The sequence below is a fragment of the Acidobacterium sp. S8 genome (genome assembly GCF_009765985.1).
Classification (GTDB): Bacteria; Acidobacteriota; Terriglobia; order Terriglobales; family Acidobacteriaceae; genus Alloacidobacterium.
This window is the reverse complement of sequence record NZ_LMUM01000037.1, coordinates 181,127-411,812: the sequence shown is the minus strand read 5'-3', so window position 1 is coordinate 411,812 and position 230,686 is coordinate 181,127. Positions and strand designations below refer to the sequence as shown.

Below are 230,686 nucleotides of genomic sequence, written 5' to 3'. Positions count from 1 at the left end.
GCAGTGCCATTAATCACTCCAGCCGTGGATGAATCGACTTGACCGTTTGGCTGCCCGAGGTTCGTATGATTGAAAGCATTATAGGCTTCCCATTGAAATTCAAATGAGGATCGTTCTGTGATCTTGAACGTTTTCTGCAAAGAAAGATCGGCACGAAAAAGATTTGGACCCCAAAGACTGTTTCGCGCGGAGTTTCCGAACTGATAAAGCGCAGGAATGGCATAAGCCGCGGGATTAAACCACATATTCCTGCTCTTGTCCGATACTAACGGGCTTACTCCACTTACGAGGTCGGGTCTCAACGTGCAGCAATTCGAATTGAGCGAAGCAGTATTGCCAAGAGTCGGCGAAAATGGCAGTCCGGATTCAAGCGACCAAATTCCCGACAATTGCCATCCCCCGACAACCTCGTTGAGGATACCAGGTTTATTCAGATACGCCCTGCCTTCTCCGACCGGTATTTCCCAGACGTGGCTGGCAACAAATACCAATCGACGATTTGAATCTTCAGGAGCCCTGTCTCGGTTTGTCAAGAACGGATCCATTGCGTTGTGACCGCCGAAATCGTAGGAACTGCTCCAAGTTAAAGCGGTCGTGAGCATTAATCCGTGCGAATACCGTTTTTGAGCTTGTACCTGGAGAGCCTGGTACCCGATGTTACTTTGATTGCTCTGATTGTAGGCGTTAGTCGTGAATCCATAGACATTGTATGGCTGACGTAAATTGATAGGGCCTGGCCCCGGCGGCGCCGCGTTCGCATCGTAACGATAAAACAGATGTCGATTCGCGCTGCCAACATAGGCCATGGTTACCGCAAAATCACCGGGAAACTGATGCTGAAGAGAGAGGTTCCACTGATCGACAGAGTTTGTCGGATTATGCTTGTTCGCGCCGAACCCGGCTGAATTCGGAGTGGGATACTGACCAGGATTTCCGGCGGCGGCTAATATTTCGAAACCATTGACAAAAACAGGTGGACCGCCTGCAAGGGTGAGGGAGGGCTGATAAGAATCGGCCACAGGGGAGATGTCTTGACGAGTCGCGTTCGGCCAGTCGTTGGTGATGGCGCCGAAATTTGCCCCGTCGAACCCGTTCGTAAACGAGCGTCCATAACCTGCCCGGATTACAGTGTTCTCGATGCCGCTCCACGCAAAACCAACCCGTGGTCCAAAATCAAAGTAGTTTTGATCTACATTGGCGGTTGCGCTGGAATCACCGTAATTACTGATAATTGTATCGGAGTTGGTGAAATTGAAGTTGGCAATGCCACCTTTCTGTGGGGATGTAGGATACCCGATGTAGTCATAACGTAAGCCAAGTGTAAGGGTCAGCTTGGGCGTCGCATGCCACGTATCCTGCAAATAGAAGGCGTTATCTGTGTTATGAGCCAGCGGTAGATTGTTAGCGTAGATAACTCTTCCGAAATTGCTGACGTCTCCCAGCAGGTAGGTCGCCATCGACAGACCCGACGTCGGTACAGCTGCACTTGCTGTGATTGTTTGACTAAAACCATTCCCCGCGCAAACACCGGTATTATCGCAACCGAAATCACCCTGTGAGGAAGTATCACGGCGATCGCGCCACGCAAGAAGGACGTCTCCACCCATCTTGATCGTATGGTTGCCGCGTGTCCATGTCGCAATACCGACAAAGTTGTACTTCCCGTAGTTGTCTACCTGGTGCGTATGGGTTGAGTTGCCATAATTAAACGCTCCTACAGGCCCGCCAATCTGGAAACCTGCCAAGCCTCCGCATGAGTCACACGCACTATTGAGATTCGGAATCCCAAAATCCTGGGAAGTATTCGAACTCTGATCGAGCGCATCCGAACTCCATATGTTGAATGTCCAGCCGAACCTGCCTTCCAGCACGAGGTTCGGATTGAAGATATGAGTAACATTGCCGACGGCACTGTTTTGATTACCCGACTGAAGGTCGCTGCCCGGATAAATCATCTGACCATAGACCGGAACGGTTGAGCTTTCGTTCGTCTGCTGTCGGGTATATCGGCCAAAAATGCGGGTTGCGTCGGACAAGGCATAATCGATGCGAACCGTTCCCAAATCTGCATTGATCGGATTTGTCTGCGGCGCAACAAAGTTATTATTGGCACCGGCTCCTGGCACGTTCGGTAAAGGAAGCTTCGCAAGCATCGCCTGAACGATTGGATCAAGACGATTCGTTGGAATTTGATTATTAGGAAACTGAGTGCGACCAACTCCCTGAGAACCTCCGGTGGTTGGATCAAAAATGGGATTCGTCTCGGCGAGACTGCTGAAATCTCCATTGCGAAACTCTGGGACCGGAACGGTTGTCAGAATTCCCCCGCCTGAGCGAACGCGGTAGCCTTCGTAGTAACCGAAAGCGAACAATTTATCTCGCAAGATCGGCCCGCCAAGGGTTCCGCCGAACTGGTTGTAGACTAGGTGACCTGGTCCGTTGGGCTCCGTAAAAGGGTTGCGTGCAGACAAGGCATTGACGCGGTTGTATTCATGGGCACTTCCATGAAGCTCATTTGTTCCGGACTTAGTCGTAAAAAGCTGAACAGCGCCTGCGGCCTGCCCTAACTCAATATCGTAATTTGAGGTTATGAGCTGATATTCTTGAAGCTCATCGGTTGACGGGACGATGGCCGGCGCACCGCCCACTCCCTCGGTATCATCAACGCCATCCAGCAGTTGGCGATTTAACTGCGCACGTTGACCATTTGCCTGGAATGAATAATTGGCAGATCCAGATGCGCTGGGAACACCTTCGTTGCCGGTACTCATGACGACTCCCGCCTGCAGTGCGGCGAAGGCTGTGGGATTTCTTCCTTCGCTGGGCAGGTCTACCAGCTGCTTCGACTGGAGCGTGAGACTAATCTCCACCTTATCGGTCTGCAACTGCGGCGCATCACCACTCACCATCACCTTTTGTTGTACGCTGCCGACCTCGAGATGTGAATCGAGCCGAACTACCCCGCCGATGTCCACTTGAACACCCGAATGCGACAGCTCCTTGAACCCGGGAGCAGTGATGTCGACGTTATAGGTCCCGGCAAGCAGGTTCGCGATACTGAAATATCCAGAGTTATTACTGCTAGCAGAAGAAGGTACGCCTGTCTGAACATTGGTTGCCGTTATCTGAGCGCCAGAGACCGAAGCCCCCGACGGGTCGGTTACTTCCCCATTAATTGATCCCGACACGGATTGACCGCGAAGCCTGAGTGAGCATTGAGTCATGACCAGAAGCAGGCTGATCACTAGAAGAGATCGAAATTTCATTGATATTCCTCTCAGACGTTCCCGGCGAGAACGCAACCAACTCCGCAGCCAGTGGACAGAAATGAGTGCACCGGCAAACTAAATCTGAATGGGGAGATGTGTCAAGACAAAAATGTCAACATTTATGAAGACATTTCTGAAGGCGAAACTGCAAATCTGTCGCCCCGTTCGTCTCGACTTTTTGTGCCTGAACCAATGACCCCGCCCAGCTATCTGAATCAATATGTCCAAGATCCGTCGGGGCGAAATACAGTCAGCAAATCGCTAGTTCCGCTAATTTAGCTAGAATGGCAAGTGATATATGCGAGATAAGAGCGAGCTTCGGACTGTAACGGCAACAGAGAGAGTCGAGGAACATATTCGACAAGCAATTTACAAGGGAGCATTGAAACCGAGGGAACGAATCATTGAAGAAGATGTGGCCAAACAGTTGGAATGCAGTCGCGGTCCTGTAAGAGAAGCCTTCCTACGCTTGGAACGAGATGGTCTGATCGTGACTGTCGCCCGTCGAGGCACTTTCATTCGGGACATTTCCGCGTCGTCAATTGAGGTTATTTTTAGCATGCGCAGTAAGCTTGAGGCCCTTTGCGTGCGTTACCTGCGCGAGCAGATGACGGGTGAAACCGAGCAGTTGCTACGGGATGCGCTTAAGAAGATGAAGGCGGCAGCAGTTAAGAATGACGACGAGGCATTTCTCGACGCAGACATGCACTTTCATCAAACGATCTGGAAGCTTTCGAACAGAGTTACGCTTGAAAACACACTCAGCAAGATCATGAATCCGTTTATTTTCATGCTGGCTCGAGCTTATTCAAGCCAAACGCCGATCGCTGTAAGGTATAAAAAACATGCCAGGTACTTGGAGACTATTCTTACGGAGCCCGTATCCAAGGTAGAGCACTCGGTTGAACACTATTTCCGGGAACTTGCGATCGAACTTCTTTCGAAGCTTCCTCCCCAATTCTGAACCTCGCCACTTGTGAATACTCACGATTCGATCAAATTCATGCAGATTACCAATTTAATGTCAACATAAATGTTGACATTAAATTGGCGCACGCATAGATTGTTCCCGTCGCCATCTTGGGCGGATATCGACGCCTCGCCTCAGTCCCCAAGACTTGTGATGTATGAAAGCCAGCATGCTCATTTCTATTAGGGAAACGGAGGAAAAGTGAATCGGAGAGAATTCTCAAAGTTATGCGCATCTGTAGCAATCACAGGCGCCACGTTCGACGCATCTTTTGCAACCGAACTCGATCAACGCCAGGCAGGCGGATCCCACACTGAACCTGGCACTCGATCCAGTGAAGATGCATACGTTCGGCGAGAAGAAATGACGTGGATCATAGGCACCTCAAAGGTGGAGCAGAGGATTAGCCTGCAAAATGGTCATCTCTTATTGAAATCATTCAAGAATAAAATTTCAGATCGGGAGTATTTAGATCGCGGCTCCGATCCGGAACAAATTCGCTTGAAGATCGATGGCGTCGAAGTGACATCATCTTCGTGGAGTTGGACCTTCATTGGAGATGATAGTCATACGTTAAGTCAGGGAGAAGTGCAACTAGACCTTCGACTTCGCAGAGATCTAATCGAGGTCACAAAGCATTGGGTAGTTTATCCCCACACGGCAATTATTCGCGAATGGCTGACAATAGATAACTCATCACAGCAGGCGATACACATACAGAACCTCTTCTTTTTGAACACCCGGGCGATGGGAGAGAGACCGGACACCTTGGAATTGGCCTATGTGAGCGGTGGCGGCAACTTCAATGGAAGCCAGTTGTTAAAAACTGAGCGAATAAACCGCAATTATGCACGCACCTTCGACTCCAATGTCGGCGTGCAGACCGGAAATTACAGCGCATATCTGCCTCTTCTCATGCTTCGTGACATTCACGCAAACAACACGATGGCAGTAGGGTGGGACTACATGGGTCACTGGGCGTTGCATGCAGGAGACCAATCCGGCGAACAGGTTGGTGTAGCGATCCAGCTCGCGGGCTATGACGACTATCTTGCGCCCGGTGGTCGGCTCACTACCCCGAAAGCGTTCACCGCGGCTTTCAGTGGTGATCTTGATGATATTGGTAATCAGATTCTGGATTGGCAGTATCAGTTTCTCTGGGAGTTCACGAACCCGGAGTATTTTGGCAAAACGCGTTGGGCTGTCGATTGGCCCTCGCCATGGGTTGGAGATGGTGGAACTCCATGCGCGGATAATTGGGGACACCGCTTAGCTCTGGACCTGCGCTACACAGATCTTCTCCGCGAATGTGGCGGAGATATTCTGTGGGATGATGCTGGCTGGTACGATCGCTGGGGTGATTGGAATGGCCCTAATTGGCAAATGGCGACGGCTTATCTACGCAAACACAGTATGCGGTGGGTATTGTGGCAACCCACCTTCCTTGCGATACCCGAAAGCGCGGTGGCACAGAATCATCATGACTGGGTCATTCCCGGCCGAATGACATTTGAACAGTCAATCCATGAGACGGCAACGTGGCAGAAAAAACTTCTCGATGAGAATGTGTCCAAGTGGCAGGACTACCAATGGCGATATGACATAGCCCCTGCAGCCAGCATAAGCGATACAAAACTTTTGGCCGCCGATCAGAACTTCCGGGAGCTACTCGAGCAGTTCAAAACAAGTCATCCGCAAAGCGGAGTGGATGCCTGTGATGGAGGAGGCCGGTGGATAAGCTACGACATCGCCCGGTTGGCAGAATCTGGTGAATACACCGATGGCGGTGTCGGCCCATACAGTGGATACTATACGTCCCTGCTGGTTCCTCCTGACAAGCTTCATAATGTGAGCGACTTCGACCACACCTACTACAACGCCTCCAGCGATCGCACGCACTTGGCTCTCAACCCGACGTGGTATCGCGATCCCGGAGACGGCGAAGATCTTGAAGCCATTCGCAAGGACTGGGAAATTTATCGCTACCTTATCGCCAAAGGAGTGGCCGGTCGCTGGAGCCACATATTCCGACCACGTGTAAAGGGCGACGATCCTATCTGGTATTCGCAACGAATGAACCAAAATGGATCCAGCGGGCTCATCATCACCAAGCATGCCAAAATTGGCACTGAGTTTTTCTTGGTTAGTAAGCCAATGTCGAATTTTCAGGGCGATAGCTTTGAAGGCGGCCCAGCACAGATGACCCAAATATCAACGACCTCCGCAGTGACTTTGGATACTGGAATCTATGCAGACCCGATTGATGATGCTTATCGGTATTATGGTGTTCCAGGCGAAGTTTACGGCCCCTTGAATTTTCGTTACCAGACACAGGGCGGAGACAAATCTTACGCCACGCAGATATCGAAGCACGGTGTTACCAATCACGTTGGCACACGATTCTTCGGCATAGCATTCCAGACCGGCAATGAGCCAGTCACAATCTCTGAACTAGGACAGTTCGATCCCGGCAATAATCAAGGCACATATTCTCTGATGCTGATACGTGCAGCGGACAGCACGGTCCTTGGCTCAGTCACCTTGGACATGAGCCAGTCTCCTGTTGATTCTTTAGGCTTCAAATATGCAAAGTTAGCCAATCCTATCCGGCTCGAGCCTGGACTGGACTCTCCGATCACAATTTTCCCGAATGGACTGCAACTGGGTACGACCTACGATGTTCGGACTGACTATTCCGGACTACGTGAGCAGAGATCCGGCGCAAATCTTATGCGAGAGGGCATCACTCTTTCCCGTATTCCTCCAGGCGAATTGATTATGTTTAATCTACCCGACTATCCGGGATCGGGAATGAACAAGACAATCCCTGCGCCTCCCCTCAATGTCACTAAACGTGTCGGAACAAACCTGGGAACTCAAGGCATCGAGGTGGCGTGGTCGGCTCCATCTGAAAATGGTTGGATCTCCTACTATGAGGTCTTGAAAAACGGAAGCTTAATCGGTAAGACGGCCAAAGGCACGTTCTTCTTCGATCATTCGCCCACAGCACGCTATCAGATTGCTGCCAGGTATGAGGTACGAAGCGTAGAGGGAGACGCAAACCGCAGCGCGTTGGTTCCTGCCGATGAAATTCTGGGAGACTCAGAGACACATGATCCTCTCGGCGAGTTTGGACCATCGCAGGGCCGCAGCGGTTGGAAATACGAGCAGTCTTTCGACCAGAATATTTATGAGGACCTGACGTGGGAGAATGGCGGCTATGAAGGTTTCTGGGCCGGATCGGGCCTGGGACGGATTGGTAGAATCTGGGCGCAGGCTTCCGCAAGGGCAGAGATCATCAGAACGTTCGTTGTTTCAGCGAATGGCTCTCTGAGGATCTCCGGACAGATACAGAAGGATCCAAGCGCTGAAGCAGTGTTTCCTGTGTCGGTGCGAATTGAGCATAATGGCAAGCCAATCTGGCCTGCATCCGGATGGTCGACTGTTCCGGCGTTTGGCGCTCCCGCCTCTCACACGATTGAGAACATAGCTGTCCTACAAGGAGACAGCATACGTTTCGTCATCAAGCGCCTCGGCGAAAACCGGGCTGTACCAATTATTTGGAGTCCGATGATCCAACTTACGAGCAAGGGCTAAGTAGACGAACCAAGATCATCAACTCCTTTTTACCAGGGTTGCGCCGCCATCCACCAGCAGCGAAGCACCTGTCATGTAATCCGAATCACCGCTGCAGAGGAAAGCATATGCATCGGCAACAGATTCAGCGGTTTGCATTTCATTGAGAGGAATCGCGGCGGCAACACGATCGCGAAACGCTGGGTCAGCATCATGAAGCTTTTTGCTCAGTCCCGCGTAGACGATACCGGGTGCCATCGTATTTACGAGTACACCGTCAGATGCAAGCTCCTGCGCCATCACCATTGCCATCATTCGCAAAGCCGCTTTGCTTGCTATGTAAGATGTGCCTTGCGGAAAGGGCATGTCCTGGACCCAACTTCCGGTGAACAGCACCTTTCCCCGAACCCCGCGTTCAGACATAGTTTGGGTAACCATAAGCCTCGCTGCCGCTTGAGCAAGATGAAAGGCGCCGAAGAAATTGACCTCCATGGTCCTTCTCAGATTTTCCGGATCCAATTCTAGGAATTTTTCATTGGCGACCATACCAGCGTTTGCGATCGCTACGTCGAGACGGCCGTGCGTCTCAACTATTTTTGCCAACGCAGCATCGACGGAGGCCCGATCAATTACATCGCAGTACAAGTATGCGACCTGTCCATTATTCGAGAGGTCTTCGGCCAGATTGTCCTTTGCTGCTCGATCGAGAAGAACAACCTTAGCACCTTCTCGCGTGAGGCGCCGCGCCGTGGCCTGGCCGATGTCTCCACATCCACCAGAAATGGTCACCACCAAACCCGATAATCGCTCTATATTATTCAAACGTTCCTCGTTTCTTCTTGCGATCAAAGCTATGTCGAACTCACCGTTTAGATGCCCCGCTGTGTCCCTCAAAGGATGATCAAACCGTCGAACACACACTTCTCTTCATCTATCCACTCAAATATAAGACGCATACTAAATTGTCAACTATTTAGTTGACAATCGACAGGGCGAAGGCTAGCATTCGTCTTTAAAACTTGCCTGGATTCGATGGCACCAAGACTGACATTTATAAAAATATGACCTCAGAACATTCCTCTATCACAGGGCAGACCGTCCTAGTAACGGGAGCCGGCCAGGGACTCGGCAGGGCAACTTGTTTAGCGTTCGCGCGACGTGGAGCAAGGATCGCTCTGGTAGACATCAATGAAGGAACTTTGCACGATGTGCGGGAAGAGCTGAACAATAGTGGCGCCGAATGCACTGTGATCGTCGGCGATATTTCCTCTCCTGGCGCGCCTCAGCGGGTCATTCAACAAGCGCTGGATCGGTTCGGAGTTCTCAATGTTTTAGTAAATAATGCGGCTGTCTCATCTGTGGAATCACTTCTTGATGTAACAGAGAAGGAGTGGGACAAGGTATTCGCTGTTAATGTAAAGGCGCTTTTCTTCCTTCTTCAGGCAGCTGCTCGAGTCATGAAAGAGGCAGGCGGCGGAAGAATCGTAAATGTGTCTTCGCCCGCCACTCGTATGACGTTGACGAACTATACCTCTTACGCCACATCCAAAGCCGCGGTCGATTACATCACTCGCACCGCAGCTGCTGAGTTAGGCCAATATGGCATCACCGTAAATGCGATTGCACCAGGCCGGATGGACACGCCTATGCAACGTGCCACCGAAGAAGCGAATGCCGCAGCAGCAGGTGTGGATCTGCAGACTCATATGCATTCGCGCACGGTCGACATCCCAATGCGGCGCCGCACTACTCCAGAAGAGGTAGCGGAAGGGATTGTCTGGCTGGCAAGCCAAACTGCCTCATACGTGACGGCTAATCGCCTGAATATTTCCGGTGGCCTGGAACTGGATTGAGGCAAGTGTGATCCCGTTAGGGAACGAGTGGAATACACAGGTGCAGTTCCTGAATGCGGGGTTGGAGTTTCATCTGTTGTGATTAGGTGCACCCGGACTTGAACACAAGCGGGACTCGCAGAGCTACTGTGGAGACGAGATGCAAGTCGTTAAGATAGAGACCATACGCAATGCTGCGCATCCTCACGTTCTCTGGGTCCAGATTCATTCAGACGATGGGCTCGTCGGGCTCGGCGAAACCTTTTATCTTCCCAGTGCGGTTGAAGCGGTCATACATGACGCCTTCGCCGGCTTTGTTTTTGGCCGGTCCGCTTATGACTTGGAAAGCATCTGGGATCAGATTTTCAGCTACTGCAACTTCTTCGGCTATGCCGGGGCTGAAATGCGTGCGTTATCCGCGATCGACATCGCATTGTGGGACCTGCTTGGACAAAAAGCCGGACAACCAATCTTTAACCTGCTGGGCGGCAAGGTTCGAGATGACATCCTGATCTATAACACCTGCGTCGACAGCGAAATATATCGAGACCAGGAGGCATTCCTGGAGCGACCAGCTGCGCTGGCGAAGGATCTTCTATCACGTGGCATAACCGCTATGAAGATATGGCCGTGGGATCGCTTTGCTCCCTTGCTGCGGTCGACCACAATCTCCGGGCCTGCGGGACAAACTGCAATGGGACCTTCGGGCTCATTCTTGTCATCACGCAATCTGGAAAGCGGCCTGGCAATCGTGAAGGCTATTCGAGATGCAGTCGGCAATGAAATGGAGATATTAATCGAAGGTCATTCACGCTGGGATCTCAACTGCGCAGTTCGTATCGCTAGGGCTCTGGAACCGTATGGCATCCTAAGCATGGAAGACATCATGAAACCGGATAGCATAAGAGATCTATCCCGGTTAGTATCGGAGACGCGGGTGCCGCAAAGCGTCAGTGAACGTCTATTCACGCGATTTGCTTTCAAGGAAGTGCTCGAAGCAAAAGCAGCACATATAATCATGCCCGATATCGTATGGACCGGCGGCATAACAGAGGCACGCAAAATCGCGATTTTAGCGGACGCTTTCCATTTACCAATTGCCCCTCATGATTGCACTGGCCTTGTTACCATTTTTGCGAACATGCACTTATGTGCCGCGAGCACGAATGCAATGATTCTTGAGACTGTGCGTGGATATTATGAGGGCTGGTATAAGTTGGTCTATACAAATAACGTTCAGATTGAAAATGGACGGGCCTTATTCCCCTCAGTTGCTGGCCTCGGCACAGGTCTGAAAGCTGAGTTCCTTGCAGATGCGCGGACGTCTACTCGAACAACCTGCTTGTCCTGACTTTCAAATATTTAAGGTACTTATCTCGCGGTTTCAGGAGAGCTCTCCTGGCCGAGACGCTTTTCCCATCCCTCGCGATGAATGTTGAGATACGCGGATGGATTATACGGGTGCTCTCGGGCGACATCCACATTGAGCTCGACACCGAGTCCCGGACTCTCAGGCAGACTCAGATGTCCATTCGTTGGATCAAGTTTGGGTGCCCACGTAACTAGATTTCGAGTCCACGGCTCATTGAATGGATCAAAATGCTCCTGTATTAAGAAATTCGGCACGCATGCTGCAAGCTGGAGGCACACTGCCGTTGCGACTGGGCCACCGCTTTGATGCGGAGCGACCCAACTGCCGTGCGCCAATGCAAGATCTGCAACTGACAGGGTGTTCGAGATGCCGCCCAAACTCATCGGTTCAGGTTGAAAAATGTTTATCCCACCACCTGCTGCCAAGGTAAAGAACTGGCCGATTGTGTCATACATTTCACCCGTAGCCACTCGGATGGGACATCGCAACGCTACCGAGTTCGCCGGTGCCTCTCGCTCGCGAGTCGTGGGCTCCTCCCACCAGTAGATATCCAGTGGTGCCAATTTGTGAGCCGCGCGTAGCGCATCCGTTTCCGTAAACCTGGCGTGAACATCGATCAGTATCCGCAATTCTGAACCAAAGCGAGAACGAAGAGCGGCGATGATCTCATAAGCAAATTCCAGCTCATCGCTTTCCACAAAATCGCGGGCCAGTCCGAATGGGTCAAGCTTGAGCGCTTTGAAACCCTTTGCCACCGCTTCTTCCGCAGCTTCTACAAAGTCTTTAGGCGATCGCTCACGGCGATACCACCCATTGCCATAACCGAGAATCGAGTCCCGGACTCTGCCGCCGAGCAGTTGATAGATTGGAACGCCGAGAGATTTTCCCAGGATATCCCAACATGCAACTTCAACAGCGGCGACTGCCGTGCGATGAATATGCCCCCCATCGAGGGAGACGCTTTCCATCAAAGACTTCGCGATAGCCTTCACATTTCGTGGGTCTTGGCCAATGACGAGGTGTTCAAGCTCGTGAACGGCGGTTTCCGTCGTTCGAATAAATCCGTTGAGCGTGCCTTCTCCGACGCCATGCAGACCGTCATCAGTGTGCACAATGACGAAGAGCCAGTTCTTCCAGCCAGCGCCCACCGCAATCGTGTCAATGGATGTTATTTTCATGATGGTTTCTAACCCCATGCTGCTGAACGGCAATTAGCTGCGGACCAGTTCCAGCGCGGCCGCAGAGATGCTTGTCGCATCTAGCTGGTACCGATTTATCAGATATGGAATAGAGCCGCTGTCGCAAAACACGTCCGGAATTCCGATACGCCGCATTCGCACCGGGATACCGCCATTCGTAACTGCATCAGCTACAGCGCTTGCCAGACCGCCTGTGATGACATGATTTTCGGCGGTCACCACGCGCGGAACACGGCGCAACAGCGAAATGATGCTTTCTACATCAAACGGCTTGAGCGTACTGACGTGCAGCAGTGCAGCTTGTATGCCTTGCCCAGCCAGTTGATCCACAGCCTTCAGTGCGCGGGCTGTCATCAAGCCTGTGCTGATAATCGCGACGTCATTGCCGTCGCAAAGCAGCTTTGCCTTCCCTAGTTCAAATTGATACCCCGCGGGATCTAGAGTAACCGGGACTTGGCCTCGCAACAACCGCATGTAGACTGGGCCGGGATGCTCCGCGATCACAGGGATTACTTGTGCCAATTCGGTAGCGTCACAGGGATCAATCACAGTCAGATTAGGAATCGATCGCATGAGAGCCAGGTCTTCAATACCTTGGTGCGTACCTCCGTATCCGGTCGTCAATCCAGGCAGGCCGGCAATGATCTTCACATTCGCTTGCCCCAGGGCCGCTCCGATCGCGATAAAGTCATAAGCTCGCCTCGTCGCGAATACACAGTAAGTCGTGGCAAAAGGAATGAAGCCAGTGCGCGCTAATCCAGAGGCCGCACCAATCAGGTTCTGCTCTGCCATCCCCATTTGAAAGAAACGTTCGGGAAATCGTTCAGCGAATAAGTGGATATCGGTATATTTGCCAAGGTCGGCGGTGAGACCCACGATGTGCGGATTCGTTTCGGCAACCCGAATCAGTGCAGTCCCAAAGGGTGCATTTTCGGTTTTCTCCGCACCATATGTATCAGAGCTGAGAATGTTGCCGGTCACTCCAGGCGTTGAGAGCTTCGACATATTGTTCACGAAATCCTCTCGTCGCCGGAGGGCGTCATACCACTCTCAAGCTGCTCGCGGAGCGCGCTCCACTCGCTGGCATCCACGCGAATGAAATGATTCTTTTCCCGCTGTTCAAAGGCTCGTACGCCCTTGCCCATTAAAGTATCGAGGACGATCGCATGCGGTTTTCCGTTCACTGTCTTCGCTCGATCGATAGCGTCAACCAGCGCACCAATGTTGTTTCCGTCGATTCGTTGTGTGTCCCACCCAAAGGCTTCCCATTTCTGGTGGACTGGCTCAACGTTCAGCACTCGGGCAGGCGGTCCGTCTGCCTGCTGATTATTGCAATCGATGAAGGCGAAAAGGCCATCCAGGCTATAATGTGCCGCCGCCATGGCGGCCTCCCAGGTAGCTCCCTCCTGCAATTCTCCATCGGATAGAAGAGTGAATATGCGTGCCTGTCTTTTATCCAGCCGTAGACCCAACGCCATTCCAACAGCCTGCCCGAGTCCGTGGCCCAACGATCCACCGGTCATTTCGAAGCCGGGAGTGATTTCGCTGCCGGACATCTCCAGCCTCGATTCGTCGGCTCCGTAGGTATCCAGCTCATCGATCTCGATCACGCCTGCCTCTGCGAGGGCTGCGTACAGTCCAATCGAGTAATGCCCGATAGAAAGCACGAAACGGTCCCGATCGGACCACTTTAGATTTTTGGCGTCATACTTCATCTCGTCGAAGTACAGAACAGCCAGCAAATCGGCAATTCCCAACCCTTGTCCCACATAACCTTGGCCTACTCGTTCAGCCATGCGGAGCACGTGCCTACGCAGCGATAAGGCCCGGTGTTCCAGAGATCTGATTTTAGATTGCGGTTCTGAAGTTTGCGCGTTATTCATCACTGCTCGCGATCAAGGAACATTTCCTTCGCTCTGACTGTCGAGTGGCATTGGCATCAATCTTCAGAGCAAAATCTAGGGTACTAACCTTGCCGGCTTTTATGCTGACATCGAACTTATAGTGGAAAGTAAACTTCAATGTCAAGACAAAATTGACGACAATTATGTTGACATTATGAGCGATTAATAGGCCAACAGGTAAGAAGGCCCACGCCGGCATTCTCTGTCCTCTTCCAGATAGGGATTCTTCAATCGAGATGATTCAGACGAGAAGTCTCGCAGCAGTAAACGTTCCGGCTTTCATCGGAATTGTGCTAGAAATAGAGGCGTGCCAAAAACCAAGGCCAAATCAAGCGGTGGTTCGGCGACGGAACGAGTCGAGGCTTACATTCGAGAGGCAATACGCTCCGGCATGCTGAAGCCACGTCAACGATTGACAGAAGAAACCTTGGCGAAGACGCTGAAGTGTAGCCGGGGCCCAATCCGCGAAGCTATTCTGCGTTTGCAGCGGGATGGCCTGCTTGAAACACGACCTCGACGTGGCACTTTTATACCTGACATCTCTGCTGAATCAATCGAGGTCGTCTTCAGCATGCGCGGCAAACTCGAAAGTCTCTGCGTACGCTACATGCGCGAATCAATGACGCCGGCGAAGGAACAAAAGCTGAATTCTATTCTCGCCGAGATGAAGGCTGCCACCAACGAGGAGAACAACGAACGCTTTCTCGAAGCTGATCTTCTTCTTCACCATACCGTGTGGCATTTTTCAGAACGTGAACAATTGGAACGTACGCTGTCGAATGTTATGAATGCCAGGATCTTCTTGATCGCGAGAACTTTTTCAAGCAGGTTGCCGATTCGTCAGAGATACAGAGATCACGAAAAGTATCTCAATATTGTTTTGCGCACCCCTCTCACGCGCGTTGAAGCTGCCGTTGAACGTCATTTTTCAGAATTGCACGAACGAATTTTTGGCGGACATTCTGCCAGGCAATTGATTGCATCTCTCTAAACATTCCGGCTTCTCCGCAAAATAAAGAGCGCGTCTATATCGAGTCATCGACCTAAAGCGTATTTTGCGGGAAATCAAACTCCAGAACTCGGCGCCTCTCTCCTCATCCAACTCATTCTTAATGCTTTAGAAGTGAGTGTATCTTTTATTGTCAACAATGTTGTTTAAATTCATGTTGACACTTGCTTGAAAAGTGAGATAACTTTCGCGACGCTAGGCTAACGCTCCACATCTTGCCTTGCCTCAAAGTTTCTGGACGGCTTTTGCGATTCTCAAATCCAGCAACAATGCGGATGAGGCATTACTAGACGGGGCCACTCCTAAAACAGCTTCCAAAGGAGACCACTATGAACACGGCCTTGTTTCGTTTCGCAGTATTGCTAGCATTTCTATCAATTGCCAGCATTGGCATTCTAGAGGCGCAGACAGCGGTTACCGGAGCCATAAACGGCTCTGTGCGGGATCCTGCGAATGCAGTTGTGAGTGGGGCAAGCGTTGAGGCTACGAATACAGCTACAGGGGTATCTGATCAAGCACTTACCAATTCGGCCGGGCTCTATCGCTTTCCTAGCGTTCTTCCGGGAGTTTACTCGATCACAATCAAGAAGGAGGGCTTTGAGCAGTACTCCAGGCAGGATATTAATATCCAGGCGGGAACGGTTGTTCCGTTGGACGTCGTCCTGCCGGTCGGCTCGACAAGCACTACCGTCACTGTTTCCGGCCACGCCCCTGTCCTTCAAACAGACACAGTAGAAGTCAGCCAGACCATACTCCAGAAACAGATCGAAAGCCTTCCAACTTTCGGCAACAACATCACCCGTTTGTCGTTGCTCGCTCCCGGCGTGTCCATGGCTTCTGGTCAGCTCGATCTTCATCCTGAAAATTCAGGCGAAGACTTTAACGTCAACATCAATGGCGGACAGACTAACAACAACGCTCACATCCTGGACGGCGTCGAAAATACGGAAGCGATTCAAGGCTACTCTTTGCTGGTGCCAACAAATGCCTCGGTGCAGGAAGTGAAACTCACGACCAGCAACTACGATGCAGAATACGGTAGCGTGAGCGGTGGAGTCTTCCAGGTAACAACCAAATCGGGAACGAATAGTTTTCACGGATCAGCCTTTGAGTACTACCGCACTGCAGGATTCTTTGCGGCGGATTCTTTCAGCCAGCCCAACGGCGTTCCAGGCAACGTCTGGAACCAGTTTGGCGGAAGCGTTGGCGGTCCGATCAAGAAAGATAAGCTTTTCTTTTTCGCCGACTATCAGGGAATGCGGAATAATCTTTCCACGTCCAGCCTCTACACGTCACCCCTTCCCGCGTTCAGAAATGGAGACTTCAGTTCCGTCGCTGCAACCAACCCAATCTATGACCCAGCAACAGGCAACCCTGATGGAACCGGGCGTACGCAGTTTCCCGGCAATGTTATTCCAGCAAATCGAATCAGTCCCGCCACAGCAAATCTTCTGGCGCTGCTACCCTCCCCCACCGATCCTTCGGTAGCGGACAACAACTACGCAATTTCTCGTCCAGGCATCTTCGACCAAAATCAGGTGGATGCGCGTGTCGACCTTTTTGCTACCCCTAAGACTCTCGTCTTTGGAAAGTTCAGTTACTTCCACGCACACTTTCTCACGCAGAATGTATTTGGCTCGCAAGGAGGCGGACCACCACTGGGGGGAATTCCGAATTCGGGAGATTCAACGGACGACGTATACAGCGCAATGGTGAACTATCAACGCACCTTTTCTCCATCGCTACAACAGGATTTCCGCTTCGCCTTTTCGCGAATCCTTATATCGGAATTACAGCTTGACGCAAGTCAGGATCTGGCAACTCAGGTAGGCATTCCAAATATCAACTTGGGCACCGTCTACACCAGCGGCCTGCCGACGCTGAACGTCGATGGGCCGACGAGCGCCTTCACCATGGGAGATATAGGACTTCCTTTCTTTGAGCACGAAACTAACTTGGAGTTTTACGACACATGGATGAAGACCGCCGGACGGCACGCCTTCAAATTCGGTGGAGACTTTAAGAAGTTTTACGGAATTCGGACTGACGTTAGCGGGCGCGGTTCTTTTGATTTCTCACAGAACATCACCGGCGACCCAGCCGTGTCGAATTCGGGTCTGGGCCTAGCAAGCTTTCTGCTTGGCCTCAGTGACAGCTTCGGCAGAGACATCACGCTGATCCAGCCTCAGGAAAAACAATGGAGGCTATCCTTCTTCGGCGAAGACACCTGGAAGGTTGGTCCACGCTTTACTTTATTGCTTGGAGTCAGATGGGATTACACCACACCTATCTATACGCCGGATGGCGAGAGTGTGGGAAATTTAGATCTCAACAGTGGCAACGTTCTATTGACGAACCTGGCTGGTAAATATGCTGGTGTAACGACTCTAAAGACCGAGTTTTCCCCGCGCGTCGGTGCGTCTTATCAGTTATTGAGAAATACGGTCATTCGCGGAGGGTACGGACGCAGCTATTTTCTCAATCCCTACGGAGCCGCTTTCGGGACTGAGGGTTGTTGCTGGCCGATCAAACAGAGTCAGTCGTTCAGTCCTACAAATTCGTATGGAGCCTTGCCTTTTACGCTTGATCAGGGACCGGGTCTACCTGCCCCGCTCCCTTCTTATCCATCCAACGGCCAGATTCCACTTCCAAATGGCTTTTCGCAAATTTTTCCCGGTACCGGGAACTATCCTCACAGCTACAACGACGGCTGGAATGTAACGGTAGAGCAAGTGTTTCCGCACGATTTCGCCTTCACCCTTGCGTACCTGGGGAATATTGGCCGCAATTTATGGGACAACATAGATGTGAACGCTCCCATTCCGGGTCCAGGCGCATTCAATCCGCGTCGGCCATATTTTGCGAAATTCGGCTGGACAACAGGAGAAACTCAACGGAGCAACGAACTTGCCGGCTACCCGGAACTTAAAAGTAACTACAACTCGCTACAAGCCACGATACAAAAGCGTTTTGGCGGCGGCATCAATTTACTGAGCAATTTCGCATGGGCCAAATCGCTTGATGAAGGAACATTCGGGCCTCAGAACCAATTTGACTTTGCGAGCAACTATGGGAATTCCGACGCTGTGCGGCCTTTCTCGTGGGTAACTGCTGCCGTTTGGGATCTTCCATTCGGGCATGGCCGGCTGTTCGCCAGCGACCTAAGGGGCCCGGCGCAAGCCATCGCTGGCGGATGGATTCTTAGCGGAATTTTCAATTTTGAGGGCGGTTTATTTTTTACGCCCACGCTCGCTAATAACGCTTCGTTGAATTCCACGATTGGTCTAAGACCAAATCGCATCCGCAGCGGTCAGGTATCCAATCAGAACCGGCACGAATGGTTTGACCCAACTGCGTTTACCGTTCCTGATTTGTATGTCTACGGTAACTCTGGCCGTAACATCCTCGCCGGTCCGCACTTCACTGCCGCCGATTTATCCTTGCAAAAGGCTTTTGCCTTCACGGAAAGAGTTCATCTGGACCTCAAGTGGGATGCGTTCAACGCCTTGAACCATCCGAATCTTGCAAATCCCAATGCAAGTGTCGATACCAGCACTGCAGGACAAATCACAGGCATCGTTGACTTTAGAAGACGCATGCAAATTGGGGCTCAATTGACCTTCTAGCTTGTTTCCAACGAACGATATGTGCCTCGGGGTACAAGCCGAGGCACATATCGCTTATATCTGCTTAGCCAATCGTGACACGCAGTACGTATGGAAATTACATGTGGAATATGGGCATGCGAAATTTCCGTTCGCTACCAGATCCCATTAATAGATAAGCACATCCGGGAGTTACCATGTCAGATGCTTTCAAGCCGACCGACATACGCAGGCGCGATCTCCTCAAATTAGCGGGCAGTAGCGTTCTGCTCTCAATGCTGGGCGCGCGGAGCGCGACCGGGGCTGCAGTCGACAATGATGTAACGTTCGTCTCTGACGAGCTTTCGCTCACCTTACATTTCACGAACGGAGGCGCTCACCAGCTTCATTCTTTACGCAACTCGAAAACAGGTTTTGAATGGATTCGTGCGGGTACTTCAATGGACCCGATCTTCACAGCTGCGGCAGTCCCCGCGTTAACGTGGAGTTCTTCACCCGGTGAACACAAACACGAATCTAACGGCGATCGCCTTGAATTCATCTCTAAGGGCAACAACATTCGTGCGAATGTGGCTCTGCAAACCTTTTCGCATGCTCCTATCATGGAGTTCCAAACCGAGTTTCACAATATATCGGGGACTTCGGTCCCGGGTGTCACAGCTTTTGGCCCATTCCGTTTCGCGCTTCGTGACGATCTCGGACCGTTGCAGGTGCACGCTCTCCGGCGCAATCAGTATGGTCTTGAATCGATTCCCGTCAATGGGCTCGTGAAATTGTCAGGTGGAGCGTGGAATGCCCCCGAGTATGGTGGTCTGTTGCTGCTTGAGGCTGTTGGCAAAGACGAATTTCTCCTGATAGGCATCGAGTGGGAGCGCGGTTGGAGTTACCGCATTGAGAAAGAAGGCGATGGAACCTGGCTCAGCATCGATGTCACGGACCTGACTTACAACCTTGCCTCAGGTGAAAAGCTCCCCGCGCCTCGGGTGTTTCTTGGCCTGTCTCATGGTGACCTCGATCACGCGTTTCTTACCGCACGGCATTATATGCAGGAGCATGTCTTCCCTGCCCCTCTCCAGAATTGGCCATGGGTTGTATACGACTTCTGGGCGACAGATGCGGAAGGAGTAGAGGAGGGCCTTCTGCGCGAAGTAGCGTTTTCGGCCAAACTTGGAATTGACGTGTTCAACATGGATGCCTCCTGGTATCTGGGCTCATCGAAGAAGGGTACTGGGGACTGGGGATGCGGCCTAGGCAATTATGCCGATGATCGCCAAAAGTACCCCAGTGGACTCGCTAACATCTCGCATCGTGTGCACGAAGCGGGAATGAAATTCGGCCTGTGGGTGGGACCGAACGTTGCGGATAGCCGTATAGTCGGCACAGAGATTCCCAAACAATGGATCGCACAGATTGATGGAAAGGATCAGACGCTTCAGCCTTCGGGGTGGGAAAGCTCTGTGCATCAGGTCTGTTTGGGCTGTCGCGAGTATCTTGATTTCCTGAAGAAAGAATTAACTCGCATTGTCCGAGATTTTGATCTCGATTGGCTCAAATGGGATAACTCAGGGATTCCCGCAAGTCCGGCCGGGTGCAATCGCGCCGATCACGGGCATCAAGCGGGTGATGGAGGCTACGCCGCGCTCGTCGGACAGTATGAGGTATTCGATCATTTGCATAGCGTCTTTCCGAATCTTGTGCTGGAGCAGTGTGGATATGGGAGCAGGCTCGACTATGGATTAGCCCGAACAATCAGATCAAATTGGCTAAGCGACGCTAGTTACCCGTCAGATCTTGTTCGCAACAATGCCAGGTTGGCAAGTTATCTTTATCCCAGTGCTGACAACGGCGCGTGGATCGTCTCCGAAGACGAGGACCTCGCGCGATACGCAAGCGATCCTGCAATGTTGGACACCATCTTCAGAAGCCGCATGATGAGCTTATTCGGCTTTGGCACCATCAACGGACAATTGAAGGAGAGAGTATCTCTTTATCCGGAAACTGTGCTCGAGTCTGCGCGACGGCATGTTGCACTATACAAACGCTATCGCCACCTGTTGCAGCATGACTGCTATCATTTGCTGCCCTCCGGCAATACAAAGGAAGCCCAATGGGAAGCAGTTCAGTTCATCTCCCCCTCCAGGAAGGAAACGGTCATCCTGGCATTTCGTGCCAAAAGCGCACAAGAGACGATACAGCTTCCACTCCAGGGACTCCTAGAGGATGCGATCTATGAAGTGAATTTCGAAAACCCATCTCGGCCAGCCTTAAAAATGCAGAGCCACGATTTGCGTTCAAAAGGGATAAGAATTTCGCTGAAGCGCCCCCACATGTCGGAAGTTATTTTCCTGCGAACGAATTGACCTCTATCTTGCTTGAAACATCGAAACAGTGAGAACCCGATTTCTTCGTCGAGTGGCAACGGTGTACCGCTCATATTCGCAGAGCGTCATCACTGCTGGGTAGAAATCGAAATTGGGGCCCTATAGCACTGGAGCTCAACGCGGTCGGCGCAATTTCTCGGATAGTTTCCCATACTCTGCCTTTCGCGGACGAGGATTCAAATATCTTCAAATGACTGGCGAATCTCTTACAGAGAGCCGCCCGCCGCGCATTGACACGGCGGATATACCTTGATCTTCTACATCTGGCGATGTATATGTAGAAGCAATAGGCATGAAGAAGACAGACGACAGGTTTGATCTTCCGCAAGGCACGCTCGACCTTCTCATCATGAGGGTTGTTGCGTTTGGACCCATTCACGGCTATGCCATCGCGCAAAGAATCCAGCAGATCTCGCGCGACGCACTCCAGGTCCAGCAGGGATCCCTCTATCCAGCGCTCCATCGCCTCGAATATAAAAAGTTGCTCAGCTCCCGTTGGAAGCCCTCAGAGACTGGCCGGGAAGCCAAGTTCTACGAGCTCACTTCCAAGGGACGAACTCATCTCACGGTTGAAACCGAAAACTGGACGCGCCTGACCGACTTAGTGAGCCTCATTCTCGAGGGAACGCTGGAGGGAATCTGATGGGCTGGTTACGGAGACTTTTCTTTCGTGAACGATTGGAGGCCGATCTGGACAAAGAGCTGCGCTTCCACTTCGAATCACAGGTCGCCGACAAAGTTCGTTCCGGCATACCGGAGAGCGAAGCCCGTCGGCTCACACGAATCGAGTTCGGCGGGATCGAGCAGATTAAGGAAGACTGCCGCGAGCGACGCGGAACCATGGGGCTTGAGTCGCTATTGCAGGATGTTCGCTACGCCCTTCGCCAGTTGCGCAAATCACCTGGCTTTACGCTGACGGCGGTGCTGACTCTGGCGCTGGGCATTGGCGCAACCACCGCGATCTTCACGCTCGTGCAGCAGGTGATGTTGCAATCGTTGCCGGTCAACAGACCGGATCAGCTTTGGCGCATCGGCGATCAGCCCCACTGCTGCGACTGGGCAGGATACAGCCAGGACAGCGACGGCGAGGCGGGCAACTGGAGTCTCTTCTCGTGGGAAGCATACAAGCTATTCCGCGCAAACACGCCGGGACTCCAGGCTCTGGCAGCGCTCCAGGCGGGTAACATGCCGCTGGGAGTGCGACCCTCCGGCTCATCGGGACCGCCGGATAAAGCGAATGGCCAGTATGTCTCCGGCAACTTTTTTCAGACTCTGGGTGTTTCCGCCTGGCGCGGAAGGCTGTTCGTCGACGCCGACGACCTGGAGGGCGCGCCCCCGGTCGCGGTGATGAGTTTCCATGCCTGGCAGGAGAAGTACGGCTCCGATCCGTCGGTGGTGGGATCCGCATACCAGATCAACGGCCGTGCATTTACGATCATCGGAGTGGCCCCGGCAGGTTTCGTTGGGGCGAAGATGACGAGTTGGGGCCTGCCGGATATCTGGATGCCGCTGGCGACCGAGCCGTTAATGTTGGGGAAAACGGCGCGAATTAAAAACACGCGGACCGATTGGCTGGACTTGATCGGGCGACTGCGCCCCGGAACGAATCCGAAAGCGCTCCAGGTGCACCTTCAGGGTGAATTGCAGGGCTGGCTGGCCAGCCACTTGGCAGACATGAGTCCGCAGGAAGAAGCTGTGTGGCAGAAGCAGACGCTCCGCTTATCGCCTGGAGGCGCAGGTTTCTCCATTTTGCGGAGGGATTACAGTGAGAGCCTGCTGTTGCTTATGTTCACGGCCTGTTGTGTGCTACTGGTGGCCTGCGCCAACATCGCCAACTTGCTCTTGGCCCGCGGGCTGAAGAACCAACGACAGACGGCAGTCCGCGTGGCGCTGGGCGCATCGCGCCGGCGCCTGGTGAGGAATGCGCTGCTCGAAAGCGTTACGCTGTCTCTGATCGGCGGAGCGGCCGGTGTGGCTGTGGCCTGGGCGGGGGCCAGGTTGATCCTTTATCTCGCCTTCCACATGCTGGAGCGAAGCACCTGGATCCCCGTGCAGGCCACACCCTCAACACTGGTTCTGCTGTTCGCACTGGGAGTTGCTGTGCTCACCGGAGTGATCTTCGGGATCGCGCCCGCGTGGATGACCTCGCACGCCGAGCCGGTGGAGGCCATGCGTGGCGCCAACCGTGAGGTGGGAGGTGGCCGTCATTGGGCACAGAAGGCGCTGGTCATTGCGCAGGCTGCGGTATCGCTGGTGCTGCTAAGTGCTGCCGCCATGCTGGGAGGCAGCCTACAAAATCTGGAGCACCAGAACTTCGGGTTCGATCCGGATGGCCGCTACCTGGCTTCAATTGGTTCGCCTATGCTGGCGAACTATAAGCAGGAGCAACTGGTCCCGCTTTATCGTCAGATTCAAGACCGGTTAAGTGCTCTTCCCAGAGTGCGCAACGTCAGTGCCGCGACCTATGCACCGATGGCCGGCAATCAATGGGGCCATGACATTCGAGTTCAGGGCAAACCAGAGCCCGGCCCGAAGGACGATGTGTCCGCCGACTGGACCCGCATAACCCCCGGGTTCTTCGATACCATTGGCGCCAGAATGCTGGCCGGCCGCGCCATCAATGAAGATGACAATGCGAACGCGCGGCACGTGGCCGTCATCAACCAAGCCTTTGCCAGGAAGTTTTTTGAGAACCAAAACCCCGTTGGCCGACACTTCGGTCCCGCTTCGGTGGGGAATGCGGGAACCTATGAGATTGTGGGCGTCGTCCAGAACATCCATTACGTGACCTGGGGCTTCAGAGATCCAGCCCGTGCCATGTACTACATCCCCCAGGCGCAAACCGTCCAGTTCGATCAGCCGGATCTTCAGAGCGATGAGCTTTGGTCGCAAAACCTCTACAACATTGTGATCTGGGCGCCGGAGCATCCGGCGAACATGCTTATGCAAGTGAAGAAGGTGCTGAGCGAAGTCGATCCAAACTTGGTGATGTATGACGTTCAGTCATATTCGCGAGTGATTCAGGGAACATTCGATCAGCAGAATATGATTGCCAGCCTTACCTGGCTGTTCGGCGCTGTTGGCCTTGTGCTGGCTGCGGTTGGCCTCTACGGCGTGACCGCATATGGCGTGGAGCAACGCAGGAGCGAGATTGGCGTGCGTATGGCGCTGGGCGCCGATCGCGGCTCAGTGGTCGCTATGGTGCTGCGCGAAGCGTTCTGGCAGGTCAGCATCGGACTGGGGATCGGCATTCCGGCGGCAAGTGGGACGGGATATCTCATGACCAGCCAGCTCTTCGGGGTTACGCCGTGGAATCCATTGCTGTTGGCAGGTACCGCTGTGCTTCTCGGATCGGCAGCGCTGGTCACCGCGGTAATCCCAGCGCGTAAGGCAGCCAGCACCGACCCAATGCAGGCACTACGTAGCGAATGATCCGCGCGTGAATAATTCAAATTAACTATATGAAAATAAGCTACTTAAATATGGTGGAGGCGGCGGGAGTCGAACCCGCGTCCGAAATCGTAGTCAACAAAGAGACTCCATGCTCAGTCGCGTTCCGGTAGGTTTCGCTTTGCGCGCTCAGAACGGACAAGATGCGCGCATTGCTAGTCCGTGGATCTCATTCCTATGACCCGTACCCAGCCATAGAAACCAGCCTGCTGTGCGACGTCCTCTCGCAGCCCGCAGACAAAGCCGCGGAGGACGGCAACTTAGTTAATTAAGCTGCGTATGCCAGTTGATGATCGGCAATTATCATTTTCCGGGCGATTACGGGTGCCCAGCCCCCGGCATGCCTCTTTGCCGCAAACAATCCCGTCGAAACCGTGACGCCCCCATCTGTGGAGCAGCTTCGTGGAGTTTGAAGCTTTTCAAAGAACTGTTTCTATCCTACTCCTTTTGTAGTGTTTCTGCCCGCGCGCTCTTCCCGGCATGTTATGTCTAAATTCCTCATCTTATAGAAGTTGCATGCATCCTATTCTCGAACTATCCCCAAAAATACGAAGCGCCCGCATTTAGACGGGCGCCTTTCCAGGAAGAGCTTAAATCGCTTTGATGATGACAGGCGTGTCAACTGTAGGCCCCAAAATGAGCTTGTGTAGGATGGGATATGTTTTCCCGACGGAATTTCCTTCTTGTTTCTTCTGCTGCCGCATTTCTTTCGTTGCGCCGGGAGGCGCATAGCCAACGCAGAGACGATACCTCCGCTACGCCTGGTCCGGTTCCTTCTGCGATCGCCGCCTTAACCGATCTCTCCGGACGGGCAAAGCCCTTCACCAACGACGAGCGACTGGCTCGCATCGAGCGGGCGCGGCAGTTGATGTCTGCCAACAAGATCGACGCCATCATCCTGGCGAACAGCGCTACCTCTTCCGTCTATTTCGCCAATATCCGATTCTGGGGCAGCGAACGCTTCTGGGCACTGGTGATTCCCGCCAAGGGCACACCTTTTGTGGTCTGTCCGGCGTTTGAGGAAGACCGAGCGCGGGAACTGCTCAGCGCAGGACCTTTCGCAAAAGATGCCGACATTCTGACGTGGCAGGAGGATGAAGATCCATTTTCCCTGACAGTAAAAGGCTTGAAGGATAGAGGAATATCGAGCGGTACCGTTGGCCTGGAGGAAAACATGAAGTTCATCTTTGCGGACAGCCTAGCCAAAGCTGGCCCGCAGTTGCACTTCGTCAGCGCCGTTCCAGTCACAGCAGGTTGCCGCATGATTAAGGACCAGCACGAACTCGACTGCATTCGTCTTGCCTGTCACGCGACGCTAGTGGTTTATCGCGCTGTTTATCAGTCACTGCGGGAAGACATGACGACGAAAGACGTCAACCGCCTGATTCACATGGGCTATCAGAAGGTTGGTTTTCCAGGCGAGGCCAGCCTGAATATAGGGGAGTTCACTGCCTCGCCGCACGGTTCGGAGCAGCCGCAGACGATCCGAGAGGGCACAATTCTCATGCTCGACGATGGCTGCGAAGTAGAAGGCTACACGTCAGATATCACACGAACCTTTGTACTAGGCAAAGCGACGGACAAGATGAAGAGCGTCTTCGATATTGTGCATCACGCACAATCGGCTGCTTTGGCAGCGGCAAAGCCTGGGGTTCCGCTGGCGGATGTGGATGCGGCGGCGCGAAAAGTGATCGTCGACGCAGGATATGGGCCGGGCTTCAAATACTTCACCCACCGTCTGGGTCACGGCATGGGCATGGATATGCACGAATGGTCATACCTGGTGAAGAACAATATGTTCGGATACGACCTGCATCCCGTCCTGAAACCGAATATGGTCACAAGCAATGAGCCGGGGATTTATATTCGCGGTGAATTTGGCGTGAGGCTCGAAGACGATATGCACATTACCGAGAACGGCGCAGAGTTATTTACGCCGCAGAGCCCATCGCTGGAAAATCCATTTGGGAATGTGTCTTAAGAGGTCTTGAGCCCAACTGCTTTTGCAAGTTTCTTCTGGCGATCGTCAAAGGTCCAGAAGCGTTCGGCTCCTAGCTCGAGCGCGGTAGCTACATGCAGTGTATCGATGGTGCGCGTCCCGAGAGTTGCTGTGTGCGTTCGCGCTAGGTCGATGGCGATTGCGTACACCAACTCGGGCTGGTTCTTCTCACTCCACAAGCCGGCGCGACGATCCTGCTCGAAATCGAAATAGATTTGCGTTGCATTCCGAGGAGTAATTCTGCGACGGAAGACGTTCTGCTCGATGGAATGCGCAAATTCCAGCAAATGAAGTGATGTGTAAATAAGCCCTGGATTCGTAGCGAAAAGCCGATCCGCTTCCTGCGAATGATCATCGGTGAGATAGATAGATACAACGAAGCTGGTGTCTGCGTAGACTCTCAATCGCGATGGCGGTCCTTAAGGAAATTTTCAACAGCATTCAGATTGAGATCACCAAAGATTTTCCGACGCCGCCGCGCGAAATCAGGCCATTCGATTTGCTTTGGCTCTTCATGTTCAGAAACAGGCGTAATACGAGCAAAAACATGCGTCCGGTTACGAAGCTCAATAGATTGCCCGGCACGCAATATGGCTTGCAGCCTGCGAGTATTGCGAAGCTCACGGATGGTCATGGATTCAGTCTTGGAAGCCATAGAGACAATGTGTCACAAGTTGTGGCACATTGCAAATGTCCACCCTAGTTCAAATTCTCGAAAATTCCAGCGGCGCCCATTCCCCCGCCAACGCACATCGTCACCAGTCCATAGCGAAGATTCCGCCGCTTCATTTCGTGCAAAATCGTCGCAGTCAGCTTAGCCCCCGTGCAGCCGAGTGGGTGGCCAAGAGCAATGGCTCCCCCATTGACGTTTACTCTTGAAGGGTCGAGTCCAGCCTGCTGGATCACGGCTAACGACTGAGCGGCGAAGGCTTCGTTCAGCTCGATAATGTCGATCTGATCGAGAGTCAGACCAGCCAATTTCAACGCTTTGGGTATGGCGAAGACCGGGCCTAGTCCCATCTCTTCCGGGAGACATCCTGCGGTCGAAAAGCTGACGAACCTTGCCAGCGGTTTCAAGTTGAGCGCCCGTGCGCGCTCTGATGACATGATGATGGTGGCTGCGGCTCCGTCGGAAGTCTGCGACGAGTTCCCTGCCGTCACTGTCCCTTTTGCATGGAAGGCGGCCTTGAGCCTGGCCAGCGCTTCGAGCGAAGTGTCTGCGCGAGGGCCTTCATCTTTCTTAAATTCGCTGGTCTTTACTTCGGGCTTGCCCGGGTTTTTCGTCGGGGTTGAATTTGTCACTGTTACAGGCACAATTTCTTCATCGAACTTCCCCGATTGCGATGCGGCAAGCGCCTTCTCGTGGCTCTTGAGCGAAAAATCATCGGCCTGTTCGCGGGTGATGCCGTATTTTGCGGCTACTCGCTCGGCCGTAAGACCCATCGATAAATAGGTGTCCGCATAATGATCGATCAACCAGGGATTTGCGCTGACTTTGCTGCCACCCATCGGCACCAGGCTCATCGACTCCGTGCCGCCGGCAATCATCACCTCGGCGGAGCCGGAGCGAATGCGGTCAGCCGCAATGGCGATAGATTGCAATCCCGAAGAACAGAATCGGTTGATCGTCATGGCCGAGGCTTCGACCGGCAGGCCAGCGCGCAGACTGGCGATGCGGGCCACATTCATTCCCTGTTCCGCCTCGGGCATCGCGCAGCCCATGATGACGTCTTCGATTTCCTTAGAATCGAGCGCGGGGACTTTTTCAAGCGCGCCTTTGATAGCAATGGCGGCGAGGTCATCAGGACGAGTGAATGCCAGCGCTCCTTTCGGAGCCTTGCCGACTGCGGTGCGAACGCTGCTGACGATGACTGCATCTCTCATGAATTACCTCTCACTTTTTGGAATAGCGATAAAGCGTCGCATCCCTGTTTCACTCCGTACCTTCCAGCGTCATCCACGTACCGTTTTTGAAGTAATGGATGACGGATGACTTTTCTATGTGCGCATCTTTGATACCGTCATGATCGAAAGGGCCGTAAGGTTTGTTAACCAGCGTCTCTTCGATCGTAGTTGGCGATGCGGTGTCGATTCCGCGAGCGTAACCCAGCACGTTGGTCGTGTCATGAGGGTCAGCGGTCTCGGTATTCTCTTGCGAGGCGATCTCTCCCGGTTTCGCAGCGGAGCCAGACCAGTAAATAAGCAATGTCGTCGTTCCATTCCGCGAGCAGAGAGCGGCCCAGTCGGAAGAGCCCTTCTGCCGAAAAGAGCCGTGAACGATGTTCTCAGGCTCGTGCGCTTCGTAACTTTGCGGGATGAGGCATCGGCGTTTTTCGAGATCTGCAAGCACGGGCGCGGGAAGTTCAGCGAAGCTGGCGGGTGGAAGCATGCGAAACGCATAGGACTGATCGCCTTTGTGGACGCGGAGGACCTGTTCCGCATCCTGAGCGGCAACCATACTCGACGCGGTGATGAGCACGGTGCCTATAACGAGCTTACTGCTTCCCTGCATGTTTAGTTCCTGAGCGGCTTTCCAGTTTTGAGTGTGAAGGCAATGCGCTCCTGCGTTTTGCGCTCGCCGCAGAGTGACAGGAATGCCTCGCGCTCAAGGTCGAGCAAGTATTGCTCAGTGACAAAGGTTCCAGGGGTAATGCTGCCTCCGCACAAGATGCGAGCGACAAAGTTTGCGATTTTTACATCGTGGTCGCTGATGTACTCGGCCTGCCGCATGAGATGTACGCCAAGCCTTAAGGTGGCAGCAACCTGATCGCCGGGCACAGGGATCTGAGTGCGCGGAGTGGGAGCGGCGTAACCGGCTTCGGTGAGATAGATGGCCGTCTCGCGCGCATCAAGCAGCAGCCGCTCGCGGTGCAGAGTGATCTTGTCGGAAGACTTCAGCAGGTCGAGACTGCGTGCTTCTGAGGCAGATGTGGAAACCTTGGCCATGCCGATGGTTTCAAAACGCTGCTTGAGAGCTTCCTGCAGTTCAGAGGAGAAGGCGAATCGGAGCGGCGCGTCCATGGGGCTGATCCCGGATTCAATGGCAGCTGCATCGACGGCATGAAGCGCCATTTCTTTGGTGCCGCCACCTGCGGGGATGAGGCCGACTCCAGCTTCAACAAGTCCCATGTAGAGCTCGGCGTGCGGATGACGTGCTGTGGCGTGAAGCGAAATTTCGACACCTCCGCCGAGGCAGAGGCTAAAGGGCGCGGCCACAACCGGGCGTGGGCAAAACTTAATAGATGTGGTCATGCGCTGAAAGGCGCGGACGGCGAGATCGACTTCGTCCCAGTCAGCCTCCTGTATGGCGAGCAATAGTTGCATTAGGTTCGCGCCGACGGAAAAATCGGACGCGTCACCGGAGATGACGAAACCGCGAAAATTGCGAACGGGCTCGCTGTCGGGATGAAGCGTTTGCGTGATGAGCGAGACGATATCGTCGCCGATAGCATTCTTCTTCGAATGCAGCTCGATGCAAGCGATGCCTTCGCCTATGTCTACCAAGGATGCACCCGCGTTTTTGCGGATGACTCCGTTGGCGCGTTTGAAGCTTGAGATGCTGGCGATACCTGCCGGTTTCTGAATGGCCTGGTAGCCGCGCGAGGCCAGAACGAATTCTTTGCGTCCCTCTTCGGCGTCGATGTACCAACTTGTTTTTCCTGATGCGAGGAGAGTTTCAGCCTGAGGGCTGACGTGTTCGTTGCGTGCACGGAGGCGTTCGACGCTCTGAGGCACTCCTACGGCGTCCCACATTTCGAAGGGACCCAACTCCCAGTTGAAGCCGGTGCGCATAGCGCGGTCAATGGAACTGATGTCGTCGGCGATTTCCGGCAGGCAGTCGGCGGCACAGTTCCAGATGCGGGTGAGGAGCATCCACTGGAATTGGCTGGCTTTGTCTTTGCCGGGGCCGTTGCCAATAAGCACTTGCAGGCGCTCCGGCAGAGCTTCAGCGTTCTTTGCCATTTCAAGCGACGGAAATTTCGGCCGTTGCGCCGGACGATATTCGAGTGTTTTCCAGTCGAGTGCGAGGCGGTTGTTTTTCGGGTCGGGCGCGTCGGGGATTTTCTTGTAGAAGCCCTGACCGGTTTTGTCGCCGAGCCACTTATTCGCCAACATGCTTTCGATGAATTGCGGCAGCCTGGTGGCGGCTGCGTCTTCGGCTTTGGTGCTCGAGAAGTTGCGGGCCACGTGAGCGAGCACGTCGATGCCAACCATGTCTGCGAGGCGGAAGGTTCCGGTGCGCGGCCAGCCGATGCTGGAACCGGTAAGCGCGTCTACATCTTCAATGGTGAGGTCGAGCTGCTGCATCAGGTCAACGGCGGTCAACATGGCAAAGACGCCGATGCGATTGGCGATGAAGTTCGGCGTGTCGTGCGCGTAGACGATGGACTTGCCCAGGCGGCGGTCGGCGAAATCGGCAATGGCTGCGATCGCTTGCGGGTTGGCTTCGGGAGTCCGAATGATTTCGAGCAGGCGCATGTAGCGCGGCGGGTTAAAGAAGTGCGTTCCGAACCAGCGCGCACGGAAATCTGCGGGCATCTTTGCAGCGATGGATGCGACAGGCAGGCCGCTGGTATTGGTGGTGATGATGGCGTCGGGACGGAGATGCGGCGCGATCTTTTCCAGAAGCGCCTGCTTGATAGCGAGGTCTTCGGTGACGGCTTCGATGATCCAATCGCAGGACTTTAATTGGGCGAGATCGTCTTCAAAATTACCAATGGTAATGAGGCTGGCGCTGGATTTGTCGTAGAAAGCGGCGGGTTTGGCTTTCAGCAGGCCCTGCAGCGCTTGCCCGGCGATTCGGCTGCGGCTGGCTTGATCGGCTCCCGCGGGAATGATGTCTAGAAGAACGACCGGGAGGCCTGCGTTGGCAAGATGGGCGGCGATACGTGAGCCCATCGTGCCTGCTCCGAGCACGGCGCAGCGGCGGATGAGGGGAATCATAGCGACCGTGGAGGGTGCGTCGGCGACAGCGGTGCTCATCAAAAGGGCTCCTTGCAGTGCGGGCGCAGAATACTAAGGCGCCCTGCGGCGGGTCAAGCGTGCACGTCTTCCTATGTAATGAGATGTATTTTTCAGCATGAAGAACCTTAAACCTGAAGCGACTGTTTGACACGCCATTCGCACACGGGTAGCGTCAAAATAGTTCGGAACAGATTTATTCTGTTGTGTTTGAGGTCGCATGAGATTTTCTTTCGCTGTGTGTTCGATTGCTTTGCTATGTGGCTTTGCGCTGGCTGCGCAGGCTCAGGATCTCTCCAGCTTCGAGAAGCGCGTCACCACCAAGGTGCTGCCCAATGGGCTGACGCTGATTGTCTGCGAGCGGCCTGAGGCTCCTGTCTTTTCGTATTTCACGATCGTCGATGCGGGAGATGCAAATGATCCCGGCGGACAGTCGGGCATCGCGCATATGTTTGAGCACCTGGCATTTAAGGGCACAAAAGACATCGGCACCACCGATTATGCCGCTGAAAAAGTGGCGCTCGATAAGGTCGAGGAGGCGTATGCCGCCTATGACACCGAGTACCGCAAGCGCGTGGGGCGCGACGAGCAGAAGCTGAAGACGCTGCATGCGGCCTTCGAGCAGGCGCAGGGGGAAGCGCAGAAATTTGTGATTCCTAACCAGTTCACCGAGATTGCGGAATCCAATGGCGCGACCGGACTCAATGCCCAGACGAGCCTCGACGACACGCAATACTACTGGAGCATGCCATCCAACCGGCTGCAGCTCTGGGCCTATATGGAGAGCGATCGCATCGCCAATCCCGTGCCGCGCGAGTTTTATAAGGAGCGCGACGTAGTCATGGAAGAGCGGCGCATGCGCACAGATTCAAACCCCATCGGCAAGATGGTTGAGCAATTCCTGGCCGCGGCGTATGTGGCACATCCTTACCATCGTCCGGGCGTAGGCTGGATGAGCGAGCTGAGCCAGATCACGGCCACCGAAGCCGCTGCCTTCCACCAGAAATATTATGTACCGGCCAATATGGTCATTGCGGTTGCCGGCGACGTGAAGGCCGAGGAAACGATGCCGGTACTGGAGAAGTATTTCGGCGCGATTCCGGCCGGACCGAAGCCGGAAGAGATGAGCACCATCGAGCCGCCACAGGTCGCCGAGAAATCGGTGGTTCTGAAGGCTGCCACCCAGCCCCTCTATATCGAGGGCTATCACAAGCCGGATTACCGCGATCCCGACGATGCCGTCTACGACGCCATTCAGGACATCTTCTCGAATGGACGCACCTCACGGCTTTACCGCAGCCTGGTGCGCGACCAGCAGGTTGCCGCCGAGGCCGAAGGTTTCAGCGGCTTCCCTGACGTCAAGTATCCCGGGCTTTTCGCCTTCTTCGCCGCACCAAATCCCGGGCATACTCCGGAGGAGATGCGCACGGCGATCCACAAGGAGATCGACAAGCTGAAGACTACGGATGTCACCGACGATGAGCTGGCAATGTTCAAGACACGCGCGCGCGCCGACCTGCTGCGCGGCTTGGGAGACAACCAGGGGCTTGCGGAACAGCTTGCAATCTATCAATTGCGATACGGGGACTGGCGCGAATTGTTTAACCAGCTGAAGAAGATTGATGCAGTGACGAAGGCCGATATCCGCCGCGTGGCCAATAAGACCTTCGTCGAAACGAATCGCACGTACGCTATGGTGGAATTTCAGCCTCCCGCCGGTCCGCCTGCACAGCAGCAGTCGCAGGGAGGTGCGCAATGATTCGGAAAATCCGTCACTCGCACTTGGCCGCTATGCTTTTCGTGCCTCTAGCTGTTGTCGCACAGGCACCAGCGCAGCAGGCGCAGCCCTGGAAGCAAATTCCGATCCCGCCGCTACGCTCCTTTCATCCTGAGCCGCCCAAACGCATTGTGCTTAAAAACGGCCTCGTTATCCTTCTGGAAGAAGACCACGAGCTGCCATTCATCAATGGCTTTATCGAGATGCGCGGCGGGTCGCGCGACGAACCTGCAGCCAAAACCGGATTAGTCAGCCTTTACAGCGATGCATGGCGCACCAGCGGCACAGCGAAAGAAAATGGCGACCAGCTCGACGATCTGCTGGAAGCGAAAGCCGCCAAAGTGGAAACCGGCGGTGATGTGGATTCCACTTCAGTCTCCTGGTCGTGCCTGACGAAGGATGAAGATCAGGTCTTCGGTATCGCCGTCGATCTACTGGAGCATCCTGTCTTTCGGCAGGAGAAGCTGATGCTCGCCAAACAGCAGGCTGCAGCCGGAATCGTCCGCAGAAATGACGACGCCGGCGAAATTGCCGCACGAGAGGCAGCGAAGCTGGTGTATGGGCCAAACAGTCCTTACACGCGCCAGGCAGAGCTATCGACGATTAAAGCGGTCACACTCGATGATTTGAAGCAGTGGCACGACAAAACCATCGTGCCGAACAACATGATCATCGGAATCGCTGGCGACTTCGACGCAGCAGCGATGGAAAAGACCCTGCGTGACGCCTTTGAAGGGCTCCCTCGCGGTAACAATTGGCCGAAGCCAGCGGGCGAATTTCCTGGCCCAAAGCCGGGCGTTTATTTCGTGGATAAAAGCGATGTGAACCAAAGCAATGTCTACATCGTTGGTATGGGCACACTGCGCAATAATCCCGACTACTTTGCCCTGTCTGTCATGAATGAGATCTTCGGCGGCGGATTTGGTTCCCGTCTTTTCCAGGATGTTCGCACCAAGCAGGGTCTCGCCTATGCTGTCGGAGGCGGTTATGGCGCATCCTATGACCATCCAGGGATGTTCCACGTCGTAGCTGCAACCAAGAGCGCTTCTACCGTAAAGGCTACTCAGGCAATGCTTTCTCAGATCGGCGAATTGAAAACGAAGCCGTTCACGGAAGATGAACTAAAGCGAGCCAAAGATCAGGTGCTCAATTCCTTCATCTTCAATTACGACAGCAAAGACAAAGTACTTGCAGAGGCGGCGCGCCTCGAGTTCTACGGCTATCCCACCGATTTTCTCGACAAGTACCATGACAGCGTGGAGCATGTGACGGTGGCTGATCTGGAGCGCGTGGCGAAGAAGTATATCGATCCGTCCAAGCTGGCCGTGCTGGTGGTTGGCAATCAGCAGGAATTCGGCACGCCACTTACAGAACTGGGCCTGGGCGCACCTCACCCGGTTGACATTACGATTCCCGGCGCTCCCCAGCAAGGGCCGGAAGGCAATCAAGGAGAGCAGTAAATGCGGTTTGCCATTGTCATTATGGCTGCGGGCAAGGGCACGCGGCTCAAATCGAAGCGAGCAAAAGTGCTGCACCAGATCGGCGGCAAGGCGTTGCTGGAGCATGTGATTCACGCAGCAACACAGATTGTGCCGCCGCAGGATGTGTATGTTGTCATCGGTCACCAGGGAGGCGCGGTCCAGTCCGCAGTCTCTTCACTGGGTGTGAACTTCATCACTCAGGCAGAGCAGCGCGGGACAGGACACGCGATTCAAACAGCACGACAGGCGGTTACCAGATATGAGCACATCATTGTGCTCTCTGGCGATGTACCGCTGCTCCAACCTGAGACGATTGCATCTCTCCGCGATTTCCACCTGGCGGAACGAGCGGCTATGACTATTCTGACTGCTGTTCCGGCTGACCCGAATGGCTATGGTCGCGTCTTACGGAAATCGCCGGGATCGGCGGAGGTAGCCGCTATTGTTGAGGACAAGGCCCTTACCTCGCAGCAGGCTTCCGTTCGTGAGATCAACTCGGGCATCTATGCTTTTACCAGTAACTCGCTTTTCCAACTCATCAACGAGCTGAATACAAATAATGCACACGGCGAGTATTACCTGACCGACATGGCCCGCATCCTGGTCCAGGAAAAACAACGCGTGGTCGGCATTGAAGCCGCCAACGCGACCGAGGTGTTGGGCGCGAATACGCTGGCTGAAATGGCTGAGCTGGATGCCGCCATGCGGCTGGCAACGGCGCGCAAGCTGATGGCACAGGGCGTAACTATTTACCGCCCGGAGACTTCGGTGATCGACTCCGGAGTGACCGTTGGTCCGGATACAGTGATTGAGCCCTACGTGCAGCTTCTTGGCGATACACACGTTGGCGAAAGCTGCCGCATTCGTTCCTATTCCGTGATTGAGAACTCCACGCTGGATCACCACGTCCTGGTTCAAAATGGCTGCATTCTTAACGATTCCCACGCCCACGCCGGTGCCCAGCTTGGTCCCTACGCGCGGCTGCGTCCGGGCAGCGAGATTGGCGAGGACGCTCATATCGGCAACTTTGTCGAGACGAAGAAGACACGCATCGGCAAAGGGTCAAAAGCCAACCATCTGAGCTACCTTGGTGACGCTGAAATCGGCAGCGGGGTAAATATCGGCGCAGGTACGATCACCTGCAACTACGATGGGGCGAACAAGCACCGTACGCTGATTGAAGACTCTGTTTTTGTGGGGAGCGACACGACGCTGGTGGCGCCGATTGTGATTGGTGAGGGTTCTTATATCGCCGCGGGTTCATCGATCACTGAAGATGTTCCGGCGGATGCGCTTGCGCTTGGGCGTGCAAGGCAGACTACCAAGGCGGGATGGGCTACGAGTCGCAGAGCCCAGGTAAGAACCACAAGAGACATTGAAAAAGGCCGCTAAGCAGCGGCCCGTCTTGCTTCAATTTCAGCCAAAATACCCCTCAGACGGATTCTGGCCGAGAACAGGACACGAACCGTCTCGCTTTGCGGTATATCCACAAGGTGCGAAATAGCGTCTGGACTATACCCTTCTACTTCACGTAAAAGATATAGTAGTCGTTCCGTCGGCGGCAGTTGAAGCAGAGCCTCTTCCAGATCAGTCCGCCGGACATTTCTGCCTGTTACGGAATCCAGATTCGAAATCTTTGCGCTAGGCCCCGGAGTCAATGGAAAGCTGGAACGGAGCTCCGCAATCAGGGAATCGTCGATCACGCCTGCGTCTGGCTTAGGGTCGGACCGGAACGCACGTACGAAGCAATCCTCAAGTAATTGTTCCGCTTCGAGTTCATTCCCGGTCATGTAGTAGGAAAGGGAAAAGATGCGATGCCGGTGACTATCGTATATATCGCGTTGAACGTCTTCCATCAGGCGCTCTTCTGCCTGTGTCGCTACGATTCGAGGCGTATTGGGATCAAACAATCCACGTGCGTTGAAGCTCAAGGGTGCCCTTTCAAGCCTGAGATGGAAGGGGGTTTGTTTCTATCGTAACCGATCCACTCGAAATGAATGACTCCTACTCTCGACTGAATTTCGTATTTCAAATTTTTGATGCTATTTTGAAGTGTCGAGTCTACGAAATAATCCGTTTTCCCCAACCTGTTTTCATGGAATCGAAATTAATAGCGCAAGGTTTTAACAGACGGGTCGATGATAAGAATGGAATCGCAACCATTACGGATGACACCGTGTCCCGTCGCAGGGAAAGACCATTGGCGCTGGTAAACATGCGTCGTCTACTATCTGAACACTATCCGCAGGCAGGGTTTAAACCAATTTCATGGCTTCGGAACGAATACTAGTCGTCGATGACGAGCCCTACGTAAGGACCGTCATAGCCGCGATGCTCGAAAAGGCACAATATCGTCCCGTGCTGGCAAGCAATGGGCTGGAGGCGGTGGACCGTCTGCGTACCGATCCTCCCTATGATTTAGTGCTCTCGGACATCATGATGGCCGGCCTTGACGGGATGAGCCTGCTCGAGCGATTGCGCGATCTCCAGCCCGACACCCCGATGGTCATGGTCACAGCCATCCACGATGTGGGAGTGGCCATCTCGGCGATCCGTAAAGGTGCATACGATTATTTATTGAAGCCGTTTGAAAAAGAGCAGCTGCTTGCGACTGTGCGCCGCGCGCTCGATCATCGAAGGCTTACGCAGCAGAATTCGATGTACCAATCGAACCTGGAACAGCTGGTAGCAGCCCGTACCGAGATGCTGCGTCACGCAATTTCCGACCTTGAACGCTCCTATGACATCACTCTGGAAGCTTTGGGGGATGCGCTCGACCTGAAAGATGCGGAAACAGAGGGCCATTCCAAGCGCGTTACTGGCTATACGGTAGCGCTGGCACGGGCCATGGACCTCTCGGCGCCCGATATTCGGACGATCGCACGGGGCGCATTTCTGCACGATATCGGCAAGATGGCGATTCCGGATGCCATTCTGCTCAAACCGGGCAAGCTGGATTCCGACGAGCAAACGGTGATGCGCGATCATTGTGCGCGCGGCTACCAGATTCTTTGCAAGATTCCTTACCTGCGTGAGGCGGCCGAGATTGTCTATGCTCATCAGGAGCATTTTGACGGTTCAGGATATCCACGCGGCCTCAAGGCAGCTGACATTCCGCTCGGAGCCAGAATATTCGCCGTCGCCGATACGCTGGACGCCATCACCTCAGACCGTCCGTACCGCAGGGCAAACAGCTTCACCGCTGCTCGAACGGAAATACAAAGATGTGCGGGAACACAGTTTGATCCGCAGGTCGTGGACGTGTACCTGAGTATGCCGGACCGCCTCTGGATGGACCTTCGGAACGAGATCGGTCAGCATGCACGCTTCAGCCCCTTCACCTTCCAGAACTCTGAAATGAAGGTCTAACTACCAGCCAGGAGGTCGTGATGGCAACTCTTCGACCGGAAGAGATTCAGGAAAAGCTCAAACAACTGCATGAATGGAAGCTCGTGGACGAGGAAATTGTTCGCGAATTTAGCTTCGCGGGATTTGTCGAAGCCCTGCGTTTCGTGAATGCTGTGGGAGAAAAAGCCGAAGCGGCGGGGCATCATCCCGATATTGATATTCGCTACAACCGCGTAAAACTGGTGCTGACGACACATGATGCTGGAGGGCTGACTACGAAAGATTTCGACTTGGCCCGGACCACTGACGACATTTATTCCAAATTTTGAAGCAGTGATCTAATAAATCATGTCATCCTCAGCGGGCGTCGGGACAAAATCACTCGGCGGCTGTGGATTTTGCATGCTTGCCAGCGTTCTCCGGTTCCAAAGAGCTACCGCGATCCCCCCGAACAGGGCCGATCCCAACATGAGAAGGCTGGTCTGAAGAAGTCCATCCATTTTTCGCTTTTCTTCTTTAGATTGAACGCTTTCCGTGGTATTTTCCATTTCGGACTCCACCCTTTCATCTGATGGTTTTCGTTGCGCTTCCGCAATCGGGGCGGGAATTTGGCGAAAATTTGTATTTTTTTTTAAGAAAGCTTGAACTGGAGCCGGGTCTCGGATAAACTACATGAAATTGAAGAAAAAGTACGCGATCTCATATATTTTCTAAAATTTTGGAGCGCAAGAGACAAAAGAAGCATCTATACAAATGTAAGGTACCTCGAAAGAATTGAGCGGTGCTCTTCTGACGAGAAGAAAGTTTATAAGTTGCGTCACTGGCCTCCCGGCACGAGCTATCAAACGTTCGTGCCGTCTTTTTTTCTCTTTTGATTATCTGACAGCCACCCTCAGTGTATCTCTGCGCCCTCCCGTTCCTTGCGCTAATCTAGTGTGCATGAACCGAATTATTCCGGCTCTCGTTCTAGGTCTGGCCACCGTCGCCAGCTATGCACAATGGTCCAATCCCGCCGATGATATTCCGGCTTACCACCCGGCACCCCCCGCCAAGGCGGAGAAAATGCCTCCAATTCTCTCCGGAGATCAATTGCAGGGCGATTACTTCCGCTATCCCTGGCAGAAAAATGTCTACGAAGAGGCGGCGCAGGTGCCAAAAGTCCTCTACCAGCTCCCCTGCTATTGTCACTGCGACAAAGCGCTCGGACATACCAGCCTGCACAGCTGTTTCGAGGGTACACACGGCGCTATCTGCTCCACTTGCGCAAAAGAAGGCGCTTACGCGTACAGAATGACGAAGCTGGGCAAGACACCGAAGGAAATTCGTGAGGGCATCGAGCGGAAAGATTACGAGTCCATCGATCTCGAAAAACTAAGCGGCATGTAGGCAGCGGTTCAATTTTTGAGCGCGGCTTCGTCTGCACGACTCCTGCTACACTCGCGCCATGGGGCGTGGTTTTTTTCTCACATTTGAGGGGCTGGATGGTTCCGGTAAAACAACACAGATGCGAAAGCTGGCAGCGTGGCTGGAGAACAGACGCCATCGCATTACCGTAACGCGCCAGCCTGGCGGTACGCGCATCGGCGACCGCATCCGGCAGCTGCTGCTCGATTCGCGCACAGAAAACCTCTCTGCCCGCGCTGAGCTGGGATTAATGTTTTCCGACCGTGCGCAGGCCATTGCCGAAGTGATTGCTCCCGCGCTCGAAGCAGGGAAGGTTGTCCTTTGCGATCGCTACACCGACTCGACCGAGGCCTACCAGGGCGGCGGACGCCAACTCGGTAGCGATGTGGTGCTCAATCTGCACAACGTCATGTGCGGCGGACTGCAGCCCGACCTCACGATCCTGTTAATTCCGGATTTCGATGCATCGCTGCGCCGTGCGCGTCGGCGTAACGATCGTATGCAGAAAAGCGGTACAGATGAGAATCGGTTTGAGCGCGAGAATGAAGACTTCTACCGTCGCGTCTATGAAAAATATCGCGAGATCGCAGCACGGGACCATTTGCGTGTGGTGACAATCGAAGGCGAAGCCCCGATCGAGGAGATTCACCAGCGCATCGTAAAACTGGTAGAAGAGCGCCTGGAGCGCTGATTCCCACGTGGCTACAGCTTCCCAAATCGAGAACCGCCCTGTTATCGAAGTGCGCGGCGGCTATCGTCTTCCTCCCGGCTTAAAACGCAACCTGCCCCTGTACCTGTTCAGTCGTTTCTTCCGTCCCGGAAATCCGATTCGTCTCTTCGAATATCTGGCAGCGACTTTCGGTCGCGTTTCGAGCTATCGCATCGGTCCAAGCCGTGTAGTTGTGATAAACGATCCCGAGCTGATTCGCGAAGTGCTGATCTCACAGCCGCAGAACTTCATCAAGGAGCGCACCCAGCGGCGCATGAAGATTCTGTTGGGTGAGGGGCTCATCACAAGCGATGGTGAAATTCACAAGAGGCAACGCCGTATTGCGGCGCCTGCATTCCACCGCCAGCGCATCCAGAATTACGCCTCTTTGATGGTTGAACGCGCTGCCGCGATGCGCGATTCCTGGCAGCCCAGCGTGGAGATGGATGCGTCAGCAGAAATGATGCGGTTGGCCCTGCAAATCGTCGCGCGCACGCTCTTCAACTCCGATGTCACCAGCGACGTGCAGCAGATCAACGACGAGGTCAACGCCATCATGCGGCTTTATAACTTCCTCGTTGCGCTGCCTCGCGCGGAAGACTTGCTGCATCTGCCGATCCCCGGTCTGATGCGCTTCAAGCGCGCACGAAAACGGCTCGATGCAATCGTCTATCGCATGATCGAAGTCCGGCGCAAATCCGGAGTTGACGGGGGCGATCTGTTGTCAATGCTGCTGGCATCGCGGGACGACGAAGCCGATCACACAGGCATGACAGATGAGCAACTCCGCGATGAAGTGCTGACCATCTTTCTTGCCGGATACGAAACCGTAGCCAACGCGCTTGCATGGACGTGGCTGCTCCTCGGACAAAATCCACAGGCGGAAGCCAGACTTCATGCTGAAATTGATACCGTCCTCGGCGGAAGACTTCCTACCCTTGAAGATCTTCCCCAGCTTCGCTATGCGGAGATGGTGCTGGCCGAATCAATGCGTCTTTATCCTCCGGCATGGGCGATGGGGCGGCAGGCGACATCCGATGTCGAGATTGGTCCTTATAAATTGCCGGAAGGCACCTACATTTTCTTCAGCCAATACATCATTCAGCGCGACCCGGCGTTCTTCCCCGACCCGCTACGCTTCGATCCGGAACGCTTCACTGTAGAAAACAAGACAGGCCGTCCGCGTTTTGCTTACTTCCCTTTTGGCGGCGGCAACCGGCAGTGCATCGGTGAGTCATTTGCCTGGATGGAGGCCATTCTGACCCTGGTGACGCTAGCGCAACGCTGGCGGCTGCGTCTGGTTCCAAATCAGCGGATTGAGGTCCAACCCAAGATCACTTTGCGCCCGAAATATGGGATTCGTGTCGTTCCTGGATTGCGCTGATATTCCGCTATCTGATGAGAGCTGTTTTGCACCCGACGGAACTTGCCGCGAACGGCACTGAGCCGATACCCTCAAAGTGTGGGCTTTCGGGATTTTCTAGGCAATGAATCAGCGGTGCAGCATCTACGCGAAAGCATCGCGCAGGATAGGCTGCCGCAGGCGCTCATTCTTGCCGGACCGCGCGGATCGGGCAAGTACACGCTGGCCTTAATGCTGGCGATGGCGGCAAACTGCCTTCATCCTACCGAAACCGACGGGCTGCCCGATTTTTGCGGCGAGTGCCGCAACTGCACACGCATTGCACAGGCAATGCCGCTTGAAATGCGCGTGGAAGAGGCTGTCGCAACACGCGACGAGCTGCGCGACGTGGATAAAAAGGAAACGCGCATCCTTATCCAGACACATCCCGATGTGCTGGTGATTCCGCCTGATCCTCCGCAGCTGCTCATCAAGGTAGGGCAGGTTCGCACCGTCATCCGGGAAATCTATCGCATGCCAGCCGATGCCAAACGCGCTGTCTACATATTTACCGGCGCCTCGTTTATGAAGGAGGCAGCCAACTCGCTATTGAAGATTCTGGAAGAGCCGCCTCAGCATGCCAGTATCTTCTTGCTGGCAGAGAACACTGGCGAGCTGCTTCCGACGATCCGTTCACGCGCTGGTTTGGTGCGGCTGGGCGCTATTCCTGTAGAACAGCTTGAACAACTGATAGCGCAACGCCGTACCGAGCTTCGTCCGGCGCAGCGCTCACTCGTAGCGCGATTGGCGCAGGGCGCTGTGGGCGCGGCGCTGGGATTCGATCTCGACCGATATCTCACTTACCGGCAGGACGCACTGGTGCTGCTGCGCCATGCCACGCATGATGCAGATCATTCCACACTCTTTCGCATAACAGAAACTTATCGCGCAGGTGCCGAAGGTCAGGAAAAGACACAAGGCATGCTGCGCGCAATGTATAGCCTTCTTGAAGACGTTCTGCTTATCCAGAGCGGACAGAGCAGCTTGATTCGCAATATCGATCTGCAGGCGGAACTCACTACAATGGCCGCAGCGGTTTCCTTCGAGTGGATCGAAAACACGGCGCGCAGCATGCAAAGCGTACAGGCGGGAATGCGGCGCAATCTGCTCCGTTCGCTGGCGCTGGACGCTTTCGCCGCCGACATCGCTGTCCGCTGATCATTTACGAGAAGAGCGAGAAAACGCTTCCACATCGCTTTCTGCGAATATCTGATAAAAATGCAGGTGGTATCCACCAAAAGTTGGTTTCTCCCACCGGGTTTCTAGGCTACGATACAGCTAATACACCACAAATGTATGCGGTCACGCAGAGACGATGACCCGCCGCTGGAGTCATCCCGGAAAGGCGGAAAGCATCTTATCTTTGTAAGTATCGCTTTAAAAAACTATGGCGAACCCGTCCCCAATTCCTCTTCCGGATGCGCGCAGCTTGCGTTCGGATGATTCTGCCTCGGAGAAGATTCCGGAAGCTGCAAACGGGACCAGCATCCCGCCCGCTGGTCCGCGTAAGCTCGTTCGCCCTACTCTGCCGGAGCGCGTGCTCAAGAATCGGGCCGTCTACAGACGCGATGATTCCGGGATTCTCGCGCACCATCAGGCAATGAACCCAGCACACAATGGGCACGAGAGCACGCACGCGGAGGCTTTCTATTTTCAAAAACAGGCGCAGAGCCAGACGCCGATGGTTTTCATTCTGGAAGATGGAGAGCGCGTTGAGGGCGTCATCGAGTGGTATGACCTCAACGCGATCAAGGTAAAGAATCACAGCCGCACGCTCATCTATAAGTCCAGCATCAAGTATCTTTACAAAGCCAGCGAAAACAACTCTCGCGGCTAATGTTTTATTCCCTGCGCGCTGCTTTTTGCAGGCGGTCGCGCATGGCCGTACCAATTCCGCCGGTAGAAGGCAACGGACAGACAATCACCTCGGCTCCTGCCTTGTCGAGAAAACGCAGACCGGCAAATAGGCGCTGCGCGAGTTCTTCCGCGTCGCTCCATTTACCCCATTGATAGATGATTGTGCGATCGCTTTTTGTCAGGGGAAGAAATCCTTCAGCCAGCATCAGGCCGACGATCATTCCATTCTGCAGCTGCACTTCTACTACCTTGGTGAAGGCAGCACGCTGCATTTCTTTTTCGCCTTCTATGAGAATCAGCTTTGCTCTCGGCGCATAGTGACGCAGACCCACTCCGGGCGATGGCAGTGAGTCCGGCGTCGCCTCCGCAGTCTGGCTTGTTTCCCGGAACATGACGGAATCGACCCCGGCTGCACGAATCTGTTCGAGCGTGATAACGCCGGGACGGTAGATGACACAAGGTTCTTCGCATGCGTCCACCACTGTAGACTCAAGCCCGTGCGTGGTCTCCCCGGAATCGAGAATAGCGTCGATGCGGCCGTCGAGATCTTCAGCGACATGCTCCGCAGTCGTGGGGCTGGTACGTCCGAAACGGTTGGCGCTGGGAGCAGCGATTGGAATGCCAGCCGCGCTGATGAGCGCGTGGGCAACGGGGTGCTGCGGCATGCGTATGCCGACGCGCGGACGGCCAGCTGTGATTGCGTCGGGAACGGCTGCACCCTTTGGCAAAAGCAGTGTAAGCGGGCCGGGCCAGAATGCGTCGATGAGTTTCGCGGCATTCGGAGGTATCGATGCCGTCACTTCCGCCAACATTTTCTCGTCTGAGATATGCACGATCAGAGGGTCCCACGAGGGCCGCTCTTTCGCAGCGAAGATTTTCGCGATGGCCTGAGAATCAAGCGCACTGGCGCCAAGTCCGTATACGGTCTCTGTCGGCAGGGCGACTGTGCCGCCGCCGCGCAGAATCTCTGCCGCCCGCTGCAGAGACGCCTGAGAGGCGGGCGATGACAGATCCCGGGAATCAACGGTAAGTCTCACAGTGAGCATGGATTTATTTTAGGGCTTAGTTGGTTGTGAACAGGCGTCACGCTCACTCCATATCCCATCCGCTTATCCCCTATACTGAATACATGAGCGCTGTTGAGATCGAGGTGAAGTTCCGCGTCGCCGATGGTCCTGCGCTGGAGCGCAAGCTGGACGAACTTGGCTTTCGGCAGATTACTCCGCGCACCTTCGAAAAAAATGTATTGTTCGATACGCCGGATCGCGCTCTACGCGCGCTGCAGTCCATTCTGCGTGTCCGCCAATATGGAGAGCGCTGGGTGGTGACCCACAAATGTCTGCCAAAAGACAATGATCCTACAGGCCGCCACAAACGCAGAGTGGAGACGGAGACGGAAGTCAAAGACGGCGAGGCCATGGCAACGATCTTTACGCAGCTTGGCTATTCTTCAGCGTTTACTTATGAGAAGTGGCGGACGGAATATGCCGATCATGAAGGCCACTGCGTCATTGACGAAACACCGATCGGACTCTTCGCCGAACTCGAGGGCCCTGAAGAGTGGATCGACACGATCAGCCGCAAGCTGAAACTGGAGCCCAGCGAGTTGATTACCTTAAGCTATGGTCGCTTGTTTGAGGAATGGCGTGCTGCGACCGGCAGTGCCGCAACCGACCTGACCTTTGCTGCCATTCCCCGGCAGAGCTGACGCGGGCGGCACCTTCGTCGCTTTTCTCTCAAGCTCGTCTTCGTTCTGCCGATAAGGCCTCAAACGGCGGTTTCTCCGCCCGCGAGAGGTCCTATGAATTTCCTTCAACTCCGTAAATCTGCTTTCGCTGCTGGCTTCCAGCACACTGCTTTGCTTTTACTCGCAGCGCTTGCCTGCCTGCTTTTTTCACTGCCGGGGCATGCAGAGGATCGCCGTGTGGAAAAGCGCGTTCCTCCCGTTTATCCGGAAATTGCGAAGCGCATGCGCATTTCGGGTGTGGTGCATGTCGAAGCTTCTGTTGCCCCCGACGGCAGCGTCACAGCGGCGAAAGCCACCACGGGCAACAAGATGCTTAGCCCTGCGGCAGAAGATGCAGTGAAGCGCTGGAAGTTCGTTCCCGGCGACGGCGCAGCAACTGTAGGCATCGACATCAATTTCGAAGCGAACTAACTCATCTGTATTCCCCAAGGACAATGATCATGTCATTTACGCAGTCGCGCCTCACCAACAAACTCCGTCTCAGCACCGGCGTGCTGGTGCTGAGCATCCTGCTCGGCTCCGCTGCCGCTTATCTCAAGATGCGGCAGGCGAGCCAGCTTTCTGCTAGCGTTGCCACCGAACAGATTCCGGCGCTGACAGCGGTGCGCGACCTGCGTGTCGCCGTGCTCGACTCGTCCAATGCTTTGAAGGCATACATGCTCTTCGGCGTCGATCCCAACATGGCCAGCCGGTACCGTACCGCGCTCGACAAGAGCAGGAATGAAGCCAACCAGGCGCTTGCACGGATTCAGGACAGTCGCCAGATCGTCGACGGCCTCGCCGGTTCGGGGCAGGTCGACACCATGCTGAATGAGTATCGCGCCTTTGAACAAGGCCAGGAGCGCGTTGCCGCGATGGCGATTGGCCAGGGCAGCGACGCCACCAGCAAGGCCTACGATATGCTGCAGGGCGAGGTCTCCGATCACGAGGACAGCTTCAAAAAGGCTGCGGCCTCCGTAGTGGAAGCTACGATGAGCGGCACCAATCGCAATCTGAATGAAACGGTACATGTCATTCGACTGGAGGCGATTTATCTCTGGCTCTCCATTTTCTTCGGCGGCGTAGTTGGCTCCTTGCTAGCCGAATTCACCATTCGCCGCGTCGTGCGCTCAGTAGTCACCGTCGCCAACCTTGCGCAGCAGATTGCCGAAGGCGATCTGACGGGTGAGATGCTCCATATGGATTCCAACGATGAGGTCGGACAGCCTCGCCAGCTCGATCAACCGCATGCAGGAAAATCTGCGCGAGATGATCGGCACTATGATGGAGATTTCCAACACCGTAAATGGTGATGCCGAGAAACTGGCTCATTCGTCCACGGAATCCTTCCGCCGCATGAAGGAGCAGAGCCTGCAGACACAGCAGGCAGCAACCGCCATGCAGGAGATGTCGATCAGCATCTCTGAAGTTTCGCGCCACGCGCAGAATGCTGCCGAAAATGCGAAGGAAGCCTCGAAGACAGCACGCACCGGCGGCTCGACTGTCGAGCAGATGCTGGTCAGCATGCAGTCGATTGCTGACTCCGTTCGAAACACCGCCGCAACGGTACAACGTCTTGGCAAGGAATCCGAACAGATCATTCGCATCGTCAACGTGATCGAAGAGATCGCGCAGAAGACCAACCTGCTGGCTCTGAACGCTGCCATTGAAGCGGCCCGTGCCGGCGAACAGGGGCGCGGCTTTGCCGTCGTCGCTGGCGAAGTGCGCCGTCTGGCAGAGAGCACGCGCAACGCAACGAGCGAAATCGGGCAGATGATCGAAGGCATCCAGGTGCATACACGCTCGGCGGTCGAAGCCATGGAAACCGGCACCGGCATTGTCAACGACGGCGTAGAGACAACCACTCGCGCTGGAGAAGCGCTGCAGCGCATCATCCACATGGCCGATCAGGTGGACAGCATGATAGCGCAGATCGCCGCTGCAGCCATGCAGCAATCGGAAGCAGCGCGTCAGTCGAGCGCCAATGTCGACATCATCAACCGTCTCGGCGAAGAGAACGCCGCTTCCATTCCCGAGAGCAACTCTATCGTCAACTCGGTACAGACAGGCGCCAGACGTCTTCAGGAGCATATCGCTAACTTCAAGCTGGAAGAAGGGCGTGCGTCAATCCGTAGAACAACCGTTCCCGTTCACGGGCTTTCGATTCAGCCAGCCCCTGCCTACGGCGACTGAAGATTACGCACGTTTCACCGGAAAAGGCAGAGCCATCCAGCTCTGCCTTTTCTATTTTGGTAGACATGTATCGTCGCCTGCTTCTATCCGCCTTACTAACTACCGTGTTACCTGGTCAACGACTGCTAATGGCAGAAGATGTCACGCAGACGCTGCGGGCTAAAGATCAGGCTTTGCTTGATGCGATCGCTCCCGGGAATGTGAAAGTTTGGGATGAAGCACTCGCCAGCGGCGCTGTTTACGTGGATGAGAACGGCGTGATCATCGACCGCGCGGCATTTCTCAAGCAGCTTACCCCCCTGCCTGCCGGAGCTTCGGGAACACTTGTGATCTCTTCCTACCAGGCAACGTTGCACGGCGCTGTTGCCACGGTCATCCATACGGATGACGAGACTGAGAACTATCACGGCCAGACACTTAAGGCTCAGTATCTCTCGACCGAAACCTGGCAAAAAACTCAGAATGATTGGAAATTGCTGCAAGTCCATACCTATGCAGTATTGAAGGACCCGCCAACCCAGAAACTGAGCGAAAACGAACTGGATACTTACGTCGGACGCTACTCAGCAGGCGATCTTGTTTACACACTGCATCTGGAAGGAGACCGTCTTATCGGTCAACGTGGTGGCGGGCCACCAGTGGAATGGAATGCCGAGCTTCGTGACGTCTTCTTCATCACAGGCGATCCGCGGATTCGCAGAATCTTCCAGCGCGATGCCAGCGGGAAAATCACTGGCTTCGTCGATCGCCGCGAGAGCTGGGATCTAGTCTGGAAAAAGACCGGCTAATCAATCAGAAGATTTCTATTCATAAGAACGACGGAAAGCTTCACTCCCAATTCCCGCGGAGGATCGTCCCTTATGGTCGAGTACTCTGCGTGATCGAGTCGACGTTAGACGGTGCCGTCGGATCCACTGCAAAATCAAACACAGCGGTCGGAAAAAGATTCTGCCCCCGAGGCATGGGCGCAAGCGCATATTCACCTGGCGTCAAGGGTTCTCGCGGTGTGATTTTCTTCCAATCCGTATCATCTACTCTCTCAATTGTGACGTTGATCGCCTGACTATTTCGCGCAGCATTTCCTGTGACCTGCGTGAATGCAATTGTACTGACGATTCTCCGATCTTTTTTAGATTCAAGACTCACAAGAACCATTTCGCTCTGCGTAGAAGTAATCTCCGCCGAGGCAGCCGCATCTTCATCAGTCGATCCATATCCGCGTATGTAGATCACAGTATGAGGGTCATGCAACCGCGTATTCGCGATAGCCCCTTGAATCTCGACTGTTTGCTTTGGCTTATATACAAATGGGGCCATGTTAGCCTTTAACAGATTTGATCCAGCGTGCTTATCGATGTCGGTAGGCACATACTTCAATTGAATGAGTTGTGACTTTCCTTCGAAAACGTCTGCAGCCCATACATGTCCGGTGGTCGGCAAAGTGAGTCCGTTTTTAAGTACGATGCCCGATGCTTTAGCTGAAATGTCTTCCGGATCGGAATCCGCACTAGCCGTCGCTTCGTTTGAAATTGCGCTTTGAGAAATTGGCTGAGATTGGTGACTTAAGCGCGGACGAGTCACATCGGTCTGCTGTGCAAAGAGTCTGGAGGCAAAAGCCGCAACGATCACAATCAACATCAACCAAGGCGTTCTGAGAAAAAACCCAAGCGGTAGCGAGCACCGCGAAAATGACACTTTCATTACTGGCCCACACTTTTTAATTAAAAACGGGATTTAACAAACCGTACTGAATCAATTTCGATAAATCATTGCTTCATATAATTTAGCTCTGCAATTTCTGACGAGCAAGCTTATTTGAATGCACAAAAGCAGGAGATGTAGCGTGCTCCATTAGAGCCCGTCTCCTGCCTTGAGCGAATTCAAGATAATCTGCTGAAGCTAATGCGCTCCTACCGGTTGATAATTGGAGTTTGTCGTGGTGACCACAAGCTTCTTGGCCGTGGCATTTAGAACACTCTGCTGTACGTAGTTGGCGCCATCCGGCAAGCTGGCAAACTGCACAGCCAGAGTGACTGTGTCTTTCGGATCATCCATGTAAGTATTCACGTTTACTGAGCTGATTTTCTTCGCTGCGGTGTCAAAAGAGATGGTCATCTGGTCGCCGGGCTGTGCGTAGTCTTTGAAGACAATCGCGGCCGCGCCGGACCCTGCAGTGGCGTCCAAGGAGACTTTGCCTGCTTGGAATGCTTGCTGCATGCGTTGGGGGTCGGGCGGTAGATATTGGTTGAGCAGGGTCTTCACCTGCCCCATGTAATCCTTCATCTCACCCGTCTTCTTCGCAATGATTTTCTGCTTCATTCTGCCGCCACTGGGCGGCGGCGGTGGCGATCCCATCGGCGTCTTCTTTACCTTGCCGTCTGGGCCGTATTGGCACATGGAGAGCGACGGCAGTTTCGCATCCCCATTCAGCGTCAACTGAGTGGATTCTGTCCATTGGTACTGATGCAGTTTCTGCTGATTTTCGGCAGCCGACTGCTTGAGCGCGGCAAGCTTTTGCTGCAGATCGCCGCCCGCCTGTGCAAAGACAGGCACGCTTATAACCATTGCAGCTGAGGCGATGATGCACATCCATCGATTGTGTTTATAAGGCGCGCTCACACCTGACGGGATAGCGTTATCGACGGCATGGATTCGATTCATTTGTACTCTCCTATGACTCACAGTTCGCAAGACTCATGCGCAGGATGCGGAATCTGACTATCTCAACTGAAAGGAGGGCGCCGCAGTGCACATCGAAATATTTTTTGGAGACCTGGAAGCGCAACAATGACGCAGGAACTAATGGAAATACTTGCCCCGGTGATCTTCTCATAGAAACGCCGTTCTGCGGCAATTTCAGGGCGCACCGGTTCTACCATGTCTTCGCCGGCGATGGTTTCAGCCTTACGTGGATATGAGTGACTGCTTGCATCCCCTCCATTTGTCTCGGTGGTCCACTTCAATTACGCTGAATACGAAACCAGCCATGTCCAACGATTTCCGTACAGCCATTGCAGAATATATTCGCCACGAAGCCAAGCCGATTGAGAAGTATGGCCACCAGCCTCGTCTTTATGAACTTACCCAGCGCATAGGTGAAGGACTGTATGACGACGATGTCGTTTATGCTGCAGCGTGGCTGCACGATCTTGGAGTTTTTGTAGGACACCGCCCGGAGGATCCGGAGGCGCTGGCAAAATGGGACCACGTACGCTACGTCTGTGAGCAAGCTCCTCAGATTCTGGCTGAAGCTCGATTTCCTGCGGAAAAAATTCCTGCGGTACTCGCTGTGATTCAAGAACATCAGCCGCATGACGAGCCGACAAGCATCGAAGCGACCATCCTGCGCGACGCCGACATTCTCGAGCAACTGGGCGGCATCGGCATTCTGCGCACCGTATCGAAAGTCGGTCGCGATACGCGCTACTCGATCTTCACCGATGCGGTGAAGACTCTGCAGAAAAACCTTGAGACACTGCCGGGAAAGATTCGACTGGAAAGTACGAAACGCCTGGCAGAGCCGAGAATCGCTGCGCTCAAAAATTTTCTCGACGCTGTCAATTCCGAGGCTGCAGGCGCTCTTTTCTAAAAGTCTACGCTTCGTTGGCTCCGTGGCACTTCTTGTACTTCTTGCCGGAGCCGCAAGGACAGGGATCGTTACGTCCGACCTTATCGCCAGCCCTGCGCTGTGCAGGAGCTTCTGCGCTGCCGCCTCCAGCCATACGCGCCTGCTCCAACTCCCGCTGCTTCTTGCGCTGGAACTCGCGCTCGATCGCATCGATGGTCGTCGTAGGCTGGCGTGTCGGAACCGGAATAACCGGTCGCTCTTCCACAGCCACGGCTGAAAGCGTTTCTTGATGGGCCGCCTCAGCGGATCCCACAGCCGGAGCACGCGGAATCGCCGGACGCGGCCGCGATGGTATGACCAGCGGCTGGCCGTCTGGGCCAACAATCTGCATGAGGAACAAGAAGCGTACCGTATCCTCCTGGAAACGACCCATCATTTCCTCGAACATGTCGAAGGATTCTTTCTTGTAGGCCACCAGAGGATCCTGCTGGCCGTAGCCGCGCAGACCGATGCCCTCCTTCAAATGGTCCATGTTCAGCAGATGGTCTTTCCAAAGCCCATCGAGCACGCTGAGCATGATCATGCGTTCGTGGAAGCGCATGGCCTTATCGCCAACCACTTGCTCCTTCGCTTCGTACCGGTCCTTCAAACGGTCAAATAGCGTCTCACCAAGCTCGTGGCGGGTCATCTCGCTGATGTGAATGCCCTCAGCATCGACATCGAGACCGAATTGCCCCATCAGCTTGCTCTTGAGTGTGCTCAGGTCCCACTGGTCAGGATGCAGTTTTTCAGGAGCAGCCTCATCAAGCAGTGCGCTCAAAAGATTGGCGACGTAATCCTCAACGATCAGCTCTTTCTGATCGAGACCTTCAAGCAACTGGTGACGCAGTCCGTAAACGGCCTCGCGCTGCTTGTTCATCACGTCGTCGTATTCGAGCAGATGTTTGCGCGACTCGAAGTTCTGCGATTCGACGGCCTTTTGCGCAGCCTCGATGCGCTTGGAGATCATGCGCGATTCGATCGGCACGCCCTCTTCCATGCCAAGACGCTGCAGCAGCGTTCCAACCCACTCCTTGGCGAAGATGCGCATGAGATCGTCTTCAAGCGAGAGATAGAAACGCGATGCGCCTGGATCGCCCTGACGTCCGGCGCGTCCACGAAGCTGGTTATCGATACGCCGCGATTCATGCCGCTCAGTGCCGAGGATATGCAGGCCACCTGCGGCGATGACTGCGTCATGCTCTGAGGCTGCACTTGCCTGATATGCAGCATAGGTGCGGTCCCAGGTTTCCTGCGTAGTCTCGAATTCCTGGCCCTGATAGTAGAAGCGGAACATGCCCGGAGACGCCATCGGATTCAGAGCGCCCTCGGCTACGCTGATGGCGCGCGCCGTTCCCTTCTTTACCAGATCCTGCTTGGCTACAAATTCAGCATTGCCGCCGAGCAGAATATCAGTACCACGGCCTGCCATGTTGGTGGCGATGGTGACCATGCCCAGGCGTCCGGCCTGCGCTACGATTTCCGCTTCGCGCTCGTGGAACTTCGCGTTCAGCACGACGTGCTTCACGCCCTTGCGCTGCAGAATCTGCGAAAGCAGCTCGGACTTTTCAATCGATGTGGTGCCCACGAGTGCTGGCTGCCCGGCCTCATGCAGCTTGGCAATCTCATCGGCAACGGCAAAGTATTTTTCCTTCGCCGTGCGAAAGACCACATCCGAATTTTCGATGCGAAGCATCGGTTTGTTCGTCGGGATGACGACGATTTCAAGCTTATAAATCTTGTCGAACTCAGCAGCTTCTGTCTCTGCGGTCCCGGTCATGCCGGCAAGCTTCTGGTAGAGGCGGAAATAATTCTGAAAGGTAATCGTCGCCAGCGTCTGATCTTCGCGGCGGATGTTCACGCCCTCCTTGGCTTCGACGGCCTGGTGCAGACCATCGGACCAGCGGCGGCCCGGCATCAGGCGGCCTGTAAACTCATCCACGATGATGACTTCACCGTCCTTCACCACGTATTGCACATCGCGCTTATAGAGCGAGTGCGCCTTCACGGCGACTTCGACGTGGTGCTTCAGATCCCAGTTTTCCGGGTCGGCAATGTTGCCGATGCCAAGCAGCTTTTCGATCTTCTCCCAGCCCTCATCGGTGACGGTGATGGTCTTGTGCTTTTCATCGACCACGTAGTCGCCGGTAAGAATCTTTTCTTCGCCCTTCTCTATCTCCTCGCCCAGTTCCAGCGATGGAATGATGCGGTTCACACGCGCATATTTGTCGGTCGTCTGGTCCGTCGGACCGGAGATGATGAGCGGCGTACGCGCTTCATCGATGAGGATCGAATCCACTTCGTCGACGATGGCGAAATAGTGTCCGCGCTGCACACAATCGGACAACTCAAACTTCATGTTGTCGCGCAGGTAGTCAAAACCAAACTCGTTGTTGGTGCCGTAGGTAATGTCGGCGCCATAAGCTGCGCGGCGCTGCTGGTCATCGAGGTCATGCACGATGACGCCCACAGTCAAGCCGAGAAATTCGTAGATTTTGCCCATCCACTCGGCATCGCGCTTAGCCAGATAATCATTGACGGTGACGACGTGAACGCCGCGGCCGGCAAGCGCATTCAGGTAGCACGGAAGCGTTGCAACCAGCGTCTTGCCTTCGCCGGTCTTCATTTCCGAAATCTTGCCCTGGTGCAGCACCATGCCGCCTATCAGCTGCACGTCAAAGTGGCGCATGTGAAGCACACGGCGGCCCGCTTCGCGCACCACGGCAAATGCCTCGGGCAGAATCTCGTCAAGAACCTGCTTCTCCGCCGTCTTGCGTTCCTCGACGTCGGTGATGCCTTCCAAAGCCGCGACGATGCGCGCCTTAAATGCCTGCGTTTTGGCGCGAAGCTCGTCATCCGAGAGCCGCTCAACCTCCGGCTCCATGGCGCTAATCGTCTGGACGACGGGCATCAGGCGCTTCACCGCGCGTTCATTGCTGGTTCCAAAAATCTTTGCGAGAAGCCGACTGATCAAAGCAGAAATTCCTCAACGTATAGTGTAAATGCTTCGGCTAAAGTACGCTCTATTCTAGCCATCTTTCAGGCATGCGCCTGTGCCGGCGGCGCTGCCGAATATTTCCGGTCGCGCAGACCTTCGGCCATGAGCGCCAGGCCGTAAGCGACTGAAGTAAAAGCTTCTCCGCTATGCACTCGATCCTCTCCAAACCGCTGGGTAAAAACACGCCGCACCGCTGGTACCAGCGAGGTGCCGCCAGTGAGAAAGACGCGATCGACCTGGGCGGCCTGCACTCCTACCTTCCGCAGCAGCTCATCGAGGCTTGTTTCCATCCGTATCAGCTCGGGCGCGATCCACTGTTCAAATTCCGAGCGAGCCACAGGCGCCCGCAGATGCAAAACATCTGTGTCGAGAATAAATTCCGACTGCTCGTATTTCGAAAGATCGATCTTGACCCGTTGCACAGCCTGATGCAGCCGGTATCCTAGGTCGTGCTCTACGACAGCAGCCAACGCCGCGATCTTCTCTGGGTCCAGCGCGCGTTTCTCGGTCGTATGCAGCATGTGCATCACAGCGCGCGTTTGCAGAAATGACAGCGTATGCCAGCGCTCAAGATTGGCGTAAATCCAGGCCGGCAACGCCGGCAACACTTTGCCCATCGAGCGCGCCATCGATTCCGATCCCAGCGCCGGTGAGATCAGCCGTCGCACAATACGAGCATCGAAAGCGTCGCCTGCGATGCCTTCACCGGTATTGCCGAGCACCTGCAGCCGATCTGCACCGCGTCTTGAGGAATTCACGCGCAGCAAGGAGAAATCCGTCGTGCCGCCGCCAAAATCGCCGATTAGGAGCAGTTCATCCTGCTCCGTGGCCCCGTCATAAGCAAATGCCGCCGCAACCGGCTCCATGGCGAACTCGACATGGGTGAAGCCAGCCTGAATAAACGACCGTCGCAAACGCTCGACCGCGAAATCGTTATCCTCCTCCGACTCGGCGCCGACAAACATCACCGGCCGGCCTACCAGAGCCTGGGTGATTTCCGCACCGAAAAATTCACCGGCACGCTGGCGGAGACCGGTCAGCAGACGAGCAACCAGGTCTTCGAAGCGATAGGAGCGGCCAAACACTTCGGTGCTTATAATGTCGCGGACAGCCAGGTAGCTCTTGAGCGACTGGACCAGTCTCCCCTGAAAATCGTCGTCGAAACTATCGGTGGCCAGATAATGTTCGATGGCCTCAGCCCCTGTCCAAGCGGAGACAGGCTTGCCTGCCACGTTCATTCTTCGCTGCAGGTAAAGCAGCGATCGCGAAGAAGGAGTCAACCCCTTCGCAGAGGGAAACTGCATCATGCGGACGTTGCCGTTCTCTGCCAAAGCAACAGAGCTGTTCGTGGTGCCGAAATCGATGCCAATCATCTTTGAGAATGCGGTTTGCACTCCTTCTATTGTCGCAATAATTGAAAAAAACTTTCGTACCCTTGTGATCGACAGACAACCCGCGCTCTAATCGCCGCAGAACGCGCCGAGATGACTACTAACGATTGCCATAATGCAGGGATGAATCCTCGTGGACCGAAAAATCGGCGTGAACTGCGTCAATTCCTCGCCGACGATCTCGCCGCCTATATTCATCACCGGCAGTTCCCTGTCCGTGGATGGCGCAGCCTGGACTGGATCAGGTTTCCGGTCATTGGCTGGCAGCGGCTTCTGCGCAAGACCGAATATGTGGTCAATTCAAAGCGAGGCAAACTTTGGAAGCCCTATGCTGCATGGCGCAAGGGCAGGTTTTATGGACTTCCCTGCTGCTGAACCTTGAAATTCCGCTGAATGTTTTCGGTCCCGGGCTGACAATCGCACACCATGGATCGATCATCGTTCATCAGGGCGTGCGCGCAGGCTCGCGGTGCCGCATCCATCCCGGAGCCTGTCTCGGCATCGCGAAAGAGGGCACGCCACTGCTGAGCGATGATGTCTACCTGGGCAATGGTTCGCTCGTTGCAGGCGGCGTTGTGATCGGCGACCATGTCGTCATCGGTCCTCACTCGCTCGTCAGGCATTCTTTGGAAGACGATGCCACATGTTTCGCGGAAGAAGCGGCCATCCGCCCGCCTGCGAACGTCTCTATATGAGGGCGCAGACTTATAGGAACTTTTACCGTCAAACAGGAATGCGCGGCCCCGCCGGGTCAGCAGACTTGCCTTCTTTCGAAGCGTTCCGCGCACCTGCGGCATCAAAATGCCGTAACTTTTGACCAGCAGGGGGCAGTTAAATGGCCAAATCTAGCTATCTCTGGGCAGGGATACTGGCACTCTCGCTGACTGCTGCACATGCGCAGAACCCACATCAGATCATCCAACAGGTCGTTGATGCAGAACGCGCGGCCAACCGCGATGACCATTCTCACTGGATCTATCTCGACGATATCCGCAAGCCGAACGAACACATTCTTCAATGGGTTGCAGGCACGCAGCAAGGCGATGTGCGGCGGGTTCTGGAAAGAAATGAGCAAAAGGTCGACGAATCCCATCAAAGGGATTCCATCGATAAGTTTCTACACGACACCAGGGCGCAGAGCAAAGACGTCTCCGAGAATGCTCACGATAACCAGCAGGTCGATGACTTTCTCAAGCTTCTTCCTGTCGCTTTTGTCTGGACCCAAACAAGCGTGACGCCAAGCAATACCACCCTGCACTTCGAGCCCGAGCCAAATTTCCATCCGCCTACGCGAGAGTCACGAGTCTTCAGCAGCATGGCTGGCGACGTCGTCGTCGATAATCAGCAGCATCGCATCCGCAGCATGAGCGGCCGTCTCATCCATGACGTCACTTTTGGCGGAGGTTTACTCGGCAGATTGAAAGAGGGCAGCTCTTTTTCGCTCGAACAGGCGCAGGTCGGCGAGGCACTGTGGGAGCTGACAGCCGTGCACGTCCATCTCGAAGGGAATGCCCTACTTTTCAAGAGCATTTCACTCCAACAGGACGATCAACGTTCGAGATTCGAGCCCGAATCTCCCACCGTTACCCTCGGTCAGGCAGCGGCAGCGGTCATGAAGCAACCAGAGTCGGTTCACACGCAGAACGCCACGTTGAAAGTGAACTGACGCCAAGACTCACGTCGCATTGCCTTATTCAGTTTTTTTCATGCTGCTTGTCGACTGCGAAAAGGGCCTTGATGATGGGCTGATGGCCCACGTTTTATTTGGCGTCGAGCTCATTACAAAATGCAGCTCACCGCCCGCCATAATCTCCTCATGGCGAAGGTAGCTGCGGTTGAGCGGCTTACCATTCAGCGTGACTTTGCCTACATAGCGATTGTTGTCCGAAAGATTATCGGTCACTACATGGAACTGCTTTCCATTTGGCAAATGCAGCGTAGCCTCTTCGACGAATGGCCTGCCGATCACATATTCGTTTGTTCCAGGCGCAACCGGATAAAACCCGAATGCCGTAAACAATAGCCATGCGGACATCTGCCCAAGATCATCGTTGCCCACCAGGCCATCCGGAGCAGGCCGGTACTGCGAATCAACAATCTGCTTGAGTCGCTCCTGCGTGCGCCACGGCTGCCCCGCGTAGTCATACAGATACGCAAGGTGATGGCTTGGCTCATTGCCGTGGATATATTGGCCTATCATTCCGGCAATGTCTTCGACATCGGCGTAACGCTTAGGATCCACCTTCGCGTCGAACATCGCGTCCAACTTGTCGACTAATTTTTGATCACCACCCAGAATCTGGATCAGCGCTGCTTCATCCTGCGGCTGATACCACGAATACTGCCATGCATTGCCTTCCGTAAAGCCGCTCTGCGCGCCCGCTTGCGCCGGATCAAACGGCTCGCGAAAACTTCCATCCGCCTTCTTCGGCACTACAAAGCCTGTGCTCTTATCGAAGACATTGCGCCAGTTCTCGGCTCGTTTATCAAAGGTATCGGCCACATCATTGCGTCCCATGCGGCGAGCCATGCGCGCAATTGTCCAATCGTCGTAGGCATATTCCATCGTTTTCGATGCAGCTTCCCCGTCATTGTCTACAGGGACGTATCCGAGCTTCATATATTCGCCGATATGACCATAAGGAGCATACGTGGCGCTTGCGATCATGGCATTCAGCGCTTCGTTGGCATCGGAACCGGCGAGGCCTTTCATATAGGCGTCGGCGATCTCCGGCACCGCGTGATAACCAATCATGCACCATGTCTCAAGCCCCTGAAACTGCCATATTGGCAGAATGCCGAACGGGCTTTCCTTCTGCGAAACCAGCAGCGATCGCACTACATCGGCTGTTCTGTCTGGAGGCTCAATCAGGGTCATCAGCGGCTGCTCAGCCCGGTAGGTATCCCAGAGAGAAAACGAAGAAACAAAGTGGAAGCCTTCGGCCTTGTGCACCTGGTAGTCAGGGCCACGATAGCTTCCATCTACATCCATCGCAATCGAAGGAGCCATGAGCGCGTGATACAAAGCCGTGTAGAGGCTCTTACGCATCGCCGGTTCGGCCTTCAAATCCACTACCGAGAGCGCATCTTCCCAGGCGCTGCGGGCATGCGCACGCACTGCATCGAAATCGAAGCCCGGAACCTCTGCATCAAGATTTGCAATCGCATTGTCCTCGCCTACTGGCGAGATGGCGACCTTCACAATCAGAGGTTGTTTCAGCTCTCCAAAATCAAAAACGCCGATCAAACCGCGTCCTGCAATGGCCTGCGTGTCGGAAGGTGATGTCCCGGGAGTCGCGAATCCCTTGTACTCCAGCGGCAGAGGCTCGTGGTCGTACAGTTCATGTCCAGCCAATGGCTGCGAAAAACGCATCGCGAAATAAAGCTGCCGTGCAGGAGCCCAGCCGCGCGTCTCGCGCATGCCGGTGATGGTTCCGTCGGCACGCACGCGCACGCTCGACCACAAGACTTTTCCTGTGTAGTTGTAGATGGACGAGCGCATGTCGAGAAGCAGATGCGCCGGTTCGTCAGCGGGAAATGTGTAGCGATGTACGCCCACGCGCGTTGTTGCCGTCAGCTCGGCACGCACGCCGTAATCATCGAGCCTGACGGCATAGTAGCCAGGCTCGGCTTTTTCTGTCTCATGGCGAAAGCTGGACCGATAACCGGAGTGCGGCACGTCAATGTCGCCCGGTTCAAGTTTCACTTCACCCGATATCGGCTGCACAAGAAAGTCACCAAGATCGGAGTGTCCGGCTCCGGAAAAGTGCGTGTGCGAAAAGCCAAGAATGGTCTTGTCTTCGTAACGATAGCCTGCTGCCCACTTGTAACTCTGCTTGAAAGGGCGAATCTGCGTATCAGGACTCAGCTGCACCATGCCAAATGGCACAGTAGCTCCGGGAAAGGTGTGCCCCTCTGGTCCGGTGCCAATCATTGGATCCACAGATTGAAAAGCACTCTGCGCGGGAAGTACGGCGGCAAACCCCGTGAGCAAAGCGAGACTACTCAACGCCAATACAGTGCGCGCTGAAAAACACACCTTGATTTTCACCCTGGCTGGATACTCCGTTCGTTTGGACAGTATCAACAGGATACAGATTGTGCAGAAAATTACTTCGCTCGCGGGTGGGTGCGATCGTAAACCTCGGCCACCTGGCCAACGGTCAGCTGAGTATAACGCTGCGTAGTCGACAGTCGCTCGTGGCCAAGCAATTCCTGAATGGCTCGTAAATCTGCACCTTCTTCCAGCATGTGAGTGCCGAAGGCGTGGCGGAGCGTATGCGGATGCACCTCCGCCGGCAGCCCATTTGCAATCGCCAGAGCCTTTACGATGCGGCCTACGCTGCGTGTGGTCAGCCGTCCATTGCCGCGCAGCTTTGCATTCAGCAGCAAAGCCTCAGCCTGCTTATTTGCCGCTTGCAGACGGCCTTCGCGTTGTGGGAGATACGCGCGCAACGCCTGTGCCGCCGCATCGCCCAGCGGAACATACCGTTCCTTGCGGCCTTTGCCACGCACCAGAATCGCGTCGTTCGCCCAATGAATGTCTTTCAAGTCGATTCCGACCAGCTCGGCATTGCGGATGCCGCAGCCATATAGCAGCTCGAAGATCAGGCGATCCCGCTCCGGCCACGCTGCAAAGTCTTCGCTTACCCCATCGACCGCACGATTCATCTGCTCGATGGTAGGAACACGCGGCAGATGCTTCGGCAGCTTGGGAGTCGCAACCAGCGCCGCAGGACTTTGCTCGACATGTCCGCTCTTGGCCAGCCACTTGAACCATGATCGTATGGCAGCAAGCGCCCTCGCAGACGACGCCTTGGATAATCCCTTATCGTAGAGCGTCGCCATATAAGCGCGGACATGCTTATGCTCGATGCGCTTGATCTCAAAGCCAGCACCGAAGGTTTCCACAAGATACGCAACAAAGCTGTGCAGCTCCCGCGCATAGGCCCGCAGAGTATGCGGAGACGATCCACGCTCGTTCGCAAGCACCGCAAGATATTCATCGGTCAGCATGACGATCTTCGGTCTCGGTTTCCCGCTCATCGCATCTCCCTTAGAGAGCTCAGGCCCGGGTGCCCCATCCTTTCGCGCACTTTGCGAAAGGGTGGGATTCCAGAATTGCGCCATCATCGATCCTCAACCCGCTTCGCACGCGGATGATGCATGCGATGCACAGCCTTGAGGCGCCCCAGCGCAAGGTGCGTATAAACCTGCGTCGTCGCTATATCCGCATGGCCGAGAAATGTCTGCACCGTACGCAGATCGGCGCCGTGCTCCACCATGTGTGTCGCGCAGCTGTGCCTTAACTTATGCGGACTCGCATGGCTATCGCTCGATTTCACCAGCCGCCATATCCATTCGCGCGAGAGCGGCTTGCCGCGTGTAGAAAGAAAAAGCTGATTCACGCCGCGGGCATTGCCCGCCAACGCCTGCCTTCCGCGCTCGAGGTATTCTTCCAGAGCCTTGATACACAGCGCCCCCAGCGGCACTATGCGCTCCTTGTCTCCTTTGCCTCGCACCAGTACGCGGCCCGCATCGAGCGAGAGATCCGCCACGCACAATCCGGTCAACTCCGAAACGCGCAGGCCACCCGCATAAAGCAATTCCAGAATCGCGCGATCACGAAGCGCAATCGCATCAGCTTCAGGATGATCAGCGGCAACAGCGGCACGTTCCAGCATCGAGTTCACTTCGGCGGGAGCAAGCGACTTCGGCAGCACCTTCCAGGCATCCGGCGATTCCAGATTCATCGTCGGATCATGATGAATACGTTTGTCCAACAGCAGCCATTTGTAAAACCCGCGCAGGCACGAAAGCTTCCTCGCCATCGACCGCGATTCGACCGCATGCGTACGCAGATGTTCGAGGAATCCCGCGATTTCCCGTTGCCGCGCTACCATCGGCAGAATGTTTTCCCGCTCCAGATATTCTGAGAACTGCAGCAGATCGCGCTCGTAAGCCTCGCACGTGAGCGGCCGCAGACCCTTTTCCACGCGCAGATACGCCAGATACTCGCGGATTAGCTCAGTATTGCGATTGGCGTCCACACTTTGATTATCTGCGGCAGATTGTGCATCCAGTACACAGTAAGAGGCTTCCCGAACCAAGTTCACCAACGCTTCACAATCCGCATCGTGCAAAATCCGTCGCCATCGCTCACAATAAGGGGTGAGGAACTTTTGTGACAATGCTACATACCGCGCCCGCCGAACACTACACACGAGAAGAGTTTCACCAGGCGGTGCTGGCTACCAAACCCCAGATCGCCGTTTTTGACTGCGACGGCACCCTCTGGAGCGGCGACGCCGGATACGGCTTCATGGTGTGGTCGATTGAAACCGGCCTCGTCTCGCGCAACACCGCCGACTGGGTCGACTCGCAGTACCGTGCTTATCTCGCGGGAAAAGTCTCCGAAGTCGAAATGTGCGGCGAGATGGTTCAAATGTATGCCGATCTCCGCGAAGAGGAGATGCGCCGGGCCGCCGCAACCTACTTCCGCACCCACATCGAAGCGAATATCTTTCCCGAATTGCGCGAGCTGATTGCCGATTTGCGAGCCAATGGGACCGAGCTTTGGGCTGTAAGCTCCACCAACAACTGGGTCATTGAAGAAGGCGTCAAGCGCTTCGGCATTCCAGCGTCCCATGTGTTGGCTGCCGAGGTGCGAGTCACCAATGGGCTTATCACCAGCGAACTGGTGGGCGTGCCTACCGATGAAGCCAAGGCAGAGGCGCTTATCCGTTCCGGCGTGGCAAATCCTGATTGCGTCTTCGGCAACTCAATCCACGATGAAGCCATGCTCAAAATCGCGAAGCATGCCTTTCCAGTCAATCCCACCCCCGCACTCTTGCAAAACGCAGCAGACAACGGCTGGACAGTGTTTTATCCTGCATCTGTCATGAAGGACAGCAAAGTTTAACCTAGATCCCGCCTATGCGTATCGTTTCTCTGCAGCCCAGCGTCTCCGTCATACTCAAGCATCTGGGGCGTCTGGACACGCTGGTTGCCTGTACACGCTTTTGCCTCGAAGCGGTCCCGGAGCTTCGCAGCCGTAGCCTCACCCTGGTACACGATGCGTGGACGACGACCACGGATGAGCTGACCGCGCTCAAGCCTGACCTCGTCATTGCTTCGGTACCTTACCGGCACGAATCACTGGAAGCCATCCTCAAAGCCGGGTTTCCGGTACTGGCCCTTGCCCCGCACTCACTTACAGATATTTACAGTGACATTCGGCTCATCGCCGCAGCCGTCAATGCGCGCGAGGCCGGTGAGAGAAAAGCTGCCTCCATGCAGGCGGCCATTGTCGACACAGCTCGCCGCAGCGCGACCGCAAAGCCGCGTCCCCTCGTTTACTGCGAAGAATGGGGCAAGCCGCTCATCCATTCACAACTCTGGGTCAAGGAACTGGTTGAGGCGGCTGGTGGCGAATTTGTCGGCGCTCCAGGAGCGGTGACAAACGCAAAAACAGTCGCAGAAGCCAATCCTGACGTCATGATCATGGCCTGGTGCGGCGCCGGCATGCGCGTGCCGCTCGAACGGATTGTGGAAAAACGCGGTTGGCGAGATCTCCTCGCCGTCCGCGAAAGCCGGGTATTCTGCATCAGCGAGGAGTTGCTGAATACGCCCGCCCCTACGCTGGTGGAGGGACTGCGGTTGCTGGCATCCACGATTCGTCCCGAAATTTATGGTGTTACTTTAAGCCAGCAAATGCGCTGCATCAATTTTGAGGCGAAGACCGTCTAAACTAATGTGAGCGTGGAAGATATTGATTCATCTAAGACAGGCACGGACGTAAAATCCGTGCGCTACGTCGCCGCGGGGCTCATTCTCCGTAACGGCGAGGTGCTCATATGCCAGCGGCGTGCTGACCAGGCCATGGCGCTGAAATGGGAGTTTCCCGGCGGCAAAATGGAACCGGGCGAAAGCGCAGAACAAGCCCTCGTTCGCGAACTGGAAGAAGAGTTAGGAGTCACCGCCACAGTCGGCACGCGCATCGCCCATATCAGGCACGCATACCGTAACGGGGGCTCGGTCGATCTGCAATTCTTTGCAGTTCACCGCTTCGAAGGTAAAATCACCAATCACATTTTTAACGATATCCGCTGGTGCAGTCTCAGCGATCTGCCCACCTATGATTTCGTCGCTGCTGACCGTGGATTAGTCCGCGACTTGGCCGCAGGCAAACTGCTCTGACCTCTTCCGAATGAGCCTTCGAATGTTATGGTTATCACGCCATATCCAAACAGGCGTTTGCACCCATGAAAATTCATAAAAGACTCTGCACCTCTCTTTTTCCTGTGTTTGTCCTTTTGTTTTCCGTCGCCGTCAACGCGGAAGTGAGACTTCCCAACGTTTTGAGCAGCCATGCCGTTCTGCAGCGCAATGCTCCCATTCATATCTGGGGATGGTCTGATCCCGGCGAGACGATCACCGTCCGCTTCCACGATCAAACGCGCACCGCCACTGCCACTGATCTGGGCAAATGGAGCCTGTGGCTCGCGCCCGAGCAGGCAGGCGGCCCCTATACGCTGACCGCGCAAGGCAGCGGCGATTCCGCAGCGGCCGTCACCCTCTCCGACATTCTTATCGGCGATGTGTGGGTGGCCTCCGGTCAATCCAATATGGAAATGCCCCTCAGCGGCTTTCCCAATAGCGCGGTCCTCAAGAATGGCGCACAGGAGATTGCCCAGGCCAATCTGCCCACCGTCCGCCTGCTGCGCATTGAGAAGAAGAGCTCGTACTTCCCTGTCAGTGACATCAATTCAACCTGGACTACCTGCACGCCGCAAACGGCTGCGGATTTCTCTGCAGTTGCTTACTTCTTCGGGCGGGAAATCAATTCCCGCGAGCACGTCCCAATCGGACTCATCGATTCCACCTGGGGCGGAACGCCCGTCGATTCATGGATCAGCCTGGACCGCATCGGCTCCGATGCCGGCCTGATGCCGATCTACCGCTCATGGTCAATCTTCACCGATGAGCTGAGTGACCGGGATCTCGAAATAGCCCGTGACAAGCGCGAAGACGATGCGGCGGCAAAGGCCGGGCAGCCGAAACCGAAGCACTCCTGGCATCCTGACGGCCTGTCATGGGAGCCCGCCAGCCTCTACAACGGCATGATCGCGCCCTTGGTTCCCTACACCATCAAAGGAGCGATCTGGTATCAGGGTGAAACTAACAGCGATCCCGAGCGCGCTCCTATGTATGCGCGATTTTTTCGCGCCATGATCCAGGATTGGCGCAAGCAATGGGGTGAGGGAAACTTCCCCTTCCTCTATGTGCAGATCTCCAATTTTTCCTCGCCCAATGAGAATTGGGGAGCAGTCCGCGACGCGCAACGGCGTACGCTTTCTGAAACCGATACCGCCATGGCGGTGACCCTTGACGTCGGTGACAAGGACAATGTCCACCCGCCGGACAAGCAGACTGTAGGCGGCCGCCTCGCCTTGGCCGCTCGCGCACTAACCTATGGCGAACCGCAGTTGGAATTCTCCGGCCCACTCTATCGCACGGCGACTGTCGAAGGAAATGCCATGCGTGTCTGGTTCGACCATGCCAAAGATGGTCTGGCAGCCCACGGCGGACAACTCGATGGCTTTGAAATCGCTGGGTCGGACGGCAAATTCTTGCCCGCAAAGGCAAAGATTGACGGCTCAAGCGTGCTAATCGAGGCACAGGGCGTCGCTCATCCTGCGGCTGTCCGCTACGGCTGGGCCAGCTGGACCGACGCCAATCTCTTCAACAAGGAAGGATTGCCGGCTTCGACATTCACCTCTCAACCGGGCCTGGATTAGCTCCAACCTACAAATTAGGTACGTCTATCGTTAATAATGTTTTACGTTATTAACGATAGACGTTATTATTTTAGGGGATGATCGTTGATTGCAAGGATCAAGAAACTGAAGTGTTGTGGATGACGGGCAAGAGCCGAAAATTCTCAGCTATCCGCGCCACAGCCAACAGAAAGCTTGCAATTTTGGATGCGGCAAATGAGTTGCAGGAACTTCGTGTTCCTCCCGGCAATATGCTGGAAAAGTTGAAAGGCAACCGCGAAGGGCAGCATTCGATCCGCATCAATGATCAACATCGCATTTGCTTTGTGTGGAAAGACAACAATGCACATGCTGTAGAGATAGTTGACTATCACTAAAGCAATATCGGCTGTAGTGGATTTTATCCCGTGGAGATTATCAAATGATTAAGACATTCGCAGTTCATCCAGGCGAAATTCTCCTGCATGAGTTCATGGAACCAGCGGGATTGACAGCTTACCGTCTAGCCAAGGAGCTCAACGTTCCAGCCCCGCGCATCAATGATATTGTGAGGTCGAAGCGGTCCATTTCGGCCAATACCGCCTTGCGATTGGGAAAATATTTTGGGATTTCGGCGCAGTTTTGGCTCAACCTGCAGAATCGTTTTGATCTCGCCGAGGCTGCCAGGGACAAGACGATCGGTCAGGTAAAGCAGAGAGTCACAGCGGCGGCCTAACCCTACAGCAGCGTTCCTGTCACTCCGTCTTTCATCCAATCCGCACGAGCACATCCTCACCCGCAACCTGCACTTCGTAAACAGCAACTTTCGCCATCTGAGTATGCGCCGCCGAGCCGGTTTTCAAATCGAAGGCCCACGCGTGCCATGGGCAGATGATCTTGCCGCCTTCCACCATTCCCTGCCCCAACGGACCGCCGCGATGCGGGCATACGTTGTCGGTTGCGGAGATCACTCCATCCTCATTGGCCACACAAAGCATTTTTCCATCCACGGTCATTTCACGCGCCTCGCCCGACGGCGGCAAATCAGTCTTCGCGCAAATCCTCACAAATTCGGGCATTCGTCACCTTCACTCCTATGGTCGCGCGCTCGCTATCGCCATCGTGCTACGCTCATCTTCAGAATGCACGAAGAGCAGCCTCCGAATCCACCCGCAGCCAAAGACGTTCGCCTGTGGTGTCCTGTTTGTGCTCGCGAAGTAGCCGATCCGCTGGTCTGCGGCGATTGCTCCGCTGTCATCTGCCGCATTTGTGGAACGCCGCTCGAATCCGCCGACGAACTCGCCTTTGGATAGCCTGCAGTGCCGAAAAAATCTCCCGAAAAGACTCCAAAACAAACCGCAAAACAGGCCCGCGCAACTGGATGGAACGATCCGCTGCGCCCGCAACAGCCGCTTGTCAGCGGCAAATGGCTGCTCTCGGCTCTTGCCGGAGTAATTGCTCTGGGTGCGGTGTGTGCCTATGCCACGCTTTGCCTTCTCTTTTACCAGGGAAGCTGGCAGCTCATCTTTCATCCGTCCAGCACAGTCAATGTCACCCCGAAAGTCTCATATCAGGAGATCCACTTCGACTACACCGAGACCGGCCAGCCGCAGCTTACGGGCTGGTGGATTCCGGCCGCTCCTGGCGCACCTTATCCCGGCAGCACGATTCTCCTGCTGCACGACGGACAAGGATCGCTTTCCGATACGGTCGCTCAACTCGAGACGCTTCACGGCCTCGGAATCAATCTTTTTGCCTTCGATTATCGCGGATTCGGCAAGAGCGCCAATCTGCACCCTTCGGAGTCGTCCCTGAACCAGGATGCCGACGCCGCCATGTCCTACCTGAGTGGCACCCGCCACCTGCCTCCCCATTCCATCCTGCTCTACGGATCAGGTCTGGGCGCCTCGATCGCAGCATCTACGGCAGCCCTCCATCCTGAAATTCCTGGAATTATCCTCGACCAAGTCAGCCCCGATGCCCTCACCATCCTCTCAGCCGACGCCCGCTCCAGGATTCTTCCCGTGCGCCTGCTGACCGGCGACCGCTTCGACATTGCCTCGGTCTTGCAGCACCTCCAGACCCCAAAACTTTTTCTGACAGCCGGTGATAGCATGCCTACGGCGACTGCGTACAAGAGTGCCAGCGACCCAAAGCAGTTTTTGGAAATCGCGCCGACGGAACAGGAAAAGTATCAAAAGGCCCTGGGTGACTTTCTTGAGGGCTTGCATCTGAAGCCATAGACTCGAACCCGCAATATAAACTTAAAGCGTTACATGAAAGGAATAGCTCCAGGTGTTTGCATGGCTTGATCGATTTCGACCATTAGGCGTGCTGGTTGCCCGCGTTGTCTTGGGTGTCATTATGCTCGTACACGGCTGGCACAAAATCTTTCCCCACGGTTCCCTTTACAACTTCGCGCAGACGGTGGCTCATCTCGGAATGCCCTACTGGCTCGGTTACGTTGCAGCATTTACTGAGTTTTTCGGGGGCGCGCTGCTGGTTATAGGCCTGCTTGTACCCGTCGCGGCCTTAGGTGTGGCGATCGACATGGCAGTCGCGATTATCGCCGTTCACCTGCGCCATGGACTCACCGGCCCACAGGGATTTGAATTTCCGCTATCGCTGTTTGCGCTGGCTCTGCTGATCCTCTTCAGCGGATCCGGGCATCTTGCTGTAGATTCCAGGCTTGGGAGACGCTAGCGCTCCTCGAAGAACGGATATCGAAGCCTGCCGGACAACGAAATTGGTTCCGCTCGACTCTGAGCAACAACAACGTATTTGTCTGAGGGGGAAAGTCTTTCCATGAAAGTTACTGGAATCGTTCTGATTGTCATCGGGATTATCGCGCTGATTTACGGCGGAATTACCTACACAACACAAAAAAAGGTCATCGATATGGGCCCCATTCAGGCCTCCAAGAAGGAAACACACAGTATTCCTCTGCCGCCGGTTCTCGGGGTGCTTGCTATTGTCGGGGGAGGCGCACTGCTGCTAGTTGGTGGAAAAAAAGCCTGAAATCTGCACCAAAAAGGCCGGAAAAGGTCACATTTTCGCGCTGAAATGCAACCAAAAATGAGCTTTTGAGGTTGCTGATCGCGCCTACGGAAAGCGCGGCAGGCACTATACTGCGTCCAGTGATTGTGCTCGCCGCCATCTTTTCCGTCCTGTTTGGTCTGGCCTTCGGCAGTTTTTTGAACGTCTGCATCTCCCGCCTTCCACAGCATGAATCGATTGTCCGTCCCGCATCGCGCTGCCCAGCCTGCGAGCATTCCATCCGCTCATGGGACAACATCCCCATTGTGAGCTGGCTTCTGCTCCGTGGACGCTGCAGGGACTGCGGGCTGGCGATCTCATGGCGATATCCGTTGATAGAGTTTGCCATGGCAGCGCTGTTTCTACTGTCTTACCTCAAATTTGACCTGACTCTCGAAGCGGTGGGGATGGTGGTACTCATTTTTCTGCTGCTTGGCCTCGCCGTTATGGACGCCGAGACAATGCTTCTTCCCGATGCCTTTACCTTGCCGGGAATTGTCTTAGGCATCGGTTACCACTTTCTGCGGAGAGGCTGGCGCGCGGCTGTTTGGTCACTTGCCTTTGCGGTTTGTGCTGCAAGTCTCATCCTTCTAATTCGCGGACTTTATTGGCTGGTGCGTCGCAAGGAGGGCATGGGATTAGGCGATGCCAAGCTGCTGGCGATGATCGCAGCGTGGCTCGGACCCTGGCAGTCGCTGCTTGTGCTGTTTCTCGGAGTCATGGGTGCCGCGATCTTCGGCATCTCGTGGATTGCATATCGACGCGAAAGCGGCCGCACCTTCGCACTACCTTTTGGCTCTTTTCTGAGTGCCGCAGCTATTTATGTCATTTTCCACGGAGAGCCAATCTTAAAGTGGTACTTTCACTTCTTCAACTAACCCGTAGTGGTTGAAGAAATAGTGTAATTTAACTGGATCAGATGATGGCGTCCATGGACGCAGTGAAATTCGCGCCATTGATCTGCGGAAAGTGGCCCGAATGCAATGTGCGACGCCATCGGCCGGGGACCAAACTTTGCAGCGCATTGGTCGAGCAGCCCATCCATCGTTTCCAAGTCTGTCCGTAACGAAGAAGTCAGTGCCAAGCCAGACATAGGGGCAGCGTCCATCTGCCCGGGAACAACGATTGGCGGAGCTTTCTGGCCAGCGGGAAATACCCCGGCGCCAATATAGCGCCGCCACATCATTTCATGTTGCGGAGTAACGGGCGCCTGGGTGGCGCGTCCTTTCAGTAGTCTTTCTTCGAGTCCGCGAATCGTGCTGCGGTAGCTGAGCAGCAAATGTTCGACCACTTGCTGAGCATTCCAGCGGTCCAAATTTCCTGCCGGATGCGCCTGAGACTGAACGGCAGTTAGCGGCTCCAGAGCCTCAGCATAAGCCTGACACATGCAATCAAGCGCGGGGTGCATGGGCGCTAGTGTAGCCGCATTCACCGTTTCGAGGAAGCGCCGAGATCGTGCAGCGCCTTGCGTGCCTCTTTTGCTTTCGGCCCATTCGGTAAAGCGGTGAGATAGAGCTGATAATTCTGTGTGGCCTCGTCCTTATGGTTCATCCGCTGGGCCGCCTGAGCGAGATAGAAAACCGCCTCGGAATTTTCAGGATCGGCCAGCGTAGCTTCCTTAAAACGCGTGTATGCACCTTTGTAGTCTTCGCGATTCAGATAAAACTGGCCGACATGCACATCGTCGGTTGCGAGTTTCGGATCGTGGATGACGCCACCAGCGCCGTTATCGAGCCGGTCAGTACGATCGCCTTCCAGATCGAGATCGCCCATTTTGTCGCGGCTGGAACTTTCGCCGGACTCAGGCGCAGGCGCTGCTTTACCCGCTTCAGCATCGCGGGCCTTTGCCTCATCTGCGGCTTTTTTCGAAATATCTTCGGGGAACGGATTGTCGTCCGCTGTCGATTTCTTCGGCTGCTGGCCAGAATTCTGTGACGGCTGAAGCGGTGGCGTACTGTCACTTTGCGCCGGCGGCGGACAGGTACTGCTCGACTTCCAGGGTCCTTTTCCTGTGCCTGTAGCCTGACCACCGCAATTTTTATCCGGCTGGCTCGACGGCGACTGTGGAGGCGTAGGGGGCGTCTGATACGGATCAGACTGCTGCTTTTGTTGCTGTTGACCAAAAACCGCCGGAGCACCCAGAACGAACGCTACCATCAGCACCGGAACTGAAACCAACTGCCGCATGAAATCCCTTCTCTCTAAGAATAGACGAGATGCGCCTGCGAAAGGATGGGAGAAAATTGGCGTCGGGCTGAATTACAAGAACTGCTCCATAAACACGTTCGCCCGCTGATAAGGCGACGGCTCCAAGCGCGACGGGTCAGTATGCTTGAATCCCAGCGATTCGTAGACGTGAATGGCATTTTTCAGCTTGCTGTTGGTTTCGAGCGTCAGCCTGTATGCCCCAAGAGATCGCGCCTCTTCAATGACATGGGCCAGCATCGCCTTTCCGATTCCCTGGTTGCGTCGGGACTCGTCCACAGCCATTTTCGCCACTTCGTAGGAGCCCAGGCCATTCGCAATCAAGGCGCAGCAGCCAACGATCTCATCATCAATCGAACCCATATAAATATGGCCGCCCGGCTTCAGGATGTACTTCTCCGGTTCGCGCAGAGTCTGGATATCTTTTTCTTCCAGTACAAAGTATTTGGCGATCCACTGCTCATTAAGAACGCGAAAGGCTTCCCTGTCACCTGGCTGGCCTGCTTCGAAGGAACGAAAAGTGATCTGCATGAGAGTCTGCATCCCGGTAACTCCTTTATTGTTATCTAGCCGCAGCCGGAATAATATGTCCAATATATTGTTTGTCTTTATTCATATCTCATGGATATAACTGGCATCGAACTGCGACATCTTCGCTATTTCGTGGCTGTAGCGGAAGAACTTCATTTCGGCCGCGCCGCCCAGCGTCTTCACATCGCGCAGCCTCCGCTTTCGCAGCAGATTCGCAAGCTTGAGGAGGCCATCGGACACCCGCTGCTCCTGCGCAACTCGCGGCAGGTTCGCCTTACCGGAGCCGGGGAGGAGTTGCTGAAGCGAGCGCAGCAAACCTTACGTAAAGTTGCGGAGGATATCCAAAGCACACGGCGTATCGGTCGCGGCGAAGTCGGCACACTCACCGTTGGGTTCATCGCATCGGCCATGCTCACGGTTTTGCCGAGCATGTTGAGCGAGTACCGCAGACGCTTTCCGGAAGTGGAGTTGCGCCTGCGCGAGTTCTATACCAGCGGACTGCTGGACGCCCTGCGCAACGGAACCGCCGATATCGGTTTCACTCGTGATGCCGATCAGGAGAAATCTCTGCATACCGAAGTCCTGCTGCCAGAGCCTTACATCGCGGTGGTTTCCGCGCAGCACCCGCTTGCCGACAAAGCTTCCATTCGCATCGATGATCTCCGTTCAGAACCATTTGTTCTTTTCTCACCCGGGGTGGGCCAGAATGCATGGGAGAAAGTCATGCGCTTATGTCAGCAGGGAGGCTTTCGTCCACGCATTGTGCAGGAAGCGCCGCACTGGCTGACGATTCTGCGCCTCGTTGGCACCGGCATGGGCGTCACTATTGCGCCGAAATGTGTAGAGAAAATTGCTCATCAGGAGGTGCGCTGCGTCCGCCTTCGAGGAGCAAATATCTTCAGCCATCTGGAACTGGCGTACCGGGAACAGAGCTTAACGGAGCTCGAAGAAAACTTTCTTACTCTGGCACGAGAAACCTTTCGGCAATAAGCTTTGGTTTTCCGCAGCAATCCAGTGCGCGAGGTGCGTTATACTCGGCTCGAATCCTTATCTCATGAGCCTGATTATCCGATCTTCTGCCATCCACGCAGCCGGCTGCTATACGACTGCCCCTATCAAAAAAGGCGAGCGCGTCATCGAATACACCGGCCCGCGCATCACCAAAGACGAAGCCGACGAAAAGTACCAGGATTCACCTACAACCTACCTCTTCGGTGTTGGAGACGGGGCTTTTGTGATCGACGGCCACGGCACTGCCATGTTCATCAATCATTCCTGCGACCCGAATTGTCAGACAGTTGAGGTGCGCGGACGCGTCTGGATCAAGGCTATCCGCGACATTCCCGCCAATGAAGAGCTGACCTATGAATACAACCTGTACGATGGCGAAGATGACGAGTGCTTTTGCAATTGCGGAGCGGCCAAATGCCGCGGCACCATGTTTTCAGAAGAGGAAATAAAAAAGCGCGAACGCGCCGCCAAAAAAGCTGCTAAAGGCAAATCGAAGGCCTCATAACGCGGGAATTGGAATCACCAGAGCCGACCGCAGCGGTCTGACTTCCACTAGGATTTCCTTGCCGACACCCAGAGAACTGTGATCGTTTCACCGTTCACAGTTCCCTTCACGGTGACATTTTTCCCGGCAAGATTCTGGACTGCGGTGTCTTCACCCTTCAGCTTGTAGACCTTACCTTCGCTGACGAGAACGGGTGCCGACCCGCCGCGAATGCATTTCTTCACGCATTTCGTGGCTTCAGCGCTGGGCGAACTGTGGGAAGCGCCGCATTGCTCCTCGCTGACATAACCTTTCACGGTGGAGGCCGGCTGCTCCGCATATCCAGCCATACTGAGCGCGAACATTCCGGCAACAACCAAAAGCCTGACCTGCATCGTGAAAATCTCCTGACGAAAACCTATCATAACCGCTCGGCGCACTCGCCGCCTATGAGACGAACCGGGTCAGGCACAAGACAAAGCGGAGAGCCAAAAGGCTCTCCGCTTTGTCTTTAGTTGTGACTGGTTAGAAGTTGAGGGTCAGCTTGAACTCTGTAGAACGAGGACCGCCGACGTCGAATGTACCGGCACCGCGCTGTACACGTTCCTGATTTTTGAAATCGAAACCGTTGGTGCCGTTTACATATCCATAGGCTCCCGAACCGTCTGGCCCTGCATTGTTTGTGTTTAACAAATTGCCGGTAGCACCACTCCATGACGCAAAGTTCGCGACATTGTAAAAAGCGACTGCCGGTTCGATGCTGGCTGATTCAGAGATGAACCGCAGCTTGATCGGATAGGTAAAGCTGGCATCCAGTCCCTTGAACATCGGGTTGGAAAAAGCATTCCCGCTGTAGCCGTCATAGATTTGCTGCTGGACAGCATTCAACTGCGACAACTGTTTACCGGTGAATAATCCAGCGTTCAACAACGCCTTGCCTGCCGGAGTTAAAGTTCCAGCATACGAAGAGTTGTAATTATCGATAGCTTTTTTGAGGCTGCCACTTCCATATTGCCGCATAAAGGCACCCGGATTGGTCGCCGGCAACAGGTCGCCAGTTTGTCCATCACCGTCTACGTCGGTTTGGTAAATGTTATTTTCCGTGGTGTTATCCAGAAGGAGATTGGTAGGCGCAGCCGAGCGGAAATGTCCGATCAGGCCAATCTGTGGACCATGATGGGCGATGGTGAAGGCACCACCGAAAGACAGCGCATGCCGGTGATCAAGATCGGCATCTCCCATGAAACGAGTAGGGGCATCGTAGTCCCAGGCGCCGTCGGTGAAGAAGGCATTCGATCCGCCTCTCGAAGTTGTCTGAATACGCGAGAATGAGTAAGACACTTCGAAGTTTGAATCGGCAATACCAGGGAAAGGCCGACGCTTCTGCTGACGAAGGTTGATCTGAAGCGCGTCATATCCCGCACGGCCGCTCGGTGTGTTGAATAGACCGACACCAAGGTTCGGATTGGCGCCAGGGAAAGCTGCTCCATTCGCCGTAGATCCTTTGGCAGGTCCGCCTAGCAAAAGAGCAGATCCTCCACCCAGAACATTATTTCCTGAGTCAAGACCATTTTGCATGAAGTCGTCGATCGTGGCTCCATTAGCAATGGCATCATCGATGCTGGCCCATCCATTGGCGCTTAATGTTGCTGCAATCGCATTTTGCGCAGCTGCAGTGTTGAGATATCGGGCCGCTCCCACGTGATTCATATCAATGGTCTGCTGAATCTTCAGGGTTGCGCTGTGCACGTAGTCGGCAGAGATTACGAGGCCAGTGCGAACTTCCCGCTGGAGTCCGAAGTTCCATTGCAACGAATAGGGAGAAACGTAGTTTGGTGCGTAGAAGGAGCTGGGAATATTCAGTGTTTCGCCAACGTAGGCTGGATTGAGAGCGGGACCAGCCGCCTGAACAGCTTGCTGGTATTGCTGCTGTAGCTGTACAAGCAGCGGACCCGATTGGGACATAGGCATCTGGCAAACCTGACTTAACGGAATGCCGTTTACAGACGTGACCGTATTGCCGCCAGGGAACGGCACCTGCGGAGTGCTTGTGCAATCCATATAGTTGTAAGCATTGAACAGGCCGCTTTTCAACCGGTTTTCGCGGTCGAAGAGGATATTGTTCCAGATGTTGGAATCGTAGTAGACGCCGAACCCGCCGCGAATTACTGTCTTTGCGGTGCTTCCCGGACTGTAAGCAAATCCGATCTGGGGTCCGAAGTTCATGTTCGGCTGGCTGACGCGATTTCCGAGTCCAGGACCGAACTGATCCAGCAGAGGCTCGCTTCCTGAGCAGGGTACTGAAGAAAAGAGATTTGCATCAATATCAGAGCACGGTATGGCGCCGAGATCCTGATTGGCTCTTTGCGTGTCGCGGTTATAGCGCAGCCCAGCTGTCAAGGTCAGGTTCGGGCGGACCTTCCATGCATCGGTAACGTAGAAACCAATGCGCCAATCTTCCTGGCCACCGCCATCCAGCCCAAAACCGGGCTTCTCAGAGAAGAATCCCTCGCCGTTGCCTAAATATGCAGCGTGAAATGCATAATTTAGAGGATCCGTTGGATCGCCGCTTACGAGACCAGAATTGCTGACGTACGCTCTCGGACCAAGTCCGAAAAACGATGCGTAGCCGCCGCCAAGCAGACGATTGAACTCACCGCCAAAGCGCAGGTTGTGCGCCGCGTGAGTCCAGCCGCCGTCATAACGGAACTGCTTATCCGACTGGAAGGTAGCCTGCGGAGCATTTGCGTTCGGACCTGTATAAAGTGCCTGCGCGCCCCAGTCGATACTCAGACCGGCAATTGGATTGTAAAGAGACGAATTTCCTGCTGTAGCATCGCCGATCAGATTGTGGAACTTCTCATAACCGCCGCGAAAGCTGTGCGTAAACGCACCGCTGACAAAGTCGGCGCCGCCTACGATGCCCCACGTGTTATCACGGTTTGAATAGAGCGAATAGCCAGAGCCCGATACCGAGGAGTTTACATCGTAATTTACACGGGCAAAATAGTGGCCGCCAAAGGGACCGTTGTAGTCCAGTTTTCCTGTAGAGTAGGTCTCCCGAAAGGGGGAGCCGATTGATGGAAATAGAGCCTGAATTCCGGATACTTGCGGGCCCAGGGATGCGGCCGCGGATTGCTCCTGTTTAATACGCTCAGAGTTAGCGAAGAAGAAGAGCTTATCCTTAATGATCGGGCCGCCGACTCGTCCACCGAACTGATTCCGCTGGAAGGGCACATTTACGCCCTGAATCGTAGCGAATCCCGCGTTATTGTCCTGAAAATTGTAAAAAGCCTGCCCGTGATACTGATTGGTCCCTGAACGGGTGGCAACCAGCACTTGACCGGTCGAGGTCAGATCACCGGAAACATCCTGCGTGGAGTGGTTGATCTGAAATTCGTCAATGGCGCCCGAAGAAACGTTGACGATGGTCGTTCCCACGTTTTCGTCGGTGATGTCCTGCCCGTCGAGGATGATGCGGGTGGTACGGCCAGAAATGCCGTTGACCGCGAGGGCGGAGTAACCGGCCTTCGTAGGATCGAAGGAGTTTCCATCCTGCAGCTGTACGCCCGGCTCAAGCTGAGCAAGATCGAGGAAGTTGCGTCCGTTGATAGGAAGTGAATCGATCTGCTGCGCATTAATGACGCCGGAGACGCCTGGCTGATCGGTATTGACCTGCACTGCGCCTGCAGTGACAGTGATTTCGGTCGCAGCTCCGCCAATGCTGAGTCTGTAACTACCCGGCGTTGCGGTACCTGTACGAACTACGGTTTCCACTACAAGCTTCGAGAAACCGGAAGCTTCGACTGTGACTTGGTAGGTGCCCGGGTTCAAAGGTCCGATGCTGTAAAAACCGGCGCCGTCGGTTTTCAGACTCTTTGAATAACCAGTTTCCCTATCGGAAATGGTAATATCCGCGTTGCCGATTGCTGCTCCGGATGAATCCGTGATCGTTCCCTGGATGGAGCCACCATTCACTGATACAGCCTGACCAAATGCTGCATTGCTGGGAAAAAAGCTGCCGTTGGCAGCCACGAACGTAATCGCGAGGGCAAGCGATCCGTACCTGATTCCAGAGAATATCTTGGACCGAAGAGTCAATGTCTCCGGCTTTATAAATTTCGGCACTAACACACCCCAGGAAAGTATTGAATGCTCCCCGGTGATGCAGTCAAATGGCCAAAACGCAAACGATCATAAATTCAGCGATTTAGCGTCTCATCTATTTACATATGAGTAAATGGATATATCCATAATTTCATAGACCGGTTTGAGATTTGGTATTTTCATTTACCGCCCGTAATGAAAACCTGGCGAACGGACGGTTCAGGAAGTCCATTCGCCAGTGCGTTTTTAGCTCATCAGAAGGTATATTTCAGCTGCAGACGGATACCCCGCGCCGTCTGGAAGAGATACGGCTTGCCGTACTGACTGTTTACCGTTACCGGACCGCTGGTTGCATTCGAGGGAGCTGAATTCATCAGCGCCTGAATATTGTATGGACGCATATAGGACGCATACGCCGGAGCACCATCAAAGATGTAACAAGTGGGATCCGGCGAGTTGAGAATGGCGGTATTCGCTGCTGCGCAGCCTGGAGTGCTGGGGGCAGCAAAGTTCACGGCATAGTTTGAATCGATCTGCTGCCCGGTAGAGACTACCGAATGCTGATTCAGCAGATTTGTAAAAGTAGTCGCGAAGCTCAACGCCGTTTTCTCAGTAACCTTATAGGATTGCTGGAAGTTGAAATCTGTTTGCGTATACCACGGAGTCCGCTTGGTGTAAGGCTGGCCCACCGAGATGGCGCCGCTGGTTGGATCCTGGGTGACATCCACCCATTTTCCGCGATCGACGACATCGGTCGGGAATGCCCCGGGGAAGGCATAGCCCACGTCGAGGTAGCTCGTAAGCGGAGTACCGCTGTAGCCATACTGGAAGATGCCGAAGTCGCTGGTGAACTTCTGGAGCCACGGCAGCTCATAGTAGGCATATCCCTTGAAGGCATGTGGCCGGTCAGTAGGCAGCAGTCCGCTGGAAGACCCGCCCATCGAGTTCCAGGAGAAGTACGGCTCGTCAAACGAGCGGCTGTTGTTCGGCGCATTGCGTCCGCCGCCACCGTCGGCAACATCGGTGCTGGTCAATCCCGTGTAGTTGCCGCGAAAATTGCTATACGTGTAGGAAAACATGCCGAACCAGTGATTGGTGCTTGCTTTGGTCAGGCGAATTTCGATGCCGTCATAGCTGCGAGCTGCGGGAATAATCCCTTGCGGCGGGCAATCCGTTCCCGAGCATGAAGGCGGCGGCGTTCCATAAAGAAAATTCCAGAAGCCGTTGAAGGTGCTATTCACTCCCTGCCCAGGATTGACGATGACGAAGGTTTCACCAACATTCGGGTTATATAAGGCCGAGTCTTCGATTACGTGATCGAGTCGTCGCCGATCCCATCGGGCCTCGAGGGCCAGACTGGGAGCAATCTGGTAGTCGATGCCATAGACCGATTCATGTTGTTCGTACGGCTTCAGGCCAGGAGCGGTGCCCTCTTCGGTCGAGCTGCAAGTCGGGCAGGTGGTGGGGAAAGCGCGGATATTCTGATTCTCGAGGAAGATCAATCCCGAGGGAGTGGTGCCGCCGAAGTTCGCCTCACTCGACGAATTTGGTCCCACGCAATATCGCCCGCCGCTATTAAACGCTGGCATTACCGTCGAGAGGTCTGGGGTCATCAGCGCGTACCAGCATTCCTGCCAGTACTGTCCGCCGTAGGAGCTGATGGCCAGGTTCAGCTTCATCTGGTCATAGAACTGCCCATAGCTGGCAAACACCTTAACCTTGCCGTTCTGCGCGAGATCCCACGCTACTCCAAGACGCGGGGCTATTTTGTCACCCCAGCCAAAGTTAATTGGTGTGGCAATCGAGCCCGACGGCTGATTTTCGGCGGGCAGATACTCATGCTCCACACGTACGCCGGCGTTGATCGTTATCCCATGGCCAATCTGCCAGGAATCCTGGACGAAGAAGGCATGGTTGTAACTAGTTGCTTTCCCGAGAGATCCGTAGTCATAGACATCGACGTTGCCGTAGGTGCCGACGCAGACAGCATTCGGATTTCCTGGCTGATTGATCGCTTCGACCGTTGCGCAGTTTTGTGCACCCACCTGGCCTTGCGGGGAGTATGGATTTCCCGTTCCGGGCCAGACCTGTACGTTAGGAGTGTTGTAATGCTGATCAATGTCGTTTGACAGACGGTTTAGCTGGTAGCCGAACGCGATGTTATGCGTGCCCGCCCATCCGCTCTTGTACCACGCGAGATCCTCATCCAGTTGAATTGCCTTGTTCGCGTTGCGAACCGTGTAGTTGGCATTCTGAGCAATATTGAAATATCCGGCTCCCTGTTGGAGATCGGGAGGAAGAGGATTGCCGCTAATGTCAGTGCCGCCTATGCCATTCGCCTGAAAAGCATAGATGGTACCTGTCGTGGGATAACCGAAGTCGTGGTAGTTCTCGAAATAGTAGCCAAAACGTGTCGTAGAGACCAGGCTCTGGGTGATCGTCCAGTCTGCACCTGCATTGGTAGTGTTGTTTGGTGCGACGTATCCCAGCGAGTGCGCATACGCAAACGAGGGAATACCCGTGCTGAGGCAAGGGTTACTCGCCGACGTAGCGGAGCCGAAGCATCCGGTGCTGGTATTGAAGTATCCCTGAACCGAATCAGAGACTGGCAACGCCTCGCCGCTCTGACGCTGCAACTGATACAGCCAGGAACCGAAAACACGCAGTTTTTGCGCGACAACGGCGTCTACTCGCGCATACGTGTAGTAGGTCTGCGTATTCCGGCTGAAGGGCAGAATCCCGCCATTCGTAGGACCGTAATTCACATTTTGCGCGTAATTATTGAATTCAGGATTGAAACCGACTACGCCAAAGAGCCGATTCTTGAAGATTGGGCCGCCGAAGGTAAAGCCGGGAAATACATCGCTTGTATGCGGCCGGATCGGCTGGTAGTTCTGATAGGTCGGATCTACTGCTCCCCAGGAAGTCGCAGCTCCGCTCGAGCTGGGATCGTATCGCGACGTTGCGGTGGGCGATCCATCCAACGCATCATTTTCAAACTGGGTAAAAACCGATCCATGCCAGTTGTCGCTGCCCTTCTTCATGATCACGTTCACGACACCGCCAAGCGCGCCTCCGTGTTGGGCTTCGATACCGGAGCTTTTCAGCTGTACTTCCTGAATGAAATCAAAAGGAACGTTTGTATGGGAGTAGCCTCCGATAATATTGGCCGTTTCCTGTCCTTCAACAAGGTAGGAGTTTTCCGAATCAGCACCGCCGGCAACGGAAAAACCGTGATCGCCGCCATTGCTCATACTGCCCGGAGATGAGCCGCCTGATCCATTGCTCTGCATATTATTGCCAGCCAGAGGTTCGTTGCGTGCCGAGGGAGCAAACTCGATGACCGACTGAAACGAGCGTCCATGGGGCACATTCTGAATGACATCTTCAGGAATATTGGTCAGCGTAGTATTGGTCGTCGTATCGATGAGGGGAGTCTGACTTGTGACCTGAATCGTGGTGCTGACCGCACCGACTTTCATCGTCAGATCGAGTGTCGGGGAATGTCCGACCAGAATTATGATTCCTTCTCGAATCAGGGTGTCGAAACCCGGCGCCGTCGCTTTCAGGGTGTAAGTGCCCGGAGGCACGTTGGAAAAGTGGTAATAGCCGCTGGAATCTGTATTCAGCTCTTTCGTTCCCACCAGCGTGTCGCTGGAGAGCACCAGATGCGCATTACTAATGATGGCTCCGGCAGAATCTTTGATTGTGCCTTGAAGAGCGCCCGTGGTTTCCTGGGCGAAGGAGGAAAGAGTGGAAATCAGCACGGCTAGGATCAGGAGTTTACAAATACAACTACACTTATCGTTTGACCACCTTGTGGCCAACACACTTGAAGTCATAGTTCGCCCCATTCCAGGAAGAAGTCATTGCTCGCACAAAGGCAATTTTCATACCGTAGAACTCAGCAGCTATCACTTATTCTCAGGTTAAAGAAAGTAACTGACTTAGACGATCCACTATAGTTATTTACAAGTAAATGGCTGTTTCCTCAATAGTTATCTTATGATTCCGAATACAGTATGAAGTTACTGAAAACAGTACAAAAACGGCTCCAGCCACTCTATGAAACAATCTATGGAAGCGGTTCAACGGAAATGGAGGGCCGCTCGCAATGAACACTTTCAAGACTGCTTTCCTGATGACTGCGCTTACACTCTGCCTGGTCTTGCTTGGGCAGCACTTTGGCGGCCGCAACGGTATGTTGCTGGCATTTATCTTTGCCGCCGGGATGAATTTCTTCAGTTACTTCTACTCTGACAAGCTGGCACTGACGATGTACCGGGCGCAGCCTGCCACGCGCGAAGAGTTGCCGCGTGTCTACCAGGTCGTAGAGCGGATGACCCAACGGATCGGTTTGCCGATGCCGAAGATTTATGTCATCCCTTCCGATTCGCCGAATGCCTTTGCTACCGGGCGCAACCCGAAACACGCCTCAGTCGCCGTTACGCAGGGGATACTGAATCTGCTAAACGACGATGAACTGGAGGGCGTGCTCGCCCATGAATTGGGCCATGTGCGCAATCGCGACATCCTGACCAGTTCCATTGCTGCCACACTTGCCGGCGCCATTACCATGCTGGCACGAATGGGCTATTGGGCTTCGCTGTTCGGCGGATACGGGGACAGCCGCGACCGCGAGCGTGGCGGAGGCGGTCTGGGCGCGCTCTTCATGCTGATCCTGGCGCCGATTGCTGCGACTCTCATACAGTTGGCTATTTCGCGCTCCCGCGAATACGAAGCGGACGCCACCGGCGCGCATATCACCGGCAATCCGTATGCGCTTGCCTCGGCCCTGGAGAAGCTCGACGCATACTCCAAACGGCTTCCCATGCAGGCCTCGCCTTCCAATGCACACCTGTTCATCGTGCAACCGCTACTCAGCGGACGCGACTTCGCCAATCTTTTCGCGACCCATCCGCCGATTTCGAAGCGCATCGAAAAGCTCATCGGACGGTCGAGCGTTTATGGAGTGCAGGAACGGTGACGGCCTGATGAAAACTCTTCTGCGTGCTCTCATTCTGCTCCTCATCACGCTGTGGCTCGGCGGGATCATGTTCTTTCCTGTCGTCGCGGCCACAGCTTTTTCTTCAATTTCTGACACACATGCCGCAGGCATCATCGTTGGAAAATGCCTGCGTATTCTGCACTACGAGGGGCTGGTTGCAGGAACGCTCATCGTCGTTCTTCTTCTGGCCGCGCAGCGGGCTCGCACCTATGCTCGGAATGTCGTGTTGCCGGTCATCTTTGCCTTCATCATGCTGGCGTTGACGGCCTTCTCCCAGTTCTGGATCATTCCGAAAATGGAGGGTTATCGCCTTGCCGCGGGCGGCGCGATTGATGCTGTGGCAGCTGACGACCCCGATCGGTTGGCATTCAATAAGCTGCACGTGGAATCGGAGCGTGTGGAAGAAGCTGTGCTGGTGGCAGGAATTTTGCTTGTGGCGTTTGTAGCTCGGGACTAGAACGAGGGGCTCTCGCTGAGCCCCTCGCCGCTCTATTTAGGAGACCTTCCGCGAAGGCGGCTGAGGCTGGCCAGCCTTCTGATTCTCGCGGCGCTCATCCTGCTGTTTCGCTTGATCGGGGCGAAAAGCCTCGGTTCCCTGATTCATGTGGGAGGGCCGGTTCTGTGTGCTTCCCTGCTCATCGTGAGGCTTGTTCGGTTGATTCTGCCGGTCGTTCTGCTCCGGCCGTTTGTCACTCTGGTTTGTCATAAAACGTGCATCCTTTTGCTACAGATTTGGTACACGTACATAGATTGAGATAGGCGAAGATGCCATCGGGGTGGTCTGGCTTTTGCAGGTTGGGTTAACCCTCAAAGCATCAAATGCTTGCGCCGCCACCGTTTTCCTGCAAATGGCGAGTTATGATGATGAATTGGCGTCACTACCAAAATTCAACTTATGTTTCTTTCCCTCATTCTCGGCGCAGTGGCTGCGGTAGCGGACGTTTTCGGCGGCCTGCTTCTCGTACGCGCTAATTGGGAGAAGCGCTACCTCCGCTACTCCGTAGCGCTGGGCGCGGGCTTCATGCTGGCGGTAGCTTTTCTCGAGATGCTGCCAGAAAGCCTTCGTTTCTCTCCGAAATGGGGCCCGGTGCTTGTGCTGGCTGGATACTGCGCTATTCACCTTCTGGAACATACGATTGTTCCCCATTTTCATTTCGGCGAAGAGACTCATCACGACGAGTTCATCTCCGCACGCACCAGCTATTCCGTGCTCGGCGGGTTGGCCGTTCACGCGTTCTTTGATGGAGTGGCGATTGCCTCCGGTTTTGTTCTGTCGAATCTGCTGGGCTGGCTGATCTTCATTGCCATCTTTCTGCATAAAGTCCCGGAGGGATTTACCGTCGCCTCGGTCATGCTGGCTTCGGGGCGCAGCCGCAAGGCTGCTCTCGTCGCTGCGTCCGTACTGGCGACGGCAACCATTGCCGGTGCGCTGGTCATCGGGCTGCTGCCGTCATGGATAGAGGCTGGGCTTCCGCTTTCTGCAGGCGTGGCTATTTACGTAGCTGCTACTGACCTCGTTCCTGAGGTTAACCGCGAACCGGGCATTCGCATGGCTCTGGTTTTCTTCGCCGGCGTGTTGCTTTTTCTTGTGCTGCGGCTTTGTCTGCCGTCCGTTTGAGCACAGCCGTTACTTAGAAGTAAACTCGATCCATGCCGACACAAGCGGAAAAAGCTGCGATCTTTCAGTCACTCCACCAGCAATCTAAACCTCTCCTCGTAGCTAATCCGTGGGACGCGGGGACCGCATGCATCCTCGCTGCACTCGGCTTCGAGGCCCTTTCGACGACAAGCGGCGGTTTGGCGGTAACCCTCGGCCGCCGCGACGGAACGGCCAGCATCACTCGCGACGAAGCCTTGGCCAACGCGAAGTCCATTGTCGACGCGACACATCTGCCGGTTGCTGCGGATCTTGAAAATGGCTACGGTGATTCCGCGGAAGCTGCCGCCGAAACCATCCGTCTTGCCGCCGAAGCTGGCCTGGTTGGAGCCTCCATCGAAGACGCTACCAGCGACGATAAAAAACCGATCTACGACTTCGACCATGCCGTGGAGCGGGTGGCTGCGGCTGCAGAGGCCGCGCTTGCACTGCCTTTCCCTTTCATGTTTGTCGCCCGTGCTGAAAACTATCTTCACGGACGCCCCGACCTCGACGACACCATCCGCCGCCTGCAGGCTTTTGAAAAAGCCGGAGCCGAAGTGCTCTATGCTCCCGGACTCACACGCCCGGAAGATATCAAAGCCGTCTGCTCCTCTGTCAGCAAGCCGGTGAATGTACTGGCTGCATTAAAGGGAGCGGTGCAACTCAGTGTTGCAGATCTTGCAGCCTTGGGCGTGCGCCGCATCAGTTTGGGATCAGCCCTCAGTCGCGCCGCTCTGACTGCATTTATCCGTGCGTCGCGCGAAATCAAAGAACAGGGCACCTTCACCTTTGCCGCCGACACCTATTCTCTTGGAGCGATTACCGACTTCTGTCACGACTGAAATTCCCCGCGGCTACATATTTTGCGCCGACTGCAAATAATGATCGGCAGCGCAGTTACTGAATCTTTGTCGCCTGCCGAAGAATCCACTGAGTGAATTCTCCAAAGCATTGCGGTTTGAGAACTTGCACTTTTAATTCTCTTCACGATCCACAAAAATGACATCGTTACGTTACAAACACGCATGGATTATCTTCCTGCTGGGCCTACTCAGTGTCGTTACGCCCTTTGCCATCGACATGTATCTGCCAGCTTTTTCGCGCATTGCTGCAGAATTCGGCACGACCACATCCCTCATCTCTATCTCGCTCTCGACATACTTCGTCGGCTTCGCTCTCGGACAAATTCTGTACGGCCCGCTGCTTGATCGCTTCGGACGCAAGCGCCCGCTTTACGTCGGCCTCATCGTCTACATCCTCGCGTCCATCGGTTGCGCGCAGGCGCACAGCATTCATGTATTCATCGCACTGCGCTTCATTCAGGCGCTGGGAGGATGCGCCGCACAGGTGGCTGCCATCGCCATGGTGCGCGATTTTTTCCACGCCCGCGAGAGTGCCAAAATCTTTTCGCTGCTCTTTCTCATCATCGGGACCTCGCCGCTGCTCGCGCCCACCGTTGGCAGCCTGCTCGTTTCAAGTCTCGGCTGGCGCTGGATCTTTCTTCTCCTCGCCGCTAACGCACTGCTGATTCTCACGCTCATCTTCACGCTGTTGCCGGAAGGCCATACGCCTGACAAATCCATCTCGCTCCGCCCGCAGCCCATCCTCAGAGGCTTCTGGATGATTCTCAGGCAGCCGCAGTTCATTACCTACGCGCTCGCCGGAGCCTTCTCCTTCGCCGGCCTCTTCGCCTTCGTCGCCGGTTCGCCCATCATTTTTATGGACGGCTACCACCTCGGCGCTAAAGCCTTCGGCCTTATCTTTGCCGTGCTGGTCATGGGCTTCATCGGAGGCAACCAGATCAACGTTTTTCTGCTGCGCCGCTTCAGCAGCCAGAAGATTTTCTTCTACGCACTGAGCTTTCAGGTCTTCATCGGTGCCGTCTTTTTCGCAGGGGCGCACATGCACCTCATCGATCTGCGCGCCACGCTTGTCCTCTTCTTTTTCTTTCTGCTGTCGATAGGATTGACCTACCCCAATGCCGCCGCCATCGGCATGGCACCCTCTCAAAGGACGCAGGCAGCGCATCGGCCTTGCTAGGTTTCTTGCAAGCCGGAACAGGCTCGCTCATTTCCATGGGAATCGGCGTACTCGGAGCAACCGCTATCGTCTCGCTTCTATCGAGTACCGCCTTCGCTGCCCTGCTCATCCTGTTGATCGGGAGAACGCGCATACCCGCACTCGTCGAGATGCCGGAAGGCGAAGCCGTAACGGCCATGCATTAATTGCTTCGAACGAACAAGTCACCGCACGACACACACCCCTTGCCGCAATACCTCCTTCGCAATCTCACGCCGTGTTTTCATGGGCGATGAAGGAGATTCATGTTCTACAGGGTCGATTATTTTTGGCAGTGATGCTTGTCGGATTTGTCCTCGGCGCTCTCTTCAGCCGCCGCGCCGCTCAGATAGGGCCTTCTCGAATCGCACGCGGCTATCTCACTGTCGTCGTCATCCTATTGGCCCTGAGGTGTGCCATTTTCGTTGCCAGCTTGATCTGGCACCAACATTTCTGGAGTATCTCGGGCGGGGTAATTTCTGACATAAGCAATTTTCTTTACGGCGCACTGTTTGGACTGTCCGCACGCCGTAAAGATCGCCGGGAGCTTCTGCTCGATTCTTCCGTTTACCTTGCGCTCTGCCTTTCCATTGGCGTTGCATTCTCCATCGCCGGTATCGCTAAGATTTTTTACATGGAGAGCATGATTCAGTTCTTCACTCAATCCGGATACTCGATTGCATTTCTCAAATGCATCATCATCGCAGAAGCCATAGGAGGAATCGGTTTCTTTTTACCCTGGGCGATGCTTCCAACTTTAATCGGATTCACCATCGATATGTTTGGCGCTGTTTACACGCACATCCATAATGGCGATCCTCTCAACGACAGTACCGGCGCCATCGGAATGCTGATTCATCTTGGCGTCATCGCGGTGATCTGGACGTTGCGAAAGCGTCCCGCGCAAACGCCTGCCTCGTTACGGGCTTCATTCTCCAAAATATTGACGGTTGCGCTGGCTTGTATCGTCGTGGCTGTTGCAGGAAGCGCCTTGTTGCGGCATCCTATGCAGTCCACTCCGCCATCTGCTTCCAATCCTGCCCCACGCTCGAAATAATGACGGCTATTTCTCCGCCCGAAAGGTCTTGCCCAATTCCTTCTCTGCCAGGCGGAAGTAATGACGGAAGTTATAAATCAGCGGCGACCACTTCTCTGGATCGACATAGTGTCCGCTCAGAACAAACTCCTCGTCTACATGCACGCGCACAATCTCAACCTCAGCCGCCACGCCGCCGCCTAATGCGTTCAGCTTGTCCCCGCCCATCTGGTGCAACTTTGCGACACGCGCCTCCATCTGCACTGGACATTCCGCAGCCCGCATCGGCTTAACCGTCTCGCTCGGCATGGGCGTCAATCCTGACGCCTCAAATTTCTGGTGCTCATAGCGAAATTGCTTTGCCTTGATCTCGGGCACAGGATCTTTTCCCGTCAAGGGAGCCAGTTTCTCCACCTGAGGCCACATTTCCGGCGAAGGGAGATTGATGACGCATTCGGCATGCCGCGCAAAATTCTCCGCCGTCTTCGTCTCATCCAGCAATCCGAGCATCAGCGTCCATCCCAGCGCCCAGAACGATGACATCGGCGCAAGATTTGTGCTGCCGTCTTCATTGAGTGAGCTGATGAGCGCCACCGGCGTCCCAAAGTAAAGGATCTTGGGCTCAATCGTAACGAACTTTCGTTCCTGCATGCGCAGTCCTTTCGATTTCGCAGATCAGAAAATTTAGATGCGGGCAGGATCGCTCATTATTTACCAATTGGTAAATATATACAGACCGAACCATTTCTGTGATCCATTAAAATTCGAGCGCAAGATGCGGATAGTTTGCTCGCAACGCTTTCTCTACTGTGTCTACAGAAACGAGGAATTTGCGATGCTGCAAACCATTGATCCGGCAATCTTGTATTTTGGAACTCCAGTAGTGCTCATCGGTACCTTGAACGAAGATGGCTCGCCCAACCTTGCTCCAATGTCCTCAGCGTGGTGGCTTGGCAGGCGCTGTGTACTTGGCCTTGGAGCGCGCTCGAAGACGCCGCAAAACCTGATCCGCACCGGCGAATGCGTCCTCAACCTCCCTTCTGAAGATCTGGCAGACATGGTCGATCGCCTCGCCCTAACCACGGGCTCCAATCCTGTGCCTCCGCATAAATTGGAGAAGGGCTACTGGCACGAAAAAGATAAGTTCGGGATCTCAGGTTTCACCATCGGAAATTCCGAAACAGTAAAAGCTCCACGGGCACTCGAATGCCCCGTCCAACTCGAAGCAAAGCTCGAGAACGTGCATTCGCTTGAGGAAGATGACGAGCAGCGCAGAGGATCACTGGTCGCGCTGGAAGTCCGCATCACGCGCGTTCATGTCGACGACAGCATTCAGATGCGGGGCGCTCCCAACCGCATCGACCCGGACAAATGGCGGCCTCTGATCATGAGCTTCCAACAGTTTTATGGATTGGGTCCGCAACTTCGCCCGTCCAAGCTCGCGACCATTTCCGAGGAAATGTATCGGGTGCGCGGCGCCGTCACTCCTGAAATGCTGTCGAACGCTTATTCACGTTGATTGCTACAAGCGGAGCCGGGGACTAGAAGGCTTGGACGAGTTTTTTCTGCCTAATGTGCCCCGGCTGGAGCCTTTTTACCGGGCTTGACCTTACGGAAAAGCCAGACCAGCGCCACGGAGACGAAACAGAGCAGCGACATGTAACGGAAGACATCGACGAAGGCCCACAACATCGCCTGTTGACCCAGCTGCTTATAAAGCTGGCTCTGGCTGGCGATCAAGCCGTTGGCAGGATTGGCTGCGCGGCCGAGAAAGCGGCTGAGATCGCTGATGCGCTGCTCAAACCAGAAACTCGACTGGCTCACATAGTTGAGAATTTCGTTCTGGTGATGGTCAGCCCGACGAACGAGAAGAGTCTGCGCTACGGAAATGCCGATGGAGCCGCCGATATTGCGTATCAGGTTAAAAATACCGCTGGCGTTGCCAATCTGCTCATTCTTGAGCGTTCCATAAGCCTGCGTCGTGATCGGCACAAAGACAAAGCTCAGCGCGAAGCCGGTGATGATAATGGGCCAAAGCAGCGTCGTTGGGCTGATATCCAGCGTAATGTTGCCGAAAACCAGTGATGTTATTCCGAAGACCAGGAAGCCAAAGGTCAGGAGGTAGCGCGCATCGACTTTGTTGCTGATATAGCCGATGATGGGCATGCCCATGATCGATCCGAGACCGCGAGGCCCGACGACGAGGCCAGCCGTGAAGGCCGTGTAGCCCAGCAGTTCCTGGTAGAACAGCGGCAGCACCGTGACCATGGAATAAATGCAAACGCCGAACATAAAAATGAGAGAGCAACCGATGGCAAAATTCCAATCCTTGAGCGTGCGCAGGTTAACCAGGGGCTCCTTCTTCCGCCAGGAGTGAATCAGGAACCAGATAAAGCTGATGACCAGCGCGGCAAAAGCCCAGCGTAACCAAATGGCGCCAAACCAGTCGTCTTCCTGTCCTTTATCGAGAATCACCTGCAGGCAACCCGACCAGACAGCCAACAGCCCAAATCCAAGATTATCGAAGGGCCCGACCTTGGCATTCTTAATGTAGGGCGGGTCTTTCACATAGCGGCTGATCATAAACACAGCCAACGCGCCAACCGGAATATTGATGTAAAAGGCGTAACGCCAGCTGTACGAATCAGTTAGCCAACCACCGAGTGTGGGCCCGATGACCGGAGCCACGACCACTCCGAAGGCAAATAGCGCCATGGCCGCAGCGCGCTTCTGAGGGGGAAAGCTTTCGAGCAGAATGGCCTGCGAAAGCGGCTGCAGCGCGCCACCGCCCGCTCCCTGAACCACGCGGGCGATCAGGATGAAGGCCAGCGACGGGGCGGCTCCGCAGAAGAATGAGGCGACGGTAAAGATGATGACGCAGATGATAAGAAAGCGTTTGCGTCCAAAACGAAGGGCAAACCAGTTGCTGGCGGGGAGAATAACTGCATTTGCCACCAGATAGCTGGTCAGAACCCAGGTAGCCTCATCATTGGAAGCCGAAAGCGAACCGGCGATATACGGCAGGGCCACGGAGGCAATGGCGGTATCTAAAACCTCCATAAACGTCGCCAACATGACCGAAATGGCGATAAGCCAAGGGTTTCCCCCGGCATTTTGGGCGGATTGAGAGAGGTTATCGCCTGGCATGAATGCTTCTGGGTTAGTTCAGGATTAAGCTGCTTTCCGTTGGATACAGCCAAGCGGATTGTGGATGCATTTCCATTGAAATCAGCGATTTACAATTATGCATCCTCTATGTGTTAGATAGCATCAGATAAGTTGACAATAAACGACTCAAGTGCGAAGCTAATTTCAGCTATTTCAAGGCTGAAGCCAGCACAAGGGCAGTGAGGCAGAGGATTATGGCAAAAATTATTGGAATTGACCTGGGTACGACCAACTCCGTCGTAGCCGTAATGGAAGGCGGTGAGCCGAAGGTGATCCCCAACGAAGAGGGCGGGCGCACGACGCCGTCCGTAGTGGGATTCACCAAGAGCGGCGAGCGCCTGGTAGGGCAGGTGGCCAAGCGCCAGGCCATTACGAACCCCGAAAATACGATCTATTCGATCAAGCGCTTTATGGGCCGCCGCTTCAATGAAGTGAGCGATGAGATGAAGATGGTCCCCTATAAGGTGAAGCAGCAGGGCGACCACATCGTAGTGGAGGCGCAGGGCAAGGATTACACGCCACCTGAGGTTTCGGCGATGATCCTGCAAAAGCTGAAAAAGGCTGCAGAAGACTATCTCGGCACCTCGGTGACGGAAGCCGTCATCACCGTGCCTGCGTACTTTAATGACGCACAGCGCCAAGCCACGAAGGACGCCGGACGCATTGCCGGTCTTGACGTAAAGCGTATCGTGAACGAACCGACGGCTGCCGCTTTGGCCTACGGTCTCGATAAGAAAAAAGATGAGACGATTGCTGTCTACGACTTCGGCGGCGGTACGTTCGATATCTCGATTCTCGAAGTGGGTGAAGGCGTCATCGAAGTGAAGTCGACCAATGGCGACACGCACCTTGGTGGCGACAACATTGACCAGAAGATCGTGGATTGGCTGATTGACGAGTTCAAGAAGGATGAAGGCCTCGATCTGCGCTCGAAGGGCAACGAAATGGCCTTGCAGCGTCTGAAAGACGCAGCTGAGCGGGCGAAGATCGAGCTGTCTACCGCACTGGAGACCGAGATCAATCTGCCGTTTATCACGGCGGATGCAAGCGGTCCAAAGCACCTTGTCAAGAAATTGACGCGTGCCAAGTTGGAGCAGCTTGTCGAAGACCTGATTCAGCGTTCGCTCGAACCCTGCAAAAAGGCTATGGCAGATGCTGGAGTCGATGCGAGCAAGATCGACGAAGTGGTCCTGGTTGGCGGACAGACACGCATGCCCCGCATCCAGCAGGTCGTGAAGGAGCTCTTCGGCAAGGAACCGCACAAGGGTGTGAATCCTGACGAAGTGGTTGCAATCGGTGCTGCGGTACAGGCTGGCGTACTTTCGGGCGAAGTGAAGGATCTGCTTCTACTCGACGTAACGCCGCTGACGCTGGCAATTGAAACGCTGGGTGGCGTGGCGACGCCGATGATTCCGCGCAATACGACCATTCCGACGAAGAAGACTGAAACCTTCTCGACAGCGGCGGATTCGCAGACGGAAGTCGAAGTCCACGTTCTGCAGGGCGAGCGCCCGATGGCCGGGCAGAACCGTACGCTGGCGAAGTTCAAGCTCAGCGGCATTCCTCCGGCTCCGCGTGGTATTCCTCAGGTCGAAGTAACGTTCGACATTGATGCCAACGGCATCTTGAATGTTACGGCGAAGGATAATGCTACCGGCAAGGACCAGAAGGTTACGATTACGTCATCTTCAGGTCTAAGCAAAGAGGAAGTCGAACGCATGGCGAAGGATGCCGAGGCGCATTCGGCTGAAGACAAGGCAAAGCGTGAGGAGATCGAGGCTCGCAATCAGCTCGATAGCCTGGTATACAACATCGAGAAGATGTTGAAGGATAGCGGCGATAAAGTCTCCGGCAGCGACAAGACCGATGTCGAGACTGAACTGGCCGAAGCAAAAAAGACGCTCGAAGGCACGCCTTCTGCATCTGAATTAAATACGGCGCGGGAGAAACTGACCACGGCGTCGCACAAGCTGGCCGAGGCCATGTACAAAGCCAACGCAGCTGGCGCGGGTGTTCCTCCGACAGACGGAGCACAGGCAGCAGCGGGTACGACGGAAGAAAAGAAAGATGAAGGCGTCATCGATGCTGAATACGTGGACGTTGACGAGAAAAAATAACGAGTGCGATAAAACTCGGTAACACTAAGGGCGCGCTCACCGAAACGTTAGCGCGCCCCTCGTGTTTATAGAAGTGAAAGATTGGAGTATTTGAAAAAATGACTGAGACCCTATGGAAATGCGAGCAGTTGCGAGCGGGACGGGTGTACAACACCCTGATGTTCAGCACGCGCGAGGAAGCAGAGAAATTCAAGGCCCAGCTGAACAGGATGGAGCCGGATATGTTCTGCCGAATTGAAGCCGTGCCGGTGGAGCTTGTTTGGAATTAAGAAATTATGCCTGAAGGAAATCAGATCCACCGTTTTGCGGAAGAACATGCCGCGGTCTTTGCCGGTAAGCGCGTGCATGTTGATTCGCCAAACGGTGGATTTGCTGATGCCGAAGTTTTAGATGGACACAAACTGATTCGCGTCGATGCTATTGGCAAGCATCTTGGGTATCGCTTCGGACGCGATCTGATTTTGCATGTACATCTCGGGATGTATGGTGATTTCAAGCAGGGCAAGATGCCGCTTCCTCCTGTGAAGGGCGCGCTGCGGCTACGAATCTATACAAAGTCTGACTGGATGGAGCTGCGAGGCGGTACAGACACATCCATCTTCACAGATGAAAAATGGCAATTACTGCGTGATCGTCTCGGTCCGGATCCGCTGATTCCCGGCTCAGATCCAAAACCGGCATTCGAAAAGATCGCCAAGCGCAACACATCCATCGGCGCATTGTTGATGGACCAATCAGTCTTTGCCGGCATCGGCAATATCTATCGCGCGGAACTTCTCTTCCGCGCGCGGATTCATCCTCTGCGTCCAGGCAAAGATGTGAATCTCGCTTCCCTGAAATCGATCTGGAAAGACGCGCAGACGCTCATGTCTGCGGGTGTGAAGGACACGCGCTACGTCACGACAAGTGCCAAAGACAGGCCGCATCCCCGCGGCCCGGTGCGTGAAGAAGAAGAGCGCTATGTCTATCGCAGGCATGGCAAACCGTGCTTTATCTGCGGAACGAAAATTGAACGTGCTGAGCTTGCGACACGCACCGTCTACTGGTGCCCCAACTGTCAGAAGAAATAACCCTTTCTCAATCGCGCCGCCGTAGACTGTTTCCGGAGGTTACGTGCGGCTCTTTTCCTTTCTTTTTCCAGCTATGGCCTTGCTCACATCGAGCGTAATTTTGGTGTCGGACTTCTCGACCGAATACAAAGGCACTCCTTATCAGGACAGTCATCACACGGGCGGAGCGCAGAGCATTCCCGGGCGTGTCTTGTGCGCCTATTACGATCAGGGCGGCGAAGGCATTGCTTATCACGACACCACGGAGAAAAATCTAGGAAGCGGAGTACTGAATCCAGCAGATGGAACTTATCTCAATGAGTTCCGCATGCACGAAGCTGTTGATACCTCCTATACCAAGTTTCACGACACGATTGACAATAGCCCGTATGACAAAGTGCAGCCTCCGGTTGATCTGCTTTACGTGGGCTGGACGGAGCCGGGCGAGTGGTTCAACATCACGGTAAACGCGGCGCACGCCGGCACCTATGGCGCTGACCTCCTCTACACTTCCAATCGCGGCGGGACGATCTCTCTCGATGTGAATGGCAAGGATGCGACCGGACCGCTCCCGATTATCTCTACCTTCAATGCTTCCGACCCGATTGCATGGCGGCAGTGGCACCACTGGAATCTGCAGCAAAACTTTGTAAAGCTTCACCTGCCTGCGGGGAAAAGCATTCTTACCGTTCACATTCTGAGTGAGGGAAATATGAACCTTGCCTACTTTGACTTCCACGAAGACCGCTGATGAAAAGCTGTTTCCTAAGAGATGTAAACCTGTATATACTGCTTTCACTGTTAGAATTCCTGGATCCTGAGAGAAGCGCATGTCATTAACCCTTGCGGACTGGCTTGTCATAGCCGGTTATCTGCTATTCAATCTGCTGATTGGCGTTTATTACCGCAGCAAATCGAGCGGCTCGACCGAAGATTTTTTCGTCTCAGGACGCGACGTGTCCTGGTGGCTGGCGGGTACCTCGATGGTGGCGACCACCTTTGCTGCCGATACGCCGCTACTGGTCTGCGGCCTGGTAGCGACGCAGGGTATTTCCGGCAACTGGATCTGGTGGAGTCTCTGCCTCAGCGGCATGACGACGGTCTTCTTCTTTGCCCGCTACTGGCGGCGCGCTGAAATTCTTACTGACGTAGAACTTGTTGAGATCCGTTACGGCGGTAAGCCTGCAGCGTTTTTGCGTGGCTTCAAAGCGATCTACCTTGGCCTGCTGATGAACTGCTTCATCCTCGGCTGGGTCACGCGGGCGATGGTCGATATTATCTCCGTGGTGCTGGGACCGGTGATCGCGCAAGGGCGCATGTTGCAGTTGAGCATCGGCGGCCATGCGCTGTTTCATTACACGCTGGGCGATCCACGGCATACGGCGCTGGCAATCTGCATCTTTATTTTGGTTCCCTTCACGGGTCTTTACACTTTCATTGGCGGACTCTGGGGCGTGCTGGTCACCGATCTCTTCCAGTTCGCGCTGAAGATGACGATGATCGTCGTGCTGGCGTGGCTGGCGGTTTCGCAGATTGGCGGCATGCATGCCCTCAAATTGCAGCTTGCCGTGGTTGGCGAGTCCACGCGAGCTGCTGGACAGCCAACCTCCAATGTCTTGTCGTTCCTGCCCGACTTCCATACCGGGCTTACCACCGCAAATATCTGGACGCTGCCGCTGCTTACGTTTCTGATGTACATCGGTGTGCAGTGGTGGGCGGCCTGGTATCCGGGCGCGGAGCCGGGCGGTGGCGGTTACGTGGCTCAGCGCATGTTCAGCGCCAAGAATGAGCAGCACTCGCTCGGGGCAACGCTCTGGTTCAATATTGCGCACTATGCGCTGCGGCCCTGGCCGTGGATTGTGACCGGCCTTGTCGCACTGGCGGTGTATTCGCCTCACGGGGGATTGCATCCGAGCGCGGCTTACGCTGCGAATCCGCAACAGGGCTACGTGATGGTGCTACGCGACTATCTGCCTCCTGCATTGCGTGGCTTGATGGTTGCCGCGTTCCTGGCTGCCTATATGTCGACGATCGGCACGCAGCTGAACTGGGGCACTTCGTATCTGGTCAACGACTTCTATCGCCGCTTCTGGAAGAGGAACGGCAGCGAAAAGCATTACGTTTTCGTCAGCAAGATCATTACGGTCATTCTTGTGCTGGCGAGCGGTTATGTTGCCAGCCAGCTGACTTCGATCAGTGCCGGATGGGAGCTGGTTCTCAATCTTGGCGCGGGCACGGGCGCGGTTTATATCCTGCGATGGTTCTGGTGGCGCATCAATGCCTGGAGCGAGATTTCCGCGATGATCGTTGCGGCTGTCGTCGCTCTCGCGCTATCGCATGTTGGGTTCACTGGCAATAATGCAGTCGTTTTTGCCAAATCCACGCTCATTACCGCTGGTGTGACGACAATTGCATGGCTGGTGGCAACATTCGTTACGCCTGCCGAGAAGGAATCGACGCTGCTGGCCTTCTACCGTCGAGTGCATCCAGCGGTCTATGGCTGGAAACATATTGCTGCACAGGCTCCGGAGCTGCCCCCGGTACGCGACTTTGGAGCGAACGCCTTCGATACGGTCATGGGATGCGTGCTGGTTTACGGAACGCTCTTCGGACTGGGTAAGTTCGTCTTCGGCGAGTGGATCAGCGGGACGGTGCTGATCGTCATTGCCGCCATTGCCGGCTACCTGATCTGGTGGGACCTCTCACGTCGCGGATGGGAGACTTTATCGGGCGTAAAGATGAAGGAAGTTCCGGTTGTGGAAGGATAGACGCCCGTCCACTGTTTGTACGGAGATCATTTATTTACGTAACTTATGAAATAAAAAAGGGGGAGATGAAAATCTGCCCCCCTTTTTTATGTAGCGATTTTCAGCGTCAACCGGGGAGGATAACCGTCATTCTGACCCTGGGGAACGAAGGGGAAGAATCCTCCAGCGATGCTGATTTGAGATTCTTCCTTCCTTTGATCGTCAGAATGACGGCGGTTTAGCGCTATCAGACAATAATCCGAAGCTGCCAGTTCACTGTTTTTGATGCGACGAGGTGGCTTGTGCGGCCACGCTGTTTTTGTCGCTTTTAGGGTAATAGCCGCGTTTAGTGCGTACGTTTAGCTTGCTGTGGCCGGGAGCGCTGGCCTGGACATTCACGAGGCGGTAGCCTCCTTTGCTCGCAGGATTTGTCGAGTGATAGCCGATGGTGTACTGATTGCGGATATCGCGAGCGACTTCGGCGCAGATCTCATCCACTTCCGAGAGTGAATGCGGAAAGTAAGATATCCCTCCGGTCTCATTCGAAAGCATCTGCAGGGCGCGACGGGCGCGGTGCGCTTCCCGGCCTCCGCCACTGTCTCCAAAGAGCAGGCCAATGGAGTAAACCACCGGCCCTTCGAGGTCCTGGACACGACGAATCGTCTGTTCAAGGTTCAGGCTGGAGGCATTGTCTTCGCCATCGGTGACGATGAGCAGCACCTGCTTGGGGCGTTTTGCATTTTTGGCCAGCTGATCGGCGGAAGCAACCACAGCGTCGTAAAGCGCAGTTCCGCCTTTGGAATCAATGTGAGCCAGGCCGTCGCGAAGCTTATTAATATCGGAGGTGAAGTCCTGATCGATAAAGGCCTCGTCGGAGAAGTTGACGATGAAGGCTTCATCCTGCGGATTGGAGGCCTTGACCAGATCGAGTGCCGCAGAATTTACCGCAATGCGCTTGTCGCGCATTGAGCCTGAGTTGTCGACGAGAATACCCATCGAAACAGGAATGTCCTGGTGCTGAAAAGAGGCGATGTTTTGCGTCACACCGTCTTCAAAGACATGGAAGTTATCCTGCTTCAGGTCATTCACCAGGTGGCTATGGTCGTCGAGCACTGTGGCGTTCAGGACCACTTCGTCCACGTCACGGTGGAAGGTGAATTCGCCCCTCCTGCCATGCTCAAGCGTGCCCGGGCGCGCTGCTCCCGGATTATTTGGGCTGACGGGCTGATTGTCGGCAGCATCGGGCGAAACGATGGGATCACGGTCAACGGTGAGTGGCGGCTGCTGATCGGGCCGTGCCTGCGGCGCAGGAGCCTGAGCCCAGCCGGAAGCAAAATAAGCGAAAAGGAGAACAAAAACAACGGCAGGCCGTTTATTGCAATGGCGCATAGTATCCAGTGCGTGCATGAACAGTAAGCAGGGGCAGCCCAGGAGGCGGAACCAGCTTTACTTTCAATTTACGCCACTTGCCGTCTTTTCGTAGATCATCGGGGTTGAAGCCCAGCACATATTCGTTGCGCAACTCGGCACTGATCTTTTCGGCGATATCACCCATTTCGGCAATATCATCCACGCGGAAGAGCCTGCCCCCGGTTTCGCCGCTGATGTCGTTCAGCAGCATGGGGCCGAGCCGCTCCTCGGTGGTGGCGGCGTAAGGATCGAAGATGCCGATGGAGTAAATCTGCACGTTGGATTCGCGTACGGTAGCGCGAACCTCGTTTTCCGTGTAACGGCTGCGGTTATCTCCTCCGTCGGAGACGATGAGGATGGCGCGACGATCGTATTTGGCCTGCTTCATTTTGTTCAGGCCAAAATAGATCGCGTCGAGAAGGGCGGTACGGTGCTCAGCGTGGACCATGGTTAGGCGCGCTTCTACATCCTGTGGGTTCGAGGTGAAATCCTCGATCAGCTCCGGACGATCGTTGAATCCGATGACGAAGAACTCATCCTGAGGGTTCGCGGTGTGCATGAACTGAAGGATGGAATCGCGGGCGCGAATGACCTTATTGGCCATGCTGCCGCTCAGGTCGAAGATGATTCCGATTGATACCGGAGCGTCTTCCTGCGAGAAGGTTTTGATGTTCTGAAGCTTGTTGTTTTCATAAACGAAAAAGTTCTGCTTTTCGAGGCCGGTCACGAGGCGGTCCATTGGATCGGTGACGATGAGCGGCACCAGCACAAGGTTTACATCGACACGGATGCGCTCGTTGTGGCGGGCGTTCATAGCGTCTTCACCCTGCAGTAGCGGAGGCGCGTCAGGTTCCGGCTTTGGCGGAGGTGGCGGCACGTGGACGCGGTTCAACTGATCTTCCTGCGCGAAAACACGCAACGGAGAAATCGTCAGCAGTCCCAAAAGCAGCACAATAAGAGCGGATGCAATGTGGCCGTATGCAGTTCCGGTCGAGCGAGCGAGATTGCGCCCCAGCAAGAGCGCCATGAGTGGGTACCCTCGTCCTTCTTGAGCAGAATCGTAGCACGGCGGCTCGAAAGCTGGTCCAGGACTTTTCGATGCCATGAGAATCGATACGGTGAAGCGGTGGTTATGGTTGCCGAGTCGTTCTTTCTGCGCCGGAAAAGCGGTGGCTCAGCGATGGAAACTCCTCCAGAATGCGTGGGATACAATCGAGATAGAGCAATCACTGCCCCGACAATAAAAAATCAGAGCTCCGGGAGTTATCGCCGCTCGCATGGCCCGCATCTATCCGTTTCGCGCATTGCGCTACAATCCATCGCTTGTTCGTGTAGAGGACTGCGTAACGCAGCCATACGATAAGATTTCTCCCTCGATGCAGCAGGCGTATTACCAGAAAAGCCCCTACAATCTGGTTCGCATTATTCTTGGTCTGCCGGAGCTTTTTGACGGCGCCGAAAACGCCGATGTGTACACCCGCGCGGCCCGCGATTTCTCCGACTGGCGCGAGAGCGGCATTCTGGCGCAGGAAGTGGAGCCCAGCATCTATGCCTACTCGCAAAAATTCACAGTGCCGGGTTCCGATAACAAGGTTCTGGAGCGCCGCGGCTTCATTGCGCTCGGAGGACTGCACGACTACAGCGAAAAGGTCGTCTTCCGTCACGAGCAGACCCTGTCAAAACCGAAGTCCGATCGGCTGAATCTGCTGCGAGCCACGCGCGCGCATTTCGGACAGATTTTCATGCTGTACTCCGATCCGGGACTGACGGCGGAAAGACTTCTCTTCAACGAGAGCGCGGTGCCGGAGATCGAAGTGACCGACGAATACGATGTGTTGCACCGTGTCTGGAAGATCAGCGAGCCGGGCACGATCAATATCCTCGCCAGCGCGCTTCGGGATAAGAAGCTGATCATCGCTGACGGACACCATCGCTATGAAACGGCGCTGAATTACTCGAAAGAGCATGCGCCTGCGCAGCCGACCTCGAGCGAGCGGAATACGGCCTCGCTGCCACACCCACCTTATCCCGAAGCCGCAGTGATGATGACCTTCGTGAATATGGATGCGGAAGGACTTGTGATTCTGCCGACGCATCGCGTGGTCTTTGGCTTGAAGAATTTCGGTCCCGCAGCGGTTGTGGAGCAGGCAAAGACTTATTTCGACGTGGAACAAGTCGATTCCGAGGATGCAGTGACTTTGCAGAAAACGCTCGCTGAGGCAGGCTCTGAAAGAACTGCGCTGATGGCTGTCACGAAGGCTGGCAATTTTCTTTTAATCGCAAAGCCGGAGACGATTGGGAAGGCGCTGTCACACCTTTCCGAACGGCAGCGGCAACTGGATGTGGCGCAATTGCACGGCCTGGTTCTTGAACAACTGCTGGGCATTACGCCGGAGGCGATACGCGAGCAGACCAATCTGCGATATCTGCGAGAGGCAGAGGAAGCCATGGAACAGGTAGCAAATGGCGAAGCAGATATCGCGTTTCTGATGAATCCGGTAACCATGAATCAGCTGCGCGAGGTTGCATTTGCCGGTGATGTGATGCCGCAGAAATCCACCGATTTTTTCCCAAAGCTGTTGAGTGGGCTTGCGATCTATCCGCTGGACTGAAATAGGCTGCTGACGCTGTCGTATGCCGATATTTTCCGCCACAATTCGATTTGCACTTTTTTTATTGCTCCCGGTGATGGCAATTGGCCTCGCGGCACAGGAGACGCCACCTCCATCGAGCTTGCCCGATATCAGCAAAATGCCGGCGGTCCCCTCGGCACAGAGAGCACAGGTGCAGCCGCAGTATGTTGTCGTGCTGGATGCCGCGCATGGCGGCGCTGATGCCGGCGCGCGCTTCAGCGATACGCTGGAGGAGAAAGATTTATCGCTGGGCTTTTCGGTGCGGCTTCGCCAGGCGCTGGCCTCACGGGGCATTCAGATCGTGACGACTCGGGACGCCGACACGCTGATACCTATGGTTTCGCGTGCTGAGGCAGCCAATCGCGCCATGGCGGCGGCGTGTGTCACGCTGCATGCTACGACCACCGGGAGCGGCGTGCATCTGTTTACCTCGTCACTCGCGCCCATTCCGTACTCCAAACTGCTTCCCTGGCAGACGGCGCAGGCCGCTTATGTAACTCAGAGTCTGCGGCTGTCTTCTGAAATCAGCACAGCGCTTGGCCATGCAGCGGTTCCGGTTACGTTGGCACGCACTGCGCTGCAGCCGATGGATAGTTTCGCCTGCCCGGCGATTGCAGTGGAGATTGCACCGCTCGCCCAGGGAAATACGACAAAGGCGACGCCGCTGACGGATGTGAGTTATCAGAACAAGATCATCGACGCGCTGACTGCCGCACTCATGCAGTGGAAGAACGACTGGAGACAGCAGCCTTGATTCCCCGTTTCCAGCGCGTTGCATTCTGGGCCATGCTGGTGGTGGCCGTCATCATGGCGATCGTGCTGATTCGCATGCGCGAGCGGGCGCATGACCGGTTGATAACCGCTGCGAACAGTCTGCCGCTGAGCGCACCTTCGAGCGCGCCGGTTGAAAAAATCACCCTGCTGGTGGCGAATGATCTGGACGGGTCGCTGATTCCGGTGGAGCGCAGCTTCCCGATGCCGAAGGATCCGAATGCGCGAGCACGCGTGCTGATGCAGAAGCTGCTCGAAGAATATGCCGCGCCAAAATCAACCCATCCGATTGCGAATGCTTCGGGTGTGGATGAAGTATTCCTGATGCCTGTTTCGCAACAAAAGGACGGCCAGGGACTAATGGCGGTGGTGAATCTGAATTCGGCCTTTGTACAGGCGCAGCCCTCCGGTATTGAACCGGAAACTCTGACGGTGCTCTCGATGATTGCGACGCTGCATGCGGATCTTCCGCAAATTACTGAGGTTCGCTTTCTGGTGGACGGCCAGCAGAAAGACACGCTTGCCGGTCACGCGGATTTGACTCGCGTGTATCTCGCATCGGATACGGAGACGGCGGTGCGCGAGTGAAGATTGGCGTCTTTGATTCGGGCGTGGGCGGATTGACGGTGATGGCGGCTCTGCTTCGCCACGTACCGGCAGCGGACTATGTATATCTGGGCGATACGGCGCGGCTGCCCTATGGGTCGAAATCACAAGCCACGATTGCGCGCTATGCGGTTTCAAGTGCGCGTTTTCTGGCGGAAGAGGGCGCGGAATTTCTTGTCATTGCCTGCAACACAGCGAGCGCGCTGGCTCTCGACGCCATCAAGGATGCGGTGCGCGTCCCGGTGCTGGGCGTGATCGAAACGGGCGCGAATGCGGCGCTGGCTCACTCTCAGACGCAGGATGCGCTGGTGATTGCGACGGACGCGACGGTGCAGAGCCATGCTTATGAGCGGGCCTGCGCGGAGCGCGGTCTGCGCGCGCTGGAAAAGGCGTGCCCCCTGCTGGTTCCGCTGGTGGAAGAGGGATGGATTGAGCATCCGGTGACGCTGGAGGTGCTGCGTATTTATCTTTCAGAGCTTATGGATGAAGCGGTGGCAAAAAACCTGAATGCGGATACGCTGGTGCTTGGGTGCACCCATTATCCGTTGCTGCGTTCGCAGATTCAGCGGGCGATTCCGGATTTGCGGGTGATCGATTCGGCGGAAGCGACGGCGATGCAGGTGGCGGCTGCACTCGGCGACAGGGCTGGCGGCGGAGCCGGGCTGCGCCGGTTTTATGCAACGGATTCTGTAGATAAATTTCGCCGTTTAGGATCGAGATTTCTTGGCGAGGAAATCGCCGGAGTCGAGTTAGTAGATCTCGGCGGCTGATATGCTTACGTGTTTGGAGGGAAGAAGTTCCATGTTGAATCTTGAAGGACGGGTAGCCGTCGTATTTGGAGTTGCCAATAAGCGCAGCATTGCCTGGGCGATTGTGCAGAAGTTGCATGAAGCAGGCGCGAAACTGGCCATTGGTTATCAGAACGAACGCCTTAAGGCAGAGGCCGAAAGCCTGATTGCAGATCTACCGGGAGCTGAGGCTTTTCAGTGCGATGTGTCAAACGACGGCGAAATTACGCAGGTTTTTGAGCAGTTAAAAGAACGCTACGGCAAGCTGCATGTGCTGGTGCATTCCGTTGCCTTTGCGCCCGCCGATGAACTGAAGAATGACTTTGTGCAGACTTCGCGTGAAGGCTTCCGTATAGCGCATGACATTAGCGTCTATTCGCTGATTGCGCTCAGCCGCGCGGCGGCTCCTTTGATGACCGCGGGCGGCAGCATTATCACGCTGACCTACTTCGGCGCAGAAAAAGTTGTTCCCAACTACAACGTTATGGGCGTCGCCAAAGCCGCGCTCGAGGCTACGGTGCGCTACCTGGCAGCAGATCTTGGCAGAAAGAATATTCGCGTAAACGCCATCTCCGCAGGACCGATCAAAACGCTGGCCGCGCGCGGTATCGGCGGCCTCAGCGATATGCTCAAAGCCCACGCCGACCGCGCACCCCTGCACCGCAATGTGGAGCAGGCGGAAGTTGGCGGCACAGCGCTCTTTCTTGCATCTGATTTAGCAAGCGGCATAACCGGCGAAACGGTCTATGTCGATTGCGGTTACAACATCATGGGCTTCTGATCTTTCATCGCCCTGCAGTCAGCTACGCGTACGGTTACAGCTTTCGGAGTATTCAATGCCTATTTACGAATACAGCGTGCTCAAGGGCGATCCTCAGTCTGGCAACCTATCGCCCGACTCGCAGCCGCATTATCTAATCAATGTGGCTGCGGGTGGGAAAACTTATCAGATCGCGGTGAACATCGAATCAACCAACGGCTCGCAGGTTCTCTATTTCATTAATGAGAACTTCACGCCGCCCGATGCCTCTCTGCTCGACGCTCTCGCCGTTGGCATGACCCGGCTGACGATGCAGGATAATCCCGCAGTGGATTTTGTGCGCAGCACGACAAATGGTCAGCCGATCGTTACGTTGAGCCAGATGCAATTGCTGCCGCTGCCCGGAAAGACCGAGTCTTCGAATCTGAAGAACGCAGTGATTCAGTTCTTGAACCAGGCGATTGCCGATGACAACGGCACCATTTACGCCTTCGGCAGCCAATACACGGAAGGCACCGGCATTCACGATATTCACATGAACCAGGGAAATCCGCCGGGAAGTTTCGAGAAAGACAATGGCATCTGGCAGGATGGATTGCTGGTCTTTGAACTTCCTGCGAGCAAGACGTGGGCTGCGATCTTTATCGCGTTTCAGACTGAATCGTGGACGACGGATAACAGCGGCAATCCTGCCTAATGGTCAATTGTCAGGAAAGTCGCAGCTGATCGCTTTCGTCTTTGAGTGCGACGCCGGAGTGTCCGATTTTGTGCGCAGCAAGCATCAGGTGATACAGTTTGTGCGCTGCGGCCTCGTAGCTCAATCCCTCAGGGCGCACGTTGGAGATGCAGTTCCTGTCCGCATCCGTGCGTCCTACACGCGGATCGTAAGTGAGATAGATGCCGAGGCTATCAGGCGAGCTAAGTCCGGGGCGCTCACCGATCAACATCACCGTCATCTCTGCTTTCAGTAATTCGCCGATCTCATCGCCGAGCGCGACACGGGCCTGCGTGGCGATGATGACAGGAGCGATTTGCCAACTTTCCAGCGTGTGCTTCATTTGTTGCAGCATAGGGATGGCGTGATGCTCGGGCGCAATCGCCGAAAGGCCATCGGCGACGATAAAAACCAAGTCGCATTTTGAAAGCGAGGTTAATCGAGAGTGGCTCTCAGCGTTTAACTTCCGCCCCAGATCCGGACGGCGGAGGTACTCGGCCCGGTCTTGCGCGGCGCTTTGTACTGTGATCGATTCAAGGCACTGCGCGGCTATGTCCAAGGTAAGAGCTTCGGTGTTGAGTGCATGATGCACGGCATCGCGCGCCTGCGCATGCGCCAGACCGAACTCAAGAACTTCGCGTGTCGGCAGGCTGTCTCCTGCGCGGCCTAAAGCGAGGCGCGCTCCCGTGAAGCTGCGCAGCCGCGTCCACGGATTCTCGATGATTTCGCTCATGCACTTTCGAGCAATCGCGCAGCGCCAGGCAGCAGGCGTTCTGAGAGGTTGCCATCCTGGCTGGTGATGCCCATTTTTTCCAGCCATGCCTCAAACTCCGGCGCTCGTTTTAGTCCGAGAACGCTACGCACATACAGCGCGTCGTGAAAGGATGTGCTCTGGTAGTTGAGCATGATGTCGTCGGCTCCGGGGACTCCCATGATGAAGTTCACGCCTGCGACGGCCAGCAACGTGAGCAGCGTGTCCATATCATCCTGATCGGCCTCGGCGTGGTTGGTGTAGCAGATGTCGCAGCCCATGGGCAGTCCGAGTAGCTTGCCGCAGAAGTGATCTTCCAATCCCGCGCGCGTGATCTGCTTGCCGTCGTATAGATATTCAGGTCCGATAAATCCCACTACTGTGTTTACCAGCAGCGGGCTGAAGGCACGCGCAACAGCATATGCGCGTGCTTCGCAGGTCTGCTGATCGACGCCGTGGTGCGCATCGGCAGAGAGAGCACTTCCCTGCCCCGTTTCGAAGTACATCACGTTATTGCCGACGGTTCCACGACTCAAAGACAATCCCGCTTCGTGCGCTTCCTTGAGCAGGGTCAAATTGACGCCAAAGCTGGCATTTGCTTTTTCTGTTCCGGCGATGGATTGAAAGACAAGATCGACGGGTGCGCCCTGTTCGATTGCCTGTATCGTCGTCGTCACATGCGTGAGGACGCATGACTGCGTTGGCACTTCATACCGCTCACGAAATTTGTCCAGCATATCGAGCAGCGTTATCACAGCGCTCAAGCTGTCGCTGGCGGGGTTGATGCCGATGACGGCATCTCCGCAGCCATAGAGCAATCCGTCGAGCATCGATGCCGCGATGCCTTTAGCATCGTCAGTCGGATGATTCGGCTGCAGGCGCACTGACATCTGTCCCGGTAGTCCGATGGTGTTGCGAAAACGCGTGACGACGCGGCATTTCTGCGCGACGAGAATCAGATCCTGATTGCGCATCAACTTGGAAACAGCTGCGGCCATCTCCGGCGTAATGGCTGGTGCGATGCGCGTGAGCGTCTCGGTATCGGTTGCGTGGCTGAGCAGCCAGTTGCGAAAATCGCCCACCGTGAGATGGCCGATCTCGGAGAAGGCTCCGGCATCATGCGTATCGAAAATAAGCCGCGTGACTTCATCGGATTCATAGGAAATTACAGCTTCTTCGAGGAAGTGCTTCAGCGGAACATCGGCCAATGCCATGCGCGCAGCCATGCGTTCTTCTTCGCTTTCCGCTGCGACACCGGCCAGCTCGTCGCCGGAGCGTGCAGGGCTCGCCTTGGCAAGCAGCGTCTTCAGGCCGTTGAAGCGCCAGATTCGGCTACCGATGGTGTGCGTGTAGGCCATGATGTCACAGATAGTGTAAGGCTTTGCATTCATGCCGATCGAAGCAAACTCGAGATCCTTCGACTTCGCTGCGCTCAGGACGATGACAGTGGTGTTGAGTCGGCTGCGTGTTCGCGCTGGCGGCGAGTAAGCAGGAAGTAGATGAATCCCGCGGCCAGTAACCCTAGAAAGACCAGCGCGACAAGGCGATTGTAATAAAGCATCGTCCCCATGCAGAGAATGGAGCAAATCAGCGCAAACGCAGGAAAGAATGGATAGAGCGGCGCTTTATAGCTGCGATGCAAATCGGGACGCGTCGTGCGCAGGCGAAAGAGGGCCAGCATGCTGAGGATATACATCAGGATGGCGCCGAAGACCGACATGGTGACGATGTTCGCCGTCAGCGTCTGGCCGCCGAAGGTGATGAGCTGATCGCTGTAGATGGCGGCGATGCCAACTGCTCCTCCGGCGAGAATGGCGAGCCAGGGCGTCTTGAAGCGCGGATGGATACTCGCGAGAAAACGCGGGAGGTAGCCGGCACGTGCGAGGGCAAATATCTGCCGCGAGTAGCCGAGAATGATGCCGTGAAAGGAGGCGATCAGCCCGAAGAGTCCGAGCCAGACCAGCATGTGCAGCCATCCACTCCGCACCCCGACGACTATCTTCATCGCCTGCGGCAGCGGATCGTTAATATTGGCGAGCTTGGTCCAATCGCCTGCGGAGCCGGCGAAAATCATTACGCCTAACGCAAGCGCCACCAGCGTAACGATGCCTGCGATATATGCAATTGGAATCGATCGCTTCGGATCTTTCGCTTCTTCAGCGGCCATGGCGACGCCTTCAATCGCAAGAAAGAACCAGATCGCAAACGGGATCGCCGCAAAGATTCCGGGCACAGCATGCAAAGTGAGATGATCGCTGCCCGCCCACCCACCGCGAAGAAAATTGGCGAAATGAAAGCCGGGTGTGACCACGGCCATAAAGACTAACAGTTCGAAAATCGCCAGCAGTGTGACCAGAAGCTCAAAGGCGGCGGCTATCTGCACACCGATGATGTTGAGCGCCATGAAGACGAGATACGCGCCGAGCGCGGCGTGTTTTGGAGCCAGCGCCGGAAATTGCACATTGAGGTAAGCACCGATTGCCAATGCAATGGCCGGCGGAGCAAAGACAAACTCCACCAGCGTAGCCGCGCCTGCAAAGTATCCGCCGATAGGACCGAAGGCAGCACGCGCATAGGCAAAAGGGCCGCCGGCGTGAGGGATGGAACAGGTCAATTCAGTGAAGCTGAAGATGAAGGTCGCATACATCGCTGCGATCACCAGCGACGTTACAAGGAAGCCGAGCGTACCTGCGCTCGCCCATCCATAGCTCCACCCGAAGTATTCGCCGGATATGACGAGGCCGACTGCGATGCCCCAAAGCTGCCAGGTGCCGAGCGTCTGTTTCAGATCATGATGTGCGGTGATAGGAGGCGTTTCGATGGCTTGCGACACGCTTGCTGGTTTCATCCTTTATCAGATTGTGGATGATAAGAGCCGCGGGCGCTAGAGAAAAAGATCCCTCATCGTGAGTGACGTCATTCCGAACGCAGCGAAGAATCCAAAGATCGCTGACGGATGCAACTACGCTGGCGGTTCTTCTGGATTCTTCGCTACGCTCAGAATGACAGCATTCGGAAGCTAGTCTTTCTGAACGACGGCATTCGTACGGAAGCTCTAGTCTTTTAGGGTCAGCGTGATTTTGCGCGAATCGCCGCCAGTAGACTTCATCACAATCTCGCCATTGCTGCGCTTGGCAACACTTGGAAATTTGTCTCCCCATTCGACGAGCACGATGCTGTCGGGCGTCGCAATTTCGTCAAGTCCGAGCGAATCGAGTTGGCGCTCCTGCTCGATTCGATACAGATCGAGATGGTAGAGCAACACTGGCTCGTCTTTACCGTGCTCATGCCTCGTGCCTTCATATTCATGGATGAGCGTGAAGGTAGGGCTCGTGACTTCATCCGGATCGGCGGCGTCGAGTGCTTCGGCGATGCCTTTGACGAGCGTAGTCTTGCCCGCGCCGAGGTCGCCCTTCAGGATGAGAAACTTGGGGGGCGTGAGCAATTTCGCGATTTCGTGGCCTGCACGAATCGTGTCGGCGGCGTTGTTTGTCTCGAACTCGTGGACTTTCGTGCCTGTCGCCTGTGTCATCGTGGCATCCCCTGTATCCAAACATACCCGCCTTTGTCCTCGGAACGAAAGCGAAAAGCTGTTGAAAGATGCGCGATGGTGTCGGTCGCCAGCAAAGTGTGCTCATCCTGTTCACGCACGGCAAAGTCGGCGGCGAGGCCGTGGAGGTAAACAGCGGCGTTCACTGCCTCACCTGCAAGGTGCGGGTATTGCGCCAGCATCGCAGCGACGATGCCGGTGAGAATGTCTCCGCTGCCTCCCTTCGCCATGCCGGGGTTTCCAGTGGTGTTGATGGCGATGCTGCCATCAGGATGGGCAATCAAGGTACGCCAACCTTTGAGTACGAGCGTGACGCGATGGTTCATCGCAAATTCACGGGCCAGCGGCTCACGGTTGGCCTGTACTTCGCTGGTGCTGATGCCGGCGAGCCGCGCCATTTCTCCCGGATGAGGTGTCAGCACTAGCAATCGGTTACGTCCATCGATTTTTTCTTTGTGTTTGGCGAGGATGTTGAGAGCATCTGCATCGAGAACAGTGGGAAGATTTGTTTTCTCTAGCAGTCCGAGAAGAAAGGCTTCGGTTTCAGGCGATTGCCCAAGACCGGGGCCTATAGCGAGCACGGTTTTCTTGTCGAGGAGTTCTTTCAGAGTATCGGCGTCAAGATTGCTGCTGCTGATCTCGCCCTGGCTACCTGCGCGAAGAGGAATCGTCATCAGCTCCGGAGTGATGCGCGCGACAGCGTCAAGAATGGGCTGGGCTACTGCTGCGGTGACCAATCCAGCGCCCGTGCGTAACGCGGCCAGCGAAGCCATCGAAGGTGCGCCTGCTTTGCCGTAAGAGCCTCCGATGACCAGCACGTGGCCGTATTTACCTTTATTGCTCTCGGCGGGACGCGGTGTCTCTGTCACGCGCTTCGAGGCTCCCGCCCATGTGAGGTTCAATTCGGACGTGATCGCCTCATCCGGTGAGCCGATTCCCGCAACGACGATTGGCTTATGCGCGCTGTCTGTCAGGTTGCCGCAAACATGGGCAAGCTTCGGGGCGGTGAAGGTCACCACAGCGTCGGCGCGATAAGCACCGTCGGCCAGATACTCGCGAGAATCCGCGTCCCAACCCGACGGCAGATCGACGGCCACGACAGGAGCAACAAGGCTGTTGATGCGATTGCGCAACGCCAGCGCCACTCCCTTGAGCGGAGGCTTGAAACCTGTGCCCACAACCGCGTCGAGAAAGAGATCCGACTCCTTCAACAGATCGATGATCTGGGCGGAGTCAAGTGCGGCTTCGTCCGGCGCGAGAACGGGCGCCAGCTCCATGCGCTCGAACATTTCTTTCGCATCGCCCTTCAGATCTGCGGGATAGCCAAGCAACAGCACCTTTACCTTACGCCCTGCTGCGGCGAGTGCACGCGCCGCTACAAATCCATCGCCGCCATTGTTGCCCTTGCCGCAGAGGACGGTGATCCGCTCCGCCTGCGGGAATTCGGCCAGCACGAAGCGGGCGACCGCGTGCCCGGCGTGCTCCATCAGTTCAAGCGAAGGCACTGCGTAATGGTCTGTGGTTACGCGGTCTGCGGCGCGCATCTCGTCTGCGGTGAGAATTTTCATGTCCTGAAAATAGTAACTGAATGAAAACGGCCTCCGATGTGGAGGCCGTTCTGTCGCAAGTTGAGATGCGTTATTCGCTGACTCCGAAAGCCGTCTTCGCGGTCGTCGTTTCCGCAGGCTGCTTGGCCGCGAAGTAGCTCTTATCCCACAGGTTGCGGTAGAAAAGGCCAGTCAGTTCGGCGGCCTTTGGTCCGAAGGTCGGGCGTCCGCCTTCGAGGAAGAAGACGGTGACGATGCGGCCGTACTGCGTATCGGCATAAGAGGCGAACCAGCCAAAGCGGGTGCCGTTATCGGAGCAGGTACCGGTCTTACCCATCACCGGAAACTGATTGAAGTTGGCCTTCAGCGAACGCGCAGTGCCGTATTGAACCGCTGCGTGCATGCCGTCCTGAATCTCCGGGATGATTTTGCCGATATCGAGTGTGCGCTTGATGCGCGGCTGATAATTGGTGACTTCATCTACGGTCGTTGGGTGCTGCAGATAATACAGAGTTCCGCCGTTGGCGACAGCTGAGACCAGCGCACCGAGTTGCAGGGGCGTCATCGAAACGCTCTCGCCGAAAGAGCACATACGGCCTACGCCGCCCTTGCTTTCCGGCAACTCCTGGTCGGGGTAGATGCCAAGCTGCTCATTGGGTATGTTGTAACCGGCCAGTTCACCCAGGCCGAACTGGTTGGCGTAGTGGCGAACGCGCTCAAAACCAAGCCGGCGGCCCAGCGTCTCAAAATAGAGATTGTTGGAATGTGCGAGGGCCTCGGTCAGGTTCATATGATAGGAACCGCCAAGATTCACCGGCGTGTCCTTGGTGATGATGCCTTCCTCGAGAGCGGCCAATGCAACTGAAACCTTAATGGTCGAGCAGGGCTCTGCACCGCTCGAAAGGGCCAGCTTCTGGTTGACCATCGCCAGGATGCGGCCATTGCTGGGGTCAATGGCGACTACGGTGCCGTTCATATTTCCCAGCGCGTCGATAGCCGCCTGCCGGACCACGGGATCTTCTCCGCCAATCAGATCGCTGTTCGTAATATCGATATCGGTAAATGAGTTTCCAGTAAACCGTTCATAGGAGCGATGATGCCGGCTTGTCAGGCTGGCGTGGCGAACATGCCCATGGCTCACCGCAGCCGTAGATGCCGCCCGACGGCTGTGCTGAAGATGCGAGATATGCTGGGTCGCATTTGCAGATTCCTGAACATGCGCGTGCGAGTGGCGGGTCGAATGATGCGGGGTCGTGTTGGTATCCCCGGCATAGAGCGATCCCGGCAACGCGGCCAGTCCTAACAGGAGAGCGAAATTTGCTATGCGTTTCATCTATAGATCCATCCTGAGCTCAGCTACTCTGAATTGCATCGTACGCACAGAAACAGTCTGAACTTCCTGCAAAACTACCAACCTACCCTGATGGTTCCGAAATGGGCTATCTCGTTTCCACTCCGGGAAATACACTCATTTTATAAATGATGGATGGGGCTCGGTCGAGCGATGTCCCTAATATACCCATCCATCTCTATTTTACAAACCCCCGCGGCGCATAAATGCAGGAATATCCAGATTTTCGCCCGATTCTTCCTCATGTGCGATCCCGAAAACGTCAATTGGCGGAAAAGGCTCGGCTACAGCTACCGCAGCTACCGGCTCCGCGAGATGCACCGGTTCGGGAATATGGACCGGTTCTGGAACTGGCGCCACAGTGACCGGGATCTTACGGCGGGGCGTTTCGTTCTCGTCCTCGCTCATAAAGCGTGGCGTTTCTAGCGCACCTTCTCCGCGAGTCTCGACATGGACGCGGGCTGAAGACGTCGTTCGCAATGCGGCAGTCAGCATGCGTTCACGACGCTCCGGCATATCCTGACGGAAGCCGGTGGCGATGACGGTGATCTTCACATCGTCGCCCATCGATTCATCGAGCACCGCGCCGAAGATGATGTTCGCATCTTCATGGGCCGCGTTCTGAATCAACGTCGAAGCCTCATTCACCTCGCTCAGCTTCAGTGAGCTGGATCCGCTGATATTGATGAGAATGCCCTTAGCTCCGTCGATGGCTCCATCTTCAAGCAGCGGTGACGCCATAGCTGCCTGGGCTGCTTCGATCGCGCGGTTTTCGCCTCCGCGCATCGCCGTGCCCATGACTGCGTAACCCATGCCTGCCATCGTGGTCTTTACATCGGCAAAATCGCGGTTGATGATACCCGGAATCGTAATAATGTCCGAAATGCCCTGAACGCCCTGCCGGAGCACGTCATCGGCGATGCGGAAGGATTCGAAGAAGCCAGCATCCTTGGCGACAGCCAGCAACTTTTCATTGGGGATCACGATCATCGTGTCGACACTGTCGAGCAGCTCCTGCATGCCGCGGTCGGCCTGCATCATGCGCCGCTTGCCCTCAAAACCGAAAGGCCTCGTCACGACAGCGACCGTCAGAGCGCCCATTTCGCTGGCAAGCGATGCGATGACCGGAGCAGCGCCGGTTCCTGTGCCGCCGCCCATACCGGCGGTGACAAAGACCATGTCGGCGCCTTCGAGCGCTTCGATGATCTTTTCCGAATCTTCGAGCGCAGCGCGGCGGCCCACGTCAGGGTTCGCGCCTGCACCGAGACCGCTGGTGAGCTTCATTCCCAGCTGCAGCTTGACCGGGGCCTGCGAAAGCTGTAGCGCCTGCGCGTCCGTGTTGGCGGTGATGAATTCAACGCCCTCGACACGGGCTGAAATCATGCGGTTGACGGCATTGCCGCCGCCGCCGCCGACGCCGATGACTTTGATCTTCGCTCCGTGCGGGAGCTGTTCGTGGTACTGAATACGGATTTCTTCTGACGGGTTCATTTGTGCTCCTACAGACTTCCTGCGAAGATGGCGCGCAGCTTTGCGCGCAGTCCCTGGTCTTCCGCCGCACGGGTCACGCTGGTGCGGTGGGCATACAAAAGCATTCCAACTAAAGCTGTATATTCCGGTGCAATCAGTTCTTCCGGCATGCGCGAAAGCGGCACAGGTGTCCCGATACGCGCTGGAACACGCAGCAGGCTCTCTGCGGTGTCGAGCAGTCCCGGCAAACGCGATCCACCGCCGGTGAGTACGCAGCCCGCGCCCAGCGCTTCCAGCACTCCGCCCTGACGCAGATTCTCGCGCAGCAACTGGAAGAGCTCGCGGGCGCGAGGCTCGAGAATTTCGCTGATATAGCGCTGTCTGACGGTGCGCGGCGAGTGCCCCGGCATTCCCTGCAACTCGATTTCATTGGACGAAGAGACGCTGGTCACCACGGCATGCCCGTAATTGCACTTGATCCACTCCGCTTCCGGAACAGAAATGTGCAGGCCGACGGCAAGATCATTAGTGAAGTGGCTGCCGCCGATCGGGATCACCGAAGTATGCGCAACCGAACCTTCAAAGAAGACGACCAGCTCGGTCGAATCCGCTCCAATGTCGATGAGGCATGAACCAAGCTCGCGCTCATCGGCGGATACGGTCGCTTCGGCTGCGGCAATCGCTTCAAAAACTGATTCCGTCACCTCAAGCCCTGCTTTATTCGCGCAGGTAACTACGCTCTGCAGCGCGGAAGCCGAGGCGGTCGAGATGTGCAGGTTCACTTCAAGACGGCTGCCCACCATGCCGACGGGATCATGAATTCCCGGCTGCTCGTCGAGGATGAACTGCTGCGGCAGCAGGTGGATGATTTCGCGATCATTGGGCAGAGACACAGATCGGGCGCGATCGACGGCAGCGCGTACATCTTCGCGGGTGATCTCGCGCAGACGCGTTCCCAGGCTTACGCCCCCGCGGCTGTTGAGTCCGCGTATATGGCCGCCTCCGATACCAACTACGCAGTGGTCAATCGTTTCCATGGCCATGCCTTCGGCTGTGGTCGCTGCCTTGTTGATCGACTGGGTAGCATTTTTCAGGTCGGCAACAAGTCCTTTGCGCATGCCGGTCGATTCGGTCTCGCCGTACCCGCGAAAACGCAACGCGCCTTCATGCAATTCAGCCACCAGCACACGTGTTTTCGCGCTTCCCACGTCGAGCACCGTCAGCAGGTTTTCGGTCTTCTGGCTCATGCTCTCTTCCTGTGGGGGTGCGCTATGGGATGGGCTTTTGCCACTGTTTTCCGTGCAGGCGCAGCTACGGGCGAAGATGGAGCGGGCGAACTTGCGACCGGAGCGCTCTCCTGCGGAGCATCCGGCGTCATCTTCAAGACTACCTGGCGGTCATAGCGGAGATCTACTGAAGCGAGATGTGGATATTGCTGCTTCCACTCCGCCAGATGCGCCTGGTATTCGCGCCAGCGATTGAGGAAATTGTCCTCACCGAAATGCAGCAGAATATCGGAATTGCCTGAAGAAACCAGACCCTGCACATCTTCCGGATCGGAAATATCAATCTCGCTCATCTGCTGCGAGAGCTTCTCGCCGGTCGAGTCGATTTCATTCATAAATTTCTGGTAAAGCCGCATGCGTGGATGGCGCACCGAGAGCGGGTCCTGCGGATTGATGCCGGTCACGACCGGGAAGGAATAATGTTTGGCCGCCAGCGCTGCGGCCGGCATGTCGAGAATGACGCCATCGCCATCGACCAGCTTGACCTGGTTGCCGACGCGCACAAAGGCAATCGGCGAACGCTCGACGATTGAGACGCGCAGCTGGTTCGGCATCACGCGCATCACGGTCGCGTGCGCTACCCAGGGAACCTGCTCGAGTTCCTTGCGGCGTTCTGTCAACGGGACAAAGAAGAGGTTTCGGCCAATATCAGAGCCGAAGACTGTCAACAGGGCCGCGCGCGTCAACTGGCTGTTGCCGTCGATCTGAATGGCGGAAGCCGAGTCAATACGGAAACGAGGATCGTGATCGAGAAAGTTTTTAACTGCCATCCCTGCCAAAACAAACATTGCGACCACGATCGCCGCTGACGTGCCCAGCATGATGCGTCCGGGCATGGTCTTGGTGAGGAAGCCAGGCAGAACGCCCTTCCGGACAGGAACACGCCTGCGCGAGCGCAGGAAAACCTCTTCGCCGTCCGCCTCGTTCTCTTGCCGCCGAGGAACAGAGCGCTGCGATCGCGTGCGCGGAACCGTGGGAGCCGCAGGACGAAGAAATTCGTCTGCTGTCTCTTCCTCGGCCAGCACCGTGCCGTTTCTGTAGGTATCTGTCTTAGCCACGCCTGAGCAGGGTCGTGAGAGTCGCCAACCAAACTATAACGTGAGCACCTCTGTGGATCGCCGTGAAATTCCAGCAGGTACCTCGGAGGGTAATCCCGAAAGAAAACATTCGAGATGAAATTCTTTAAACAAGTTGACGAACTGATCCCGCTGATGCCTCTTTCAATGCAAGCCGCACTCGTTGAAGCGGGCAAATAGAGACTTTGGAAATTGGAATTCTTCTTCTGTTGATGTGATAACGTTATCAATGGCGTAATACAGATAAGAGGTATGTTTTCCTGCGCATGAGTACGTATTCGATCGGCATTGACCTGGGCGGCACCAATCTTCGCATCGCCGCTTACGGAGCAGACTGGACTCGCTTTGAAGCTATCACCCTGCCGACGCGAGTGCTGGACGGTCCTGGCGCCGTTCTTGACGATATGTGCGGAGCCGTCAAACAACTCATCGCTGTTTACGGTGGACGCGAGAAGCTGGTCGGCGTTGGCGTCGGAAGTCCTGGTCCACTCGAATTACCTTCGGGACGGCTGCTGGAGCCACCGAACCTGCCCGGTTTTGAAGGACTGGAGCTGAAAACGGAGCTGGAAAGTCGCCTGAGGCTTCCGGTATTTGTAGAATGTGACGCCAACGCCGCCGCATTGGCAGAATGCCACGCAGGAGCCGGCAAGAGTTCGGGCTATCAATCGCTCTGCATGCTCACGCTGGGAACCGGCGTCGGCAGCGGTATTATCCTGAATGGCCATGTCTGGCACGGCTTCAATGGAATGGGCGGCGAGGCGGGACACGTTCCCGTGTATCACGATGGCCTGCCCTGCGGCTGCGGCACTCGCGGATGCCTGGAACAATATGCCTCAGCCACAGCCATTGCCCGCGCCGGACAGCACGTTGTTCTTGCCAAGCAAAATGGAAACGGCTCCGTCACCGCACGCAGTCTCGCGGAAGCCGCTCTGGCCGGCGACCCAGACGCGAAACAAGTATACAAAGGCGTAGGCGAGGCGCTGGGAATCGGACTGGCCAGCCTGGTCAGCACTCTCAATATGCCGCTCTATGTCATCGGTGGAGGCGTGGTAGCTGCATGGGATCTCTTCGCACCGGCTATGTTCGCTGAGTTAGAACGCGGCAGCTATGTCTACCGCCTTAGCAAGCCGGCCGACCCATTTGTTCTGGAAGCAGGCCGTACAAACGTCGTCGCCGCTGAGCTTGGTTCCGATTCGGGCCTGCTCGGCGCAGCTATGCTTCCCTTCTTCCATTCGCTGAACAGTTGATGGTGCTTCCGGCGGATGCGATGGTCATATAACATCGCCTCACGTATGGAACGAAAACCTACCATGAACGATGTCGCGCGCGTGGCCGGCGTCGGTACCATGACCGTGTCGCGCGTGTTGAATGGCTCCGCCAATGTCACGGAAGAGACCGCGAAACGCGTCTACCGTGCCATCGAAAAGCTGGGATACCGTCCTAATGAAATGGCACGGGCACTTCGCAGCTTCAAGTCGCGCACCATCGGGCTCATTGTTCCTTATCTTTTCGATCCGTTCTTCGCCACCTGCGCCCACGCTGTTAACACGGTTGCGCGTGAACATAACTACTCCGTCATCCTCACCACATCCAACGAAGACCCAGTCACTGAGTTCAATGAAGCCCAGTCGATGCTGCAGCGTCACGTCGAAGGGATGCTCATCATCCCGGCGGACATCCGTAAATCACGCGTCAGCCAGGCCGAATTTGCCGGCACGCACATTGTTACTCTGGATCGCCCCGTGCACGATGCGCGTCTCGACTCCGTGCAGGTGCAGAACCAGAGCGGCGCCAAGCGTGCCGTGCAGCACCTGATTCAACAGCATGATCATAAGCGCATTCTGTTCCTCGGCTTCAACCGGAATCTTTATACCGTGCGCTCGCGCTTCGAGGGATACCGCCGGGCCATGCAGGAAAGCCATCTGGAGCCGTCGGCAACGTTTGACTGTTCATCCGAGGAAACGACTGCTGAAATTATCGATAACCAGCTTCAGGGCAAGAATCCACCCACTGCCTTTTTTACCGCAAACAATCTCACCACGCGTTACTCGCTGCACGCTCTGCTTGAAAAAGGAGTCCGCGTACCGGAAGAGGTCGCACTCGTCGGCTTCGATGACTTTGAACTCGCTGACATTCTGCATCCGACGCTCACCGTCGTGCGCCAGCCCGCATCTGAGCTGGGCCGCGTGGCAGCGAACCTGCTTTTCGACCGCATTAAGCGCGATGAATTTCCCGAGGAAGGAAGCCGCATCGTGCTCCCGGTAGAGCTGGTCATTCGCCGGTCCTGCGGCTGCAAAGCTCGACACTCTACTGTGATCGCGTGATCCTGGCTACTTCATTCCACCAAGGATGGAGCCCACAATACCGCCGACCACTCCAGCCTCAGATGTCTCTCTGCGTCCTTCTGATGGCATGTACTGCATCAACTGGTGTGCCAGCTTGGAGATGGGAAGCGTCTGTAGCCAGACACGGCCGGGGCCGGTTAGCTGGGCGAGAAAAATCCCATCGCCGCCGAAGATCATGTTGCGAATGCCCGGAACGCGGGTGATCTGAAACGACACTGTGCCCTGAAAAGCGCCGACGTGACCGGGATGAACGCGAAGCACCTCTCCAGGCGCGAGGTCCTTCACGATCAGCTCACCCGAGAGTTCGAGCCACGCCGTACCCTGCCCGCTGACCTTTTGCAGCATGAAGCCGTCGCCACCAAAGATGCCCGCGCCCAGTGATTGCTGAAAGGCGACGCCCAGTTGAATCTGCGGAGTGGCGCAGAGAAATCCATGACGATCGATGAGGTATTCGTGTCCGCCGCCCACTTCCACAGGAACGATATGACCGGGAACCCGGGTTGCAAAAGCAACTTCACCAGCGGCTCCAACCGCACGATATTCCGTCATAAAAAGGCTGCCGCCACCGGCAACCCGGCGCAGCGCTCCAAAGAGTCCGCCTCCGCCGCCCATCTGCGTGTGAGTCGTCATCTGGATCGAGCTGGTCATCCAGGAAAGTTCTCCCGCTTCCGAAATGACAACGTCATTCGGCTCTAACAACAGTTCGAGGACGGGCATGGTGGTTCCGGTAATACGGCTTTGCATCGTGGGATCTCCTGCTCAGTCTTGCTGCGCATCGTATGGGGAAATCAGACGCAGCATCGTTTCGCTCTGAATGGTATACGATGCCGCGCCTCAATGGTTCCCTTATCCGCGTTGGTAGCCCTTCCGGTAGCCGCGCATGTAGGCATCGCGATACGCCGACTGATACTGCCAGAATGGTCCGCCAAGCTGCGGAGAATAGCCGGGCGTATTCGCATATAACCTGCTGTTGGTCGGGCGATAGCTGTGGCCATCTACGCGATCCCGCTCACCCACATTCACGCCTTCGGCGAAACCGTTCTGGTGGGCAGCCTGAATGAGCGGAGGTTCAGCGTATGCTGCCGGACCCGGTGGCGGCGGCGGAGCGACATAATATGCGGGGTGACTGGAGCATCCGGCGAGAAGAGCAAGCGCTGAGAGTAAGAGTAGTCCGGCAGTGGTGTATTTCATGAACATCAGCTCCTGAGTTACATCCGCATAAACGCAGAGCCACACCACAGGTTGCCGAAGTCTTTTTTAGAAATTGCGTGTTGAATCAACGATCTGCCGAAAAAGGCTCACGAAGTCGTAGTTTGAGGAGGAGTTTGGAGCGGCAATTTCACCACAAATTCGGTCCTGCCGGGCTCGCTGGAGAAGCTGATCTGGCCGCCGTAATGTCCGGTTACGATGCGTTGCGCAATATCGAGTCCCAGGCCGGTGCCGATGCCGATCGGCTTTGTCGTAAAAAACGGCTCAAAAACCTTCGCCCGGTGCTCCGCCGGAATCCCGGCACCCTCGTCCTTCACACCCACGCAGACCCATTCCGATTCGAGCCATGTCCGAACGGTGATTTTACCCGGCTCAGGCGAGGCATCGATCGCGTTGTCGAGAAGGTTGGTCCACACCTGGCTGATTCCTGTGCCGCAGGTCACAAGTACAGGAACGCCGGCAGCGAACTGCTTTTCAATCGTGATCTGTTTTTGGCGGAATTTGTGACCGAGGATGGTAAGGGTGCTCTGGATGGTGTCGTGAATATCGAGCTTATGTTGTTTATTTTTGTCTTCGTAGGCGTATTTTTTCACCGCCATGACCAGCTCGGTAACTCGCGCGATGCTTTCCTCAATAGTGCCGACCAGCTGGACATTAGAGATGAGAGCCTCCAGCCAGTTCATCGCGTCGGAAAGCACGTTCGGAGGAAACGAGCCCTGTGTGCATTCGATATCGCCACGCGACCAGCCTGCTGCAACCAGCGTCGGTCCCATTTTCCAGGCGTTATCGACGCCGATGCTCTCAAGCCACTCAGTAAGCGCTTCCTCAGCGTCACTCTGTTCCAGCGAACTCATCGTATGGTGCCGCGCAGGAGCAAAAACTTCTTCCTGAAGCTGGGCCAGACATTCCAGCTGTTGCGGCGAAAGCTGCGCCCTGCTCATGCGCATGCTCAGTTCCTGCTGCCGCGTCATGTTCTCGCGCAGTTGTGAGGCCGCTCGCTTGGCCGCCGCTCCGGGGTTGTTCAACTCGTGCATCAACCCCGCGGCAAGTGTGCCAAGTGAGATAAGCTTTTCTCGATGAAGCGTCAAAGCCGTATACGCTTCCAGCCTGCGCGACATATTTTCGAGAACAACACGGCGTACCACCGGGCAGGTCGCCATCAACTGCCAAAAGGCCTCCGGTTGAACACGGGCCAGAGTGCAATTGGTCACGGTCTCGCAGGTAGCTGTGGTCGTCGAGTGCCCCACCAGAATGGGTACTTCGCCGAAGGTATCGCCATCCTTAACGGCATTAAGAAAAACCTGCGATCCGTCGCTGTCATTCTTGAAGGCGCGCAATTCGCCGTGTAAGACGATCCAGAAATAGGTAGGCCCCTCACCCGTACGGTACAGTATGGTGCCGGATGGCACTTCCAGCACTTCGATATCGCCAAGACACGCCAAATCCTCTTCCGAAGTTTGAGCAAAAACGGAAATTTTGTGTAGTTCGGGATAAAGATCCCGCGCACTGACTTTCTTTGCGTTGACGGTAGCGAGTAGTTGGGCCATCTTAATGTTGTCGAATTCCTAAAAGCGAGCGAGATACTGGTGCATAAACTGCACGGAGATTGAACCTTCTCCGACTGCCGAAGCTACGCGCTTCACGGACCCGTGACGCGCATCTCCTGCAACAAAAACTCCGGGAGTGCTGGTTTCCAGCAGATATGGCGCCCGGTCTTCCTTCCATATCTTCGGCATCTTGCCTTCCATCTTCAGATCCGGCCCCGACAGCAGGAACCCGTTGGGGTCCCGCATCACAGTATCCGGCAACCAGTCCGTTTGCGGCGCGGCGCCTATGAAAATAAAGAGCGACGACGCCTTGCAGACCAATTCTCCCTGCTGGTTCCGTACTTTCAGACACTCCAGACGCCCATTGCCCTGAACCTGATCGACCTGAGCGCCTGTCTGAACCTCAATATTGGATGTCCCTGCGATCTGATCGATTAAATATTTCGACATACTGCGTTCGAGTGAGTCGCCGCGCACCAGCATCGTAACCTTATGAGCGTACTTGGAGAAGTACATTGCCGCCTGTCCGGCGGAATTGGCACCACCGACGATATATACATCTTCGTTACGACAGGAAATTGCTTCTGCCATGGCTGCGCCATAGTAAACACCAGCCCCGGTAAATTGCTCAATTCCGGGTACATCCAGCTTGCGATAATCTACCCCCACAGCTATCAGCAGGACGTGGCAGGAGATTTCCCGGCCGTCACCAAGCTTCACAAAGTGGTAAGGGGTTTCCGTGCGAATGCTGATCGCACGCTGGGTCAGAAATTCTGCGCCAAACCGCGAAGCCTGCGCAAAGGCGCGGCGCGCGAGGTCAGCTCCGCTCAACCCTGAGGGGAAACCAAGATAATTCTCGATGCGGGAACTACTGCCAGCCTGACCGCCGGGAGCCTCCGGCTCGATTACGAGCGCCTTTAAGCCTTCAGAAGCCGCATACACGGCCGCTGCCAACCCTGCCGGACCGGCTCCAATGATGGCAACGTCATAAAATTCTTTTTGTGCCTGCGTGCTTAACCCGATGCGGCCGGCAAGCTCAGTCTGATTGGGCTGTACCAGCGATGTGCCATCCGCAAAAAGCACCGCGGGCAATTTACGATCACTAAGCTTATACCGGTCCAGCAGTTGGATGGCCTCATCGCTGGTTTCCGGATCGAGCCAGACATAAGGTATCTGGTTGCGGGAGAGGAAATCGCGTACCTGATAGTCGTTCAGCGACCACCGTGGGCCGATGACGCGCAATCCCTCAAAGGGCGGCTTGTAGCCTGCGGTCCAGTTTTCCAGCAGATCGTCGAGGACCGGGTAGAGCTTTTCCTCCGGCGGATCCCAGGGTTTAGTCAAGTAATAGTTGATTTTGGCCGTATTTATGGCCCGAATTGCTGCTTCCGTGTCGGCATATGCCGTCAACAGGGCTCGTTTCGCTTCGGGATAGATCGACTGCGCCTTGCCCAGGAACTCGACTCCCGACATTCCTGGCATGCGCTGATCGGAAAGGAAGAGCGCTACCGCATCGCCACGCTGCTGAAGCTGGGTACAGGTGTCCAGCGCCGCCTGCCCCGAGGCTGCGCGCAAGATGCGGTAGTTCGCCCCATACTGGCGGCGCAGGTCCTGAACTACAGCTTCGAGGACACTGATGTCGTCGTCTACGGCGAGAATGACCGGCTTTGGCATGTGCCCTTAGTGTAAGACGTGAGCGGAGAAAAGATAAGCCATGGGAGATGAACTGCAGAAAACAAAGGTGGAAACGAACGAGAATGCGCCCTGTCGCGATAGCAATGCACAGGCAAGGTCGCTGCCTAACTAAGGATTGCGATTCCATCTACCTAAATTCTTAAAAAAGCAGATTACTTAAGAAATTTTTATTCCCAAATAAGTTTTCCTCATGTAGGCTACATCCACTAAATCAAAAAGTTGTTGTGAATGGTTTTTCTCTTAAGGGAAATGCCTGGTTTAGTGATTCTAAGTGTCCAAATTTAAGACACATTGATTGTTTTACTGCCTTGAGCCGAAGAAACATGATGGTGGAAATTCATTACCGCCATCTGGATAAATCGGAAAACTATAGCTCGTGTGCCTTTCACCCTGGCACCACTTACGCATTCGTTGACGGGGGAACGAACGCCAATTCCATGAACAAAATTATTCTTGCGGATAATCAGGCAATTTTTCGCGCAGGTACGGCGAAAATTCTGGCCATGGAGGACGATTTTCGCATCATTGCTCAGTGCCCGGATCCTGAACGCCTTTATCAGGCTTTGGACGCATTTCGCGGTGTCATGCTGATTTTTGCGGCCACTCTGGTCACTGACCTCACCACCCTTTCCCAGCGAGTTGCACGAGCTGGCAGCCGTTCCATTGCAATTCTGGAAAATAGTGATTCACCAGCACGCTTTCTCTCAGCAGGAGTCGAGGGCTTGATGTATCGCAACGTAAGCAGCCCGGTTTTGATCGACTGCGTGCGCCAGGTTGGAGCTGGAGGACAGTTTCAACAGGCAGCAAGTAATGAGGTTTCCCATCTCCATGAAGACGCAGTAGGAGCTCGCGTACGCGATCGCCTGACTTTAAAAGAGATGAAAATTGTCGCGCTCATCGTTCAAGGCTGTAAGAACAAGGAGATTGCGATGAAGCTGGGGACCACGGAACAAGTAGTGAAGAATTACCTGCGCAATGTCTATGATAAGACAGGGGTTTCGGACCGATTAGAACTCGCTCTCTTCACTATTCACCATAAAATGCTGGCCGACGCGGCAGCTGCCGTCGGCAATGAAATGATGGGAGTTCTGGTGTAAATCCGCAGCCGAAAAGCTGCTTTTTTTGTGCTTCAGGGCCAGCTTTGCTGGCCCTTTTTTGCATTTAACGCAACTTTTCGGCGACTGATTTCCCCTGGGTGAACAGTAGAAGGTAATCAGGACCGCCGGCCTTGGAGTCGGTGCCGGACATATTGAAGCCGCCAAAGGGGTGAGCGCCGACCATAGCTCCTGTGCACTTTCTATTCAGATAGAGATTGCCCACATGGAAGACGCGGCGGGCGTGGTCGAGTTTTTCGCGATCGGCGGTGTAGACCGCTCCGGTCAGGCCGTACTCCGTATTGTTGGCGATTTCGAGTGCGTGATCGTAGGATTTTGCTTTGATAATCGCCAGCACCGGCCCGAATATCTCTTCCTGAGCGATGCGCGCGTCGGGAGCGACGTCGGCAAAGACGGTTGGTTCGAGGAAGTAGCCCTGTTCGGGAGTTTCGACGGCGTTGCCGCCCGCTATCAAACGGCCTTCCTTTTTGCCGGTCTCGATATAGCTTTGGATGGTTTTCATCGCACGGGCATTCACGACGGGTCCCATATTCGGATTTTTCGCCGGATCACCGATTGTCAGTTTCGGCACGGCTTCGCGTATGCGGTCAATGAAAACGTCATATAGGGGCTCCTCGATGATGGCCCGCGAGCAAGCTGAGCACTTCTGGCCGCTGAAGCCAAAGGCCGAGGTGATCACGCCTGCTACCGCTTCATCAAGATCCGCATCGGAGCTGACGATGATGGAATCCTTGCCACCCATCTCGAGAATGGTCCGCTTGATCCATATCTGACCGGGCTGAGTTTTGGCGGCGCGCTCGTGGATCTCCAGACCAACCTTTTTCGAGCCGGTAAAGGCGATGAAACGTGTCTTTGGATGTTCGACGATGGCCTGACCAACGGCAGGGCCGCCCTGGCAGAGATTGACGACACCTGGCGGCATGCCGGCCTCTTCCAGCACGTCAAGAAAGCGCGCGGCGATGGTGGGCGCGTCGGTTGAGGGCTTGAGAACGACAGTGTTGCCGGTTACGATGGCGGCAGCCGTCATGCCGGCCATGATGGCAAATGGGAAGTTCCACGGCGGAATGACGGCACCGACGCCCAACGGGATGTAGAGCAGCTCGTTGCGCTCGCCGGGATACTGGATCGGCGTGGTGGCCGTGGAAAGCCGCAGGGCCTCACGCGCATAAAACTCGAGGAAGTCTATCGTTTCGGCTACGTCGGCATCGGCTTCCGCCCAGTTCTTGCCGACTTCGTAGGTCAGCCACGCGCAAAATTCGGCTTTGCGTTCACGGATGATGCGCGACGCATTCAGCAGCAGCGAGGTGCGCTCTTCCACATGCGCATATCGCCAGGTCTCGAAGGCCTTGAGAGCGGCCTCGATTGCCATCTCAGTATGCCTGGGCGAGGCCTCCTGATGAATACCGACGATCTGCGTCGGTTTTGCAGGATTATGCGATTCGAGCTTGGCGGACCCGCGCATACGTTCGCCGCCAATGACTAATTCGTACTCGTGACCCAGCATGTCGCCGACTTGCACCAGCGCGTCCTTTATCAGGTTCGCGTTTTCATACTTTGAAAAATCGACGAAGGGTTCGTTGCGAAATTCGCCCTTGGGCGTGCGGGGCAGGATGACGGTGGGATTCACTGCGGTAGCCATAACTGTTCAGTTTAACGCAGGCAGAGGATGACGGCATGAAATCGGGGCGGAAGCCCCTTCTATTTGCCGACCGTATTCACCGGGCGAAAGCCCGGTGCTTCTGCCTGAAAACCGTGTTCTGATTCGTTGACACGATTTGGATCCAGCAGCTGCGATACCATGCTGCGATAAGCCAATGGCGAGAGGAAATTCGATGATAGACGGAGAGCGGTTTGCTCGCTATCCAAGTCTCAGGGGCAAAGGGGTGCTCATCACTGGCGGTGGCTCGGGTATCGGTGCCTCGATGGTGGAGCATTTTGCATTGCAGGGCGCGAAGGTAGCTTTTCTTGATCTCGTGCGAGGGCCTTCCGAAGAGCTAGTTGAGAGCCTTAGCGAGATTGCGGAGTACGCACCGCTTTTTCTTCCCTGCGATCTTACGGATATTTCTGCACTGAAGCAGGCCATTCAGGGAGCCGAAAAGACTCTTGGCCTGATAGAAGTGCTGGTGAACAACGCGGCGAATGATGAGCGTCATGCGTGGGAAGATGTTACGCCTGAATACTGGGACAAAATGATGGCGGTCTGCCTGCGCCACCAGTTCTTCGCCATGCAGGCGGTCGCACCGGGCATGAAGACGCGAGGGCAGGGTTCGATTATCAATATGAGCTCGATTTCCTGGATGATTCCGAGTACCGGGCTGCCCGCATACGTTACGGCGAAGGCCGGTATTGTGGGTCTTACTCGCACCATGGCGCATGAACTTGGGCCCTCGGGCGTTCGTGTGAATTGTGTGCTGCCGGGGGCGATTTTGACGGAAAGGCAGCGCCGCTTGTGGTGGACGCCTGAGTACGAGAATGAAATTCTGAACGGACAGAGCCTTAAGCGGTCGCTCATGCCGGAGGATGTTTCGCGGCTTGTGCTTTTTCTCGCTGCCGATGATTCTTCGGCGATCACGAATCAGAGCTACATTGTGGATGGCGGCTGGGTGTGAGGATTCGGCAGAAGTGGAAAGCCCGGGGCTAAAGCCCCTTTTGGGCGGATTGAAGTCACCGGCCTGAAGGCCGGTGCTTCTACCCTATAAAACCTACCCACACTTTCGCAAGAATGCGCGACAACATGAGCACCGTTGACGGCTTGTCCGGGGTTAGGCAGTCACCAACGCGATGGCGAAGCCGTCGTAGCCTTTGCTGCCGACGGTTTGCATGGCGGTGGAAAGGATGCGCGGTTCGGCCGCCATGCGTTCGAAGAGATGACGTACGCCCTGCACATCAGCGTCTTTGCTTTCAGGTTGAAGGATCGAGCCTTCGCGGATGACGTTGTCGACGATGATCAGACTGCCCTTGCGCGACAGGCGGAGGGCCCAGTCAAAATACTTCGGGTTGTTGCGCTTGTCGGCGTCGATGAAGATGAGGTCGAAGGCTTCAAGTCCTTCGGCAGCCAGCTCCGGCAGCGTTTCGAGCGCCCTGCCTTCGCGCAGCTCGACCACATTCGATAAGCCGGCTCGGGCGATGTTTTCGCTTGCCACCCGTGCGTGCTTCGGATCGGCCTCGAGTGTCACCAGCCGTCCGCCGGAAGGCAGAGCGCGCGCGAGCCATATGGTGCTGTAGCCGCCGAGGGTTCCGATTTCGAGGATATTGCTTGCGCCCTGCATAAGAGCCAACATGTGCAGCAGCTTGCCCTGGCTTGCGGTTACGCTGATGGCGGGCAGGCCTTCTTCCTCACAGGCGGCGAGCGCGGCATCGAGTGCCGGATCAGAGGGCACGAGTTGTTCATGGACATATTGGTCGACGGCGGTCCAGAGTTCCTGATTCATGATTCTCCGTTGAGAGTCTTAAATGGGCAGACGCAGATAATTCCGCCTGTGGTCAAACGCCACGCCAGCCAGCGCGATGAGCATGGGGAAACATTCCAGTGTATAGCGCGGCTCGGGCGCCTCGATGGTAGCCAGCAATGCGCAGCGCAGGAAAATGAAGAGCAGCATCGCTCCGGTAAAACGAGGCCAGCGGTAAATGCCGATCAGAGCCAGAATGAGATAGACGAGATTGAGCGCGGCATAGGCAGCGACAAATTCTGTTTCCGAGTGGTGTTTCGAATACTCCCACCAGCGCAGCTCGATCCAGAGCAGCTCAGTGCGTGGGCGCAGCCACATGTCGGCGAGCCGGAGCAGAGGCATGGCGACGAAATAGCGAAGCGGCCTGGCGGCGATGCGCTCGTGTGCGAGATCGGCGAAGCGTTCATCGATCTCAGGGGTAAGAGTCGTGATTTTGTTGTAGTCGGCGAAAAGATGCTTGGTCTTTTCATACTGCGCCAGCGAATCGAAGGCGCGATCGGGCAGATTTTCAAACGGCATCGCATCGCTGTTCGCGTTCCAGTAAATTTCCCAGGTGCAGGTCAGATCAGCGCAGACGCTCTTCGTCCAGCGGTTGAAGCCGGGGTCGGTGTATTCGCCGGGATCCATGGCGTAGCGGGGAGCCAGCGGCTGAAAGACATGAAACGTGCTCCAGTTGCGGAAGGCCCAGGGTACAAATGGCAGCATGGCAAGCGCACCGCAGACGACGGCCATGCGCAGCATCTGGCGCATGCCCCAGAGTTTCGCGCCGTAATAGACGATGGCCGGGCAGAGAGCCACGGCAAGCAGAGCGCCGTCGGGCCGCAGAATGGCTGCGTAGCTGAGGGCGAGAGCCAACAGCAACACCCAGCGCCATTGCGGGTTCTCCAAGAGGCGCGCGAACGAGAAGAGAGCCAGAGCGATGCAAAAAAGCTCCAGCGTTTCTGTGAGCGGCGTTGCCGCGTAGTTCGCGGTAAAGGGACAGAGCGCGGCGAGCCACAGGGCGGTCCAGGCTGCGCGCGGCGAGGCAATCTTAGCTGCGAAGCCGGCGATGAGCAGACACGAAGCCAGATCGATTGCCGTTTGCGCGTACATGACCGCGTGGTAGTGCTCCATGCCGAAGAGCCGGAAACAGAGCATCAAAAAAAGCGGATAGCCGGGCAGGCGGATGAGGGTGGGGCGGATGCCATCCGTGCCTGAAAGGCCGTAGATGCCGTGCAGCATCCAGTTTTTGGCGATATCGCCATAGATGAGGGGATCGCCCTGCACTTCAGGGTAGGCGTGGATGAACCAGAACCGCAGTGCGGCTCCGGCAGCGAGCGCAAAAAGAATCATCCACCATTTGCGAGGAAGCGCAGCCAGCATGCAAATGAATCATACAAGGCAGCGAGCGGCTGACGAATACAATAGATATTTGAAGAAGATCAGGAGAGCATGAAACAGGTTTTTTACGATCCACAGCGTAAACGCTGGAAACGCCTGAGGCGCGTTTTTGACGCAACAGCCGTGATACTGACCCTGGTGCTCGCCGTCTTTGCCTTTAGCGTGATCAAGCGTCAATCGCTGCCGGAGCTGCTGCTGCCCTCCCAGAAGCGCAATTACAAAGCGCTGAAACCTCCTGCTGATCTGAAGAAAGCCGCGCCGCGCCCGACGCGCAGGCGCACGTACCGCAAGCCGTCAGAGATTCCGTTGAATACGGATGAAGGATTGCGCGCGGCATTTTATGTCAACGACGAGCCCAGCTACTCTTCGCTGAAGGCTCATATCCATCAGATCGATCTGCTCTTTCCCGACTGGCTGCATGTAAGCACGCCGGACGGCAGGCTGACCGCCGCCACATCGCTCTTCCCTGTCAAAGTCTATGAAGTTGTCGATTCGGCGGGTGTGCACAGCATCGATCCGGAGAACCGCGTCGCCCGCACGATTGCCGCAGCAAAGGAAGATACAGAGATCTTTCCCATGCTGAATGACTATGACGTGAAGGCTGGCAGCTGGAACGGCGATGTGATTGGGAAAATGCTGGAAAATCCGGCTGCGCGCGAAAGCCTGCATATTCAAATTGATAAATTTTTGTCTGCCAGCCCGAGTTATCGCGGACTTTGCCTTGACTTTGAGCAGATTCCGGACAAAGACGCGAAGCTGTATGCCGAGTGGCTGGGAGAAATCTACACCGATCTGCATGCGAAGAATCTGCGGCTCTATGTGAATGTCCAGGTGAGCACGCCGGATGCGGTACTGAAAACGCTGGCGAAGAACAGCGACGGCATCATCCTGATGAATTACGACCAGCATGAAGAGTCGAGCGCTCCGGGGCCGGTGGCGGCGCAGGATTGGTTTGAAGGCAATTTGACGCATGTGCTCAAGCTGGTTCCCAAGCAGAAGGTCATTTGCGCGCTGGGCAATTATGGTTACGACTGGTCTACGCCTCTGCCGGAAAAGGGCAAGAAGCCGAGCAACAAGGTTCTCGACACCGAGGATTTGACTGTGCAGGAGGCTTGGCAGCGCGCCTCTGACGCAGATGCCGATGTACACCTTGAAGGCGACGAGCTGAACCCGCACTTCGCTTACGACGATGAAGACGAGCACGTGCGTCATCAGGTGTGGTTCCTGGATGGCGTGACGACCTTGAACGAACTGCGCGCGGCGCGGCAGATGGGATTGAGGACGTTCGCTCTGTGGAGGCTGGGCGAGGAAGATGGCTCGATGTGGGCGATCTGGGATCATCCGGGCGCGCCCGATGCTCCGCAGCTTCTTCAGGATGTGCCGCCGGGCCACGATGTCAACACTGAGGGCGAAGGCGACATTCTGCGCATTGTGGCGCGGCCTGAACGCGGCAGTCGAACGATCAGCATGGACTCGGATAACTTCACGATCACCGATGAGCGCATGGTGACGCTGCCGCATTCCTACACGCTGGGACAGTATGGGTATCAACCGAAGAAGCTGGCGCTTTCATTTGATGATGGTCCTGATCCGGTATGGACGCCGAAGATCCTCGACATTCTGAAGCAGTACAACGTGAAGGGCGCCTTCATGGTGATTGGCCAGGAGGCGGCGGACCACACGAGCCTGTTGAAGCGCTATGTGCGTGAAGGCCATGAAGTCGGCAATCATACTTTTACGCATCCGGATATCAGCGAAATTTCGCAGCGCCAGGTGGAGTTGGAACTGAATCTCACGGAGCGTCTTTTTGCCGCCGAGTTAGGCAGGCAGCCGCTCTACTTCCGTCCGCCATACTCGATCGATCAGGAGCCTGACACGAACGATCAGGCTGCTCCTGCCGATCGCATCGAGCAGATGGGCTACATCATTGTCGGCAACAAGATTGATACCGAAGATTGGAACGAGCATCCGCGCAAAACTCCGCAGGAGATTGTCGATAATGTGCTGGCATCGCTGGCGGCGATGAAAGAGCGGCCGGATTTCCGCGGCAGCATCATACTGATGCACGATGGCGGTGGGGATCGCACGGTGACGGTGGCTGCGCTGCCGCTGCTGATTACGACGTTGCGGGCCAAAGGTTACGAGTTTGTTCCTGTCTCTGAGCTAATGGGCAAGACAACGGCAGAAGTAATGCCGCCGATCGCGCCACGGCTGCGCTGGCAGGCGCGTGTCGATTCAGTTGCGTTCTTCCTTTACGGTTTCTTCAATCACTTTGTGGTCACAGTCTTTTTTGTTGGCGATGTGCTGATGAGCGCGCGCCTGATTATTGTCGGGCTGTTTGCTTTGATCGATCGCTTCCGCCGCCGCAAGGTTCCGGCAACAGGCACTTTCGAGCCGAGGGTTGCGGTGCTGATTCCGGCCTACAACGAAGAGAAGGTCATTGTGCGTACGGTGCGGTCGGTGATGAACTCGACTTATAAAAATATGCGCATCGTGGTCATCGACGATGGCTCGAAAGATCGCACATTTGAAGTCGTGCGTGAGGCCTATCCTGAGGAGATTGCCTCCGGATTGCTGACTGTTCTGACGAAGCCGAATGCGGGCAAAGCTGAAGCTCTGAATTTCGCGCTGAAGCATCTGGATGAAGATTTCTATGTCGGCATTGATGCCGATACCGTGATTGCGCAGGATGCAGTGGCAAAGTTGGTTTGCCATTTCGCGGATGAGCGCATCGGCGCGGTTGCAGGCAACGCCAAGGTCGGCAACAAGGTGAATCTGTGGACACGCTGGCAGGCCCTGGAATACATCACGAGCCAGAACTTTGAGCGTCGCGCGCTCGATCTCTTTAATGTGGTGACGGTGGTTCCGGGAGCTATCGGCGCATGGCGCACGAGCGCCGCTCTTAAGGCTGGCGGATATCCAGCGAACACGGTTGCGGAAGATGCCGATCTTACGATGAACCTGCTCGAACAGAACTATAAGGTCATCTATGAGGATCGCGCGCTCGCCTTTACCGAAGCGCCGACGACGATGAATGGCCTGATGCGCCAGCGTTTCCGCTGGTCTTTCGGAATTCTGCAGGCTGTCTTCAAACATAAGCAGGCGTTCCGAACGAATCTCGCCATGGGACTTTTTGCCCTGCCGAATATTCTGATCTTTCAGATCCTGCTGCCACTGGTGTCGCCTTTCATCGACATCATGTTTGCCGCAGGCATACTGCAGTACTGGTGGAACAAGCACTATCATCCGGAGGCGGCGAGCGCGGCGAGCTTCGAGAAGCTGCTCGTCTACTTCCTCGGGTTCCTGCTGATTGATTTCGTTACGTCGTCGCTAGCGTTCGCGCTCGAGCGCCGGCATCCGGCCAATAAAGGCGATGGCTGGCTGCTCTTCCATATCTGGTTGCAGCGTTTTTCGTATCGTCAGATTTTTTCGCTTGTGCTCTTCAAGACGCTGAAGCGCGCCATCGATGGTCGTCCCTTTAACTGGGACAAACTGGAGCGCACGGCGAAGATGTCGCACCAGACGGAGAAAATTGCCGCGGGCGGATGAGTTTCGTTTAGACCGTGCCGGTTCTAAGCCATTTTGCCCAATCGACGCGGCCGTTCTGCTCGGCGCACCGGACGGCTGCTTCCCAATCGTATGCGACTGAAATGTGTTCTGCCGTCCAGCCGCTGTTAGATCGGGTGAGGATTGCGTAACGAGCATAAGGCGAATTTGACTGCATTGCATGTGCGTACGGAGCGTCGTCGGAATATGCAGGCAATCCGACGCTGCCTACATTGACAACCAGCTTGCCGTTGGGAAGATTGCGAGTAAGCGGAGTGTGCGAATGAGCGCAGACAATCACAGCCTGCTCTATGGACTGCAAGGTAGTTTGAAGTTGATCGACTGTATGCAGGACTGCTCCGGTTGAATCGAGCGCCCAGAAAAGATATTCATCATCGCGCCACGGTGTACCGTGGCAGAAGAGAATATTTTCGAGAGTAACTGTTCTTGGAGCAGCAGCTAACCAGAGGTTCTGTTCAGCGGTCAGTTCTACGCGATTGCGCGCCAATGTGCTTGCCGGATCGATTGGATCTGTCTCGATCAGCATACGATCACAGTTTCCCTGTACTCGGAAAGCTGGAATTTTCGCTAACTGGGCTGCGGTACCGTGCAGATCGAGCGGGCCGTAGAGATCGTCACCGAGGTCGACGATGGTCTCAATGCCACGGGCGCGAATGTCGGACAACACCGCTTCCAGCGCCCAACGATTGCCGTGAATGTCAGCAATCGCTGCGATACTCTGCGGTGTACTCATTCTTATTTGCGGACGGTCTGCGTTCCCGGTGCTGCTTTGATGGCGAAGGCATTTGCCGGAACACTATTGATCTGGATATTTGTGTAGAGTGCCGTGCGCGTATCGCCGCTCTCCTGAAAGAACTGCTGCTTGAGTGAGACCGCGCGCGCCGGATCAATCCAGATGGTGATGTGCGAGAACATCTGATTGCCGCTGGCGTTTTTGGGCTTCAGATCGAGCTTCGCCGTCTGCACGCCGTCAATGGCTTCCATACCGCCGAATTGAATGTTCCAGTTTGTTGCCAGGTCTTTGCCGCTGCCGCCAAAGCCAAGAGTCAGGAAGCCTTCATATTGCTGGCGATTGGCGCCTGCGGAGAAGATGGTCTGCTGCTTGATGGTCGGCTGGTAGTAGGTCAGCTCGCCGTCCTTGTAGAGGATGTCTTTCAGAGCGGGCTGGCCGTTGTCGGTCTTCGCGTGCGCGATCATTTCCGTGCCGCTGCCGGTGTGACGAAACGCGATCGTTCCCGCCGTGGATTCGTGGCTCTGTACGACAGCAGTGAACTGGTCCCAATTGAAGTCGGCTTGTGCGCTCTGGAACTTTTGCGAAGCCGAGTCGAGCTGGCTGAGAACTTTCTGCAGATCGCCGCTTTGTGCGAATCCGGCAGTGCTGAGCACCAGGAGTGCAGCCAGAATTACAAGGGGTCTTATCTTCATTCGGTTCATAGGGTTTCAACAATTAATCCGGTTTATTGGATGCAGCAGCCGCTCAGCGGTGTGCCCACACTTTATATGCCGTCACTTTGCCGCTGGCGTCTTTCAGTGTGTCGTAATGGTCGATCACCATCGGTCCGGAGATGCGCTCGATGCTCTGCCCCAGCCTACTTTCAAAGGAGGCCGATGCATTGCCGTGTACCTGCTCCGCTGGAATCTGATAGGTGAAGCCGTTATTGCCATCGACGCGCACGACTACCTCGCTCGGAGCAAAGTTGCCGGCAGAGGGGTGGTCGCCATAATTCCAAAGATGCGGCGTGATGAAGATAAAGGCGAGGATCAGCGTCACCATTATGTCGTAGTGGAAGCTGCCGCGCTCATACGTCCAGAAAAAGTAGCTTTTTAGAATACGGCCCATTGGGGAAACTCTCGATTCCATTTTACCTGGGTGCGATGACGGTCTGACCGCCCATATATGGCACGAGCACTTCTGGTACGCGCACGGAGCCATCGGCCTGCTGGTAGTTCTCAAGAATGGCCAGCCAGGTGCGGCCTGTTGCCAGAGCGCTGCCGTTGAGCGTGTGCAGTAATTCAGTCTTACCCTTGCCCTGCGGGCGGTAGCGAATATTTGCACGCCGCGCCTGGAAGGACTCGAAGTTTGAGCAGGAGGATATTTCGCGATAGAGGTTCTGTCCCGGCAGCCAGACTTCGAGGTCGTATGTCTTGGCTGAGCTGAAGCCCATGTCGCCGGTGCAAAGCAGCATGCGGCGGTAAGGCAGACCCAGCTTTTCAAGAATTGCTTCCGCGTTGGCTGTCAGCTTTTCCAGTTCGTCGTAACTGTCTTCCGGCTTTGTGAACTTTACCAACTCGACTTTTTGAAACTGGTGCTGGCGAATGATGCCGCGCACATCCTTGCCGTAGGAACCGGCCTCGGAGCGGAAGCATGGCGTGTAGGCCGTTAGCTGAATCGGCAGTTTCACCTCATCCAGCGTCTCGTCGCGATAGAGGTTTGTTACCGGGACTTCCGCCGTGGGAATGAGCCAGTGATCATTTTCGCGGTACTGGCCTTCCTGGTAGCCCTGCTCGTCTACGCAGCGGAAAAGATCTTCGGCAAACTTGGGAAGCTGTCCGGTTCCGAAGAGTGATTTGCTGTTGACCATGAAGGGCGGCAGCACTTCGGTGTAGCCGTTCTCGCGCGTGTGCGTGTCGAGCATGAAGTTGATGAGCGCTCGTTCCAGCCGCGCCCCTTCGGCCCAATAGACAGCGAATCGTGCGCCAGAGAGCTTCGCTGCGCGCTCCAGGTCGAGAATGCCTAAGGCTTCGCCGATCTCCCAGTGCGGCTTTGGCTGAAAATCAAAGGTCGGGGGCGCGCCCCAGCGCTTGACCTCAACATTGTCATGCTCGGACTTGCCGACGGGCACAGATTCGTGCGGAAGATTTGGAATGCGTGCGAGACTGCTGCGCATTTGCTCTTCCAGCCGATTGGTTACTGACTGCTCGGCTTCGATCGCCTCTTTCAGCGAGCGAACTTCCTCCATGATTGGCGCGGCGTTCTCTCCGGATTTCTTCAGCCTGGCAATCTGTTCGGACTTCTGGTTACGCTGCATCTTCAGCGTTTCAAGCTTAGTGATTTTTTCGCGGCGCTCGGCATCGAGGCGCTGGAAATCCCCAAGCAGCGCAGCCGGGTCCTGTCCGCGGGCGCGCAGCTTTTCTTCGACCAACGGCAGGTTGGCCCTTACAAAGGCAAGATCGAGCATAGGTCTTTAGATTACTAAACTGAGGAGTCTTTCGGCATAAATGGAAGGAAGATAAGCGCAGCAGGATGTAGATCTTTCGCTGCGCTCAGGATGACGGCTCTTTTTTTGTCAGGATGACGGTTGTTTTATCAGGGCGACAGACCCGTTTTTTCTCAGAGACCTGTCAATTGACCGCGCAGAATTGTCGCCTGTACGTCGCCTTTTGCAGAAAGCACCGTGATGTCGGCTGCGCGATCTGCTTCGATTGCGCCGAGCTGCGAGTCGACGCCAATCATGCGCGCCGGGTTTCGGCTGGCCAGTGCTGCTGCGGTGACGATCTCAACGCCGGCAAACTCGGCGAAATTACGCACTGCGCGATCCATCGTCAGGGTGCTGCCTGCCAACGTATCTTCGCCGATGATGCACTTGCCGTTCTTCACGCGAACATCGAGCTCACCCAGGCGGTAGTTTCCGTCGGGCATACCGGTGGCGCTCATCGCGTCGGTCACGAGAATGGCGCGGTCACTGCCCTTTGCTTTCCAGAAGAGGCTGACTACCGTCGGATGCACATGCAGGCCGTCGCAGATGATTTCGGCGAAGAGTTCTTCGCGATCGAGCACGACGCCTAAAATTCCGGGTTCGCGGTGATCGAAGCGGCGCATGGCATTGAAGGTGTGCGTTGCTGAAGTGGCTCCGGCCCGCAGGCCGCGCATCGCGTCCTCTGTTCCCGCATTGCTGTGACCGAGACTGACGCGGATTCCGAGCTCGACGGCGCGTGCAATCACTTCGTCGGCACCGGGCAATTCGGGCGCAATGGTCATCAGGCGGATGCAGCCTTCTGCCGCTTCCCACATGCGGTTGAACAATGCCGCTGTGGGCAATTGCAGGTCGCGCTCAGCGTGTGCGCCACGCTTGGCGTGGGAGATGAATGGCCCTTCGATATGGATTCCGAGCGGGCGGGCTCCCTGCAATTCCATCTTCATGAGCTTTGCCAGCCCGCATAGCGAGCGCAGCGTCGTATCTACGGAGGCTGAAACGGTGGTCGCTAGATATGCTCCGACTCCATGCTGCGCGAGAAAATCGCCAATGGTGTTCAGCGAACTCTCTGTGGCATCCATGACGTCGGAGCCGCCGCTGCCGTGGATGTGCACATCGAAATAGGCGGGAACGAGAGTTGCGCCGGGGAAGTCGCGCACTTCGCCTGTGGGAAGCGTACCTTGTGAGCGCGAGGAAATACTGGTAATGAGGCCATCTTCGATGACCACGATCGGCTGCGAAATTGTCTTGTCCGGGGTCAGCAGCTTTTCTGCCGTGATCACTGTGCGCATAAAAATCTCAATACCGTCTGACGATACACTTGTATAGCTGTATAGTCCACTACTCTCTTTACACTGGAAGCAGTGACTAAACGGCGTATCGGCATTCATCTATCGACCGCAGGCGGAGTATACAAGGCGGCAGAGCGCGCACACGACATCGGCGCGAATACCTTTCAAATCTTCTCATCCAGCCCGCGCATGTGGCGACCCGCGCGCCTGGAAGAAACGCACTGCTTGCAGATGCGCGAGCTACGAAAGAGATACGACTGCTGGCCGCTGGTAGTTCACACAAGTTATCTGGTCAATCTCTGCAGCCAATCGGAGGAGGTTCGCACCAAGTCGATTGCGGCTTTTCGCGGCGAGATTGAGCGGGCGTTGGCGCTGGGAGCGGAATACCTGGTGCTACATCCCGGTTCCTGGCGCGGCCTTACTCGGGAAGAGGGTCTGCGACTAGCGGCTGAGTCGATTGCGAAATCGCTTGACGGCGTGGCGGAAGAGATCTGCGACTTCAAAATTCTCATCGAGAATACCGCCGGGGCAGAATTCTCGCTGGGTGGCAGCTTCGAGCAGGTGGCAGAGCTGATTCACCGGTTGCGTGATAAAGCTCCGGTTGGAGCTTGCCTCGATACCTGCCATACGCACGTTGCCGGATATGACGTTGTGAGCCCTGAGGGTTATGAGGAGACGGTTTGCCGGATCGAAGCGACGATGGGGCTGGATGCCGTCCGCGTATGGCATATGAACGATGCCAAGGCGCCGCGCGGATCGAAGCTCGACCGCCACGAAAATATCGGCGAGGGTACGATCGGCCTCGGCGCGTTTCGGCGCCTGCTGAACGATGAACGATTCGCTCATTGCGCCTTTGTTGCGGAGACGCCGGTCGATGAGCCGGGGGATGACGCGCGAAATGTGAGTGTCCTGCGGGGACTTGTCTCCGGGTGAGGGCCCCCTATTTTCATCTAAACTCTTCCAGCATAAGAACTTTTCGATTTGGATGCATCTATGGGCTCACTCATGTATTGGAGATTCTTCGCCCATGGCTCAGAATGACGATGGGCTCTTAGAATCCTCGGCAATCGATTCGTAATCAGTAGAATAGGTAAAGTATGTCTTCAAGTAATCCAACAGAACCCGTTGCCACGGCAGCGACAGGCGGAGTCTCTACCGAAATCCGCTATACCCCGGCTGAGATTGAGCCCCGCTGGCAACAGCGCTGGGCGGAGCAGCCTGACCTTTACGCCGCGGAACCGGCGTCGAGCGGCAAATCGAAGTATTACGTGCTGGAGATGCTGCCTTACCCCTCCGGCCAGCTGCACATGGGCCACGTCCGCAACTACTCCATTGGCGACGCCTTAGCGCGCTACATGTGGATGCAGGGCCACAATGTGTTGCACCCGATGGGCTGGGACGCCTTCGGACTTCCGGCCGAGAATGCGGCTATCAAGAACAACATGCCGCCGCGGCAATGGACGACCTCGAACATCGCCGCCATGAAGCGGCAGATGGACCGCATCGGCTTCAGTTACGATTGGCGAAATGAAGTGACAACCTGCCTGCCGGACTACTACCGCTGGAACCAGTGGTTCTTTATCCGCATGTTCGAGCGCGGGCTTGCCTATCGCAAAAAGAGCAAGGTGAACTGGTGCCCGGAATGCGCGACGGTGCTGGCCAACGAACAGGTGATCGACGGACGCTGCTGGCGGCATGAAGATACGATCGTGGAGCAGCGCGACCTGGAACAGTGGTTTTTGCGCATTACCAACTATGCGCAGGAGCTGCTGGACGGCCTGGACAAGCTGGAAGGCTGGCCGGAAAAAGTGCGTACCATGCAGCGTAACTGGATTGGCCGCAGCGAAGGCGCGGAAGTCGAGTTTGCGGTAGAAGATGCGAGCAGCGCGCCTGAGGACGAGCGCTCGACCCGCGATAAGGGCACGACGGTTCTGCCTGCGCGGGAAGATGCGACGACCAATGGGAAGATTACCGTCTTTACGACGCGCATCGACACGATTTTTGGAGCGACCAGCATCCAGCTCGCTCCGGAACATGCGTTGGTGAAGGAATTTGCCGCGCAGGATACGAAGCTGGCGTCAGAAGTAGAGGCATTGCTCGACCAGCAGAAGAAGGCGAGAGAAGCCGGAGATATTGGCGAGATCGAAAAGCATGGCGTGTTCACCGGACACTACGCCATCAATCCGTTCAATGGTGAACGGCTGCCGATCTGGGTGGCTAACTATATTCTTGCGGATTACGGTACTGGCGCGATTATGTCTGTGCCGGCGCATGACGAGCGCGATTACGAGTTTGCGAAAAAGTATGGTATTGAAATTCGCATTGTGATTCTGCCGCGACGCGTTGAAAGCGAAAAGGGCGAAGCCGCGCAGGATTCATTGCCATATACCGATGAAGAGAGCCTGCTGATCAATTCCGGCGAATTCAACTCGCTTGGCAATAAGGAAGCGCAGCAGAAGATGGCCGCTTTCGCGGAAGAAAAGGGCTTCGGCAAGGCGACGATCACTTTCCGCCTGAAAGATTGGGGCGTGAGCCGCCAGCGGTACTGGGGCACGCCGATTCCGATGCTGTATTGCGAGAAGGACGGGATTGTTCCGGTGCCTGATGACCAGTTGCCGGTGCTTTTGCCGGACAACGTCGAGATTACGCAGCAGGGCGGATCGCCACTGAGCAAGCTGCCGGGATTCGTTAACGCAACCTGCCCGAAGTGCGGTGGCCCGGCGCGGCGCGAGACGGACACGATGGACACGTTTGTCGATTCGTCGTGGTACTTTTATCGCTACACCAGCGCGAAGTATGACCAGGGTCCGTTCGATCCGGCTGCGGCGCAGTACTGGTTCCCGATTGATCAATACATTGGCGGCGTTGAGCACGCCATTCTGCACCTGATCTATTCGCGCTTCTGGACGAAGGTGATGCGCGATCTTAGCCTCATCAAAAACGATGAGCCGGCGGAGCGCCTGTTTACGCAAGGCATGGTGATCAAGAATGGCGCGAAGATGTCGAAGTCGAAGGGCAATGTGGTGTCGCCTGACGACATGATCGGCCGGTACGGTGCAGATGCTACGCGTATGTACTCGCTGTTTGCTGCGCCGCCGGATCGCGATCTGGACTGGCAGGAAGATGGTGTGGCCGGAGTCAGCCGATTTTTAGGCAAGGTGTACCGCTTTGTGATGAAGCACGCGGAGACGGCGCGTTCTGTATCTGCGACTGATACAAATGTTGCGGATGCTACGTCACAAGCGCTGCTGCGGAAGCTGCACCAGACGATCGGCAAGATCACGGAAGATTTTGCCGGGCGCTGGCACTTCAACACCTGCATTGCGGCGATCATGGAATTGTTGAACGCATACACCGCTGCCGATGCAGAGATCGGATCGGGTAAGGTTCCGGCGACGACGGTGAAGGTGCTGCTGGAAAACCTGGTGCTGTTGATTGCGCCGTTCGCTCCTTACCTTGCGTTCGAGCTATGGGAGCAGCTTGGGCAGGAGCAGAACATTCTGCGCGCGCCGTGGCCAGCGTTTAACGCGGAACTTGCTCGCGAGGATGAGATCGAGATTCCGGTGCAGGTAAACGGCAAGCTGCGGGCGGTGATCCGGGTAGCTGCCGGTGCTGACGACGAGACAATTCGCGAAGCGATCAAAGCGGACGCGAAGGTGCAGGCCGCGGTTGTCGGCAAAGAGATTGTGAAGGCCATTGTCGTGAAGGGCAAGCTGGTCAACATTGTTGTGAAGGGCTGATGGCAGAGAAAGAGGCCGTGCGCGGCACGCAGTCACTCGTGCATACGATAGCGGGCTGCTGGTCGCGCCCTTCCCTGCTGGCCATTGAGGTCGCGTGGCGATGGCTCTTTGGCGTGCCTGCGCTGCTGCTGCTCTGGCAGGTGGGCGCGCGTATTCTGGCGGCGACTACCGACCAGCTTCGTGCAACCGGCATCGAAGATTTTTCCCTGCAGGACCCGATGCACGGCGCGGTTGCGATTGCGGACGTATATGCGATTCTGCGGCAGCCGGTGCTGCATGCGGCTTTGTGGCTGCTGCCGCTGCTCGCGATTGGGTGGTCGATCACGTCGGGGATCGGGCGCAACCTGGTACTGCGGCGATATGATTCGACGCTACCGATAAGGCCGGTGCGGATGATTGCGCTGCAACTTCTGCGCGTGATTGCGCTTGGCGGAAGCTTTCTCTTGTGGTTTTTGGCGATTCATTGGGCGGCCAATACAACGCTCTCGGGTGCGGAGCCGAACCTGGTGTTTTACTGCGCACTGGTGATTTGCCTCTCGCTGGGGATTTTTACGTTGTGGGGCTTGCTGAGCTGGGTGTTTTCGATAGCGCCGCTGCTTGCTCTGCTTGAAGACCGTGGCATCGCGGCGACCCTTTACCGCAGCGTGCGTCTCGGGCCGCTGACCAGCAAGCTGGTGGAAGTAAACATGGTGATGGGCATCATCAAGATTGCCCTGATTGTGCTTGCGATGGTTTTTTCGGCGACGCCGCTTCCCTTCGCATCCGTGATGCAGGGGCCGCCGCTGTTCATCTGGTGGACTTTGGTGTCGGTGCTTTATCTTGCGGCGTCTGACTTTTTCCAGGTCGCGCGGCTGGTGGCTTTCATCCGATTCTGGCGCTTGTGGAAAGAGTCCCCATTGAATCCATCGCCAATTTCGGCGGCATCAAAGTAAACTGGTGAGTGGACACATCGTCGATCGTCATCCTTGATTTTGGCTCGCAGTATACGCAGCTGATTGCGCGTCGCATCCGCGAGCAGAACGTCTTTTCCGTTGTACTTCCCTGCACTGCCACGCTGGCTGAGATTGAAGGCTACAAGCCGCTGGGCATCATTCTTTCGGGCGGCCCTAACTCGGTGTATGACGCGGACGCGCCTAAGGCCGATCCTGCGGTACTTGGTCTGGGCAAGCCGGTGCTTGGCATCTGCTATGGGCTGCAGTTTATTGCGCATCATTTGGGCGGCAAGGTTCGATCGGCTGACAAGCGCGAATACGGGCATGCCGAGGTCTCGGTCGTGGATCCGGCGACGCCGCTGTTTGCAGGGCTGCCCACCGATCTGCATGTGTGGATGTCACATGGTGACGAAGCGCTGGAGTTACCTCAGGGTTTTCATCTGACGGCGAAGACCAGCAACGCGGTCGCGGGCATTGCTAATCCGGAGCGAAATATCTGGGCGGTGCAGTTTCATCCGGAAGTGCACCACACGCGCCACGGCTCGGAGCTGCTGCGCAACTTCTTATTCAATATATGCAAGGCGAAAGCCGATTGGACGCCGGAGCACTTTATCCAGTCGACGGTTGCGGCGATTCGCGAGAAGGTTGGCGATGGCCACGCTATTTGCGCGTTGTCCGGTGGGGTCGATTCGTCGGTTGCGGCTGTGCTCGTGCATCGTGCGATTGGCGACCGGCTCACGTGCGTTTTCGTGGACAACGGCGTGCTGCGCAAGAATGAGTTCTTCAAGGTGCAGGAGAATCTGCGCGAGAAGCTTGGGCTGAATCTGGTTGCGGTGGATGCGAGTGGACGATTTCTTTCGCGGCTGGCGGGAGTGACCGATCCGGAGACGAAGCGCAAGGTTATCGGCAGCGAATTCATCAACGTCTTCGATGACGAGGCTCACCGCATCTCGCAACTCACTGGCGGTGTGGACTGGCTGGTGCAGGGCACGCTCTATCCGGACGTGATTGAGTCGTCATCTGTCAAAGGACCGTCGCAGACGATCAAGAGTCACCATAATGTTGGCGGGTTGCCGGAAACGATGAAGCTGAAGCTCATTGAGCCTCTGCGCGATTTGTTCAAGGACGAGGTGCGCCGCATCGGACGCGATCTGCAGATGCCGGAAGACATTCTGCAACGCCAGCCATTTCCCGGGCCGGGGCTTGCGGTGCGCATTCTTGGCGAAATTACGCCGGAGCGCGTGGCGCTGCTGCAGGAGGCCGACGACATTGTCGTGCACGAGATCAAGGCCGCCGGGCTTTACCAGCAGATCTGGCAGTCGTTTGCGGTGCTGCTGCCGGTGAAGAGTGTGGGCGTGATGGGCGATCAGCGAACGTATGCTTACACCTGCGCAGTTCGCGCGGTGCACTCGGAAGATGGCATGACGGCGGACTGGGTCCCGCTGCCTTACGAAGTGTTGAAGAAGATTTCCAGCCGCATTGTGAATGAGATTCGCGGGATCAATCGCGTGGTGTATGACATCACGTCGAAGCCGCCGGGCACGATCGAGTGGGAATGATTTGCCCGTCCTTTTAGCTGAGCGCAGGCGATCAGGAGATTCTTCGCCTGCGGCTCAGAATGACGGCCATTTTTCTTAGCACTAAGCCTTCACTTGACGGAATACAAGACTGAAGCGTGCGGAGCCAGCGTCACTTTGAGGGCTGACGCTGAACCCAGGTCCTTTTTCAGCCATAAATCGCGCGTGCGATAACTGCTCCCAGACAGGCCCACTTCTTTCCAGCCATAGGAAATTGGCTGCTGCGAATCGCTCAGGTTGAAGACAGCAATGTATTGCTCGCCCTGCGCGCCGTGGGCTGTCCATACAACAGTGGTCGGCGTCTGTAGCACAGGCTTATTGCCGCTCGAGTGCTGATCGACGGCGATGATTTCCGGATCGGTTAGCAACGATTCAGTGGATCTGTCCATCTGCGTGAGGTTCGCACCGAGGATTAAGGGAGAACGGGCGATGGACCATAAGGTGATGAGGGTGCGCGCTTCGTCCTGAGTGAAGCGGGAATGTCTTGGATTGCCCCAGCCGGGCTTCGGTCCGAGATAGCCGAGGGGCAGCATGTCGGCGTCAGGCCAGTGGCCGGGTTCTACGTGCGGCGACCATTGTGCGAGCTTGTCGAACTGGCGGGTAAGCGATTGCGGAAAATTGCTGGTGTCGCCTTCGGGTTTCTTCCAAACATCCCAGAAGTCGTCAGAGATGCGCCAGAGTTGCGCGTACTTGCGCACGTCGTCGGCTTGCTCGATGGGAGTTGGACCGGGCGAGAGGCTGAGGGCAATATCGCGACCGCTCTTCCTGAGGGCTGCACTCATCATGTGAATCTCGTCGGCGTCATAGGGTGCGGAGATGCAGTCTACCTTGACGAAATCGAGTCCCCAGCTGGCATAGAGTTTGCCAAGCGAATCGTAATAAGCCTGGCCGGCGGCATTGGCTTTGAGTCCATAGTTGTCTGGATTCCAGCGGCAGAGATCTGACGTGTTCGCTGCGTCGGCTGCGTGAAACGATGAGCCAGCAATGGGCAGGTTTTTCTCGACTGCCTCTTTGGGGATGCCGCGGATTATATGGATGCCGAATTTCAATCCTAAGGAGTGGACGTAATCGCCGAGGGCTTTCAGCCCGGCGTCTCCGTTGCTCGATGAAAAGCGGTTTGGCGCAGGCAAGTAACGGCCATTCGAGTCCAGAGTGTAGCCCTGGTCTGCACCTTTGGTTCCTGCATTTTCAGGATGCTGCAGATACCAGCCTTCGTCGATGACGACGTATTGCCAGCCGTATGGCTTGAGGTGCTGATTGAACCAGTCAACGTTGGCCTTGAACTGATTTTCGGTGATAGTAAGGCCGTAAGAGTCCCAGCTATTCCATCCCATGGGCGGCGTGGGTGCAATCAATTTTTCATGGCTCTGGGCGAAGGAACAGGTCGTGGCGGCGATTATGAGTAGTAAACCGCACATGCGAAGACGATGGATCATCGGCATTTTCTCCTGGAGAACGTTTTCCGGCGAACCGTCCCAGTGTACTGCAGGCCATCGGCCTGAGGCTGCCTAAGTCTCGCAGCGACAACTATTTCCTGTATACTCCGATTGTTTATGCGGGTTTTTATCATTCTTCCAGCAGCCGGACTCGGTACGCGCATGTCGGCGGGCCATCATTCCACAGCTGCGCCGAAACAGTTTCTTGAACTGGCAGGCGTCCCTATCCTGATTCACAGTTTGCGAGCCTTTGCCCAGGTCCCAAAAGTCAGCACGATCTATGTTTCGGTGCGCGCGAATGAACGTGAGCGCGTGGAAGCACAGGTTTCAGAATATGGCTTCGCAGACAAGGTGCAGATTGTGACAGGAGGCGACACGCGTCAGGAGAGCGTTGCCAATGCTCTGAATGCACTCGACTGCGACGATAACGATATCGTGCTGGTCCATGACGCGGTGCGCCCGCTGATCGATCCGGCCACCATTACCCGCACCATTGAAGCCGTGGAAAAGCACGACGCCGCCATCGTCGGATTGCCCGCTGTGGATACGATCAAGCAGGTAGAACGCACCGCCGACGGGGCCATCATCACTGCTACGATTCCGCGCGAATATATTGTGCAGGCGCAGACCCCACAGGGTTTCCGTTGCGGACTGCTGAGACGAGCCTTTGCGGAAGCCACAGCCGACGGGTTCACCGGAACCGATGAATCGAGCATCGTCGAACGGGCAGGCTCGCCGGTAGCTGTCGTCGCGGGCTCTTCAACCAATCTGAAGATCACGCAGCCTGGCGATCTTGAGCTGGCGGAGTTTTATCTGCAGCGGACCGCCGCGCTGCATCGCTGACGGCAAGCGGCGCTCAAACAACGCCGCAGCAAAATCCATAGAATTTCCGTGATCCGGGCTTGAACCTGTTACACCATGAAGCAGGCTCCCTTCGAGGATTAGCTATGCGGAAATCTCCACCGTCGCCCCGCGCCAGTTTCTGGCTGGTGCTGGCCATGTTCGGATTGATTGCTGCGCCGGCAGCGATCACGTTACACACAGTTCGCGGACCGGCGCCTGCTCCCACGCCATACGGATATACCGTTAGTCTTCTCCTGTTCATCCTGCCGGTATTCATCATTGCCTTCTGGTTCTTTCCGCAGGAGGAAATCCGGGTTTCCCAGAAAGCCTTCTGGTGGACGATCGGGCTGCTTTTCCCGCTCGGAGCGGGTCTCGACTTTTTCTTTGCCAGGTATTTTTTTTATTTTCCAAACGCGGGAGCGACGCTCGGTATTCGCGCCTCCGCACTTGGTGGAGGCGTTCCGGTCGAAGAGTACATTTTCTATTTCGCGGGCTTTCTCGCGATTCTTCTGCTCTATATATGGCTCGATGCGTACTGGCTCGACGCTTACAGCGTTCCAGATAACGACGCCAATAGAATTAATTTCGAACGTCTGTTCCGGTTCCATCCGCAATCTGTAACGCTGGCGATTTTTCTCGTACTGGCAGGCATTCTTTACAAGCGCAATTTCGGCGGTCCGGGATTCCCCGGCTACTTCACATTTCTTGTTCTCGGCGCGCTGCTTCCCTCTTCCCTGTTCCTGCCGACAGCGCGGCCTGTCATTAACTGGCGGGCATTCAGCCTGACCATGTTCATGGTCGTTCTTATCAGCCTGCTGTGGGAGGTAACACTCGCTCTTCCTTACGGCTGGTGGAACTTTCGCGATGAGCAGATGCTTGGCGTCCGCATCACTGCGTGGTCACGCCTCCCGATCGAGGAGGTATTTTTATGGGTCGCAGTGACATATGCGACTGTCATCGTCTATGAAATCGTGAGACGCTGGAAGGCTTCGGGAAAGAAGTTATGGCACGCACTGTCGGGAAGAAGATCGGCAGCCTGATTTTCAAGCAATCAGGCTGCAGCGGGCTTGGCATGGCAGTCTGAAGCTATCTGCGGGCGCGTTCAATCGCACGCACCACAGCGCGCGATTTATTGACCGATTCCTCAAACTCTTTTTCCGGAACGGAGTCTGCCACGATACCAGCTCCGGCCTGGATATATCCCTGTTTGCCTTGCTGCAGCAGGGTGCGAATGGCGATGCACGAATCCAGATTGCCGGAGTAGTCAGCGTAGAGGACGCTGCCGCCATAGATACCGCGACGTGTCGGCTCCAGTTCCTCAATGATCTCCATCGCGCGAACTTTTGGAGCGCCGCTGAGGGTTCCTGCAGGAAAGCAGGCGCGGAAAGCATCGACAGCATGCAATTCGGGGCGAAGCTTGCCCTCGATGCCGCTGACGATGTGCATGACGTGCGAGTAGCGCTCGACCGTCATCAATTCCTTCACTTCGACCGAACCGTATTCGCTGACGCGGCCGACATCATTGCGGCCCAAATCGACAAGCATCACATGCTCGGCGCGTTCTTTTTCGTCATGCAGCATCTCCTGGGCTACGCGCAGATCGTCTTCTTCGCTTGCGCCGCGTGGACGGGTTCCGGCAATCGGACGGTACTGGATGCGTCCCTGGTTGACGCGAACCAGCAGCTCCGGCGAGGAGCCGGCGATCTGCGTGACAACATCTGAACCGCGGGCGCCGGGTTTTTTGGTGCCCATGCGCAGGAAATAGAGATACGGCGAGGGATTCACGATACGGAGTGCGCGATAGACCGAGAAGGGATCAACACCTGTCTCCACATCAAATCGCTGCGAGAGCACCACCTGAAAAACGTCTCCAGCCGCGATGTATTCCTTGGCCTGTTCGACAGCTTTATAGAAATCTTTTTTGCGCGTTTGAGAATCGAGTTTAAGCTTGCCGCCGACTTTCTTTTGTTTCAGCTTCGGAAGGGGCACAGCGAGGCGTTTTTCCAGCCGGTCGAGACGCTTGATTGCGTCAGAATAGGCGCGCTCCGGCTTCTGCTGCGAGACATCGGCGGTAGCGATGAGCAGCATTTCTTTGCGAATGTGATCGAAGGCCAGCACTTCGTGGAAGAACATGAGGCAGACATCGGGGAGGCCGAGATCGTCTTCCGTCGTTTCCGGGAGCCGCTCGATCTGCCGCACGGCATCATAGGCGAAAAATCCGACAGCTCCGGCAGTAAATGGCGGCAATCCGGCGATGCGCGCTGGTTTGTGACTGGTCATCAGCTCTTTCCACAGAGCGAAGATGTCGCCTTCTATCCGACGCAGCTTGCCATTTTCGGTGATTTCAATGGACTGGCCACGCGAAACTATCTTGCGGAAGGGCCGGATGCCGATAAACGTATAGCGGCCAATCTTTTCGCCGTTTTCGACCGATTCCAGCAGAAAACACTCTGGCTCATCGTTCGCAAGGCGCAGAAAGGCGGTCACAGGCGTTTCGAGATCGGCGGTCAGCGTGCGGTAAAGCGGCACGAGGGTGTGGGTGCGGGCGAGCTTCAGAAATTCGGAGCGGCTGGGCAGCGATGTTTCGTGCGATGGCATGGCTTAGTGGTTATCGTACCGTAAACATCGCCAGGGTTGAGTATCTTCAGCCATGTAATTGCTGCCCTTGGAGATAGCTCAAAACAGCGGAACAGGAACCACGCTATATACCCTCCCAGCCGTGTCGATCAAGCTTGCGAGGTGCTCTACCGAAGCCTATACTCGGTGAGTTTGGCCGGATTCGCATGTTTTCCTGCAAATATGGGTCAAATGTATGTCATTTGCATGCCGAAATGACCGTAATTTGCATGCAGAAATTGACGCTCTACTCACGCAATAAGCGGAGAATCGGTCGAAAGGGAGAGATGGTTTGGTATGGCTACAATAACCCTCGAGCAGGAGATTAATCCCTGGGAAGCACAGGCTGCTCGGTTTGACTTCGCGGCACGCAAGCTGAATCTGGATGAAGGTTTATGGCGTGTACTGCGGCATCCTTCGCGCGAGATTATCGTGCATTTCCCCGTAAGCATGGATGATGGCCGAATTGAGATGTTTACCGGCTTCCGTGTGCTGCACTCGCAGGCTCGCGGTCCCGGTAAGGGCGGCATTCGCTACTCGCCGGACGTATCGCTCGACGAAGTGCGCGCACTGGCAAGCTGGATGACGTGGAAATGCGCCGTGGTGAATATCCCCTTCGGCGGCGCAAAGGGCGGCGTGATTTGCGATCCTAAAAAAATGTCGATGGGCGAGCTGGAGCGCATGACGCGCCGCTACACCGCCGAGATCATCGAATTCATCGGACCGGAAAAAGATGTACCTGCTCCGGACATGGGCACCAACGAGCAGACTATGGCGTGGATGATGGATACCTATTCCATGCATCAGCGTCAGACGGTGACCAGCGTTGTGACCGGCAAGCCACTGAACATTGGCGGATCGCGTGGACGCCGCGAAGCCACCGGTCGCGGCATCAGCGTGATGTGCGACGAGGCGCTCAAATATCTTCAGATGTCTTTCGATGGCTGCAGGGTCATTATTCAGGGCTTTGGCAATGTCGGCTCGAATGCCGCGAATCTTCTTCGCGACAAGGGCTACAAGATTATCGGCATCGCAGAATACGATGGCGGCCTGTTCAACCCGAACGGCATCGACATCTGCTCTCTTCTTGAGCACCGCCAGCGCAACGGCACTGTCCTCGGCTTCAAGGGTGCAGAGGCCTATGACACGCACGAACTGCTGACAGCTGACTGCGAAATCCTGATTCCCGCTGCGACCGAAAACGTCATCACCAGCCGCAATGCCGATCGCATTAAGGCTCGCGTGATCTGCGAAGGCGCCAACGGCCCGACAACCGCGGTTGCTGACGAAATTCTCGCCGACAAAAAGGTGTTCATTATTCCGGACATCCTGGCGAACGCGGGTGGTGTCACGGCCTCCTACTTTGAATGGGTGCAGGATCGTCAGGGCTACTTCTGGAAGGAGGCCTTCATCAACGAGCAGCTGGAGAGCATCCTGGCCGAAAGCTTCGATGCTGTCGTCCGCTACTCTGAGGCCCATGGCGTCAATAACCGCATTGCAGCCTACATGCTGGCGATTGATCGCGTAGCCTTTACCATCAAGCAGCGCGGCATCTATGCGTAATCGTGTATGAGCTGAAAAGGACGGCCTTTGGGCCGTCCTTTTTATTGCTAGCCTTATCTTGATTTACTGACCGCCCGGAAGCCTTCGTTGTATAGTGAGGGCAATCTCAGATGTCGCTTTCTATACGGGCGAAGAGGCTACAATGTCAATTGCGCGCAAAATGCTGGGGAGCACGCATTCCTTGATGGGGCACTCACGGATCGGACTTTGGGCTGCTGAAAAGATACGGAACCAGGCCGAAGCTGTTATCGCATTGGCTCATGGCACCACTGAAAGTGCCTTGGAGCGCAACGGCGAAGGAGATTTTCTGAGAAGTGTTGCGCCTTCTATTAGTTACTTTATTGACGTTGGCGCAAACAAAGGCGATTGGACCGCTGCATTACTGAATTACTCCCCAGCTGCGCAGGGTTTGTTGATTGATCCTTCGCGGTCTGCAATGTCGAAGCTTCGGCGGAGTTTCGCTGAGATTAACCAGCTTGAAATCTTGGAAGCCGCTGTGGCCGATAAACCAGGCTTTCTGCCATTTTTCGAAGAGGCCGATGCGGGAGAGACGTCGTCATTAATAGGCGCCGTCTCCTCAGCAGCGAACTGCAGACAGGTTCCAATTACCACCATTGACCGCGAAGTAAGTAAGCGAGACTGGCCTCGGGTTGATTATCTCAAAATCGATGCTGAAGGTTATGACTTTCTTGTGCTGCAGGGTGCGAGAGAGCTTTTATCGAAAGGGATGATTCAGGTTGGACAATTTGAATATGGAGAAGGGTGGAGGCATGCAGGTTCTACCCTGACATATGCGCTGAAGTGGTTATCCGAATTCGGTTACGAGTGTTATCTAATGACATCGAAGGGAGTTCTGGCGCCGAACCCAGAGCGGTTCCGTGAATATTTTCGATATTCGAATTACATCTTCATTCGTTCCGACTTACGGGAGACGGTTATGCCGCAAAGGGACGAAGCGATATTTCGCAGACTGTACTGAAGCTAAATTTACGAATCCAATCGGAATGACGAGCCGATGCGAGCGCTATAGAATTGGTGGCGTTTCTATTTTCTGATCTTGTTGAGTGCTCATGCAGCGTCGTGATTTTCTGAAGTCAGCAACTATGGCAGGTAGCTCGCTTTTGTGGGCGCCTCATTCTGCTTTTTCATTGCAGTCACCGGTAATCACTCCCGCACCCGATCCTGCTGTAAAGCACGTACTGGTGATGTTCAAATGTCACTTCGATGCTGGCTTCATCGATACGCAGGCGCACGTTGTGCAGAGGTATTTCACCGAATACTTTCCGCATGCCATGCAGATTGCCGAAGAGATGCGGCAGTCGGGCAACGAGCGCTATGTGTGGACCACCGGCTCGTGGCTACTCTACGAGTACCTCGAACAGGCTTCCGCAGAAGATCGCAAGCGCATGGAGCAGGCGATCCAGCGCGGAGATATTGCCTGGCATGCGTTGCCATTTACCTGGCAGACAGAATTGATCGACCGTTCGATGATCGAAGGGAGCCTGGGACTTTCGCAGTCGCTCGACAGGCGTTTTGGGCGGACGACGACGGGCGCGAAGATGACGGATGTACCCGGACATACGCGCGGGCTGATTGCTCCGCTGGCCGGGCATGGCGTGAAGTTCCTCGATATCGGAGTGAATGACGCGAGTACTCCCGCTGAGTTGCCTCCCCTGTTTACATGGAAGGATTCGCGAGGAGAGACGCTGTCGGTGATGTATCACCACGGGTACGGCGGCGTGACGCGCGTTCCTGGCTCCGATCTCGCGGTTGCCATTGTGGTGCGGGACGATAACAGCGGCCCACATTCTCCTGAGGAAATTAGAAAAGTCTATGCGCGCCTGAAGGACCAATTTCCCAATGCCGAAGTCACGCCAACAAATCTGACCGAGATCGCGAATGCTGTAGATCCGTTTCACAGCCATCTCCCTGTCATCACGCAGGAGATTGGCGATTCATGGATTCACGGCGTAGCCAGCGATCCCCTGAAGCTGGCGCGTTACCGCGAAGTGGCGCGGCTTCGCGAGCGCTGGATTGCGCAGAAAAAATTTGGCATCGGCGATACAACGGATGTAGCCATGCTGCGACGGGTTTTGCTGGAAGCTGAACACACCTGGGGCACCGACACAAAGACGTGGCTGGACTTCGATCACTACACGCCGAAGGATCTCGCCTCGATGCTGGAGACGAAGAATTACAAGGTCGTCGAATTCAGCTGGGAAGAGAAGCGCAAGGATTTGTTCGACGGGATTTCTGCGCTGCCGGCGCAGTTGCAGAATGAAGCGCAGCAGGCGGTACGCGCTCTGGAGGCGAAGAAACCGTCGATGGTCGCTGGGTCGCCACACTCGGCGGAGAACGAGATCGAATCGAAGCATTTTGTTGTTGGCATCGACGCGAAAACTGGTGCGATACGCAAACTGCGCAACAAGAAAACGGAACGCGAGTGGGCTTCAGCCGACCATCCGCTGGCATTATTTTCATATCAGACACTGTCACAAAAGGACTACACGCAGTTCTTCACGAATTACGTGGTGAGCGATGCGGATTGGGCGAAGAAAGATTTCGGTAAGCCGAATATCGAGCGCTACGGGGCTGAAAGTCAGGAGTGGCTGCCGTCTCTCACTGACCTGCACGTTGCCAAGGATGCAGCTGGACATCGCATTCTGGCGCAGCTGGAAATAAAAGATGCTGCTGCTTTGAACTCGGGACGCGCGGCCTTTCCGCAGGATCTATATCTGGAACTGGTTCTGCCTGATGCTGCGCCGGAAATCCATCTAAACTTTTACTGGTTTGGAAAGCCAGCAACGCGCATGCCGGAGGCTATCTGGCTGACTTTCAATCCACAGGTGAAAGATCCTCAAGGCTGGATGATGGAAAAATCAGGCGAGCCGGTGTCGCCATTCGATGTGGCCGTCGCCGGAGGAAGGCATCTGCATGCAGTCTCTCCCGGGATTCATCACAAAGATGGCGACAGCGAATTTCGCCTCGAGTTGCTTGATGCGCCCGTAATCGCCTTAGGTGAGAAATCTCCACTGAATTTTTCGCGGACGCAGCCCGATCTCTCAGGCGGCGTTCACTGCAACCTCTTCAACAATGCGTGGGGAACCAATTACATCATGTGGTTTGGCGAAGACATGCGCTTCCGCTTTATTGTGCGGGCATAGCTGCTATTCGGAGCGCAATGCCTGCACAGGATCGAGATGCGCCGCCCTCCATGCCGGGATAGAACAGGCAAACGCAGCTACCAGCGACAAAATAGCTGCGACAGAGGCGAAGATCGTCCAATCGAGCGGCTGCGTGCCATAAAGCATGCTTCGAATCAGCTGCACGCTGAAGGCGCTTCCGATCAGTCCGATCACCAGCCCAATCCATGCAGGCATTAAACCATCAAATAAAAGCAGACGAAGCACAGAGCCACGCTGCGCCCCAAGCGCGATGCGAATTCCTATCTCGCCGGTGCGCTGCGTCGCGAGATAAGAGAGCACTCCATACAATCCAACGGCCGCCAGCAGCAACGCAATGACAGCAAAAGCGAGCACCAGCATCGAGGTGAAGTTTGCATCGAGTGTGGATTTCCCGATCGATTGCTCCATGGTCAGCACATCGGAAACCGGCAAGCCGGGATTGAGCTGCGCCAGCAGTTTCTGTACCGGCAGCGCCAAGCTCATTGCATCTTTGTCCGACCGAATTCCAATAGAAGACCACCACCATTGCCCGCAAAGGATAGGCAAGTACATGGTCGGTCCCTCCGGCTCTGTAAGACTCCACAACGTGTTGCCTACTATTCCCACCACTTCGAATTCCGCATCGTTAAGCACGCCGGCGCGAATGTGTTTGCCCAGAGGATTCTCGTTGGGAAAATATTGTTTGGCCATCGATTCGCTGATGATGATCGATGAAGCGTTTTGCAGTCTTTCGCGCTCTTCAAAGGCACGCCCGGCTCGCACTGGAATTTGCAGCGCCTGAAAGTATCCCGGATCGACAGCCCGCACCATGACGCTCTGCTCTTCCTGTTTGCCCGGATGTTCCATGATGGTGAAATGAGAGTCTCCGCCATAACCCTGTCCCGGCAGTGCGGTGGAGAGTCCCGCCGCCTTCACGCCGGGCAAGGCACGCAGGCGCGGTAATAGCTCTTCAAAAAATGCGAGACGTTTTTCGGGCGTATTGTATTGCACATCAGACAAAGCGAACTGCATGGTAAGAACATTCCGCGTTGCGCATCCCAGGTCGAGCGCACGCAGCTTTTGGTAGCTCTTGAGGAGAAGTCCCGCGCTGGTAAGCAACACAACCGTGAACGCGACTTCCACCGCGAGCAGAACCTTTCGCATGCGAGCGGTCGATGAGCCCGCGCTATTAGTGCGAGACGATTCCTGCAGCGATGCCAGCAACGGGCCGCGCATGAACGATGATCCCGGAATCAAACCAGCCAGGATGCCGCTCAGGACTATCATGACCACTCCGAAGAGTAAAGAAGCCGTATCCATCTGAACGGTGTCGACGCGGGCCAGGTCGGGCCTGGAATGCACAAGCCACTGCATGCCGAGCCATGCCAGCGGTAGTCCCACCGCGCCTGCGGCTAAAGCCAGCACTGCGCTTTCCGTCAGCTGCTCACGCAGCAAGCGCCATCGGCTGCCGCCCAGCGAGGCGCGAATCGAAATCTCTTTTCGCCGGGATGCGGAACGCGCGACCAGCAGATTCGCGACGTTGAGGCAGGCGATGAGCAGAACGCAACTGGTTGCGGCAAGGAGTATATAGAGTTGCGTCTTTGCCTCATGTACTACGCCATCGAGCATCGTACGTACATTTGCAGAGCTGCCGGTGAAAGGCGTGGGGTGATCGAGATGAACGCGCTTGGTCGCGGTGTCTACTTCGCTCAACGCTTGTGCCAGCGTGGCGCCGGGGCGCAGCCTGCCAATTACGAAATAGTTATGCAGGTCGACCTTTTGTATCTGTGCCGGATCCTGCTCGTGGTAGATAGCCGCCCATAGCTGTGTCCGTGTGTCCGGATAGACAAACCATGCAGGCAACACTCCGATGACCGTGTAGGGATGCGAATCGAGCTGTATCGTCCTGCCCAGAATTCCTTTGTCGCCGCCATATCTCCGTTCCCATAAGCCATGCGTCAAAACTACGGTTCCGGGCGCCTGTGGACTGTCTTCGGACTGGGTGAAGAATCGGCCTATCTCCGGCGTAACGCCAAGCGTTGAGAAAAATTCCCACGATGCAGAAGCATAGCGGATTCGTTCCGGGAGCTGACCGCCGCCATCCGACAGGTTGATGGGATCGGTGCCGTAAATCGCCATCTGTTCAATACTGGGCGCCTGTTTTTTCCATGCCGCATACATGCCGCCTGCTACGTAACTGAAGGCACGCTGTCCGTTCGGGCTCTTTTCATATATCTGAATCAGTCGAGACGGGTCTTTGAATGGAAGCGGCTTGAGCAGCACTGAGCGGACCACCGTGAACAGCGCTGTATTTGCGCCAATTCCCAGTGCCATCACCATGATGGCGGTGATAGAAAAGGCCGGCGTGCGCCACAATGTGCGCATGGAATACCTGCAATCGCGCCAGATATCAGCGAAGAAGTGAACGGTCCCGCGCTCCCACTCCTCTTCCCGCACACGGCGCGGGCTACCGAATTTCAGGTGTGCCTGGCGGCGCGCTTCTTCAGGCGAAAAGCCTCGACCGAGATTCTCGTCTATTTCGTGCGCGATATGCGCTTCAATCTCGCGCGCCAGCTCGGCGTCGCGCCTGCGTCTGCTGAAAAACTTTACGGGATTCACTGACTCTCCTAGCGAATATTGAAATCGTGAACGATCAGTCGCGTGTCCACCATGACGTGCGGTGTGACGGCATGGAAGCCCCACATGTGTACCCAGGCATTTCCTGTCCGAAATGTGAGGAATGACTTCATCACACCTGCAGGGAAAAACGTGAGCAAAACAAAGATGACAGAGACTGCCGCGTGATAAGGCGAGTCATAGCGTGTCCATGATTCGAAAACGTGCATGAGCGGGTAACTGACGGCGCCAGCCAGAAAGGCGACCGGTGGAGAGAACAGCCGGGCATAGCGCGGCAGCAGGATCGCATAGATGAAGATCATGATAGGGAGATCGGTCCCGCACAGATGCAGCACCAGAGAGAGCGCTCCGCCGACGAGCTGCTGATGCAGCGTGAGCTGAAAGATGTTGGGGCCGGCAAGCTCGTAGGCACAGCCGATGAGCATGACAACGGCGATGATGAGCGCGTCATTCTTCCAGTTGGCAGACCGCAGATTGAGCGCCTGAAGCGAGTAGCCACGCCAGCGAAAGATGAGATACGGAAGAAGCGCGAGGAGGATACCGTTGTACGCAGCCCAGGTGTAGACCGCGGCCGGCGACTGGACGTGCGTCGCGCCGAAGAGGCAGCCATTGAGATGCAGCGCGATGCCTTCGCCGAAGTAGTGCTGTCCAATGATGCGGCCCGCGAACAGAACGACGGCGCCGTAAATCCACATCGCCAGCGTTTCACGTAAGGCAATGCCCCGCTCCGGAGCGCGTTCGGCAAGCTCCGGAGCCGGACGATGCCGCGCCAGAAAGGAGACGATGCCGATGAGCAGGATGATCGAAAAGAGACCGATGGAGTTGTTGAGCACATCGGTTATGGGCGGCGTGGTGCCGAGTTCGGGCCGGTCGAGCGGCACACCGGTCCGGCAGAGCAGGATGGCTGCCGCACTGAGCAGGCACCAGATTACGAGAGCGAACCAGAGGCTTGGTTGACGGACAAGATATTTGATACGTGACGCTGGGGAATTGGTCATGCGGTCTCATCTTTCCCAGAACATGAGCGCCTGTTTAAGGACGCACCTGAACATCAAACGCATCCCCGCACGGGATTGTTCCCCGATACGCCTTCAACTGCATGTAGATACCGCCTAATCAAGGCTTTCGCCCATGACGCGGCCAATCGCCTCAACGATCTGCCGCCAGCGGCCTGCCTCGGCCACCAGCTGTTTACGGCCAATGGCCGTGAGCTGGTAGAACTTGGCCTTGCGGTTATTTTCGCTTACACCCCAGTAGGAAGAAACCCAGCCACGCTCTTCAAGCCGATGAAGCGCGGGATAGAGAGACCCCTGCTCCACGTCCAGCACGTTTTCCGATGTGTGTTCAATCACATGAGCGATGGTGTGTCCATGCGCCGGGCCCATGATCAGCGTGCGCAGAACGAGCATGTCGAGCGTGCCTTTCAGCATGTCAACGTCAGTCGATTTCTTTGTGTTGCCCAAGTGATTGCCTCTCCACTCGAATATCTATGGAAGAAACTATACCACTCGAAGTTCTATGGGAAATAAAATTTTCACTCATCTGCTAAATCTCGAGGGGCGCAGCGCAGTATGCTTCGCTTGCGAGAGAAAATTCATATCTAAAACCGGGTTGCGGTTCGCTATCGCGGTGAAGGACGTGAACCGGGCCGCTCCGAATGCTTCCCTCTTTACCGTACCAGCCCACTACCGGGTGGTGGACGAGACGCCGGAACCGTAGAGTTGCTGATAATCCCCCTTTTAATTCAAGACACCTTCATTTCCGTGTCTATCTCACCGGACATGCGGTGGTGCATAATGGCTAGGTAAGGGTCTTCTTGCCAGGTCGTTGTGCCGTGAATCTTCCCAACTCCATTACGATGGGCCGAATCTTCAGCGTGCCGCTGCTGATCTGGATGCTGTCGCCGCATTTCCCGCTCCACGGGCCAAACGGCGAACAGGAATTATTCACGTCTATTTTCTTTATCCTTGTTTCCATTTCCGATGGAGTGGACGGCTATCTGGCGAGGCGCCGCGGCCAGATCACGACCATCGGCATGCTGCTCGATCCTCTTGCCGATAAGCTGTTGATTACAGCAGCATTTATCTGCCTTCTGCAGTACTCCCCCGATATCGTGAAGCCATGGATCGCGGTTCTGGTCATTGGCCGGGAGTTTCTGGTCACGGGGCTGCGCAGTATTGCCAGTACTGAGGGATTTACCATTGAAGCCAGCGATGTTGGCAAGTTAAAGACGGTAATTCAGATTGTTTCCGTGGTAGCTGTCATTCTGGCGCATCGTTGGGATGCCTGGTATTTCGGCTGGTTCATCATGCCGGTACGCTCGGTCGCAGTGACGGCGGTCTACTTTATGGCGCTTGTTTCCACCATCTCCGCTGTGGATTATTTCTGGGCATTCTGGCGCAAGATCGACCGCGCTACCGCCAGCCGTCGCAAGCAGGATAACGATTTCGTGCTGAGCCGGAAGAAAAAAAATATTCCAGCCTAGAAATCGGCCGACCTTTCAGCTCCCTGTGTAAACGATTCCGAAATTCACGCGTCTTTCTATCTAAGAGGCTGGGCAGATCTTCTGCCAAGACGAGTCCGCACAACCTCTTGCTCCAGAAGAGAAAAGCCTCGGCGGTTCGTGGGTCCGCCGGGGCTTTAACAATTCTGGAAACTTATGCCTGGGCTACGGTCTGCACGCCGTTGTGATGTGCATTGCCGTGCCTGGTGGTAAGCCGATGCACGAAGTGATAGGGCGGCCACGGCCCGGAGAGCTGCATCTGGCAATCCTTCATGATCTGGCTCGCGCTGGAATATTTGTTCTGGTACCGTTCCACGCACTTGTGGTCGATCAGGTGGGCGATATCCAGCAGCATTTTGCCCGAATCCGTCCGTCGGCAGCTGACTTCCTCAGCAAGCGGAGCGAACATCCGATGCATCTGCACCGATACGGCCCTTGCCTTGGTCTGGCGCTCCCGTTGCCGGGTAGCGTTTTCTCGAAGCTGCATAAGATACTCTCTTCCGGTCCCAGTGTTTGCCTGGGCGGAATAGGCATGAAGCTGTTCGCGGCAGCAGTCATCGAGTACGACTTTCAGATGCATTTCGGCCTTGCCGCGGAGGCGTTCAATATTGGTGAGGAACTGTCGCTGGTTGGAACGAACTGACCGGCGAAGGCTTTCGTCATCGGAAAAAACTGTTCCAAAACGGAAGGGAAGAACGGTGGAGCTTTTGAAGCAATCGGCTATTACGCGAGCGTGTTCTACGCCTGCCCGGTCGCTTAAGTTTTCTACTGGGGAATGTTCGCTGACGATTACGGCTAGATCACTGGCGGGATAAAGAAAAACCTGATTTCCGGCTATGCCCGACACCGCTTCCATTGGAATGGGTTTACGGTGGCGGAGCAACTCAGGGAAGGCTTGTTTCTCGGCAATGCAGTAGGCATACCATGCCATAGAGAATTCGCTCCGTACGCTGGTATTTGGAATGATGTATTACATCGGCATCTTTTTGAATCAGCTGCATCTTGCGTTCTGGCGCGTCCGTTTTACCACGAACTACTCCGAACTGAAACGTATCCTAGTCCTACCGGCTAACAACTGGCAAATTTTTCCTGCAACCGTGAAGAAAAGTTAGCAAAACGAGGATAAATTTCAATTCGCAATATGAGAATTTATTTTGCTTATATGAAATAGGATGATTTTGACTTGGCTTTGTTCCCTTGATGAAAATGCACTTAAGGCTATGCAGAACTATTGCTTTGAGCCCCCAAATCAAGGGCAAAGCGATTTCGCATCAGATGACGGTCGAAATTGATTATCGAATCTATTAGGAATGCCGCGACAGCAGCAGTCCTACCAGCGAAATAAGCACAATCAGCAGAATTGCCAACCCGGCGCCGATCGTTCGAACGAGCGAATTCAATGACTTAACTTCATTTACCAGCTCGGCATGTTCGATTGCGTTGCGCTCGGATGTTTGGCGAAGAAGCGTGATTTGCTCCTCAATGCGCTTCATTTCCACGGTCTGGTCCTGCACCCGGAGCCGCAGTTCACGGTGGCCGGCGTCGATCTCGGCCAATCCTTGGTGCAGCTCTTCTTTTGCGGCCGATTGCCCGCCGGCACCACCGTCAACGAAGTTCAACAGCTGGGCGACCGCTTGCACAGCGCCATGATCGACCATGCGCAGCCCGGAGGCCAGTACCGGGAGCATAGGCTTAAGCCGGCCCAGGGCATGCAGCAATCCAGCGCGGGACTTCTTCTCGTCCTGAGGAGATGTTTTCTCGGGAAGAAGCTTCTGGTCGGGTATGGGCACTTTTTGCTGCGCCAGTTCCATCAGGCGGTCTCCGGCGAGTTCATGCGAGGATTTGGCGGCTGCGTTCTTTTCTGCCACTTTCACCATGTTGTTCTATCACATACGATGCAGCGGGCGCCGGAATTCACGCTTTCGTCTGCGCCTGGTAATTTTCGAGCGTGGAAAAAGTTTCGCTTCGCATGCGGTCAATGTAGATGCGACAGTTCAGATGATCGATTTCGTGCTGCAGGATACGTGCGTGCCAGCCGCTGGCATCCACGACTCCTGGCTTGCCGCGCTCATCCAGGCAGGTCACGCGGACCTTCTGCGCACGCGACACGACAGCCATGAACCCGGGAACGCTGAGGCAGCCTTCGTGAAAGGCAATTTCCGGTGGCGTCAGCAGCTCAATTTCAGGATTTATGATGACGTGGAAAGGGATCGGTTCCCGTTCCCGCGCTTTCAGATCCGCTTTGTTTAGATTCTTGTGATATTCGGCTTTATCTTCAATCACGGCCAACTGCAACGATTGCCCGACCTGCGGCGCCGCCAGTCCTACCCCCGGTGCGGCGTGCATGGTCTCGCGCATATCCGCGATCAACTCGCGAATCAATGCGCTGCGGATTTCTTCTTTTGTAAGCGGGCGTGCTTTTGTGCGCAGAACGGGGTCGCCAACCTGAACGATTTTCAAGACCATAGCAGCTAAATCAGCTCCGTCTCCCATAGATCGTGCAGATGAACGATCCCTTGAATGTTTCCGGCTTCGTCGACGACCACCAGGGAAGTAATTTTCTTCTCTTCCATGATGTCGAGAGCGCGCACAGCCAGCTCGTCAGGAGCAATTGTCTTTGGGGAGCGGTTCATCGCTTCGCCTGCGGTCTTCTCCAATCCCTTTGAGCCGTCGTGTTCAAGCAGACGTCGCAGGTCTCCATCGCTGATGATGCCCGCGAGCTTGCCGTGGTCCTCTACCGTAGTGATGCCAAGCCCCTTACGCGACATTTCATATATGACTTCGCTCATGGGTGTCTGCATCTGCACCCGCGGAATGGCGTCACCGGCGTGCATAAGGTGATGCACCCGCGAAAGCTTTTTGCCTAGCTTTCCTCCGGGATGCAGATCAGCAAAGTTCTCTGCGCGGAAACCTTTTCGAATCGAGACAGCAATGGCAAGCGCGTCGCCCAGCGCCAGCATTGCGGTCGTAGATGCAGTCGGGGCAAGCCCCATGCCGCAGGCTTCCTGCTCGACCCCACAATCGAGGGCAACATCGCTCGCCAGAGCGAGTGTCGATTTCAAATTGCAGCAAAAGCTGATGAGCGCGTCGCCGATGCGCTTGATGGTGGCCAGAAGGCGCAAAATTTCTTCAGTCTCGCCGCTCGCGGAAAGCGCAATCACCACATCCCCGCGCGCCACCATGCCAAGATCGCCGTGAACGGCTTCCGCCGGGTGCAGGAAAAGCGCCGGGCTGCCGGTGGAACTGAGCGTAGCCGCAATCTTTTGCGCGATAATGCCGCTCTTGCCCATGCCTGTGACGACAACGCGTCCGCGAGACAGCCCACACTGGACAATAAGATCGACGGCACGCTCAAAGTCCACCGCCATCGGGCCTTCCAGCCGGTCTGCGAGCCGCTGCAGGGCTTCTGCTTCAATGCGAACGAGTTGTGCCGGGGTATGATCCGCCATAGTGTCCAAACATTTTGGATGGTATCAAAGCTTAGGGCCGCCTGCCGTGTTCAGATTCAGGATCCATCGCTTATGCCCGGGCATCCCTTAAAATGAAATCAGCGAAGAAAGGGTTTGACTTGAAACGCAATCACCTGGTTCTCATTCTGCTCATTGCCGCATTGGTGCTGATGATCTGGTCGGGCGTGGTGAATTACCGCCACCGAAGGGCCGAGGAGGCACAGCTTCAGGCCATGCAGTCTGTGCTTACTCCCGCGACACCTGCTTCTCCTGCCGATGCTGCCGCCGAGGCAGCGGAAGAAGACAAATCGCCATTGCAGGGCAAGCCCGCTCCCGCTTTCACACTGGAGACCCTGCAAGGACAGAAGGTTTCGCTCGCCAACTACAAAGGCAAGGCCGTGCTCGTAAACTTCATGGCGACCTGGTGCGCGCCGTGCAAGGTGGAGACGCCCTGGTTGATCGAGTTGCGCAAACAATACGGGCCGCAGGGATTCGAAATTCTTGGCGTCTCGACCGATGACCTGGACAAAGACGACGAGAAACAAAATGCCCAGGACAAAGAGGACATCGCCAAGTTCGTCAACCACATGCACATCGACTATCCGGTGCTGATTGATGGCGATTCCATCTCGCATCCTTACGGCGGAATAGATGCGCTGCCCAGCTCATTTTTTGTGGATCGCACAGGCAAAGTGGTGGCGTATACCGTTGGCCTTCACGATCGCAGTGAGCTGGAGGCAAATATCAAGAAGGCCATCGCCAGCGGAGGAGCATGATGCGCAGGCTGCTGTATGTTGTGCTCGCGGGCGCTCTTTGTCTGAGTCTGCGCTGCGCCAATTCGCAAAAGCTTGCGTGGCAGAGTGATGCGTCCAAGGCCGATCAGCATCAGCTGGTGAAGTTTCTTTACCCTGAACAGGTATCACTGACAGCCGGCAAACCGGACATTGTGGAGCTGCATTTTCGAGTGAATGACGGCCTGCACATCAACTCGCACACGCCTCGCGCGAAGAGCCTCATCCCTACCCAGTTGATGGTTGGAGAGCCCGAAGGTGTGAACGTTGCAAGCGTGGATTTTCCTGCCGGGACCGACTATTCGCCAGCCTTCAGCCCTGAGGATAAATTGAGCGTTTACACTGGCGAATTCGTTCTGCGCGCGCACGTAACCGCACAGAAGGGCGATCACCTGGTGCAGGCAGCTCTGCGCTATCAGGCTTGTGACGCAAATTCCTGCTATCCGCCGAAGACGGCCTCCATCGCGGTAAGCGTCATCGCAAAATAGCAAACAGACTTACGTCATTCTGAGCGTAATGATGCGCGCATCGATCGTCAGACTGTGCCGACGTTATTGGCAGCGGCCAATCGCTTCACCACGCGATTCTTGCCAAGATTCACCATGACGGCAAACAGGCTTGGGGCAACTGCCTGTCCGGTAAGCGCAACGCGCGATCCGTTGATGAGAGCCCCAGCCTTAACGCCCTTTTCCTCCGCAAATTCTCGCAGGACCTGCTCGGTCGAAGCTTCAGTAAACTCAGCCGTCGATTCGTAACGTGCGGCCAGTTCAACCAGCAGTGCACGCACGAAATCATCCTTCAAAAACTTGGCAACCGCAGCGGGATCATATTCGAAGCTATCGATGAAATAAGCGCGGAAAGCTATCGCGAAGTCTTTCAGGTTGCGCGCACGGGGCTTTACCAGATTGATAGCAGCCAGCACTTCATCCTGGGAACGGTCGGGTGTAAAGCCAGCCTTGGCCCATTCCTCTTCGATCAGCGGAAGCAGTTTTTGGGCGTCGTAAGCGCGTATGTATTCGGTGTTGAACCATGCCAGCTTGTCGTTATCGAAGACTGCATTCGATTTCGAAATGCCATCGAGCGAGAAGAGGCGAATCAATTCATCAGAGCCAAAAATCTCGCGGTCTTTTCCGTCTGCATCTTTACCTGCTGCGCCGGGCGTCCAGCCGAGCAGCGAAAGAAAATTGCGAAACGCTTCTGGAACGATGCCAAATTCTTTGTAAGCGATCACGCTGGTGGCGCCGTGCCGCTTAGAGAGGCGGGTCTTGTCGGGGCCGAGGATCAGCGGCACGTGGGCAAACACCGGCAGCTGTACTCCCAGCGCCCTGTACTGCAGTACCTGCTTCGGAGTGTTTGAGATATGATCCGCGCCGCGGATAATGTGCGTCAGGCGCATGTCGATGTCATCGGCCACTACGCTGAGGTGGTAAGTCGGGATGCCATCGGAGCGCAACAGCACGAAGTCCTCAATCTCAGCATTCGAAAATTCCACTTTGCCGAAGACGGCATCCTCAAAGCTGGTAGCTCCGCCTTCCGGAACGGCGAATCGGAGCGCGCAGGCTTCTCCTGCGGCTTTGCGCTGCGCGGCAATGTCCTTTTCTATCCTGCGGCAGCGACGGTCGTACATGGGCGGCCGACCTGCGGCAACTGCGGCAGCGCGGCGCTGCTCCAGTTCTTCTCTGGTGCAGAAGCAGTAATAGGCGTGGCCGCTGGCGAGCAGTTTTTCCGCAGTCTGACGATACAATTCGAGCCGCTTCGACTGATAGAAAGGGCCCTCATCCCAGTTTAGGCCGAGCCAGCGCATGCCTTCCAGAATGCCTTCGACCATCTCTTCCGAGGAGCGCTCGAAGTCCGTGTCTTCAATACGCAGGATGAGCGTGCCGCCAAAGTGGCGGGCATAGAGCCAGTTGAAAAGCGCAGTGCGGGCGCCGCCTACGTGCAGATATCCGGTAGGGGAAGGCGCAAAACGAACGCGGGGAGTAGAAACTGATTCAGACATTTCGACGATGTACTTTAGGTGATGTCTTCGGTATCGAAGATGGTGATTTTGCGTTCGGGTGTGCCGTGGACCTGGCTCACCAGGTCCTTCACCACGTCTTCAAGCTGCCGCTGGCTTTCTATGACGGCCGTCATGCTCTTCAGCTCGGTTGGATCTTCGACCTGCTCCAACAGCACGACAGCATGAGCCTGCGCTACGTGGTCCACGTTGAGGCCCTCGGGCGTCTTTGCCTTAACGCCGACAGCATTAGGTTCCACACCCAGCAAATCAGCCAGATGCTCACGCAACTCAGCTGAGATTGGCCCTATTTTGGGAGCGGCGAGCACCAGCGTCGTGTCGATATTGACGATGCGGTAGCCGGCATTCTGAATCTCTTCGAGCGCCAGGTTCAGAAAAATGGCAGAATCGGCATCTTTCCAGCGCGGATCGCCCGGGGGGAAGAAGCTGCCAATATCACCTGCGGAAACGGCGCCAAGCAGCGCGTCGGTGATGGCGTGGAGCAGCACATCGCCGTCAGAGTGGCCGGCAAGTCCTTCCGGGTGATCGATGGCGAGACCGCCAATTTTCAGCGGCACTCCCGCTTTGAAGGCGTGTGAATCCCAGCCGTGTCCAATTCTCATGCTCATGGTTATCTCTTTCTACTTTACAGCCTCGGCTGGCATCGCTATGCCCCACACGGCTTAGCCGCCGGCCTCAACATTCTTTTTATTTTTCCAGAGAAGATAGAGTCCCCAGGCAGCGAGCGTACAGCTGTCGCGGATGACGCCGTCGAGCATCATTTGCTCGAACTCCTCAATGCTAAAGGAGTGGAGCGTCAGATCGTGCTCTTCGGCATCGAAATCGGTGCCGACGTGAGTGAGTCCAGTCGCAAGATAGACGTACTGCTTCTGGTTTGCAAAGCCGTAAGCGATGTAGATCATGCCGAGGTGGATCATGGATGCGGCGTCGAAGCCCGTCTCCTCGCGCAACTCGCCGCGCGCCAGTGTCTCGGGATCGATATCGGCAGTCTCCCAGCCTCCCTGGGGAAGCTCAAGGCAGCGCTGTTGAATGGGATAACGGAATTGCTCGACGAGGTAAATGCGGTCACCATCGATGGGGATAATGATGGCGCAATCGTCTTTATCGACGACGCCATAAAGGCCTTGTGCGCCGTTATCGCGCTCGATCGCATCTTCGCGAACGCGGAGCCAAGGGTTGCGGTAAACTTCGCGGCTACTGAGTGTCTTAATGCTCATTAAAGGGGACTCTTTGTATTCTGCCACGGGTGGAAGATGTCCGATATCGGACGCCCGTCATCCACATTTGAACACCCCAGGCATTCTCCTTCGTTACAGGCAGTTTATTTATCAACGGTTTAGTGTGCTGCGAGATTGGAAGGCCGCATGCCTGCTCCACTACTGAAGAACTGAGCACCGGGGAGGACGTCTATGAGGAAGTTTTGGACCGACCTGCGCTATGGAATTCGCCAATTAAGAAAGTCGCCAGGATTTACCGCGGTCTGCGTGTTGACGCTGGCGCTCGGCATTGGAGCGAATACCGCCGTCTTCAGCGTGATGAACGCGGTGCTTCTGAAATCGCTGCCGGTCGAAAACCCGCAGAGCGTGGTTTACCTGCGTACGTCGAATGCACCGAACCGGACAGGAACGATCGACTCGAATGAGACGTTTCCCTATGCCGTGTACGATGCGCTGCGCCGACAGCCAGGCGCCTTTACAGATCTGATGGCGTTTGTTCCGCTCTCCAGCAGCAAGGTGGCAGTTCGCTATGGCGCGCAGTCCGAAGAAGCGGCCGGTGATATGGTGAGCGGCAATTATTTTTCCGGCCTGGGCGTGCGGCTGATACGCGGTCACGGCTTCACGGCACAAGACGAAGCGAGCCATGCGCCTGTTGCTGTCATCAGTTACAACTACTGGACACAGCGGTTTTCGCGCAGTCCAGATGTGCTTGGAAAAACTCTGTTCGTGAATGGAATTCCCACAACGATTGTTGGGATTGCCGTCGAAGGTTTTGAAGGGACCGAGTCCGGCGATTCGACTGACTTCTGGATTCCGCTGCAGAACCGCGAGGAATTGAATGCCTGGGGCAATCCGCCAGAAGATGGCAAGACATATCAGGCTAATACGACATGGTGGTGCATGCGCATGCTTGGCCGCCTTGCTCCCGGAGTGACGAAGGCACAGGCCGTCGCGCGGCTGCAGTCTGCTTTCCAGACGGCTGCCTATATCGGTTTGGGGAATCCTGAGCCGGGAGAAAAGCGTCCGGTATTGAGTCTGCAGGACGCGAAGAGCTTTCCCGGATATGACCAGCAATATGGCAAGCCGCTCAGAATGCTGATGGCGATGGTGGGACTGGTGCTGCTGATCGCGCTCAGCAATGTGGTAATGCTGCTGATGGCTCGTAACTCGACGCGGCAGCGTGAATTCTCTCTGCGGCTGGCGCTGGGAGCGGCGCGCGGTGAGTTGCTTCGGCAACTGTTGGCTGAGAGCGCTTTATTAGTTGCGCTAGGCGGCGGGCTGGCGTGGCTTTTTGCCGCATCGGCTACACGGGCACTGGCAGCCTGGGCTCGCATTGAATCGAGCCTTGCTCCTGATACCACCGTTCTGCTTTTCACCTTGAGCATTCTGGCTGTGGCCTCTCTCCTCTTTGGGTTAGCTCCCTTGCGGATCGCGCTCTCTTCAGGACCGGGGCTAGTGTTGAAGACTTCTTCTGCGGCTTCGCATACCGATGCCGGCAAGACACGCATGGGGAGGATCATTATTACGCTGCAGATGGCGTTATGCGTGGTACTGCTTGTCGGCGGAGGACTGCTGATTCGCACACTGCGCAATCTCGAAAATATTCCGCTGGGCATGCGCACGGATGGGCTGGTGGTCTTCGGTATCACTCCGACCATCCACAATGCTGACGAAGGATTCGCGTTCTATCAGAATCTGCAAAACAAGTTGCGAGTGCTGCCGGGGGTCGAATCGGCAACCATTATGGAGGAGCGGCTGGGCTCGTGGTCATCGGATAACTTCAGCATGTCCGTGGATGGTAAGCTGCCTCACGTTGCCAATGGCGAATCGCTGACCGTGCGCAACAATGTCGTTGGGCCGGACTTCTTTCATACGCTCGGAGTGCCTGTTCTGGAAGGCCGCGATTTCAGCGACGCAGACACTGCGGCGTCGCAGCCGGTTGCCGTTATCAATGAATTGTTCGCGCAGCGGTTCCTGCCAAATCAGAATCCTCTGGGGCATCGCATTGGAACTCCCGATGGGAAATTCCAGTTCACTGTGGTGGGTGTGGTGAAGAATCACAAGTACCGCAGCATGGACGAGGAACCGATTCCTATGGCGTGGGTTCCCTATATGCAGATCCCGCGAGTGGGCGGAATGAATGTTGATTTGCGCGTGCATGGTGAACCGCTGGCGATTCTTCCTGCTGTCCGCAAAGTTATGGAACAGATCGACGCTAACCTGCCGCTGATTCAACCGATGACGCAGCGTGCGCAGTTTGAGCAGACTATTTCACGGCAGCTGCTCTTTGCACGACTGGCTGGATTCTTCGGACTGCTCGCGGTAGTGCTTGTGGCCACGGGGCTCTATGGAACGCTGGCGTACCGCATCAACAATCGCACGGTAGAGATCGGCGTACGCATGGCGGTGGGCGCGCGGCGCGGCCAGGTGGTGTGGATGGTGCTGCGGGACAGCCTGGTGCTGACTGCCATCGGTATTGCAGTGGGAGTTCCTCTATCGACTCTCGTAGCGAAAGCATTGGCGTCTTCACTCTATGGCGTAAAACCCTTGGACGCTGTGAGCTATGCGTTGGCGGTACTAGGGGTTTCGGTGGTGGCGATTGCCGCAAGCCTGATCCCTGCGCGCCGTGCGGCGGAAGTCGACCCGCTGACGGCGCTGCGGACCGAGTAAAAGAATCACGAGATCGTTTTGCAGTGATTGGAATGGGGCGCTATGAATCGATATCTGAACGACCTGCGATACGGAATTCGCCAGCTGAGGAAGTCGCTGGGATTCACGACCATCTGCGTGCTCACGCTGGCGCTCGGCATCGGCGCCAATACGGCTGTCTTCAGTGTGATGAATTCTGTGTTGTTGAAGTCATTGCCTGTAAAAGATCCGGAACGCGTTGTGTACCTGAATACATCGGGAGCGCCTCACAAAGGCAATAACACCGGTGATTGGACTACATCATTTTCCTACCCCGTCTATGACACGCTGAGGCAGCAGCATACCGCTTTTTCGCAGGTAATGGTCTATGCCCCGCTCGCGGTTGGGAAGGTTGCCGTGCGCTATGGCACTGAGCCGGAGGAAGCGCAAGGCGATGTCGTGAGCGGCAATTACTTCAGCGGGCTTGGCGTGGCATTGGCACGCGGACATGGCTTCACTTCGCAGGATGAGGTGCAACACTCCCCCGTTGCGGTCATCAGCTACAACTACTGGACACAACGCTTCTCGCGCAGTCCTGACGTGTTGGGACAGACTCTTTACGTCAAAGGGTTCCCTTTCACGATTGTCGGTATCGGCGCTGAAAATTTCGAAGGGACTGAGGCGGGAGACTCCATCGACTTCTGGATTCCATTTCAGGATCGGTCGGAGCTCGATCCCTGGGGCGAGGTGAAGAACGATGGCAAGAATTATTTACAACACCCCGAATGGTGGGAACTGCGCTTGCTGGGCCGGTTGGCTCCCGGAGTCTCCAAAAACCAGGCAATTGCCCAGCTGCAGCCGATATTTCAAAGAGCTGCTTATATCGGCATCGGCAATCCGGAAGCTGGCGAGAAGCCTCCGGTACTGAGCTTTCAGGACGCGAAGAGTTTTCCCGGCTACGAGGACGACTATGGACGCCCGCTCAGAACGCTGCTGTCGATGGTCGGCCTTGTACTGCTGATCGCGCTGAGCAACGTTGCGATGCTGTTGATGGCGCGCAATGCCACGCGACAGCGCGAGTTCAGCGTGCGGCTGGCGCTGGGAGCGGATCGCAAAGAGCTGTTTCGCCAGCTTCTGTCAGAAAGCCTGCTGCTGGTTGTGCTGGGAGGCGGGTTGGCATGGACATTTGCTATCGCCGCTACACATTCACTGGCAGTGTGGTCGCGGATTGAGACCAGTCTCGTGCCTGATCATGTGGTGCTCCTCTTCACTTTAGCGATCCTGCTCGGCGCTGCGCTGATCTTCGGCCTCGCGCCTCTGCGCGTAGCGCTTGCCGGTGGTCCGGGACTCGCGCTGAAAACATCTTCGGCAACGGCGAATACCGACGCAGGCAAAGCTCGCAGCGGCAGGATCGTCGTCGCCCTGCAAATGTCGCTGTGCATGGTGCTGCTGGTGGGTGCAGGCCTGCTGATCCGCACATTGCGCAATCTCGAAAACATTTCCCTCGGCATGCGCGTGGAAGGTTTGCTCGTCTTCGGAGTGAACCCGCAGAAGGCTCACTCCGATGCGGAAAGGGTCTTGTTCTATCAGCAGCTCATGGATAAGCTTCGCATGCTTCCCAGCGTTGGATCGGTGACGATTATGCAGGAACGCATAGGGTCGGGCTGGTCGAGTAACGGCTCCGTGCTGATCGATGGACGCAAGCCACCGAATTCCGACGGCGAGCAGGGTCTGGTGCGCCGTAATACTGTCGGCGCCGATTTTTTTCATACGCTTGGAGTGCCTGTTCTGTCGGGCCGCGAGTTTGCTGAGTCGGATACTGCGAACTCGCCGCAGGTCGCTGTGGTCAATGAGCTTTTCGCGAAACGCTTCTTGCCGAATGAAAACCCGATTGGTCATCAGATCGGCGGTAAAGATCCAAAATCGCAGAAGACGATTATCGGCGTGGTGAAAAACCACAAATACAGAAGCATCGAAGAAGAGCCCATTCCGATGGCCTGGCAGGTTTATACCCAGGCCGAGGGGATTGGAGAGATGCATATCGAGATGCGCGTTCGCGGAAATCCGATGGCCATTCTTCCCGCAGTACGCAAGGTCGTGCAGGAGATGGACCCGAATCTGCCGTTACTGAAGCCGATGACGCAGCTGGCGCAATATCAGGAATCGATTTCGCAACAACTGCTCTTTGCGCGACTGGCGGGCTTCTTTGGCCTGCTGGCTGTAGTTCTGGTAGCCACCGGGCTTTACGGAACGCTCGCATACCGGGTGAACAATCGTATGATCGAGATTGGCGTGCGGATGGCTGTAGGCGCGCAGCGCGGGCAGGTGGTGTGGATGGTGATGCGCGATAGTTTGATACTGACGGCTTGCGGAATCGCCATCGGCATACCTTTGGCGATTCTGGTGGCGAGTGCATTGACGTCAGCGCTGTATGGAGTGAAGTCCTATGACGCGGTGAGCTACCTGCTTGCCGCGCTGGGCGTGGCGTTTGTCGCACTTGTCGCCAGTGTCATCCCGGCGCAAAGGGCGGCTAACGTCGATCCGCTCAAAGCCCTGCGTTCGGAATGAAACTCTAGAGATTCCTGTCCCGGCTTAGTGATAGAGTAAGTCGATCTGCTAATTCGGTTTATCAAAGGACTTTTGCGTGTATTTTCTGGGATTGGATGTGGGCACCGGCGGCACCCGTGCCGTGTTGATTGATGAAAACGGAAAGGTGGTCGCTTCGGCCTCGAGCGAGCATGAGCCTTTCCGCACGCCTTATCCCGGATGGGCCGAACAGGACCCCGAAGACTGGTGGCGCGCAGCGCAGACAGCGATTCGCGAAGTGCTGGCTGCAAGCGGCGTTGCCGCATCAGACATTGGCGCCGCCGGACTGACCGGACAGATGCACGGCGCGGTGATGCTTGACTCCGAAGGCAAAGTGCTTCGTCCTTCGCTGATCTGGTGCGATCAACGCACCGGTCCGCAATGCGACTGGCTGCACGAGCAGATTGGCCGTGAGCGGCTTATCGAGCTCACCTGCAATCCTGCGCTGCCGAATTTTACTCTCACCAAGCTGCTGTGGGTTCGCGAGCACGAACCTGACATCTTCTCGCGTATCGCGCATATTCTCTGCCCGAAGGATTATGTTCGCTACCGGATGACCGGGACCTATGCCATCGATGTGCAGGAAGCGTCAGGCACATTGCTTCTGGACGTGACGAACCGTCGCTGGTCTTCTGAAGTGGCGCGTGTGGCGGGCATTGATGAAGCGTGGCTGCCGCAACTCTTCGAGTCGCCGGAGGTTTGCGCTCATATTTCTGCGGAGGCATCTGCTTCAACCGGCCTTGTTGCAGGCATGCCGGTGGTCGCCGGCGCTGGCGATCAGGGAGCGGGTGCCGTTGGCATGGGCATTCTGCAGCCGGGGTCTGTCTCTGCAACGATCGGAACTTCGGGTGTAGTTTTTGCGGCCACGGCTGCACCGACGAAAGATCCTCTGGGCCGGCTGCACACGTTCTGCCATGCTGTACCGGGCCGCTGGCATGTGATGGGTGTTACCCAGGCGGCTGGGCTTTCGCTGCGTTGGCTGCGAGACGTGATCGCTCCGGGAGCAAATTATGATGCACTCACAGCTGAAGCGGAGCAGGTTCCAGCAGGCAGCGACGGACTGCTGTGGGCTCCCTATTTGCTGGGTGAGCGCACCCCTCATCTCGATTCGCAGGCAACAGCAGCCTTTTACGGCATCACCGCTTCACACACTCGCGGACACTTGATACGCTCGGTGCTCGAAGGCGTGGCCTACTCGCTGAAAGATACATTTACACTCTTTGCCGAACTCGGCATACCGGTGAAAGGCGTTCGTCTAGGTGGCGGAGGAGCGCGCGGACCGTTGTGGCGGTCGATTCAAGCCAGCGTTTATGGATATCCCTCCGATATTCTCGAAGCGGAAGAAGGCGCGGCTTTCGGCGCGGCGTTGCTGGCCGGTGTAGGTGCTGGCGCGTGGCCCGATACCGATGCAGCATGCGCAACGGCGATTCGCGTAGCCGAACAGATTGCGCCGGAAGCATCTGAAGAACGCAGCTACGCAGACGGCTACAAGATGTATCGCCGGCTCTATCCCGCACTGCGTGCCATTCGCGAAGGTGTTTAAACTGCATGGGAACTGCGCCTGTTGCCCGCGCCAGCAGCGCAGCCCTGTGATTTCAGTTGAACATTTCGTTATGAACATCTACAAAGGCATGTATGCCAAAACGCAAGTCTCCGGTTACGGAAACGAAGCCCACCGAGTTCCTACCCGGAAAACCAATCAGTCTTAAAATTCTCGGCGATTATCTCGATCTTTCCCCCGCTACTATTTCGCTCGTGCTGAACAATGCACCTGGTGTGCGGTCGATTCCGCAGGAGACGCGGGACCGGGTGCTCGCGGCGGCGAAAAAGTTTGACTATCGCCCGAGCTTCTATGCCCGTTCGCTCCGCAAGAAGCAGACTTTTTCCGTGGGTGTGCTGGTGCCGGAGCTGAGCGATGGCTACTCCGTGCTGGTGATGGACGGCATTGAAGAAGTGCTGCTCGAAGAGGGATATTTCTACCTCACGGCTAGTCACAGGCGCAAAGCCGACTTGATTGAAGAGTATCCACGGCTGCTGATGGACCGATCTGTTGAAGGTTTCATCGCCATCGACACGGCACTACAGCACAGCCTGCCGCTGCCAGTCGTGGCGGTGGCAGGGCACCGAAAGATCGAGGGCGTGACCAGCATCACGCTCGATCATAAGAGAGCGGCAGAGCTGGCGTTGCATCATCTCTACCAGCTGGGACACAGGCAGATCGCGTTCATGCGAGGACAAACATTCAGCTCCGATTCAGAGGATCGCTGGAAGAGTCTGATGTCAGTCGCGCGCAAGCTCGAACTTGAGGTGCATCCTGAGCTGACAGTGCAGTTGGAGGTGAATGTCTCGTCGCCGGAGCTCGGCTATCCGGTCGTGCAGCAGTTGCTGGCGCACAACCGCCCATTCACCGCGCTGGTTTCGTTCAACGACGTGGCAGCCATTGGTGCCATTCGCGCATTCCGTGACCATGGGCTGCGCGTACCGGAAGATATCTCGATTGTCGGCTTCGATGATATTCAGGGTGCGGCCTATCACAACCCAAGCCTTACAACGATCCGGCAGCCTCTGCATAGCATGGGTACGCATGCAGCGCGACTTCTGCTGCAGAGGATTCGTGGGAGCAAGGATTTTCCAGAGCATGTTGCAATCGTTCCTGAGCTGATCATTCGCGAATCCACCTGCCCTCCGAATCCCAAGCACCCTGTGCGCAAACACTAAACAAGCGAAACCATCGGGATGATACTCTTTCGCTGATGGCTTCTTCGGTGAACACGTGAGAAATTTTAGCAGTCGAACACTTCCCTCTTCCGTTGTTTTAGCGGCGATATTACTTGCGGCTTCGCTGACTGGCTTCTGCCAGTCGGCGCCTTCGATTGTGACGGCGCAGCAGGCGGCGAAACTCTTGCCAGATGCGGTATTTTTTCGCGGACAGTCGGCTTCCGTTCAGGCGCGTAATTCTGCAGGTGTCCACTTCACAAACGACAGGTATATGTTGGCTACGCTCGTAGACACCTCGGGCTATTCGAGCGGTGTTCAGCAAAAATACCAGGCTTATCTCATCACTGAAGTTGCACTCGACTTCAGCGGGCAAACACTCAAGCCGGGTGCATACGGTGTGGGTATCGTCGGAGACCACTTCCTTGTGATGGATATTGCCGCCAACGATCTCATTACCGCTCCTGTGCAGCACGACGCCGAAATCAAGCGCCCTGGTCCACTCCAACTCAATGCCGACGGCGATCACTATCGCCTTTACTTCGGCCGCAACTATGTTTCCTTCGCGCAGGCGAAATAATCATTCAAGCAGGTCATTCTTCCTTATGAAAAAGCCAGTCACACTCGAACTTTGTCTTGAATCCGTCGATTCAGTGATCGCCGCTGATCTCGGAGGTGCTCAGCGCGTTGAACTATGCGCGAACCTTCTGGAGGGTGGCACTACGCCCAGTGCCGGAACTATCCAGGCCGCGCGTGAGAGCGCAAAGCTTGGAATCAACGTCATGATTCGCCCGCGAGGTGGAGATTTTCTTTACACCGACGCCGAGTTTCTATCGATGCAGCATGACATTCGCATCGCTAAGGAATTAGGCGCTGACGGCATTGTGCTCGGCTTACTGCGCGCCGATGGATCGGTGGATGCGGAACGCACAAAGCAGCTGGTTGAGATCGCACATCCGCTACCCGTTACCTTTCATCGCGCCATCGATGTATCGCGCGACCTGCTGGAGGCGTTAGAGGCCGTCATCTCGACGGGTGTGGTGCGCGTGCTGACGTCGGGTGGTGCGTCTTCGGTAGTCGACGGGGCAGCCATGGTGGCAAAGATGGTCGAAGAAGCCGGAGACCGCATCATCATCATGCCCGGCTGCGGCATTACAGCGGAGAATGTTCTCTCTGTCATTGAAGCTACGGACGCGCAGGAGGTACATATCGCGCTCGAAGATGAGATGCAGAGTGGCATGCACTTCCGCAAAGCAGAGATTCCTATGGGCGGCGTTGAAGGACGAGAATATCTTCGCTTTGTGACGCCGGAAGATGCCGTGCGCAATGTGGTGAAGATTTTGCAGTAGTCATCTGCGGGAAGATATATCCCAGTTCAGGTCAACGGATGGGACTGCAAATCTTCAGGAAGCTGGAACGATCGTTCCGCGACACTCGCCGAAACCGATCCTCGGATAGCCTTCCCGCTGGCAATACCCTCGGAGAATGATTTCGTCGCCGTCTTCAAGAAACCGGCGCTGCTCGCCGCCCGGCAGCTCGATCGGCTCCGCGCCGCGCCGAGTCATCTCCAGGAGACAGCCAACGGATTCTCTAGACGGCCCTGATACCGTTCCACTCGCAAGCAGATCACCGGGACGCAGATTACAGCCATTACTGGCGTGATGCGTGAGCATTTGTGCTAGTGTCCAGTACAAATCGCGCGCATTCCCTTTGCTCAGACGCACCGGCTCCAGCTTTGCTTCACGCATGCGCTGCGATGAGAGCCATACTTCCAACGTGAGATCAATGCCGCCCTGCTGGCTGTTACTTGTAGAGTCCAGGTACGGCAGCGGTTGCGGATCGTATGCGCTGCGCTCAAATGCAGGAACGCGAAATGGTTCGAGAGCTTCCATAGTCACCACCCACGGCGATATGGTCGTCGCGAAATTCTTCGCCAGAAATGGCCCGAGCGGTTGATATTCCCACGCCTGCATGTCGCGCGCTGACCAGTCGTTGACGAGGCAGAGTCCAAAGATATGAGCCTCCGCTTTATCGAGAGGGATGTCGGTTCCGAGCTGATTTCCTTCACTGATGAAAAAACCTGCCTCCAACTCATAATCGAGGAGGCGACTCGTAGCAAAGACCGGGTGCTCCGCGTCGGGAGCTTTCATCTGGCCGCGAGGACGTTTGATCTGCGCTCCACTCAAGACGATTGAGGATGCTCGACCGTGGTAACCAATGGGAATGTATTTGTAATTCGGCAGTAATGGGTTATCGGGGCGAAAGAGTCTGCCTACGTTGGTTGCGTGATACAGCGAAGCATAGAAATCTGTGTAGTCGCCGATCTCCGCTGGAAGGTGCATCGTCACTTCCGATGAAGAATGCAATAGTTTTTCTACCTCGTCGCGAAGCTCGGAGGCAGCTTCAGCACTAAGCATCTCTTTCAACCTTGCACGCAATGGCTTCACAGCTTTGCGGCCGCCCGACATCAGAATGTTCAAGGTATGCGATGTATAGGCTTTTAGGAGGGAGGCACTCGGGCTTCCGAGAAGACCTTGCTCGAAACAGGAATGCAGGTCCAGGACATAATCGCCAATTGCTACGCCGACGCGGCGATCAAGATCGGCTGTCGAAAAGATTCCGAGAGGAAGATTCTGAAGCGGAAAATCTGTATCACCATCATTGGCTGATTCGACCCAGCTTGTCCCCATAGTTACAGCCATCCGAGAGTTTTCAGATCCTGCACTGGCTCGGTAAAAGAGCAGGAACCGAAACTGACAGCAAACTTCTCCCGCGCCTCTGCGATTTGTGCTGCCGAATAAGAGTAGTTAAGCCAGATCCCCTTGTCCTTTTCCCACGTGAAGGCTTGCGGAGATTCTTCGCCGAGAACCGGAATGATGTCATTCTTGGACGCGCCGTTATATGCCATTGTTGCTGCTACAAATACATTTGCAAAACCGAACATGAGGGCAGAGGCGCTTGCCCGCTCGTAGGTCAGCTTCTGCATGGAACGCAGCGGATGATGCAAACCTGCAGTCGCTTTGAAGGCGACGCCTGCATTCGCGCAGGCGGCGATGAAATGCGCTACGGATTGCTTAGTCGGAATTGCCTCGGCCGTAACACCGCCGCACCGTATCTTTGCCCGGGCGTCATACTTCTTCAGCAGAGGCAGCATCTCTTCACTTTTATTCGGCGCGAACTCTACGTAGGCAGCCATGCTCGATGGAACGGAGAGAAGCACTTTTTCAGCGTGTTCGATATTGTCCGCTTTAAACTCAATGGCGTCGAGATAAGACGCTCCCTCCACAAAGTCGGCGATGTACTGCAGATCTTCCTCGTTTCCGGAAGCAACAACACTCAGGAGCCAGGGCGAAGCCTGTTCATCGCAGCAGTTTTCCGTAAAGACCGAAGCGAATTCTCCAAGCCGCTGAGCGGGAACAACGAAGCGTCCAAGCATCCACGCGTCATCGCCGCTGAGATATTCGGAATAGTTTCGGACTGCGGTCTTCATATCGAGGCCAGCAGGCGGAAAGAGGCCCGCGTAGTCGTTGAGTTCCTCCAGCATCGCCTCTATCGCAGTCGTCATTTCTGGTCCGCGCCCGGTTTGAAATGTTTTTTCAATCCCTGCCAGCACTCGTAATATTCGTGCTGCAGGATCTTCGTCTCCAGCGCAAACTTCGTCGGACGTACGGCAAGCTGCGTTTCAAACATGAACGCCAGCGTATTGCCCAGGTACTGCGGCTTAAGTTCAGCCGCGCTGGCGCGCTCAAATGTCTCCGCGTCTGGTCCGTGTCCCGCCATGCAATTGTGCAGGCTCGCTCCGCCGGGCACAAAACCTTCTGTCTTTGCGTCGTATTGACCGAAGACCAATCCCATGAACTCATTCATCATGTTGCGGTGGAACCACGGCGGACGGAAGGTATGTTCGGCTACCATCCAGCGCGGCGGAAAGATTGCAAAATCTACATTAGATGTGCCGGCGATCGCGCTCGGGGCGGTGAGCACAGTGTAAATCGATGGATCGGGATGATCGAACGAAACACTGTTGATACAGTTGAAGTTCTTCAAATCGTATTTGTAAGGCGCATAATTGCCATGCCAGGCAACGACGTCCAACGGCGAGTGATCAATCTCGGCGATCCAAAGGTTGCCGAGGAATTTGCTGACGATGTGGAAGATGCCTTCGCGATCCTCATACGCGGCTGCGGGATAAAGAAAGTCGCGGGCGTTGGCTAATCCGTTTGCGCCAATCGGACCGAGCTCCGGCAGCCGGAACTGCTGGCCATAGTTTTCGCAGATATATCCGCGCGCCGACGCCTCTTGGAGAACTACGCGAAACTTCAAGCCTCGCGGCAGAACACAGATTTCTCCCGGCGCGATCCCGAGGATGCCGAGTTCCGTATGAATCCAAAGCGCTCCCTGCTGCGGCACAATCAGCATCTCTCCGTCGGCGTTATAGAAGAAGCGATCTTCCATCGAGCGATTGATGGCGTAGACATGGATCGCGACTCCGGTCTGCATCGCCGGATCTCCATTGCCGCCAAGCGTAACAATGCCATCGACGAAATCCGTTGGCTCTTTTGGGATGGGAACCGGATCCCAGCGCAATTGATTCGGCGGCGTGGGCACTTCGGTAAACGGGCCGCTGCGGACGAGCCGCGCAGAATACTCTTCGTAGGGTTTGTGCGTCACCGAAGGTTTGATGCGATAGGTCCACGTGCGCCGGTTTACGTGACGCGGCGAAGTGAACGATGTTCCGCTGAACTGCTCGGTGTAAAGACCGAGAGAATGCTTCTGCGGAGCGTTCTGTCCCTCAGGCAAGCCTCCCGGCACAGCTTCGGTGGCGAATTCGTTGGCAAATCCGGACTGATACTTCAATGCTGCAACAGGCATGCTGTCCCCTTCGGCATGAAGGGAAGGTCAAAACTCTATAAGTTATCTGCTGGCATGGTGCTTTGGCAAACGCTTCGTTGCGATCTCTTATTCCAGGGCGATCAGGCCCGGCAGAATTTCCCCGGCCTTACCCAGAAACACTTCGGTAAAAGCCCCGGCGTTCAATGGCCGCTCGGGACCCACGTAGTAGGTTCTCACCTTTTGCATCCCGGCCTGATTGCGTCCGCTGGCCCAATGCACGAAACTGGCTGCCGGATGGACATTGCCGGAGGTGCCGATGACGATCATGACATCGCAGCGGTCGATCTCACGCATCACCCTATCCATTTCAAGCGGGTACTCACCAAACCAGACAATGTGCGGGCGAATACGCGCTCCGCAGGCGCATGTTGGAATTTGCGCGGCAGATTCGTAAGAGTTGCGATCCACGAAGACAAGCTCACCACAATCGGCTTCGCAGCGCGATTTGAATAGCTCTCCGTGCATATGCACCAGATTGAGTGATCCAGCTCGCTCCTGTAGATCATCGACGTTCTGCGTGCAGACAAATAGCCTGTCTCCGATTTGCGATTCAAGCGCGGCCAGCGCGTAGTGGGCCGGATTCGGCTGACAGAGTTGTGCATCGTGCCGGCGCATGGAATAGAACTGCCACACACGCTCATGATCGGCCTCCCATGCCTCAGGAGTGGCAACTTCCTCAATGCGATAGCCGCTCCAGAGCCCGTCAGAATCACGGAATGTAGGAATACCGCTCTCGGCGCTGATGCCTGCGCCTGTGAGGACGAAAACGCGGTCTGCCGGACCGATCTGAATGGTTGCGTTCACGCGTCAAGCGTAACGGAAAGCATCATAAAGCCGAAATCCCCGATACAGCGATATGCTGAAAGCATGCTTCCCCCAGAGGATCAGCGGCTGGTGCAGATCGTAGACGCAGCCCTTGCCGATGCTGCACGGCGCAGCGGCGCATGGCTCGCATGCCGTCCCGGCTGCACGCAATGTTGCGTGGGAGCATTCGCCATCAGCCAGCTTGACGCCGAGCGATTACGGGCCGGATTCGATCAGCTCACAAAAGACGATCCGGCGCGCGCTTCCCGCGTGATGGAAAGGGTGCGCGAATCCGTGTCGCGCATCGCAGCCGATTTCCCTGGAGATATTCGCACCGGCATTCTGGATGATTCGCCGGAAGCACAGGAGCACTTCGAAACTTTTGCCAACGACGAAACATGTCCCGTACTCGATCCGGAAACAGGCATGTGCGATCTGTACGCATCTCGACCGATGACCTGCCGCGTCTTTGGTCCGCCGGTGCGATCGGAAGACGGCCTCGGTGTCTGCGAGCTCTGCTATCACGGCGCCAGCGAAGAGGAGATTGCAGCGTGCCAGATGTTTCTGGATACAGAGGACCTCGAAGACTCCCTGAATTCACTGGCTGAAGCGCAGACCGGTCAGCAAGGCAGCACGATTGTCGCATTCGCGCTGCTCCACTGACGAACGAACCAACCCCAACCTACTTCAGGTGCCGCGCAAAGAAATCTGCGCCTGCGGTATAAGCCGCCAGCCAGTCGCGATGCAGCAGGAAGTCATGAATCTCATCGGGGAAGACAAGCTCTTCGACGTCTACTTTTTGTTTGCGCAGTGCGGCAGCCATCTGTATCGTCTGCAAAAATTCCACGTTACGATCATCATCGCCCTGGATCAGCAGCACAGGCGAACGCCAGGTGTTGACCGAAGACATCGGCGACGACAGCCATGCCGTGCGTGCAAGCTGAGGATCAGCTTCCGGATCATAGGCTGGAAGTCCGCTCCCACGTTCGACATTCCAATCATGAACGCCATGCATATCGACTCCGGCTGCGAACATATCCGACGCTCGAGCCAGCGCCAGAGCGGTGAGATAGCCACCGTAGCTTCCGCCCCACACTCCAATATGCGCAGCATCTACATCGGCACGGCTCTGCAGATAGAGTCCTGCTCCCTGCACATCATTAAACTCGCTTGCGCCCGAAGCGCCGTAATTCAACGCCTCGCGAAACTCCTCGCCATAACCAATACCACTGCGATAGTTCACTGAGAGCACAATGTAGCCCTGACTTGCCAGATACTGGTTCATCCCGTAAGCGTTCGAGTAATACTCCATCGGGTTCCAGCCGAGCACCATTTGCCGCCGCGAACCGCCATGAAAGAAGATGGCTGCCGGATGGCGATGTCCGTCGTTGACATTCTTTGGCAGAAAAAGCTGACCGTGAATTCGGAGACCGTCTGCTGCGGAGAAGATGACCTGCTGCGGCACAACAAAACTCCCTGCTGGAAATCCGGCAGGCTCAGCCTGCGGCGCTAGATCGCGCAGCTCTCCATTTTCGCTAAGCATTGCTGGACGAATTGGCACGCGCGCATCGGAATGAAGAATAGCAATCTCTTTGCCGTCGCTTGTGATCACCGGAGAAGTCTCAATGCCTTCACCACGCGTCAATTCTGCAACGTGTCCGCTGGCAGTATCGATTCTCCAGATATGTTTGCGATCAATATCACCTTGATTGGAGGAGTAGACGATGGCGCTGCCATCGCGACTCGCTGTTACGTTGTCCACTTCAAACTCGCCATGTGTCAGCAGCTTTGCTTCTTTGCTGCCTTCTGCCAGCGAGTACAGGTGAAGCCAGCCATCTGCTTCCCATGGAAAAACGATGGCTCCCTGCTTCGTCCAATGGAGCTGACTCTGTCCCTGCGCTTCGTGAAAGACGCTGCCACGTCCTTCACGCGCTCGCCAGATCTCCTGTCCTTTTCCGCTTTGCACATCCGCTACGCGAATCGACCATGGCGGACCGCTCCGCTTGGCGCCAAAGATTTCAGCGGTCTTGCTGTATGGCACGCGAATAAACGCTATACGCTTGCTGTCACTCGACCATATTGGATCATCATCGTGATCGGTGCCGGGATCGAGATATTGAAGTGTTTTTGTATCGAAAGAATATACGCCGATGAAGCTGTGATCCCCGCGATCGCTGACGAAAGCCAGCGCTCGTCCATCCGGTGACCAGAAGATCGCTGTCACAGTACCTCGCGTGTGCAGCAGCTGCTCCGGCTTCGCGGTTGCATTGTTGAGCGAGACCGTCCATATCTGACCTTTGGACAGATATGCAACATCGTTTCCTTTAGGAGAGACAGCCGGTGCGCGTCCGGAAGCGAGTTTGCGCGCTTCTCCGCCCAGCGTGGGAATAATCCAGATTTCCTGCTCCACACCGCCTGGAATGAGCGCCGGATCGGGAGCAGGACTTTCAGGAAACTCGAAATCTCCACCGCGCGCATACACAATCGAAGCGGCATCCGGAGTCCACGCCAAATCTCCAATCTCAATGCCGTCATCTTTGTCGAACTTCGTCAGCTGCGTCGCGCTATAGGCATTTCCATCGCCGGTTTTCCGTGCGATCCATAAATTGCGGCGACCTTCTAGATTGGTAACCCAGGCGAAAGCGTCCGACGAAGGAGCAGCCTTTAACTGCGAACTGAATGGCGCGCTCAAAGCCTGCTCGAGAGTAAAACTCTGCGCGGACAGAAGTGGTGCAACAAGGCAAAAGCAGCCCAGAAGAAATTTGCTTGCAAGCATCTATAGCCTCAACGAGCGGAGATTCTGCATCATACCGCACTCACATCGCGGAAGATGAATTTGCGGACGATAAGGTCTTCATGAAGGACTAACTAACATTTCAGGTGAGTCACAAAATACAGAATGCCGTCATTCTGACGACCGGAGGGAGGAAGAATCTCAAATCAGGCTTAAATTAGGATTCTCCAATTTACAACTCAAATATCAAGCACAAAGTCGTCATTCTGAGCCATAGGCGAAGAACCCCAAACCAGCTAGGCTCGGGATTCTTCTCCCTTCGCTCATCAGAGTGACGGCACTCGATAGCCAGGAAATACTTTAGCTGAACTGGCTCATGTTGATATCGAGCTTGTATGTTTCGCCATGAGCAAGCAGCTCGTCCCATGTGACTTCGCGCTTCTGATAGCCAGCCATGCGGCCCAGCATGCAGCTGCGTGCGCTTTCCACGCCTGCCGCAATCTGGTTGTGGAACTTGCCGGAGGTGATGCTCTCGATAAAGCCCTTATCTTTTTCTGAATCGGCCTGCGCCAGATTGTCGCTGAATGCGCCGTTAGCTGCGAACGAGCCAGTCGGCTGGCTGTTGCTCTCAGACCACGTCCACGCATTGTCGCCGATGATGCGCAGCGGGCCTGAATAAGGCGCTTCAGCAATGCCCTTCGATCCGAAGATGCGCTCGGAGACGTCGAACCATTTGCCGGGGCAGAACTGCGTGGACGAGAAGCTGACGTGAACATCTTCTGGATAGGTGAAGACGACCTGGTAGTTATCCCAGGTGTCGCCCGCATGCGTGATCACGTTACGTCCGCCGGTGGCTACCGCTTTCACGGGATGACCTTGCAGAGCCCAGTTGCAGATATCGATGACGTGGATATTCTGCTCAAGCAGAATGTCGCCCGACAGGTTTCGATACCAGAGCCAGTTGCGAATGCGCTGCTCATCGGCGGAGGCGCTGGGATAATCATGCTCGACGGCAGGCGGCGCGTTGTACCAGGCAGTGGCGCTCACGATTTTTCCGAGGTCGCCATTGTGGATGCGGCGCACGATCTCCATAAATGGCGGCGCGCTGCGAATCTGGAAACCGACATCCACGCTGACTTTGCCATCGACATGCTTGGCGATTTCAAGAGCCTGCTTTGTCTGCTCAATATCGATGCCGACCGGCTTTTCACAATATGTGTGTTTGCCGCCATGCACCATCGCTTCCAGATGTTGCACATGGAAATAGGGCGGCGTCGAAATCTGTACTGCATCGACATGCGGCGACGCGGCCAGCTCCTCATAAGCTTTATAACCGCGGAATTGCAGCTCCGGACCCGCATATCCCAGCGATTGGTTCACCTCGTCAAAATGAGCTTTGCCCTTTTCCAGCTGATCGGGAAACAGATCCGCGAGAGCGACGATACGTGCGCTCGTATTTTTCGCAAACGAGGTGGCGACGGAGGTGCCGCGACTGCCGCACCCCAGCAGCGCATATCGCACCGCGGAGTTGGCCTGATAGCCGAAAGCAGTTTTAGGTTTCAGAAACATCAGGCCGGAAGCGGCAGCGGAACCAGCAAGGAATTTTCTTCGATCCATGTGTTGTCGTGCTCCGTTATGCGTTACTCTTTTGGATTTTTTCGATAATGCGTTCGAGATAGACCTTCTCGTTCTTCACATCTTCCATCTGCTGCGGGCCTTCGGTTTCGCGCTCGATGGTAATCGTTCCGGAATAGCCGAGCTTGTGCAGCTTGGTGAAGACCTTTTCGAAATCGACAATGCCGGTGCCGATCAGCACCTCGTCACCCAGCTTCATCGGATTGGTCGGCCACTTGCCATCCTTTGCATGCACCGCTCGCACGTGCGGTCCGATGATATCGACCGCATCGACCGGATTCGCCTTGCCATAAAGGATGACGTTCGCCGTATCCAGACCAACGCCGAGATTCGGCTGGTTCACATCCTTGATCGCGCGTGCCATCGTCGTCGGCGTCTCCTGCCCGGTCTCCATCAGAAAATGCTGCCCGTTGGCGGCGCAGTGCTTGGCGACCTCCTGAATCGCGAGCACCGCTTCGTCATAAAGCGGATCGCGCGGGTTCTCAGGAATGAATCCGCAATGAGTCTGAATTTGCGGAATGCCGAGAAGCTTGGCGAAATCGGAAGTCTGCTTCAGCGCATCGATGCGGGCGGCGCGGCTGTCACGGGGAACCAGTCCGATCGTCGATGGACCATCCTCGAAATTCCACACCAGCTTCCCCGGCCCGACTACTTCGGCCGTCGTCGCCGTAACCCCATACTTCTGCAGCAGGCCGCCAAGCTCGTCGGCGAGCGCAGGCGTGAACTTGCCAATATACGCATCAAGCGACAAAAAGCAGTTCGTCATGCCCAGCTCTTTCACGCGCGAGATGGTAGCTTCAGGTCCTTTTGCCGGAACGATGAGCACGCCCACAGCCATCGGCTTCAGGGGTGCTGCCGCTGCGGGTACAAAATTTCCAAGTCCAAATCGGGAAGCAGAATGAGCCGTGGCGAGAGCGCCGGCCTGTACCAATGCCGCGCCCAGAAAATCCCTTCTACGCATAGGGAAGTGTCTCCAATGATAACGATTCCACCCGGCAAGCCTATCAGGCGAAGTGCAGATTTGAGAACTCAGCTTCCGCGAAGGAAATGCCCCGCTCCGCAAAAGAAAGACCGGGGCAAGCTCAATGCCTAAGCAGTGACGACCTTCGAGCCCTTCAGCCCGTAGTAAACAATGTAGAGATAGCAGAGCACCGGCAGAATGAACGCGTGATGGATACCGATGCTGTCCGCCAGAACACCCTGCACCTCGGGAATCAGCGCGCCGCCGACAATCGCCGTTACCAGCAGTCCCGACGCCTCACCCGTCAGCGGCCCCATCTCCGCAATGCCGAGGGTAAAGATGCATGGGAACAAGATGGAATTGAAGAGTCCGACCGCAAGAATGGTCCAGATCGCAACGTGCCCGAAGGTCAGCATCGAGATGATCACCAGCACGGCAGCAATCATCGCGCATAAGGCGACCAGCGATCCGGTCTTGACCTTCTGCAGCACGGCCGAGCCAATAAAGCGGCCCACCATCGCGCCGCCCCAATAGAAAGGAACCAGCGCCGATGCTGCCAATGCGCTCAGACCGCCAATCTCAGGCCGGTTGAAGTAGTTAATCAGAAAGCTGCCGATCGAAACCTCTGCGCCGACGTAGACAAAAATTCCAATCGCGCCCAGCACCACATGCGGATGCCGCCAGATGCTGTCCTTCTTCTCGCCCATCGGGCGGTAGTCCTTGGTCGTATCGAGGCGTGGAAATTTATACATCGCAATCGCCAGGCCCAGCACCACCAGCGCCAGCGCAATCGCCAGATAAGGAAACTTGACCGTCGCCGCCTCATGCACGCGATACGCATGCAGCTGCACCGAATCCATCTTTGTGACATCCTGCAGATTTTTCGCCGCCGCACCCAGAATCAGCCAGCCGCCAAGCAGAGGACCGATCACCGTTCCCAACGAATTGAATGCCTGCGTAAGATTCAGGCGGCTCGACGCCGTCTCCGTCGGACCAAGCACCGACACATAAGGATTGGCAGCCACCTGCAGCGCCGTGATGCCGGCCGCGAGAACAATCAGCGCCGTCAGAAACAGCGGGAACGATGGCGCGCTCGCAGCCGGAATAAACAGCAGCGCTCCGGCGCACATCGTAAAGAGGCCCGCAACCATCGTCCGCTGGTAGCCGATCCATTCGACTACTTTCCCCGACAGAAAACCGAAAGCCGCGTACGCGCCGAAGAACGCGAACTGCACCAGCATCGCCTCTGCGTAATTCAGTGAAAAGATCGATTTCAGGTGCGGAATAAGAATGTCGTTGAGCGAGGTAAGAAAACCCCAGACAAAGAATAATGTCGTAACCATCGCCATGGCGCTTCGATTGGTGCTGCCCGGGGCGTTGGTTGTAACTGAAGCGCTGCTTACATTTGTGATGGCCATGAAGTTTCCAATCCTCAGATGGTCGCGATCTGAGGAGACTTGCCACTGCTCAGAAAGACGGTCATCGCTGATGATAAACGCTGACCGCCACAAGTACAGCAGACTCAATCATGGAAACGACACCAATCCGGCTTCCCTGCCTCTGTAACCGTTTTCCCGTAAAATAGGAGATGAAACTTTCCCATGGCCGGTCACGTCCTTTTGATAGGCCCCAAAAGGGAAATAGATTTCAGGAACGTCCTTAAAAACAGCACGTTATGCCATTTATAAAAACATCCTTCGCTCTCACGCTCGCCGCCGCTGCCACCATCGCAGCCCCCTCGCAGTCTGTTTGGGCGGCTGCCTATCAGGCTCCTGCAGCCTCCACAGCGCGGCTGCTCGGCACCGTGACAGCGACCACCGGGGACAGCATCACCATCAAGTCTGATAAGGGCGTACTGGAGACAATTTCCGTCGGCGATGCGACTCGCATTGTGCGCACAGAGCCAGGCCAGAAAGACCTCAGCAGCGCCGCCGCCATTCACGTGCAGGACATCGCCATTGGCGACCGAGTATTGGTCCGCGCCACTCCTGGCTCGGCTGAAAATACCTACACCGCGCAAGCCGTCATCGCCATGAAACAAAGCGATATCGCGCAACGCCAGCAACAGGACCGCGAAGACTGGCAGAAACGTGGCAGCGGAGGCATCGTGAAATCGGTCGATGCCGCTGGCAACACCGTAGTCGTAGCCTCAGGCGCAAGAACCATCACCATCCACACCACACCTAAAACCATCGTCCGCCGTTACGCACAGGACTCGGTGAAGTTCGACGACGCCAAAGTCGCCACCCTTGATCAGATCAAGCCTGGTGATCAGCTGCGCGCGCGCGGCGACCGCAACGCCGACGGAACCGAGCTCACCGCGGATGAAATTGTCGCCGGCTCCTTCCGCAACATCGCTGGACAGGTTCAGCAGGTCAACGCAGGCGCACAGACTCTGACCGTGATGGACCTTGCCACGAAAAAACCTATCACCGTGCGTTTCACGTCTGACTCACAGTTACATAAACTCGCGCCGGAGATGGCGCAAGCCATTGCCGGCAGGCTGAAGGGTGCTCCCGCTGGCGCGCAGCCCGCGTCTGCGAATGCGCAGCCGCCCGCAGGCACTGCAGGCACCGTTGGCATGGGCCGTCAAGGCGGCGCTCGCGGCGGTGATCTCTCACAAATGCTGCAACGCGCCCCGATCGTGCAACTCAGCGATCTGCACCAGGGCGATGCAGTCATGATCGTCTCAACCCAGGGCTCCAGCGAAACGGCAACCGCTATTACTTTGCTCGCCGGCGTTGAACCCATGCTCCAGGCTTCGACCACAGCAAGCCAGAGCTTATTTTCCTCTTCCTGGAGCCTCGGCGGCGGAAGCGAAGCCGGGGGAGCCGCGCAACAGTAAGCCCAGAACAAGTAAGCCCAAATATCTTTTGATCGTTTAATTCCTTGGAGACTTTGTGAATCAAAGAGTCCTGCTACGCTATTTTTCTATCCTGATGGTTCTGCTTCTCAGCCTGGGCTCGGCATCGCGCCTCCAGGCGCAGGCCACGAAGGGCTCCGTACACGGACAGGTGACCGACCCTTCCGGCGCAGTCATTCCGAATGCGAATGTGAGTCTCACCACGCCCGACGGGCACACCGTCGCTACTGTCACTTCCAGCGGAAGCGGCTCCTATCAGGTCAATAACCTCACGCCGGGCACCTACATTGTCATTGCGAATGCGCAAGGCTTTGCCCCGTCCAACTCCAAGGCGATTTCTGTTGCTGCAGGCCAGGCAAAGCTCTTCGATGTATCGCTGGCCATCCAGACCGAACAGCAGCAGGTACAGGTGGAAGCTGAGGGCACCACGGTAGACACAAGCCCGGACAGCAATGCAAACGCCGTCGTCATCAAGGGCAAAGATCTTGATGCTCTCTCTGACGATCCCGATGAGCTATCGAATGAGCTGCAGGCCCTCGCCGGTCCATCGGCAGGTCCGAACGGCGGCCAGATTTATATTGACGGCTTCACGGGCGGCCAGCTTCCGCCCAAATCGTCCATTCGCGAAATCCGCGTCAACCAGAATCCCTTTTCCGCGCAGTACGATCGCCTCGGATACGGCCGTATTGAGATTCTCACCAAGCCCGGCACCGACAAGCTGCACGGCAGCATCAATGCACGCGGCACTGATTCGGCTTTCAACTCGGCGAACCCTATCCTGAACTCGAACCTACAGCCCGGCCAGCCGAAAATTCCCTTCCCCGACTATTACACCTATTTCCTCAATGGCAATGTCGGCGGCTCGATCAATAAGAACATCTCCTTCTTCGTGGGTGCTTTCGGGCGCGATATTCAGAATGTCAGCGTCGTTGATGCTGTAGATCCCGTCGCTACCACTGATCCAAACTCTCCCGTCTTTCTGAACCAGACCGTCGCCAATCCCAGCACACGCATCGATATCAACCCGCGCTTCGACTTCGCCCTCAGCCCGAGCGATACGTTGACTGCACGTTACAGCTACACGCGCAATACTCAATCCAATTCCGGAGTCGGTCAATACACCCTGCCCTCCGTTGGATACGACACGCACAATGTCGAGAATGAAATCCAGCTCAGCAACAGCTGGGTCATGAATCCGCACGTCGTCAATGACATGCGCTTCGAATACACCCGCACTCGCAATCAGCAGACGCCGCTCTCGACCGATCCCACCGTATCGGTACAGGGCTCCTTCACTTCGGGCGGAAGCAACAGCGGCACAACTCGCGACAGTCAGGACTACTACGAGCTGCAGGATTACTTCACAGCCTCAGGTGGAAAGCACTCGTTGAATTTCGGCGTAAGAATGCGTGCTACGCGAGATGCCAACTACACCGACTCAGGCACCAACGGACAATATACCTATAACGACCTGGCTGATTTCATTAATGACAAAGGCAATCCCACGCCGCAGCTTTTCAGAAAATACCAACACACGGTAGTCAACAATAATCAATACACCGCCCGTGTCACCCTCTTTGATATCGGCATGTTCTATCAGGATGATCTGAAGGTCAGCCAGCGCTTCACCTTCAGCTATGGCATCCGCTGGGAAGCGCAGAATCGCGTCAATGACAAGAATGACTGGGCGCCGCGCATATCGATCGCCTATGCCCTTGACGGCGGCCACGGCAAGCCTGCCAAGACCATCCTCCGCGCCGGATACGGCTGGTTCTTCCAGCGCTTCGGCATCGCCAATAGCTTTGGCGGCGGTGGCAGCACGCCCTTCTTCGTCAATTCCATCCACCACAACGTGCCCGTGCCAGGGGGCGAATCCAATCAGCAGATCGTCATTGTGAGTCCGGGGCAGCCAACTCCTGCTCCTACCTATTTCCAGGTCGATCAGCATTTCCACGCGGCAAATGATATGCAGGCTGCCATCGGCGTCGATCGTCAGTTCAGCAAGCACATCACCAGCAACGTGACCTACCTCTACAGCCAGGGCGTGCACCAATACCTCACCAACAACCTGTCCGCGCCCTACTTCGATTCTTCAGATGACACCTACGCCAATGCGGTCAATCTGCCTACGCCCAGCGAGAACCTCTACACCTACCAGTCAGGAGGCTTCTATCGGCAGAGCGAGCTTATCGCCAGCGCGAATGCTCGCTACCGCCGCTTCAGCCTCTTCGGCTTCTACGTCTACAACAACATGTTGAGCAACACCGGCGGAGTCAACAGCTTCCTGTCGAACGCACACGATACCAAGCTCGACTACGGGCGCGCCGCGCAGGACATTCACAACCGCTTCGTGATCTTCGGCAATATTCAGGGGCCATGGGCCACATCCCTCTCTCCGTTCCTCGTCTATAACTCCGGAACGCCCTACAACATCACCATCGGCCAGGATCTCACCGAGAACAACCAGTTCAACGCCCGTCCTACCTTTGCCGCCAGCTGCACGGAGCAATATGCCGTAGACCTTTCGCAATATGGCTTGCCCTGCATGAACATCAACCCGCTCGGAACGAATGAAAAGATTGTTCCCTATGGCTTCGGCACCGGTCCCAGCAACGTCAGCCTGAACATGCGCGTCGCTAAAGTCATCGGCATCGGGCCAAAGGTCGAAGGCAATGGCCCAAGCGGTGGTGGCCCAGGCGGCCGCGGTGGTCGCGGCTTCGGTGGATTAAGCGGTAATCAGGGCGGTCCCGGCAGACTGGATGCAGCAGTGCCTCGCAAGTACAACCTGACGCTGACAGCCTTTGCCGCGAACGTCCTCAACCATCAGAACCTGGGAACGCCGAACTCAGTCCTGTCTGCGACCCCTGATGCGTCAGGCGTATATCAACCGCAATCATTCTTCGGTAAATCACAATCGCTCGCCGGCGGCTTCTTCGGTCCGCCGACGGCAGGCAACCGTAGCATCTTCCTGGAGGCCGCCTTCAACTTCTAGAGCTGAAACCTCCAGCGCTGTATAAGAACCGCCGTTCTTCGGAATGGCGGTTTTCTATTTGGATCGAAGACCGGCAAAGGGAAGGTGGCAGATAGATTCCGTACAGCCGATGGGAACAATGCAGACGCGAGCCGTCAGAACAACCAGCGCAATCCAGAGCAGATCAGCGCCCAGCAGGTGAACGATCTGCATCCAGGTAGGGGCAAGCAGCGCCACATCGGCAAATCCCAGCAAATATTGCAACGCGAGAAGCCCGACTACACCCATGGCCAGACTGCGATTTCGGCCTCTCCACGCGCTGGTAAAAATAAGCCAGCAGATGAAGGCTCCAGCCAGAAACCCAAGGCTTGGGTGCAGCCAGCGGATGCGCAGCAGCCACCCACTTTTAGCTGAGAAATCCTGGGCCAGTGCCGCTCCAAGCGAAGTTGCCGGAAAAAGCGTGTCGCCTAATGCCGCCAGCGAACCGCTTACGCCCACGAAAAGCGTTGCCAACAGACCGATTGACGCCACGCCCTGAGCCCGATACTCGACGCTGCCGCGCATGAATCCGCGCTCCCGCGACAAAAAGTGAGCCGTAAACGCCAGGGCCGCCAGCAAAAGCAGCGTATTCGCCAGGTGCAGCGAGAGATACACGGCGCGCGAGGCCGATTGGTCGTGAGCGACCTTCCCCAACAACACAAGAAGCGCTCCCAAAAGCGCCTCATTGAAGGTAAGAACGGCCGCTGCGATCACAAAAAATCGCGCCAGATGACGCTTCGCAGTTGATGCAAACGTCCAGGCCAGCAAAGCCAGCATCGCAACCAACGCGATCCCGCTGGTTACCCGGTGTGTCAGTTCGATAATGGTTTCAATGCGCGGCGAATGCTGCATGACCGTTCCATTACAGAGCGGCCAGTGTTCACCGCAGCCCGCTCCGGAACCGGTAGCACGCACGATCGATCCCCATAATATGACGGCGACATTGTAGATAAGTACAAGCCATGCAAAGCGTTGCACCCCTCTGGAGTGGTCTTCGCGGGCGGCGGAAAATGGAAGAGCGCTGGTGGTCAACGGAGTGTCACCTGCTTTGGCTAATATTTTAATCGTTTCTTCGGTCACAACTCTTTAGAAGGCGGCTGAATCTAATCGAATGCTATGAAAATCAATCGTTTCGCTTCGCTGCTCCTCGCCTCCACGCTTTTCGCCGCGCCGGGTGCCGCAATCTGGGCGCAGTCTACTGCCTCGCAGGACATGAAAACGGCCGGTACAGACACCAAAAATGCCGCAAAAGACACCGGAACCGGCGTAAAGAAAGGCACGACAAAGGGCTACAACAAGACCAAAGAAGGCACGACTACCGGCTACGACAAGACCAAGGAAGGCTCAACCAAGGCTTATGACAAGACCAAGGAAGGCACAGAGAAAGTCGTAAATCCGGACGCGGAGCCGACTACCAAGGCCAAGGACAAGTCCAAGGAAACTAATCAGAAAGCCCACGACAAGTCCAAGGAAACCAAACAAAAGGTCAACGATTCTACGACCCCGCAGTAGTGTTGATTCTTCGCCAAACAATGCAATTTCTTCGCAAGGGAGAGATTGACTTATCCCTATAGCAGAATGCTGGTTGAGTTAAACTCCCAGCATCGCTATCCTTTTCAAGGATTTACAGGTTTGTCATAGGAATTCCCTCAAAGGTCTCTGATTTGCTTGCGATTGAAGGCAGGACGTAGACGCGCTGCCATTCATGGATCGACATAAAAAAGAAAAACTTTAGCTTACCATGGTAACTTTAGGTGGGGTACGTCTCTAAATTTCACGCAAAGTCCAAAATTCGGGGTTAGACGTATGCGGATTTTTGTCAATGAATTCTCAGGGCACCCGTTTCAGATTCAGCTCAGCCGTGAGTTAGCGCGCCGCGGGCACCAGGTTCAGCACGTTTATTTTGCCGGCAACATATCCACGCCAAAAGGTGCCGTGTGCGGAAAAGAATCAGCCAATATCACCATCACCGGCATGAATATCGGTTCGGCATTCGTGAAACATTCGCCGCTCAAGCGCCGAGCGGCGGACATAGAATATGGCCGAGTAGTCTCGGAGGCTGTACGTCAATTTCACCCCGACGCCATTCTCTCTTCAAACATGCCGCCCGATGGGCAAAAACTCCTCCTTCAGGAGTCCAAAAGGCAGGACGCCCAATTTGTATATTGGTTGCAGGACATTTATGGCCTTGCAGTTCGCTTTTTCTTCGAACGCCGAGCCAAAATGTTAGCCAGGGTCGGCGGCTCGTATTATGAACACGTCGAGAAAACGCTATTAAAACAATCTGATCATGTTGTCTGCATTTCCAATGGCTTTGTCGATTATGTGAAACGATGGGGCATCGATCCACGCAAAATTCACATGATCGAAAACTGGGCACCGTTGGATGAGGTGCTCCCCTTGCCAAAAGATAATGCGTGGGCGCGCGAGAATCACGTCGCGGACAAGTTCTGCTTCATGTACTCGGGAACACTGGGGATGAAGCATCGCCCGGAATTGCTGCTGAGCCTCGCTCAACACCTCGAGAAAATGCGGGAGGCCATTCTGATCGTGAATGGCGCGGGAATAGGCGCTGACTGGCTGCGCGAGCATACGAAAGACCTCAGTCCTGACGTGTTTCGCCTGCAGCCATTTCAGCCATATGACCGACTCTCGGAAGTCCTGGGTGCGGCGGACGTGCTTATTACGCTCCTCGACTCCGATGCAGGGATGTTTGCCGTTCCCTCCAAGGCACTTGCATATCTTTGCGCGGGACGGGCCATGCTGATGGCGGCTCCCGAAGAGAATCAGGCGACAAAAGTGGTTCGAGCCGCCAATGCAGGATGGGTCGTATCACCCGACTCTCCTGCGGACTTTGTTTCCGCCGGTCGCAAACTGATCAGCAGTCACGATCAACGCACTTGGTTTGGAAAGCAGGCGAGAGCCTACGCTGAATCACACTTCGACATCGTGCCAATCGCAGACTATTTCCTCAACCTGCTCGAAAAGGGCGTTCCTGCTATCCAGCAAGCTCGCGAGCGCGTTGCGCTGCCCGCATAACAGCCTTAATCAAGGTGACGCGAAGACCCCCTTCTTCGAGTTCCAGGATGCCGTCAATCGTGCAGCCAGCCGGAGTTGTAACGGCATCCTTGAGCAACGCCGGATGATATCCCGTATCCAGCACCATCTTGGACGCACCGAAAGTCATCTGCGCGGCGAGCAACGTCGCGATATCGCGCGGTAGGCCGACTTTTACACCGGCTTCGGCAAGCGATTCGAGAATGATGTAGATGTATGCCGGCCCCGAGGCGGAAAGCGCTGTGACGGCATCCATATGCTTCTCGTCCACAATCACAGTGCGGCCAATCGTCTCATAAATGCGTGAGGCCATCAGCATCTGCGCATCGGTGACATACCTACCGCGACAGAGAGCCGTCATGCCCACGCCCAGCATGGACGGGGTATTCGGCATGGAACGGATTACGGGAATGGACAGCCCCGCTGCCTCTTCGATAGCGCTTGTCTTCACGCCTGTCGCAAAGGACATCAGCATCTTTTCCTCTGTAAGTACCGGCCTGAGTTGGCTGACCAGTTCTGTGACCTGAAACGGCTTCACACCCAGTAGAATGAGGTCGGCGCGGCGCGCCGCCTCAACATTATCAGTCGTTACTTCCACGCCCCACTGTGCGGAGAGCACCTGCGCCCGTTCCTCATGCGCAACAGTCGCGGTCAGCTGATCCTGCGTAAAGAGCTGCTGCTTCAAAAACGCCTGCAGCAGAATGCCGCCCATTTTGCCCGCGCCGAGAATGGCTACGCGTATTTGAGTAATATCTTCGTTCATCGTGCTCCTAGACTACACCGGCCGCTACTTACCTTTTTGCTGCGCAATCCATGCAGTCACACGCTCATCGAGGACATCCAGCGGCAGCGCTCCTGAGTCGAGAACCTCATCATGGAAAGAACGCAGATCAAATTTGCTGCCAAGCTCTTTCTGCGCCCGCGCTCTCAGTTCGAGAAGCTTGAGCTGGCCCATTTTGTAACCCAGAGCCTGCGCCGGCCACGCAATATAACGGTCTACTTCTGCGTTTACGGTTGCATCATCCAGTCCGGAATGAGCCTTGAAAAACTCCACCATCTGATCGCGTGTCCAATGCTTGGAGTGCACGCCGGTATCAACAACAAGCCGGATGGCGCGGAAGATATCCGCCTCCAGACGCCCAAAGTCGGAATAGGGATCCTGATAAAAACCGACGTCTTTTCCCAATCGTTCCGCATAGAGTCCCCAGCCCTCGCCGTACGCCGTGTAATGCATGTATTTGCGGAATTCAGGCAGGCCGGTCAGCTCCTGCGCGATGGAGACCTGCAGATGATGTCCGGGCAGGCCTTCGTGGTAGGCAATCGACTCGACATTCGCCAGCGAGCGGTGCGCGAAGTCATACGTGTTTACATAGACGGTGCCGGGACGTTTGCCATCAGGCGAGGCATGCTCATAGTAGGCAGGAGCCTGATCTTTTTCGATGAAAGAAGGCACGGCTTCTACGACAAGCGGCGCTTTAGGCAAGCGTCCGACCAGATCTGGCAGCTTCGCCTTCATCTGGTCAATGTCATGACGGTATAAATCGAGCAGCTGCTCTCTTGATTGCGCGTGCAGCTTTGGGTTTGCCGCGATGGATGCGCGCAGCGAAGCAATATCTTTGAACCCGAGCTTCTGCGCGATCACGAGCATCTCAGCTTCGTCGCGCTTCACTTCATCAAGACCAATCTGATGAATCTGATCCGGCGTCAGATCGGTCGTTGTGCTCTGGCGCACGCGAAAGGCATAATATTTATCGCCGTCTGGCAGCGACCATACACCCGGCTCCGTGCGTCCCGCAGGGATGTAGACGCCCTGCAGAAATTTCGCAAAGCGAGTGTATGCCGGCTGCACCTGCTTCTGAATGACATCCAGAAGCGAGGCCTTGATGCGGTCCTGATCAGCAGCCGAGATGCTTGAAGGGAATTTTTTCAGGGGACTCGCAAAGGGCGTTTCTTCCGGCTTCTGCTGTGCGATGGTGTTCACCTGCACCAGCACTTTTTCAAGCAGATATTTTGGCGGCACACGATGATCGTCGATGCCGGTCATCATGTTGTCGGTGATCTGCTGAAAAGCATTGGGGATTTCTTTCAGCCTGGCGATGTAATCGTCATAGTCCTTAACCGAGTCGAAGCTGAGCACAGAGACAAGCTGCGGCAGTTCGGACTGCAATCCGTTGAACTGATCTACCGGCATCTCCCACGGCTTGAAGTTTGCTGCTTCCTGCTCCTCCGCCAATTGTCGGGCCATCAGGTCCTTGCTCAGTTGCTCCTGATCACTGAGGCCGGTGGTATCGATAGAGCCGAGGCGTATCAGATAGTCGCGTCCGCGCGTCAACCGCTCGTTATAGGCGGCCACGGAATAATCGGTAAGGCGATCGTTCCAGCGCTTATCGCCAATCGAGGAAGCAAATTCAGGCGAGTGCTGCAGACGGTCTTCCCACATGTCGGAGAAAAGCGTATTGAGCGCTTTACTGCGTTCCGCGACACTCTGTGCATAAGAGGCGAAATGTGCGGGAGCGAGGAGCAAGAATGACGCGAGGGTCAGGGAGAGAAGTTTCTTCATAGCAAAGGTGACTTAAAGCGCAGTGTATCAGGGGATTCACCCCCTTCGCTCTGTGTGCATCCCTTACTTATGCGAGGCGAGACTTCCTGACTCCAGCAATCGATACAGCGTAGAGCGGCTGATTCCGAGCAGCTGCGATGCTCGCAGCTTATTGCCGCGTGTCCGGGCAAGGACGTGAGTGATGTGGCGCAGAATCATGCGGTCGAGATTTGGATCATCTTCACTGGGTGCGACCGTGCTGATTTGCGGACGAAGCGCGCTTGCCGCCTGCATAAGGGGTGGAGTGTCGATGGGACGGATCCACTGCCCCGCGCAATCCATGACGGCGTTTGCCATGATCGTCTCAAGCTCGCGCACATTTCCCGGCCAGCTATGCGTAAGCAGCCTTGCAAGCGATCCCGGTCCGAGGCCGCGCATCGCTTTTCCGTGCACCGCACCGTGATGGATGGCAAACGATTCGGCAAGCGCCGGAATATCGTCACGTCGGTCGCGGAGCGGAGGCAGTTCAAAGCGAATAGCGGTGAGACGGTAGCAGAGATCGGTGCGCAGTTCGCCGCTGACGGAAAGCTGACGCAGTGGCTTCGAGGAGCCGACGAATAACTGTCGCGGAAAGATGCCGTTCATATCGCGCCCGCTGCGGTGCTCCCACCACTCCAGAAAGTCGATGAACCGCGACTGCTGCTCGGAAGTCAGATCCGCGAGACGACTAAGATAGAGCGTTCCTCCGCGAACCTCTTCGAGGAGCGCCTGCGTCTCTGACAACAGAAAGTGGGCCGCAGGGCAGGCGGTAAAAGCGGCCCCAGAAGCCGGCCCGAGCGTATGCAACGTCCGGGCAGCCAACGTCTTCCCTGTCCCCGGTTCTCCCTCGATCGCTGCCACACGGAGGTGAGGTGCGGCCTGTCGTAGGCGCGCAAATAGCCTCTGCATGACGAGGCTTTGCCCGATCATCCCCTCCAGGCCTGCCAGAGCTCTGCCGGGCTCCTCGGCCCTCAACGAGTCATTGCTCAACTGTATGAACGCGGACACACCACTCCCCTGGGTCGTGATTCTCTATCTGGCCATGGACGACAAGCCTGTACGGTTCATCGGCTGAATGAAAAAAAAGAAGAGCAATGAGCACAAAAAGAGCGCCTTATTGGGCGCTCTTTTTTGGCGATTTGTCGGACCGGGATTACGGGTTTTCTATTTCCTCGTCTGCTAATGGCTTGTGCACGCGAGACGAAGCCTGATCGGAGAAAATCTTGCCGTCTCGGATGTGCACGACGCGATGCGCATATTCGGCGATATCAGGCTCGTGAGTCACGAGGACGATGGTATTGCCCCGGGCCTGCAATTCGTCGAAGAGGGCCATGATTTCATCGCCGGTTTTCGAGTCCAGGTTTCCTGTTGGCTCGTCGGCCAGGATGATCGAAGGCCTGTTGATGAGCGCGCGGGCGATAGCGACGCGCTGCCGCTGGCCGCCGGAAAGCTCGTTCGGCTTGTGGTGCATGCGATCGCCAAGGTTGACTGCGCGCAGTGCATTCTCGGCACGCTCCAGCCGCTCTGCGGCCGGGGTGCCGTTGTAGATAAGCGGCAACTCCACGTTATGCAGTGCCGTAGCGCGCGCCAACAGATTGAATGTCTGGAAGACGAAGCCGATTTCCTTGTTGCGGATGCGTGCAAGCTCGTCATCGTTCAGGTCGCTGACGAGATGCCCGTTCAGCCAATACTCGCCTTTGCTGGGGGTATCGAGACAGCCGATCAGGTTCATCAAAGTAGATTTGCCTGAGCCGGACGGGCCCATGATGGCGACATATTCATTCTGCTTCATACGCAGGTGCACGCCCTGCAGGGCGTGCACCTGCTGCTCAGAACCCATGTCATAGGTCTTCCAGAGATCGTGCACCACGATGATGTCGCCGGGCCTGGGTCCGTTTGGATTCGAGACTCCGGGGGTAATTCGCGCTTCTGCTTCGCTGGGTGTCTGGGTCGTTATCATATGCCTGCTCCTGATTCTCCCCACTACGAGGACGAAGAAGAATCGCTATCCTCTTTGTTGACGGTCGGTGGAGTCGTATCCCGTTTGACCAGCGAGTCGTCCTTCAGATTTCGCAGGATACGGTAGGTTCCCGTGACGATTTCATCTCCCTCTTTCAAGCCGCTGGTTACTTCGATATCGGTGGACCCGGTGATTCCTGTGGTTATGGGAACAAAATGCGCCCGCAGTTTGCCGTTCTTATCAGGACGCATCACGAAGACACCCTGCACCTTCTCGGCATCTGGTGCGGCCGCTTTGGTGGCGGAAACGGGCTGAACATGCGCCTTTTCCGTCGAGGGCTCAGGAGGGCGCATCGTGAGCGCCTGAATCGGGATCGAAAGCGTATTCGGCCTGCTGGCGGTGGTGATCTTCGCTGTCGACGACAAACCCGGCTTCAACTCGTCATAAGCACGGTCCAGGGTGACGACAACCTTGAAGTCTTTCGCCTCTTCCGTTCCGCTGGTCGATTGGCTTGTGGCTACGCCTGTGGAGCGGAGGAGAGCCTGGTCGCCTACCTCAGTGACATGTCCCTTGAAAACTTTTCCCGGCAGCGCATCGACACTTACATCGGCTTCCTGCCCAAGGGAGACATTTACGATGTCGGTCTCGTCCACCTTGACCTCGGCGGTAATAATCGACATGTCGGCAAGAGTCATAAGGGTTGAGCCTTCGGCATTCTGAATGCCGACGACTACTGTTTCCCCTTCACGGACGGGCAGATTGGTGACGAGCGCGTCAAATGGTGCGACACTGACCGTCTTATTCAGCGCATCCTCGTTAAAGCGCAGTGTCGCGACCTGCGTTCCCAGGTGGCCGCGGGCAGAATCCGTCTGCGCCTTTGCCTGTACCAAGGCGGCGTTCGATTGGTTCAGAGTCGCGACATCGGTGTCATATGCTGCTTTTTTGGCGTCAAAATCGGCCTTGGAGACGAGTTTTTCAGCATAAAGAGCCGTATATCGATCGTAATCAAGCTTTTTTTGTTCGAGATCTGCCTTCGAATGCTCCACATTTGCTTCGGCGGTCTTTTCCGCAGCGATATAGGACGAAATATCCGTTTTCGCGGCATCAATCGCTGCCTTCTGGGCATCTACATTGGCCTCAGGCTGGATGCTTTCGACCGTCGCTAGCACCTGGCCCTTCTTTACGTGGTCGCCCTCTTTCACATAGAGGTGCGTGATGCGTCCAAAAGCCGTCGCGCCTACGTTGACATAGGTTTTGGGCTTGATCTGGCCGGTTCCGCTGACGACGGCCACGAGGTTGGCGCGCACGACTTTTCCGGTCAAAACCTTGGTGTAGCCCGATTGAGCACGCACAATAGTGAGCGCAACGATACCCGCCACGGCGAGAATGACGACAACAATAATGACAATTTTTTTCAAAGCCAGTCTTCCTGTATCTGCATATTTGCAAAGCCTTGCCCGGCACTCGATTCCAGAAAATACGAAAGTCCGGCAGGCCGGGTTCCGCAAAAACGCAGTTTTCCTTACGTCCCGATTGTCTTCCGCTCAGGTGGCAACCATGATAGCAGTCCCGTATTTCGACGCGATAGCGCTAAAAGACAGGCTCAGACGTCTAAAACTATGTTCTGAATGCGGAAGGCGCTTGTATTCCGTCTTCATGAATCCGTAAAATTGATGGAAGCGGTAGAGGGGTAAAACACACACAGTATGTTGAAGGGCCGTATTCCAGCATTTCTCGCGATCTCCCTGGGAGCTTTCGCGATTTCTCAGGCGCAGTCGACAACGCAAACCGATCCACAGTTGAAGAGCCGACCGGCTCAAGCGCAGGCCGATAGCCAGAGTCCCTCCACAACGGATTCCTCCACAGATGATCCGCTGAAGCGCCAGCTTTCTGATAAGGAACGCTTTAAGCAACAAAAGGAACTGAAGCAGGAATTAAAAGGGCCCTACAAAAAGTGGGTTGACCAGGATGTCCACTGGATTATCACTGATCAGGAATTAAGGGCGTTCAAGAGCCTGAGTAACGACGAAGAGCGCGACGCCTTCATCGAAGCCTTCTGGCAGCGCCGCAATCCCAATCCGGATTCGCCGGAAAATGAGTTCCGCGACGAGAATTATCGCCGTATCGAGTATTCCAACGAGCATTTTGCTGCCGGAAAACCGGGCTGGAAGACAGATCGCGGCATGATCTATATCAAGTATGGCAAGCCGGACAGCACCGATTCGCATCCCAGCGGCGGCACCTATGACCGTCCGATGGATGAGGGCGGCGGCACTACCTCGACCTACCCGTTTGAAGTCTGGCATTATCGCTACATCGAGGGCATCGGCGAAAACATCGATATCGAATTTGTCGATACCTGCATGTGCGGCGACTACCACATGACCATCGACCGCTCCGAAAAGGATGCTCTTCTGCACGTTCCAGGCGCCGGTCAGACGCTTTACGAACAGATGGGCATGGCGAAGCAGGCGGATCGCTTTCACGGCGGACTGGAATCATTGGGTACCGGACCGATGTCGAGCATGCAACAGAGCAAGCAATTCGACCGCCTGGAGCAGTATGCGAAGCTCGAAGCTCCGCCAGTCATTAAGTTCAAGGATCTTGAGCTTGAATCGTTCATGACGAACCACAAACTCATGAATGGTCCGTTCTTTCCCTTCGATGTGCGTGCGGACTACGTGAAAGTGACGGATGACACGGTACTGGTACCGCTGACCCTGCAGATCAAGAATCGTGACATCACCTTCAACAGCAAGGACGGTGTCTCCAGCGGCCAGGTTCATATTATCGGTCGCGTCTCCTCGATTACGGGCAAGGTGATCCAGAGCTTTGAAGAAACGGTTGGTGTTGAGGTTCCATCAGAATTGCTGTCGAAGACCCTGGACAACAAACAGCTTTTCTGGAAGGCTCTGCCTCTTCGTCCGGGTCGCTACCGCGTGGATATCGGCATCAAGGACGTCAACAACCCGGACCATCTGGGTGTGTGGGCGCAGGCGATTAATGTGCCGAGGTATGACGATGACAAGCTGTCAGCTTCTTCGCTGATTCTCGCCAATCGTATGGAGTTGGTACCATCGAAAGAAATTGGCGCCGGCAACTTCATTATCAGCAACACAAAGCTCTTGCCAGCCGTCACGTCAAACCCTACAATTCCGCCAGCATTCCAACGCTCACAGAAGCTGAATTTCTGGATGCAGGTATATAACCTGGGAATTGACGAAAAGAGTAAGCAGAATGCGGCGACGATTCAGTACGAAATCGTCGATCTGGCGTCTAATAAGACAATCTTCGATATGCAGGAAGACTCGAAGAAGCTCGGCGCCAATTCTGATCAGGTAACGCTGGAGAAAAGCGTCCCCCTCGCGAATCTTCAGCCCGGAAAATACCAGATCTGGATCAAGGTGAATGACAGTATTTCCAACCAAAAAATTGCGCAATCAGCGCCTTTTACGGTGGAATAGGTAATAGAGGTGCGGAGGACGAAGCTGCCGTTAGAGCAGCGAGTCCTGGACAACAACGATTTTGGGGCAAACGGCCAGGAGTATGGAGGGTCGCTTGACGTTTTCCAGTTCAGGTGGTGATGGAGAACTGGAAGCTGTCGACCGATCCTGGTGACGAACGAAATCGGTGAGCATGACGGTTCTCAATCTGCGGATCAAGATCGGCCCAGCCTTTGCGCTGCTGATCGCCATGCTGGCGCTGCCTGCGTATGCAGAGGGGCCTGCCGCTGCTGCGATCTCAGGCGTGGTCCGGGATGCCAAAGGTGCGCCACAGGTGGGCGCCCTGGTAGAACTGCTGGGGCCAAATCTTGCCGTCCTAGCCAATGCCTTTACCGACGACCATGGCCGTTATACGCTGCAGACGATAGTTCCCGGCACCTATAATCTCAAGGCCTCCGGCTCGTTTTTCCTGCCTACACTTCGACAAAACATCCGCGTAGCGGCCGATTCAAAGATGGTGGTCAATCTAACGCTGGACACCCTATACGAGGCGTTCCGCTGGCTGCCCGCAAAACCACGGCAGGTGGATGAACCTCAGGATGACTGGGCCTGGACGCTGCGCCTCTCCGCAAACCGCCCGTTGCTCCGCATGCTTGAAGATGGTCCCCTGGTTGTTGTTTCGGATGGCGATGGCAGCACTCCGGCGCTTAAGGCGCGGGTCACGATTCGCGGCGGCGCAAGCCAGTTTGGCGATGGCGGTCTGCACCATGATTTTGAAATGGAACGCTCAAATGGCGATGGCCAGCAGTTGATTCTGCGTGCTGATTTGAGCCAGGCTGAGAGCGCGTCGCTGAATACGGTGGTCGGCTACGCTAAGCAGCTTGGCCCGGGGCGCACCATGAGGACTGTGGCAGCCTTTGAGGACCGCCCCGATATCGAAGGCGGCGTGCGGGATCAGGGATTACAGGCCGTGGTGTTGCGATCTTCGGAAACAATGGATCTTTTGCCCGATGTAATATCCGCCGAATTCGGCAATGAAATTGAGGCGATTCACCTGGGGGACAATCAATTCGCCAATCATCCCTTTGCGGGTGTCAGCGTACATGCGGGTGATAATACCGTCTCCTACCATATGTCCACTTCACCGGGCGCACAGCATGCGGATGAGATTGACCGGGCAGAGACGCTTGCTCCGGCTCTTACTGAGCAAAATGGCAAGCTGCTTCTCGAAGACGGATTGCATCAGGAGATTTCCTACGAGCGCCATAAAGGCCGCGTCACCTGGCGGATGACGGCATACCAGGATCACATCAATCATCCGGTTGTAAGCGGTGGTGGAACTCTTTCGCTCGCCGACTGGAATAGCGGCAATCTACTTTACGATCCCAATACCGACTTGTTGAAAGCAACTGGCCAGAATTTCTTCAGCAACGGTGTGCTTGCCGAAATACGCGACCATATCGGCGACGACACCTGGTTGAGCCTCGCGTATGCAATGGGCGATGCACTGACGATGGAGTCCTTATCTGGGCCGGTGACGCTGGAAGAAGGCATCGGCAGCCTTCACCCGCGCAGAGCTTCGATGGTCACGGCCAGCATCAATGGAAAATCAAAACATGCAGGCACGCAGTGGCGCGCCTCTTACCGCTGGCAACCAACCGACACAGTCACGCCAGTCGATTCTTTCAACAACCAGCTGTCCGATCCCTACCTGAGCTTCTATCTGCGCCAGCCTATTCGGTGCCACATACTTCCTTATCGAGTGGAAGCCCTCATCGATGTTCGTAATTTGCTTGCGCAAGGCTACCGGCCCTTTGTGACGCAGGACGGTAGCACATTGTATTTTGCGCAGGCGGAGCGCAGTATTCAAGGCGGACTTTCCTTCTCCTTCTAAATTTCAAAACCGCCTTCCGCGTCGCTGTTTCCAGTAAATTTTTGTGCTATATTTCTATAAGAGCATTCTCTTGAAGAATGCTTCCCTTCTCAGTCCCGCAGAATTTTCTACTGCGCAAAAATGGACGCGTAGCTCAACTGGCAGAGCATTCGACTCTTAATCGACAGGTTGTAGGTTCGATTCCTACCGCGTCCACCATCTTTTAAAATACCTATGGCAAAATATCTTGTTGGCCGCTCCTTGATGAGGTGAAGTCTGTGGGAACTGCCAACGACTGTCTCGAACTCCAGAGCGCGATCCGATGCAATCTTAGCCCTTTTCGGAGGGACGATGATCGAGTGGATTAGAAGATCATCTTCGACTGTGAAAGCGGTTGGCGCATGGTTTCTGTGGCTCGTATATACGTTGATTTGGAAAGACGACGAACTATGATGCGCGCCACGAGTTCCGTGTTCTCTTATTCACCGAATGTGCCAACCGTCGCGGGCAGGAAAGATTTATCAGCCGCCGTAATGCTCACTATTGACATCGCGATCACTTTTATTCGATCCAGGTTTCTCCCTGGATCCGCCCTTTTTTAAGGATCGCTTCTTTCCATTCGAAGCCTTGATTGCCGTCGCGTCCTCGAATGCGCTTTTGTCGACCATGCTGAGAACAACGCCATCGATGCGGTTTTCAAGCGTCAGATAGGGAGTAATCCGAATCATGCACCAATTGCCTTCGCGGTCCTGTACCGGATACTGCTTCGCCTGCCCCTTCTGAATCACGTCCAGCATCATCGGCTCCAGGTTAGATACGTCGATCTTCAGTTTCAATCTCGGTATGGGCCTGCCCACATCACTTGCCATCAGACCCAGCACCGACGCCGCCTGCGGAGTGAAGCGACGCACGCTGAGGTCAGCCCCCATCATTACCATAGGCAGGTTCACGCTATGGAGAAGATTCGTCAGGTCATTGTTCAACTGTGTCAGTAACTCATTGCGATGTTGCATCTCTTCGTTCACTGTGTGCAGTTCTTCGTTGGCTGATTCCAGTTCCTCCTTCGAAGTCTGCAGTTCTTCATTTGTGCTTTGCAGTTCCTCATTGCCCGACTGAATTTCCTCATTCGCAGACTGCAGCTCTTCGTTCGTTATCTCCTGTGTCTCAATAATCGATTGCAGATAGTCCTTCGTCGACGCCAGCTCCTGCTTGAGTTGCGCAATTTGCTTGTCCCGTTCGGATTGGTCGATTTTCGCCGACGGCTTCGGAGTTAACTTCGCCCTCGATCCATCACCAGTCTCGTGAGCAGCGAGCTCAAACACGATCAGGAAGTTGTGTTGAGCCTGGAGGGGCGTGCGGAACGGGATTACTCGAACCACAACATGCGCTGTGTGTCCGTTCCCCTCCACCTGTATGTTCTCGCGCTTTGCCTCGACCCCGCTTTTACGCGCTTCATTGATAGCGCTCTGCAATTCGAATAGCAATCCGGGTCGCGCCATCTTCAGCAGATTCAGGGTGGCTCTTCCTGTTGGCAGCTCCAGAAACGCGCCGGTCCGGCCGCGGTTCTGCAGAATCTCAAGCTGATCGTTAATCACCACCGCAGGAGGTGTATATCGTGCCAGCAGGAGGCGGTCTGCCTCTCGTTGTAATTCGATCGGCGTCCTCAGATTATCCGGCGGTGGTGGCGGCGGTGGGATTTCTATTCCTTCTTTAGCTTCTTCAGGCGCGCTCGGAGAAACGCCGAAGGTCATGGGCGTAGAGACCAGTTTTTTACGGTAGATTTTCTGCTTCTTGTCGGCCATCTCAAATAACTCCGAACCCGCTCCCAACAGACCCTCTGTGCTTCCAATCATAAGGAACCCAGTGGGATTCAATGCATAGTGAAAGACGGGAATGACCCTCTTTTGCAATGTTTGACCTAAATAGATCATCACATTACGGCAACTCACCAGGTCCATGCGGGAAAATGCCGGATCGCGGAAAACGTTCTGCGTCGAGAAAATGCAAAGATCACGGATTTTCTTGCTGATCTGATAGCCGCCGTCTGATTTATGAAAAAAGCGCCGCAGCCGCTGTGGGTTTACATCCGCTTCAATGCTGTCCTTGTAAACGCCGGCGCGGGCGCGTTGTATCGCGGTCTCGCTTAAGTCTGTTCCGAAAATCTGGATAGGCACTTCTGTCCGCTCACCGAGAAACTCCACCAGCGACATGGCATGAGAATACGTCTCTTCACCGGTGGAACATCCGAGAACCCAGATGCGGATTGGCGAAGAAGAAGACGTGCGCGCTTTCAGAATAGCCGGATACACAATCTGCTTGAGCGCTTCAAAGGCATCCGGATTGCGAAAGAAGCTGGTCACATTGATCAGCAAATCCTGGTACAGCGCATTTATCTCCGCACCTTCGTGATGCAGCAGGCGCACATATTCATCGATCTTTTCAATTTTGTGCAGAGCCATTCTGCGTTGAATTCGGCGGCCAATTGTCGGCGGCTTGTATCCGGAAAAATCGACTTTGGTAACACGTCGCAACAGACGAAACACCTCGGCTAGATGGACGGTCTTTTCTTTGGTGTTCTCACCGGCTGGCTCAAGATAGTAACCGGACTCATAGGCATACTTGCGTATGCGCGCCAGCTCGGCAGCAATTTCTCGCGGCGAGAGAACAAAGTCCACGCATTCCGCGGCAATGGCACTCGCCGGCATGCCGTCATACTTGGCCGATGCGGTATCCTGCGCAAAAGTGATACCGCCTTTGTCCTTGATAGCTGCTAATCCTCGCGTGCCATCAGAAGCGGTTCCGGAAAGAACCACTCCAATCGCATTGTTGCCTTGGTCAGCTGCCAGCGAGCGGAAGAAGATATCGATCGTCGTATTGACTAACCGCGCTTCTTCCCTAACAGCAATATGCAGTATTCCATTGGCGATCGTAAGATTGCAGTTCGGTGGAATGACATAGAGATGATTCCGCTTAACTCGCATTCCATCCGTTACCTGCTGCACGGGCATCGACGTGGAACGGGGTAAAATCTGCGTAAATGCGCTTTCGCGGGAAGGATCAAGATGTGGCACGAAAACAAAGGCCATGCCGAGATCAGGGGACAGAGCCTTTAGCAGGCTGGTGAAAGCTTCAAGTCCACCGGCGGATGCGCCAATTCCCACGACCGGAAATCCGTTGTTGATGGCTTTCGCATTTTTCTTACTCTTAACTTTAATTTTGGAATTGTGAGTGGATTTCGTCTCGTCAGCTTTGTGGCGTCGCTGTGGAGTTGTCATTTTGTTATAGCTGCTTGATTCTGTGATAGCCGACAGACTGCTGGAATCAGTAGTCCCTGATCGTCTCGCTGACGCGATTGACACGACAAGGCATTATACTGCCGCCCGATATAGATGTACTAAATCTACTTGTCGCGTTCGCGGGTCACCGATTCTTACTTTTGTTTTAGATAACAGATTCATCGCACTCAATGTCTCATTGGCAGTGGAGAGTCCAGTAGGTTTTACAACGAAGATTGGCCGCGCAATCCGCTGGTTCCGGAGCCAGGAACGCGATGTCTGGGCGGATCCAGTGCCTGGGTAATACAGATCAATTGTGCGTTGGTGCGATATCCTACACACGTGTCATTGACTGCTTAAGCCGTGCTGAAAAATACTGAGAAACGTGTACGAGTCCAGAATAGAATGCCGGCGCTTGCTAGTATCGCGAAGAACTCCGTTGCGAATCTGAGCAGGATGGGAACTTCGTGGCTGCTTGCATTATTCCTGCCACCTCTTCTGGTGCGTGTACTTGACAAGCCGGTTTACGCAACCTGGGTCCTCATTCTTCAGGTTGGAGCCTATGTCGGACTTATCGACGCCAGCATCCAGTCTGTGGTCGGGCGATTTGTCGCGCGCGCGGAGGGGCTTGACGACAGTCGCTACATGGGACGAATGTTGAGTAGCGCTGCGGCTCTCATGCTTTTCGCGAGCCTGTCTGCTGCGATCCTGATCGTCTTGGGCTCGTGGCAGTTGGAACACCTTTTCCCGAACATTCCGGCCTCCATCAGTTCGGACGCGCGCCAGGCGCTTCTCATCGTCGGCTTGTCACTGGTTTTCAGCCTTCCCTTTTCCACGCTGGCCGGCACGTTCTTCGGCCTCCAGAAGAATGAAGTCAACGCATTGGCAGGGAGCCTGGGAAAGATCGTCGGTGCCGTGGGTGCTGCGTGGGCTGCCTATCATCATCAGCGCCTCTATATTATGGCGGCGTGGATCGCGCTCGGCAATCTCCTCCAGGCCGCGGCTTATGTATGGGCCTGGAGCTTCCTCAAAATGAAAGGCGTTCTCCGCTGGGCAAATGTCGACAAGGCTGCGGTCAAGGAGTTCGTGACGTTCTGCTACGCAGTCATTGCCACTCAGATCGGATCGATCCTGATTACGGGCATAGATTTGCCGATCGTCGCAGCTTTCGACTTCCACTCGGCGGCCTATTATGCAGTAGCCGCAACAGTCAGTAATATGCTCATAGTGCCTCAAGGGGCCATCGTCGGTACGCTCATTCCCATAGCCTCCGGAATGAGCGCCATCCAAGATCCCATTCGCATGGGTGAGGCGGTTCTCAGAACAACTCGTTACGCAACTGCTCTCCTCTGTATTCTCGCGTTACCTCTGCTCCTGGGAATCCATAGTTTCCTGACGCTATGGGTGGGACCAGATTATGCGCGCCACGCATTACTCTCTGCAGTCATTCTGATCATCGCGCAATTTGTCCGCTTAACTCTCATGCCTTACGCGAGCATTGGCTTTGCTGCCGGTCAGCAGCACCAGATGCTCATTTCTCCGCTCGGAGAAGGAGTCGCAAATCTGGGGTGCAGCCTGATCGGCGCTCAATTGTTCGGAGCAGTTGGGGTGGCGTTAGGCACGTTGCTTGGCGCATTTGTTGGCGTAGCTCTGCATTTCATCGTCAGTATGCCCCGTACTGACGCGATGCAATTCAGCCGCAGACGCCTGCTAACAAACGGTATCATTGCACCTGTTCTGTGCTGTCTGCCTTCAGCGGCTCTCGTTGGTGTTCTGATGCGGCAAGAGATGCATCTGGCCACAAAATGCATTCTGATTTCCGGTGCCGAGATCTCTGCTATCCTGATCACTTATAAAGTGAATTTCAACCACCTGGAGCGCAAAGAGCTTACCGATTTAGTCATCCGTGCTGTTGGTAGGTGGTCCAAACGAGCAAGGGCTGTCGCCTGAATGCTCTCTAGCGACTCTGAGCCCCTTGTTTGAAAGCAGAATGCAGAGTGGACAGCGGGATCGAAACTTCCGAAACTCGGATCCTCTTTCAGCTAATGGAGCATAGGGCAATGCAGATTTTGGCTGTTGTAGTCTGCTACAAGAAGCTTTTCGAAGAATCGGAGACGTTGCAATGCCTCTGTGAGGCTCTTGCCGCTGAGCCGGAGTTGGCTGCGGCTTATAAACTTCTCGTCTGGGATAACAGCCCAGAGCAACTTTCAAGCCCTCGCCTACCGGTCCCTTTCACTTATCGTCATTCCGAGCAAAATCTCGGTGTTTCGGGAGCTTACAACAGTGCTCAACAAATCGCGACCGAACAGGGCTATCCGTGGATGTTGCTGCTTGACCAAGATACGAAAATCAGCCGAGAAGTGCTCTTTACCATGCTTCGGTATGGCACCAATTTGCTGGCCCGCAAGGAAATCGCTGCAATCGCGCCGACTGTGCGCGTGGGACATATTGTTGTTTCTCCAAAGCGGCAACTATATATGCGGAATCGCAATTACCCGGCAGGAGAATGCGGTGTCGCAGCTGGAGAAGCAATTGCCATCAACAGCGGTTGTATGCTGCGGGTCGAAGCTCTACGGACCATTGGAGGGTTCAGCCCGGAATTCTGGCTGGATTACTCCGATATGTATGTTTTTCACATGTTCTTTCGGCACGATCTGAAAGTCTGGCGGGCGGCGGACGCGACCATCGAACATAAGATGTCGATCATGGATTACGACCATCTCATGACCCCCTGGCGTTACACAAATTTCTCCATGGCAGAAACTGCATTTCACGATCTCTATCGTGACCGCTTCGAGAACGCCCTGCAAACGCTTCGGCTTTTTGCAAGAGCGATCAAACAGCGATTTAAGTATGAGAACCCCGAATTTTCACGAATTGCGTGGCGACAGTGGTTGTATAGGGTGAAGACATCAAAAAGACAGCGACTCACAAACTGGCAGGCGAATAGCACAGGCCGGAAATGATGTGAATGGCGAAGCTATTTTCCCAAGTGTTCGTCGGGCCATCGGCTTCCAGTTCTGACTTGTCGACTGATTACATCTGACAGCTTTCAGGTGTTTGATTTATGAGGACTCCTGACGCATATGCTGAACAACAATTTGGAGTGCCGACGACTTGTTGAACTCGCAATTCTATTCCCCGAATCGCCCAAGCCTGAGCATCTGGTTACTCAGAAAACGGCGCGCAAGCGAATGGCTATTTTTTGCAACTCTTATTGTGTACATACTCTTTTGCATCTTTTTTTATTTCCAATATGTGGAGCCGTGGATCGCTGGAGAGATCCAAACTCGTATAGGAGCAGATTCTGATCGGTATTGGGAATATGCAAAATGGGCGCAGGACTCTGGTGATGCACGATTAATTTCTCTCACCGGCAATTTCCTGGGTCCGGTTCTCATGGTTCGGATATTGCGTAATGGCTTTTGCATAATGGGCTTCAACCTTATACTCTTCGCTATTTCCTTAAAGGTCGCAGCATCCATTCCCAAGGTTAAGATTGCAGTCGTCGGGTTTCTCTTTCTCGCTAATGCGCAGCTTCTCCTTGCTCTCACCACTCTCAATAAGGAAATATTCGCCCTGTTAGGCGGCGTTCTCACTGCGAAATATCTCTACTCCGAAAAACGATCCAAACTCATGCTTGCGGTCGTCATCCTTGTCTCCGCCGTTGCCAGATGGGAGCAGGTCGCCATTCTGATTCTTTTCCTGGTTTTTGACAGCTTCCTCTTCCGGAGACGACCTTGGCTGGGAGTCCTTATATTAGTCGCAGCTATCACATTGATTTACCCTTTCGCGTTTCGCATATTGGGCATTGATCCGCATGCGCTTGATTGGCTTATGGAGGATGCACCGACGCTCATATGGATCAACACCGTTCAGCAGGCTTTCGGTTTTCCGCTTGTCGTCATACTAAAGATTTTTATGCTTTTGACAGGCCAATTGCACTCGCCTCAATTCTATGACTGGAACAAATGGTGGGATAAGTTCATCTCCGATGCACAGAACTGGCTATTGCTGCCTCTTGGCTGCCTGGCGTATACGATCGTCTTCACAGTGGCGCTATACACAAAGCGAATGAAACTGAACAGACCGGTAGGCTTATTTTGTGTGCTAACGCTTATCATTTGCGCTGCTCCTCCCTTCACTCAGCCTCGTTACATCTACGCAATTTACACTATGATCTGCATCGATTTAGCCCGTCCTCGAGAGCTTGGGGAGGGTCACACGCTCCGTCATTCCAGATAAGCAGGCAGATGCTGAGTTAGGGAGTGATTTTACAAAAAGAAATCAGAATTTGCCTTTTCGGTTGCCGAAAAAGACGGCTGGTCATGTCTTTCGCGTATCCCCAAGACCTGACAATACGTTTCGTACGTGAGTCGCGCTGTATTTTTCCAAGTAAATAGCGATGCGCGCTGTTTTCCATCCGTTCGCATAGCGATCTTCTTTTCTGCACTTGCCAGCACTCCAAAAATCGCGCTAACAAGGAGCGGAATAACCTTCGGATTGATAAGTATGCCTGCGTTTCCGCTCACCTCTGGCAGAGAGCTTAAGTTGCTGGTGATGACCGGCGCGCCTGCCGCCATGGCCTCAAGCACCGGCAATCCGAAACCTTCATAGAGAGAAGGGTAGACGAGAATCTCACAGGAGTTGAGGAGCGCCTTTTTTTCGACGTCAGTGATGAAACCCGCGAGCCGAATGCGATTCCGATGCCGCGAATTTTCGATTGCATCAAGAACCTCCGCATAGTCCCAGCCGAACTTACCGGCCAACACCAGAACAATGCCCGATTGCTTGTCCGCTACCATCTCGAACGCCTGAACGAGGCGAATGATGTTTTTTCGCGGCTCGATCGTCCCGATGAAGAGCAAGAATGGTCGCTCTATGTTTAGTTTTTGGAGGACATTTTGAATTTCATCACAATCAGGAGCCTCGAAAAGGCTGCGATTCACTCCAAGAGGAATGACAGATTCGAGCGCTTTTCCCCCGGGCACCAAACGATTCGCATCCTCACGAGCCGAATTTGAGACGAAGATCACCGCTTCAACATGCCTGACAGCATGCCGTATAAACAGCGGCATGATAAGGCGGCGACCGAGCGTGTGCAGTTCGGGATAAAGAAGAAACGTCAGGTCATGAATCGTCACAACCCGTCTCGAAGGTGAAATGAATGGATGCGTGTAATGGAGCGAATGAAGTACATCGATCCGCTTCCGAAGCAGCATGACCGGCAGAATGAACTGTTCGAAGGCAAAAAGCAGGGCGCGCTTTCGGAAATATCTGGAAGGTATGGAAACAAATTGAATATTGGGATGCACTCCCCCAATTTCACGCAGTGCAACCTCATCGTCCTGAATTAATAGGAATAATACGTCCTCGGGGCGAATCAACTGCACGAGTTCCCGTATCAGATTCTCTGAGTAGACCCCTACCCCGGTGCGCACAACAGGGATCTGGGTGAAGTCAATCAATATTTTCATCGCGTGCCAGATATCGCCGTGCTTATCGCATTAGTATACTCAAGGCGATAAGTAATTTTATCGCCCGTCAGATTCGTACTGTATGGCAGCCACGTCTAAGCTGGGCCGGGGAAAATCGTGAAGGAGACAAGGAGCTTGAAGCAGGAATCACCTCGGACTTGCGAAAATGAGGTACAAGCAAAACCTGAGCTCAATTGCATTACAGCCTCTCTCGTCACCTATGGTAATTCTCCGCAGGAGATCGGCGACCTATTGCAGTCAGTGCGGGCGAGCGAATCTGTGCGCCAGGTCGTGGTGATTGACAATTCATCCTGCGAATCCCTTCGTTCCTGCGTGGAAAGTTACGGCGCCGAATATATTCGCATGAACCGAAATGTTGGCTTCGGAGCAGGACATAACTTTGCCATAAAAAAGCATTGCAGACCAGCTAAGTATCATCTTGTTGTCAATCCCGACATCAGCTGCGATCCGGAGGTCCTTGATTCGCTTTATCGCTTTATGGAAGAGCATCCTGACGTTGGGCTTGTGATGCCCCGCATCCTTTATCCTGACGGAAGCGAACAGCGCTTGTGTAAGCAACTGCCGTCGCCCCTGGATTTGTTCGTCCGCCGTTTTCTGGGTAGCTCGCTCTTTAAAGCGCAACGCGCACGGTATGAGTTGCGGCATCTTGACATGGACAAGCCAAGAGAGGTGCCTTGTCTCTCAGGATGCTTTATGCTCCTGCGGTCATCGGCGCTGCGAGAGATCGGCGGTTTTGACGAGCGCTATTTCATGTACATGGAAGACTTCGACCTTTGTCGTCGGATCGCCGCCAAATACAAGACAGTCTATTACCCTGAAGTGTCTGTAACTCATGGATATGCTAAGGGATCTTATCGCAATCCGAAACTCCTGGCCTACCACCTGCGTTCCAGTTTCCGGTACTTCGGAAAATGGGGCTGGATCCTCGATTCAGAGAGGAAAAAGCTTAATAGAAAGACCAGCTTGTTGCTCTCCGAGCAACAGGGATTAGATGATTCTGCATTGACCGAATGCAGAGGCAGAGAATCGTAGTTCATCGAAAGCCAGAGGTTCCTTGCATGAGCGCGCAATTGTCGATCCGCGCGATCAGAGTGCGCTGCTAACCCACATCTTCAAGAGAAGACTACGAACTGGATATACCGGATTTTGTGCGACATTATTAGGACGGATGCCAAAGAGTTGAAGGATTAACAACCATGCTTGGCGCGATGATCATGAAGGAGCAGCCGCGACTTCTTTAATTCGCCTCGCGTCTCTATGCACTTGATCGTGGTTTCATCAAAAGACTTATGATCCCTAGATGCTAAGAAAAATAGGCGGGAGGCCAAGCTGGACAGTCTGCTGGTCAAAATCCAGCCGCGTTCTTCAAGGCTCTTCCGCGTTTCACAATACTCGCTCGTCAAATCCACATTGGCACCTCTCAAGAGGAGCCAGCCGGAATTACTCGGTTAAGACGGCCCTTGATCTACTGATTATTGGATGCAGAAATAGGAGAATCTGTCATTTCTCGCGCTGTGACATTCGCCTGCGTGATGAACTGGAGCCGCTGGTTTCGTAATTCGTGGAATCGTTGCAATGATTCCGCGAGCCTGAGTCGTAATCTTGAAGCTTCCTGCAAGACAAGAGAGGCTCTGGCTCTCGTCTCTCTCGTTTCCAGGAGAATTACATGCACATCGCTCTGTTGAGCCATGCGAGTAAGCCCTCTTAGGTGATTTTCCCTGAATCAACAAATATTTCTTGCCGATCGCGAGATCGCAACCTGGCAGCATTCAACCTCCAGGTTCCTCGTCAACTAGGCGCCTGTAGGCCGGGACCAGCGATTGAGATGCCATCATCGCCTGATATTTCGATAATTGGCTGCAACTTTGAATCAGCATTCTGAGCGCATCGGACATCTCATGAACCAAAGCGCCATGGGCTTCCCGCAATGCACGCGACCGTTGAATTGTATCTTTCCACTCTGTCCTTGCCAGTTTGCTTGGCGGACTATTCGTGAGTTTTTCACGTAAAGACCAACGCGATGCAATCCACGCATCCAGATCCCGGGCATGAGCGATGACAGCACTCTTATGATCCACGCCGCTCGGTCTTCTGACCGGCAAACCGAACTCCTGTTCCCATCGTTGTACAGTGCGAACTCCCTTGCCCAGGTAGCGGGCAATATCCTTCCAACAGCTTAGAACCGCCGGATCCGATACGGTGGATTCAACCCTCATACACACCTCAAGGCGTTGTATCAGTCATTCGTTATCGCACAACTGCAATTAGACTCCACAATTCTTGCTTCCTCAAGTATTCCACTTTCATCCATCTTTCCGGCACAGGAAAGACGACTGCTGGCCGCGATTCACAGGAGGCGGAGTTTCCGCGTACATCAGTCTAACTACCTGCTTTTCTATTAGCCATTGACTTGAATGACGGACTTATCTGGCAGCGTGACGGCCCCAAAAGTGGCCAGATGAACATCGATCAGACGCGAGGAGATGGAGGGAAAAGGCCGCCATCTTCAGCTTTTCCCTTTGTATGCAGACGCTACCCGAGGGTGGTAATCTTCGTGCTAAGTCGTAGGTTGTCACCTCAGGTAGAAAGGTTAATCATGAACCGGCCAAATCTTTATATACTCACCGCGCTGCTTTCGACAGGATTGTTGATTTCTGGATGCAAGAAGTCTTCGGATCAGGAGCAGGCAACGTCACAACCTGCGGCGCCGGCGGGTGAGCCGGCAGCGGCTCCGGCTCCGGGACAGCCTGCGGCGGCTCCGGCAGCAGGCCAACCCGCCCCGACGGCGACGGCTCCGGCGGCTGAGGCAGCGCCTCCGCCGCCACCACCGCAACCGATCGTGATTCCGGCGGGAACCACTTTGTCTGTCCGACTCGGCAGCCCTTTAAGTTCGAAGACGAGCGCCGCGGGAGAGGGCTTCACTGGGACGCTGACTAACTCCATCACGGTTGGCGGGGTCAGGGCGGTCCCAGCGGGCGCATCAGTCAGCGGCACGGTAACCGACGCAAAATCCGCCGGGAAATTCAAGGGTGCGGCGGCCCTGGGTGTTACTCTGCAGTCGATTACGGTACACGGCAACAACTATCCGATCACCACCAGCGTTTACAGCCAGCAGACAACCGGCAAAGGCAAACGTACTGCCGGCTTTATCGGCGGGGGCGCCGGCGCCGGCGCTCTGATTGGCGGCCTTGCCGGCGGTGGCAAAGGCGCGGCTATAGGCGCTCTTGCGGGTGCTGGCGCAGGTACCGCGGGTGCTGGCCTGACAGGCAACAACCGGGACATTTCGCTTGAACCGGAAACTGTGCTCAGCTTCAAACTGGCGCACTCACTGACTTTACCTCCGCACGAATAATCTCATTCAATCGACATGAAAACAGCCGCCTTGGGGCGGCTGTTTTCATTTGGAATACTCATTCGAGATCGTACGGATGGGTGACAACCTGATAAGCCAGCGCCATTCCTGATAATAGGAGCGATAGTACACGTTATTGCGGTTGTGCATCCGCTGCTCCGCCAGTATTAATCAGAGTGCCACAGCTTCCTACATAAGGGGAAGGGATTCTGCTGTTGCCGGGCCAACCTTAACATTCTTTGCGCATGACAAGCCTATGCGTATAGATTAATCAACGAGAAGCAGCATAGAAAATCGATTTATTTTAGGAGATGCATGAGCAGCCACACAGAGCAAACTGTTTCTGACAACGATCGTGAGATCGCGGAATTCACCGCCCTCGGGACTGAGTCTCGCATTGCGGAAATCGATGAGAAATGGCCACGCATCGCAGAGCTGCTCGACCGCAGACAACTTTCTGGAATCCTGCTACGGCGGCACGAGAATATCGCGTGGGCAACGGCTGGAGCTGTGGAGGCGCGTGTCGCCATTCCTTCAGAGACGGCGGTGACCTCGCTGCTGCTGTTACGAGATGGGCGGAAGTATTACCTGGCTCCAAACAATGAAGCAGCCCGCTTGGCGGACGAAGAGTTTGCAGGGCTGGGATATGAACCGGTCATTGCATCGTGGTATGAAAATGATCTCAATGCCGTTCGCCGCATCGTGAGCGATGGCGCAATCGGCACAGACAGTACGGCCGAGGGGCTGATATCGATCAATCTCGCGCCGTTGCGAACACCGCTGACGGCGGGAGAGATAGCGCGGCTTCACTGGCTGGCGCAACATACTGCCGACGCTACGATTACAGCATTGACAGAATTAAAGCCCGGTATGACCGAATTTGAAATGTCTGCTGCAGTGGCTGCGCCATTGATAGCGCAAGGCATTCTGCCGACCGTGCTGCTGATGGCGGCGGACAACCGCATTTACAAATACAAGCATGCAGTATCACGCGGTGCAGTGCTGGATCGCTATGGAATGCTGAATCTCTGCGCGCGCAAATGGGGGCTGGCTGTTTCGATCACCCGCTTTGTGCACTTTGGGCCTCCTCCTCAGCAGCTTGTAGATGCCTTTGCCGCGTGTGCTGTGGTCAACGCTCGACTCCTGCATGCGAGCCGTGCCGGCGCCACCGCCTCAGAACTCTTCACAGTAGCTAAAGAGGCTTATCGTGATACAGGCTTTGCCGGCGAGGAAGAACTACATCACCAGGGAGGACCTATAGGCTACATAGAGCGCGAGTGGGTTGCCACACCTGCAGGTAATCAAACGCTCACTGCAAGTGAAGCACTGGCGTGGAACCCGAGTATTCGCGGAGCCAAGGTCGAAGATACGGCGCTCCTTCAGAATGGCTCCATTGACGTGTTGACGAAGACGCCATCCTTGCCGGAGATGCAGATCGCAATCGAGGGAGTGATCTATCCAGCAGCGAACGTTTTGATTCGTTGATTTCCGATCTATACGTCGGTCCGATCCGGATCGGGTGTCACAGGAGGTAATCGATTACATGCTGGCCCGCAAAACACTTCACCTTATTATGGCTTGCACAGCTTCTGTTTCGGTTGGGCTCGCTTCACTGTCCATTGCCTCAGCGCAGGCCACGCAATATGCAGAGAAACCGCCTCTCCTGCTTGGAGCAGCGTGGTATCCGGAGCAATGGCCCGAATCGCGGTGGGAAGCTGATCTGGAGTTGATGGAAGCGGCTCATCTTCATCTGGTGCGCGTTGGAGAATTTGCCTGGAGTGTAATGGAGCCAGCGGAAGACAAATATGATTTCGCGTGGCTCGATCGTGCGATTGAGCTTGCCGCAAAGCATCACATCTGCGTCGTGTTGGGAACACCTACCGCTGCTCCGCCTGCATGGCTGACGACAAAATATCCTGACACGCTGCGCATGGATGAAAAGGGCGTGCGCGATGAGCATGGCAATCGTCAGCAATTTTCATTTGCCAGCGAAAGGTATCGCAAGTTTGCTCATGAGATCACAGAGAAGATGGCGGAGCGCTACGGCCACAATCCAAATGTCGTCGGATGGCAGCTTGACAATGAATATGCCGCGCCCTCTTTCGATCCGGAAGCGAAGGCGCAGTTCCATGCATGGCTTAAGGCCAAATACGGAACAATCGACAACCTGAACAACCGCTGGACGACGAGCTACTGGAGCCAGACGTACGACAACTTCGATGAGATTCCGGTGCGGGAGAAAGGCGAGAATCCTGGCCTGCTGCTCGACTGGAAACATTTTGTCAGCGATACATGGAAGAGTTATTCGGCCAACCAGATCAGCGCTATCCGCCCACATGCTGACAAGCGGCAGTTTATTACGACCAACACAATGGGCTGGTTTGATGGCTTCGACGAATACGTTGTTCATTCGAACCTGGATATTGCCGCGTGGGACGACTACATCGGCGACGAACATTATGACTGGCTGGACAATGGCGCGCGCCACGATATGACTCGCGGATTTAAGGACAAGAACTTCTGGGTGATGGAAACACAGCCGGCCTTCGTGAACTGGCATGCCGTCAATTCGACACTTGCCCGCGGGCAGGTACGCGATATGGCATGGCAGGCCATTGGGCATGGAGCGGATGCTGTGGCATATTGGCAGTGGCGCAGCGCGCTGAATGGACAGGAGCAATATCACGGTGTCCTGGTCGGCGCGGATGGTACGCCGGTGCCTGTCTATGACGAAGTCAAACAGGTTGGCGAGGAGTTCGATAAAACCGGCAAGGCTCTGGAGGGCACAACCCCACAATCCTCAGTCGCACTCATCAATGATTACGACAGCCGCTGGGCAATCAACTTCCAGCGGCATAATCGCAACTTCGACCCGGTAGCCGAGATGGTCAACTTCTACGGCCCGCTCTACAAGCAGGCGCAGTCGGTCGACGTGATTTCCGTGCACGATTCACTTGATAAATACAAGCTGGTGGTCGCAGCCGGCTTGAATGTGCTGTCGAAGGAAACGGCAGACCATCTGCTCGCTTATATGAAACAGGGTGGCAACCTGGTGCTTGGTCCGCGCTCGGGGATGAAGGACGAGTACGACGCGCTGAATGTCGAACGCCAGCCGGGGCCCCTGGTCGACGCGCTCGGCGGCCGTGTTGAGCAATTTTATGCACTCGAGGACAAGGTTCCGGTCAGCGGCGATACGGGATCGGGATCGGCATCGCTCTGGGCGGAGCAGCTTAGCGCCAAGGCCGTAGATACGCAGGTGCTACTGCGCTACGGCGCGAGCAATGGCTGGCTCGACAACCAACCTGCCGCCATTACACGCAAGGTAGGCAAAGGGACCATCACTTATGTTGGCGCGTGGATCGATGATGATCTACTGGCGAAGCTGACTTCTTCCCTTCTCCAACAACATGGCGTGAAGCCCATCCTCCCTGACGCGCCAGACGGAGTAGAGGTATGCCAGCGTAAAGGAAATGGCCACTCAGTGCTGATTCTTATCAATCACAACACTGCGAAAGCGCATGTGAAACTTCCACACGAGATGCGCGATTTGCTCGGAGATGGTTCGCGTACTTCGGTTGATTTACCGGCCTACGGGGTGGATGTTCTCAGCGAAAAGTAGTGGAGACGCGTGATCTTGCTCTAGCATTGCGGGGATGATATCTTCCCCGCAATGACTCCAACGTTTCGCCAAACTCTCTCTGCAGCTCTGTTTTTGTTCTGCCCATTCGCCGTTGCCCAGAATGCAACACACTATCTTCAATGCGGCGCGCTTTTTGACAGCAACAGCGGCACACTTCGTCAGCACGCTGTGATCGAGATTCAAGACAACAAAATCATCAGCGTCGAAGAGGGAAAGAACGTTCCGAGCGGTGCGAGCGTGACCGATCTTTCCGCTGAAACCTGTCTTCCGGGACTGATCGACACGCATACGCACGTCCTGTTGCAGGGTGACGCTACCGCTTCCGCCTATGCGGATCAACTGCTGAAGCAGTCTCTGGCGTATCGCGCCATTGTCGGTGCTGCCACAGCGACCAAAGCTCTCAATTATGGATTCACTACGATTCGCGATCTCGAAACCGAAGGTGCGCTTTACGCCGATGTCGATATCAAACGCCTTATCGAACAGGGAGTGGTTCCCGGCCCGCGCATGCAGGTGGCCACACGCGCGCTCGATGTAACCGGCGCTTATCCGCTGCTCGGTTACGCATATGGCGTGGACGTGCCCCATGGTGTGCAGCTTTGCGACGGCCCCGATGAATGCCGCAAGGCTGTGCGCGAACAGATTTCGTATGGGGCCGACTGGGTTAAGGTCTACGTCGACCGCGGTTATTTCCTTCGACCGGATGGAGTGCTCGATGATATTCCCACGTTCACGGTCGACGAGCTGACAGCGATAGTCGATGAGGCGCATCGTCAGAATCATCCGGTAGCCGCGCATGCGATGGGATTGCACGGTGTGCATAACGCCGTCACGGCGGGAGTGGATACGCTGGAACACGGCGACTACATTGCTCCGGAAGATATCAAGACAATGGCCGCTAAAGGTATCTGGTACGTGCCTACCACGTATGCGCTGGAGGCGGTTGCGGAAGGACGCGCCAGTGATGGCAACCCGGTCTATGAACAGATGATCAAGACGCACGCAGATACCTTCCGGCGCGCCATGGCTGCGCATCTCAAGATTGCTTTCGGCACGGATGCCGGCGCATTTCCCTGGACGACGGATCCAGCGAAAGAATTCGCAACACTTGTGCGCGATGGCATGCCCGCATCGCAGGCTTTGCAGAGCGCAACTCTGCAGGCAGCGAAGCTGATGCATCTTAACGACAAAGTCGGCGTGGTTGAGCCGGGAAAGCTTGCAGATATTGTTGCCGTGCCGGGCAATCCTCTCGATCAGATTTCCGTGATGGAAAAAGTGGATTTCGTGATGAAGGATGGCGTTATCTATCGCAGCGGCTCGCAGTCAAAATAATCCGCAGAGCCTCCACGCGCTGCCATTCGACTCAGGGAGTTTGCGCCTGTTTGTCTTTCTGAGCTTGTAGAATTTTTTCGACTGCGACCAGATCCTCTTCTGTATCGACTCCCACCGTGTCAAAGGGCGTGGAAGTGACATAGACAGAGATTCCGTTTTCGAGAAATCGCAACTGCTCCAGGCGCTCGATCGTTTCGAGTCTGCTGGGCGGCAGTTTAGGAAAGCGGTTCAATACTTCCTTTCGATAGGCGTAGAAACCGAGATGCTTTTGATATGGAACATTGCCGACGCCATCCCGATCAAACGGGATGGTAGCGCGAGAGAAATAGAGTGCCCTGCCATCAGCTGCAGTCACGACTTTCACTGCGTTTGGATTCTTTATTAAATCTGGCAGGCACGGTGTCGAAAGAGTGGCCACTTCTACCTCTGGCCGCGCCATCGGCTCAAGGAGTGCGTCCAGGTGTTCGGGACGAAGCAGCGGCTCGTCACCTTGAATATTCACGTAAATATCCGCGGCTATCGACTGCGCAACTGCATAAACGCGATCCGAACCGCTGGCGCAGTCCTCCGGAGTAAAGACGGCAGGAAAGCTCCGGGACTCGGCAAACTCCATTACTTCTTCCGAGTCGGTTGCAATCAGCACCTGATCAAGCTGCGTGCAGGCGCGCGCAGCTCGATATACCAAGGCCAGCATGGGTTCGCCGGAAATCTCCCGTAACACTTTGCGAGGCAGGCGGGTTGAAGCGAGCCTCGCAGGAATAACACCAAGTATGCGCAAAAAGATGCTCCTGTTACCGCTAGTGTAATCAAGAGCGACGAACTAAGGGAGCCGCCAGCAATCCAACCAGCAACGCTATATTCAACCATGCGAACCAGTCTCCAAAGCGGGCGTAAATTGTGGGGTCGTGGCGCACTGGAACATTAGCCACCACCGTGGCAAAGGATGCGAACATGGTGTCGCGCTCCGCAAGCACGCGGCCGCGGTCATCGGTTGCGTAGAGAATACTCCTCTTTGCCGAACGCGCAATACTGAAGCCGCCTTCGACTCCGCGCATGATGCCCATGCGTCCATGTAGCCATCCGTCCAGACTGAAGTCCCACGCAGGAACTACCATCAGGGCTACGCCATCTCGGGCATATTGTCGGCTGAGCTTCGGGAAGTCCATATCCTTGCAAATCTCAAGGCCCCACTTGCCTGCAGTTGCGGAAACGGCGGTTGGCTTCGGTGCATCCGGTCCCGCGCACATGGCACCGTACGGCACAGACAGCGCCGTACGACTCGATGAGGGCGTGAACTGGTCCTCCCAATGTGGCAGAAGATGATGCTTGTCATATGTTGCGAGCAGTGTGCCATCGGGGGCATAGAGTCGCTCCTGGTTCCATGAGACCTTCGGCGAGATGCGGTCCACGCCGATAGCGATGAATGCGTGCGTCTGCTGCGCGAGGCGCTCAAAGGTGGCGTCTGTCGCGGCGACTGTGGAATCAAGAATCGGCCCGCTGTGCTCAGGCAGCACGAAAAGTTGAATACCCTGAGGCGCCATGGACAACATCTTCTTTCCGTCGCGATCGAAGGCATACGCAGCATCTTCCGGCGTTGGAACAATGAGATTCATCGAGTCGTCAGACGCAATGAGGCCAACCTTAACCGTAGGCGAGTTTTTCGGCGTTGCTGCAAGACGCCAGAACCCATAACCAAGGACCATGATCAGAAAAATGGCTACGCCACCCGCCAATATCTGTTTCACCTCGGATGGACCTGAGCTGAAAAGCGCCGCGATTGTCGCCGCAAATAGCAATATGCAAAAGCTGATGCCCCATATGCCTGTGACTGAAGCGACTTGGAGAATGGGCAGAAAGTTCATCTGAGAATAAGCAAGGTTTCCAATCGTTCCGTGAACGGAGACGATCGACCTCACATATTCACAGGTGACCCAGAAGGGGGGAACAATCAGCGCTGCTTGCCATAAGCGCCCTTTCAGTACTCTATTGCGGAAGAACAGAACAACGATGCCCAAGATGCATGCCGGCGCAACCGAATTCATGATTGAAAGCCATGCCGGAATGACGATCGCCAGGTAATACCACTCGTTCAGACTGCCAAGCGCGAAAGCGCCTGCCGCTATCAAGAATGCTGTAGACGCGGAAACTCTCGGCGCGATCCAAAGCACGGGAATGAGGGCAAGCCAGGTGAGAGGCCAGAGTGGGGCAAGTCCGGTACCCAAGAAAAGCAAAGCCGCAGACAATGTAAGGCAGAGTGCGGCAAGAGAAGTACTATTCAGCTTTGAGTCCATGAAGCAATCTCCTGAGCGAGCGACGTACAAGTGCGCGGAATTCCGTTTCCGAAAGATGGAAGCGGCCTCCGCGGTAAAGCGTGACGTAACCATGAGCATGTGCCCACAATTCGAGAGCGATTTCCCAGACGTCATCGCGTTTCAGATACCCGGACTTCATGGCCTCGGCCACAAGATCGGCGATGGGATTAAGCGTAGGTGAACGCCGAGCGCGGAAATCGTCCGGATAGCGACGCGCATTCGGTCTCGGCTGAGTAAAGACGTAATCGAAGATCCGCGGACGTTCGAAGGCATAATCTATGTACGAATCCATGCTGCCCAGCAGCCGCGTTTGAACGGAACCGCGCAGAGGACGCGCCTGCATATAGCCGAGAAATTTTCCGAATTCGCGATCGACGACGAAATTCAATAAGGCTTCCCTGCTCGGGAAATGATGATAAATCGCCATCGGCGTGATACCCACGGCTTGGGCTACGCGCCGCATGCTCACAGCGCTTTCGCCTTCCTCTTCCAAAAGAATGAGTGCCTCATCTGCAATGCGATGTGAGGTAGTTGTGTCGTCCATAGCTATACACTGTATATCAGACAACTATACAGTGTATATCTATTCCGAGAAAAATACGCTAGCGTGCCCCCCGTCGCTGAAGCGAACGATAAAATAGAACATAGAAAGACCGTCCCCAGCGCTTTCAATTCTCTTCCGGAGCATGCCGACTCAGCTATGGCCCCCACGACGCTGGACGTTCTTCTAGTCATCTTTTTCGCTACCTTGATTCGATCAACTTTTGGATTTGGCGAGGCTCTCGTCGCTGTTCCACTGCTTGCGATCTTTATTCCTATCGACGTCGCAGCTCCGGTCGCCGTGTTGATGTCGATCACCGTTGCCGCTGTCGTCGTGGCGCAGGATTGGCGGAAAATTCATATGCGTAGCACGGGCTGGCTGATCATGGCCACGCTTCTCGGTATTCCAATCGGCCTTATGCTGCTGACCAGCAGTCATCAGCGAACAGTCAAAGCGATCCTGGGCATCTTTATTGTGGCCTTTTCTGCGTACTCGCTGATGGTGAAGCGACCACCCGAGCTGTCGAGCGATAAACGCAGCTGGCTACTTGGATTTGGCTTCTGTGCCGGGGTGCTTGGCGGAGCGTATGGGATGAACGGGCCGCCGCTCGCAATTTACGGCTCCATGCGCCGCTGGTCTGCGCAGCAGTTTCGAGCCACATTGCAGGGCTATTTTCTGCCGGCAAGTATCGTCGGCATGGCCGGGTACTGGGCTGCCGGTCTGTGGAAACCTATCGTGACACATTATTATCTGGTTTCCTTGCCGGCTGCTCTACCTGCAATTATTCTTGGCCGCGCAGTCAATCACCGGCTTCATGGGGACGCCTTTATGAAATACATTTATCTCGGACTGGCCTGTATCGGGGTGCTGCTGCTTCTGCAATCCATGCGCTAGCGCGGACGTAAATGGATGGCGGCATTGACCATCCGCCGCATCGTTCGTATCATAAGAAAGGTAGTTTTTCAGCGATTTTCCCACCTGAAAACCGGCGGCGTAGCTCAGATGGTTAGAGCGACGGACTCATAACCCGTAGGTCGGTAGTTCGATTCTACCCGCCGCCACCAAGCGAACCCCGCCAACAAAACCCATCCGGCTGGAGTATGATTCTCTTAACAGCTTCCGGCTGCCTGAGTCTTGCCATGTCTAAGGGTTTTAAGCGCGCCATCCTCGCTATATCTGTCCTTCTTGTTGTCGTCGTTTTCCTTGGTGGATTCGGCCTGAGCGGCGTGAGAGCCGGGACGCAAAACGACGGCGCATATCGCCAGATGGGCGTCTATGAAGAAGTACTGCACAAGATTCAGAGCGATTACGTCGTCGAGCCTAGTATCGGCAATGTCACGACAGGCGCGCTCCACGGATTGCTGGAATCTCTCGATTCCGATTCAAGCTATCTGACCCCGGCTGAGTACACGTCCTATAAAGCACACAGCGCGGAGGGAACAGCTCAGGTAGGTCTGAATGTCTCCAAGCGTGTCGGATATGCGACGGTTGTCTCGATTATGCCGGGCAGCCCTGCCGAGCGCGAACAGATCCAGGACGGAGATATCATCGAATCGATTGGCGGCCAGTCCACGCGCGAAATGTCGCTGGCGATGATTCGATTGCTGCTGGCTGGGAAGCCCGGAACCGACGTTACCTTTTCTCTGGTGCGTTTGAACCGTGGCAAATCCGAACCCGACAAGATCACCCTCACGCGAACGGCGATTGCCGTTCCAGCAATGGGCGAACAGGAATATGAAAACTCCAGCATTCTCTATCTCAAGCCCGTTGTTCTAAATAAGGAACGCGTCACTGAGATTGAAACCCGTTTGCGCTCGATGCAGAAAAGCGGCAATAAGAAGGTGCTTCTCGACCTGCGTGACGTAACCGAAGGCGATGAGACCCAAGCTGTAAGGCTGGCCAATGCATTCCTACAAAGCGGCACCATTGCTTCGCTTGAGGGGCAGAAGATGCCGAAGGAAACCTTCAGCGCGGAACCAGCCAAGTTTGTCACCTCCGCCCCCCTCGTGGTGCTGGTGAACCACGGCACGGCCGGACCCGGTGAATTGGTTGCAGCGGCTATTCTGGACGATAAGCGCGGTGATGTTGTTGGCGATCGTACCTTTGGCGAGGGCACGGTGCAGAAGACGATTGAACTGCCTGACGGTGCCGCGTTGATTCTTTCTGTTGCAAAGTATGAGTCTCCATCGGGTAAGAAGATTCAGGACGAGGCTGTGATGCCGAACGTTGTAGTGGGTCCGAGCATCGACCAGTATCTGGCCGCTTCCGCTGAGCCTGAGGCTGGAGCGCAGACTGCGCAGAAGCCGGAACCTCAGACAGATGATCAGCTGAATAAGGCGCTCGATATTCTGAAGCAGAAGAACGCCTGAACCCACCGCAGCCTGGCGGTTCTAGAGTCACTGGATACACATTGTTAAACGAACGCCCTCAAGTAACCGGCAGCGGTTTTCGCCCCGGCGCAGGACGGCGCAAGGTCGCGGGTGGCGTTGCGCTGGTTGTGTTGCTTCTGCTGGCGGCGGCCGTCGGCTCCATGACCGGCCTAATGCTCGTCTATTCAGTTAATCTTCCGCAGATCGATGACCTGACCCGTTATCGCCCCGATACGATCACAAATCTATACGACACGCATGGGCGCGTCTTCGGCTCATTCGCACTGGAGCGTCGTGTCGTCGTAAATTACAACGATCTTTCGCCGCTTCTGCGTGAGGCTGTCGTTTCCATCGAAGACAAGAACTTCGAGAGCCACTGGGGCATTAATTTTTTTCGTGTAATGGGCGCGGCCTATCACGATCTGACGTCGAAAAACCGCGCACAGGGAGCATCGACGCTCACCATGCAGTTGGCGCGGAATCTATTTCTCTCCAGCGAGCGCACGTTTGGGCGCAAGCTGCAGGAGATTCTGCTATCAATTCAAATCGAGCGAAGATTTACAAAACAGCAGATTTTCGCCCTGTATGCCAACCAGATTTACCTGGGGCATGGCGTTTACGGCTTCGAAGCCGGGTCGGAATACTATTTCAGCAAGCATGCTCGCGATCTCACGTTGCCAGAGGCTGCACTGCTGGCCGGTCTGCCGAAAGGTCCATCCGAATATTCTCCGATTCTGAATCCAGATAAGGCATTCCGCCGCCGCAACATGGTCATCAACGCCATGCTCGAAGATGGCAAGATCACGGCAGCACAGGCCAACGTAGCACGCTCCGCGCCGCTGGGGTTGCATATCGAGCCGCCGGCAAACAGTGTCGCTCCCTGGTTCATCGAAGAAGTGCGGCGCGAGCTGGAACGAAAACTCGGCACCGATCAGGTACATGAGGACGGGCTGAAGGTCTACACCACGCTCGATCTTGATTTGCAACAGAAGGCAAACCAGGCGGTTCTCGATGGACTAACCGCGTACGAGCGCCGTCACGAATGGCGAGGGCACCTGCTCAATGTCATCTCGGGTGGCGTGGACATGGAGGGATTCAGGCATCCGGACTGGACAGTGCCACCCGAAACCGGCACCTATATCCACGCCCTGGTCACGGGCGTGCTTCCCTACCAGGTAACAGCGCGCGTGGGGAATCAACAGCTCGTCCTTACTACAGAGGATTGGGCATGGACCGGATTTAAGACCGCGGACGGCTTCCTCAAAGAGGGCGACATCATCTACGTCCATCTCGCGCAGTCGGATGGCAAAGTGCTTCGCGGCACACTCGAAGAAGATTCGGGCACGCAGGGATCGCTGATGGCAATGGACAATGTCACCGGCGACGTTCTGGCGATGGTCGGCGGTCGCGATTTCAACATGTCGCAGTTCAACCGTGCCACGCAGGCCGAGCGGCAGACCGGATCTTCGTTCAAGCCATATGTCTATACGGCTGCCATCGAAGAGGGGGCTACTCCGGATCAGAAAATTCTGGATGCGCCGACCTCGTTCGGCGGATACACTCCGCATAACTACGAAGGCAATTATCTAGGCAACATTACCCTGTTGAAGGCTTTTGCTGATTCGCGGAATATCCCGGCGCTGAAACTCGCCGATCATGTCGGCATCCGCAAAGTCATCGAGGTAGCACATCAGTTTGGCATTACATCGAATATTCCGGCGTTTCTTCCGGTTGCCCTGGGCGCAGTAGAAGTAACGCTTCAGCAGCAGGTGGCTGCTTACTCTGCTTTTCCGAATGACGGAATACGCATTGCGCCGCGGTTGATCCGTCGAGTGGCGAGGGCAGATGGTTCTCCGCTCCTCGAGGAATCGCCGGAGGTGACTGAGGCTACCAGCGCAAAGACGGCACGCACCATGATGGTGCTGTTGAGGGAAGTGACACGCAGCGGCACGGCCGCCGCCGCAGCAGCGCTCAATCACTCCATTGGCGGAAAAACGGGCACGACAAGCGATTTCACGGATGCTTGGTTTGTGGGCTTTTCGCCTTCGATCACCTGCGGCGTATGGGTCGGCTATGACAACCGCACCTCTCTCGGCGATAAGGAAACCGGCGCCAGAGCAGCTTTGCCGATCTGGATGGACTTTATGCGGACGGCGATTGCTGGTAAAGATAGCGAAGTTTTTCCGGGCGATCAGAAAACAAGCGCTATCCGGTTGGCGCGGCTCCATTAGAGCAATTCATTGAAACTTGCACCACAAGTGCAGCATCTATTCGGTATGTCGCAGAAACGTGTCATTCTCTACAGCCAGCCCGGATGTCCTCCTTGCTTCGCTGCAAAACATTTCTTCAACTCGCGCGAGATCCCCTTTGAATACAAGGATGTAACCGCCGATCCCAAGGCGCTACAGGAGTTGATGGACCTGAACAGTCAGTCCACCCCAACCATCGTTATCGATAGTGAAGTCATGATCGGCTTCGATATGGACAGGCTGGAAACCCTGTTTGGCTGAGGCGGTTCATACCGCCTTGTCTCGCTCCCGTCTTTCCGCAATTCCATACTTCTGAAGCTTATAAAGGAACGCCCGATACTCGAGATTCAGCCTCGCCGCCGCCTGGCGGCGGTTCCAGCGGGTCGCTTCCAGAGCTTCCAAGAGCAATTTTGATTCAGCCTTTCGTGACTGTTCAATAACATCATCGATGGAAGAGGCGTTTTCATTGCCGGGCACACGGTAATGGCTCGAGAGCGCGACTGCCACGCTGGCTTTGCATCCTTGCTTCAATTCCTGCACCAGAAGATCCGCGCTTTGATACACGAGAAAGCGCCGCATCATGTTCTCCAGTTCGCGCACATTTCCTGGCCAGTAATAGGCCAGCATGGCATCCTGGAGTTCGTCTGTAAGAAGAGGCACCGGAGCACCGTTGCGTAAATGCCGGCGGAGCAACGCATCGGCCAACGGAAGAATTTCACTCCTGCGCTCCCGCAGTGGCGGAATCGTGATGTTGATGACGTTCAGGCGATAGTAGAGGTCTTCGCGAAAGGTGCCCTGTTCGATTGCCCGGCGTAGATCACGATGCGTCGCAGCCAGGATGCGCACATTCACTTTGACAGTCCTGTTGCTGCCCAAAGGTTGAATTTCTCCATCCTGGAGAACCTGAAGCAATTTCGCCTGAAGGCGAATATCCATGTCGCCGATTTCATCCAGCAGGATCGTTCCACCTTGCGCCACTTCAAATTTGCCGGGTTTGTCGCTGGCTGCTCCGGTAAATGCTCCCTTTTCGTAGCCAAACAGTTCGCTTTCAACAAGTTCCGAAGGCAGAGCTGCACAGTTCAGCTTGAGAAACGGCTTCCTGGCGCGCGGCGAATACGCGCACAAGCGGCGTGCCATCACTTCCTTTCCTACACCCGTTTCTCCGTGCAGGAGAACTGGCACATCCGCCATGCCCACACGTGTAAGAAAGGTAGTGGAGAACAACGGCGAGCCCCCGCTGGAGACTTCTGCTGCCTCTTCCCTTTCATCCTGATGAGCCCTCTCGAGCAAAATGTCGGCACAATCAGCCGCCTCGCGAATGGAGTCAACCAGACCATCGAATGTCGACGATTTTTGAACAATGCGGATGTTTTCGTTGTTAACGGGCAGATCGTGGGGCAGGCTTCGCAGGTTTTCCGGCAACAGCAGCATCTGCAGGTGCGGATGAATCACGGCGAGTTCCAATAATTCGTGGAAGTCGTGCTCACGTCGCATGGTTACGTTGCAGAAGACCGCGACTGATGCTTCGCAGCCGGGATCGCGTAGATAGGCAATGGCTTCAGGGATACCTTTCACTGCTAAAAGGCTGTATTTCTCCAATTCCAACTCTTCATTCAAGCATCGATGCACATCGCGGTATTCACCCGCTATGACAATCTCGCACAACATGCTTCCCTCACTTCGCAGATCCTGGACTACCTGTACCGTTTCCATGAGCCCTCGCTATCGCCGTTCGCGGGGACATGCGAGTAGAGGGGTGTACCCCATCTCAGCCTTTCAACAACTTTTTGATGGCCCCACCAAGAATATGCCCTGCGCTCCTACTGTTACACCCCCTGACGGCGACAACAATACCTCTTTTGCACTTGATTACTAATTACTTTCCACGTCTTGCCAGCGCGTAACCGAAAGTAAGTTACCCTCGGCCGTCTGTCCTCAGGCATATTATTTGGGAAACTTATCGGCTGTTTAGCAAGAATGGCGAAAATGCAGCATCTTTATTACCTGAATCAAACAGGAATAGCAACAAAATGTTGAATTTAGCAGAGTCCATTCTTTGGCCAGACAATTGCACCTTTCCCAGTCAAACATACGAAGCGATGGAGAATGCGCCGATTTTCCTGCTTCCAAACAAAACTATTGGATACATATAGTGCCTATTCATCGTGACATTTATCCCAATCTGAAGCTCCGAATCTATACCAGCGGTCTGCGCCAGAATCGCATGGCCAAAATTCTGGGCATTGATGAGGCTCATCTGAGCAAAATTATCAACGGTTTTCGCGAACCCAACGACAGTCTCCGAGCCCGTATTGCAGAGATCCTGCACTCCGATCCGGAATGGCTCTTCCATAAGGTTCTGATTACAGAAGACAACTCCATCCTCGATCACGAGATACAGCCGAAATAAAACCGGCGATTCCGCAATTGTGTTGTTTTCTCGAGGTCGAAGCTCCTCCCATCTCTGAATCTCTCCGCGGTGCACGGGCTGCTACGCGTATCAGGAAGACTTCCATCGACAGGTCGTGGCTCCACCGAAAGGTGGAGATAAAAAGCAATCGTCGGATTCAAGACGTTCGCTTTGCCCTGCCCTACTATCATCTTGTCTCTTGAAACACACCAATACCTCCTGACCCCAATCTTCCGCAGAGATTGGGGCTTTCTTTTTGAGGGTTCAGTGCCTGAAGAAGCCTTCTACCTGCTGGTAAGTGAGAATTGCCGATAAAACTGTAACAATAGCTGCCGTCAACCAGGCCACAACGTTCAACCAGACGGAGTTGACATGTTTTCCCATCAGATCCTGGCGATTGATCAGCAGGAGCATGAAAATGATCACAATAGGCAAAAGAACCCCGTTCAGCATCTGCGAAAAGATGGAGAACTGAACAAGGGGAAAATTGGGAATCAAGACAACTGCTACACCGCCGGCAATTAATAGTGTGTAAAGCCAGTAAAAAAAGGGTGCCTGACTGAAGCTCTTGTTCACTCCTGACTCAAAGCCCATGCCTTCGCAAACGGTGTAGGCGGTCGAAAGCGGCAAAACGGAAGCCGCGAAAAACGACGCATTGAACAACCCAAAAGCGAAGAGCAAAAACGCGTATGAACCAGCTAGCGGCTTCATAGCTTCCGCGGCATCGGCCGGCATGGTGATCGCTCCCAGCCCATGCGTCCAAAGCGTGGCTGCGCAGGCTACGATAATGAACCATGCCACAACATCAGTAAAAATCGAGCCTACGATCACATCCAGCCGGGTCGCTGGATATTTCCTGATGTTGATTCCCTTTTCTACGATGGAAGACTGCAGGTAGAACTGCATCCACGGGGCAATCGTAGTGCCGATCACGCTCACCACCATGAATAGATAACCACGCTGCTGCCAGGCGCTTCGCGACGGTAGCTTTATGGTTGCAACCGCAGCCTCATGCCAGCTTGGGCCTGATAAAACCCCCGTGATGATATAGGCGATATAGAAAACCGATGCCGTAAGGAAAATCTTTTCTACGCTTTTGTAATCTCCGCGAACGGCCAGCAACCACACGAGAGCGGCGCAGATCGGTACCGAAATATATTTTGAGAGATGAAAGAGTTGCAGACTGCCTGCGATGCCGGCAAATTCTCCAATCACGTTGCCGAAGTTCACGACGACCAGCAGCACCATGATGATGAACGTCATGCGCAGTCCGAACTCTTCGCGGATTAAATCACTCAGTCCCTTGCCTGTCACCACACCCATACGTGCGCACATTTCCTGCACGACGATCAGCGCAAGAGTAATGGGAATAATGGTCCAGAGCAGTGAATATCCGAACTGCGCACCTGACTGCGAATACGTGAGGATTCCGTTCGGATCGTTATCGACGTTGGCAGTGATAAATCCCGGCCCCAGTACAGCAAGAAACAAGAGTATCCGGGTTCTCCAACGCTTCAACATGTGGGTTTTGTCTCTCGAGTTTTAGGAATTTTGCGGAGCGGTCTAAGCGAACATATCATGCTCAAACAGCATCAATAAAAGTCGTTGTCAGGGCTAAATTCTGTCTCTCAGAAATGAGATGACATGGTCCGCTTCGACGACGCCGACTAGTTGGCCTCCATCGTTCAACACTGGCAACGCTCGCAGGTTGTATTTGTCGAACAATTCCGCCACATACTTTTGATGATCGTTTTCCTTGCAGGTTATGAATCGCGGCTCAGCAAGGACGGCCAGCCGCGTCTCTGGTTTCGCCAGCACAATTCTGCCCAACGGAACTATACCCTTCAGAACTTCCTGATCGTCGACAAGGTATACCTCGGTAATCGTTTCCAGATCGCCATCAAAAACACGCAACGCTTCTACGCTGTCCGATACAGTTGCCTCAAACGATACCTGCACAAATTGGGTAGTCATGCGGCCGGCAGCGGAATCTTCTCGGAATTCAAGTAGGTCTTCTACTTCCTGCCTCTCTTCCGGGTTCATCTCTTCAAGAATGGCTTCCGATCGTTCGTCCGGCAGCTCGGCCAGGAGGTCGGCGGCGGCGCTCGGATCCATTTCTTCGACGATCGCGGCTGCCGTCTCCGAGGATAGCGATTCCACGAGAGCCTTCTGCAGCTTTGGTTCGACTTCCTCAAGCGTTTCGGCCGCCACCTCTTCATCGAGAGTGGTGAGAATCGCCTCGCGTTCTGCAGGGGCGAGGCTCTCCAAAATATCGGCAATATCCGATGGATGCAGCTGGGCGAGGCGCTCATGCTCGATCTTCAGCTTCACGCGCCGGGCCGGATCGACTTCGATTACATCCACGAATTCCCACGGAATGACGCGAGCCGGAAATTGACGCGCAAACCGATCAATTGCCTGTTTTGGCATAACTCCAAGAAGCAGCCGCCTGATCGCCCCTCTGAGCCCCACCTCGACCTCGCGCACGCGCAAGTCCTGCTTCTCCTCGCGCGAAAACCACTGGAGATCGACATCATTCACCCGGACGACTTTTCGTCCGTGAACGTCAATAATCTGGCGATCAAGAAGGTCCTGCCGGAGAAG

At 55.3% G+C, this 230,686-nt stretch carries 192 protein-coding genes, 2 tRNA genes and 1 other RNA gene (2 of these 195 cut by a window edge); 106 read left to right on the top strand and 89 right to left on the bottom strand.

Annotation, left to right across the window (positions count from 1 at the left end):
• Window positions 1–3,266, bottom strand: partial view of a TonB-dependent receptor gene (locus tag GSQ86_RS20490; protein ID WP_158752028.1) — the 5' portion only. Its footprint begins 46 nt before the window's first position; only the first 3,266 of its 3,312 coding nucleotides appear in the window; its start codon is at window positions 3,264–3,266; the stop codon falls past the left edge of the window.
• 301 nt (window positions 3,267–3,567) lie between these two features.
• Here GSQ86_RS20490 and GSQ86_RS20485 point away from each other — a divergent pair, with 301 nt between their 5' ends.
• Together GSQ86_RS20485 and GSQ86_RS20480 are read left to right on the top strand one after the other, a co-directional pair.
• Window positions 3,568–4,233: a GntR family transcriptional regulator gene (locus GSQ86_RS20485; protein WP_158752027.1), complete on the top strand. Its 666-nt coding sequence runs from the start codon at window positions 3,568–3,570 to the stop codon at window positions 4,231–4,233.
• Window positions 4,234–4,986: 753 nt separating this feature from the next.
• Window positions 4,987–7,836, top strand: coding sequence for a hypothetical protein (locus GSQ86_RS20480; protein ID WP_216841228.1), 2,850 nt, complete (start codon window positions 4,987–4,989; stop codon window positions 7,834–7,836).
• An 18-nt stretch (window positions 7,837–7,854) separates the two neighbouring features.
• Here GSQ86_RS20480 and GSQ86_RS20475 read toward each other — a convergent pair whose 3' ends face one another.
• A complete protein-coding gene (locus GSQ86_RS20475; RefSeq protein ID WP_158752025.1) occupies window positions 7,855–8,664 on the bottom strand; it encodes an SDR family NAD(P)-dependent oxidoreductase in 810 nt (269 codons plus the stop codon).
• Between the two features lie 212 nt (window positions 8,665–8,876).
• Here GSQ86_RS20475 and GSQ86_RS20470 point away from each other — a divergent pair, with 212 nt between their 5' ends.
• Both GSQ86_RS20470 and GSQ86_RS20465 read left to right on the top strand, forming a co-directional pair.
• On the top strand, window positions 8,877–9,668 hold the full coding sequence (locus GSQ86_RS20470) for an SDR family NAD(P)-dependent oxidoreductase (RefSeq protein WP_158752024.1): 792 nt from the start codon (window positions 8,877–8,879) through the stop codon (window positions 9,666–9,668).
• A 139-nt stretch (window positions 9,669–9,807) separates the two neighbouring features.
• On the top strand, window positions 9,808–10,998 hold the full coding sequence (locus GSQ86_RS20465) for a mandelate racemase/muconate lactonizing enzyme family protein (RefSeq protein ID WP_158752023.1): 1,191 nt from the start codon (window positions 9,808–9,810) through the stop codon (window positions 10,996–10,998).
• A gap of 20 nt (window positions 10,999–11,018) precedes the next feature.
• On the opposite strand, the gene GSQ86_RS20460 is transcribed toward GSQ86_RS20465, so the two are convergent.
• Genes GSQ86_RS20460 through GSQ86_RS20450 form a run of 3 tightly spaced genes read right to left on the bottom strand, consistent with a single transcriptional unit; the run spans window position 11,019 to window position 14,014 of the window.
• Entirely contained in the window at window positions 11,019–12,197 is a 1,179-nt protein-coding gene (locus GSQ86_RS20460; RefSeq protein WP_158752022.1) for a mandelate racemase/muconate lactonizing enzyme family protein, read from the bottom strand.
• A gap of 33 nt (window positions 12,198–12,230) precedes the next feature.
• A complete protein-coding gene (locus GSQ86_RS20455) occupies window positions 12,231–13,223 on the bottom strand; it encodes a transketolase family protein (RefSeq protein ID WP_158752021.1) in 993 nt (330 codons plus the stop codon).
• A gap of 5 nt (window positions 13,224–13,228) precedes the next feature.
• The gene (locus tag GSQ86_RS20450) at window positions 13,229–14,014 is read right to left on the bottom strand and encodes a transketolase (RefSeq protein ID WP_216841227.1); all 786 of its coding nucleotides are present in this window, start codon (window positions 14,012–14,014) and stop codon (window positions 13,229–13,231) included.
• Window positions 14,015–14,429: 415 nt separating this feature from the next.
• Here GSQ86_RS20450 and GSQ86_RS20445 point away from each other — a divergent pair, with 415 nt between their 5' ends.
• The 5 genes from GSQ86_RS20445 to GSQ86_RS20425 all read left to right on the top strand — a co-directional run bounded on the left by GSQ86_RS20445 (window position 14,430) and on the right by GSQ86_RS20425 (window position 24,549).
• The gene (locus tag GSQ86_RS20445; RefSeq protein ID WP_158752019.1) at window positions 14,430–15,113 is read left to right on the top strand and encodes a GntR family transcriptional regulator; all 684 of its coding nucleotides are present in this window, start codon (window positions 14,430–14,432) and stop codon (window positions 15,111–15,113) included.
• Window positions 15,114–15,460: 347 nt separating this feature from the next.
• Entirely contained in the window at window positions 15,461–18,757 is a 3,297-nt protein-coding gene (locus tag GSQ86_RS20440; protein ID WP_158752018.1) for a TonB-dependent receptor, read from the top strand.
• Window positions 18,758–18,933: 176 nt separating this feature from the next.
• Window positions 18,934–21,096, top strand: coding sequence for an alpha-galactosidase (locus tag GSQ86_RS20435; protein ID WP_158752017.1), 2,163 nt, complete (start codon window positions 18,934–18,936; stop codon window positions 21,094–21,096).
• Window positions 21,097–21,409: 313 nt separating this feature from the next.
• On the top strand, window positions 21,410–21,760 hold the full coding sequence (locus GSQ86_RS20430) for a PadR family transcriptional regulator (RefSeq protein WP_158752016.1): 351 nt from the start codon (window positions 21,410–21,412) through the stop codon (window positions 21,758–21,760).
• Window positions 21,760–24,549, top strand: a complete 2,790-nt coding sequence (locus tag GSQ86_RS20425; protein WP_254062515.1) for an ABC transporter permease — start codon at window positions 21,760–21,762, stop codon at window positions 24,547–24,549. The genes GSQ86_RS20430 and GSQ86_RS20425 overlap by 1 nt, the downstream gene beginning before the upstream one ends.
• 51 nt (window positions 24,550–24,600) lie before the next feature.
• Here GSQ86_RS20425 and ssrA read toward each other — a convergent pair.
• Window positions 24,601–24,952: a transfer-messenger RNA gene (ssrA, locus tag GSQ86_RS20420) on the bottom strand.
• Window positions 24,953–25,225: 273 nt separating this feature from the next.
• On the opposite strand from ssrA, the gene GSQ86_RS20415 reads away from it, so the two are divergent.
• Window positions 25,226–26,548, top strand: a complete 1,323-nt coding sequence (locus tag GSQ86_RS20415) for a Xaa-Pro peptidase family protein (RefSeq protein WP_158752015.1) — start codon at window positions 25,226–25,228, stop codon at window positions 26,546–26,548.
• On the opposite strand, the gene GSQ86_RS20410 is transcribed toward GSQ86_RS20415, so the two are convergent.
• The 5 genes from GSQ86_RS20410 to GSQ86_RS20390 all read right to left on the bottom strand — a co-directional run bounded on the left by GSQ86_RS20410 (window position 26,545) and on the right by GSQ86_RS20390 (window position 31,549).
• Window positions 26,545–26,970 (bottom strand): type II toxin-antitoxin system VapC family toxin, encoded by a 426-nt coding sequence (locus GSQ86_RS20410; RefSeq protein WP_158752014.1) that lies wholly within the window; start codon window positions 26,968–26,970, stop codon window positions 26,545–26,547. The two genes, GSQ86_RS20415 and GSQ86_RS20410, sit on opposite strands and share 4 nt — an antisense overlap.
• Window positions 26,967–27,200: a hypothetical protein gene (locus tag GSQ86_RS20405; RefSeq protein WP_158752013.1), complete on the bottom strand. Its 234-nt coding sequence runs from the start codon at window positions 27,198–27,200 to the stop codon at window positions 26,967–26,969. The genes GSQ86_RS20410 and GSQ86_RS20405 overlap by 4 nt, the downstream gene beginning before the upstream one ends.
• Before the next feature lie 65 nt (window positions 27,201–27,265).
• Complete coding sequence (locus tag GSQ86_RS20400; protein WP_158752012.1) at window positions 27,266–28,450, bottom strand: acetyl-CoA C-acyltransferase; 1,185 nt, start codon at window positions 28,448–28,450, stop codon at window positions 27,266–27,268.
• 49 nt (window positions 28,451–28,499) lie between these two features.
• Window positions 28,500–29,078, bottom strand: coding sequence for a hypothetical protein (locus GSQ86_RS20395; RefSeq protein ID WP_158752011.1), 579 nt, complete (start codon window positions 29,076–29,078; stop codon window positions 28,500–28,502).
• A gap of 2 nt (window positions 29,079–29,080) precedes the next feature.
• A complete protein-coding gene (locus GSQ86_RS20390) occupies window positions 29,081–31,549 on the bottom strand; it encodes a 3-hydroxyacyl-CoA dehydrogenase/enoyl-CoA hydratase family protein (protein WP_158752010.1) in 2,469 nt (822 codons plus the stop codon).
• Between the two features lie 199 nt (window positions 31,550–31,748).
• On the opposite strand from GSQ86_RS20390, the gene GSQ86_RS20385 reads away from it, so the two are divergent.
• Genes GSQ86_RS20385 through glmU form a run of 3 tightly spaced genes read left to right on the top strand, consistent with a single transcriptional unit; the run spans window position 31,749 to window position 36,178 of the window.
• Entirely contained in the window at window positions 31,749–33,287 is a 1,539-nt protein-coding gene (locus tag GSQ86_RS20385; RefSeq protein ID WP_158752009.1) for a pitrilysin family protein, read from the top strand.
• Window positions 33,284–34,765, top strand: coding sequence for a pitrilysin family protein (locus GSQ86_RS20380; RefSeq protein WP_158752008.1), 1,482 nt, complete (start codon window positions 33,284–33,286; stop codon window positions 34,763–34,765). The genes GSQ86_RS20385 and GSQ86_RS20380 overlap by 4 nt, the downstream gene beginning before the upstream one ends.
• Window positions 34,766–36,178 carry a bifunctional UDP-N-acetylglucosamine diphosphorylase/glucosamine-1-phosphate N-acetyltransferase GlmU gene (gene glmU / locus GSQ86_RS20375; protein WP_158752007.1) on the top strand — a complete coding sequence of 471 codons (1,413 nt, stop codon included), beginning with the start codon at window positions 34,766–34,768 and terminating at the stop codon, window positions 36,176–36,178.
• On the opposite strand, the gene GSQ86_RS20370 is transcribed toward glmU, so the two are convergent.
• Complete coding sequence (locus GSQ86_RS20370; RefSeq protein ID WP_158752006.1) at window positions 36,175–36,717, bottom strand: sigma-70 family RNA polymerase sigma factor; 543 nt, start codon at window positions 36,715–36,717, stop codon at window positions 36,175–36,177. The two genes, glmU and GSQ86_RS20370, sit on opposite strands and share 4 nt — an antisense overlap.
• Window positions 36,718–37,054: 337 nt before the next feature.
• On the opposite strand from GSQ86_RS20370, the gene GSQ86_RS20365 reads away from it, so the two are divergent.
• A complete protein-coding gene (locus tag GSQ86_RS20365; protein WP_158752005.1) occupies window positions 37,055–38,155 on the top strand; it encodes an HD domain-containing phosphohydrolase in 1,101 nt (366 codons plus the stop codon).
• Between the two features lie 20 nt (window positions 38,156–38,175).
• Window positions 38,176–38,463 (top strand): 4a-hydroxytetrahydrobiopterin dehydratase, encoded by a 288-nt coding sequence (locus tag GSQ86_RS20360; protein ID WP_158752004.1) that lies wholly within the window; start codon window positions 38,176–38,178, stop codon window positions 38,461–38,463.
• A gap of 9 nt (window positions 38,464–38,472) precedes the next feature.
• Here the strand turns inward: GSQ86_RS20360 and GSQ86_RS20355 are convergent, their stop codons facing one another.
• The gene (locus tag GSQ86_RS20355) at window positions 38,473–38,682 is read right to left on the bottom strand and encodes a hypothetical protein (RefSeq protein ID WP_158752003.1); all 210 of its coding nucleotides are present in this window, start codon (window positions 38,680–38,682) and stop codon (window positions 38,473–38,475) included.
• A 391-nt stretch (window positions 38,683–39,073) separates the two neighbouring features.
• Between GSQ86_RS20355 and GSQ86_RS20350 the strand changes: the two genes are divergently transcribed.
• From GSQ86_RS20350 to GSQ86_RS23185, 5 genes are all read left to right on the top strand, one after another.
• Window positions 39,074–39,520, top strand: a complete 447-nt coding sequence (locus GSQ86_RS20350) for a CYCXC family (seleno)protein (RefSeq protein ID WP_158752002.1) — start codon at window positions 39,074–39,076, stop codon at window positions 39,518–39,520.
• Between the two features lie 58 nt (window positions 39,521–39,578).
• The gene (gene tmk / locus GSQ86_RS20345) at window positions 39,579–40,229 is read left to right on the top strand and encodes a dTMP kinase (protein ID WP_158752001.1); all 651 of its coding nucleotides are present in this window, start codon (window positions 39,579–39,581) and stop codon (window positions 40,227–40,229) included.
• A gap of 7 nt (window positions 40,230–40,236) precedes the next feature.
• Window positions 40,237–41,631 carry a cytochrome P450 gene (locus tag GSQ86_RS20340; RefSeq protein ID WP_254062514.1) on the top strand — a complete coding sequence of 465 codons (1,395 nt, stop codon included), beginning with the start codon at window positions 40,237–40,239 and terminating at the stop codon, window positions 41,629–41,631.
• Between the two features lie 114 nt (window positions 41,632–41,745).
• Complete coding sequence (locus GSQ86_RS20335) at window positions 41,746–42,807, top strand: DNA polymerase III subunit delta' (protein ID WP_254062513.1); 1,062 nt, start codon at window positions 41,746–41,748, stop codon at window positions 42,805–42,807.
• A 271-nt stretch (window positions 42,808–43,078) separates the two neighbouring features.
• Window positions 43,079–43,486: an RNA chaperone Hfq gene (locus tag GSQ86_RS23185; RefSeq protein WP_216841226.1), complete on the top strand. Its 408-nt coding sequence runs from the start codon at window positions 43,079–43,081 to the stop codon at window positions 43,484–43,486.
• Between the two features lie 4 nt (window positions 43,487–43,490).
• Here GSQ86_RS23185 and GSQ86_RS20325 read toward each other — a convergent pair whose 3' ends face one another.
• Window positions 43,491–44,552: an L-threonylcarbamoyladenylate synthase gene (locus GSQ86_RS20325; RefSeq protein ID WP_158751999.1), complete on the bottom strand. Its 1,062-nt coding sequence runs from the start codon at window positions 44,550–44,552 to the stop codon at window positions 43,491–43,493.
• An 83-nt stretch (window positions 44,553–44,635) separates the two neighbouring features.
• On the opposite strand from GSQ86_RS20325, the gene cyaB reads away from it, so the two are divergent.
• The 5 genes from cyaB (at window position 44,636) to GSQ86_RS20300 (ending at window position 48,213) form a co-directional block, all read left to right on the top strand.
• On the top strand, window positions 44,636–45,214 hold the full coding sequence (cyaB, locus tag GSQ86_RS20320; RefSeq protein ID WP_158751998.1) for a class IV adenylate cyclase: 579 nt from the start codon (window positions 44,636–44,638) through the stop codon (window positions 45,212–45,214).
• A gap of 93 nt (window positions 45,215–45,307) precedes the next feature.
• Window positions 45,308–45,664 carry an energy transducer TonB gene (locus tag GSQ86_RS20315; protein WP_158751997.1) on the top strand — a complete coding sequence of 119 codons (357 nt, stop codon included), beginning with the start codon at window positions 45,308–45,310 and terminating at the stop codon, window positions 45,662–45,664.
• Window positions 45,665–45,693: 29 nt separating this feature from the next.
• The gene (locus GSQ86_RS20310) at window positions 45,694–46,545 is read left to right on the top strand and encodes a hypothetical protein (RefSeq protein ID WP_158751996.1); all 852 of its coding nucleotides are present in this window, start codon (window positions 45,694–45,696) and stop codon (window positions 46,543–46,545) included.
• On the top strand, window positions 46,445–47,425 hold the full coding sequence (locus GSQ86_RS20305) for a methyl-accepting chemotaxis protein (RefSeq protein ID WP_158751995.1): 981 nt from the start codon (window positions 46,445–46,447) through the stop codon (window positions 47,423–47,425). The genes GSQ86_RS20310 and GSQ86_RS20305 overlap by 101 nt, the downstream gene beginning before the upstream one ends.
• Before the next feature lie 128 nt (window positions 47,426–47,553).
• Entirely contained in the window at window positions 47,554–48,213 is a 660-nt protein-coding gene (locus GSQ86_RS20300; protein WP_158751994.1) for a nuclear transport factor 2 family protein, read from the top strand.
• A gap of 70 nt (window positions 48,214–48,283) precedes the next feature.
• Here GSQ86_RS20300 and GSQ86_RS20295 read toward each other — a convergent pair whose 3' ends face one another.
• Window positions 48,284–49,063 carry a hypothetical protein gene (locus tag GSQ86_RS20295; RefSeq protein ID WP_158751993.1) on the bottom strand — a complete coding sequence of 260 codons (780 nt, stop codon included), beginning with the start codon at window positions 49,061–49,063 and terminating at the stop codon, window positions 48,284–48,286.
• A gap of 261 nt (window positions 49,064–49,324) precedes the next feature.
• Entirely contained in the window at window positions 49,325–50,086 is a 762-nt protein-coding gene (locus GSQ86_RS20290; RefSeq protein WP_158751992.1) for a hypothetical protein, read from the bottom strand.
• Between the two features lie 325 nt (window positions 50,087–50,411).
• Here GSQ86_RS20290 and GSQ86_RS20285 point away from each other — a divergent pair, with 325 nt between their 5' ends.
• A complete protein-coding gene (locus GSQ86_RS20285; RefSeq protein ID WP_158751991.1) occupies window positions 50,412–51,014 on the top strand; it encodes an HD domain-containing protein in 603 nt (200 codons plus the stop codon).
• Window positions 51,015–51,018: 4 nt separating this feature from the next.
• Here the strand turns inward: GSQ86_RS20285 and secA are convergent, their stop codons facing one another.
• On the bottom strand, window positions 51,019–54,006 hold the full coding sequence (gene secA / locus GSQ86_RS20280; protein WP_158751990.1) for a preprotein translocase subunit SecA: 2,988 nt from the start codon (window positions 54,004–54,006) through the stop codon (window positions 51,019–51,021).
• Between the two features lie 65 nt (window positions 54,007–54,071).
• Window positions 54,072–55,424 (bottom strand): Hsp70 family protein, encoded by a 1,353-nt coding sequence (locus tag GSQ86_RS20275; RefSeq protein WP_254062512.1) that lies wholly within the window; start codon window positions 55,422–55,424, stop codon window positions 54,072–54,074.
• A 90-nt stretch (window positions 55,425–55,514) separates the two neighbouring features.
• On the opposite strand from GSQ86_RS20275, the gene GSQ86_RS20270 reads away from it, so the two are divergent.
• The 3 genes from GSQ86_RS20270 to GSQ86_RS20260 all read left to right on the top strand — a co-directional run bounded on the left by GSQ86_RS20270 (window position 55,515) and on the right by GSQ86_RS20260 (window position 57,087).
• The gene (locus tag GSQ86_RS20270; RefSeq protein ID WP_158751989.1) at window positions 55,515–55,796 is read left to right on the top strand and encodes a hypothetical protein; all 282 of its coding nucleotides are present in this window, start codon (window positions 55,515–55,517) and stop codon (window positions 55,794–55,796) included.
• Window positions 55,757–56,116, top strand: coding sequence for a serine O-acetyltransferase (locus GSQ86_RS20265; RefSeq protein ID WP_158751988.1), 360 nt, complete (start codon window positions 55,757–55,759; stop codon window positions 56,114–56,116). Before GSQ86_RS20270 ends, GSQ86_RS20265 begins: the two co-directional genes overlap by 40 nt.
• A 140-nt stretch (window positions 56,117–56,256) precedes the next feature.
• Entirely contained in the window at window positions 56,257–57,087 is an 831-nt protein-coding gene (locus GSQ86_RS20260; protein ID WP_158751987.1) for a hypothetical protein, read from the top strand.
• A 24-nt stretch (window positions 57,088–57,111) separates the two neighbouring features.
• Here the strand turns inward: GSQ86_RS20260 and GSQ86_RS20255 are convergent, their stop codons facing one another.
• From GSQ86_RS20255 to GSQ86_RS20245, 3 genes are all read right to left on the bottom strand, one after another.
• On the bottom strand, window positions 57,112–59,460 hold the full coding sequence (locus GSQ86_RS20255) for a GH92 family glycosyl hydrolase (protein ID WP_256366852.1): 2,349 nt from the start codon (window positions 59,458–59,460) through the stop codon (window positions 57,112–57,114).
• A gap of 71 nt (window positions 59,461–59,531) precedes the next feature.
• Window positions 59,532–60,467, bottom strand: a complete 936-nt coding sequence (locus GSQ86_RS20250; RefSeq protein ID WP_158751986.1) for a tyrosine recombinase XerC — start codon at window positions 60,465–60,467, stop codon at window positions 59,532–59,534.
• An 83-nt stretch (window positions 60,468–60,550) separates the two neighbouring features.
• Window positions 60,551–61,471, bottom strand: a complete 921-nt coding sequence (locus GSQ86_RS20245) for a tyrosine recombinase (protein ID WP_158752457.1) — start codon at window positions 61,469–61,471, stop codon at window positions 60,551–60,553.
• Between the two features lie 140 nt (window positions 61,472–61,611).
• On the opposite strand from GSQ86_RS20245, the gene GSQ86_RS20240 reads away from it, so the two are divergent.
• The 6 genes from GSQ86_RS20240 to GSQ86_RS20215 all read left to right on the top strand — a co-directional run bounded on the left by GSQ86_RS20240 (window position 61,612) and on the right by GSQ86_RS20215 (window position 65,915).
• A complete protein-coding gene (locus GSQ86_RS20240; protein ID WP_158752456.1) occupies window positions 61,612–62,343 on the top strand; it encodes an HAD family phosphatase in 732 nt (243 codons plus the stop codon).
• Window positions 62,344–62,357: 14 nt separating this feature from the next.
• Window positions 62,358–63,170, top strand: coding sequence for an ABC transporter substrate-binding protein (locus GSQ86_RS20235; protein WP_158751985.1), 813 nt, complete (start codon window positions 62,358–62,360; stop codon window positions 63,168–63,170).
• Between the two features lie 6 nt (window positions 63,171–63,176).
• A complete protein-coding gene (locus GSQ86_RS20230; protein ID WP_158751984.1) occupies window positions 63,177–63,620 on the top strand; it encodes a (deoxy)nucleoside triphosphate pyrophosphohydrolase in 444 nt (147 codons plus the stop codon).
• Between the two features lie 65 nt (window positions 63,621–63,685).
• On the top strand, window positions 63,686–65,221 hold the full coding sequence (locus GSQ86_RS20225) for a sialate O-acetylesterase (RefSeq protein ID WP_158751983.1): 1,536 nt from the start codon (window positions 63,686–63,688) through the stop codon (window positions 65,219–65,221).
• Window positions 65,222–65,298: 77 nt separating this feature from the next.
• Window positions 65,299–65,577, top strand: coding sequence for a type II toxin-antitoxin system RelE/ParE family toxin (locus tag GSQ86_RS20220; RefSeq protein WP_158751982.1), 279 nt, complete (start codon window positions 65,299–65,301; stop codon window positions 65,575–65,577).
• A 44-nt stretch (window positions 65,578–65,621) separates the two neighbouring features.
• Window positions 65,622–65,915 carry a HigA family addiction module antitoxin gene (locus GSQ86_RS20215; RefSeq protein ID WP_158751981.1) on the top strand — a complete coding sequence of 98 codons (294 nt, stop codon included), beginning with the start codon at window positions 65,622–65,624 and terminating at the stop codon, window positions 65,913–65,915.
• A 31-nt stretch (window positions 65,916–65,946) separates the two neighbouring features.
• Here the strand turns inward: GSQ86_RS20215 and GSQ86_RS20210 are convergent, their stop codons facing one another.
• On the bottom strand, window positions 65,947–66,258 hold the full coding sequence (locus tag GSQ86_RS20210; RefSeq protein ID WP_158751980.1) for a Rieske (2Fe-2S) protein: 312 nt from the start codon (window positions 66,256–66,258) through the stop codon (window positions 65,947–65,949).
• Window positions 66,259–66,321: 63 nt separating this feature from the next.
• Between GSQ86_RS20210 and GSQ86_RS23180 the strand changes: the two genes are divergently transcribed.
• From GSQ86_RS23180 to GSQ86_RS20190, 5 genes are all read left to right on the top strand, one after another.
• Window positions 66,322–66,492, top strand: a complete 171-nt coding sequence (locus GSQ86_RS23180) for a hypothetical protein (RefSeq protein WP_216841225.1) — start codon at window positions 66,322–66,324, stop codon at window positions 66,490–66,492.
• A gap of 6 nt (window positions 66,493–66,498) precedes the next feature.
• Window positions 66,499–67,422: an alpha/beta hydrolase gene (locus GSQ86_RS20205; protein WP_158751979.1), complete on the top strand. Its 924-nt coding sequence runs from the start codon at window positions 66,499–66,501 to the stop codon at window positions 67,420–67,422.
• 52 nt (window positions 67,423–67,474) lie between these two features.
• Window positions 67,475–67,882, top strand: coding sequence for a DoxX family protein (locus GSQ86_RS20200; protein ID WP_158751978.1), 408 nt, complete (start codon window positions 67,475–67,477; stop codon window positions 67,880–67,882).
• Window positions 67,883–67,984: 102 nt separating this feature from the next.
• The gene (locus GSQ86_RS20195) at window positions 67,985–68,197 is read left to right on the top strand and encodes a DUF3185 domain-containing protein (RefSeq protein ID WP_158751977.1); all 213 of its coding nucleotides are present in this window, start codon (window positions 67,985–67,987) and stop codon (window positions 68,195–68,197) included.
• Window positions 68,198–68,262: 65 nt separating this feature from the next.
• Complete coding sequence (locus GSQ86_RS20190; protein WP_158751976.1) at window positions 68,263–69,093, top strand: A24 family peptidase; 831 nt, start codon at window positions 68,263–68,265, stop codon at window positions 69,091–69,093.
• Here GSQ86_RS20190 and GSQ86_RS20185 read toward each other — a convergent pair.
• From GSQ86_RS20185 to GSQ86_RS20175, 3 genes are all read right to left on the bottom strand, one after another.
• Window positions 69,090–69,602 (bottom strand): DUF1569 domain-containing protein, encoded by a 513-nt coding sequence (locus tag GSQ86_RS20185; RefSeq protein ID WP_305782187.1) that lies wholly within the window; start codon window positions 69,600–69,602, stop codon window positions 69,090–69,092. The genes GSQ86_RS20190 and GSQ86_RS20185 overlap by 4 nt on opposite strands.
• 41 nt (window positions 69,603–69,643) lie before the next feature.
• The gene (locus GSQ86_RS20180; protein WP_158751974.1) at window positions 69,644–70,402 is read right to left on the bottom strand and encodes a hypothetical protein; all 759 of its coding nucleotides are present in this window, start codon (window positions 70,400–70,402) and stop codon (window positions 69,644–69,646) included.
• A gap of 72 nt (window positions 70,403–70,474) precedes the next feature.
• Window positions 70,475–70,963, bottom strand: coding sequence for a GNAT family N-acetyltransferase (locus tag GSQ86_RS20175; protein WP_254062510.1), 489 nt, complete (start codon window positions 70,961–70,963; stop codon window positions 70,475–70,477).
• Window positions 70,964–71,041: 78 nt separating this feature from the next.
• On the opposite strand from GSQ86_RS20175, the gene GSQ86_RS20170 reads away from it, so the two are divergent.
• Together GSQ86_RS20170 and GSQ86_RS20165 are read left to right on the top strand one after the other, a co-directional pair.
• Window positions 71,042–71,941 carry a LysR family transcriptional regulator gene (locus tag GSQ86_RS20170; protein WP_158751973.1) on the top strand — a complete coding sequence of 300 codons (900 nt, stop codon included), beginning with the start codon at window positions 71,042–71,044 and terminating at the stop codon, window positions 71,939–71,941.
• Window positions 71,942–72,005: 64 nt separating this feature from the next.
• A complete protein-coding gene (locus GSQ86_RS20165) occupies window positions 72,006–72,467 on the top strand; it encodes an SET domain-containing protein (RefSeq protein WP_158751972.1) in 462 nt (153 codons plus the stop codon).
• 47 nt (window positions 72,468–72,514) lie between these two features.
• On the opposite strand, the gene GSQ86_RS20160 is transcribed toward GSQ86_RS20165, so the two are convergent.
• From GSQ86_RS20160 to GSQ86_RS20150, 3 genes are all read right to left on the bottom strand, one after another.
• The gene (locus GSQ86_RS20160) at window positions 72,515–72,841 is read right to left on the bottom strand and encodes a hypothetical protein (RefSeq protein ID WP_158751971.1); all 327 of its coding nucleotides are present in this window, start codon (window positions 72,839–72,841) and stop codon (window positions 72,515–72,517) included.
• 130 nt (window positions 72,842–72,971) lie between these two features.
• Window positions 72,972–76,547 carry a TonB-dependent receptor gene (locus GSQ86_RS20155; RefSeq protein WP_254062509.1) on the bottom strand — a complete coding sequence of 1,192 codons (3,576 nt, stop codon included), beginning with the start codon at window positions 76,545–76,547 and terminating at the stop codon, window positions 72,972–72,974.
• 260 nt (window positions 76,548–76,807) lie between these two features.
• The gene (locus GSQ86_RS20150; protein WP_254062508.1) at window positions 76,808–80,320 is read right to left on the bottom strand and encodes a carboxypeptidase regulatory-like domain-containing protein; all 3,513 of its coding nucleotides are present in this window, start codon (window positions 80,318–80,320) and stop codon (window positions 76,808–76,810) included.
• Between the two features lie 347 nt (window positions 80,321–80,667).
• Between GSQ86_RS20150 and GSQ86_RS20145 the strand changes: the two genes are divergently transcribed.
• Both GSQ86_RS20145 and GSQ86_RS20140 read left to right on the top strand, forming a co-directional pair.
• Window positions 80,668–81,540, top strand: coding sequence for a zinc metalloprotease HtpX (locus GSQ86_RS20145; RefSeq protein ID WP_158751969.1), 873 nt, complete (start codon window positions 80,668–80,670; stop codon window positions 81,538–81,540).
• Window positions 81,541–81,547: 7 nt separating this feature from the next.
• Window positions 81,548–82,018 (top strand): DUF4149 domain-containing protein, encoded by a 471-nt coding sequence (locus tag GSQ86_RS20140; protein ID WP_158751968.1) that lies wholly within the window; start codon window positions 81,548–81,550, stop codon window positions 82,016–82,018.
• A gap of 36 nt (window positions 82,019–82,054) precedes the next feature.
• Here GSQ86_RS20140 and GSQ86_RS20135 read toward each other — a convergent pair whose 3' ends face one another.
• On the bottom strand, window positions 82,055–82,267 hold the full coding sequence (locus tag GSQ86_RS20135) for a hypothetical protein (RefSeq protein ID WP_158751967.1): 213 nt from the start codon (window positions 82,265–82,267) through the stop codon (window positions 82,055–82,057).
• Between the two features lie 189 nt (window positions 82,268–82,456).
• Between GSQ86_RS20135 and GSQ86_RS20130 the strand changes: the two genes are divergently transcribed.
• From GSQ86_RS20130 to GSQ86_RS20115, 5 genes are all read left to right on the top strand, one after another.
• Window positions 82,457–83,179, top strand: a complete 723-nt coding sequence (locus GSQ86_RS20130) for a ZIP family metal transporter (protein ID WP_158751966.1) — start codon at window positions 82,457–82,459, stop codon at window positions 83,177–83,179.
• A gap of 32 nt (window positions 83,180–83,211) precedes the next feature.
• Window positions 83,212–84,042: an isocitrate lyase/phosphoenolpyruvate mutase family protein gene (locus GSQ86_RS20125; RefSeq protein WP_158751965.1), complete on the top strand. Its 831-nt coding sequence runs from the start codon at window positions 83,212–83,214 to the stop codon at window positions 84,040–84,042.
• Window positions 84,043–84,199: 157 nt separating this feature from the next.
• Window positions 84,200–85,240 carry a multidrug effflux MFS transporter gene (locus GSQ86_RS20120; RefSeq protein ID WP_216841224.1) on the top strand — a complete coding sequence of 347 codons (1,041 nt, stop codon included), beginning with the start codon at window positions 84,200–84,202 and terminating at the stop codon, window positions 85,238–85,240.
• The gene (locus GSQ86_RS23175; RefSeq protein ID WP_216841223.1) at window positions 85,234–85,425 is read left to right on the top strand and encodes a hypothetical protein; all 192 of its coding nucleotides are present in this window, start codon (window positions 85,234–85,236) and stop codon (window positions 85,423–85,425) included. Before GSQ86_RS20120 ends, GSQ86_RS23175 begins: the two co-directional genes overlap by 7 nt.
• Window positions 85,426–85,556: 131 nt before the next feature.
• Entirely contained in the window at window positions 85,557–86,315 is a 759-nt protein-coding gene (locus GSQ86_RS20115; RefSeq protein WP_254062573.1) for a DoxX family protein, read from the top strand.
• 6 nt (window positions 86,316–86,321) lie between these two features.
• Here GSQ86_RS20115 and GSQ86_RS20110 read toward each other — a convergent pair whose 3' ends face one another.
• Window positions 86,322–86,945: a flavin reductase family protein gene (locus GSQ86_RS20110; RefSeq protein WP_158751963.1), complete on the bottom strand. Its 624-nt coding sequence runs from the start codon at window positions 86,943–86,945 to the stop codon at window positions 86,322–86,324.
• Between the two features lie 184 nt (window positions 86,946–87,129).
• Between GSQ86_RS20110 and GSQ86_RS20105 the strand changes: the two genes are divergently transcribed.
• Window positions 87,130–87,813 (top strand): flavin reductase family protein, encoded by a 684-nt coding sequence (locus tag GSQ86_RS20105; RefSeq protein WP_158751962.1) that lies wholly within the window; start codon window positions 87,130–87,132, stop codon window positions 87,811–87,813.
• Between the two features lie 50 nt (window positions 87,814–87,863).
• Here the strand turns inward: GSQ86_RS20105 and GSQ86_RS20100 are convergent, their stop codons facing one another.
• Entirely contained in the window at window positions 87,864–89,441 is a 1,578-nt protein-coding gene (locus tag GSQ86_RS20100; protein WP_158751961.1) for a DHA2 family efflux MFS transporter permease subunit, read from the bottom strand.
• A gap of 215 nt (window positions 89,442–89,656) precedes the next feature.
• Here GSQ86_RS20100 and dnaK point away from each other — a divergent pair, with 215 nt between their 5' ends.
• From dnaK to GSQ86_RS20080, 5 genes are all read left to right on the top strand, one after another.
• On the top strand, window positions 89,657–91,579 hold the full coding sequence (dnaK, locus tag GSQ86_RS20095; RefSeq protein ID WP_158751960.1) for a molecular chaperone DnaK: 1,923 nt from the start codon (window positions 89,657–89,659) through the stop codon (window positions 91,577–91,579).
• Between the two features lie 98 nt (window positions 91,580–91,677).
• The gene (locus GSQ86_RS22880) at window positions 91,678–91,848 is read left to right on the top strand and encodes a hypothetical protein (RefSeq protein ID WP_174239996.1); all 171 of its coding nucleotides are present in this window, start codon (window positions 91,678–91,680) and stop codon (window positions 91,846–91,848) included.
• Window positions 91,849–91,854: 6 nt separating this feature from the next.
• Window positions 91,855–92,649: an Fpg/Nei family DNA glycosylase gene (locus GSQ86_RS20090; RefSeq protein ID WP_158751959.1), complete on the top strand. Its 795-nt coding sequence runs from the start codon at window positions 91,855–91,857 to the stop codon at window positions 92,647–92,649.
• A 43-nt stretch (window positions 92,650–92,692) separates the two neighbouring features.
• Window positions 92,693–93,379 (top strand): hypothetical protein, encoded by a 687-nt coding sequence (locus GSQ86_RS20085; protein WP_254062507.1) that lies wholly within the window; start codon window positions 92,693–92,695, stop codon window positions 93,377–93,379.
• 79 nt (window positions 93,380–93,458) lie between these two features.
• Window positions 93,459–95,396 carry a sodium:solute symporter family protein gene (locus GSQ86_RS20080; protein ID WP_158751958.1) on the top strand — a complete coding sequence of 646 codons (1,938 nt, stop codon included), beginning with the start codon at window positions 93,459–93,461 and terminating at the stop codon, window positions 95,394–95,396.
• Between the two features lie 252 nt (window positions 95,397–95,648).
• On the opposite strand, the gene GSQ86_RS20075 is transcribed toward GSQ86_RS20080, so the two are convergent.
• Window positions 95,649–96,764 carry a VWA domain-containing protein gene (locus GSQ86_RS20075; protein WP_158751957.1) on the bottom strand — a complete coding sequence of 372 codons (1,116 nt, stop codon included), beginning with the start codon at window positions 96,762–96,764 and terminating at the stop codon, window positions 95,649–95,651.
• Window positions 96,748–97,812: a VWA domain-containing protein gene (locus tag GSQ86_RS20070; protein ID WP_158751956.1), complete on the bottom strand. Its 1,065-nt coding sequence runs from the start codon at window positions 97,810–97,812 to the stop codon at window positions 96,748–96,750. The genes GSQ86_RS20075 and GSQ86_RS20070 overlap by 17 nt, the downstream gene beginning before the upstream one ends.
• A 250-nt stretch (window positions 97,813–98,062) precedes the next feature.
• Here GSQ86_RS20070 and GSQ86_RS20065 point away from each other — a divergent pair, with 250 nt between their 5' ends.
• From GSQ86_RS20065 to GSQ86_RS20040, 6 genes are read left to right on the top strand one after another with little or no spacing between them, the layout of a single operon-like run.
• Window positions 98,063–99,397: a DUF1015 domain-containing protein gene (locus tag GSQ86_RS20065; RefSeq protein WP_158751955.1), complete on the top strand. Its 1,335-nt coding sequence runs from the start codon at window positions 98,063–98,065 to the stop codon at window positions 99,395–99,397.
• A 22-nt stretch (window positions 99,398–99,419) separates the two neighbouring features.
• Window positions 99,420–100,172 carry an N-acetylmuramoyl-L-alanine amidase gene (locus GSQ86_RS20060; protein ID WP_158751954.1) on the top strand — a complete coding sequence of 251 codons (753 nt, stop codon included), beginning with the start codon at window positions 99,420–99,422 and terminating at the stop codon, window positions 100,170–100,172.
• On the top strand, window positions 100,169–100,777 hold the full coding sequence (locus GSQ86_RS20055; protein WP_158751953.1) for a GerMN domain-containing protein: 609 nt from the start codon (window positions 100,169–100,171) through the stop codon (window positions 100,775–100,777). The genes GSQ86_RS20060 and GSQ86_RS20055 overlap by 4 nt, the downstream gene beginning before the upstream one ends.
• On the top strand, window positions 100,774–101,565 hold the full coding sequence (gene murI, locus GSQ86_RS20050) for a glutamate racemase (RefSeq protein ID WP_256366851.1): 792 nt from the start codon (window positions 100,774–100,776) through the stop codon (window positions 101,563–101,565). The genes GSQ86_RS20055 and murI overlap by 4 nt, the downstream gene beginning before the upstream one ends.
• Before the next feature lie 31 nt (window positions 101,566–101,596).
• Window positions 101,597–102,364, top strand: a complete 768-nt coding sequence (locus tag GSQ86_RS20045; RefSeq protein ID WP_158751952.1) for an enoyl-ACP reductase — start codon at window positions 101,597–101,599, stop codon at window positions 102,362–102,364.
• A gap of 55 nt (window positions 102,365–102,419) precedes the next feature.
• Window positions 102,420–103,040 (top strand): YukJ family protein, encoded by a 621-nt coding sequence (locus GSQ86_RS20040; RefSeq protein WP_158751951.1) that lies wholly within the window; start codon window positions 102,420–102,422, stop codon window positions 103,038–103,040.
• Between the two features lie 10 nt (window positions 103,041–103,050).
• On the opposite strand, the gene eutC is transcribed toward GSQ86_RS20040, so the two are convergent.
• The 9 genes from eutC to GSQ86_RS19995 all read right to left on the bottom strand — a co-directional run bounded on the left by eutC (window position 103,051) and on the right by GSQ86_RS19995 (window position 114,071).
• Window positions 103,051–103,791 carry an ethanolamine ammonia-lyase subunit EutC gene (gene eutC, locus GSQ86_RS20035; protein ID WP_158751950.1) on the bottom strand — a complete coding sequence of 247 codons (741 nt, stop codon included), beginning with the start codon at window positions 103,789–103,791 and terminating at the stop codon, window positions 103,051–103,053.
• A complete protein-coding gene (locus GSQ86_RS20030) occupies window positions 103,788–105,200 on the bottom strand; it encodes an ethanolamine ammonia-lyase subunit EutB (protein WP_305782174.1) in 1,413 nt (470 codons plus the stop codon). Before GSQ86_RS20030 ends, eutC begins: the two co-directional genes overlap by 4 nt.
• A 41-nt stretch (window positions 105,201–105,241) precedes the next feature.
• Window positions 105,242–106,657, bottom strand: coding sequence for an ethanolamine permease (gene eat / locus GSQ86_RS20025; RefSeq protein ID WP_158751949.1), 1,416 nt, complete (start codon window positions 106,655–106,657; stop codon window positions 105,242–105,244).
• A 207-nt stretch (window positions 106,658–106,864) separates the two neighbouring features.
• Window positions 106,865–107,341 (bottom strand): tRNA (adenosine(37)-N6)-threonylcarbamoyltransferase complex ATPase subunit type 1 TsaE, encoded by a 477-nt coding sequence (gene tsaE / locus GSQ86_RS20020; protein WP_158751948.1) that lies wholly within the window; start codon window positions 107,339–107,341, stop codon window positions 106,865–106,867.
• On the bottom strand, window positions 107,338–108,927 hold the full coding sequence (locus GSQ86_RS20015; RefSeq protein ID WP_158751947.1) for an NAD(P)H-hydrate dehydratase: 1,590 nt from the start codon (window positions 108,925–108,927) through the stop codon (window positions 107,338–107,340). The genes tsaE and GSQ86_RS20015 overlap by 4 nt, the downstream gene beginning before the upstream one ends.
• Before the next feature lie 70 nt (window positions 108,928–108,997).
• The gene (locus GSQ86_RS20010) at window positions 108,998–110,239 is read right to left on the bottom strand and encodes a penicillin-binding transpeptidase domain-containing protein (protein WP_158751946.1); all 1,242 of its coding nucleotides are present in this window, start codon (window positions 110,237–110,239) and stop codon (window positions 108,998–109,000) included.
• 201 nt (window positions 110,240–110,440) lie between these two features.
• Window positions 110,441–111,748, bottom strand: a complete 1,308-nt coding sequence (gene ftsZ, locus GSQ86_RS20005) for a cell division protein FtsZ (RefSeq protein ID WP_158751945.1) — start codon at window positions 111,746–111,748, stop codon at window positions 110,441–110,443.
• A gap of 8 nt (window positions 111,749–111,756) precedes the next feature.
• Entirely contained in the window at window positions 111,757–112,974 is a 1,218-nt protein-coding gene (gene ftsA, locus GSQ86_RS20000) for a cell division protein FtsA (protein WP_158751944.1), read from the bottom strand.
• Window positions 112,971–114,071, bottom strand: a complete 1,101-nt coding sequence (locus GSQ86_RS19995) for a cell division protein FtsQ/DivIB (protein ID WP_158751943.1) — start codon at window positions 114,069–114,071, stop codon at window positions 112,971–112,973. The genes ftsA and GSQ86_RS19995 overlap by 4 nt, the downstream gene beginning before the upstream one ends.
• A 284-nt stretch (window positions 114,072–114,355) precedes the next feature.
• Here GSQ86_RS19995 and GSQ86_RS19990 point away from each other — a divergent pair, with 284 nt between their 5' ends.
• Together GSQ86_RS19990 and GSQ86_RS19985 are read left to right on the top strand one after the other, a co-directional pair.
• Window positions 114,356–115,336, top strand: coding sequence for an ROK family protein (locus GSQ86_RS19990; RefSeq protein ID WP_158751942.1), 981 nt, complete (start codon window positions 114,356–114,358; stop codon window positions 115,334–115,336).
• 63 nt (window positions 115,337–115,399) lie between these two features.
• The gene (locus GSQ86_RS19985; RefSeq protein WP_216841222.1) at window positions 115,400–116,413 is read left to right on the top strand and encodes a LacI family DNA-binding transcriptional regulator; all 1,014 of its coding nucleotides are present in this window, start codon (window positions 115,400–115,402) and stop codon (window positions 116,411–116,413) included.
• 6 nt (window positions 116,414–116,419) lie between these two features.
• On the opposite strand, the gene GSQ86_RS19980 is transcribed toward GSQ86_RS19985, so the two are convergent.
• The 4 genes from GSQ86_RS19980 to GSQ86_RS19965 all read right to left on the bottom strand — a co-directional run bounded on the left by GSQ86_RS19980 (window position 116,420) and on the right by GSQ86_RS19965 (window position 120,861).
• Window positions 116,420–117,178 carry a TIGR00266 family protein gene (locus tag GSQ86_RS19980; protein ID WP_158751940.1) on the bottom strand — a complete coding sequence of 253 codons (759 nt, stop codon included), beginning with the start codon at window positions 117,176–117,178 and terminating at the stop codon, window positions 116,420–116,422.
• 102 nt (window positions 117,179–117,280) lie between these two features.
• The gene (locus GSQ86_RS19975; protein ID WP_158751939.1) at window positions 117,281–117,625 is read right to left on the bottom strand and encodes a hypothetical protein; all 345 of its coding nucleotides are present in this window, start codon (window positions 117,623–117,625) and stop codon (window positions 117,281–117,283) included.
• A 107-nt stretch (window positions 117,626–117,732) separates the two neighbouring features.
• Complete coding sequence (locus tag GSQ86_RS19970) at window positions 117,733–119,190, bottom strand: ATP-binding protein (RefSeq protein ID WP_158751938.1); 1,458 nt, start codon at window positions 119,188–119,190, stop codon at window positions 117,733–117,735.
• An 18-nt stretch (window positions 119,191–119,208) separates the two neighbouring features.
• A complete protein-coding gene (locus GSQ86_RS19965) occupies window positions 119,209–120,861 on the bottom strand; it encodes an FAD-dependent oxidoreductase (RefSeq protein WP_158751937.1) in 1,653 nt (550 codons plus the stop codon).
• Between the two features lie 344 nt (window positions 120,862–121,205).
• Between GSQ86_RS19965 and GSQ86_RS19960 the strand changes: the two genes are divergently transcribed.
• Entirely contained in the window at window positions 121,206–121,979 is a 774-nt protein-coding gene (locus GSQ86_RS19960) for a LuxR C-terminal-related transcriptional regulator (protein WP_371720684.1), read from the top strand.
• Window positions 121,980–122,043: 64 nt separating this feature from the next.
• Here GSQ86_RS19960 and pruA read toward each other — a convergent pair whose 3' ends face one another.
• Complete coding sequence (gene pruA / locus GSQ86_RS19955; protein WP_158751936.1) at window positions 122,044–123,636, bottom strand: L-glutamate gamma-semialdehyde dehydrogenase; 1,593 nt, start codon at window positions 123,634–123,636, stop codon at window positions 122,044–122,046.
• Window positions 123,637–123,829: 193 nt separating this feature from the next.
• Between pruA and GSQ86_RS19950 the strand changes: the two genes are divergently transcribed.
• Window positions 123,830–124,606 (top strand): SDR family NAD(P)-dependent oxidoreductase, encoded by a 777-nt coding sequence (locus tag GSQ86_RS19950; protein WP_158751935.1) that lies wholly within the window; start codon window positions 123,830–123,832, stop codon window positions 124,604–124,606.
• A 153-nt stretch (window positions 124,607–124,759) separates the two neighbouring features.
• Here the strand turns inward: GSQ86_RS19950 and GSQ86_RS19945 are convergent, their stop codons facing one another.
• Window positions 124,760–125,428 carry an O-methyltransferase gene (locus GSQ86_RS19945; RefSeq protein WP_158751934.1) on the bottom strand — a complete coding sequence of 223 codons (669 nt, stop codon included), beginning with the start codon at window positions 125,426–125,428 and terminating at the stop codon, window positions 124,760–124,762.
• Between the two features lie 18 nt (window positions 125,429–125,446).
• Window positions 125,447–126,808, bottom strand: coding sequence for a glycosyltransferase family 39 protein (locus tag GSQ86_RS19940; protein WP_158751933.1), 1,362 nt, complete (start codon window positions 126,806–126,808; stop codon window positions 125,447–125,449).
• Between the two features lie 69 nt (window positions 126,809–126,877).
• Between GSQ86_RS19940 and GSQ86_RS19935 the strand changes: the two genes are divergently transcribed.
• Window positions 126,878–130,375, top strand: a complete 3,498-nt coding sequence (locus GSQ86_RS19935) for a polysaccharide deacetylase family protein (protein WP_158751932.1) — start codon at window positions 126,878–126,880, stop codon at window positions 130,373–130,375.
• Window positions 130,376–130,382: 7 nt separating this feature from the next.
• On the opposite strand, the gene GSQ86_RS19930 is transcribed toward GSQ86_RS19935, so the two are convergent.
• From GSQ86_RS19930 to nagA, 5 genes are all read right to left on the bottom strand, one after another.
• Window positions 130,383–131,126, bottom strand: coding sequence for a metallophosphoesterase (locus GSQ86_RS19930; RefSeq protein WP_158751931.1), 744 nt, complete (start codon window positions 131,124–131,126; stop codon window positions 130,383–130,385).
• A gap of 2 nt (window positions 131,127–131,128) precedes the next feature.
• Entirely contained in the window at window positions 131,129–131,818 is a 690-nt protein-coding gene (locus GSQ86_RS19925) for an outer membrane lipoprotein-sorting protein (protein WP_158751930.1), read from the bottom strand.
• Between the two features lie 52 nt (window positions 131,819–131,870).
• On the bottom strand, window positions 131,871–132,233 hold the full coding sequence (locus tag GSQ86_RS19920) for a hypothetical protein (RefSeq protein ID WP_158751929.1): 363 nt from the start codon (window positions 132,231–132,233) through the stop codon (window positions 131,871–131,873).
• A gap of 22 nt (window positions 132,234–132,255) precedes the next feature.
• Complete coding sequence (gene serS, locus GSQ86_RS19915) at window positions 132,256–133,572, bottom strand: serine--tRNA ligase (protein ID WP_158751928.1); 1,317 nt, start codon at window positions 133,570–133,572, stop codon at window positions 132,256–132,258.
• A gap of 152 nt (window positions 133,573–133,724) precedes the next feature.
• A complete protein-coding gene (nagA, locus tag GSQ86_RS19910) occupies window positions 133,725–134,879 on the bottom strand; it encodes an N-acetylglucosamine-6-phosphate deacetylase (RefSeq protein ID WP_158751927.1) in 1,155 nt (384 codons plus the stop codon).
• Between the two features lie 72 nt (window positions 134,880–134,951).
• On the opposite strand from nagA, the gene GSQ86_RS19905 reads away from it, so the two are divergent.
• The 4 genes from GSQ86_RS19905 to guaA all read left to right on the top strand — a co-directional run bounded on the left by GSQ86_RS19905 (window position 134,952) and on the right by guaA (window position 141,110).
• On the top strand, window positions 134,952–135,812 hold the full coding sequence (locus tag GSQ86_RS19905; protein WP_158751926.1) for a deoxyribonuclease IV: 861 nt from the start codon (window positions 134,952–134,954) through the stop codon (window positions 135,810–135,812).
• A gap of 164 nt (window positions 135,813–135,976) precedes the next feature.
• Window positions 135,977–138,619 carry a leucine--tRNA ligase gene (gene leuS / locus GSQ86_RS19900; protein WP_158751925.1) on the top strand — a complete coding sequence of 881 codons (2,643 nt, stop codon included), beginning with the start codon at window positions 135,977–135,979 and terminating at the stop codon, window positions 138,617–138,619.
• Window positions 138,619–139,551, top strand: coding sequence for a hypothetical protein (locus GSQ86_RS19895; RefSeq protein WP_158751924.1), 933 nt, complete (start codon window positions 138,619–138,621; stop codon window positions 139,549–139,551). The genes leuS and GSQ86_RS19895 overlap by 1 nt, the downstream gene beginning before the upstream one ends.
• Window positions 139,552–139,559: 8 nt before the next feature.
• The gene (gene guaA / locus GSQ86_RS19890) at window positions 139,560–141,110 is read left to right on the top strand and encodes a glutamine-hydrolyzing GMP synthase (RefSeq protein WP_158751923.1); all 1,551 of its coding nucleotides are present in this window, start codon (window positions 139,560–139,562) and stop codon (window positions 141,108–141,110) included.
• Window positions 141,111–141,199: 89 nt separating this feature from the next.
• On the opposite strand, the gene GSQ86_RS19885 is transcribed toward guaA, so the two are convergent.
• Entirely contained in the window at window positions 141,200–142,564 is a 1,365-nt protein-coding gene (locus GSQ86_RS19885) for a glycoside hydrolase family 27 protein (protein ID WP_216841221.1), read from the bottom strand.
• Window positions 142,565–142,681: 117 nt separating this feature from the next.
• Here GSQ86_RS19885 and ispD point away from each other — a divergent pair, with 117 nt between their 5' ends.
• Together ispD and GSQ86_RS19875 are read left to right on the top strand one after the other, a co-directional pair.
• Window positions 142,682–143,407: a 2-C-methyl-D-erythritol 4-phosphate cytidylyltransferase gene (gene ispD / locus GSQ86_RS19880; RefSeq protein WP_158751922.1), complete on the top strand. Its 726-nt coding sequence runs from the start codon at window positions 142,682–142,684 to the stop codon at window positions 143,405–143,407.
• 104 nt (window positions 143,408–143,511) lie between these two features.
• Window positions 143,512–144,447, top strand: coding sequence for a lycopene cyclase domain-containing protein (locus GSQ86_RS19875; RefSeq protein WP_158751921.1), 936 nt, complete (start codon window positions 143,512–143,514; stop codon window positions 144,445–144,447).
• Between the two features lie 46 nt (window positions 144,448–144,493).
• Here the strand turns inward: GSQ86_RS19875 and trpE are convergent, their stop codons facing one another.
• Window positions 144,494–146,005, bottom strand: a complete 1,512-nt coding sequence (trpE, locus tag GSQ86_RS19870) for an anthranilate synthase component I (protein ID WP_158751920.1) — start codon at window positions 146,003–146,005, stop codon at window positions 144,494–144,496.
• Window positions 146,006–146,320: 315 nt separating this feature from the next.
• On the opposite strand from trpE, the gene GSQ86_RS19865 reads away from it, so the two are divergent.
• The 3 genes from GSQ86_RS19865 to GSQ86_RS19855 all read left to right on the top strand — a co-directional run bounded on the left by GSQ86_RS19865 (window position 146,321) and on the right by GSQ86_RS19855 (window position 150,750).
• Entirely contained in the window at window positions 146,321–147,586 is a 1,266-nt protein-coding gene (locus tag GSQ86_RS19865) for a Glu/Leu/Phe/Val dehydrogenase (protein WP_158751919.1), read from the top strand.
• Between the two features lie 142 nt (window positions 147,587–147,728).
• Entirely contained in the window at window positions 147,729–148,565 is an 837-nt protein-coding gene (locus GSQ86_RS19860; RefSeq protein ID WP_158751918.1) for an FkbM family methyltransferase, read from the top strand.
• A gap of 91 nt (window positions 148,566–148,656) precedes the next feature.
• The gene (locus GSQ86_RS19855) at window positions 148,657–150,750 is read left to right on the top strand and encodes a DUF5054 domain-containing protein (protein ID WP_158751917.1); all 2,094 of its coding nucleotides are present in this window, start codon (window positions 148,657–148,659) and stop codon (window positions 150,748–150,750) included.
• Between the two features lie 3 nt (window positions 150,751–150,753).
• Here the strand turns inward: GSQ86_RS19855 and GSQ86_RS19850 are convergent, their stop codons facing one another.
• The 3 genes from GSQ86_RS19850 to GSQ86_RS19840 all read right to left on the bottom strand — a co-directional run bounded on the left by GSQ86_RS19850 (window position 150,754) and on the right by GSQ86_RS19840 (window position 154,817).
• Window positions 150,754–153,369, bottom strand: a complete 2,616-nt coding sequence (locus GSQ86_RS19850) for an ABC transporter permease (protein WP_158751916.1) — start codon at window positions 153,367–153,369, stop codon at window positions 150,754–150,756.
• A gap of 8 nt (window positions 153,370–153,377) precedes the next feature.
• Window positions 153,378–154,385 (bottom strand): hypothetical protein, encoded by a 1,008-nt coding sequence (locus GSQ86_RS19845; RefSeq protein ID WP_158751915.1) that lies wholly within the window; start codon window positions 154,383–154,385, stop codon window positions 153,378–153,380.
• Between the two features lie 114 nt (window positions 154,386–154,499).
• Entirely contained in the window at window positions 154,500–154,817 is a 318-nt protein-coding gene (locus GSQ86_RS19840; protein ID WP_158752448.1) for a PadR family transcriptional regulator, read from the bottom strand.
• A gap of 404 nt (window positions 154,818–155,221) precedes the next feature.
• Between GSQ86_RS19840 and pgsA the strand changes: the two genes are divergently transcribed.
• On the top strand, window positions 155,222–155,872 hold the full coding sequence (gene pgsA, locus GSQ86_RS19835) for a CDP-diacylglycerol--glycerol-3-phosphate 3-phosphatidyltransferase (RefSeq protein WP_158752447.1): 651 nt from the start codon (window positions 155,222–155,224) through the stop codon (window positions 155,870–155,872).
• A 172-nt stretch (window positions 155,873–156,044) separates the two neighbouring features.
• On the opposite strand, the gene GSQ86_RS19830 is transcribed toward pgsA, so the two are convergent.
• The 4 genes from GSQ86_RS19830 to GSQ86_RS19815 form a co-directional block, all read right to left on the bottom strand.
• Window positions 156,045–156,821: a GvpL/GvpF family gas vesicle protein gene (locus GSQ86_RS19830; protein ID WP_158751914.1), complete on the bottom strand. Its 777-nt coding sequence runs from the start codon at window positions 156,819–156,821 to the stop codon at window positions 156,045–156,047.
• A gap of 373 nt (window positions 156,822–157,194) precedes the next feature.
• Entirely contained in the window at window positions 157,195–157,701 is a 507-nt protein-coding gene (locus tag GSQ86_RS19825) for a hypothetical protein (protein ID WP_158751913.1), read from the bottom strand.
• Window positions 157,702–157,804: 103 nt separating this feature from the next.
• Window positions 157,805–158,356, bottom strand: coding sequence for a peptide deformylase (gene def, locus GSQ86_RS19820; RefSeq protein ID WP_158751912.1), 552 nt, complete (start codon window positions 158,354–158,356; stop codon window positions 157,805–157,807).
• A gap of 5 nt (window positions 158,357–158,361) precedes the next feature.
• A complete protein-coding gene (locus GSQ86_RS19815) occupies window positions 158,362–159,339 on the bottom strand; it encodes an SIS domain-containing protein (RefSeq protein ID WP_158751911.1) in 978 nt (325 codons plus the stop codon).
• Window positions 159,340–159,458: 119 nt separating this feature from the next.
• Here GSQ86_RS19815 and GSQ86_RS19810 point away from each other — a divergent pair, with 119 nt between their 5' ends.
• A complete protein-coding gene (locus tag GSQ86_RS19810; protein WP_158751910.1) occupies window positions 159,459–160,115 on the top strand; it encodes a TlpA disulfide reductase family protein in 657 nt (218 codons plus the stop codon).
• Entirely contained in the window at window positions 160,112–160,618 is a 507-nt protein-coding gene (locus GSQ86_RS19805) for a protein-disulfide reductase DsbD N-terminal domain-containing protein (RefSeq protein WP_158751909.1), read from the top strand. Before GSQ86_RS19810 ends, GSQ86_RS19805 begins: the two co-directional genes overlap by 4 nt.
• Before the next feature lie 47 nt (window positions 160,619–160,665).
• On the opposite strand, the gene gltX is transcribed toward GSQ86_RS19805, so the two are convergent.
• The 3 genes from gltX to GSQ86_RS19790 are packed head-to-tail and all read right to left on the bottom strand — an operon-like array spanning window position 160,666 to window position 163,364.
• On the bottom strand, window positions 160,666–162,129 hold the full coding sequence (gene gltX, locus GSQ86_RS19800; protein ID WP_158751908.1) for a glutamate--tRNA ligase: 1,464 nt from the start codon (window positions 162,127–162,129) through the stop codon (window positions 160,666–160,668).
• A 14-nt stretch (window positions 162,130–162,143) separates the two neighbouring features.
• Complete coding sequence (ispF, locus tag GSQ86_RS19795; RefSeq protein WP_158751907.1) at window positions 162,144–162,755, bottom strand: 2-C-methyl-D-erythritol 2,4-cyclodiphosphate synthase; 612 nt, start codon at window positions 162,753–162,755, stop codon at window positions 162,144–162,146.
• Window positions 162,756–162,809: 54 nt separating this feature from the next.
• A complete protein-coding gene (locus tag GSQ86_RS19790; RefSeq protein ID WP_158751906.1) occupies window positions 162,810–163,364 on the bottom strand; it encodes an NUDIX hydrolase in 555 nt (184 codons plus the stop codon).
• A gap of 192 nt (window positions 163,365–163,556) precedes the next feature.
• On the opposite strand from GSQ86_RS19790, the gene GSQ86_RS19785 reads away from it, so the two are divergent.
• The 6 genes from GSQ86_RS19785 (at window position 163,557) to GSQ86_RS19760 (ending at window position 172,642) form a co-directional block, all read left to right on the top strand.
• The gene (locus GSQ86_RS19785) at window positions 163,557–166,034 is read left to right on the top strand and encodes an ABC transporter permease (RefSeq protein WP_158751905.1); all 2,478 of its coding nucleotides are present in this window, start codon (window positions 163,557–163,559) and stop codon (window positions 166,032–166,034) included.
• A gap of 42 nt (window positions 166,035–166,076) precedes the next feature.
• A complete protein-coding gene (locus GSQ86_RS19780) occupies window positions 166,077–168,560 on the top strand; it encodes an ABC transporter permease (RefSeq protein ID WP_158751904.1) in 2,484 nt (827 codons plus the stop codon).
• 76 nt (window positions 168,561–168,636) lie between these two features.
• Complete coding sequence (gene xylB / locus GSQ86_RS19775; protein WP_158751903.1) at window positions 168,637–170,121, top strand: xylulokinase; 1,485 nt, start codon at window positions 168,637–168,639, stop codon at window positions 170,119–170,121.
• A 92-nt stretch (window positions 170,122–170,213) separates the two neighbouring features.
• A complete protein-coding gene (locus GSQ86_RS19770) occupies window positions 170,214–171,296 on the top strand; it encodes a LacI family DNA-binding transcriptional regulator (RefSeq protein WP_158751902.1) in 1,083 nt (360 codons plus the stop codon).
• Between the two features lie 55 nt (window positions 171,297–171,351).
• Complete coding sequence (locus GSQ86_RS19765; RefSeq protein WP_158751901.1) at window positions 171,352–171,873, top strand: hypothetical protein; 522 nt, start codon at window positions 171,352–171,354, stop codon at window positions 171,871–171,873.
• Window positions 171,874–171,898: 25 nt separating this feature from the next.
• The gene (locus tag GSQ86_RS19760) at window positions 171,899–172,642 is read left to right on the top strand and encodes a copper homeostasis protein CutC (RefSeq protein ID WP_158751900.1); all 744 of its coding nucleotides are present in this window, start codon (window positions 171,899–171,901) and stop codon (window positions 172,640–172,642) included.
• 54 nt (window positions 172,643–172,696) lie between these two features.
• Here GSQ86_RS19760 and fahA read toward each other — a convergent pair whose 3' ends face one another.
• From fahA to GSQ86_RS19740, 4 genes are all read right to left on the bottom strand, one after another.
• Window positions 172,697–173,995, bottom strand: a complete 1,299-nt coding sequence (gene fahA / locus GSQ86_RS19755) for a fumarylacetoacetase (RefSeq protein WP_158751899.1) — start codon at window positions 173,993–173,995, stop codon at window positions 172,697–172,699.
• Window positions 173,986–174,858, bottom strand: a complete 873-nt coding sequence (locus GSQ86_RS19750) for a hypothetical protein (RefSeq protein ID WP_158751898.1) — start codon at window positions 174,856–174,858, stop codon at window positions 173,986–173,988. The genes fahA and GSQ86_RS19750 overlap by 10 nt, the downstream gene beginning before the upstream one ends.
• Window positions 174,855–176,165, bottom strand: a complete 1,311-nt coding sequence (gene hmgA, locus GSQ86_RS19745) for a homogentisate 1,2-dioxygenase (protein WP_158751897.1) — start codon at window positions 176,163–176,165, stop codon at window positions 174,855–174,857. Before hmgA ends, GSQ86_RS19750 begins: the two co-directional genes overlap by 4 nt.
• 87 nt (window positions 176,166–176,252) lie before the next feature.
• Window positions 176,253–176,990, bottom strand: coding sequence for an NAD-dependent deacylase (locus GSQ86_RS19740; RefSeq protein ID WP_254062506.1), 738 nt, complete (start codon window positions 176,988–176,990; stop codon window positions 176,253–176,255).
• Window positions 176,991–177,053: 63 nt separating this feature from the next.
• Between GSQ86_RS19740 and GSQ86_RS19735 the strand changes: the two genes are divergently transcribed.
• Window positions 177,054–177,653 carry a YkgJ family cysteine cluster protein gene (locus GSQ86_RS19735; protein WP_158751896.1) on the top strand — a complete coding sequence of 200 codons (600 nt, stop codon included), beginning with the start codon at window positions 177,054–177,056 and terminating at the stop codon, window positions 177,651–177,653.
• A gap of 19 nt (window positions 177,654–177,672) precedes the next feature.
• On the opposite strand, the gene GSQ86_RS19730 is transcribed toward GSQ86_RS19735, so the two are convergent.
• The 4 genes from GSQ86_RS19730 to GSQ86_RS19715 form a co-directional block, all read right to left on the bottom strand.
• Window positions 177,673–179,766, bottom strand: coding sequence for a prolyl oligopeptidase family serine peptidase (locus GSQ86_RS19730; protein WP_158751895.1), 2,094 nt, complete (start codon window positions 179,764–179,766; stop codon window positions 177,673–177,675).
• Between the two features lie 318 nt (window positions 179,767–180,084).
• On the bottom strand, window positions 180,085–181,341 hold the full coding sequence (locus GSQ86_RS19725; protein ID WP_158751894.1) for a Gfo/Idh/MocA family protein: 1,257 nt from the start codon (window positions 181,339–181,341) through the stop codon (window positions 180,085–180,087).
• 16 nt (window positions 181,342–181,357) lie between these two features.
• On the bottom strand, window positions 181,358–182,320 hold the full coding sequence (locus GSQ86_RS19720) for a sugar phosphate isomerase/epimerase (protein WP_158751893.1): 963 nt from the start codon (window positions 182,318–182,320) through the stop codon (window positions 181,358–181,360).
• Window positions 182,321–182,448: 128 nt separating this feature from the next.
• A complete protein-coding gene (locus GSQ86_RS19715; protein ID WP_158751892.1) occupies window positions 182,449–183,738 on the bottom strand; it encodes a sugar MFS transporter in 1,290 nt (429 codons plus the stop codon).
• A 257-nt stretch (window positions 183,739–183,995) separates the two neighbouring features.
• On the opposite strand from GSQ86_RS19715, the gene GSQ86_RS19710 reads away from it, so the two are divergent.
• Window positions 183,996–185,165, top strand: coding sequence for a DUF5666 domain-containing protein (locus GSQ86_RS19710; protein WP_158751891.1), 1,170 nt, complete (start codon window positions 183,996–183,998; stop codon window positions 185,163–185,165).
• A gap of 55 nt (window positions 185,166–185,220) precedes the next feature.
• On the top strand, window positions 185,221–188,175 hold the full coding sequence (locus tag GSQ86_RS19705; RefSeq protein WP_158751890.1) for a TonB-dependent receptor: 2,955 nt from the start codon (window positions 185,221–185,223) through the stop codon (window positions 188,173–188,175).
• Between the two features lie 54 nt (window positions 188,176–188,229).
• On the opposite strand, the gene GSQ86_RS19700 is transcribed toward GSQ86_RS19705, so the two are convergent.
• The gene (locus GSQ86_RS19700; protein WP_254062505.1) at window positions 188,230–189,273 is read right to left on the bottom strand and encodes a COX15/CtaA family protein; all 1,044 of its coding nucleotides are present in this window, start codon (window positions 189,271–189,273) and stop codon (window positions 188,230–188,232) included.
• Window positions 189,274–189,309: 36 nt separating this feature from the next.
• Here GSQ86_RS19700 and GSQ86_RS19695 point away from each other — a divergent pair, with 36 nt between their 5' ends.
• Window positions 189,310–189,705: a hypothetical protein gene (locus tag GSQ86_RS19695; RefSeq protein ID WP_158751889.1), complete on the top strand. Its 396-nt coding sequence runs from the start codon at window positions 189,310–189,312 to the stop codon at window positions 189,703–189,705.
• Window positions 189,706–189,999: 294 nt separating this feature from the next.
• The gene (locus GSQ86_RS19690; RefSeq protein ID WP_158751888.1) at window positions 190,000–191,232 is read left to right on the top strand and encodes a glycosyltransferase family 4 protein; all 1,233 of its coding nucleotides are present in this window, start codon (window positions 190,000–190,002) and stop codon (window positions 191,230–191,232) included.
• Here GSQ86_RS19690 and proC read toward each other — a convergent pair.
• The 5 genes from proC to GSQ86_RS19665 all read right to left on the bottom strand — a co-directional run bounded on the left by proC (window position 191,192) and on the right by GSQ86_RS19665 (window position 197,206).
• Window positions 191,192–192,013, bottom strand: coding sequence for a pyrroline-5-carboxylate reductase (gene proC / locus GSQ86_RS19685; RefSeq protein WP_158751887.1), 822 nt, complete (start codon window positions 192,011–192,013; stop codon window positions 191,192–191,194). The two genes, GSQ86_RS19690 and proC, sit on opposite strands and share 41 nt — an antisense overlap.
• A 24-nt stretch (window positions 192,014–192,037) precedes the next feature.
• Window positions 192,038–193,810, bottom strand: coding sequence for a DUF885 family protein (locus GSQ86_RS19680; RefSeq protein ID WP_158751886.1), 1,773 nt, complete (start codon window positions 193,808–193,810; stop codon window positions 192,038–192,040).
• Window positions 193,811–193,873: 63 nt separating this feature from the next.
• Window positions 193,874–194,758, bottom strand: a complete 885-nt coding sequence (locus GSQ86_RS19675) for a sigma-54 dependent transcriptional regulator (RefSeq protein WP_158751885.1) — start codon at window positions 194,756–194,758, stop codon at window positions 193,874–193,876.
• Between the two features lie 223 nt (window positions 194,759–194,981).
• Entirely contained in the window at window positions 194,982–195,788 is an 807-nt protein-coding gene (locus GSQ86_RS19670) for an ABC transporter ATP-binding protein (RefSeq protein ID WP_158751884.1), read from the bottom strand.
• Window positions 195,789–195,811: 23 nt separating this feature from the next.
• Window positions 195,812–197,206: an efflux RND transporter periplasmic adaptor subunit gene (locus GSQ86_RS19665; RefSeq protein ID WP_371720683.1), complete on the bottom strand. Its 1,395-nt coding sequence runs from the start codon at window positions 197,204–197,206 to the stop codon at window positions 195,812–195,814.
• A 288-nt stretch (window positions 197,207–197,494) separates the two neighbouring features.
• Here GSQ86_RS19665 and GSQ86_RS19660 point away from each other — a divergent pair, with 288 nt between their 5' ends.
• The 3 genes from GSQ86_RS19660 to GSQ86_RS19650 all read left to right on the top strand — a co-directional run bounded on the left by GSQ86_RS19660 (window position 197,495) and on the right by GSQ86_RS19650 (window position 201,323).
• Complete coding sequence (locus GSQ86_RS19660) at window positions 197,495–199,252, top strand: GWxTD domain-containing protein (protein ID WP_158751883.1); 1,758 nt, start codon at window positions 197,495–197,497, stop codon at window positions 199,250–199,252.
• A gap of 172 nt (window positions 199,253–199,424) precedes the next feature.
• Window positions 199,425–201,125 carry a carboxypeptidase-like regulatory domain-containing protein gene (locus GSQ86_RS19655; RefSeq protein WP_158751882.1) on the top strand — a complete coding sequence of 567 codons (1,701 nt, stop codon included), beginning with the start codon at window positions 199,425–199,427 and terminating at the stop codon, window positions 201,123–201,125.
• Between the two features lie 122 nt (window positions 201,126–201,247).
• Window positions 201,248–201,323: transfer RNA gene (locus GSQ86_RS19650), tRNA-Lys, on the top strand.
• Window positions 201,324–201,625: 302 nt separating this feature from the next.
• On the opposite strand, the gene GSQ86_RS19645 is transcribed toward GSQ86_RS19650, so the two are convergent.
• Entirely contained in the window at window positions 201,626–204,379 is a 2,754-nt protein-coding gene (locus tag GSQ86_RS19645; RefSeq protein ID WP_158751881.1) for a chemotaxis protein CheB, read from the bottom strand.
• Window positions 204,380–204,784: 405 nt separating this feature from the next.
• On the opposite strand from GSQ86_RS19645, the gene GSQ86_RS19640 reads away from it, so the two are divergent.
• From GSQ86_RS19640 to GSQ86_RS19630, 3 genes are all read left to right on the top strand, one after another.
• Complete coding sequence (locus GSQ86_RS19640) at window positions 204,785–206,329, top strand: polysaccharide biosynthesis C-terminal domain-containing protein (protein ID WP_158751880.1); 1,545 nt, start codon at window positions 204,785–204,787, stop codon at window positions 206,327–206,329.
• 47 nt (window positions 206,330–206,376) lie between these two features.
• Window positions 206,377–207,345 (top strand): glycosyltransferase, encoded by a 969-nt coding sequence (locus tag GSQ86_RS19635; protein WP_216841220.1) that lies wholly within the window; start codon window positions 206,377–206,379, stop codon window positions 207,343–207,345.
• Between the two features lie 466 nt (window positions 207,346–207,811).
• Window positions 207,812–208,624, top strand: coding sequence for a hypothetical protein (locus GSQ86_RS19630; RefSeq protein WP_158751878.1), 813 nt, complete (start codon window positions 207,812–207,814; stop codon window positions 208,622–208,624).
• 29 nt (window positions 208,625–208,653) lie between these two features.
• Here the strand turns inward: GSQ86_RS19630 and GSQ86_RS19625 are convergent, their stop codons facing one another.
• The gene (locus GSQ86_RS19625; protein ID WP_158751877.1) at window positions 208,654–209,856 is read right to left on the bottom strand and encodes a glycosyltransferase family 1 protein; all 1,203 of its coding nucleotides are present in this window, start codon (window positions 209,854–209,856) and stop codon (window positions 208,654–208,656) included.
• 135 nt (window positions 209,857–209,991) lie between these two features.
• Between GSQ86_RS19625 and GSQ86_RS19620 the strand changes: the two genes are divergently transcribed.
• Window positions 209,992–210,909, top strand: a complete 918-nt coding sequence (locus GSQ86_RS19620; RefSeq protein WP_216841219.1) for a glycosyltransferase family 2 protein — start codon at window positions 209,992–209,994, stop codon at window positions 210,907–210,909.
• A 737-nt stretch (window positions 210,910–211,646) separates the two neighbouring features.
• On the opposite strand, the gene GSQ86_RS19615 is transcribed toward GSQ86_RS19620, so the two are convergent.
• Entirely contained in the window at window positions 211,647–212,093 is a 447-nt protein-coding gene (locus GSQ86_RS19615; RefSeq protein ID WP_158751876.1) for a hypothetical protein, read from the bottom strand.
• 380 nt (window positions 212,094–212,473) lie between these two features.
• Here GSQ86_RS19615 and GSQ86_RS23170 point away from each other — a divergent pair, with 380 nt between their 5' ends.
• From GSQ86_RS23170 to GSQ86_RS19595, 4 genes are all read left to right on the top strand, one after another.
• Window positions 212,474–213,229 carry a hypothetical protein gene (locus GSQ86_RS23170; protein WP_216841218.1) on the top strand — a complete coding sequence of 252 codons (756 nt, stop codon included), beginning with the start codon at window positions 212,474–212,476 and terminating at the stop codon, window positions 213,227–213,229.
• Between the two features lie 315 nt (window positions 213,230–213,544).
• A complete protein-coding gene (locus tag GSQ86_RS19605) occupies window positions 213,545–214,714 on the top strand; it encodes a Xaa-Pro peptidase family protein (RefSeq protein WP_158751875.1) in 1,170 nt (389 codons plus the stop codon).
• 58 nt (window positions 214,715–214,772) lie between these two features.
• The gene (locus GSQ86_RS19600) at window positions 214,773–216,848 is read left to right on the top strand and encodes a beta-galactosidase (RefSeq protein ID WP_158751874.1); all 2,076 of its coding nucleotides are present in this window, start codon (window positions 214,773–214,775) and stop codon (window positions 216,846–216,848) included.
• A 51-nt stretch (window positions 216,849–216,899) separates the two neighbouring features.
• Window positions 216,900–218,201: an amidohydrolase family protein gene (locus GSQ86_RS19595; RefSeq protein ID WP_158751873.1), complete on the top strand. Its 1,302-nt coding sequence runs from the start codon at window positions 216,900–216,902 to the stop codon at window positions 218,199–218,201.
• A 31-nt stretch (window positions 218,202–218,232) separates the two neighbouring features.
• On the opposite strand, the gene kdsB is transcribed toward GSQ86_RS19595, so the two are convergent.
• From kdsB to GSQ86_RS19580, 3 genes are read right to left on the bottom strand one after another with little or no spacing between them, the layout of a single operon-like run.
• The gene (kdsB, locus tag GSQ86_RS19590) at window positions 218,233–218,979 is read right to left on the bottom strand and encodes a 3-deoxy-manno-octulosonate cytidylyltransferase (protein WP_254062504.1); all 747 of its coding nucleotides are present in this window, start codon (window positions 218,977–218,979) and stop codon (window positions 218,233–218,235) included.
• Window positions 218,980–219,007: 28 nt separating this feature from the next.
• Window positions 219,008–220,492 (bottom strand): nitrilase-related carbon-nitrogen hydrolase, encoded by a 1,485-nt coding sequence (locus tag GSQ86_RS19585; RefSeq protein ID WP_158751872.1) that lies wholly within the window; start codon window positions 220,490–220,492, stop codon window positions 219,008–219,010.
• On the bottom strand, window positions 220,473–221,057 hold the full coding sequence (locus GSQ86_RS19580; RefSeq protein WP_158751871.1) for a TetR/AcrR family transcriptional regulator: 585 nt from the start codon (window positions 221,055–221,057) through the stop codon (window positions 220,473–220,475). The genes GSQ86_RS19585 and GSQ86_RS19580 overlap by 20 nt, the downstream gene beginning before the upstream one ends.
• Window positions 221,058–221,213: 156 nt before the next feature.
• Between GSQ86_RS19580 and GSQ86_RS19575 the strand changes: the two genes are divergently transcribed.
• The 5 genes from GSQ86_RS19575 to GSQ86_RS19555 all read left to right on the top strand — a co-directional run bounded on the left by GSQ86_RS19575 (window position 221,214) and on the right by GSQ86_RS19555 (window position 225,933).
• A complete protein-coding gene (locus tag GSQ86_RS19575; protein WP_158752441.1) occupies window positions 221,214–221,948 on the top strand; it encodes a sulfite exporter TauE/SafE family protein in 735 nt (244 codons plus the stop codon).
• Between the two features lie 93 nt (window positions 221,949–222,041).
• A tRNA-Met gene (locus tag GSQ86_RS19570) sits at window positions 222,042–222,118 on the top strand.
• Window positions 222,119–222,193: 75 nt separating this feature from the next.
• Complete coding sequence (locus tag GSQ86_RS19565; RefSeq protein WP_158751870.1) at window positions 222,194–223,423, top strand: S41 family peptidase; 1,230 nt, start codon at window positions 222,194–222,196, stop codon at window positions 223,421–223,423.
• 41 nt (window positions 223,424–223,464) lie between these two features.
• Window positions 223,465–225,654, top strand: coding sequence for a penicillin-binding protein 1A (locus GSQ86_RS19560; protein WP_254062503.1), 2,190 nt, complete (start codon window positions 223,465–223,467; stop codon window positions 225,652–225,654).
• Window positions 225,655–225,699: 45 nt separating this feature from the next.
• On the top strand, window positions 225,700–225,933 hold the full coding sequence (locus tag GSQ86_RS19555) for a glutaredoxin family protein (protein WP_158751869.1): 234 nt from the start codon (window positions 225,700–225,702) through the stop codon (window positions 225,931–225,933).
• Between the two features lie 6 nt (window positions 225,934–225,939).
• Here the strand turns inward: GSQ86_RS19555 and GSQ86_RS19550 are convergent, their stop codons facing one another.
• Complete coding sequence (locus GSQ86_RS19550) at window positions 225,940–227,385, bottom strand: sigma-54-dependent Fis family transcriptional regulator (protein WP_158751868.1); 1,446 nt, start codon at window positions 227,383–227,385, stop codon at window positions 225,940–225,942.
• Between the two features lie 439 nt (window positions 227,386–227,824).
• Between GSQ86_RS19550 and GSQ86_RS19545 the strand changes: the two genes are divergently transcribed.
• On the top strand, window positions 227,825–228,082 hold the full coding sequence (locus tag GSQ86_RS19545) for a helix-turn-helix domain-containing protein (protein WP_158751867.1): 258 nt from the start codon (window positions 227,825–227,827) through the stop codon (window positions 228,080–228,082).
• Window positions 228,083–228,346: 264 nt separating this feature from the next.
• On the opposite strand, the gene GSQ86_RS19540 is transcribed toward GSQ86_RS19545, so the two are convergent.
• A complete protein-coding gene (locus GSQ86_RS19540; protein WP_158751866.1) occupies window positions 228,347–229,603 on the bottom strand; it encodes an NRAMP family divalent metal transporter in 1,257 nt (418 codons plus the stop codon).
• Between the two features lie 93 nt (window positions 229,604–229,696).
• On the bottom strand, window positions 229,697–230,686 hold the 3' portion of the coding sequence (locus GSQ86_RS19535; RefSeq protein WP_158751865.1) for a magnesium transporter MgtE N-terminal domain-containing protein. It continues 264 nt past the right edge of the window; 990 of the gene's 1,254 nt are visible here — the last part of the coding sequence; its start codon lies beyond the right edge, outside the window; it ends in the stop codon at window positions 229,697–229,699.

Bases quoted from the DNA above. Each gene is read 5' to 3' on its own strand.
- GSQ86_RS20075 (WP_158751957.1), bottom strand. From the start codon at position 96,764: ATGCGCCATTGCAATAAACGGCCTGCCGTTGTTTTTGTTCTCCTTTTC.
- GSQ86_RS20030 (WP_305782174.1), bottom strand. From the start codon at position 105,200: ATGAATGCAAAGCCTTACACTATCTGTGACATCATGGCCTACACGCAC.
- GSQ86_RS20195 (WP_158751977.1), top strand. From the start codon at position 67,985: ATGAAAGTTACTGGAATCGTTCTGATTGTCATCGGGATTATCGCGCTG.
- GSQ86_RS20405 (WP_158752013.1), bottom strand. From the start codon at position 27,200: ATGACCATCCGTGAGCTTCGCAATACTCGCAGGCTGCAAGCCATATTG.
- nagA (WP_158751927.1), bottom strand. From the start codon at position 134,879: ATGCGCACAGTGATCACGGCAGAAAAGCTGCTGACCCCGGACAAGACA.
- GSQ86_RS20395 (WP_158752011.1), bottom strand. From the start codon at position 29,078: ATGCAGGGAAGCAGTAAGCTCGTTATAGGCACCGTGCTCATCACCGCG.
- GSQ86_RS20435 (WP_158752017.1), top strand. From the start codon at position 18,934: ATGTCAGATGCTTTCAAGCCGACCGACATACGCAGGCGCGATCTCCTC.
- GSQ86_RS20125 (WP_158751965.1), top strand. From the start codon at position 83,212: ATGCCGACACAAGCGGAAAAAGCTGCGATCTTTCAGTCACTCCACCAG.
- GSQ86_RS19550 (WP_158751868.1), bottom strand. From the start codon at position 227,385: ATGGAAACGGTACAGGTAGTCCAGGATCTGCGAAGTGAGGGAAGCATG.
- GSQ86_RS20185 (WP_305782187.1), bottom strand. From the start codon at position 69,602: ATGTGTCAGGCTTATGCTGAGGCTCTGGAGCCGCTAACTGCCGTTCAG.
- GSQ86_RS20260 (WP_158751987.1), top strand. From the start codon at position 56,257: ATGGCCAAATCTAGCTATCTCTGGGCAGGGATACTGGCACTCTCGCTG.
- GSQ86_RS22880 (WP_174239996.1), top strand. From the start codon at position 91,678: ATGACTGAGACCCTATGGAAATGCGAGCAGTTGCGAGCGGGACGGGTG.
- GSQ86_RS20380 (WP_158752008.1), top strand. From the start codon at position 33,284: ATGATTCGGAAAATCCGTCACTCGCACTTGGCCGCTATGCTTTTCGTG.
- GSQ86_RS19695 (WP_158751889.1), top strand. From the start codon at position 189,310: ATGAAAATCAATCGTTTCGCTTCGCTGCTCCTCGCCTCCACGCTTTTC.
- dnaK (WP_158751960.1), top strand. From the start codon at position 89,657: ATGGCAAAAATTATTGGAATTGACCTGGGTACGACCAACTCCGTCGTA.
- def (WP_158751912.1), bottom strand. From the start codon at position 158,356: ATGGTCTTGAAAATCGTTCAGGTTGGCGACCCCGTTCTGCGCACAAAA.
- GSQ86_RS19875 (WP_158751921.1), top strand. From the start codon at position 143,512: ATGCGGAAATCTCCACCGTCGCCCCGCGCCAGTTTCTGGCTGGTGCTG.
- GSQ86_RS20265 (WP_158751988.1), top strand. From the start codon at position 55,757: ATGGCGCAAGGGCAGGTTTTATGGACTTCCCTGCTGCTGAACCTTGAA.
- GSQ86_RS20300 (WP_158751994.1), top strand. From the start codon at position 47,554: ATGGCAGAAGATGTCACGCAGACGCTGCGGGCTAAAGATCAGGCTTTG.
- GSQ86_RS19540 (WP_158751866.1), bottom strand. From the start codon at position 229,603: ATGTTGAAGCGTTGGAGAACCCGGATACTCTTGTTTCTTGCTGTACTG.
- GSQ86_RS20285 (WP_158751991.1), top strand. From the start codon at position 50,412: ATGTCCAACGATTTCCGTACAGCCATTGCAGAATATATTCGCCACGAA.
- GSQ86_RS19830 (WP_158751914.1), bottom strand. From the start codon at position 156,821: ATGGCATGGTATGCCTACTGCATTGCCGAGAAACAAGCCTTCCCTGAG.
- fahA (WP_158751899.1), bottom strand. From the start codon at position 173,995: ATGGCTGTAACTATGGGGACAAGCTGGGTCGAATCAGCCAATGATGGT.
- GSQ86_RS19645 (WP_158751881.1), bottom strand. From the start codon at position 204,379: ATGACAACTCCACAGCGACGCCACAAAGCTGACGAGACGAAATCCACT.
- GSQ86_RS20315 (WP_158751997.1), top strand. From the start codon at position 45,308: ATGAATTTCCTTCAACTCCGTAAATCTGCTTTCGCTGCTGGCTTCCAG.
- GSQ86_RS20210 (WP_158751980.1), bottom strand. From the start codon at position 66,258: ATGCCCGAATTTGTGAGGATTTGCGCGAAGACTGATTTGCCGCCGTCG.
- ftsA (WP_158751944.1), bottom strand. From the start codon at position 112,974: ATGAGCCAGAAGACCGAAAACCTGCTGACGGTGCTCGACGTGGGAAGC.
- GSQ86_RS19720 (WP_158751893.1), bottom strand. From the start codon at position 182,320: ATGCGTAGAAGGGATTTTCTGGGCGCGGCATTGGTACAGGCCGGCGCT.
- GSQ86_RS20115 (WP_254062573.1), top strand. From the start codon at position 85,557: ATGCTTGTCGGATTTGTCCTCGGCGCTCTCTTCAGCCGCCGCGCCGCT.
- GSQ86_RS19980 (WP_158751940.1), bottom strand. From the start codon at position 117,178: ATGCAAAGCCGTATTACCGGAACCACCATGCCCGTCCTCGAACTGTTG.
- GSQ86_RS20470 (WP_158752024.1), top strand. From the start codon at position 8,877: ATGACCTCAGAACATTCCTCTATCACAGGGCAGACCGTCCTAGTAACG.
- GSQ86_RS19975 (WP_158751939.1), bottom strand. From the start codon at position 117,625: ATGAAATACACCACTGCCGGACTACTCTTACTCTCAGCGCTTGCTCTT.
- eat (WP_158751949.1), bottom strand. From the start codon at position 106,657: ATGAAACCAGCAAGCGTGTCGCAAGCCATCGAAACGCCTCCTATCACC.
- GSQ86_RS19595 (WP_158751873.1), top strand. From the start codon at position 216,900: ATGACTCCAACGTTTCGCCAAACTCTCTCTGCAGCTCTGTTTTTGTTC.
- GSQ86_RS19865 (WP_158751919.1), top strand. From the start codon at position 146,321: ATGGCTACAATAACCCTCGAGCAGGAGATTAATCCCTGGGAAGCACAG.
- GSQ86_RS19725 (WP_158751894.1), bottom strand. From the start codon at position 181,341: ATGGATCGAAGAAAATTCCTTGCTGGTTCCGCTGCCGCTTCCGGCCTG.
- GSQ86_RS19770 (WP_158751902.1), top strand. From the start codon at position 170,214: ATGCCAAAACGCAAGTCTCCGGTTACGGAAACGAAGCCCACCGAGTTC.
- GSQ86_RS20135 (WP_158751967.1), bottom strand. From the start codon at position 82,267: ATGACAAACCAGAGTGACAAACGGCCGGAGCAGAACGACCGGCAGAAT.
- GSQ86_RS19625 (WP_158751877.1), bottom strand. From the start codon at position 209,856: ATGAAAATATTGATTGACTTCACCCAGATCCCTGTTGTGCGCACCGGG.
- GSQ86_RS20090 (WP_158751959.1), top strand. From the start codon at position 91,855: ATGCCTGAAGGAAATCAGATCCACCGTTTTGCGGAAGAACATGCCGCG.
- GSQ86_RS20220 (WP_158751982.1), top strand. From the start codon at position 65,299: ATGATCGTTGATTGCAAGGATCAAGAAACTGAAGTGTTGTGGATGACG.
- GSQ86_RS19950 (WP_158751935.1), top strand. From the start codon at position 123,830: ATGATAGACGGAGAGCGGTTTGCTCGCTATCCAAGTCTCAGGGGCAAA.
- ispF (WP_158751907.1), bottom strand. From the start codon at position 162,755: ATGAGCATGAGAATTGGACACGGCTGGGATTCACACGCCTTCAAAGCG.
- hmgA (WP_158751897.1), bottom strand. From the start codon at position 176,165: ATGCCTGTTGCAGCATTGAAGTATCAGTCCGGATTTGCCAACGAATTC.
- GSQ86_RS19730 (WP_158751895.1), bottom strand. From the start codon at position 179,766: ATGCTTGCAAGCAAATTTCTTCTGGGCTGCTTTTGCCTTGTTGCACCA.
- GSQ86_RS19565 (WP_158751870.1), top strand. From the start codon at position 222,194: ATGTCTAAGGGTTTTAAGCGCGCCATCCTCGCTATATCTGTCCTTCTT.
- GSQ86_RS19630 (WP_158751878.1), top strand. From the start codon at position 207,812: ATGGGCTTCAACCTTATACTCTTCGCTATTTCCTTAAAGGTCGCAGCA.
- GSQ86_RS20250 (WP_158751986.1), bottom strand. From the start codon at position 60,467: ATGAGCGGGAAACCGAGACCGAAGATCGTCATGCTGACCGATGAATAT.
- GSQ86_RS20215 (WP_158751981.1), top strand. From the start codon at position 65,622: ATGATTAAGACATTCGCAGTTCATCCAGGCGAAATTCTCCTGCATGAG.
- GSQ86_RS19845 (WP_158751915.1), bottom strand. From the start codon at position 154,385: ATGACCAATTCCCCAGCGTCACGTATCAAATATCTTGTCCGTCAACCA.
- GSQ86_RS19660 (WP_158751883.1), top strand. From the start codon at position 197,495: ATGTTGAAGGGCCGTATTCCAGCATTTCTCGCGATCTCCCTGGGAGCT.
- GSQ86_RS20290 (WP_158751992.1), bottom strand. From the start codon at position 50,086: ATGAATCGAATCCATGCCGTCGATAACGCTATCCCGTCAGGTGTGAGC.
- GSQ86_RS19655 (WP_158751882.1), top strand. From the start codon at position 199,425: ATGACGGTTCTCAATCTGCGGATCAAGATCGGCCCAGCCTTTGCGCTG.
- GSQ86_RS19585 (WP_158751872.1), bottom strand. From the start codon at position 220,492: ATGGACTCAAAGCTGAATAGTACTTCTCTTGCCGCACTCTGCCTTACA.
- GSQ86_RS20130 (WP_158751966.1), top strand. From the start codon at position 82,457: ATGTTTCTTTCCCTCATTCTCGGCGCAGTGGCTGCGGTAGCGGACGTT.
- proC (WP_158751887.1), bottom strand. From the start codon at position 192,013: ATGAACGAAGATATTACTCAAATACGCGTAGCCATTCTCGGCGCGGGC.
- GSQ86_RS19960 (WP_371720684.1), top strand. From the start codon at position 121,206: ATGATGGTGGAAATTCATTACCGCCATCTGGATAAATCGGAAAACTAT.
- GSQ86_RS19675 (WP_158751885.1), bottom strand. From the start codon at position 194,758: ATGATCGGGCAAAGCCTCGTCATGCAGAGGCTATTTGCGCGCCTACGA.
- eutC (WP_158751950.1), bottom strand. From the start codon at position 103,791: ATGAGCGAAATCATCGAGAATCCGTGGACGCGGCTGCGCAGCTTCACG.
- GSQ86_RS19970 (WP_158751938.1), bottom strand. From the start codon at position 119,190: ATGGCCCAACTACTCGCTACCGTCAACGCAAAGAAAGTCAGTGCGCGG.
- GSQ86_RS20160 (WP_158751971.1), bottom strand. From the start codon at position 72,841: ATGCAGGTCAGGCTTTTGGTTGTTGCCGGAATGTTCGCGCTCAGTATG.
- GSQ86_RS20010 (WP_158751946.1), bottom strand. From the start codon at position 110,239: ATGAAACGCATAGCAAATTTCGCTCTCCTGTTAGGACTGGCCGCGTTG.
- GSQ86_RS20295 (WP_158751993.1), bottom strand. From the start codon at position 49,063: ATGTTGATTGTGATCGTTGCGGCTTTTGCCTCCAGACTCTTTGCACAG.
- GSQ86_RS19860 (WP_158751918.1), top strand. From the start codon at position 147,729: ATGTCAATTGCGCGCAAAATGCTGGGGAGCACGCATTCCTTGATGGGG.
- GSQ86_RS20140 (WP_158751968.1), top strand. From the start codon at position 81,548: ATGAAAACTCTTCTGCGTGCTCTCATTCTGCTCCTCATCACGCTGTGG.
- GSQ86_RS20145 (WP_158751969.1), top strand. From the start codon at position 80,668: ATGAACACTTTCAAGACTGCTTTCCTGATGACTGCGCTTACACTCTGC.
- GSQ86_RS19815 (WP_158751911.1), bottom strand. From the start codon at position 159,339: ATGGCGGATCATACCCCGGCACAACTCGTTCGCATTGAAGCAGAAGCC.
- GSQ86_RS20440 (WP_158752018.1), top strand. From the start codon at position 15,461: ATGAACACGGCCTTGTTTCGTTTCGCAGTATTGCTAGCATTTCTATCA.
- ftsZ (WP_158751945.1), bottom strand. From the start codon at position 111,748: ATGAACCCGTCAGAAGAAATCCGTATTCAGTACCACGAACAGCTCCCG.
- GSQ86_RS20480 (WP_216841228.1), top strand. From the start codon at position 4,987: ATGGGAGAGAGACCGGACACCTTGGAATTGGCCTATGTGAGCGGTGGC.
- GSQ86_RS19885 (WP_216841221.1), bottom strand. From the start codon at position 142,564: ATGATCCATCGTCTTCGCATGTGCGGTTTACTACTCATAATCGCCGCC.
- GSQ86_RS20065 (WP_158751955.1), top strand. From the start codon at position 98,063: ATGGCCCGCATCTATCCGTTTCGCGCATTGCGCTACAATCCATCGCTT.
- gltX (WP_158751908.1), bottom strand. From the start codon at position 162,129: ATGTCTGAATCAGTTTCTACTCCCCGCGTTCGTTTTGCGCCTTCCCCT.
- GSQ86_RS19930 (WP_158751931.1), bottom strand. From the start codon at position 131,126: ATGAGTACACCGCAGAGTATCGCAGCGATTGCTGACATTCACGGCAAT.
- GSQ86_RS20455 (WP_158752021.1), bottom strand. From the start codon at position 13,223: ATGTCGAAGCTCTCAACGCCTGGAGTGACCGGCAACATTCTCAGCTCT.
- GSQ86_RS19735 (WP_158751896.1), top strand. From the start codon at position 177,054: ATGCTTCCCCCAGAGGATCAGCGGCTGGTGCAGATCGTAGACGCAGCC.
- GSQ86_RS19575 (WP_158752441.1), top strand. From the start codon at position 221,214: ATGGCCCCCACGACGCTGGACGTTCTTCTAGTCATCTTTTTCGCTACC.
- GSQ86_RS19965 (WP_158751937.1), bottom strand. From the start codon at position 120,861: ATGCCAAAGCCGGTCATTCTCGCCGTAGACGACGACATCAGTGTCCTC.
- trpE (WP_158751920.1), bottom strand. From the start codon at position 146,005: ATGCCATCGCACGAAACATCGCTGCCCAGCCGCTCCGAATTTCTGAAG.
- GSQ86_RS19940 (WP_158751933.1), bottom strand. From the start codon at position 126,808: ATGCTGGCTGCGCTTCCTCGCAAATGGTGGATGATTCTTTTTGCGCTC.
- GSQ86_RS19690 (WP_158751888.1), top strand. From the start codon at position 190,000: ATGCGGATTTTTGTCAATGAATTCTCAGGGCACCCGTTTCAGATTCAG.
- GSQ86_RS19790 (WP_158751906.1), bottom strand. From the start codon at position 163,364: ATGAGCATTAAGACACTCAGTAGCCGCGAAGTTTACCGCAACCCTTGG.
- GSQ86_RS19760 (WP_158751900.1), top strand. From the start codon at position 171,899: ATGAAAAAGCCAGTCACACTCGAACTTTGTCTTGAATCCGTCGATTCA.
- GSQ86_RS19780 (WP_158751904.1), top strand. From the start codon at position 166,077: ATGAATCGATATCTGAACGACCTGCGATACGGAATTCGCCAGCTGAGG.
- GSQ86_RS20325 (WP_158751999.1), bottom strand. From the start codon at position 44,552: ATGCTCACTGTGAGACTTACCGTTGATTCCCGGGATCTGTCATCGCCC.
- GSQ86_RS19805 (WP_158751909.1), top strand. From the start codon at position 160,112: ATGATGCGCAGGCTGCTGTATGTTGTGCTCGCGGGCGCTCTTTGTCTG.
- GSQ86_RS20360 (WP_158752004.1), top strand. From the start codon at position 38,176: ATGGCAACTCTTCGACCGGAAGAGATTCAGGAAAAGCTCAAACAACTG.
- GSQ86_RS20105 (WP_158751962.1), top strand. From the start codon at position 87,130: ATGCTGCAAACCATTGATCCGGCAATCTTGTATTTTGGAACTCCAGTA.
- GSQ86_RS19920 (WP_158751929.1), bottom strand. From the start codon at position 132,233: ATGGGCCGTATTCTAAAAAGCTACTTTTTCTGGACGTATGAGCGCGGC.
- GSQ86_RS19640 (WP_158751880.1), top strand. From the start codon at position 204,785: ATGCCGGCGCTTGCTAGTATCGCGAAGAACTCCGTTGCGAATCTGAGC.
- GSQ86_RS20170 (WP_158751973.1), top strand. From the start codon at position 71,042: ATGGATATAACTGGCATCGAACTGCGACATCTTCGCTATTTCGTGGCT.
- GSQ86_RS19945 (WP_158751934.1), bottom strand. From the start codon at position 125,428: ATGAATCAGGAACTCTGGACCGCCGTCGACCAATATGTCCATGAACAA.
- GSQ86_RS20460 (WP_158752022.1), bottom strand. From the start codon at position 12,197: ATGAAAATAACATCCATTGACACGATTGCGGTGGGCGCTGGCTGGAAG.
- GSQ86_RS20350 (WP_158752002.1), top strand. From the start codon at position 39,074: ATGAACCGAATTATTCCGGCTCTCGTTCTAGGTCTGGCCACCGTCGCC.
- GSQ86_RS19580 (WP_158751871.1), bottom strand. From the start codon at position 221,057: ATGGACGACACAACTACCTCACATCGCATTGCAGATGAGGCACTCATT.
- GSQ86_RS19715 (WP_158751892.1), bottom strand. From the start codon at position 183,738: ATGGCCATCACAAATGTAAGCAGCGCTTCAGTTACAACCAACGCCCCG.
- GSQ86_RS20310 (WP_158751996.1), top strand. From the start codon at position 45,694: ATGTCATTTACGCAGTCGCGCCTCACCAACAAACTCCGTCTCAGCACC.
- ispD (WP_158751922.1), top strand. From the start codon at position 142,682: ATGCGGGTTTTTATCATTCTTCCAGCAGCCGGACTCGGTACGCGCATG.
- GSQ86_RS20165 (WP_158751972.1), top strand. From the start codon at position 72,006: ATGAGCCTGATTATCCGATCTTCTGCCATCCACGCAGCCGGCTGCTAT.
- GSQ86_RS20400 (WP_158752012.1), bottom strand. From the start codon at position 28,450: ATGAGAGATGCAGTCATCGTCAGCAGCGTTCGCACCGCAGTCGGCAAG.
- GSQ86_RS20240 (WP_158752456.1), top strand. From the start codon at position 61,612: ATGCTACATACCGCGCCCGCCGAACACTACACACGAGAAGAGTTTCAC.
- GSQ86_RS19855 (WP_158751917.1), top strand. From the start codon at position 148,657: ATGCAGCGTCGTGATTTTCTGAAGTCAGCAACTATGGCAGGTAGCTCG.
- GSQ86_RS19750 (WP_158751898.1), bottom strand. From the start codon at position 174,858: ATGACGACTGCGATAGAGGCGATGCTGGAGGAACTCAACGACTACGCG.
- GSQ86_RS20365 (WP_158752005.1), top strand. From the start codon at position 37,055: ATGGCTTCGGAACGAATACTAGTCGTCGATGACGAGCCCTACGTAAGG.
- GSQ86_RS19925 (WP_158751930.1), bottom strand. From the start codon at position 131,818: ATGAAGATAAGACCCCTTGTAATTCTGGCTGCACTCCTGGTGCTCAGC.
- pruA (WP_158751936.1), bottom strand. From the start codon at position 123,636: ATGGCTACCGCAGTGAATCCCACCGTCATCCTGCCCCGCACGCCCAAG.
- GSQ86_RS20425 (WP_254062515.1), top strand. From the start codon at position 21,760: ATGGGCTGGTTACGGAGACTTTTCTTTCGTGAACGATTGGAGGCCGAT.
- GSQ86_RS20080 (WP_158751958.1), top strand. From the start codon at position 93,459: ATGTCATTAACCCTTGCGGACTGGCTTGTCATAGCCGGTTATCTGCTA.
- GSQ86_RS19615 (WP_158751876.1), bottom strand. From the start codon at position 212,093: ATGAGGGTTGAATCCACCGTATCGGATCCGGCGGTTCTAAGCTGTTGG.
- GSQ86_RS20305 (WP_158751995.1), top strand. From the start codon at position 46,445: ATGAGGTCGGACAGCCTCGCCAGCTCGATCAACCGCATGCAGGAAAAT.
- GSQ86_RS20415 (WP_158752015.1), top strand. From the start codon at position 25,226: ATGTTTTCCCGACGGAATTTCCTTCTTGTTTCTTCTGCTGCCGCATTT.
- GSQ86_RS19895 (WP_158751924.1), top strand. From the start codon at position 138,619: ATGGCAGAGAAAGAGGCCGTGCGCGGCACGCAGTCACTCGTGCATACG.
- GSQ86_RS23170 (WP_216841218.1), top strand. From the start codon at position 212,474: ATGAACCGGCCAAATCTTTATATACTCACCGCGCTGCTTTCGACAGGA.
- GSQ86_RS20045 (WP_158751952.1), top strand. From the start codon at position 101,597: ATGTTGAATCTTGAAGGACGGGTAGCCGTCGTATTTGGAGTTGCCAAT.
- GSQ86_RS19840 (WP_158752448.1), bottom strand. From the start codon at position 154,817: ATGCTGAAAGGCACGCTCGACATGCTCGTTCTGCGCACGCTGATCATG.
- GSQ86_RS20100 (WP_158751961.1), bottom strand. From the start codon at position 89,441: ATGCCAGGCGATAACCTCTCTCAATCCGCCCAAAATGCCGGGGGAAAC.
- leuS (WP_158751925.1), top strand. From the start codon at position 135,977: ATGTCTTCAAGTAATCCAACAGAACCCGTTGCCACGGCAGCGACAGGC.
- GSQ86_RS20225 (WP_158751983.1), top strand. From the start codon at position 63,686: ATGAAAATTCATAAAAGACTCTGCACCTCTCTTTTTCCTGTGTTTGTC.
- GSQ86_RS20175 (WP_254062510.1), bottom strand. From the start codon at position 70,963: ATGCAGACTCTCATGCAGATCACTTTTCGTTCCTTCGAAGCAGGCCAG.
- GSQ86_RS19935 (WP_158751932.1), top strand. From the start codon at position 126,878: ATGAAACAGGTTTTTTACGATCCACAGCGTAAACGCTGGAAACGCCTG.
- GSQ86_RS20355 (WP_158752003.1), bottom strand. From the start codon at position 38,682: ATGGAAAATACCACGGAAAGCGTTCAATCTAAAGAAGAAAAGCGAAAA.
- GSQ86_RS19680 (WP_158751886.1), bottom strand. From the start codon at position 193,810: ATGAAGAAACTTCTCTCCCTGACCCTCGCGTCATTCTTGCTCCTCGCT.
- GSQ86_RS20430 (WP_158752016.1), top strand. From the start codon at position 21,410: ATGAAGAAGACAGACGACAGGTTTGATCTTCCGCAAGGCACGCTCGAC.
- GSQ86_RS20110 (WP_158751963.1), bottom strand. From the start codon at position 86,945: ATGCAGGAACGAAAGTTCGTTACGATTGAGCCCAAGATCCTTTACTTT.
- cyaB (WP_158751998.1), top strand. From the start codon at position 44,636: ATGAGCGCTGTTGAGATCGAGGTGAAGTTCCGCGTCGCCGATGGTCCT.
- GSQ86_RS20235 (WP_158751985.1), top strand. From the start codon at position 62,358: ATGCGTATCGTTTCTCTGCAGCCCAGCGTCTCCGTCATACTCAAGCAT.
- GSQ86_RS19555 (WP_158751869.1), top strand. From the start codon at position 225,700: ATGTCGCAGAAACGTGTCATTCTCTACAGCCAGCCCGGATGTCCTCCT.
- GSQ86_RS19825 (WP_158751913.1), bottom strand. From the start codon at position 157,701: ATGGAACTGGCGCAGCAAAAAGTGCCCATACCCGACCAGAAGCTTCTT.
- serS (WP_158751928.1), bottom strand. From the start codon at position 133,572: ATGCTCGATCTTGCCTTTGTAAGGGCCAACCTGCCGTTGGTCGAAGAA.
- tmk (WP_158752001.1), top strand. From the start codon at position 39,579: ATGGGGCGTGGTTTTTTTCTCACATTTGAGGGGCTGGATGGTTCCGGT.
- GSQ86_RS19785 (WP_158751905.1), top strand. From the start codon at position 163,557: ATGAGGAAGTTTTGGACCGACCTGCGCTATGGAATTCGCCAATTAAGA.
- GSQ86_RS19600 (WP_158751874.1), top strand. From the start codon at position 214,773: ATGCTGGCCCGCAAAACACTTCACCTTATTATGGCTTGCACAGCTTCT.
- GSQ86_RS19990 (WP_158751942.1), top strand. From the start codon at position 114,356: ATGAGTACGTATTCGATCGGCATTGACCTGGGCGGCACCAATCTTCGC.
- GSQ86_RS20180 (WP_158751974.1), bottom strand. From the start codon at position 70,402: ATGCGGCAGTTGGTTTCAGTTCCGGTGCTGATGGTAGCGTTCGTTCTG.
- GSQ86_RS23180 (WP_216841225.1), top strand. From the start codon at position 66,322: ATGCACGAAGAGCAGCCTCCGAATCCACCCGCAGCCAAAGACGTTCGC.
- GSQ86_RS20385 (WP_158752009.1), top strand. From the start codon at position 31,749: ATGAGATTTTCTTTCGCTGTGTGTTCGATTGCTTTGCTATGTGGCTTT.
- glmU (WP_158752007.1), top strand. From the start codon at position 34,766: ATGCGGTTTGCCATTGTCATTATGGCTGCGGGCAAGGGCACGCGGCTC.
- GSQ86_RS20060 (WP_158751954.1), top strand. From the start codon at position 99,420: ATGCCGATATTTTCCGCCACAATTCGATTTGCACTTTTTTTATTGCTC.
- tsaE (WP_158751948.1), bottom strand. From the start codon at position 107,341: ATGACACAGGCGACAGGCACGAAAGTCCACGAGTTCGAGACAAACAAC.
- GSQ86_RS19710 (WP_158751891.1), top strand. From the start codon at position 183,996: ATGCCATTTATAAAAACATCCTTCGCTCTCACGCTCGCCGCCGCTGCC.
- GSQ86_RS20270 (WP_158751989.1), top strand. From the start codon at position 55,515: ATGACTACTAACGATTGCCATAATGCAGGGATGAATCCTCGTGGACCG.
- GSQ86_RS20450 (WP_216841227.1), bottom strand. From the start codon at position 14,014: ATGGCTGAACGAGTAGGCCAAGGTTATGTGGGACAAGGGTTGGGAATT.
- GSQ86_RS19605 (WP_158751875.1), top strand. From the start codon at position 213,545: ATGAGCAGCCACACAGAGCAAACTGTTTCTGACAACGATCGTGAGATC.
- GSQ86_RS20465 (WP_158752023.1), top strand. From the start codon at position 9,808: ATGCAAGTCGTTAAGATAGAGACCATACGCAATGCTGCGCATCCTCAC.
- GSQ86_RS19985 (WP_216841222.1), top strand. From the start codon at position 115,400: ATGAACGATGTCGCGCGCGTGGCCGGCGTCGGTACCATGACCGTGTCG.
- GSQ86_RS20070 (WP_158751956.1), bottom strand. From the start codon at position 97,812: ATGGCGCTCTTGCTGGGGCGCAATCTCGCTCGCTCGACCGGAACTGCA.
- GSQ86_RS19670 (WP_158751884.1), bottom strand. From the start codon at position 195,788: ATGATAACGACCCAGACACCCAGCGAAGCAGAAGCGCGAATTACCCCC.
- GSQ86_RS20015 (WP_158751947.1), bottom strand. From the start codon at position 108,927: ATGAAAATTCTCACCGCAGACGAGATGCGCGCCGCAGACCGCGTAACC.
- GSQ86_RS20120 (WP_216841224.1), top strand. From the start codon at position 84,200: ATGACATCGTTACGTTACAAACACGCATGGATTATCTTCCTGCTGGGC.
- GSQ86_RS20390 (WP_158752010.1), bottom strand. From the start codon at position 31,549: ATGAGCACCGCTGTCGCCGACGCACCCTCCACGGTCGCTATGATTCCC.
- GSQ86_RS20040 (WP_158751951.1), top strand. From the start codon at position 102,420: ATGCCTATTTACGAATACAGCGTGCTCAAGGGCGATCCTCAGTCTGGC.
- GSQ86_RS20485 (WP_158752027.1), top strand. From the start codon at position 3,568: ATGCGAGATAAGAGCGAGCTTCGGACTGTAACGGCAACAGAGAGAGTC.